Here is a 223,005-nt window from a genome sequence, read left to right on the forward strand (position 1 = left end):
CCAGCCAGCCGAACATCCCGCCCTGTTCGCCGGCCCGGAGCGCGAACCGGTAGGGGATGAGGCAGGTGACGAGTGCGCCCATCAGTGCGACCGGGAAGCCGTATTTGACACCGAGGACGAACCCGACGAACGCGGACAGCGGCATCGTCGGCCACGCGAAGAACGGGCGAACTAGGTACAGCCCGACGATGACGCCGGCGAGGTAGACAGGGTGGTCGGCGAGATGCGTCGTCTGGGCCACTACCCGCTCGGGGGTGAGCAGCGTTGTCGCGACGGCGACGACTACCACCAGCCCGGCAGTCCCGACCAGTTGTCGCTTCGCGAGGCGGTCCATCTACCCAATTGAGCGGTAGCAATCGACAAACGCTTTGTGGTATCTTTTAGGTTGTTCGGGGTTGAATCGGCGATTGTGTCCGAGAGGCGTGATCCGGTCGAACTCGGCGTCGAACTGCTCGCCCATCTGGAACACGGGGAGCTGTCCGTCGCCGACGCGCTCGACCGTATCGAGACAGTGACGACCAACCCACAGGTCCAGCGCGAGATACTCGATACTGCAGTGATGCGTGGCCTCATCGAGCGCGAGAACGGTGTCGTTCGCCCGCGGTCACAGGGGTCGTACGTGAACTTCGACAGCGACGTCGTCGTTCGCGAGGGGGAGTTCTCGTGTCAGCGCTGTGGCGCAGCTATCAGTACTGGCCACTTCGTCCAGTTCGACGGCGGCGAACTGGGACCGTTCGGGTCGACGTGTATTCGGAAAGTGTTAGGGCGGGAGTAGCGAGCGGCCCTCGGAATTACGAGCGGCGAACGAAGTGAGCCGCGAGTAGCGAGGGGCGCGAACGGAGTGAGCGGCCCTCGTTGATGCGAACGGCGACGGGAGGAGCCGTGAGCAGCGCAATAGCGGAGCGACCCTGGTGGCAGCGAGGTCGTGGCCGCGGTCACCACGTTAGATAAACGTCCCCAAACACACGAGTGCAGTCAAAAACAGATGCCTCAGCGGCCCTGGCGGAGTTCCTTGATGAGCTGTTTGATGGTGCGCTCCTGCTTCTGGAGCTGTTCGTTCTGGGCCTCGACAGCGGCGGTCAGTTCGGCGACCTGTGCTTCGAGGTCAGCGACATCGGGGTCTGCCGAGGTGTCCGGCTCGACCGAGTCGGTGTCTACGCTGGTTACGTCACTGGGTTGGGTTTCCGTCGTGGCTTCGGCGGCAGTTCCCTGCTCAGTGGTCGATGCGGTCGCGGCCTGCGTGCTGGCGCTCGCGGTTTCAGCCTCAGAACCGTCACCGCTCTCCTCATCATTGCTCACAAGCGGGTCGATACCGGATTCGAGGCCGAGCCCGTTGCCCGCATCTGTGGCGCTCTCTTCGGGGTCCGCTCCGACCTTGGCGTTGAGCTCAGCGAGCGAACCGACCTCGTGGTACGCAAAGAGGGACTCTTCGAGTGTTTTCCGGACCATCGGTGCCTGCTCGGACGGGGCCTTGATGCGCTCTGGCCGCTCGTTGAACGAGAGCACGACAGCCGTGGCGACGCTACCCTCCTCGAACTCCAGACCGGTCACGTCGTCGAAGGAGAACGCCTCGTAGTCGGCGTCCCAGGTGACGTTGCCGATGTGCTTGAGTAGCTGGCGGTCGGTAACGACCAGCGTTAGTTCGCTGAACCGGAACACGCCAGCGAGACTCTCGTCGGGTGCGATACCGCCGGAGACGGTGAGCTTCCCTTCGAGCAGCCGTTCGAGGACGGCGTCGCCGCGGCTGCCGGGCACGGACAGTTCGAGTTTCTCACTAGTGTAGATGAGCGAGAACTTGGTCTTGCGTCGGCCTTCCGAAACGGTGAGCCGTTCGAAATCGTGCGGATAGCTGGCGACCTTCTCGTCGCTGAGAAGGCCTTCACCGCGGTAGACGAGCGTCCGGGTCGGTGTGAAACAGGCCGCGTCTTCGTCGCCGAGGTTGACACCGCCCCGGATCTCCTCGTCCCCGAGTTCCTGCTGGACGAGGTCTGGTATCTCCATACTGCCTGCATACCTGCGTGGTGGCTTAAATCCGCGGGTCGATTATCAGCACCGATCAGGTGGACACAGCGTGGGACTGTGCCACAGTCCCGGCAGAGATGAGAACCTTCAAGACGGCTAACGGCCAACGGCTGAATGCACCCGCGCCCGGGTGGCTTAGCTGGACATAGCGCCGCACTCATAGGGTCTTTCGACTCATGCGGCAGTGCACCCGTCATGACCCCGGGGCGCTCGTCACGCCCCAGACCTGGGCCATGCGGAGATCGAGGGTTCGGAGCCCTCCCCGGGCATTTTCCAGATCACATCGGACAGCAGCCAGCAGCATCACTGGCCCGTGCCGAACAAACGGTACGCGACTAGCCCGAGCAGGGCTGTTCCGAGCGATCAGACGGTATCCTCGCCGAGTCGCTCCCGAACGCTGTCGTGCTTGTCACGACTGTTTGGAGACGTAGATGGTAGTTTCGTGGGAAAAGAACCGCCAGCGGTCAGCCAGACGAGAGGCCGCCGCCGGGGAACTCCTGAAACACGGCCTCGAAGTCGTCGATCTCTGCGGCCGTGGAATCGGCTGTCTCGCGGAGTTCTTCGAGTCGCTCGCTGACAGTCCGGTACTCGTCGCTGGCTTCCAGTTGCGCGGTGTTCTTCTGCGTTTCCAGCGTCGCCTTCTTCGAGGCCACGGCGAAGTACTCCTGCACCTGATCGTCGTACGTGGTCCGGACGAGCATCTCCGAGACGGTGTCGAGGAGGTCCTCGCGGCTGACCGGCTTAGTCAGGTACTCGTCGAAGGGCATCTCGACGATGTCGAAGTCCGGGTCGACGGCCGTTACCATCACTACCGCCGGGTCGATACCCCGTTCCGCGATGGTATCGAGGACTTCGTCACCGCTCATATCGGGCATCTGCCGGTCCAGAAAGACAACGTCGACGGACGCGTCGACTAACTGGAGCGCTTCCGTACCGCTGTGTGCGGTCCGAACGTCGTGTGCGGTCAGCAGCCACGTCGAATACAGATCCGCGATATCTTGTTCATCGTCGACGACGAGCACCGTTGCCTCCTCCGTCTCACCACGCTTTTGCACTTGTTATCCCTCCTGTCGACTCACGTACTGCTCTCACGGTGACTTTCCCGAACAGCAAGATAAAGGTACCCAGCATATTATCGATTCTGAGAACACTGCAGTTGGTCTGTTGACTTTTTCATGGAGGCGTGCTGTCACAAGGCAGTGACTTATCCCAGAGATGTTAACATAGCGGCGACCGTACCCTGTGTGTATGGTGACCGTCTCCGGACCGTGGACGAGCGGGGAGATGGAACAGTTTCTCAGCGCCGAAACGGTTCCACTCCGTCTCGGGTGCCGAACTCCAGCAGACAGGCCCTGGATGCTCTCGCTCTGGTACCGATTCGTTGACGGTGTCTTCGAGTGTGCGACCGGGGCAGACGCAGCGGTTGTCGACTACCTCGACTATGACGACGACGTGTCATTCGAGGTCTCGACGAACGAGCCGCCGTACCGCGGCGTCAGAGGCAATGGCACAGCGACGATGACAACAGACGAGGACAAGACGGTGCTCACCGACCTGCTGCACCGCTACCTCGGCGGGACCGACTCACCACTGGCCGAACGACTGCTCGCACCCGACCGCCGCGAGATCCAGATCACGATCACGCCCGACCGTCTCCACACCTGGGACTATAGCAACCGGATGTAACTGCCTGAACCAATGGGACCCACAGACTCAGCCATGGACACTGACCCGACAGACATCAAATCAATCGCGATAAGCGCCACCGACCTCGTCGCAGCTATTGAAGCGACTGCAGACGAATCAGAGACCGTGTTGCGCGTCACACCACCGTTCAGCGGTCGAATGCGGGCGCGTCTCCACGTCGTCCAGCCTGACGACGATGACGACACGGTTCACATAGAGCCCGACTCACTGCTGACTACGGATGCACCGTCGTATCCGACGCCCGATGACACCGCCGACGAACTCCGGGCTCACGACGATGAGACGTACTCGGTGGAGCGCCATCGGACCTACCACGAGCAGCGACTCGCCGAGTGGCGGGAGTCGCTTCCGGACCACGTCGTCGATAGCACGACACTAAGCGACACAGCGCACGACGTAACTGTGTCACTACTCGGACCGTAATCGGTCGTACACGTCCACCGGAGGCGTTACCGGGACTGGGAGTGTTACAGTAGGTCATACCACAGCTACACCGCCAATAAAACGTCTAAGCGTCTTTCAGACGGTAATAAAATGAACGGCTAGGGGCCGCTGTGCGTGAAACGAAGCGAAACGGGCGGAAACCTCTAGAGGTTATAAGCTATCTCCAGTAGAAGCCGTGGATAGGTCCCCCATATGTCAAGTTCGTCCGCATACGAATTACTCGCCCAGTTTGATGAGTCCGTACCGGAGTTCGACGAGTCACTCGTCTCCGCCGTTCGAGGTATCGCGTTCTGGACGGCGATTGCGCTCCCGTTTTTATATCTCCCGCTACTGATTACCGGCCTGAACTCCGGGGCGACGCGGATCGCGTTCGTCGCGCTCGTCGTCTTCAACGCCGTGACGCTGCGTATCGGCCACGCACACGGTGGAGACGACTGACACGGAACCCTGTGATTCGACACGGAACCCTATGATACCAGGCATTACCGTAGATAGTGCGGCCCTCCTCCCCGCAGTGCCGCTGTGACCATACTTTCATCCACCCGGTAGTCGTTCGTGTGCATATGTCACGGACAGCAGTCATTGCAGGCGTCGGTCCGGGCCTCGGGGAGTCACTGGCCAGAACATTCATCGACGAAGGCTGTCAGGTCGGCCTGTTCGCCCGGTCGGCGTCGTATCTGGAGTCACTGTCGGCAGACCTCGGTGACAACGCGCTCGCAGTACAGACTGATATTACCAGCCCGGACCAGGTTGCGGCAGGCTTCGAGCAGGTCCGGGACGAGTTCGGCCCTGTCGACGTGCTCGTGAACCACGCCAGCGGCGGCGCGTGGAAAGGCATACAGGAGATCACACACGACGAGTTCCAGCACGCGCTCGCCGTCGGCCCGGCGGGCGGGCTGGCCTGTTCGCAGGAGGCCGTCGACGACATGCTGACGGGTGACGGCGGGACGATCATCTTCACCGGTGCGACATCCGCCGTCCGGGGCCGCGACGGCGCAGTCGGGTTCAGCGCCGCCAAGTTCGCCGTCCGCGGGCTGGCCGAATCGATGGCCCGGGAACTCGGTCCCGAAGGCATCCACGTCGCCCACGTCGTCATCGACGGTCAGATTCTCCCGCCGAGCGCCGCCGACGCAGCTGACCGCGACACACAGTCGTATCTTGACCCGGACGAAATCGCTCAGTCGTACTGGCATCTCGTCGAACAGGACCGCTCGGCGTGGACGCTGGAACTCGACCTCCGCCCCCACGTCGAAGCGTTCTGAGCGTCTCACCTCCGTTCCGGCTACTCTTCGAGGAGGTCGACCCACTCTCTGAGCGGCCCCCGAATACCGTCGACTGAGATCGTCATGTCGCCGTCGAACCGCCACGTCGCCTGCGGGGAGTCCGAGCCGAATCGCATCGGAATAGAGACCGACAGATCATCGGCCGTGACGTGGAGCGCCTCGTCGCGATCAACCGTCTCGTCGAGCAGCCGTTCGACGGCCAGGCGGAGCTGTTCCGGGTCCGGGTCCGGGAGGTCCGTGGATTGACTCATACCTGTGGCTTAGAGCCGAGGCTACCTCCGTGTTGCGTCGGAGCAGTCAGTTTGTCCCCGTCATTTAGGGGTGTGTAGTCCTCAGACTGTGACGATGGAGTTGGACACGCCGTACGCCCTCGGGGGGACCTACTACGTCGAGACGGTATCCGTCGGAAAACGGACGGACGACGAGACGGTGCGCGATTGCGTGGTCTGTGGCGGCCATGTCTACGCTGACGACTGGCATCTCGTCGTCGGAGTCCTGGATACAGCCTGCGGACGACAGCGCCACCACCACTGTAGCGACGACTGCCTGACCGACTGGCTCAAACTCATGACAGCTGCCTGAGCGTCAGTGAGTCCGCGGAGTCTTGACGGTGGAACCCGTCGGGCAGATATGGACGAGCGTACGGGCGTATTCAGGGTCTACCGCGTCGTCGAAGCGGTCCCGCACATCAATTTATTTGACACCGACGCGACGCGGCTCTACACGGTGTATCAGTCCGGCTACGGCGAACGCCAGCCAGCAGTCGACGACCTCCGGACGGGCGACCGCGTCGAGGCGACGCTCGGCGGTGATCCCGACGATTCGGACGAGGCCTGGTCGCTACTTTCCTTCGAGCGGCTCGACCGCGTCGCGATGGACTTTGCTGTGGATGCTGAAGTCCCAGCAGTGGCGGCCGACCTCTGGGAACCGGGCCTCGAACGCCCGGCAAGCGCCGTGCTCGAAGAGGACGGCGAGCCGGTCGCGGAGTGTTTCGTGCAGCCGCGCGCGCCGCTGCCCGGCGGCACGTTCGTCCCGAGCGTGCTCACCGGCCTCGTGCCGATGGAATCACTGCTGACCGACCTCCCCGGTATCGGCGAACCGCCGACAGACGCTATCTTCATCGACCCCGATTCGCCCGATTCCGACTCGTACTCACGCCCCTACGGCGTCGCCGTGTTGTTCACCGCCGCCGCTGATGACCTACTCGCTGAGTTCCGGGACCGATATGATCTCTCTGCCGACACGGACAACAGACCCGAGTACGACCCGTACGGGCTGTAAGGGGTCGGTGGGGCGGTCCACAGGAGCCTACATCGTGATGACGAGCGGTACTGGAACGAAACAGAGCATGCCCAGAACGAACGTGACCAGGCCGATAGCCCAGCGGCCCGGCCCCAGCGGCGTCTCGTCCAGCGGCGTCGCCGACCCGAGCCGACCGAACACCAGCGCCAGGAGCCCCCAGAACGCCCACAGTCCGGCTGCGCGACCCCCCTCAAAGGCGACGAGGTAGCCCGCGAGCCCGAACAGGGCAACGGGGACGGCTAGCTGGACCAGCGACAGGCGGTCGCCGAACAGCGAGCGGGCGACGTGTGCGCCGTCGAGTTGACCGACCGGCAGAAGGTTCAGGAAGGTCACGAACGCCCCCACCCAGCCGCCGATGACGACCGGGTTCGGGAGGAGCTGCGGGTTCGCGTACTCCAGTTGTTCACCCATCACCGCCGCGATGCCCTGCAACAGCAGCGGGTAGCCGAGTTCGATGTTCGTGACGATGCCGCGGGTTACCTCCACCGGCGGGAGCGTCACGCCGATGGCGGTCACGACGACTGTCGCGGCGAGGCCCGCCAGCGGACCGGCGACGCCGATGTCGAACAGCGCCTTCCGGTCGGGGATGTGGTCGTTCATGCTGATGACCGCGCCCAGCGTCCCGAGCACGTTCGGGAACGGCAGGAAGTACGGCAGGCTCGCCTCGACCTCGTGGTAGCGGCTCATGACGTAGTGGCCGAACTCGTGAATCGCAAGGATTCCCAGTGCAGCGGCGGCGAAGGGCCACGCCTCGAGCATGGCTGTCGGCTCGTCGAGCACAGACAGCCCGTACCAGCGGGTCCCGGCGTACAGCGTCGACAACAGCGTCAGGACGGCGAGCCCGACGTTCAGCCACGGGATGCCGTCGACGCCGAGCGACCGCTCCCGTGCGATCAGGACCCACTCGCCCATCTCCCGCTTGAGCGCGACGCGATACCCGCGCTGACGGAACGCCGGTGCGATGCGGTGGATGACCTGTTCGGACTCGGTCATCGGCTCGCCGTAATACCGGACGCCGTCCTCGGCGGTCCTGTCGACCTCGTAGACGTAGAACGAGTCTGCGAGCGCTTCCGGGTCCGGTAACTCCGGCGGCGAGGACTGGGTCGCCATTACTCGCGTTTGGGGTTCGACCCGTTTGAACCTGTTTGCCGCGGCACTAGAAGAGGGACACACCGCCCATAGAGGACTCGGAGGGCGTTAGTCCGCGACAGCCTCGTCCGACCCGGTCGCAGCGCTGGGGTCCTGAATCCAGAGGTCGCCGAAAAGGTCGTCCTGCTGGAGGCGGACCTGGCCGCGGTGGGCAAGAAAGAGGAGGCCGAGGAACGTCTCGACGCGGGTCCCGCCGGCGGTGTCGACCTCGCGGTACAGCACCTCCTCGCGGCCCTGGTCGTACTGCTCGCGGACGGCGTCGTGCACGTCGGCGATGATGTCGTCGATGTTCTCGGCGTGGGCCGTCCCGGTCACGTCCGCCGCTGACGGCTCCTCGTCCAGCCGCATGTCGTCGGCCCCGCGGTAGTCCAGTTCCTGCGTCCCGCGGTCGTACCCGCTCGGGGAGTCGCTGGTGTCGTACTCGCGGGACTCCTTCCACCACGATTCGCGCTCGGCGTCGCGGAGGTCCCGAACGAGTTCGTCGAGCGTCTGTGGCATCCCACGGGCACGCCGGCGTTCGAGCCGGCGGTCCATCTCCGATTCCAGCGCGGCGAAGGGATCCGGGTCCTCGATGGGTGCGTCCTCGTGCATCGCCTGCTCCCACGGCTCGGCCGGCTCCTCCTCGTCGTCGCCCTCGCCCAGCATCGCGTCGCTTTTCATCCGGATGAGGACGCTCGCGTAGAACAGCGCCCGGCCCGACGTGCGCAGGTCCGCGTCGTCGATGCGCTGGAGGAACTTGTCAGTGACCCGTACCACGTCGATGTCCCACGGGTCGATTTCGCCGTCGTCCGCGAGCTGGACCAGTACCTCGACCGGTTCGACGTCCTCGTCCTCGCTGTCGTCGTCCGAGTCGCTTTCGGGGCCGCCCTGCTCGGGAGAGGCATCATCTGAATCGGGGGAGTCGCCCAGCAGCGCCGCCGCATCACCTGATTCGCCGGGCGGCTCACGGTCCTCGTGGCCGGTAATGTTGAGTGGAATGTCATCCGCTTGCCTTTCAACCCCTTCATCAGTCATCGGCTGGTACCTCCTCGTCACCGTCATCTGTGCCCTCACCGGAGAGGTCAATCCCAGTCACGGCGCTCACGTTGTCGCCCTGCATCATCACCCCGATAGCGCGCTCGGACCGCTCGAGCATGGCCGAGCGGTGTGAAACGACGACGAACTGGGCGTCGCCGGCGAGTTCGTCCACCAGCTCGCCGACGAGGTCGGCGTTGGCCGCGTCGAGGAAGGCGTCGACCTCGTCAAGCGCGTAGAACGGCGCGGGGTTGTGCCGCTGGATGGCGAAGATGAACGCCAGCGCCGTCAGCGACTTCTCGCCGCCGGACATCGCGTTCAGGCGCTGAATCGGCTTGTCGCCCGGCTGGGCCTTCATCGTCAGCCCGCCCTCGAAGGGGTCGTCCTCGTCTTCGAGGTGGAGGTGGCCGGTGCCGTTCGAGAGCCGCTCGAAGATGTTCTGGAACTGGTCGTTGATCTCCGTGAACGACTCCATGAACGTCTCCTTCTTGCGCGCCTCGTAGGTGTCGATGCGCTCGCGGATGCCGTCGGCCTCCTCGACCAGCGTCGCCTTCTTGTCTTCGAGTTCCTGCAGGTCGTCGTTCACCCGGTCGTACTCCTCGATGGCGCGCATGTTGACCGGCTCCAGCTTCTCCATCTCCGTCTCCAGCCGGTCGATCTCCTGCTCGACCGTGTCGTGGTCAGGCACGTCCTCGGGGTCGTAGTCGCCGACCTGCGCTTCGAGTTCGTCGATTTCCCACTCCAGGCGCTCCTGGGTTTCCTGCTCGGATTCGAGGTCCCGCTCGATTTCGGAGACTGCGGCCTGTTGCTCGTCGCGGGCCTCTTTGGCCTCCTGCAGGTCGTCTTTCAGCTCCTCGCGTTCGGCCTTGAGTTCGGCCAGCTCCTCCTCCAAATCGGCGACAGCCTGCTCCTTCTCTGTTTTCAGCTCCTGTTTCTCGGCGACCTTCGCTTCGAGGTCCTCGATGCGCTCCTCGTGTTCGGTCTTGCGGTTCTGGGCCGCCTCGATGTCGTCGTGGAGGTCCTCGATGGCATCCTCGGCGTACTGCTTTTCGAGTTCGTATTCGTTGAGTTCCGCGTCGAGTTCGCTCTGCCGGCCCTCCAGCGCGTCGATGTCGTCCTTGATGGACTCGCGCTGGTCCGTCAGGTCCGGCAGTTCCGAATCCTCGACCTCGGCTTCGAGGTCGTCGATGTCGCTCTGGAGCGCGTCGATCTCCTCGGTCTTTTCCTCGATGTCGGCCTCCAGTTCGTCCATCTGGTCGGCCACGTCCTCGCGCTCGTCGGCGATCTCTTCGAGGTCGGCTTCCAGCTGTTCGATACGGTCGCGGGTGTCTTCGAGGGCAGTCTGCTTGCGCTCGATGCTCGTCTCGATGTCCCGGACCTGCTCGGTCGCGTCGGATTCGCGGTCGCGGGCGTCGTCGAGGCGCTCCTCCACGTCCCGCAGGTCCTCGCGAACGTCCGCGCGCTCGTCTTCGAGTTCGTTGATGCGCGTGGCGACCCGTTCAAGCTTGCCCGCGCCACCCGAGAAGGAGTAGCGCGTGCCCGAGGAGGAGCCCCCGGTCATCGCGCCGGACTTCTCGACGAGGTCGCCGTCGAGCGTGACCATCCGGTAGTCGCCCATCAGGTCGCGAGCGGTGTCCATGCTGTCGACGACGACGGTGTCGCCGAGCACGTACGAGAAGATGCCCGCGTACTCGCGGTCGAAGTCGACGAGGTTGTACGCGAAGTCGATGACGCCGTCGGCGCTGGGCAGCGACCCCAGCGACCGGTTCTGCATCTGCGTGATCGGCAGGAACGTCGCCCGGCCGGCGCTGCGGGATTTGAGGTACTCGATACAGCGCTGGCCGACGCTGTCGTCGTCGACGACGACGTGGGCGAGCCGCCCGCCGGCGGCCGTCTCACAGGCCGTGGCATACTCTGGGTCGACCCCGCCGAGTTGGCCGACGGTCCCATGGACGCCGTCCTGGCCGGCGTTGAGAATCGCCGTCACCGCGCGGCCGTACGAGGAGTCGCCGTCTTCACCGGCTTTCGCCTCTAGCTGGGCGTACTCCTGCTGTTTCGCGCTGATTTCGTCTTCGAGTTCGTCGAGGTCCGACTGGAGTTCCCGCTTCTCGGCCCGGAGGTCGTCGACGACCTCGCCGATGGTGGCCTTGTTCTGCTTTGCTTTCTCCAGTTCCGTCTCTAAGTCCTCGATATCGGCTTCGAGGTCGGGAATCTCGGCTTCCGCGTCTTCGATGGCTTCACGCTTCTCGTCCTCGGCGTTCGAGCGCCGGCGGGCCTCGTCGAGCAGGCGGTCCTGCTCGCGCTGGAGGTCGTTCTTTTCGCTTTTGAGCGTCTCCAGCCGCGAGCGCTTCTCCTCCAGTTCGTCCTTGACCTCTTGAAACTCCTCGCCGACCTCGTCGATGCGCTGCTGGACCTCCGCGAGTTCGGACTCCTTCTCGGCGATGTCGGCTTTGACGTTGGATTTGGCGACCTTCGTCTCGCGGATGTCGCTTTCGAGGTCGTCGATGGTCTCCTGCTTGCGGTCGATCTGGACGAACGCCTGCCGGCGCTCGTTCTCGGCGGCCTCGACGGTCTCCTCGGCGGACTCGATCTTGTCCTCCAGACGGGAGATGTCGCCTTTGATCTCCTCTATCTCGCGCTTGATGGCGAGCTGTTCGTCCTCGCCCTTGCGCTCGATCTCCTGATTGAGTTCGTGGAGCTCGTCTTCCAGCCGGATAACCGCGCCCTTGCGCTCGTCGAGTTCGGTCTGCAGTTCTTGGAGTTCCGCTTCCAGCTCGTCGATAGTTTCCTCGACGGCCGCCAGTTCCTCGCGTTTGTCTTCGAGTTCGGCGGCTTTGCGATAGCCTTCGTACTCCTCTTTCTCGTCGCGGAGGTCCTGGTATTTGAGCGCCGTCTCCCGCTCGTCTTCGAGCTGGTCGAGGCGCTCCTGTTTCTCCTCGATGCGGAGCTCGGCCTCGTCGATGCGCTCCTGAACGACCTCCAGTTCGTCGAACGCGTCGGCCTTCTTCGCGTCGAACTGGGCGACGCCGGCGATCTCGTCGATGATCTCCCGACGGGAGCCGGCGGTCATGTTAATGATCTCGGTCACGTCGCCCTGCATGACGACGTTGTATCCCTCCGGCGTCACGCCCGCCTGCGCGAGGAGGTCCTGAATGTCCGAGAGGTTGACCGAGCGGCCGTTGATGTAGTAATAGGAGTAGTAGTTGTCCTCGGTCTCCTTGACCCGGCGCTTGATGGCGATCTCGTCCACGTCGCCCACGTCCTCGGTGCCGGCGGCGTTGACGACCTGTGAACGTGACAGCGTCCGGTCGTCGTTTGCCAGAATGACCTCAACGCTGGCCTGGCGCTCGCCGTCGTACTCGGCGTCTTCGTCGGCGTGACCGGGGTTGTAGATGAGGTCAGTCAGCTTCTCGGCGCGGATACCCGAGGTGCGAGCAAGTCCGAGCGCGAACAGAATCGCGTCGATGATGTTGGACTTGCCCGAGCCGTTCGGGCCGCTAATAGTAGTGAAATCTTCGTAGAACGGGATTCGGGTCTTGCGTCCGAAGCTCTTGAAATTGTCGAGGACGAGCTCTTTGATATGCATGCGGTGGTATGGCCGACAGCCCTACGCGACGATGATGTCGGACTCCGAGTCCTCCTCGGTCTCGGTCTCCGACGCGGCCTCGGCTTCCTCCCTGTTATCAACCTCGTCGGTATCCTCGGTGTTAGGTGTGTCGGCCTCCGTCGGGGTAGCGGCCGATTCCTCCGAGTCGGACTCGTCAGCGCTGAATCCGTTGTCTTCGTCGACGCTGGCTTCGAGTTCACGGATGCGGACCTTGCATTCGACGAGTTCGTCGGTCAGTCCTTCGACCGACGCTTCCAGTTCTCTGACGCGCGTTTCGAGTTCCTCGACTCGGTTGCCGCACATATCCGTAACCCAGCCATTGTGGACACTTATACCTACGTCAGACATTGGCAGTCCGAGTGATACGTCCGGTCCGATGGATCGAGTCCCCTCCCGACACTGTACAGGGTCGTTAGCCTTTAGCCACGCGCCACCGAATCCCGGACAATGACTGCGCAAGCGTCCGAAGCCCGCGAGCTCGCGGCCGTCATCGGGCTGGAGGTCCACGTCCAGCTCGAGACGGAGACGAAGATCTTCTGTGGCTGTTCGACCGACGTGGCCGATGCCGAACCTAACACCCACACCTGCCCGGTGTGTCTTGGCCTTCCCGGCGCGCTCCCGGTCATCAACGAGGGGGCGGTCGAGGCCGCCGTGAAGGTCGGCAAGGCCATCGACGCCGACATCCCGGAGGAGACCACCTTCCACCGGAAGAACTACTACTACCCCGACCTCCCGAAGAACTTCCAGATCACGCAGTACGACTCGCCCATCTGCCAGGACGGCGAACTCGAATTTTCCGTCGAGAGCGAGCGCCGCAGCGTCGACATCCGCCGGGCGCACCTCGAAGAGGACCCCGGCTCAATCAAGCACGTCCGAGAGGGCACCGGGCCGCTGGAGTCCCGAACCTGCTCCATCGAGCGCGCGGACTACACGCTCATCGACTACAACCGCGCCGGGACGCCGCTGATGGAGATCGTCACGGAACCGGACTTCCGCGCGCCGGGCGAGGTCCGGTCGTTCCTCGAAAAGCTCGAAGAAGTACTGGAGTACCTGGGCGTGTTCGACGCGACGCGGGACGGCAGCCTCCGCATCGACGCGAACCTCTCCATGGTCGACGCCAGCGAGGTGGACGACGACGGTGACATCGACGAATCCGTCCTCGAAGACGCCAACCGCACCGAGGTCAAGAACATCTCCAGTCACAAGGGCGCGGAGCAGGCGCTCTCCTTCGAGGCCTCCCGCCAGCGGAAGCTCATCCAGTCGGGCCGCGCCGTCGAGCAGGAGACCCGCCACTTCAACGAAACGCACGGCAACACGGTGTCGATGCGCTCGAAGGAAGAGGAGAAAGACTACCGCTACTTCCGGGAGGCCGACCTGCCGCCGCTTCGCGTGAGCCACTGGAAGGACGAGGTCCCGATTCCGGAACTCCCCGACGCCCGCCGCGAGCGGTTCGTCGCGGAGTACGGCCTCAGCGAGGAAGCCGCCTCGAAGCTCACGAGCACGAAGCAGGTGGCGGACTTCTTCGAGGACGTGGCCGAGCGCTTCGACGCCAACCTCGCTGCGACCTGGGTCGCCGACAATCTACTCGGCGAACTGAACTACCGCGACATGGCCATCACCGATATCGACGACCGCTTCGACGAAGTGACCCGGCTCGTCCAACTCGTCGCCAAGGACGATATCACGGCGAAAAACGCGCACGAGACCGTGCTTCGGGAGATGCTCGACACGGGCGACGGCCCCGACGCTGTCGTCGACCGCGAAGGGCTTGGCAAGACCTCCGGCGACGAGGTCCAGCAGGCTGTCGTGGACGCCATCGACGAAAACCCCGACGCCGTCGAGGACTACCATAACGGCGAGGACGGCGCAATCAACTTCCTCGTCGGGCAGGTCATGCAAAAGACCGGCGGGAGCGCCGACCCCGGCGACGTGAACGGGCTGCTTCGCGAGGAGTTGGAGAGCTAAGACAGCGTCCTACTCGGCCTGCGCGGCACAGTGGTGAGTTGTCACAGTCACCGCTGTGGCCAGTCGGCCGGCAGTTCATCAGCGTGGTTCTCGAGCAGGTCGAGCATCGGTTCGATTTCGTCGAATCGCTGGCCCCGCGATACTTCATCGGCCGCTCGGTCCCAGTCGATGTATGCCAGACTGGCCAGCCGCGGCAGGTCGTCGTGGCGGAGTTCGGTTTCGGTGTTTCTGGCCCCGGCACTTCTGGGGAGAAAGTCGACAATCGGCCGTGGACTACTCTGTTTTACCATAAACAGAATCATTCGTCGACGGCGGGTAAACAACGCCTCGAACACCCGGTCCATCCCTGGGTCCCATATCACATCCGGGATAGAGGTTTCCATCCTGTAACAAGAGACATACTATTGATGATAAATGTCACGATACCGCCGTTTCCTTGCCGAATCGATCCTGAATCGTACAGGTGAATTTGATTTGAGAGGCCGGCCCGATAGCCGCTACGCTGAGCTGCGTGCTACGATTCGCTCGACGCGTTCGACTCGACGCTCTCGCGCCGCTCGCCCGGGATGATCGCGGGGTCCTTCCACAGCAGCGTGACGAATATCGCAGCGGCGAGGGCTTCGAGGGTCTTGATAGCTGATTCGGTCGGTTCAGTGTTGAAATGGTCTAGTATCAGCAACGCGGTACTCCCGCCGTGGTGTCCGCCGCCACCGGACGACGGTGCAGAGAACCCCTCGACGAGGAAGGCACCGTGTCCAGTAGCGTGCCAGAACACCCAGCCGGCGATGGACGTGATCATGAGGAGCGTCCCGGCGATGTAGGCGTTCCGCAGGCCGATGACGCCCCGGGTGATGAGATACGGGCCGGCGAGCAACACCGCGGCGAAGGCGACAAACAGGAACGGGCGGGGGTCCGGCGGGAGCCCCTGTCCCAACAGTCCCTCGATCGCCTGCGCGTAGATGATGCTTCGCGGGAGACCCCACCAGAGGTGAAACGCCGCCGTCGAGAAGACGAGTGCGGCGGCGGTTCCGCGGAGGAGTTTGGTCGTCCGGCGATCCATACCGGCAGTCGGGGTGGCAGTGTCAAGAGTGCATCGAAGTGGTGAGTAGCGCCGTGGCCGCCAGTAGCGTGAAGTCGGGGCCGGAGTAGTAAAGGGAATAGCGTGGAGCCGGGGCCGGAGTGGTAAAGGGCTACCTCCGCGCGAGCGCGAGCGGCCCCGCAAGCGCCCGCACACCCGCGCTGTCGCCTGATTTTCCCGAAAGCCTTTAGAACAATTGACTCCGTAGCGACGGGTAATGACAGAGACAGGTGGTGTCTGATGCGGCTGATTATCACCGAGAAGGACAACGCCGCCCGCCGCATCGCGGAGATCCTCTCCGAGGGGAGCGCGTCCGCGAGCCGGCAAAACGGCGTCAACGTCTATCGGTGGGGGAACACCCGCGTCGTCGGCCTCTCCGGCCACGTTGTCGGCGTCGACTTCCCCGAGGAGTACAACGACTGGCGCGACGTGGAGCCGGTGGAACTCATCGACGCCGACGTGACGAAGGAGCCGACCCAAGAGAACATCGTCACGACGCTGAAGCAACTGGCCCGGGAGGCCGACGAGGCCACTATTGCGACAGACTACGACCGCGAGGGCGAACTCATCGGCAAGGAGGCCTACGAACTCATCCGCGAGGAGACCGACGCGCCCGTCGACCGCGTCCGTTTCTCCTCGATCACCGAGCGGGAGGTCCGGGACGCCTTCGCCAACCCCGACGACATCGACTTCGACCTGGCGGCCGCCGGCGAGGCCCGCCAGATCATCGACCTCGTGTGGGGCGCGGCGCTGACCCGCTTCCTCTCGCTGTCGGCCCGGCAACTGGGCGACGACTTCATCTCCGTTGGTCGGGTCCAGTCGCCGACGCTGAAGCTCATCGTCGACCGCGAGCGCGAGATCCAGGCCTTCGACCCCGAGGACTACTGGGAGATCTTCGCCGACCTCCAGAAGAACGGCTCGGGCTTCGAGGCCCAGTACTTCTACGACGACGACGGGAAGGAGGCCGAGCGGGTCTGGGTTGAGGACGACACCGACGACGCCTACGCCGATCTGACGGGCGTCGACGCGGCGACGGTGACGAGCGTCCGCCGCCGGACCCGCACCGACAGCCCGCCGACGCCGTTCAACACCACCGCCTTCATCTCCGCCGCCAGTTCGCTGGGCTACTCCGCCCAGCAGGCGATGTCTATCGCCGAGGAACTGTACACCACCGGCTACATCACCTACCCGCGAACGGACAACACGGTGTATCCCGACGACCTCGAAGAGGACGCCCTGCTCGACGAGTTCGTCGGTGCCGGCCACTTCGGCGAGGACGCCGAAAAGCTGCTGGAGCAAGACGACATCACCGCCACCGAGGGCGACGAGGAGACCACCGACCACCCGCCCATCCACCCGACGGGCGAGATTCCGCCGAAGGTCGACCTCTCGGACGACGAGTGGGAGATCTACGAACTGGTCGTCCGACGGTTCTTCGCGACGGTCGCCGAGGCCGCGACGTGGGAGCACCTCCGCGTCGTCGCCGACGCCGGCGGCCGCTCGCTGAAGGCCAACGGCAAGCGCCTGGTCGAACCGGGCTACCACGAGGTGTACCCCTACTCCAGCGCCAGCGAGAACCACGTCCCCGACGTTGAGGAAGGGGAAGAGCTGGCCATCTCCGAGGTGCGGATGGAAGCCAAACAGACCCAGCCGCCGCGTCGCTACGGCCAGTCGCGGCTCATTCAGACCATGGAGGATAAAGGGTTGGGGACGAAGTCGACCCGACACAACTCCATCGAGAAACTGTACGACCGCGGCTACATCGAGGGCGACCCGCCCCGCCCGACGACGCTGGCGATGGCCGTCGTCGAGGCCGCCGAGGAGTTCGCCGACCACGTCGTCAGCGACGAGATGACCGCCCGGCTAGAGGCTGACATGACCGCCATCGCCAACGGCGAGGAGTCGCTCGATACGGTGGCCGACGAGTCCCGCGAGATGCTCAAGCGGGTGTTCGACGAACTGCGCGATTCCCGCGAGGAGATCGGCGAGCACCTCCAGGAGTCGCTGAAAGCCGACAAGACGCTCGGCCCCTGTCCGAAATGCGGCGAGGACATGCTGGTCCGGCGCTCGCGCCAGGGGTCGTACTTCGTCGGCTGTGACGGCTTCCCCGAGTGTCGCAACACGCTGCCGCTGCCGTCGACGGGTGAGCCGCAGGTGCTCGAAGACCACTGCGAGGAACACGACATGCACCACGTCAAGATGCTCGCCGGCCGGGACACCTTCGTCCACGGCTGCCCCCGCTGTGAGGCCGAGAAGGCCGACGAGAGCGAGGACGAGGTCATCGGGCCGTGTCCGGAATGCGGCGTTGCTCCGGAGGAACAACGAGGCGACGGCGACGAAGCAGAGGGGGGCGAGCTGGCCATCAAACACCTCCGCTCAGGCTCCCGGCTCGTCGGCTGTACGCGCTACCCCGATTGTGACTACTCGCTGCCGCTGCCCCGCAACGGCGACATCTCGGTGACCGAGGCGTTCTGCGAGGAGCACGACCTCCCGGAGCTGGTCATCGACGCCGACAGCGACGACCCCTGGGAACTGGGCTGTCCCATCTGCAACTACGAGGAGTACCAGGCCCGCACCGCCGTCGAGGACCTCGAAGACCTGAGCGGCATCGGCTCGGCGACCGCGGAGAAGCTCGGCGATGCCGGCGTCGATTCGCTGGCGGCGCTCCGGGAGGCCGACCCCGACATCGTCGCTACCGAGGTGCAGGGTGTCAGCGCCACGCAGGTCCGGGAGTGGCAGGACGAACTGGAAGCCTAACATTCGGCCCGGTCAGTCGGCGACGAACGTCACGCCGTCACAGATCGGACACTCGACGGCCTCCGCGTTGTCGGCTGTGACTGGGTCGACGGCACCGTAGACGACCGCGTGCGTTACCGGCTCGGGAATCTGGCGCTCACAGAGCGGGCACTCGACGACGCCCGCCCGCAGTCGGTCCCGGTCGATGCTGTGGCCAGTGGTCACAGCTGGAGGTGAGACGTGGAACTCGGGCCGTCGTCGTCATCGATACCGCCCTCGTGGGCGAACGTGTAGTCGTCGTCCGTGAGGAACACGTCGCCGTGAGTCTCCGAGATTTCGACGCCAGGGAGCGTCGTCCCCGCGGCGTCGCCGTTGTCACAGCCGCCGTCACAGGCGTCGAACAGGGAGCCGTGTCGGGGACAGATGAGCTGGTCGTCCCGCATCGGGACGCCTCGCCCGGTGTCGAACCGCTGTGCCTCGTGCGTACATCGGTTCACCCATGCCTCGACGCCGTCCTCGCAGGGGACGAGAACGACCTCCTCCAGGTCGCCGTAGGCGTCTTCGGCGGTGAACAGCCACGACCCGTCCTCGTGGACCGTCTCGACTGTCGTAAGTCGCTGCACGGCTGGCGTGTTCGGTTGCCGCCGGTATCAGCGTTACCGTAGTACGGCGGGAACTGTGCGCGTCACTCGCCGGTCTCCGCGGCGATGAGGCGAACCAGTGCGGTAACGAACACCTCGAACAGTCGCCAGACCAAGACGCAACTGACGACGAGCACGGCAAGGACGATGGCGACGAGCCAGAGAAAGAGACCGAACTGCAACTCGGTGAGCAGTCCTGCCGTCAGTCCGACGACGAACCCTCCGACGAAGAGGCCGCCAGCGCCCTGGAGACAGCGGCGTTGCCAGCGGTCGAACGCCAGCGCGTCCTCAGCCCCCAGCAGCGATGGCAAGGCGATGCCGAGTCCGGCACCGCCCAGCGCCAGAATAAAGAAAACGCTACCGAACAGATACGAGAGCCCGCGGACGAAGCCGTTGCCGGACGGTGACGCTGTCGGCATCGTCGAAAACGAGTACAGCACTGCCACCGTTACGACAGCGCCTGTGAGAACGAGCGCGGCCCGGATAGCAGCGACGACGTACCGGCGCTTGTCCGCGGTCATTGTCTGACGATTGTAACATAGTCATCATAAATCTTCGGAGATATACGTATGGGGCCGACACCACTCGGTCGCTATCTGGCTGTTCGGGTGGGCTGTCAGCGTGGCTGTTTGGGCGGGCTGTCAGTGTGACCCACTGTGGTCGGTGTATCCGAAGCGGTTATACGGCCACGCGCAAGTCTGGCAGGTATGAGCGACTGGGCGGACTGGGACCACATCGTGAAGATAGACCCCGACAAGACGCTGGTCGACGGAGAGACGTTCGAAGACGTCGCGGCGACGGGGACCGACGCCATCGAAGTCGGCGGGACCACCGGAATGACAGAGGAGAAGATGAAGCGGGTCGTCGACGCCTGCGGGAAACACGACATCCCCGTGTACATCGAGCCGTCCAACCCCGCATCGGTCGTCCACAGCGACCGTCACGACGGCTATCTCATCCCGGTCGTGATGAACGCCGGCGACGTGGCCTGGATCACCGGCGCGCACAAGGAGTGGATACGCATGGACGACGATATCGACTGGTCGCGGACCTTCACCGAGGCCTACATCGTGATGAACCCGGAGGCGTCGGTGGCGTCCTACACGCAGGCCAACTGCGACCTCGACGCGGACGACGTGGCCGCCTACGCCGAAGCCGCCGAACACCTCCTCGGGCAGGAGATCGTCTACGTTGAGTACTCGGGGATGCTCGGCGACACCGACATCGTCGCCGCCGCCGCGGACATCCTCGACGACGCCACGCTGTTCTACGGCGGTGGCATCCACGATTACGAGTCCGCCCGCACGATGGCACAGCACGCGGACACCATCGTCGTCGGCGACCTCGTCCACGACGAGGGTGTCGACGCGGTTCGAGAGACGGTGAAAGGCGCGAAAGACGCGACGGCGACGGTCAAGTAGCTAGAACGCCAGCCGCTCGAGCAATCGACCGACGACGCCCCCCGGATGGCGTTTCGTGTCTACTTCCATCGACGCGTGGTCGCTGTCCTGAATTGCTGACTGCGTAGACCCGTCGTCGTTTGACGTACGAGCCGCGAGTCCACCGTTGTTCGCGTGTATCAGGAGCGTTCTGTCGCTGTCAGCCGCGTCTATCGCCGATGAGAGGTCCTGCCGGTCCACGAAGGTCCGCTCCGTCGGCACGTCACAGAGGTCCAGCAGGTCGTCGTGGTACGCTTCGAGTTGCTGGCGTTCCTCCGCGGACTGGCGCTCGTCGAGCGGGTAGAGGAACTGGAGGTCGGCTCCGGTCTCCGTCCCGACAGCGTTGCCGACGCGGACTTTCAGCGGGTCGTACGGGCCGCGGGTCGTGACCAGCGTGATTGTTTCCAACGATTCGAGGGACTGTGCGTCGACAGCGATGGTGTCACAGTCGGTCTGTTTCCGGATGCGGTCGATACTGTCGCCCAACAGCGAGTCCTCGAACGACGCGCCCCGTTCCACCAGGAGCACGTCGACGTCCCGCTCGTCGACCGCGTTGGCGACGGCCCGCTCGGGGTGGTGGCTTACGAGTTCACCGTACTCGACGGGAACATCGAACTCAGCCGCCAGCGTGTCGGTCCGGCACTCGAACTCGAGGTCGTCAGAGGACTGGACGCCGGAGGCGTAATCGAGGGGCTGCTGGTCGGGCACTTCGTCGAACTGGACGACCGAGAGACTGCTGCCGGCTGGCGAGAGCGCGGCCCCGATTTCCAGCAGTGTCGCTTCACTCTGTCGCGAGGAGCCTTCGGGGAGCGCGACAAGCACGGAGGTCTCTGTCGTCTCATCGAGCGTCTCCTCGGTCCGGTCGAGCGCGCGGTCGCCGATGCTCCGGCGGACGGACTCCTTGATCGCCCCTTCCCTCGTGACTCGCGGCCGGACGTAACCCAGATACCAGACGATGCTGCCGACGACGATACCGACGGCCCCGACGATCGCGATCAGGCCCATCTGCGTCAGCAGGGCAAAGCCGGTTATGGTGCCGAATATCGGCGTCCACGGGTACAGCGGCACTTCGAAGGAGGGGTCGTAGTCCGGGGCGTCGCTCTCCCGGAAACCGATGAGCGCGACGTTGATGAGCGCGAAGACGAGGATCTTGAACGCGCTCGCGAGCTTCGCGATCTCCAGGATCGGAACGAAGAGGATGAGCAGCAACATCACGCCGCCGGTCAGCGTGATCGCGGTCACCGGCGTCCCGAACCGGTCGCTGACCGTGCTGAACAGGCCGGGCGCGAGGCCGTCACGGCTCATGGCGAACGGGTACCGCGACGAGGAGAGGATGCCGGCATTGGCCGTGCTGACCAGCGCCAGAATCGCCGCGAGAACGACGGCCGCGACGCCAGCAGTTCCCAGCGTCGCCTCGGCCGCGTCCGCGATGGGCGTCGTGCTCCCGGCGAGTTGGTCGAGCGGGATGACGCCGACGACGACGGCGACGACGAGCACGTACAACAGCGTCGTGAAGCCGAGCGAGCCCAGCATCCCGAGTGGGATGACGCGGTCCGGGTCTTCTACCTCCTCGGCGATGGAGGCGATCTTCGTCACGCCCGCGAAAGAGACGAACACGAGGCCGGTCGCGGCGAAGATACCCTCGATGCCGTAGTCCCACATCCCGCCGTAACTCGCGGTGTTGACTGCCGGGCCGCCGCCGGCGACGAACCAGCCGATAGCCACGAGCATCACCGCAACGATGCCGATCTGGAGTCGGCCGGTCTGTTCCGCGCCGAGGATGTTGACGAGGATGAGGACGGCGGCGAGCCCGATGGCAACCGGCTTGATTGGTAGATCGAACAGAAGAACGAGGTACGGCACGCCGCCGACGAGCGCGAGCGCGCCCTTGAACGAGAGGGAGAACCACGTTCCGAGCCCCGAAACTGTGCCCAGCAGCGGCCCCATCGACCGCTCGATGTAGACGTACGTGCCGCCGGCCTCCGGCATGGCCGTCGCCATCTCGGCCTTGCTGAGTGCGGCGGGAAGGACGAGCACGCCCGCGAGGAGGTAGGCGGCGATGATGCCGGCCCCGGCGTCTTTCACCGCCAGCGCCGGCAAGATGAAGATACCACTGCCGACCATCGCGCCGATGGATATCGCTACCACTGACAGCAGTCCGAGGTCGCGTTCCAGGTCCTTTGCCATTGTTAGGCGATTTCGGCCGTCTGGAGCGTTGTTTCCACAGCGCGTTCCAGTTCCGTCGCCAGGATGCGTGAGCCACAGATCACCGTCGAGCCAGCCGACTCGAACGCCGATCGATGCTGTGGGTCATTGAGCACGACGACCACGGTTTCGACATCGAACTGCGTCCGAAGCAGTTGTGTCACGAGGAACGCCCCGTGGTCCGTCTGCATCGAGATCAGGGCGACATCGGTCGTTTCGGCCCCGGCGTCCTGAAGCACAGCACGCTCCCGCCCGTCACCGACTACCACGCGGGTGTCGTCGGGCGTTTGCCCGGCAACGCCGTCGTGGTCGGTGACGAGACAGGCATCGGTACCTCGATCTAACGTCGTTACTACCTCAGACCCGACGTGACAGTCACTGATGACCAGCACCGACGGGGGGTCGATGTCGTCGTCCACTCGTTCGCGGAGTCCTGTAAGCGAGATCATGGGTTCGTAGAGGTCGGAGCTACCCGACCGATACGCACCCATTGGTTCCGACATCCGATAAATATCTAGGATCTGTTTCCGATTCCGGATCTATTTATGCATATAATCAATTTTCGGAAGTTTATATTACTTAGTGTCTGGACCGGGGTCGTCGTGCCCGAACTGGTGGAACGGCCGGGTGTACTCGTTCCGAATAAGGTCCTCGTCGACGACCTCCAGTCCGATGTCGTTGAGGTCCCTGCCGATGCGGCTCAGGTCGTTGCCGTCGGTGCCGACCACCTCGACGTGGACGTTGTCGGCTCCGGTCATGACTTCCCGGATGGCGACGACGCCGGACACCTCGAGCGCCCGCTGTGCGACCTCCTCGCGCTCGTGGATCGGTGCCGTACAGACGATGAGCGTATGGAGCTGATACCCCGCAGCCTCGTAATCGACATCAACATCGTAGCCGGCGATAACGCCGGCCTCTTCGAGCTTTGTGATTCGGTTCCGAACAGTTCGTGCGGAGACATCAAGCGATTCAGCGATCTCACTCGCCGACGTGTGTCTCGCATCCTGCTGGAGCGCGTAGATGATGTTCCGGTCCAGATCGTCGATAGGGTACTCCGCGTCGGCCATGTCGGCTGTTTTGACGGCTACCAGTACAAAGGTTCAGGATATTGTCCCGACGCCTTGGTATCGCCCGATTGTCCTCGACACTCCGCTGTGGTTCGCCAGCAACACGGCGACTCGCTATGGGGATTCGAGCCACAGACGCCGCTGTGTCTCAGGAAAGCACCGACTGTTCGGTGAGTGTTACGGTTACCGTCGGGTGATACGCGACCCAGTCGGTATTCTCGCCAGTGCGGTAGGAGAGGGGAACTTCGTCAAAGTAGCCCTGCAGCGTGTACGTGCCGGCACCTGAAACCCGCCGCCCGATGAGTTCGTACTGCCGCTCGATGGATTCACCAGCCTCCAGCGTTCCGGTGAGTGGGGCGTTGTCTTTGTTCGCCCCGTTTGGCCGTATCTCGACGGTATCTACCTCCGCATACTCGTCAGTCAGTAGTAAGACGTCGAGCGACCCCGAATCGCCTGCTGAAACCAGTCCTAACACCCCGAGTGGCCAGACGCCGGTGTTCTTGATTCTGAGGTCCTGTGTCCCGGTGTTTCGGAGCGTTATGTCCAGCCGACCGGGGCTTTCGATCTCGATAGCCCGGTCAGCCGGTGTTACATCGAGTGCCAGCGGGTGCGAACCATCCTCGGTCTCCACGCTGGAGATAGTGTACTCGGTATCGCCGAGACAGCCGGCGAGACCGGACAGCGCCGCCGTCGACACGGCCAGATACTGGCGGCGGTTCATGCGTCCACCGCCCCGGCGTGAGCGGAGCCGTCAGTCAGTGTCATGAAGATGTCTTCGACTGTCGCGTCAGACGAAAGGTCACAGGTGTCCCGGAGCGCCGGCAGGGTCCCTTCGACAATGAGGTCCCCCTCGTAGAGAATCCCGACGCGGTCACAGACCAGATCGACCTGCCCGAGGACGTGACTGGAGAAAAACACCGTCGAACCGCGTTCGGACTCGGCTTCGACAACATCTCGCACCAGCGCGACGCCGTGGGGGTCGAGCCCGGTGAACGGCTCGTCGAGAATCAGGAGGTCCGGCTCCCCGACGAGACTCATCGCGAGTGCCAACCGCTGTTCCATCCCCTGTGAGAACTCGCCAGCGGGTCTTTCGATAGCGTCGGCCAGTCCCACGCGCTCGAGCAGTGCTCGTGGGTCGTCGTCCGCACGCTTCGTATCGATCACCAGTTCGAGGTGCCGCCGCGCGGACAGCGACTCGTAGGTCTCGAAGCGGTCGGGACAGATACCGACGCGCTGGTGGCAGGCGACGACATCGTTCCACGGGTCGTGGCCGAGAACGCGGGCCGTTCCCGACGTTGGTTTGATGTAGTTCATCAGCAGATTGATAGTGGTCGACTTGCCGGCACCGTTCGGGCCGAGGAAGCCGTACACCTCGCCCTGTGCAACGGTCATGTTCAGCGCATCAAGCGCAACAGTCTCGCCGTACTGCTTCGAAAGCCCGTCGGTCTCGATTGCCGGCGGCGTCATGCGAGGTCACCTCGCTTGAACCGATAGCCGGCCAGTGCCAGCGGGACGACACCCCAGAAGAGCAGTACGACGAGGCCAAGCGATTCGTGCAGGTAGACCGGGACTAACTGTCCACTGAACGTTGCATCGACGACGTACTCATTGGTGGAGATGCCGCGATACAGCACGTCGATGACTGACGTGTACAGGCCACCGGAGTTCCCCGTTCCGAGTATCCAGTTCGTTACAGTTCGGTACGCTCGACCCGGCGAAAACCGAAGTATAGCGAACAATAGACCGTCAGCCGGTGGTTCGAACGGATTGACTGCGTTGCCCGTCACAGCGGAATAGATACTGACGCCGATGCGTTTCCACCCCAGCGTCAAGATCAGAAAGAAACCGCCAAACAGCGCGCCAGTCACACGGACCGTACTGGTCGTGACTGCCGATGCCGCTGTTGCGACTGACACGAGCACAACGATGTACAGCACTGTCACCAGAAACACGCCGATGAAACGTAACGGGGAGAACAGGCCGAACTTGACACCGCCAATCACGCCGAGAATAACTGTTGCGAGGGCAAACGGGAGCACAGCCCCGACGCTCCGACCGAAGACCTTGCCGATGAGAATATCAGTTCGCGTGAGGGGCAGTCCAAGCAGGAATTTCAAACTGCCCGACGTGCGCTCCTGAATAATCGACCGATACGTCAGCAACAGCACACCCAGCGGGAGGAGGATTGACCCGGCGACCTGAACGAAGCCGACCGTGACGTTCGGGCCGAGCACGTCCCAGCTCTCGTATGTGGGACCATACCCCCAGACGACGAGCAGGGGCGCAAGTATCCAGGTTCCTTTCGATTTGAGTAACGCGACTGCCTCTTTCCGTGCGACGGGAAACCATCGGGGGAGGGCCATGTAGTCGGATTTGAAAGTGTTTCATATAAAACACACTGTCAACGGCTACTCTGTTTACACGGCACCGAGCTATCGCTTCTGCCGGGCCTGAGCATCAATGGCGTCTTGTCCCGAGACCACCGCGTCCGAGAGGGACCTGCGCCCTCGCCTCGAAAGACTGTTCTTAAGTTAGGCCCACAAGAACCAACGTCCATGGAAAACCGAACCTACACGACGGACGCAGCGCCGGGTGACACGGTCACCGTCGCCGGCTGGGTCCACGAGATCCGAGACCTCGGTGGAATCGCCTTCCTTATCCTTCGGGACACCACCGGAAAGATTCAGGTCAAGTTCGAGAAAGACGAGATGGACGACGACCTCGTGGAGACGGGGCTGAACGTCCAGCGCGAGTCGGTCATCTCGGTCACCGGCGACGTCGAGGAGGAGCCGCGCGCCCCGACCGGCGTCGAAGTCACGCCGGAGTCCGTCGACGTGATTTCGGAAGCCGACCCCGAACTCCCGCTCGACCCCTCGGGCAAGGTCGACGCCGAACTGCCGACCCGCCTCGACAACCGCACGCTCGACCTCCGCAAGGACGAGGTGAAGGCCATCTTCGAGATCCGCGCAGAGGTCCTCCGGTCGGTCCGCGAGGCGTTCCGCGACCTCAACTGCACGGAGATCAACACGCCGAAGATCGTCGCTACGGGGACCGAAGGCGGGACCGAGCTGTTCCCGATCACCTACTTCGGGCAGGAAGCGTTCATGAACCAGAGCCCGCAGCTGTTCAAGCAGCTGATGGTCGGCTCCGGCCTCGAACGCGTCTTCGAGATCGGCCCGATCTTCCGCGCCGAGGAGCACAACACGCCGCGGCACCTCAACGAAGCGACCTCAATCGACTTCGAGTCGGCGTTCTACGACCACACCGAAGCGATGGACGCCTGCGAACACGTCGTCCGGTCCGCCTACGAGGGCGTCGCCGAGAACTGTCAGGACGAACTGGAAGCGCTCGGCCTCGAAGACGAGTTCGCGGCCCCCGAGGGCGACTTCCCGCGACTCACCTACGAGGACGCCCTGAACCGCATCAACGCCACCGGCGAACTCGACGAGCCGCTGGTGTGGGGCGACGACCTCTCGACGGAGGCCGAGCACGTCCTCGGGCAGGAGGTCGGCGAGCACTACTTCATCACCGACTGGCCCAGCGAGATCAAGCCGTTCTACATCAAGGACCACGACGACGACGAGGAGGTCTCGACCGGCTTCGACATGATGCACCCGTCGATGGAACTGGTCTCTGGCGGCCAGCGTGAGCACCGCTTCGACCACCTCGTCGAAGGGTTCGAACAGCAGGGCCTGGACCCGGAAGCCTTCGAGTACTACACCAAGATGTTCAAGTACGGCATGCCGCCCCACGCCGGCTGGGGCCTCGGCGGCGAGCGCCTCATCATGACGATGCTCGGGTTAGAGAACATCCGAGAAGCGGTTCTGTTCCCGCGAGATCGGCAGCGTCTGAGCCCGTAGGAAGCGAGGTTCTGACCGCGGGGAAGAACCTCGGAATCGCGAGCAGAGCGGGACCGAAGGTCCCGCAGGCAGTCGGGCGGTACCACCGCCCGACGACGGGGAGGAACGACCCGTGAGCGGCGAAGACCTGAGAGCCAGCGGGACGAACGCAGTGAGTCCAGCAGGACCGACAGCGAATCTCTCCATAGGGACCTCGAAACAGCGAGCGCGAGCGTAGCGATACGCGAGCGCACTGTCTCGCAGCGGTTCGGGTTCGGCACGTCTTGAGACAGCCGCAGGGCTACACACTGTATCCGACACGAGGACGGGAGTACGACCCGTCCCCGACTATGCGTTCGACGCCGCCTGTTTCAGAATCTGTGGCGTGACCACAACTTCGAGCGCAGCGATACCGAGTGCGACGTACCGTATCGTTCCCTCAAGGAAGAGGAACGCGACAGCCGCAACTACCGTGGCGCTGACCAGTGGGATACCGTAGCGAACGACCGGGTTTTCGAAAGGGGAGGGCATACAGACTAGTCAATCGAACGCTGTCTCATATTCGTTTCTGACTTCGGTGGATTGTGAGCGACTCAGGTGCCGGCGAGTGTACCTACGACAGCCACTGGTTGCCGATTGGGTGGCCGCTACGAGGGGACCGAGTGAGCACGGTTGGGAACAACAGCGGCCGGGAGATATATAGAACGGGCAAAATAAAGAGGAGCGTTCGCGACGCGTATCTCAGTCGTCTGCGGGCGCAGCGCCGCCGGAGCCGATGCTCGCCCCGGACCCCGAGACGGTGCCTTCGTTGGCGGCGACCCAACGCAGGAGCAGGAACGCGAAGACGTACTTCGCGAGGATGTCGAGACCGGAGTAGCCCCACGAGGTGACGCCGACGCCCAAGAGGGCCACCCCTTCGGAACCCAGCGCCCAGAGAATCGGATAGCCGAGCCAGAGGACCACGGTCAGGAGCTTGAGCGTCCCGAATATCTCGCTCGTCCCGGCAGCTTCTGCGTCGGCCGGCCACTGGACGAGCAGGACGTACAGCACCGCGACGAAGAACGCACAGCTGATGCCGTAGAACACCCAGCGAAGCAGATGTGAGGAGGTAATTAGTGCGGCGGCGAGGCCGGTCACACACATCCCGATGTCCATCGTGATGGCGGTGAACAGCGACGCGATATCGGTGTCAGCCAACAGGCCCAGCGCCAGGAGAATCATCGGCGTCGAGAGCGTCCACGTCAGGTAGCGGCCCCACGGTGACAGGACTTCCTGCCCGGCGAGAGCGTGGCCCGGCGGCATCTGCAGGAAGCCGACCGTCAGGCCCGAGGCCAGACCGGCGTAGCTGGAAATCGAGACCAGCGGAACCAGCATCGTCGCAACCCAGATGAGTTTTGCACGGGGCGACTCGATGTCCCGACCCATCGCGACGAACAGGAGGATGACCACGCCCGCCAGCGCGATGTTCACCCAGAGCGATGAGTTCAGGAGGAAATTCGACTGTATCTCCTGGAGCACGTCTGACTGTGTCGCCTGGAGTACTGTCGTTGCAGTGGTACTGGCAGCTGTCATACATCCAATATAGGAAAGGACCACTTAAGACCGTATGGCCAAACGGTATCGGTATTCGGTTTATATTCAGACTTCGGAAAGCGACGCTCACCCCGTGAGAATGATATGAAAAACGGCCAACAGCTAACCGCTCCGGGCAAGCATCACTCCGGGAACAGCTCTTCTTCACGCTCGATGGCCTCGATGCGCGCAATTTCGGCGTCGGTCAGTTCCAGGTCGGCAGCGGCGAGGTTGGCCTCGAGATGGGGTCGGGAAGACGCCTTCGGGATTGTGACGACGTTCTCGTAGCTGGTCACCCACGCGATGCTGACGGCGGCCGGCGACGTGTCGTGCTGGTCGGCGATGTCGACGACGGTCGGGTCCTCGAACACGCGACCGCCGGCCAGCGGTGCATACGCGACCAGCGGGTAGCCGTGTTTCTGGGCGTCAGCGAGCAGCGATTCGCGCCAGAATAGCGGATGGAACTCGACTTGGTGTGCAGCAATTCCGTCGAGGTGCTCGCGCGCGACAGTCAACTGGTCCGGCTCGAAGTTCGAGAGCCCGACGTGCTCGGTCAGTCCCGCCTCGCGCACGGCCTCGACGGCAGGCAGCGTCGTTTCGGGGTCGTAGTCGCCACGCGGGCGGTGGACGTACAGGAGGTCGACGGCGTCGAGACCGAGTCGGTCGAGGCTGGCTTCCGTGCTTGGACGGACAGCGGTCGCCTCAAGGGCGTCGATCCAGAGTTTCGTCGCGACAGTCAGGTCAGCCCGATCGGTGTCGGCGGCGGTGATGCCTGCACCCACAGTACTTTCGTTGTCGTAGATCTGAGCGGTGTCGAGGTGGCGGTAGCCACAGTCGATGGCTGTCCGAACGACAGCCTCGTCCTCGATACCCATCGTGCCGAGTCCGACCGGTGGGAGATCCATGCTCCGGCGTTCGGACCCCTATTAAAAAGGAGTAGTGGCTCCGACAGGCCACATCCCCCCAGATGCGGCCCGCCGGTCGATTAGAAGTCGGTCCGCTGCGTGACAGCTTCCGCGTGGTCCGCCCACTTTTCTACGGTCGGGGACCCCCAGTACTTCACTGCGCCGCTTCGCTCGTCGTAGTCGATGAGCCCGATCCGGTGGAGGACTGGCAGGTGCTCCTCTTCGAGCTGTGTTCGGATCGTCGAGGGTGACGTATCTGTTGCATCGACCGTGCTCGTCTCTCCATGCTCCGATATTGCCGAGGCTAGCGCCGTGACGTCAGCGGCCGTCTGGTCACCGCTCGCGAAGTAGTGACAGACGGCACGGCGTCGCCAATCAGCCAAAACCTCGAACACGTCGTCTACATCCGCCGTAGACAGCGTTCTGTCCGACGGCGTCATCCCACACCACTGGTCACTCTGCGACCCTCCATTCCTTTGGTTACTCATTTACTCGTATTAAATTAATAGATCCCAATATTATTAACTCTGTACCTAGACGGCTAGGTACCCGTCGAACGCGCTGGCTGTAATTGCCAACAGCGTCACCGTCGCGTATCACTGCATATCGAACACAGCGTCGATGAGATTCCGCTGCGCTCGCCGGAGATGCTGATGGAGCGTCGGTGACGCGATACCGAGCCTCTCTGCCAGTTGCTCGGCGTTCGTATCCCGGGGCCAGGCGTAGTAGCCCGTCAGGAAGGCCGTGCGGAGGACTTCCTTCTGGCGGTCAGTCAGGTGGTTGCGTGGGTCCGTTTCGACGTCAAGTATGTCGTCTGTCCGGTCGCACTCCTGCTTTGCCGTCAGCGTGCTCTCAGGCACCCGGTCGGAGACTGCGTCCCGTATCGCCCGGGAGTCGGCATCCGGCGAGGCCTCGACAGTAATGGAGAGCGCCCCATCGTCGGCAACCACCGTCCGACAGCGAGCACCGACATCGAGAAGCAGCGATTGGACGGTTTCTGTAACCTGCAGCTCGATGATACCATTGGCATCGTCTGCACGGACGACCCGCGAGCCGAGAATCTCCGCATGAGAACAGAGGTGCGCAGAGACTGCATCGGGCGGCCCGTGGTCGACGGAGACATAGAGGAGGTGCGTCGGCTCGGTATCAACAGATTCGACGACCTCGATTCGGCACCCGTACGCATTCGCCGCCGAGACAAGGGGTATGTCGGGGCATTCCGATTCGAATGTCAGTTCGAGCGTGGTATCGTCAGACAGGAGTTGCCTGTTCTGGACCGCGGCGAGCGTGTACCCGACCATTTTACCGAGGACAGCGAAACTGTCAGCTATTCGGCCGCCGAACGCCGCTGGCTGGTCGGCGTACACGCAGAGAACGCCGTGGACAGTGTTTCCCTGAACCAGTGGAATCGCTGCGGCGGACTTGAACCCCTGCTCGCGAGCAGCGGCCCCACACTGCTTGAATTCGGCCGGGTCGCCGCAGTCTTGTATCGTCTGGACCGCACCTGTCACGAGGGCTGTTTCACACAGCACTTGGTCGTTCCCGTCACTAACGATGAGTTCGTCGAGAACGTCACTATTGTCGCCGGCTACCGTTTTCGGCACGAGTCTATCGTCCGCGCCGGCTCGCTCACCGATCCACGCTAGCTCACAGAGGTCCGATTCGACAATGCGCTCACACACTGTCTCTGCAGTCTCGTGGCGAGTCGCGGCACCACCCAAAGCGTGAATGAGGTCCTGTATGAGCATGTTGACCCCGTTGAGTGTCGCCAGTTCGTCGCGCTGTCGTTCGATCGCATCCTGACGTTTCCGCTCTTCGGTGATGTCCTGGTGGATCCCGACGGCCCTGATCGCCTCGCCGTCGTCGTTCCACTCGAACACCTTGCCGATGTCCCGGATCCATCGCCACTCCCCGTCTTTCGTCCGCATCCGGAACTCGCTCTGATACAGATCGGTCTCCCCGGACTTCAGTTCCGCGAGCGCCTGTTCCACTCGGTCGAGGTCGTCTGGATGGGCGAGGTCGGCCCACGTCTCGTAGTGTGGCTCCAGTTCGTCCGTGGTGTAGCCGAGCATCCCGGTCCAGCGCTCGTCGAAGGTGACATCGTTGGTTTTGGGGTTCCAGTCCCAGACGCCGAGTTCCGCGCCTTCGAGCGCGAGATTCAATCGCTCAGTCATCTCCTGATACTCCCGCTCGCGGTTACAGCGCTCCGTGATGTCCCGAGCGACGCCGATCAACCCGCTGTAGTTGCCGGCTTCGTCGTGAATCAGCGTATAGTTGATCGACACCTCCCGTTCGGTACCGTCTTTCCGACAGAACGTCAGATCGGCAGTCGTGCTCTCTTGCCCAGGCGTTTCGAGCAGCGTTTCCACAGTCGCCTGCCCCTTCGAGAGTTCACCGGAGGCCAGCACTGTCGAGGCGTGTTCGCCACACAGTTCGTCCGGCTCGTACCCGAGGTTCGCCGCGAACGACTCGTTACAGAAGTCGATGACACCACGTTCGTCGAGCGTGTAGAGGCCGTCCTGTGCCTGCTCGACGAGGAGATCCAGCAGCGCCGTGCGGGCATCACGTCGTGCAGTCTCGGTGATGTCTCGCAGCAGGACGAGCGTGAGTCCCCCAGCGGCGTCCGGTAGCTTGTGCCCGTGTCGAAGGAGGTACTGGTCGCGGTCGCTACCCGGAACCCGGACCGCAACCGGTTCGGTCGGGGTGTCCCGGAGTCGCTGTAGCTGTCGACGGCCGCCAGGCGTGTCGGGAAGCGCTGTGGCCATGGCGTCGTAAAAGCCCTCGACCCGGCGGGTATCGTCGAGGCGGTCAACGAACGTCGACACCGAGTCGCTCGACCAGTGTACCGTCCCGTCATCCGCCAGCAGGACAGCGATTTCGTTCGCTTCAGCGCGCGATTCGATTCCGGACAGCGCATCTCGGAGCGCGGATTCGGTCCGATCGGCCGACGCCGACACGACGCTGACGATCTTCTCCGCCAGAAACGTCGGCTGTCCGTCCCCCTGTTTCCTGACGACCGTCTCTGCATCGTCGAAGACAGTCGCAGCGCTGTCCGGTGCAGTGGCGTCGGTGTAGAGGACGACCGGGTAGCGGTCGTTCGACACCAGTGGGGCCGGGATATCGCCCAGTCCAGTCGGGTCGAGGACGAGACAGGTGACCGCTGTCGACGCGGCAGCCTCCAACGCGGCATCCGTCGTTGCCACGCTCGTCACCGTCATCTCGGCGCTGTGATCCGCCAGAACCTCGTGTATCTGCTCTCGTGCCGTCGCGTCGGAATCGAGATACACGACTTCGATGTCTCGACTGGCAGCGCCGGTCCGTCTCGCTCCCGCAAACGCGACGTCGTCGAGGCCATTCCCAATCATCGCCCTGGTATGCTGTTCAACCACTTTACTGAGGCATAATAACTGTTCGGCGGCCACAGCGGCTCCAGACAACGAGCCGACACGTTTGCCGACACAGTGGCTACCCCATCGGGGATAACACACGGTTCCTGTCGTAGCCCATCGGACAGAAAACGCTTGAACCGGTGACGCACTGTGTTCAGTCACCACAGTCCCGCCAGCTATCATCCCGGCAACGGGTCCAGTGACACATCCGAGTCAGTCGACAACGGACAGCCGCTCTCGGAGGGTTTCTGCGACATCGGTGAGGTGGGCCTGTCCGAACGCCGCGACCAGGAGCGCCCCGAGCGAATTGAACATCGTGTCCCGGACCGTGTCATCGAGGCCGTGTTGCGCCAGCGGCATCGTGACACCCGTTTCGGTGGCGACGATGTCGAGCGCGAACTCGAACAGTTCCCAGATCACGCCGAAGGACAGCACGACGACGAAGATGTACACGAAGAAGACGCGCTTGGGGATGTGAATCGAATCGTTGTGGAGGTCGATGGTCCGGGCCGTCGTGTACCCGAACGCGGCGATGAGCGAAGCCGACATCGCGTGGGTGAGGTGGTCCCACCAACCGATCTGTCCGTAGAGCCCGGCCGACCCGAGGGTGTGCAGGAACACCGCGGTCGTGATCCAGAGGGCGAGCCACGGGTCCAGAGCCAGATTGTAGTTTCGCCGCATCACCGCGGGGAGAAACGTGACGAGCAGGCCGATACCGCCGTTCGTGATCGGCTTCGGTTGGCCGGCGACGATGCCGTAGCCGACCAGCCCGAGCAAGACGAGTTGCATCGCGCGGGTGATCCGCCGCTGGTTCCGCATCGACGGTCGGGGCAGCCTCATCGCCGCACCATCCGTCGGAGACCACGCCAGAGGCGGCGGTCCCGCCGTCTGAAGTAGCCATCGAACAACACACCCGCGGCGAGTCCGGCGAGGGTGACGTACAGCCACTCGGTCATCAGCGCCTCGTTGGTCGTGAGATACGACGTCCCGAGAAACCGGTCAGCGTTCCACCGGAACACCGTCCAGGCCGCCACGGCGGCGAGTGTCGTCAAGACGACGAGACAGACGGCGAACCAGTGTGTGACTTCCAGCTCGGTGAACATATGCAGTTCCACGATGACGAGTAGCGACAGCGCTGCCAGCGAGACATACGTGGCAAAGGTTCCGACCGTCCCCCCGACGAGGCCGCGGACCAAGATCGGCAGGCAGGCGAGAAAGAGCAGTTCCCAGGGCAGCATGACGCGCCACTCGCGGAACGCCACCGGCGGCACGAGGACGACGAAGCCGACGACACCGACGAGCAGTATCCACTGGTAGTCGATATCGAGGACGCTTTCGACGAACACAGCCGTGAGAATCGCGACGAGCATCCACGCGATGATCGCGTTTGTTCGCCCATCACGAAAGAGCTTCTCGAACGTGTCATCGAGGTCGATAGCCCCGAGACTGCTGTCGGGACGGCCGGCACCATCGCTCATTGCAGTGGACTGGGGTACGACGGAGAATAAACCCAGCGACGTGTTTATACCGGCTACGGCCCCTTGTACAGGTATATGATGCTGCCGACGCACGCGATAGCGGGGCTCGCAATCGCGACACCGCTGCTCGTCCTTGCGCCAGACCACGCCGCAGTAGCGCTCGCTGGCGGCCTCGTCGGTGGCGTTCTGCCCGACCTCGACCTCTACTCGGGTCATCGGCGTACCCTCCATTATCCAAGCGGGTACACGCTCGCGGCGCTCCCGACCGCCGGGTTCGCCGCTATCCTCCAGACACCGCTGCTCGTCGCGCTCACGTTCGTACTGCTGGGCGCTGCCCTCCACTGCCGGATGGACCGGTACGGCGGCGGCCTCGAACTCCGCCCGTGGGAAGGCACGTCCGAACGCGCCGTGTACGACCACGTCCGCGGGCGATGGCGGTCGCCGAAGCGATGGATACAGTACGACGGTGCACCGTCGGATGTGGGGCTGATGGTACTCGTGGGTTCGCCGCTGTTCGTCGTTCTAGACGGGCCGTTCCGGTGGGTCGTCGCCGCGGCCCTCGTCACCGGTGCGACGTACAGCCTCCTCCGGCGTCGATTGGCAACCCTGGCCCCGGTCGTGTTCGGCAACGTTCCCGAGTCGATCTCTGCCCACGTCCCGGACCGTTACCGGCAGTAGCGCTCGGCTACTGACCGTTTCCGATATTTCTGTGACGACGCCGTTATTTCCGCGCCGCTTTCCTCACTGCGGTCCCGCGAGAGAGTCTTCAGCGACGCCACGCAGCGTCAGCCACGTATTGATGCCGGCCCGCAATGCGACGAGGTCGGCCGCCTCGACAGTGAGTTCGACCCGCTGTCCGTCCCGACTGAGGCGCGCCGTCGTCCGGTCGCCCTCGATGTCGTCGATTTCGGGACGGATGCTCCGCTCGATAGCGCGAGCCCGGTCGGCGCTGTCGTACTCGGCGGTGAGGTGGGTCTGGTGTTGTGCAGTCATACTGTTCGAAATGGGAGCGTCGTCGTATCAGTCGCGGGACTGCCCCAGAAAAGCCGTTTGCAACGTGGCGCAGTCGGCCGTCGACCGTCAACGGCGTACCGACAGCCTCAGTTGACGTTGATCTCTTTGACGTCGGGTGACCGCTCCTTCAGCAGGACGCGGTGTCCGCAGTACGGGCAGCGAACGCCGCCGTACTCGTCCAGCGTCACGTCGCGCTTACAGCGTGAACACTTGTAGCTCATAGTTGAGAGATAGGAACGGGGGTCCTTTACTCCTCGTCTTCGGACAGTGCGGCCCGAATGGAGCGTCGGACGGTCTTGCCGCCAGGCGTCTCCGGCTTGTAGCTGCCGCCGGTGAACTTGTAGTCACAGTAGCTGCACTGCCAGATGCCCGTCCCCTGGCGGTCGACTCGGTCTTCGCCGCAGTTCGGACAGGCGTGGTCCTCGTTCATCTCCGATTCGATCTCCGCGACGCGGCGTCGGGACACGCGACCGTAGCGAGCGCCGAAACGGCCCGAGCTGCCGGTCTTTCCGCTCTTGCTAGCCATAGTGGTCTGTTGTCCGCCGAGCGGCCACATAAGGCCTTCGAGATGCGGCCCGGTCGACCGACGGCCACAGGGATTAACAGGCCCGGCCGGCAACGACCGACTGACATGGACGAGCTACTCGACGTCGTCGACCTCGTCGCGGACTCCGGGTTCGAGGGTATCGTCACATGGCTCGTGCGAATCGTCGGTCTCGTCGCGCTGCTGGGCGGGCTCGGGCTGTGGCTGTTCACCGAGATGGGACTGCTCGTCGTGCCGGCAGTGCTGATACTCGCCGGTATGGTCCTGCTCGTCGCGCCCAGCATTCTCCTGCTGACCGCGGAGCTAGCCTAGAGAACTCAAGAGGGAGGCGGGCAAACCGTCGGTCGATGGCAGCGTTCGACGGGCTCCGAAGTCGCCTCCAGCGGGTCGCACCGGCCACGAGCGGGCGGCTTACGGCCTCGGAGTTCTTGCTCTCGGGCGCAGCAGCCGGACTGCTCGGCTGGGGCGGCACCCAGGCGCTCACCTGGCTCGACCACGCCAACGGCCAGCTGCTCGCAACGGTGCTGTGGGTCGTCTTGATCGGCGGCTTCGTCGGCCTGACGGTCCTGCACGCACCGGACTCGGTCCGCTTCTCCGACGCGATGCTCGCCTGGGGAACGGTCAACACCACTGCGATGGCGCTGACGGTCGGCGGCCTCCTCAGTGTCGTCCCCGAACAACTGGCATTCTGGCACGCGTGGGTCGGCGCGACGGCCATCGGCTACTGCTGGACCGGCGGCGTCCTCGAAGGAGCCGGTCAGCCCGTGCGCGGCCGCGGCTACCTCGGAGCGGGCGTCGTCGGCCTCTGTCTGCTGACTATCGGGGCCGTCGCGTTTCCGCTGGTCGCCCCGACCGGCTATCTGGCGCTCGCTGCGCTCCATGCAGGTCCGATGATACTCGACGTGCGGACGGCGTTACCGGCTGTTCACCGGACTGGTGTCGTTGGTGCCGCGGTAGCCGCTGTGCTCGTTGTCGGCGTTGTCGTGGCATGAATAGAGTACCACAAGCACTACTCTTGCAGTTCAGCTTCTCGCAGCGCCTCGTTCAGGTCGGCCCGGACGTGCTCGCCGAGCTCGCGGTCGCCGGCCGTCGTGACGACGCGGTTCTCCTGCACGCTGGAGCCGTCGCGGATGAGCACCCGGACGTTGCCGTTAGCATCGGCGCGGGTCGCCTTCGCTCGGACGCCCGTCGGTGAGCTCGCGCCGCCGGCGTCGATAGGGCCGGGGATGACCTTCTTGACGTGGGGGTGGCCGGCGACGGTCTGGATGACTCGCTGGCCCGACCGGCCGCCGATGAGCGTCGAGTGGCTCCCGCCGAGTTTCTCCGAGGGCGCGGCGTCGACCACTTCCAGCGCGGGCTCGCCCTGGCGGTCGATGACCCGCTGAACCGGATCGTCGCCCTCGACGCGGAAGAACTCGTAGTGCAGTTGCGGGCGGACGGCGGCGATGACGTCACGGTCGCCCGTGACGTACACCTCCTCCGGTCGTTTCCGTCGCACCTCGTCCGCGACGAGGCCGGCGAAGTTGCGGAGCTCGACGACGACCGTTTCGTCGCTCCCCTCGCCCTCCGGCGTCGTCGTCACCGTTCGCTGGCCCACAATCGACCCGTCCAGCAGCGATGTCACCGTCGCCCGCTCGCGGTCGAGTTCGAGGACGACGGCGTCGGTGTTGGCAGTGTGACAGACCAGGCAGTAGTCGCCCGGTCGGTCGAGCGGCGTGGCACACTGCCGACAGTCCATAGCTGTGGCTACGGCTGCGCGCTGATAAGGAAGCCGGTTCGGTGGTTTTGCGACGTGTGGTCAGCCCTCGTCTTCGATGGTCGCACCGGGCGGATAGATAGCGGCGACGGTCGCATCGTAGCCCGCGTCGGTGAGGCCGGTCCCCAGCGCGAACACCGTCTCTCCGAGCATCGCCATCGCGGCGTCCCCGCCGGCTTCGGCCACGTCGTCGATGACGCTTTTCACCGCCGGCGTCAGCAGCTCCGCTTCACGGGAGAACTGCCGGGAGGCCTGGATAAACGTCGACAGTTTCGGCTCCTTGACGACGGTAGAGAGCGCGCGCTCGCCGGCAGCCGTCAGGATGTCCGTGTCACCGCCGACGACATCCGCCGTCGATAGCTCCCCGAGCGTGACGTACTCGACGCGGCTGCGGGCCGGAATGGCATCGAGGTAGTTGAACTGCGGCCCACCGGGTTCGAGTCGGAGCGGCACGCCGCCGCGGGCCTGCGCGACAACGTCGCCGAGCCCGGAACCGGCCTGGACCTCCGCGCCGTGGGCGATGGTCACCAGTTCGTTGTACGAGAGCCCGTGGCCGAAGACGGCATTGGCCGCCAGTGCGGTGCCAAGCGCCAGCGCGCCGGAGACGCCGAAGCCCGAGCCGAGCGGGAGCGGTGTTTCGGCGGTGACAGTCGCCGTGGTTCGCAGCGCGTCCAGCACTCGCTCGACGGCTTCCACCTCGATTTCCTCGCCGTTCAACGTTATTTCGGTTTCAGCTCCGCGGCTGACGGTAACAGAAACGCCGTCAGACAGGGCCAGCCCGCCGCCGCGAGAGCCGGTCTCGATGGGGTCATCGCCCCGGTCGACCGTAAAAAAGCCCGTGATGTGACCGGGAACGAACGCGTGTGCTTCGTCGCTCATTGCCTCCCCGTGGGACCCGGTGGCGTTAAGGATTGGTGGTCGCCCGCTCCGTCCTCACAGGCTGGTGGACGTTCTCTCCGCCCAGAGTTTCAGGAGACCGACAGGCGGTTCTCCGACCCGTAGTTTGATGTATGTTTACACGAGATGACTGTGAAAACATGCCGACAATCAGCGCGCGGCTCCCGAGTGAAGAGAAAGACGAACTGGACGACGTCGCCGAGTTGCTCTCCGAGGACCGGTCGACCACGATTCGGAAGGCCCTGCGGGAGGGACTGGAGACGCTCCGGCTCCGCGTCGCCGTCGAGCAGTACCAGTCCGGCGACGTGTCGGCGGCCGAAGCCGCACAGCTTGCGGACCTCTCCATCGCCGAGTGGCTCGACGTGGCCCGCGAGCGAAACCTGACGACGCAGCTCGAGCTGTCCGATCTGGAGCTCGACGCCGACACGGCCGCGGAGCTATGACCCGCATCTACGTCGGGCCGACGTCGCTGTACTCGCTGGGGCAGGTGGGGGAGCTGTCGCTGCTGGACGCGTTCGACGGCGACATCGTCATTCCGGAGCCCGTCATCGACGAGGTCCAGGTCGAACCGACCGCGACGAACCTGACCGAGTACCGCGAGAACGGCATCGACACCGGCGTCGACGAGGCCCACGTCGACCAGGCCGAGTCCCTGCTGGGCGAGAAAGACCTCGGTGCCGCTGTGACGGTACTCGCCGGCGTGTTGGCCCACCGCGACAGCGACGACCGCTCCGCCGTGGCCGTCGTCTCCGAAGATCGCACGGTCCGCCGGATGGCGCAGGGCTTGGGGGCAGAAGTGACGAGCAGTTTCGGCGTCGTGGTCCGGGCCGCTATCGAGGACAAGTACCTCAAACCGACCCAGGCGAAGCGGATCGTCAGACGGATCGACCAACACGGGATGCACCTGACCGGAGAGTTGCGGGAGCGGGCAGTCGGAGAAGTCGCCTGAGTTCACTGCCGCGAATAGTGGGTTCGTGTCTTTTAACGCCGGGTTTTCGACAGAACGACTGTGCTCTCAGTCCCTTGCCGTCCCGCTGCTGGACTTGAAAGCGTGGGTTTAACAGTGCGGCCCCCAACTCTGGAGGTATGCAGGGTAATCTTCCGCCTGAAGCACAGGAGAAGCTCGAGGAACTGCAGGACCTTCAGCAGACAGCACAGCAGGTCGCCGCACAGAAACAGCAGGCCGAGACAGAGCTCCAGGAGTCCCAGACGGCTCTGGACGAGCTCGACGACATCGACGAGGACTCGACCATGTACCGCGAGGTCGGCGAACTCCTCGTGAAGACTGAGTTCGACGAGGCGCAGGACGACCTCGAAGAGAAGGTCAACAGCCTCGAAGTCCGCGTCGAGACGCTCGAAAAGCAGGAAGAGCGCGTGCAGGAGCAGTTCGAAGAGCTCCAGAGCGAGCTCCAGCAGATGCTCGGCGGCGCAGGTGGCGCGGGTCCGGCCGGCGGCCCCGGCGCTGGCGGCGCATAAGGCGATGCCGACAGACGATGAGGTCGTCGAGACAGCCTCGACCGCAGCCGAAGACGTTGTCTTCTCGCGATACGATGTCAGCGCGGTCGAGGACCTCGACGTGACTGTCACCTTCGAAGACGGCGTCTTAGACGTCGACGTGTACGTCAACGCGCCCGACAGTCGGCAGGACGAGGCACAGGTCGCGGACGACGCTGCCCTTGCCGCTCGGGCCGCCGTCGACGACCTGTTCGAAGAATAGGGACCCGCAACGGAGCGGGCAGTCACTCGGTGTTCTACCGACGCCGCGAACCGTCAGTCGTGGCTGGGTCCCCGGTCCGGTCGCTCGCGAACCCGGTTCGGAACGCAATCCAGCCGAGCACTGAGACGAACAGTATCGGCGGGAGAATCATGAACCCCCATAGCGGGTCTAAGCCCCAGCCGAGTAGCAGGGCCAGGTCGAACAGCCCGATAGCGAGAAACGGCGAGACGAACAGGAGGGCTCGCTTCCGGTTCACCCCATCTGACGGTTCCGACGCCGACGAGTCCTCGTCACCCGCAAGGAGGTCTGCAGTCGTACGGTCACGGGGTCCGTCGTCGGCGTGGACGCTGGACTCGGCGGTGTCATCCATACCTCTTACTCGGAGTTCAGCAAGCAAAAAAACCGCGCTTGGTCGATCGTCGATGGAAGAGCCGTCAGGTCAGAGGGGATTACGCGTCGCTGTCGTCGCTTTCGTTCTCAGTGGACTGTTCGTCGTCCGCGTCCGTCTCGTCGGTGTCCTCGTCTGCATCCGCGTCGTCAGTGGACTCCTCGCCAGCATCGTCCGCATCAGCGTCCTCGGACGCGGATTCGGTTTCGTTCTCGGCCCCGTCGCTCTCGTCACCGGGGGTCAGGTCGCTGATCTGTGCGCCCAGGTCGCCCGCGAGTTCGCCGGCCTGCTTCTGCCCGATGAGCGTGTGAATCTCGCTGACGAAGTCAGGGACCTGTCCGGGGAGGTCCGACGGCGGGCCGCGCTGATCGCCTGCCTGGCCGGCGTCAGCGGGCGGGCCGCGGCGGTCAGCTGCCTCGGCAGCGCCGCCCGATTCGTTCTCGTCTGCGGTCGTTGTTTCGTTCGCTGCCTGCTCGGCGGCGTTGTCCGCCTGTGCGTTGTCCGCGTGGTCATCGGCCTGTGCGCCTGCTGCGCCGGGGAGTGCCGCCGCCGAGCCCGTGATGACGAGCACGGCAAGCAGGCTGCCAGCAATCGTAGTGAGTTTCATTGTGATCGTTGCCTCCGCTCGTCTCTCTGTCCCAGTGGCATATGAAGGGGGCAAGCCGAAAAGGCGAATTAAGTCGAATTTATCCGAATTGGACGCTCTGTCTCCCGTTTTAATTCGGTTTAATCCCGATTCAGGGTGGACTCGACGCCCCACCGCGACGAGTCTGGACTGCTGGGCGGGATGGCTGGCGTGCGCGTCGCGCAGTCGGTTAGATCGACGAGGACGGAGCCGGAGTCGGCCAGATGATAGCGGACAGGATAGACCCCTGAAACCGCCGCCGGGGTAGCTTTTCATACCCGCAAACCCAACACTGGTTCATGGAACACGATGCCACGGTCGAAGGGGTCGGCGTCGGCGTCAGCGAAGAAGGGAGTGGCACGCCGGTCGTCCTGCTCTGTGCGCGCGAAGAGATTGTCCCCATCTTCGTCAGCAAGGACCAGGCCCAGTCGATGCAACTGGCGATGGCCGGCGAGCCCTTCGAGCGCCCGCTCACCCACGATCTGCTGGTCGAGATGGTGACGGAGTTCGGGGGCGCCATCGACCGGGTCCGTATCGACGATCTGGCCGACGGGACTTTTTACGGGAAAATTGACGCCGAGCAGTACACCGATGACCGGCGCAAAGACATGGTGTTCGACGCCCGCCCTTCAGATGCCATCGCCATTGCCCTCCGGGTGGGTTGTCCGGTCGTCGTAACGGACGATGTTATCGACGAGGCCGGGCGACCGCCGGAACAGTTCGACCAAGGCGGGAGCGGCAGCGAGGACCTCGGGCTGTGAGAACGCGAAACATTTCTGCGTCTGCCGCCCTTGATACCGTTGATGGGGTACGAATCGGTCATTTTCGACAACGACGGCGTGTTGCTGACGCTGACTGACATGGACGCACACTACGTCGGCGCGCGCCGGGCCTTCGAGGAACTCGGCGTGCTGTCGCCGTCGACAGCCCACGTCGAGGCCATGAGCATCGGCGTGACGGTGCCCGAACTCACCGACATCTGTACCCAGTACGATATCGACCCCGAGCGGTTCTTCCAGGCTCGTGACGAGGCACTGACTACAGTGCAGCGGGCGCTTATCCGGGCCGGCGAGAAACAGCCCTACGGCGACGTGTCCATGCTCGACCGGCTGGACTGTCCGCTGGGCGTGGTCTCGTCGAATCAACGGGACACCGTGGCGTTCGCGTTCGAGCATTTCGATATCGGTCACTACTTCGACACCGTCTGGGCGCGCGAGCCGACAGTCGAGAGCCTCCGCCGGAAGAAACCCCGGCCGTACTACATCGAGCGGGCGATGGCGGACCTCGGTGTCAGTGACGCCCTGTTCGTCGGGGACAACGAATCCGACATCGAGGCGGCACACCGGGCCGGAATCGACTCGGCGTTCATCCGTCGTCCGCATCGGACCGACACCCGACTCGACGTGACGCCGGACCACGACGTGTCCGGCCTCGAAGACGTGGTTCGGATCGCTGGCCGACACAGCGGGAGCGACTGAATCGTATCCGGACCTAACAGATGCATAGTCAGCATATTCTGGTACGTATACTGAAAGCAACCTTTCCCATGGCAAGTGCCGTGAAACGGTATGGAGAAGCCGGTCGGTGGAACGGACGAGAACGAACAAGCGGCACGCGACACACCGGCACAGCAGTCTCCCCCTGTGCTGTTGGAGACTCTCGCCGCGCGAATGCCCGAGCCAGTGGTCGTCACCGCCGCGGACGGGGAGATACGGACCGGGAACGATCACCTCTGTGACCTCCTCGACTCCGACCCGTCGGACGTGTTCGGGCGTCCGATAGCCGAGTTCTTCCCGGATCTGCGTGACGTTGACCTCGGAACCCACTGCAGTCCGTCGCCAGGAACACCGCTGACGTCGTCGTGTTCCGCCAGCGACACGGAACGGTGGGTCGAAATCGCCTTCGAACCCCAGCAGTGGGACGGCGAGGAACTGTACCTGGGTATCGTCCACGACATCACCGAGCGCCACGAGCGGACGGAGATGCTCGAACAGTACGAGCGCATCGTCGAGACCATCGAGGACGGCATCTACACGCTCGACGAGGGGTTTACGATGCAGACGGTCAACAGCGCCGTCGAGTCGATGACCGGCTACGACAAGGACACGTTGGTCGGGTCGAACGCGACGCTACTGGCGGACGAATCCGTTATCGAGGAGGCCGCGGAGATGTCCCGGCAGTTCATCGAGGGCGAGCGCGACGTCGGGACGCTGACGACGGATCTCAGAACCGCTGACGGGGACACGTTCCCGATAGAGACCAAGTTCACGACGTACGACCGCGAAGACGGAAGCTATCGGCAGGTCGGCGTCGTTCGGGACATCTCGGACCGGAAGCGGTTCGAGGAGACGCTCGCGGCGCTGCACGAGTCGACCAGAAAACTGCTGCACACGGAAACCAAGACAGCCGTGGCCGAACAGATACTCGACACGGCCGTCGACGTGCTGGAACTCCCCGACGTGGAGATCTATCTGTTCGACCGAAGCGACAACACCCTTCGCAGCGTCGGCGACGCCGAAGCGGACCGAAGCGCGTCGGTCGGGCCGGGGCAGAGCACAGTGTGGGACGTGTTCGTGCAGGACAGCGCCGTCGAGGTCCCCCCCGGCGAACGCATCGACCTCGGTGCGGGACCGGTCACGGCGGACGCGAAGCGGCTCTGCCTCCCGCTCGAAGACCACGGCGTGTTCTACATCGAACTGGGCGAGCAACACAGCGACGCCAGGACCCGAGAGATGGTGGATCTGCTCGCCGCCAGCGCGGAAGCCGCGCTCGCGCGCGTCGACCGCGAGACGACGCTCCGCGAACGCGAGGCCGAGCGCCGCGAACAGAACCGCGAGCTGCGACGGCTCAAGCAGGTCAACGCGATCATCCGACGGATCGATCAGGTGCTCGTCGAAGCGGAGACCACCGAGGAGATCGAGCAGGCAGTGTGTGACCAGTTGGCCGAATCCCAGTGGTTCTCTTTCGCCTGGATCGGCCGACAGGACGCGACGGAACTCGTCCCAAGAGCGTGGGCGGGCGACACCGCCAGCTATCTGGACGCCATCTCGCTGTCGCTGGAGCGCGAGGGCGGGCCGCCGGCCGTCCAGACTGCACAGTCCGAAGCGATGACTATCGTCCCGTCGGTGGCTGACAACCTCCGGGGCGACCACTGGCGGACGGAGGCGCTCTCTCGCGAGTTCCAGTCGGCGCTCAGCATCCCGCTCGAATACGACGACTTCGTCTACGGCGTCCTGACGGTGTACGCCGAGCAAGAAGACGGGTTCGACGAGATGCTGCAGGAGGTGTTTGCCGAACTCGGTGAGACCATCGCGAACGCGATACGGGAGGTCGAGTCCCGGCAGCGCCGGGCCGGTGACGGCACCGTCGAACTCGAACTCTCACTGTCAGCCCCGCAGTCGTTCCTGACCCACCTCTCGGATCGAGTCGGTGTCCCGGTCATCTGTGAGGGGGCCGTCCAGCGGAGCGACGGCGCGATCCGTCTCTTCCTCGCTATCTCGGACTGCGACCCGGCTGTCGTCGAGGAGGAGATGCTGTCGATGGCTCGTGTCGACACCGCACGAGCGATTTCGACCGACCAACTGGACGGGCTCTATGAGGTTGTCGTGACCGGCCAGACTGTCGCGGAGACGCTACTGGAGCAGGGCGGGCGGTTGAAAACGATCCGAACGTCGACGGGCGGACTCACGGTGACGGTTGTCGTCTCGGGCGAAACTGATGTCCGCCAGTTCGTCGAACAACTCGGCGAGCGCTACGCGGACGTCAAACTGATCGCGCGCCGTGACGGCACACAGTCCAATGGCCAGCGAGACAGTACAGTCCGGTCGGCGCTGGAGGAGCAACTCACCGACAGACAGCTCGAAGTACTCCAGACGGCGTATCTGAGTGGCTTCTTCGACTGGCCTCGAGAGACGACCGGCCAGGAAATCGCGGTCAGCCTGGACGTGTCACAGCCGACGGTCAACCGCCATCTCCGCGTCAGCGAGCGAAAACTGCTCGAACTCGTGTTCGGCGATAGCTGAGACCGTCGCTATAGTAGTAGTGACCAGTCCGGCGGGCTGTATCTGTATAGCCACAATCACCTTTTCAATCACTCATCAAGGGACAAACAGCGACAAACTATGTCCCAGGCAAAACTGGTCTACAGACCGACACCCAACGAACCGCTGAGCGAAACCATCGTCCACGCCGTGGCCGACACGCTGGGTATCGACCCCGTCGACCTCGATGACCGAATCAGTGACTGTATCGACCCTGATGCGCTGGACCGACTGTTCCGTCCCGATACGGACGGCACCACGAGCCCTGACGGGCTGGTCGTGTTCAGTATGGCTGGCTGTCGTATCGAAGTCGAAGGAAACCGTTCGGTGCTGGTGACACCGTCCCGCGACGTCTCGGCGGCAACTGGGCTCGAAGCGTAACTCGGCTCCGTGTGCGACTGTTCTGCTGGCGCTGTGTACCCTTACCCGTGACTCCCGTCAAGAGGTGCATTATTGTCGCCTTATTTCCTCACTCATTTGAATATCATTGAGACAGTTCAGTAAGCAGATATTTCCTTTGTAGTAGCAGTTGAAAAACTGGTACGTAACTTAGAGTAAAATTGTTTAAGTATACTGTTAATAGCACATTACCAGCATCCTACAGGTCAGTACCACTATAAGCGCAACTTCGCCTCTCGAATGTATGGACCTCGGACACCAACTGATTGAAACCGGCTCGCGGTCGGGCAAAAGCATCGAGGCAGTGACCGACCAATCTGAAGAAGTAGAAACACCCAAAAGTCGGTTAATCGAACATTATTCAACTGGCTGTGCCGAGATGCAGGGTGCAAGCGTTGGGGGGCAGTCACAATGAGCGTTGAGTCACCCTCGGTCGATACGCAGGACCTTCTCGAAGAGGTTCGGACGACCAGCCTCCCCGACCGGGTTGCAGAACTGGCAGACGAGTACGAGCGGGTCTGTGGCGAGCGTGACCGGTTCCTCTGGCAGTGGATCTACTCGCTGTTCCCCGAGTTCACGCTCTCCTCCGTCCACCCGGACCACGCAGACCACGTCCGGACGCAGAAGACGGTACTCACGATGTACGTCACGATTCTGGACGACATCGTCGAGAACGACGGGGACCGAGACACCTTCGAAGAGGCCCGACGACTCGTGCAGGACCCGTCGTCCGTTGACCCGAGCCGTGCGGCGGTAAGCGAGGAATATTTCTCCTTTATCGAGCGTGTGTGGCGCGAGTTCGAGGGTGGACTAGCTGACGCGCCCCGGGTCGACGAGTTCTACGACGTGTTCACCTACGATATGCGACAGACGCTGAACGCGATGGATTACAGCGCCGTCGTCAACGAGAACCCACGGATTGCGAACCTCAGCGGGGCCGAAACATACGGGGCACATAACATGGTAATGTTCCCCTACGCGGCCGTTGACCTCATGTATTCGCCGGAATTCGAACTCGCCGATTACGGCACGGTCCGGGACCTGATCTGGGACCTGCAAGAAATGGCCCGCATCGGCAACTGGCTCACGACCTGGGAACGAGAAGTCAGGGAGGGAGACTACACCGCGGGAATCGTCGTGCTGGCCCTTCAAGAAGGGTTCGTCACTCCCGAAGAACTGGAAAACCCTGACGGAAAGGCCGAACTCATCGACAAAATCAAAGCCGAACAGTTCGAGGCCCGGTTCCGGGACCGGTGGGCCGACATCTACCAGTCCGTCCGTGACCGCGAGTTCGACACGGACAGCGTCGACCTCGACGCACTGGTGCAGGGCATGGAGACAGTGTTCCAGTACCACGAAGCCAGCCGCGGATATAAATAACAAAACGACATGTGGTGGTCCGCGGTGAGGGCCAGACTGATTCTACGCGTTTGAACCAGAGAGCTGTCGTGCCGTCAGTCGTCGGCGACGAGCGGGTCCTCGTCGTCGGCGACGAGGCGGTCCATCGCGTCGACCATCGCGCGCACGGACGCCCGTGTGATGTCAGAGTCGCTGGCGGAGACGACGACGTGGTCGTCGCCGCGTGACATCTCGATTTCGACCGTGACGAGCGCGTCCGTTCCGCCGGTGATGGCGTCGACGTGGTAGTCTTCGAGCGTCGCGTCGGCGGTGTGGGACAGCGCCACCTCGGCGGCGTTCATCGCGGCGTCGACCGGCCCGGAGCCGACCGCTGCCTCCTTGCGTTCCTCGCCGTCGACCGCGAGCCGGACGCTCGCTGTCGGTGTATCGGAGCCGGAAACAGCGGTCAGGCCGAGCAGTTCGACCCGGCGGTCGCGCGCGTCGCCGGTCACCTCGTCGGCGATAGTCAGCAGGTCGGCGTCGGTGACGCGCTTGCCGCGGTCACCGATCTCCTTGACTCGGCTGACGATCTCCGAGAGCTGGTCATCTGTGACCTCGACGTCGTGCTCGTCGAGTGCAGCCTCGACACCGGCCCGGCCCGCGTGCTTCCCGAGCGCGAGGCGGCGCTCGCGGCCCACTTTCTCCGGCGGGTACGGCTCGTACATCGAGTCGTCCTTGAGCGTGCCGTCGGTGTGGATACCGGACTCGTGGGTGAAGGCGTTCTCGCCGACGACCGCCTTGTTGGGAGCCAGCGGGATGCCGGTCCGGTTGGCGATGAGCTGGGCGAGGTCGTACACCTCGGTGAGGGCCATCGACTCGACGCCGTAGCCGTGGTCGAGCGCGATAGCGATCTCTTCGAGGGCGACGTTGCCGGCGCGCTCGCCGATGCCGTTTATCGTCCCGTGGACGAGGTCTGCACCTGCCGCGATGGAGACCAGGGCGTTCGTCACTGCGAGCCCCAGGTCGTCGTGGGTGTGGGTACTGACTGGGCCCAGGTCGGAGAGCCGGGAGACGCATTCGAGTGCGCGGTCCGGCGTCGCGTGACCGACGGTGTCGGCCCAGCAGATGCGGTCCGCGCCGGCCTCGACGGCGGCGCCGAGCAGCTCTTCGAGGTAGTCCAGATCGGCTCGCGAGCCGTCCTCGCCGATGACCTCGACCCAGAGCCCGTGGTCGGCGGCGTACTCCACCAGTTCGACGGTGTTCTCGACGTTCTCAGACTTGGACGTGCCGACCTTCTGCTCCACATGCTTGTCGCTGGCCGGAACGACGAGATTGATGCCGTCGACACCACAGTCGAGCGCGAGGTCGATATCGTTCCGGATACCTCGACAGAAGCTAGTGACGGTACCGTCGAGGTCGAGCCCCGCGACGCGAGAGATCGTCTCGCGCTCGCCGGGGCCGGTACAGGCGCTCCCGGCTTCGATGACGTCGATACGGGCCGCATCGAGCGAGCGGGCGATATCGGCCTTGTCGTCCGGCGTCAGCGACACGCCGGGGGCTTGCTCACCGTCGCGAAGTGTCGTGTCGAGAAACTGTACCTCACCGACATCTGAGAGCGCACGCATCGCTGGGTGCCCCTCGAACAATGTGTTCTGACTCACAGAAGATGCTCCATCACGCGCCACGAATTTCGCGGCCAGCCGCCTCGCGGCGACTTCCTCTATCCTCCGTCGGGTATTCCGACATAGTGGTGTCTACTCTACTCTTCACCGTCTAAAAGGTGACGGAACTGATTACCACGACCCATGCTATTGATACTCGTTATTCAAGACGGACCGTATCGCCCTCGGAAACGTCCGACGCCGCGCCACCGGGCAGTTCGATGACAGTGTCCGCGTTCGCATAGCCGACCGAGCGCCAGGGCTGTAGGGTTTCGACGGCCTGGACCTCCTCGTCGACGAGCCAGAGCACGTCGAGTGGGAACCGGACGAACAGCATATGGATGAACTGTCGGCTCGCGCGGTCGAAGGGGAAGACCAGCGCGTAGTCGTCGGGAATCGACGACCGGAACATCAACCCCCGGCCCTGTTCGAGCATCGACTCGGCGTACTCCACCTCCGTCGCGAGGGGGCGAGCCGTGCCGTCGGGGTCGTGGACGAGACGCATACCACCGCGGAAGTCGTAGGCAGGCAAAAAGTCTTCTGTCGGAACGGAGGGTTTGAGGGGGCACGGCCACTCACTATGTCACATGGAGAAGGCTCCCGGGGGGACGTCCGTCGGCGTCGACGACCCATACGACCACGTCCAGCGGTGTGACTTCGTCACCGGCGAGGGGAAGTGTCGCTGGGCGCGCGAACACGGCCACCACGACCCCGAGTTCGCCAACACCCGTAGTGCCGACGACTTTCGCTGTCCGGCAGCGATTGCACCCGATGACGCGGACGCAGACGCGGAGCCGGAATGGGATTGGGTCGACTGCCCGCATTTCCGCTCTCGGAACCACGACCGGGAGTGTGTTCGTTGCGGACTTGAAGAGCGACGGATGGCCCACTCTGCGGACCGACCGCTGCTAGAGGAACACCACCTCTCGTACCGCGAAGGCGGCAACGAGCTATCACACGAAATAACGGTCTTTCTCTGCCGGTGGTGTCACGCGAAGATCCACCAGTCGTGGGCGCGGCTCGACGACGACGCAAACCCGGACCCTGAAGCCATTGCACAGCGGGAACAGCGCCGCTCTAAGGAGCAATCCGAACTGGGGTTTGAATCGGCTGCCGACCGCTACGACGACTCGTAGCCCCACTCGATTATCAAAACCGATAATCAGTGGCAGACGGATAAGTAGGAACACAGTAACTGATTAGTATAGTGACCTCTCCGGCGCTCACGAAGCAGTCGCTGGGGACGGGATATGTCGTCGCAACGGGTTTCGTGATTTCCGGCGCGTTACTCGCCCACGGCATGTCTATCGTCCGGCCGTCCCCGATAGACGTGGTCATCCTCAGCGTGGGGTTGATACCGGCGCTAGCCCTGGTAGCCGCGAACTACTGGCTCCCGGTGAGCGGACTGTCCGGAGATCAGATATGGACTGCCGCGGAGTGGTGCGGACTGGGCATCGCGCTGTTTACGCTCATCAAAATCGTCGTGCTGCTCGCCCCAGTACCGCAGTCCTCGATGATCCCGTCGATACTCGCAAGCGGGGTCGCAGTCGGCGGGTTTGGCGGGGTTCTGTTCGGGTGGCTGCTGGAACTCCGGCGGTCCCGGCGCAGACTCACCCAGAGCAACGAGGTGTTGTTTCGAGTGCTCAGGCACGACCTCCGGAACGACCTCAACGTCGCACTCGGGCACCTCGGCGAACTGCAGCGGGAGACAGCAGAGCGTGGCGACTCCAAGTCGCGTGCGCACGTCGAGCAGTTGAACGGTACTATCGACGATATCATCGCCACTACGGAGAAGGCGAGGCAGATAGAGTTCGCGTTCGACGCGGACCGTCGCGCACAGCAACCGATCGACCTCGTGCCGTGTGTCAGAGAACAGGCGAAAAAAATCACGCAATCGCACCCGGAGACAACTGTTGAACTCGACCTCCCGGAGCAGTCGAAGGTGTACGCCGACTGGATGCTCGACACTGTGCTTCGGAACGTCATCGAAAATGCGGTCGTTCACTGCGAAGATACCCCGACGCTGTATATCTCAGTCGAAGAGCACGGCCGAACCGTGTTCGTTCACGTCGGCGATAACTGTCCGTCGATTCCACAGCACGAACGAGATGTCCTCAATAGCGGCGTGGAAACGCAACTGTGCCATTCAAAGGGGATCGGGCTCTGGCTGACGACGTGGATCGTCGAGAGTTACGGCGGGGCAGTACACCTCACGACCTCGGACGGCGGCAACACCGTGACGCTGGAACTGCGTGGCCCGACAGTTCTTGACGGGGTTCGCCAAACCCTTCGAGAGTGGCCCTGAAGCCGGACGCGGGGGAACCGTCGACCGCATCAGGAGATATATACGCCTTCGTAGCCTTCGCGTCAGTAATGACCCGAATCGACGTTATCGACAATCACGGACAGTTCACACATCTGGAGCAGCGCGCGCTCCGGGACATGGGCGTCGACGTCTCGCTCAGGGACAACACGACACCCCCGGAGGAGATCGATGCCGACGGCATCGTCCTTTCGGGCGGCCCGGACATGGACGATATCGGGAACTGTCCCGAGTACCTCGACCTCGACGTTCCCGTGCTCGGCATCTGTCTGGGAATGCAACTCATCGCCGACGAACTCGGCGGTCGGGTCGGCGGCGGCGAGTACGGCGGCTACGCGGACGTGACGGTCGACATCCTCGACGAGGACGACCCGCTTCTGGGCTCGCTGTACCCCGAAACGCGCGTGTGGGCCAGCCACGCTGACGAAGTGAAAGAAGTCCCGCCCGGATTCGAGCGGACCGCGACCTCCGAAGTCTGTGGCGTCGAAGCGATGAGCAACACGGACGAGGCGATATACGGTGTCCAGTGGCACCCGGAGGTCGCCCATACTGAGGAAGGCGAGGAAGTGTTCGAGAACTTCCTGTCGGTCTGTGACCAGCAGTCTGTCGCCCGCCAGTAACCGTCGGAGGGCAATGTAACTGGTTTTATATTCACTCGTAGGCTGTGATACATAAATGACGGCGACACAGGGCAATCTCGCTAGCCTTTCGCGGTTTATTTTCAGGGCTCCGACCTGGTATACGAGCCTTGCCTTTGCGCTGGTCATCGCCGCGATGACCGGCATCGTCGCGTTCGACTCACGGTTCATCCTCGACGACGCCTGGCAGGGCGTGTTTCTCATCGGCCTGCCGACCTCAATCGCCAGTGCCGTGACACCGTGGGTCGACCGGCAACTGGGCGGGCAGTTGACCCCGAACCGGGCCACGCTGCTTGCGGTCATCTGTGAGCTGATCACTATCGCAATGTTGACTGTCGCCGGCGTTATCGCCATCTTCAGTGTCCGCCTCGGGCAGAACTTCGTCTTCGACGTGCTGTTAGTCGCGCTGGCGTCGATATTCGCCTTCCGGCTGCTGATACTGATGGCCGTCTCGCGGCACTCACTGCTGAAGGCGGCGATTCCGGCGAGCGTCCAGACGGTCACTGCCGCCGTGTTGCTGGCGATATACAGCGGGGCGACCGCGTTCATCCTCGAAGACCCGATGCTCCGGGAGTACCTCTCCCGCCCGGAAGAGGTCCCGCCGCAGGTACAGGGGTTCATCCCGCAGGACTTCATCATTCTCGCGGTTATCTGTGTCATCTACGCGCTGGCAGTCTGGCTGTTCCTGGTCGTCATCGACCAACCGTGGCGCTCCTCACTCGGCGTTTCCGCGCTGGATTTCCTCCGGGGCTTCATCGGGCACATCGCCGAGGGTACGCGCGAACTGGAGGAGTTCTTCGAGGAAATCGGCGAAGAAGCCGTCGTCCCGGTCACCTTGCTGTCGGTCCGTCGGCCGGGCGGCGAGGAGAAAGCCCGGTTCGTCCTGCCGATGATTCACCCCGGCCCGATGGGTGAAATCGGCGGCGGCAACCTCCCCAGACGCGTCGCCGAATCGGCCGACGGCCTGGCCTTTCCGCCACACGCGACCGCCGGCCACGACTTCAACCTCGTCACCGAGCGGGAGGTCGACACGATCCTGTCGACCGCAGAGACGGCGTACCAGAACCTCGAATACGACGACCAGGCGACGGCGGGCCTCCGTGTCACAGAGGGCGAGGCCACGCTGACGGGGCAGGCCTTCGGCTCCGATGCGCTCGTCGTGAACACGTACGCGCCGGGCTGTGCCGACGACGTGGAGTACGCCGTGGGTCTCTCAGCGATGTCGGAAGCGCGGGCCGACGGCCTCGACGACGTGCTGCTGGTCGACGCACACAACTGCAACGACGGGCTCGAGGGCGACGACCTCGGCCACGTCGTTCCCGGCAGTCAGCGGTCATTCGACATGCTCCACGGGGCCGGACAGCTTGGGAGCCTGCTCACAGACGCCGAAACTGGCCAACTCCGCTGTGGTGTCGCCTGGGACAGGACCCCCTGGGAGCCCGAGGAGGGTATCGGCCCGCTCGGGATACGGGTCTGTGTCTTCGAAGTCAACGGCCAGCGAACGGCGTACGTGCTCATCGACGGCAACAACATGGAACCGGGCCTCCGCCAGCGCATCATCGACGCCGCCGACGGCGTGGATCTGATGGAGGTGATGACCAGCGACACCCACATCGTCAACACCGTCGAGGCCGAGAACCAGGTCGGACAGGTCATCCCCGAGAAGGAAATCGTTGCGCTCATCGGGGACCTCGTCGACAGAGCCGTTGCCGACCTCGAACCCGTCGAGGCCGGGATGGCGAGCGAACAGGCGACCGTGACGGTGTTCGGCAACGACCGGACCGAGACGCTGGCCTCGACTGCCAACGCGATGGTCTCGATGGGTGGCGCGCTGGCCGGGGCGTTCATTCTCGTCGTAATGACGATCAGCGTGTTGATTTTCCTGCTGACCTGACGGCAGTCGGCCGGATACGATCCGATTCCTGCAGCACTACCGACTCGCTACGCTCGCCGACTCTGGTAAAGAGAACGCCGAGGAGGAGATTTGAACTCCTGAGTCCGTGAGGACAGTTGCTCTCGAAGCAACCGCCTTGGCCAGGCTAGGCTACCTCGGCTCACCCATCAGTACCGCCGTTTGCTCTTTAGGGGTTTCGATTTCAGACTCGACACCCCTTTACCGGACCCGTAACATGACAGGCTATGGACGCTACCGAGGCAAGCGAGGTGTCGAGTCAGATCCTCGACGAGATCGGGAGTGCCGTCATCGCCGACCGCGGTTTCTTCGAGACGGTGCTGCTGGGAGTCGTCGCGAAGGGCCACGTCCTGCTCGAGGACGTTCCCGGCACGGGAAAGACGCTGACCGCCCGCAGCGTCGCGACCGCGCTGGGACTGTCCTTCTCCCGCATCCAGTTCACGCCGGACCTCCTGCCCGCCGACATCACAGGAACACACATCTTCAACGAGGAGTCCCGGAGCTTCGAATTCACCGAGGGGCCGGTGTTCGCCAACGTCCTGTTGGCCGACGAGATCAACCGCGCACCGCCAAAGACCCAGTCCGCCCTGCTCGAAGCGATGGAAGAGGGACAGGTCACCGTCGACGGGGACACCTACGACCTGCCCGAACCGTTCTTCGTCATCGCCACGCAGAACCCCGTCGACATGGAGGGGACTTTCGAACTCCCCGAAGCGCAGGTCGACCGGTTCCTGGCAAAGACCTCGCTTGGCTACCCTGACGACGAGGGCGAGGTCGAACTCCTCCGGCGGCGTGCCGGCCGGACGACACAGAGTCCGACCGTGGAGCCGATACTCGACGCGGAGTCGGTCACGGAACTCCGGAGCGTCCCGGAGACGGTCACCGTCGACGACGACCTGCTGCAGTACATGGCTGCCCTCGCCCGGGCGACCAGAGACGACTACCGCGTGGACGTCGGGGTCTCACCGCGCGGGACCCAGCGGCTGTTCGAGGCAGCGCGGGCGATGGCGACCATCGCGGGCCGGGAGTACGTTGCGCCGGACGACATCAAGCGGGTCGCGCAGCCGGTACTGGCTCACAGGCTTGTGCTGACGCCTGATGCGCGCGTCGAGCAGGTCGACAAAGGAACAGTCATTCAGAGCGTGCTCGACGAAGTCCCCGTCCCGACCGTCTAACCCCACGTCCAGTGGGCGTCGAGGGCGTACCGGTACAGGCCCGTGATGACGATAGCCGCGCCATTGCCGACCAGCGGCACGACACCGCCCCAGGTGACAAACGCGTAGAGGAGGCCCAACTGGAGCGGGATCGCCGTTCCACGAACGAGGTTCGTCTTCCCTAACCCGACTACGTACTCCCGCAGATCCGAATGCTGTGACCGGTGGAACGTCCAAGCGTTGTTGAGGACGTACTGAAGCAGAATCGTACACTCGATTGCGATAGCGGCCGCGAGAATGTAATTCAGGCCACCGACATCGTTGAACAACCACAACAGCGCCTGCTGAATCGACGCGGCAAACACACCGACGAGAAAAAACCGGACGAGTTGCTGTCGTCGGGCCGGTGTGACGACAGCGGACGCCATACAGCCTTACTGATAACCGAGCGCCTTTAACCGTGCTGTTATCTCGTCGGATGCCTCGGTGTTTTCAGTACCGGTCCCGTCGCTATCGAGTTCTGCGAGGTGTTCGGCAACTGCATCCGAGAGCCGGTCGAGGACGGTCGCAGGCGGGGCGTCCGCCGAGTCCGAACACAGATCGACCTGCTCTTCGGGATCGTTCGTCCGGTCGTACAGTTCCTGGCGCCCCGATTCCGTGAACTCGATGTACGTGTATCGCTCGTCGCGGGCGCTGAGGAGGAGTTCCCCGTCCGCGCGGCTCCGCGGGATCGGCTGGCTGGTCACACTCTCGCCCCGGACCGCTGCGGAGACGATGGGGCCGCGGTCCTCGATACCCGCGCCGTGGATCGCCGGGGCGACGGAGGCCCCGTCCCACTCCGCCGCCGGCGTGAGCGACAGCAGATCGCACACCGTCGGCGCGATCGTGTCGAGGCCGACCGGGGTCTCGACCGACTGGCCCTCGCTGTCCGGCGTCGAGACGATGTAGGGAACGTCGATGAGTTCCCGATAGAGCTTGGGGTAGTGGGCGAGATGGCCGTGTTCGAGGAACTCCTCGCCGTGGTCGCCGGCGACGACGACGGCCGTATCGTCGCGATGGCCCTCTGTTTCGAGGGTGTCGAGTAACCGACCGACGCTGGCGTCGACCTGCCGAACCGTCGCCTCGTACAGCGTCCGGAGCGTCTCCAGCGTCCGGTCGTCGACTTCCCAGCCCAGCCCGGTTCGGAGGTGGGAGGTGAGCATTCGGAGGACACCGAAGTGGTTGTCCGACACCTCGCGGATGTGCCGCGGGGCCGGCACGTATGGCGTGTGTGTGTCCATGTAGTGGACCCACAGGAAGAACGGTCCGTCGGTCGCCTTCAGGAACTCGGTGGCGTGGTCTTCGAGGTCGCCCATCCGAGACACGTCGGCGAAGGGCCGTTCGTCGGACCCGCCGCTGAGGACGGTCGCGGCACGACGGAACGGCGAGGTCCCCAGTTGGACCCATGCCTGAATCGTCGGGTGAGCCGCCAGATACTTGCTGTAGCCGCCGCTGTCGACGAACGGCTCGAACTCGTCGAACCCGCGGTCGTACCCCCAGTGGTCGGTGAGGAAACCGTTGGCGGCGTTGAACCCTGCCGTCTCGATACCGGCATCGGACACCTGCTCGGCCAGCGTCGGCGTCGACGCCAGACCGATGTCCTCGCTTTCCGCGAACACCGGCCGTGAGCCGTGGATGGACGGGAACGAGAACGGCGTCCAGTTCCCCTGTGCCACGGCGTTTTCGAAGACGACGCCCGACTCAGCGAGCGAGTCCAGGACTGGGGAGACGCTGTCAGTACCACCCAGTGCGTCCGCCCGCAGCGAGTCAACCGTGACCAGCACCACGTTGTTCGTTGCCGGCGCCGTCATTGTCGGCCCACACTCCCCCACAACGGTAATAGTACCGACGTATCGCGTCCACAAACTGGGGTTTGCGCCCAGTGCGTACCACCGAATTCTCTCATACCCCCTATACCAGACACTGAATACTGAACGTTCCGGATAAATTCAGACGGCTATAATAGAACCATACTCTGATAAGGTAGAACTAAACCCTTCTCCGACAATGACTATTTCGGACGTGTTCGATGACCGACCAGATTCAGTTTCGGTCCTACGACCACCGAGACGCCGACGCTGTCTGGCGTCTCCACGAGCGCGCGATACGAGCGACCGGAAACGACCCCAGTGACATCCCCGGCACGTCGGACCTGCAAAACATCGAGACGCGGTATTTCGACACCGGCGGTGCGTTTCTCGTCGGCGTCGTGCCCGCCGTCGACGACGAACTCCCACAGACGTTCGACGGCGGCCTGGCCGCGATGGGCGGGTTCCTCCCGAACGAGGTCGGCCACGCGGACGAGCGCACCGTTCCCGGCGCGGCCGAACTCCACCGGATGCGGGTCGCCCCGTCCCGGCAGCGGCGCGGTTACGGTCGCAGCCTGCTCGGCCAACTCGAACAGCAAGTGGCCGAGCGAGGCTACGAGGTCCTGCTTGCGACGACGTCACAGAGCCAGCCCGCCGCGGTCGCGTTCTACCGCGACGAGGGGTATCAGGAGGTCGGCCGGTCGACGCAGGGCGAGTACGAACTCGTCCACTTCGAAAAACGGCTCTGACCCAACAGTCGGATGGGCGTTCAGTCGCCGCTGTAGGCGTCGTCGGTGTCCTCGCCGAAGGAGGTGTTGAGCCCGCCCGGGCTCTCCCGGTCCTGCTCGCGCATGCTCTGTCGCGTGAACTGCGGCTTGGCCCGGACGGCCTTCTTCGAACGGAACGACCACCACAGCGCCAGGGACAGGCCGACAGTTCCGGCGATACCGACACCGGTGGCCGGCAGCGACGCCTGCGTGTAGAGGAACGCCGTCGAGAACAGCGTGCTCGCAAGCAACATCCCGAGGATGAGCCGCTTGGTCATCGTCGCGAGCAGGCCGTCGGAGTCCTCGATGTCGGCCTGCACGCGGAAGTCCTCCCGCTCGACTCTGTCGAGGGCGGACTCCAGTTTCGGCGGGATTCGGACGGCCGACCGGGCGGCGTCGGACACTTCGGTCGCCCGGTCCTCGACGAAGTTCCGGACGCCCTCGGCGAGATACCCCTCCTCGCGGAGATAGTCGGTTGCGACACCGATGAAGTCGAAATCCTCGTCGAGGGTGACACAGACACCTTCGACGACTGTGGCGACGCGCAACACGAGCGCCAGGTTCGCCGGGAGCCGAAGCGGGAACTCGTAGATGGTGTCCTCGACCTGCTGAATGATCTGCTGGACGCGGTACTGCTCGATGTCCTCGCCGCGAGCGTCGGCGATGGCCAGTTCCATCACGTCGCCCATCACCTGCCGGTCGGCCTCCGGTGAGAGCGTCCCCATCTCGATGAGGGCATCGAGGATGGCGTCGATGTCTTGGTCGGCGACGGCGGCGTAGAAGTCGATGATCTTGTCCTGCACGAACGGGTCGACCCGGCCGGACATCCCGAAGTCGTAGAAGACGAGCGTCCCGTCGTCCTGTACGGCGAGGTTGCCCGGATGGGGGTCCGCGTGGAACACGCCGTCGTCGATTATCATCTGGAGGTACGCCCGCTGGAGCGTCTCAGCCAGTTCCGTCCGGTTGATACCGCCCGCGTCGAGGCTGTCGATGTCGTTGATCTTCGTACCGGGGACGTACTCCATCGTCAGGACGCGCCGCGTGGAGTGGGACTCCTTGACCTTGGGGATACAGATGCGGTCGTTGTCCCTGAAGTTCTCCCGGATTTCGGTGAGCATACGGCCCTCTCGCTGGTAGTCCATCTCCTCGCGGATGGTCTTCGAGAACTCGTCGGCCAGCGTCTCCAGCGAGAACGACCGGGAGTCGTCGATGAAATACATCAACAGCGGGAGCGACCAGCGGACGACCCGGAGGTCGGCTTCGACAAGCGCTTCGATGCCGGGGCGGCGAATCTTGACGGCGACCTTCTCGCCGTCGACCTCCGCCAGATACACCTGACCGAGCGACGCGCCGCTTATCGCCTCTGTCTCGAACTCGTCGAAGCGGTCGTCGACAGAGCCCAGTTCGTCCTCGATGACGACCTGTGCCTCGTCCCAGTCCGCCGGTGGCACGCGGTCCTGCAACTTGGAGAACTCCTCGATGTACTCCGGTGGCAGGACGTCCGGGCGGGTCGAGAGTATCTGTCCGAGTTTGATGAACGTCGGGCCGAGCGTCAGCAGCGAGTCGAGCAGCTGCTGTGCACGTTTGCGACGCTGTTCAGGCGTGACACGGCGAGACGAGCCGACCACGAAGAACCGCTTTCGGTCTCGTGCGTACGCGACCAACAGGGGCAGGAAGTGGCGAGCGACGACGAGGAACCGCCAGTACGCGCGAAGGTTCACCGGCTTGCCACCTCTGGGTCAGTCCCCGTCGATCGGGATTGTAGTACTCGGTGCGGCTGTCGCCTTCGGCAGGCGGAGTTCGAGGACGCCGTTTTCCACGGTCCCCTCCCCGCCCTGCCCGGTCGTGTCCGGCGGGAGCGGGAGCTCGGCGTCGAGGAACACGGAGCGGTCCTCGCGGACGAACGTGAACTCCCCGGGCACGTCCTTGGTCCGTTGCCCGTCGATACGGAGGCGGCCCCCCTCAACGGTCACGTCGATTGTCTCCGCGGTCACGCCCGGCAGGTCGAGCACGAGCAGGTATTCGTCCTCGGATTCGAGCACGTCCGCGAACACGGCGTCGGGAAGGTCCCGAAGCGCCTCACGCAGGGCTGGCATACGCCTGTCTAAGTGGTACGCAGTGGTAAACCCGACGGTCTCTGCTACTCTACAGGGGTACGGAGAGGAGGACGGCAGCACCGATGAGGACAGCCGCTAGTCCGAACACAGTTTCAGCGATAGCGCCCCGAACAATCCGTCGGGCCGTGCCACGCTCGCTGGTGTCGGAGATGACGAACACCGGCGTCCCGTCGCCGTCCCCGACGACGGCGTCGACCAGATTGCTTCCCCACTCCGATGCGGGGCCGCGCATCGCCTGGCCGTAGACGTACACGTCCTCGCCAACGTCCAGCCGGCGCTCGGTAAAGCGCTGCTTGTTCCCCAGGCTGATCTCCGTCACGAGCAGGTTCACGGACCCGTCCTGTGCCTCGACGCCCTCCGTCCGCTCGACGTAGTCGGCCAGGCGCTCGGGGAGTTCAGTCCCGGGGGACACCGTCACCGACTGTGATTCGAACCGCACGTCCGCTCCGTCGGGATTCACGCGGACGCGAGCGCCCCCGTCGTCGACTACGAAGTCGACGCCGGCCTGCCCCTCGTCCAGCGTCTCCCAACTGGAGTGTTTCCCCGACGACCGATACTCCTCGACCTCGTAGGTGTAGGCCAGACACTTGCTGCCGGTGAAGGGAGCCGTGACGGTTCCGGCGTCCTCGTCGGCAACAGCTGTGCCGGTGATTTCGACGGGACCGGAGTGCCCGTCGAGCGAGCGCACCGGGACTGGATCGTTACGGAGGATGTGAAACACCGTTCGGAGTTCCCGGCCACCGCGGAGGAGGACGAAGCCGCCGATGACCAGGAACACGATGGCGACCAGTTGCGGGAGGACCATACGGCCACTCCGAGTCGGACCGAACAAAAGCGTTCCCAGTCCATGTGGACAAGTGCCGGATGGGCCGTGGCCACTCGGGGCGTTTTTGCCACAGTACCCACTAGCAAGGGTATGGCTGGCTCCCCGCCGTCGGAGGCCGAGTCGCTCGCGCTGGAGACTGCCCGCAGACAGCTCGGTAGCTTTGCCGTCCCCGTCGACCGGACAGACAGGATTCCGCTCTCCGTCGCTGTCGGACGCGTCCTGGCGACAGATGCGACGGCGAACGAACCCGTCGTGGAGGCGGACATCTCTGTCGACGACACCGTCTTCGAGGAGGGCCATCAGGTACGGCCCGGCGACGTGGGACTGCTGCGGGCGACCGGCGTCTCCGAACTGCTCGTCCGCCAGCGACCGCAGGTCGGAATCGTACCGACTGGCGACGAACTCCGAGCGGACGCCAGCGCGGCCCACGAGGTCGAGACAGCGGGGTTTACGTTGGCGCAGTACGTCGACCGGTGGGGCGGGAAGGTGACCTACCGGGACCCCGTCGCCGACGACGCACCGGCGCTCCGGATGGCCGTCCAGCGCGACCTCACCCGTGATGCGCTCGTCATCACCGGGACCGAGCCGGGGGACACGCTTCGAGAGGTCGTTGCGGACCTCGGGGAGGTGTTCACCGACTACGTCGATATCGACCCGGGCCAGCGGACGGGAGTCGCCGTCGTCGAGGACCGCCCAGTCCTGCTGTTGCCGGAGTCGCCGAGTGCAGCCCGCGTCGGCGCGGTACAACTCTTTCGTCCGCTATTGAAGGCGTTTGCCGATGCACCGCTGTCTGCGCATCCGGAGACACGAGCGACGCTGGCGGAGCAGGTCGACAGTCAGGACGCGGTCCGGACGTTTACTCCGGTCGCCGTGAGCGACGGGACGGCGACGCCGCTACCCGGCGTTGACCTCGCCACGGCGACCCGAGCCGACGGCTGGGTATCCGTGCCTGCAGACGAAACTGGTATCGATGCCGGGACGACCGTCAGGGTGGAAAACTGGGACTACCTCCCTTGAGACGAGGTCAGGTCAAGCAGCGATGCGACGCGCCGGTCGCCACGCACGCACCGACCCGTCTCTGCGGGGGACCGGCGACCGACGTGGACGCCGTCGAGACCGGCGTTCCACGCCGCGCCGATGTCTGACGGGTTGTCGCCGGCGAGCACGCCGCGGTGGCCGTTGTACCAGACGTCCATCTCCCGCATCGCCAGTTCCACCGGCTTCGGGTCGGGCTTCCAGCCGATGTCGTCGTCACAGCAGACGACCGTCTCGAACCAGTCGGCGATGTCGAGGTGATCGAGCACCGGTTCGGTGAGGTACTGCTGGCAGTGCGTGACCAGCCCGACCGGTGTATCGAGGGTGGCGAGGAACTGCTCGGCGTCGTCGTAGAGATACGTCGCCTCGGCCCGGGCAATGGGGTCTTCCTCCTCGTGGAACAGCCGCCAGAACTCCTGCTGGTCGACATCGCGCTCTGCGAGTGTCTGTGACCGTGTTCCACCGAAACCGTACCAGAGCGCATCCCGCTCCCGGTCCGTGAACTCGACGCCGAGGCGGTCGCCGACGGCACCCATCACTTTCCGGGGGTACGCTGGCTCGATATCGACGAGCGTTCCGTCGAGGTCGAACAGCCAGAAGTCGTAGTCGGTGGTCATGAGGGGTACAATTATTGGGGATTCGCTAATAAAGTCTTTCGGGCCCTACGACTAGTTTTGCTGCGTATAACGCCGCTATAGACACTGACTACGAAGCGACAGTTCGTTTCACGCCACACGAACTGAACTGCCGAGGTACTTGGTGAGCACCTCGCTGACCGAGTCGGCGTTGAACAGGGCCAGGTCGTCGGCGATTTCGGCTTTCAGCGCGTCGAAATACGCCTCGTCAGTCCGGAGTTCGCTGAACGACGCCGAGACGACCGGACAGCCGAGTTCGTCCGCGACGAGCCGACGGAAGTGCGGTTCGTCAGCGAGTTCGCCACGCCAGAGCGTGTCACGGAAGAACAGCCACCCGCTGGTCCCCGGATCGTCAGCCGCCCGGTACAGCGTCGTCTCGAACCGGTCGGGGTCGGTCCACAGCCCGTCCGCGTCCGGCTCCAGTCGGATTTCGACCCGGAAGACGTATCGTGCGGTCGCGCTGTCGGGCTCGGTCGGCCGGAGCGAAGCGAGTCCGTCGGTCGTGTCCACGGTCACACCGTCAGTCGTGGATGCCGTTCAGCCGTTCGGCGAGGTCGATGTCGTTCTCGGTGATGCCACCGGCGTCGTGGGTCGTGAGTCGGACTTCGACCTCGCCCCAGCGGATGGTCATCTCCGGGTGGTGCCACGCGTCCTCAGCGAGGCCGGCCGCGGCGCTCAGAAAGCCCGACGCGTCCAGATAGCCGTCGAACTCGAAGACGCGAACGATTTCGTCGCCGTCGCGGGTCCACTCCTCGGGTAGCCGGTCGCTAATCTCTGCATCAGAGAGCAGGTCTGCCATATCGGCTACGTCGGGCGGCGTGGGCAAAAAGGTGGGCGTGGTCAGTCGTCGGAGAGCCGGTCGAGCATCGCGTTCGGGATCTCGTCGCGCATGCCGTCGGGGATGTCGTCGACCGACATGCCCTGGGTGAACTCGGGCGGGGTGGCCTGGTCCGGGCCGCCGAAGTCCGGGTCGAACAACTGGAGCGCCGTATGAATCGTCGACCAGTCGTCCTCCTCCGCGGCGTCGCGGAGGCTCTTGGTCGGCGCGGCGAGGATCTGCGAGACGATGGCGTCGGCCATCGCTTCGACGACTTCCGCCTGGTCATCGTCGAAGTCAGCCGCCGAGAGCGCGCTGTTTATCTCGGCTGCCTTGACCTGTTCGGCGCTCTCGTACATCGTCGAGATGACCCTGTCAGCGCGCTTGCGCTTGTACTGCGTGAGCAGGCGGTCGAACTCCTCGTCGACGATGCGCTCGACCGCTTCCGCGGCTCGCTGTCGCTTGTTGCGCGTTTCGGCGGTCACCGACTCCAGCGCGTCGAGGTCGTACACCGTCACCGACGGGAGTCGGTCCGCCCCGGCCGGGACGTCACGCGGCTGTGCGATGTCGACGATAGAAACCTCGCCAACGTCGCTGAACGTCCCGATATCGAACACCTGGTCGCCGCTTCCCGTCGCCGAAATGACGGCACTGGCCTCGGAGACGGCCGCTTCGATGCCGTCGAGCGCAACCGCGCTGGCGTCGATGTCGACCGATTCGGCGACGTGCTCGGCGTGTGGCACTGTCCGATTGGCCACGAGCAGCCGGTCTACCTCCTCGCTGAGCGCATCCGCAGCGAGTTGGCCCATCTCGCCAGCCCCGACGACGAGCGCGGTCCCGTCCGCCAGCGAACTCTCCTGTTTGAGAAGGCGCACCGCGGCGGAGGCAATCGAGACGACACCCTCGTTGATCTTCGTCTCCGTGCGGGCGCGCTCGCCGACGTGAATCGCTTTCGTGACACCGTCTTCCAGCATCGGCCCGATGCCGCCAACGCCGCGGGCGGTCTCGTAGGCGGTCCGGAGCTGGCCGAGGATCTGGTCCTCGCCCAGCACAATCGATTCGAGCCCGGCGGCTACCCGGAGCAAGTGGCGGAGACTCTCCTCGTGACCCATCTCGACGACGACATCTTCGGGCACGGCGCGGGTGAACAGTTCGAGTGCGTCGAGCCCGTCCGCGTGATCAGAGACGACGACGTACCCTTCGGTACGGTTACACGTCTGCAGCGCAATCGCCTCTTCGACCTCGGGGTTGGCGAGCAGGGATTCGACGGCGTGGCGCTCGCTGTCCGCCGCAGCGGTCTCTAATTGGTCGACGCTCGCGCGCTCATGGGAGATACAGACCCCAACGATTGCACCAGTGTCCCCTCTCACGTTTGATCACCAGGTAACTCTCCGATCACGTCTCTAGCTACTTGCTCTCCCTTGTACCTGCCACTATCTAAAGCCTTCCAAACTTCCCGTGACCTGACAACGAACCTGACGGCGTCACGCCGTTCGGTCGGCGGGACCCCCCGATCGCGCAGGTCCTCACGGAGGTCGCCTGCGAGTTCCGCCATCAGACCGGCGTTTCCGAACTCGTCTTCGAAACGCTCGCGGAGGTGTTTCGACAGCGCCGGCGCGCGCCCACCGGTCGCAATCGCCAGCGTCACCGGGTCGTCCCGCACCGTCGCCGGAACGACGACGTTGCCGAACGACTGGTCGCCGTGGTCGTCGGCCCGGTTGACGAACGCGCCGTGGTCCTTGGCAGCGGCGGTGAAGGCGTCGTTCAGGTCCGAGTCGTCCGTCGCGGCGACGACCAGCGCCGGGTCGGTCCGCTCGACCCACTCTGTGGCGTCCTCAGGAGTCGGGGCAGCCCGGACCTTTTCCGCGTCCGCGAACGCCCGGTCGGCGAACTCGGGGCTGAGGACGACGACGCTCGCCTCCGCGGCGAACGTTCGGGCCTTGCGCGCGCCGACCGGACCGCCGCCGACGACGAGTACCGTCTCGCCTTCGAAGTCGTGCATCAGCGGAATCATCGGTGCTCCCCTCCTGATCTGGCGCTGCTACACCAAGCGGACACGGTCACGCCGTCTCTGTGTTCTGCCGCGCTCGTTCGTCCAGCCTGATACCCGTCTTCTTCAGGATGCGCGTCGAGAACAGCGTGTCCCAGTCGTCCTCGGACACGTCCCAGTGGTCGGCCATCCGGTCGCGGACCTGCTGGATGCGCTCCTGACTCTCCGCCTCGCTTCGCCCGTGGGTCATCGCGAAGAAGTTGTACGGCCAGACGCCGTCGTGACGCGGCCGCTCGTAGCAGTGGGTCACGAAGTCGAACTCGGCGATAGCCGGGCCGACCTCGTCGATGACCTCGTCGGGGACGTCCCAGACGGTCATCCCGTTCTCGCTGTAGCCCAGCGCGTAGTGGTTCGGGATGACCCCGACGCGGCGGACTTTCCCCTCCATGTTGAACCGCTGTATCGTCTCCAGAACCCAGTCGACGTCGGCGTCGATCTCGTCGGCCACGTCGGCGTACGGCGTGGCAGTGACCGGGAGGCCGTCCTGAATCGCCAGCACCAAGTCCAGTTCGTCGGCGGTCAGGGACTGGCTGTCGGTCGGCGTCACGTCCGGCCCCAGATCAGAACAGTCGATGGCCTGGGTCTGTGGCCCCTCGACGGGGAACTTCGCGCCGACGTGGAACTCCTGCTGTTTCGGGAGGTTGTACGTCTCCTCGCCGGTTTCGGCCTCGATCTCGGCCAGGACCTCCTCGACCCGTCCTTCCTCGGCCACCGAGAGAACGAACCACATATTCAGATGCGGGTGCTCGCGCTCGTAGTTGTGCGCGACCTCCGGGTGCGCGTTTATCATCTCGGCGTGGTCGTCGTAACTGTCCTCGGGGGCGTGGGTCGCGACAAGCGTGGCGGTGCCCCCGATAGCTTCGGCGTTGATGAGTGCCCCGAACCGCGTGAGCACGCCCGCGTCGTCGAGATCCTGTACGCGTGCTAACAGCTCGTCCGCGTCGATGTCGACGCCGTGGTCGGCGAGGGCCGCCGCGGCCGGTTCGAACGGCCGTTCGACGACCGGGAAGCCGCCCTGGAAGGCGTTCAACACCGCCCGGTCTACCGTCCCGAGGTCTTCGCTCATGCCCGAATCTGGGGGGCCTGCGAATAAAAACAGTCCGGGACAGCCGGTACCATGTCCGGGTCGTCGGAGCGTTTTACCCCCTTCCGCCCCTAGCTCACATGTGGCAATCTCGACAGCCGAACTGGCGGTCCGGCTGCTGGTCTACCTGTTCGTCCTGATAGGAGTGCCGCTGTGGTTCGTGCTGATGTTTCGGCTCATGGACTACGCCGCACACGGCACGCTGGTCGAGCAGTTCAGCGGCCGACGCAACGGTCGCGACACCGGCCAGCTCAACGCCTACTTCGAACAGGCCGCCGTCGAGGCCACGACCTGTCGCATCTGTGGCGCAGCGAACGGCCCCGACTACACCTACTGTCACAACTGCCAGGAACGGCTGGCGACTGGCGACTGACGCGGTTACTCGCCTTCGACACCGGTTACCGCGTAGCCAGCGTCCTCGATAGCTTCGAGAATGCCGTCGTGGTCGGCGCTGGCCTCGTAGTAGAACACCAGGTCAAAGGAACTGTTACGCAGGAGCTGCTGGCACTCCCAGACGAACTCTTCGTCGTCCAGCGTGAGGCCCTGATGCTGGTTCGACGCGAACTCCGGATCGTCGCTACCGGAGTAGACGTACGTGTCCTTCGGGTCCAAGCCCGCGCCCTCGGCGATGAGTTCGCCGACCTCGATGGTGGCCTGCATCATCTCGATCTCGTCGCTGCCGTCGTACTCCGTGTGGACGACAGCGCCGTTGAGCTGAATCTCGCCGGGCTCAAGCAGTTGTTTGGTCCGGCGGTAAAGGTCGTCGTCGAGTGCGTCGGCCTCGCTCATACCATGCGGTCGGTGTTGCTGTCCCTAAGACACTTCGGATTCCAAGCGCTGGTCGGGCTCTACCCGAAGATATTCGGTCCGAGAGGCGGCACAGCGACAGCGGTGGGAACCCACGCGCTGCCGAGTAGCGCCGCTCGGTCAGTCGCGAACCCGTTGAAAAGCGAGCCGTTCTCGCTTACAGTCGCGTGAGGTTCTTCGCCCGCGGGCCTTTGTCTGCCTGTTCGATGTCGAATTCGACTTCTTGCCCTTCTTCTAGGTCCGGGCCGCCGACGTCTTCCATGTGGAAGAACACGTCTTCGTCGGCATCGTCGGTTTCGATGAAACCGTAGCCACCCGTATCGTTGAAGAAGTCTACAGTGCCTGTCGCCATGGTTACAGCCGCGTGAGGTTTTTCGCGCGCGGGCCTTTGTCGGCCTGCTCGATCTCGAATTCCACTTCTTGCCCCTCCTCGAGGTCAGGACCTTCGATGTCCTCCATGTGGAAGAAGACGTCCTCGTCGGAGTCTTCGGTATCGATGAACCCGTAACCGCCTGTGTCGTTGAAGAAGTCTACCGTACCGGTCGCCATTGCAATTTGAACGTTAAGCCGGGGTATATTAAAACTATGCGCATATATTTCGCCAGATTAGGAGGGAAATAACTGTACCCGGTCCCTTCCACAAAGCCCTTATTGAGTGGTTGAAATGTATACAACGATGCTATCGAGGGGGAAGCGACTGGGATATGCGGCCTACGAGCGATTGCTCCAGTGGGAACTGTCAGGGACGCCGGACCACGTCGCAGTCATTATGGACGGAAACCGAAGGTACGCTGAAAAGCAGGGCGAAAAAAAGCAGGAGGGCCACAGGGAAGGGGCCCAGACGACGGAGGCGCTGCTGAACTGGTGCGACGAACTCGGCGTTCGTGAGGTGACGCTGTACACGTTCTCGACGGAGAACTTCGATCGCGACCCCGAGGAGCGCGAACACATCTTCGACCTCGTCGAACAGAAGCTCCGGACGTTTGCCGACGCCGACCGGGTCCACGAGGCCGGTGTGTGTATCCGCGCCATCGGCGAGACGGAGATGCTACCCGAGCGGGTCCGAGACGCTATCGACTACGCTGAAGGGCGAACCGCCCAGTACGACCAGCTCAACCTCAACATCGCGCTGGCCTACGGCGGCCGGGCCGAACTGCTCGGCGCGGCCCGCAACGTCGCCACCGCCGTCGAAGACGGCACTCTCGACCCGACGGATGTCTCCGCGGAGACTATCGAAGCGCGGCTCTACGAGGGGCCGACCCGCGACGTCGACCTCATCGTCCGGACCGGCGGCGACGAACGCACTTCGAACTTCCTGCCGTGGCACGCCAACGGCAACGAGGCCGCCACGTTCTTCTGTACCCCCTACTGGCCCGAGTTCCGGAAAGTCGACTTCCTGCGGGCGATCCGGACGTACCAGAACCGCGAGCAGTCCTGGCGGACGACCCGTGCCGAGCGGTCGCTCGCGCTGGTCCGTGCCATCGAGCAGTCGGAACTGCCGACGGCCAAACGGATGCTCGGACGGTTCCGGGACGCGCTCCCGAGTACCGAGCGCGAGCAACTCGACGAAGAGTACGACCTCGCGGACTGACCTCTTACCGCCCGAACCGGCGCTGCCGCTCCTGATAATCCCGCAGCGCCCGCAAGTAGTCCCGCAGTCTGAAGTTCTGCCAGTTCACGTCGGTGAAGTACAGTTCCGAGTACACGGACTGCCAGATCATGAAATCCGAGAGCCGTTCGGCCCCGGTCTTGATAACCAGATCCGGGTCGGTCGGGAAGACGAGATGCTCCTCGACCGCGGCCTCGTCGATGTCGGCCGGGTCGAGTGACCCCTCGTCGACGTCTTCCGCGAGCTTCTGGACGGCCGTCGCGAACTCCGACTGTCCGCCGAGGCCGATGGAAATCTGGATCGGGGCGTCGGCCGTCGTCTCGTCGTCCGGTACTCTGACCGCTATCTCCCGTGGCGCGGTGACGCTTTCGAGTTCGCGCTGGAGCGTCGGAATCGCTTCCTCGTCGAGGACGCTCACGTAGACGACGACGGTATCGGTGCCGTACTGAACGGCCCAGTCGAAGAATCGCTCTAAGGTCCGGTATGCACCGTCTCCCAGGAGGTCCCGCTCGGTGATCACCAGCGCGACCGTCTCGGGCAGGTCGGCGTCGCTGCGCCGAACGCGCATCGCGAGATATCGGTCGTATAGTCCCACGCCCGCCGGTATGCTGACAGCCCCAGTAAATCTCACGGTACCGTCGCCTCCGCAGTTCGGAAAGGGTAAGTGCCTCTCGGGGATACCGGTGGGACGTGACTGGCACAGTCCGTCGGGCAGGCGCGTTCGCCGCCGTGGGGACCCTCGCGGTCGCCGTCCCGGCCGCAACGGGCTTTCGCTCGCTCGAACTCGCGACTGTCGCCGCTATCGCACCCTTCGTCCTCGTCGCCGCGCTCGGTGTGACGGTCATCGGGCAGGACTCGCGGCTGTTCGACCTGTTCGCGCGCCCCGGCGACTACGAGGACGGGAAACTGTACGGCCTGGCGGCCTTCTCGCTTGCCGCCGCCGGGCTCGCGCTGCTTGCCGTCCGATTCAGTCTACCGGTGCCGGTGTTCGTCGGCGTCGTCGTCGTCGTCGCCTACGGGAACCTCGGCCAGCGACTCGCCTACACCGTCCGCTCCGACGAGGTGGTCGCAACCGCAGGCTTTGTCCTCGTCGGCTTCGTCGCCGGCGTCGCGGGACAGGTGCTCGGAACGCGGATTCAGGCCGCCGTCGGCGAGGGAGCGGCCGCCGTCGACATGCCACTCGTGCTGTTTCTCGCCGCCAGCGGCGCGTTCGTCGCCGCCCTGCTTCGCTCGGTCCTGTTCGAACGGGACGACCCGCTCGTGATGCTCACGGTGGGACTGCTGCTGTGGCTGTTTTTCGAACTCGACCCGTCGGTGACGGCACAACGCGTCGTCATCGCGCTCGCCGTGACAGTGCTGCTCGGCTATCTCTCCTACGCGCTCGACACGGCGTCCCTCCCGGGGATGCTCACCGGCGTTCTCCTCTCCTTTTTGACCATCGTGCTCGGCGGTTTCGGCTGGTTCGCCATGCTGATTTCCTTTTTCGCGCTCGGTGGCCTCTCGACGAAGTTCCGCTACGAGGAGAAACTGGACCGCGGCATCGCCGAGGAGAACGAGGGCGCACGCGGGAGCGGGAACGTGCTCGCGAACTCCATCGTCGCGCTGTTCGCCGTCGTCGCCGCGGCGGCGAGTCCGAGCCACATCGCCGTCGACCCGCTCCTGTTCTTCTATGCCTTCGCCGGGGCCGTCGCCGCCGCAATGACCGACACGTTCTCGAGCGAGTTCGGCGGGCTCTACGACAACCCGCGGCTCATTACGACGCTCAAACCCGTCGAGCCGGGCACTGACGGCGGCGTCACCTGGCAGGGCGTGGCCGCCGGGGCCGTCGGCGCGGGCATCATCGCCGGCATCGCCGCGCTCACGCAGGACATCAGCACAGTCGGCAGCGGCGTCATCCTCCTGTGTGGACTGGTCGGCATGACCGTCGACAGCCTGCTGGGTGCGACCGTAGAGGGGTCGGTCGTCGGCAATCAGGGCGTCAATATGCTCGCGACCCTGGCAGCCGCGCTGACCGGTGCCGGCGTTGTGCTGGCCGTCGGCCTCCTATGATCCGCGAGGCCCGCCCCGAAGACGAGGTCCGTCTCCGGGCGATCCAGACGAACGCGCTCGACGAGCCGTGGCCGGGGCTCCTCGGCGTCGGAATCGACGGCCCGCCGCTCGTGCTGGTCCTCGACATCGGCGAACCGCTCGGCTACGCGCTCGTCGTGCCGGACCATCCGGTCGCGTACCTGGCGGAGTTCGCTATCGCGCCCGGCAAACAGGGGCAGGGCCTCGGGACGACACTGATGGACGGGCTGCTGGACAGGCTCCGCGCTGGCGAGTTCGAGACGATCAGACTCACCGCCCGCGCGGACGACGAGCGGGCACGCTCGTTCTACGACGGCTTCGGGTTCTCTGTCGCCGACGAACTACCCGACCACTACGACGACGGCGACGGTGTGTTGCTCGTTCGCGAACTCTAGTCCTCGATGCGAACCTGTACGGCCGTCGGCTGTTTGACGTACTCGCCGTGGCCGGCGGCGACGACAACATCGACGCCGCGCTGGGCGGCGACATCGAGGAGCTTCTGCGTGCAGTCGGCATCGATGACGACGGTCTTGGGAACGGCCTCAGCGGCTGCAAGCAGCGAGACGACGGTATCAGCGTCGCCTTCAGCGAGCAGCGTCGCGTCCTCGTCGACCAGCCTGGCCGTCCCGCTGTGGTTCTGAATGACGGCTTCGATGTGGTCCGAAAGCGAGGGGATGGTCGGTCCGTCGCCGCTTTCGGTCGACTCCTCGTCGGCTGCGGCATCCGCCACAGCGGTTGCGTTCGAGTTGTCCGCGACACTCGTCGCCCCCTCGGTCGTTTCGGCCTGGGCCGACCCGGCCTGCGGACCGGGCGCAGGCTGGCTGTCTGTGGTGTCCTCCGACGTCGCGGCCGCCACGGCACCGCCGTCAGCGGTCGTCGACTCCCCGGGATGGGACATCTCCTCGCGGATGCTGTCGAGGCTCTTGGCGCTTGCGACTGTCTCGTACGGCACCTTGTCCCGGAGCGCCGACATCACCTCGCTGCGGGAGAGGTCCTCGACGGACTTGTCGGTGGGTGCGACGGCGACGTAGTCCACGTCGCCGACCTGCGCGAGTTCCTTCAGGATGAGGTCCCCGCCGCGGTCACCGTCGAGGAACGAGGTCACCGTCCGGCCGGCCGTCAGGTCCGCAATGGCGTCGGGGACGTCCGTTCCCTCGACTGCGACGGCGTTCTTGATACCGTACTTGAGCAGTTGCATCACGTCCGAGCGGCCCTCGACGACGACAATCGCGTCGGAGTCGGCCACCCGCGGGCCGGCCGGGAGTCCTTCATAGTCGGTCACATCGGCGACTCGGACCTGCTGTCTGACCGTCTCGACGATGTCCGCGGTCTGGATGGACTTCTCCTCGAAGTCGTTCAGGAGTTCCGTCGCGCGCTCAACGACTTCGCGCCGCTTGGCGCTCCGTACGTCCTCAATCTCGGAAACTTCGATCTCGGCACGACACGGCCCCACCTGTTCGATGGTCTCCAGTGCCGCAGCGAGGATCGCTGTTTCGACCCTGTCGAGGCCGCTCGCGACGGTAATCTCTCCAAAAGACTGTCCGCCCTCGGAGCGTATCTCCACGTCGATGCGGCCGACCTTCTTCGAGTCCTGCAGGTCCCGCAGATCCAGTTCGTCGCCGAGTAATCCTTCCGTCTGGCCGAACACCGCGCCGACGACATCGCTCCGCTCGACGACTCCCGCCGCCGTGATGTCGGCATGTATCAGATATTTCGCCGTATCTTGCATGATTGTCCTGTTTTCCAGCCCGTCAACCGGTGTTCCGACGGACTGCTGTCACTATACTGATGTTGGGTAGTACAGCGGAATAACCTTGCGCACGCGAGTCGAAGTCAAACCGTCCCGCAGGTACGCGGCGCTCCGACACTGCCTCTGTATACCATTCTATTCCCGAAAGGTCGGCCACTCACCTCAGTAGCGGAGTCATGCCGTCGATACCGGCCTGAATGGCGTCAACCGGGTCCTCGGGATTGTCGTGCTCGAAGACCAGCCACTCAGTCCCCGCCTCGCGGGCTGCATCAACCACCCCCTGGAGCGGCACCACGCCGTCACCGAGAGCCGTCGGCTCTCCGTCCGCGGTCATGTCTTTGAGGTGGACGACTGGAACGCGCCCGTCGAGTCGCCGAATCAGTTCGACGGGGTCCTGTCCCGCCGCGTGCGCCCACCCGGCGTCGAACTCGAACCCGATCGTCGTCTGGTCGACGAGCGCGTCGAAGGCGGTCCCGTCGCCGAGCGGGACGAACTCGTGGTCGTGGTTGTGGTACAGGAGCGGTCGGTCAAACTCCGCCGCAAGCATTTCGAGTAGCGTCACCGTCGACTCGACTGCGCTCTCACTTGCGAAGTGATCGTCATCGAGATACGGGAGAATCAAATACGGCGCGTCAAGTGTCCGGACCTGATTGCCAACGGTGCGGGTGTCGGACTGCAGGTCTTCCAGTTGAACGTGGACGCCGGCAACGCCGAGTCCCGCTTCGTCGAGCGCGCGCCGGGACGCGCCCGGGTCGCCGATGCCGGCGAACTCCACGCCGTCGTAGCCCGCGGCGCTGATGCGGTCGAGTACGTCCGATAGCGGTTCCCGGAGCTCGCGGAGCGTCCAGAGCTGGATCGCTGTCTCCATACCGTTGTTGCGAACGCTGTCATAAAATAACTGGACGGACTACCGGGACGCATGGGATTCACTGAAACCGAGATCGATCCCGCACGGTTCCTCGAAGACGTAGAGATGCGTATCGGCGAAATCGTCGACGTCGAACCGTTCCCCGAAGCCTGCAAGGACGTGTACAAACTCGACGTGGATTTCGGCGACGAGACGCGCCAGTCCGCCGCGGGACTGACCGACGTGTACGATCCGGAGGACCTGCTCGGCTCGCAGGTCGTCGCTGTCGTCAACCTCGGGACAGTCTCTATCGCCGGCTTCGAGAGCGAGTGCCTGGTCACCGGCGTCGACAGCGAGGACGGTGTCGTCCACCTGACGCCCGAGCGGGAGGTCGAACCCGGGACGCGCGTGTATTGAAAGCGATCTCTGTGACGCGGACGTATTGAAGACGATTGTTCTTCAACGAGGCTGGGTGAAGGTTCGTTACCCATTAGTATCGCTAGCGGCTAGTTTGTCGTAATATGAGTTCGGTCAGGGTCGCTGGGTGGACAGTCGTCGCGTTCGTGCTGATGGCGCTGGCAGTGCCGTGGTTCCTCTGGGACACCAGCGCGATTGCCGCAGGGCTGCCGGTGTGGCTGTGGTGGCACATCGGGTGGATGGCGCTCGCGAGCGTCGTCTTCGCCGTCTTCGCGCGCACCGACTGGGGCCTCGGCGTCGAGGAGGTGAACTGACGTGGCCGATACTGCGCTCCAGTTGGGTATCGTCGGCGCGTACATGGTCGTCGCGCTCGCAGTGGGGGCCGTCGCTTATCGACTCACCGAGCGCACCGCCGAGGACTACTACCTCGCGAGCCGGACGCTCGGCACGGTCGTTCTGCTGTTCACGACGTTCGCGACGCTGCTGTCGGCGTTTACGTTCTTCGGCGGCCCGAACCTCGCGTTCAGCGCCGGCCCCGAGTGGATTCTCGTGATGGGGCTGATGGACGGCATCATCTTCGCCGTCCTCTGGTACGTGCTGGGGTACAAGCAGTGGCTGGTCGGCAAGCGCCACGGCTACGTGACGCTCGGCGAGATGCTGGGCGACCGGTTCGGGTCAACGGCGCTGCGGGTCCTTGTCGCCACCGTGAGCCTGGTCTGGCTGTTCCCGTACGTGATGCTCCAGCAGAAGGGGGCCGGCCAGGCCATCGTCGGCCTCACGAACGGTGCGGTCCCGTTCTGGGTCGGAGCCGGCGGCATCACGCTGTTCATGATCCTCTACGTTGCGCTCTCGGGCATGCGCGGCGTCGCCTGGACGGACACGCTCCAAGGGCTGTTCATGCTCTCGCTGATCTGGGTCGCCGTCGCCTGGGTCCTGTCGGCCGTCGGCGGCGCGGGCGAGGCGACGGCCCTGCTGGCCTCTGAAGAGCCGGCCTTCGTCGGCCTTGGCGGCGGCCTCTACACGCCGCAGTACATCATCTCGACCGCGGTCAGCATCGCCTTCGGCGTGACGATGTTCCCGCAGATCAACCAGCGCTTCTTCGCCGCCGGCTCGAAGAAGGTGCTCAAGCGCACGTTCGCGCTCTGGCCAGTGCTGGTCCTGCTTCTGTTCGTTCCGGCGTTCATGCTGGGGGCGTGGGCGGCGGGACTCGGCGTCACGGTGCCGGAGGGCGGCAACGTCATCCCGGCGCTGCTGGGCGAGTACACGCCGACGTGGTTCACCGCGCTGGTCATCGCCGGCGCGATGGCCGCGATGATGTCCTCCAGCGACTCGATGTTGCTTTCGGGGTCGTCGTACCTCACCCGTGACCTCTACCGGCCGCTGACCGGCCGCGACGACGCCAGCGACCAGGAGACCGACCGCCGCGAAGCGCTCGTCGCCCGCATCGGCGTCGTCGCCTTCGCCACACTGTCCTTCGTTGCGAGTCTCTACACGCCGGGGACGCTGGTCCAGATCGGCGACACCGCCTTCAGCGGCTTCGCCCAGCTAACTGTCCCAGTCGCGCTGGCGCTGTACTGGCAGGGAACCACGCGCACCGGGATGTACGCTGGCGTGGTGGGTAGTCAGGTGTTCTACGGCCTGCACGTCTTCCCGGTGCTTGCGACGATTGGGGGACTGGCCGGCCTCGACGTCGCCCTGCCGACAGCGTACCTGGGCTGGACGCCCGGCATCGTCGGCATCCTAGTCGGTCTCGTGTTGACAGTCGCCGTCTCGCTGGTGACTGCCCCCGCCGCGACCGAGAACCGTACCGCCTACGCCGTCACCGGTATCGAAAGCGACTGAGACGCGGTCGGTCTGCGTGCCGCCCTCCGGCACGGCAACCACTGGACGGCGGCCGTCGGCAGACATGTAAACCTACAAAAGCGTCCAGACCAATGTGTCGGTATGGACTCCGATCAAAACGTCGGCGGTCGCGACCGCCTGATCCGAGCGGTGCTGGCAGTCGTGCTGACAATCGTCTCCCTGCGCTGGCTTCGCAGCGGGAAGCGCAAGCGCGGCCTGCTCGCCGGGATCGGCGCGCTCGGCCTGGGATTCAACGCCTCGACGGGCTACTGTGGCTTCAACGATACGCTCGACATCGACACGTCGGCCGATGACGACGACGTGTTTGCCCCGGATGCGGACGACGAGCCGGCAGCCGACGAGTCGACGGACGTGAGCGTGGACTTCACCTCCTCCGGCGATACCGAGGCCTCGAACGGCCACGCCAGCGGTAAGCTGACCTGCGCCGTCTGCGAGGACCCCATCGTTCCCGGGGAGCGCCGCGGACCGAACGATGACGGCGCTATCGTGCACGAAAGCTGCGAGTAACGCGCCGCCCCGATACGCGCTCGGCAGCCCGAGTCTGGTTCTTTTTATAATCACCGTCCCAGTCTTTCACGTATGCAGACCCACATCGTCCCGGTCGGGTTCGACTACGACCGGCTCATCGCGCCGCTCGTGCGCGAGCAACTCGACGTTGACCGCGTCATCCTGCTCGAGGGCGCGGTCGGCAGCGAGGCCAACGTCGAGTACTCGCGAAACCTCGCCGAGAAGCTCGAAAAGGACTACCAGAACCTGCTCGGGGCCGAAACCGAGCGGTTCGTCGTCGCCGACGTGTACGACTACGACGAGGCCTTCGAGCAGGCCTTCGAGCTCATCAACGCCGAACTCGACGCGGGCAGCGAGGTGTGGGTCAACGTCTCCGCGATGCCTCGGACTGTCTCCTTTGCCTTTGCGACCGCGGCCCACTCGATCATGGTCGAACGCGAGGGCGACCGGGACCGCATCCACACCTACTACACGGTCCCCGAGAAGTATCTGGAGACCGAGCTTGCGGAGGAACTGCGCAAGCAAATCGACATGCTGGAAGATATGCGCACAGGCGAAGAAGTCGACGAGCGCGTCGACGAGCGGCTCGAAACCGCACGGGACCTGCTGTCTGAGTTCGACGAGCGCGGGACGACCATCGGCGCGAAGGAGATCGACGGCTCCCACATCGTCGAACTGCCGGTCGCCTCCTTCTCGAACGTCAAGCCCTTCGAGGAGGTCATCCTCTTCACGCTCGGCGAACACGGCGAGTTCGAGTCCGTCTCCGAACTGGCCCAGCAACTGGCCCGGGACATGGGCGAGGAGTACACCGACTCCTTTCGCTCGAAGGTCATCTACAACGTCGACCGGCTCGGCCCCGGCGGGAAGGGGTACATCGAGCAGGAGGACCACGGGAAATCCTACCGGACGACGCTCTCCCGCATCGGACAGCTCTGGGTTCGCGCCCACTCCGCCGAGGACCGCGAGCACCGCGAGCCTGACTTGCCGTAAGACCGTTGTGATCCATACCAACACTTTTGCTGTTGGATGGAGTACCAACACCCATGCCCGGGGACGACGGGGCACAGCGTGTCCTCGAAGTCACGAAAGACTTCGGTGATCGCTACGCCGAAATCAGCGCCTACCGCGTCCCCGAGTCAGACCGCTATCCGGAGGGAATCAAGTACTCGATGCAGTACGGGAACGCCGCGGGCGAGACCATCGTTCGCTACGACAATTTCCCCGACCATCCCGACGCGGCGCACCACCACAAACACCATGCTGACGGGACGGTGACGGACGTCGACTTCGACGGACCTCGACCCCTCTTCCAGCGGTTCAAATCCGAGGTGATAGACTATGGCCACGACTGGTAACTCCGATACGACAGACAGGACACTGCACATCCGGTTCCGCGAGGGACGTGACGACCGCATCGAAGACGCCCTCGCCGCGCTCGACCGGGACGAGGAGCCGGACCCGTACTTCGAAGTCGTGTATCACGACCCAGCCGACGTTCACCGTGTGACGCGGCCAAAGTCACTCGAACTCCTGCGAGCAATCGTCCAGCACGACCCCGGGAGTATTCGTGAGACAGCGCGACTCGTGGACCGCGATGTCAGCCAGGTACACCGAAATCTGAAGGAACTCGAAGAACTGCACCTCGTAGAACTCGTCGACGACGGGCAGTCGAAACGGCCGTCGGTCTGGTACGAAGCTATCGATATCGACCTCCCGCTCGTGACGCCGGACATCGGGTCCGACGAGGCGACGGCGTGAGCGAGGTATCGGAAGCGCCACCGAGGCACGGCCGCGTTCTCAACGTATAACCCGGGACGACTACTTGCGGGCCGCCGGCGAAAACCGAAGTCATTAATCCTGCCGTTGGTCGAGTATTGTACAGATGGTGCGTCGACTCTCCCGAACGCTGGTTCTCGCGCCCGTCGGTGTAGGGGCCCCCACGCCCCACACCACCCCCACCTATCGACGCACGCACCGCTGACAACCACGCCGCAGTCCGATGCGACCCGGGTGTTACACCCACAGTTTGAATATGAGTGACACACAGGACCCACCGCAGGACGAATCGACCGCAGACGAATCAGAAAACGCCCTCGACGGGGAGTACGACCCCCGAGAGGTAGAGCCGGAGTGGCAGGACCAGTGGGTCGCCGACAAGACCTACGCCTACGACGAGGACGCCGACACCCGCTTCACAATCGACACGCCGCCGCCGACGGTGTCGGGGAACCTCCACATGGGCCACCTCTACCAGTTCACGCTGCAGGACTTCGTCGCCCGCTTCCACCGGATGCGCGACGACACGGTGTATTTCCCCTTCGGCTACGACGACAACGGCATCGCCTCGGAGCGGCTCACCGAGCGTGAACTCGACATTCGGCACCAGGATTACCCGCGACGGGAGTTCCAGGAGAAATGCCGCGACGTGTGTACGGAGTTCGAGGACGACTTCACCGAGGACGTGCAGTCGCTGGCCATCTCCATCGACTGGGACAACACCTACAAGACCATCGCGCCGGACGTGCAGCGCGTCTCCCAGCTTTCCTTCCTCGACCTCTACGAGCAGGGACGGGAGTACCGCCAGCGCGCGCCGACTATCTGGTGTCCGGACTGCGAAACGGCCATCTCGCAGGTCGAGCAGGAGGACAAGGACAAGCACACGAAGTTCAACGACATCGCCTTCGACCTCGTCGAGACGGGCGAGGGGCCGGCCGACGACGACGCGACGTTCACAATCTCGACGACGCGACCGGAACTGCTGCCGGCCTGTGTCGCCGTCTTCGTCCACCCCGACGACGACGACAATCAGCACCTTGTCGGCGGCAGTGCGCGGGTCCCCATCTTCGAGCAGGAGGTGCCCATCATCGCCGACGAGCGCGTCGACATGGAGACCGGCAGCGGCATCGTGATGTGCTGTACGTTCGGCGACCAGAACGACATCGAGTGGTACCAGGCCCACGACCTGCCGCTGCGGCTCGCCATCGACGAGTCCGCGACGATGACCGACCTCGCCGGTGAGTACGAGGGGATGCACACCACCGAGGCCCGCGAGGCCATCATCGAGGACCTCGGCGAAGAGGGCTCGCTGCTCGAGAGCCGCGACCACGACCACACCGTGCAGGTCCACGAGCGCTGTGAAGAGGAAGTCGAGTACCTCGTCACCGAGCAGTGGTACATCGAACTGCTCGACAAGAAAGAGGAGTACATCGAGGCCGGCCGCCAGATGGAGTGGTTCCCCGAGAAGATGGCGACCCGCTACGAGCACTGGATCGAAGGGCTCGAATGGGACTGGTGTATCTCCCGCCAGCGCGATTCGGGTATCCCGATTCCGGTGTGGTACTGCGACGACTGCGGCGAGCCCGTGATGGCCGAGCGCGACCAGCTCCCGGTCGACCCGCTGTCTGACGACCCGCCGGTCGAGGCCTGTCCCCACTGCGGCCACGACTCGCTGACGCCCGAGGAGGACGTGTTCGACACATGGGCGACGTCGTCGCTGACCCCGCTCGTGAACGCTGGCTGGGACTGGGACGCCGACAGCGAGGAGTTCACCTGGGACAACCCCGAGCTGTACCCATTCGACCTGCGCCCGCAGGGCCACGACATCATCTCGTTCTGGCTGTTCCACACCGTCGTCAAGTGCTACGAGCACACCGGCGAGGTGCCCTTCGAGAACGTGATGATAAACGGGATGGTGTTAGACGAGAACCGCGAGGCGATGTCCAAGTCCAAGGGCAACGTCATCCCGCCGAGCGAAGTCCTAGAGGAGTTCCCGGTCGACGCCACGCGCTACTGGGCCGCTGGCACTTCCATCGGCGACGACTTCCCGTACAAGGAAGGCGACCTAGAGGCCGGCGAGCGCCTCCTCCAGAAGCTCTGGAACGCCTCGCGGCTGGTCGACCAGCTCACGCCCGCGAGTCAGCCCGACGAGCCCGACGAGCTGGCGGCGGTCGACGAGTGGTTGCTGGCCGAACTGGACGCAACCGTCAAGTCGGTCACGACGAAGTTCGAGGACTACGAGTTCTCGAAGGCCCGGAACGAGCTCCGCTCCTTTTTCTGGAACACGTTCTGTGACGACTACCTCGAAATCGCCAAGCAGCGGTTGTCTGATGGTGAGGACACCTCGACCGAGTTCACGCTACTGCAGGCCCACCGGACCTTCCTGCAACTGTTCGCACCGTTCCTCCCGCACATCACAGAGGAGCTGTGGGAGCGGTGCTATTCGGAAGAAGACTCGATTCACACGACGGACTGGCCGACCGCAGGCGGCTACGACGCCGACCTCGAAGCGGGCGAGACGGCGATGGAAGTCGTCTCCGCGCTCCGGCGGTACAAGACCGAGAACGGCCTGCCGCTGAACGCCGACCTCGACCACGTCGAGGTGTTCGGCCACATCGCCGGCTTCGAGGACGCCGTCGCCGAGGCGATGCACGTCGCCCAACTGGAGACCTACGACGAGGCCCCGGACATCACGACCGAGGTCAGCGGTATCGACCTCGACTACTCCATCGTTGGCCCCGAGTTCGGCAGCGAGGTCGGCTCGATTGACGACGCTATCGAGAGCGGCGACTACGAGATCGACGGCGACACGCTTGTCGTCGCTGGCGGCGACTACGAACTCGACGACGAGATGTTCACCGTCGAGGAGTCCCGGACCTACTCCGGCGAGGGCGAGATGACCGAAACCGAGAGCGCCGTCGTCGTCGTTCGGTAAGCTCGACGCGTTTTTTTCGTATTCGGAATGGCCGCTGGTCCGCACCCATCGCCGCGACCAGTAGCATCAAGACCTGCGGGTCCGGTCATTGGAACCATGCGAACAGAGGAGACGATCCGGGACCGCATCGAGGCGCTGCAGGACGAGTACGACAGGCACGACCCGCCGTCGACCGAGCTAGAAGACGAGGCCGAGGTCGCCATCCTGCGCGCTATCGAGGAACTGGAGTGGGTCCTCGACGAGCGCGAGGCCGAGGACGGGTTCACGACCTGAGACGCCGAAGGAACCGCGAGCGCGAGACACCGGCGGTCATGCCTGCCGTTTTACTTTCTCTACGCGCGTCGCCAGTGCGAGAAACGTCGCCATGAGCGTCAACACAACCGCCCAGCCCGCCGCGAGGTCGTGGGCGAGCACCGTATGGTCGAACCCGCCGGCTGCGACCAGCGGCTCGGCCCGCAGCCAGGTGTGGTGTGGCCCATCGAGAATCGGGACGAAGTAGTCTACCACGTCGTTGAAGCCGTACCAGAACACCGCAACGGCGACGGACACGACGGAAAAGCTCGCGTAGCGGTGGATGAGAAACGCCTCCAGCGCCATCGCCAGGTGGCTCAGAATCAGGAACCAGTAGAGCCACAGCGGAATCCCGCCGGGGCCGTTGAGGACGAGCTGGACGTACGGCGTCCACAGACCGAGCTTGATACAGCCGAAGAAGCCGAGCATGTGGAGCCACTCCGCGTTCCAGTCGAGCCGCCAGGCCACCAGCGAGAGCCCGATGAACATCGTCGCGACGGGCGAGTCCGGAATCAAGGGGTAGGCGGCCAGCGGAGCCGCGCCCAGTTGCCCCTCCACGAGCGGCGGCGCTGTGTTCAGCGGGCGGCCGGCGTAGTACCAGAAGCCGAAGAGCGTCCCGACCAGATTGACGAGGGCGATTGGCCAGGCGAGCCGAAGCCCGACGTTCTCTAACCACGCCGGTAGCGGCGCGACGTACCGCGGGAGCCCTTCGGCATCGGGGAGCCGGCGGCTGAACACCCGCGCGACAGCCGCGTCGATGCGCCCGCCGACACCCTCGTCCGTAGCCATGTCGATGCAGTGGGGAGACGCGATGAAAACGGTAGTGGTCTCAGCCCCGTCCCCTGGAGAATATTGTGGTCGCTGGCGCGATATCGGGGCCTCTGCGCGTGGGTCAAACGCCGTTCTGTCCCTCGAAAGGACACGCGTTAAGTAAATCCAGTCCTAAGTCTGGGTAATGACTGAAGAGACCGACCTCGAGGACCTCCGTCGCGGGACTGACCTCGTCAAGCGCGGCTTCGCGAAGATGCAGAAGGGCGGCGTCATCATGGACGTCGTCAACCGCGAGCAAGCCCGAATCGCCGAAGACGCTGGCGCAGTCGCCGTGATGCACCTGGAGTCGGTGCCGGCCGACATCCGCAAGCGGGGCGGTGTCGCCCGGATGGCGGACCCCGGCAAGCTCGAAGAGATCATCGAGGAAGTGTCGATTCCGGTGATGGGCAAGGCCCGTATCGGCCACACCGCCGAGGCCCAGATTCTGGAAGCGGCTGGCGCGGACATGGTCGACGAGTCGGAAGTGCTGACACAGGCCGACGACCGCTACCACATCGACAAGCGGGAGTTCACCGCGCCGTTCGTCTGCGGGGCGCGGAACCTCGCCGAGGCGCTGCGCCGCATCGACGAGGGTGCAGCGATGATCCGCACGAAGGGTGAGGCAGGGACTGGCGACGTGAACCAGGCCGTGACTCACCAGCGCAACATCCAGCGCTCCATCGGGATGCTTGAGGGGATGGCCCACGAGGAGCGCGACGAGTGGGCCCGCGAACACGGCGCGCCCCGGCGACTCGTCCACGAGACGGCGGACCGCGGCCGACTTCCGGTTGTCAACTTCGCGGCCGGCGGTATCGCGACGCCTGCCGACGCCGCACTGATGATGCAACACGGCTGTGACGGCATCTTCGTCGGCTCGGGCATCTTCGGCGCGGAGAACCCACAGGCGATGGGCGAGTCCATCGTCGCGGCGGTCAACAACTACGACGACCCCGAACAGCTCAAGGAGATCGCGAAGAACCCCGGCAAGGGGATGAAGGGACAGGCGAACGCGGACCTAGACGAGGAAGAGCAGTTGCAGGGCCGCGGCGTCTAACGGCGCGACCAGTCGGTTTCCCTCCGGTGTCAGACAGCTTACAGACGGCCGCACAAAGACGAAGACACAAGTTCCTACGGCGGCGATAGGTGGCTGTGCAGGGGACGGCCACGCCGACGCCAGCGGCCAACGACACCGGTGAAGGCCTTTTGGAACTCTTTACCGTGTTACAGCGGTCGCTGGACCAGTTGGTCGCGACGCAGGGGCGACTCGTCGCGACGCTCATCCTCCTGGTCGTCCTGCTTTTCAGCGTCGTCGTCGTTCCCGCAGCCCTCTCCCGGCTTCGGTCTGTCACGTCGGACCGAACCGGCGACTGGCTGCAGGTCATGGCCGACTATACGCCGACGACCATCCGGGGCGTGTTTCTCCGGATCGCTCAGTTCTCGATGGTCGTCCTCGTCGTCGTCTCGTTTCTCATCGTCTGGGGAGTCCTCGATGTAGTCCAGACAGTGGGTCCGTACCTCGACGGGAGCGATCAGTCAGTACTGGCGACGATACAGACGGTCGTCCTCGTCATGCTGGCCTTTGTCCTGTCCGATCAGATGCAGCGGTGGATCGGCCGGTTCAGCCAGGCCGTTACCGGCTTCACCGAACACCAGGAAGAGATCCTGCTCCGACTGGGGCAGGTCACTGTGTTCGTCACCATCGGTGCGACGATCTTCGCCGTCTGGGGCATCGACCTCAGCGGCCTGCTCGTCGGGGCCGGCTTCCTCGGTATCGTGGTCGGTCTGGCCGCCAGACAGACGCTCGGGTCGCTCATCGCCGGCTTCGTCCTGATGTTCTCCCGCCCGTTCACCATCGGCGACTGGGTGCTCGTCGGCGACCAGGAAGGGATCGTGACCGATATCACCATCTTCAACACGCGGCTAGAGAACTTCGACGGCGAGTTCGTCATCATTCCGAACGACCGCGTGAGCGACCGCGCAGTGACGAATCGTAGCCGCAAGGGGCTGTTGCGGCTCACGGTCGACATCGGTGTGGACTACGACACCGACGTTGACCGGGCGATGGACCTCGCTCGCGAGGCGATGGCCGACATCGAACACGTCGTCGATTCGCCGACGCCGGATGTTGTCCCGAAAGATTTCGGGGACTCCGCTGTGGTGATGGAACTCCGGTTCTGGATCGATCATCCGACGCCACCGCGAAAGTGGCGCGCCATCTCGGCGGTCGTCCGAGGTGTGAAAGCCACCTTCGACGACGAGGACATCACGATCCCGTTCCCCCAGCGGACCCTCTCGAACCGCGTGGACGCGGCGGACGAGGAGTCGCTGGAAGGCGGCGTGGAGATGCGTCCGGACGGCGACGGCTGACCTACAGGTCGAGACCGTCGAGAAGGAGCCCCAGTCCGAGAACCCAGCATCCCAGTGCGGTCCCGAGCGTGCTGACGTAGAACAGCCAGGACAGCCCCTGCTCTGTTGTCAGCGGCCCGCTCATCGCGGCAGTCGCGGCATCGCTCGCAGCCGAGAGCGACCCAGAGGTCAGAACCATACCGGCGAATGTGCCGACGGCGACCGGTAGCGCCACGGCGATCAGCACCAGACCGACACGTTCGGCTCGCGCGGCGACTGCAGCCGGGTCGAGGGGTCCGCTGTAGGTCGCGGCCGGCTGTCCCTGTGCCATGCTATTTCATAACATGTTCGAATGATATAAAAGTGCGCTCCTCGACGGAGACCGTGACACATATTCGGAGTGCGCAGCCGATCCGGTAATCACACAGAACAGTCGTCTCAGGCGCTAAAACCAGTACTTGCCGTTCGCCCTGGGTGGTAGACACGCCGCGGCGGAGCGGCCGCCGGTCGAAACTACTATCCCCAACGGGACGAACGGAGTGATATGAGCACTCCGCCGGGGGAGTATTACACCGAAGAACGCTGGCAGAACTGGCTAGACCGCATCGAGGAAGAAGAAGTCGACCCTGAAGACGAGGATTCGGCACGGCTCCTGTTGAACCTTCAGGACGACGCCGCGATCGCGGTCGCGAAGATTCTCACGGACTACGAGGACGGGCCGCTCGACGAAGAGGCGACCATCGACGAGCTTACCGGCGTCCGAGAGATTGTTCTCGACGACATCGACATCGACGACGAGGAGACCGTGATGCTGATCGACGGCGTCCAGACCTCGCTTTTGTGCGTGTTCTACGCGGCCGAGGAGTTCGTTGCTGAAGGGGCCGCGGACGACGCGACCATCACCGACTACATCGAGGCCGCCGCAGACGCGGAAGCGGAGGAGGACCTCGATGCGGCGCTCGGGTACTGTGTACAGGCCGGCACGCAGATCATCGGCGGGTCGGAGCTCCCGATGGAGGTCGCCGAAGACCTCGAATACGGGCTCGTCTCCGAGTGGGTCAACGGACTCGACAGTCTACAGACCGCGATGAGCGATCCGGAAGTCGTCGAAGAAGACGAGAGTTGATAATTCGGCAGTCAGGTTTTTATCGCCGTCTCCGCAACTCATCGGCATGACTTTCACGGGCGATGAGCGCGCGCAGTCAGTACAGGTCGGAGCTGTACTGCTGTTCGGCGTGCTGATCATCGCCTTCTCCTCGTACCAGGCGTTTGCCGTACCGGAGCAAAACCGGGAGGTGGAGTTCAACCACAATCAGCAGGTCCAGACACAGCTACAGGACCTGCGAAACGCCATCGTCTCCGTTCCGGGACAGCCGAGCCAGCAAGCCGTCTCAGTCCAGTTGGGAACCCGATACCCGAGTCGGCTGGTGGCGACGAATCCCGGGCCGCCGTCGGGGTTGCTATACACGGACGGAACGACCAACGAGTCGCAGAATCTCACGGTTCGTAACGCCGAGGCGATTAACCCCGAGACGGCAGATTACTGGGACGGAACCGCACCGCGGCACTACAACACGGGGGCCATCGCCTACAAGCCGGAGTACAACGTCTACGGGGAGGCCCCGGAGACCGTGTACGAGCACTCGGTCGTCTACAACCAGTTCCGCGAGGGGAACATCACGCTCTCGGAACAGGCGATGGTCGATGGGCGCGACATCACGCTCGTCGCACTCAACGGGTCGATGAGCCGCTCGGCGAGCGATTCGGTTACGGTCGACGTGCGGCCGACATCGCAGTCGTCCCGAACGGTTCGCGTCACGAACGCGACAGAGACGTCGAACGTGTCGGTCTCGTTTCTCTCCCGGCTCCCGGCGGAGGAGTGGAGAGTGCTTCTCGAAGACGAAATCGACCCGAATCCGGGTAACAAAAGCAACGACCGGTACATCGCAAACGTCATCGAAGCCGAGGGGCCAGGCTCGCTCTACAACGTCACAGTCGTCTTCGAGCGGGGAGCCACATATCGCCTGAAGATGGCGAAAGCGGGCGTCGGCACTCGTGTTGCCTCTGAAAGTGACGCGTACCTCACCACTGTCGGCAGTGAGAACGTTACTGTCGCAAAGGGCGACGACGAAGAGATTGTGCTGGAGGTTCGGGACGCGTACAACAACCCCGTAAGCGATGTCGAAGTGAACGGCTCAGTCGATGGGAGTAACACGGGGTCGCTTACCACGGACACAGAGTCATCCGACAGCGACGGTCGCGTCAGGTTCGTCTACGAGACAAGCCAGTCGACGGCAACTGGAACAGCCACCGTCCAGTTCAGCCTCGACGAGATCAACGGTTCGTTCGACGGCGAGTCTCCTGAAGACGTCTCAGTGCCGGTGACGGTGACGGAAGCGAATCCAGGATCCGGGGGCGGGTCCGGCAACAACGGGCTCATCTACAACGAGGACGCTGTTGCCCTCGACAGCAACGGGGACGTTGATGGAGGCGTCCAGTTTACGGTCACCAATGAATTAGGCGAGACCATCACAATAACGAAAGTGGCAATCGACCCAGTCAACGACGACATAATTCGCCTCAGCGATAGCTTTAGCAACGACCGTGAGCCGGCACCGCAAGAAAACGAGCTATACATCGAGGCAAACACTGACGGGTACACTGATTTCGGTGGTGGGACAGACGTCCCACGAACCGTTGACGTCGACGATGATGGCAGCCTGAACGGTCCGAACCCGGTTCTGTCTGATACATCAGTTGCGACGTTCCATCTGTTCGAGTTCCGCGAAGAGACTTTCTTTGGCTCTTCTGAGGTGGACATGAGCGGCGAGAGCGTCACGATAACCGTGACCTACGAGCGGTCGAGTGGCGGGACCGACTCGAAGATGTTCACGGTCACTCCCGGAGGCGCGAACACGAACGAGCAACCGAACGCCGACTTCACGATAACCTCTGACGGGTCGGAATCGAACGGCAAGTGGGACTTCGACGCCAGCCCGTCCAGCGATCCGCAAGGCGACATCGTGACCTACGAATGGGATTTCGACGAAGACGGTATCTTCGAGACGACCGGCCAGACAGTAGAAAAGAAAAGAGTGGACTCCGGCACAGTGGTCGCACTCCGCGTCGTTGACTCGGAAGGGAATGCCGACACTGTCCGCAAAGAGGTCCCGTAACGGCCTTTCTCACCGGCCCTCAGCAGAGATTCACGGTAATGTAGACGACGCCGTCGGCGGTCGCCGCACCGACACCGATGTGGTTCGCGTTCGCCACGTACAACGTGTCACGGGGGCCAGAGAGGTCGAACCAGTGGTCGGCGACGGCGTTCGCCGTCCGGGTCGCGTTCGCCCCGTTCGGGTCGATGCTCGTGACCAGTTCGAGGTCGGTCACCGGGCGGATGTACGCGTTTCCTTCGTGGCGGAGGTGACACTGCTCGGACAGTCCGGCGGCCGCGTACCGGTCCGTCGTGTCTGACCCGTTCGCGATCGGCGAGGCCGACCCCTGCGCGGCCATTCGTTCGCTGTGGTTACCGGCCATGGCTGACAGCTTCTGTCCGGTTTTGGTCTCATCCGAGAGCGAGCCGTCGAAGGCGTCGTTGGCAACCGGGTTGCCGCGTCGGTCGTTGATCGCCGCCACAAGTCGGTCTTCGAGACGGGCCGTATCGATAGCCGTCCCCGAATCAGCTGGCGTGGTCTGTGCCGCGTCCGTGGTCGCGGTCGGTTCTGCGGACTGCGTCACTCCGGCCGCAGTCGCCTCGGTACTTGGCGTCACCGGTGACGCACTTTCTGCACTGGGCGTCGCTGCCGGCGACGCATCCGTGGATTCCGCCGGCGCTGACTCGGTCGCGTCTGCACCAAGCGTCCCTTCGACTGCTACTCCTGCGAGTCCCGAGACACTGAGTGCCGCCAGAACAATTAATCCGAATGTGATGACCGATCTGTTCATGTGAAACGTTCCTGTCCTGTTCCGAGAGATGATAGGTGGGATACAGTTCTCCCGGGACTGGTTCGAACGGCGTAGATTCGGCTCTCTCTCCACAAATATGTTTGGACAGAATCGGCGTTCCGATTACCAGCGACGAAAACCCGCCCGTAAACATCTTTACTGTGGCTGCGTGTGCTGAGGTATGGGTGACCTGTCGCGGCGCGGCTTCGGGGCCTCGGTGCTCGCCGCGCTCTCCGCCGGCTGTCTCGGGAATCGACCGACACAGGAGTCCGAGACGACACCAGTCCCGGAACCGACAGCGTCACAGCGTGCTGCTACAACTGACCACGCCGGGGCTGCCTCGACGCCAGCGGCAGAGGGTGCTGCGGCTTCAGCGGACACCCCGACAGCACAGCGCGCTGATGCGGCGCAAGCGAACAACTCTACGGAGACGTCGGCACGTCTCCAGGTCGAGACCGAGACACCGACGCCGACACCCGAGCCGGACCACCGGTCGGTCGATACGACGTTCCGACTGGAGGAAAACGAGTACGAGGATTTCACAGTTGACGCGACTGGCCAGACAACGCTCACCTACGATCTCATTGTTCGACGGGGGCCGGCCGTAGATGTCCTCCTGTTCACCGAAGAGGAGTATCGAGCGTTCCAGAGCCGCTACCGGGCCCGATACGCCGGTGAGGTGTCGCGGTTCCACGAGACGAACATCCGCGACAAGCGGATTACCATCTCGCCGGGGACGTATCGGCTCGTAGTCAACAACACCGACTGGTCGCGTGCCGTTCCGTCACCGGATGAGCCGTACGACGTTCTCGAAGGCGAATGCATGGTCGATTTCTCTTTTAGTACGGAACCGGCGACCAGCGAGTAACTGTCCCACAGAGAGTTCGCGGCCCATCGGCGCAATACTAGTCAACCGTCGAAAAGACAGTCGACAAGCCCATATACATCCACGCTGACGCTATACTCATGACTGCAGTCGGTATCGACGCCATGGAGATCTGGACCGGGAAGCTCAAACTCGACCTCGCAGAGACGTTCGCGCCGGCTCAAGGAGACGACCCGGGGAAGTACACGAAGGGGCTCGGCCTGCGCGCGTCGTCGTTCCCGGACGTGTACGAGGATATCGTCACGATGGGGGCAAACGCGGCCCATCGCCTGATGGAGCGCAAGGGGCTGACGCCCGAGGATATCGGCCGCATCGATGTGGCGACCGAGAGCGCCTTCGACAACTCGAAGCCCGTCTCGACGTACATCGCGGGCTGTCTCGAACAGGTGTACGACGAGAACTTCCACCACGCCAACAAGGGCGAGCGGAAGTTCGCCTGTATCTCCGGGACACAGAGCCTCGACGACGCCTACAACTGGATCCGCGCCGGCCGCAACCGCGGTCGGGCGGCGCTCGTCATCGCAACTGACACCGCCCTGTACGCCCGCGACGACCCCGGCGAGGCCACGCAGGGGGCCGGCGCGGTGGCGATGCTCGTCGACGAAGACCCGAATCTGGTCGAACTCTCGACCGAACAGGGCTACGGCAGCGCCGACGAAACTGACTTCCTCAAGCCCAACCAGCAGTTCCCGTCCGTCGACGGCAAGCGCTCGGTGAACGTCTACCTCGCCCGTATGCGCGAGGCGCTGGAGGACTTCGCGGAGGTGGCCGGCGACATCCACCCGGGCGACTACGAGATGATTCCGTTCCACACGCCGTTCCCGGGGATGGTCCGGAAGGCCGCGGCACTCGGCTACCGGCACATCATCCGCGGCACCGACGTGGGTGACCTGATGGCCGAGGAAATCGGTCACCAGCCCATGCGCGCGGACTTCGAGACCGACGACGAGTTCCACGCCGCTATCAAGGAGTACACCGACGCACTCACCGAAACCGAGCGCTATCAAGACTGGTACGCTAACACCATCGAGCCGACGCTTGCGATCTCCCGCGAGGTCGGGAACTGGTACACTGGCTCCGTCCACATCGCCCGCGCCGCCGGCCTGAAACACGCTCGCGAGAGCGGACTGGATCTGGACGAGGCCCGTTTGTTAGTTGCCTCCTACGGGTCCGGCGCACAGGCGGAAGTCCACGCTGAGACCATCGTCCCCGGGTGGGAGGAGGAGATCGGCGCGCTCAACATCGACGAGCAGATACGGAACCGCTACGACCTCTCCTTCGCCGAGTACGAACAGGTCCACGACGTCCACAACCACGAGACTGAGACCGATGTCGAGGAGTTCACCGCGCCCGAAGACGAGTTCGCCTTCGACGGCTGGGGCCGGATGGGTGAGCGGAAATATCGGTACGTGGAGTAGCGAGAGGCACGACCGGAGGGAGTGGCTCTCGTACACGACGAGCGGCGTAGCCGCGAGAGTAGGCGAGGTTCGGAGCGAGCAGCGCGAGCGAGAACCTCGAAATGCGAACGGGGAACGGAGTGACCCGTGAGCAGCGAGGGGCACGACCGAAGGGAGTGGCCCTCGAATCGGAACGGCGACCGCAGGGAGCCGTGGAGAATAGCGAGGGGTATCCCATCTATTGTCGTGGATACGTGGAATTCTATTTGTACTGCACTGGACAGTATACACTACCCGACTACGGCTTATCGTTGTTGAGGCCGCTAATACTGTCATCGAGAGATACAGAGAGGGTTCCCCCACTGTTGTAGTATTGAAGCGCAAGCATCGTCCCGACGAATGAGGCAGCAACAAGAAGTCCAAAGCCGGCGAACGCCCAGAGGATAAGATAGCCCAATTGCACCATGCGTGGACATGACACCTCGGTATCAAAGTAGTTCTCCCTAGAAACTCTGCAGTCCGACGGAGCAGTTGTGTCACGCTGTCCGGTGAACAAAGAGATCGCAGTCACGACAACAGTCGTTTTCCAGAGAGTACGTCGACGGGCGCGAAACAGCACGGCCGGAACCGGCGCGCTCAGGGAAGACTCCGCAGCCCGCCAAGCAGGTCCTCCAGATCGATATCGGTGATCGCAAGGGAGAAGTCGTCGATGCGGGCGAGGTCCTGTGCGTGCTCCCAGACCGCCTCGTCGTCAAGCCCATGGAGGATAACCGCGTTCGGCGTCGGTGAGACGACACGGAGCGCGACCAGCGGGGATTCGCCGCGGGTCACGTTCGTGAACACGAGGGCGCGGTTCGTCGACTGCCCGTATAGCTGGTAAAACTCGTCCGAGGAGAGGCGCGTGATGGCGGCGATGGAGTTGATGACGGTGTGGCCCGCGACGGTGTCCTGACTGCCCCGGAACAGTTCTTCGGCGTCGATAGCGTCGTAGACGCGCTCGACGCCGACGTTGGCGGAGTACTCGCGGAGGTCGTGTACCACGTCGCTGTCGAACCCGGCCGAGAGCACGCGGGCGTGCTGGCGGATGTGGTCGCCGCCGCGATTCTCGTCGATATCGAGCAGTGCGACGACGAGTCGCCTGACCACGCCGATACCGGGGTTGTCACGCCGCCCGCTCTCGTAGTCCGAGACCACGGACGGAGAGACGTCGAGTTCGTCGGCGAGTTCGGTCTGTGCGACGTCGAAGTCAGTGCGCCACTTCCGCAGGGTCGCCCCTGGGTCGTCGCTCAGTGCCACCTCACCCGCCATTTTCTCCGCGAGGTCGTCGCGTGCGCCCCCTGCCATTAGTTCACACGCTGGAGGGTCGCGAATAAAAGGGTATCGGAACCACGGGCGATTACCGGCGGGCGGTCAGTTCGACCGCAGCGAGGACGCCGTTCGTGGGAGCGTGAACGACGCGCACGTCGATGCTGTCGCCCGGGTCGACAGTGCCGCCGCCGGCGTTCAACTGAAAGGTGATTGCCCGGCCCGCTGACCACCGCTTGCCGCCATTGGCGATGACACCGCCGACACAGTAGTCGTAGACGATGTTGTCGGGGTCGTCGGTGTTGCTCGCTGACAGCGCCGTTCCGGAAACTGGCAGGTCGACGATGCGGGCGTCGGTGTCAGAGAGTTCGACAGCGATTGCCAGTTCGTCGGCCGGGACCGGATCGCCGCCGGCGTGTCGGATCGCTACTGTGTTCCCGCCGCATCTCCCCGACGGGCCAGGCACGAAGTTTCCGGTCGAGCGGGCGACGGTGGGCGTCCGCTGGTCCAGGTCGGCAGTCGCAGTGAGTGCGAACCCACCGACTGTCGCGGCTAAGAGGACGGTGACCGAGAGCACGAGAACGACGCCGATGACGGGACTGACACCGCGACAGCCACGATAGAAGGTCTGTACTGCCACTGGTGTCACGCTCTATGTGCTGCCTTCCGACAAAAACCTCAGCAGTGGACCGACACCGCTCCGCAATCCCTAAACGCCGGTCGCGCCAATCACGACCCAATGGATTGGACGGAGAAGTACCGCCCGACGACACTGTCGGAGGTGCGGGGCAACGATAAGGCCCGCGACGCACTCAAGAAGTGGGCGGACACGTGGGACGACCACCGCGAGGCGGTCATCATCCACGGGTCCCCGGGCATCGGGAAGACCTCGGCCGCCCACGCGCTGGCAAACGACATGGGGTGGCCGACCATCGAACTCAACGCCAGCGACTCCCGAACCAAGGACGTTATCAATCGGGTGGCCGGCGAAGCCGCCAAATCCGGCACGCTGACCGCCGGCGGTGGCGGCCGGCGACTCGTCATCATGGACGAGGCGGACAACATCCACGGCAACGCCGACCGCGGCGGCGCGCGGGCCATCACCGCGCTGGTGAAAGAGGCCAGCCAGCCGATGATCCTCATCGCCAACGAGTACTACGAGATGTCGAACGGCCTGCGGAACAACTGCCAGGACATCGAGTTCCGGGACGTCTCGCCCCGCTCTATCGTCCCCGTCCTCCGTGACCTCTGTCGCCAAGAGGGCGTCGAGTACGAGAGTGAGGCGCTGCAGGAACTCGCCGAGCAGAACAGCGGCGACCTACGGGGCGCGGTCAAGGACCTCCAGGCCATCGCCGAGACGACGGAGCGCCTGACCGCCGACGACGTGGTGACCGGCGAGCGCGACACGACCGAGGGCATCTTCGAGTACCTCGACGTGGTGCTCAAGGAGGCCGGCGCGCAGGAGGCTCTGGAGGCCAGTTACGACGTGGACGAGACGCCGGACGACCTCATCAACTGGATCGAGGACAACATGCCCAAGGACTACGAGGGGGCCGAACTGACCCGGGCCTACGAGTTCCTCTCGAACGCCGACCAGTGGCTCGGCCGCGTCCGCGAGACACAGAACTACTCCTTCTGGCGCTACGCCGGCGACAACATGACCGCGGGCGTCGCCGCGGCCCGGGACGGAACGAAGGGCGGCTGGACCCGCTACGGCCCGCCGAGCTACTGGTCGAAACTGGGCCGGTCGAAAGGGACCCGAAACACGCGAGACTACGTCGCCCAGCAGATAGCCGCTATCGACGGCGTCTCGATGCGGACCGCCCGTCGGGAGGTCATGCCGTTCCTCTCGACGATGACCCACCACTGTCGGAACCGCGAGCTAACGGTGGCGATGGCGGCGACCTACGATATGGAGGCCGAGCACGTCTCCTTCGTCACCGGATCGGGCAAGGACACGAACAAGGTGCAAGACATCGTCGCCGACGCCGAGGCGCTCAAGGAGGAAGCCGCCGTCGAACACTCCGGCGGGGTTTTCGAGGGGGCGAGTGCGGACGGCGGTGACGGAGCGGGTGAGGCGGATGGCGACGAAACCGCCGACGCCGACGAGGAGAACGGCGACCAGCAAGTAACGCTTGCGGCCGACGACGAAGCAGGGTCCGATGACACCGGAGCAAGCGATGCGGCTGACAGCGACGATACCGAATCCGCGAGCGAGGCGGCCGAAGACGACGACCAGCAGTCCGGCCTCTCTGACTTTATGTAGTCACCGCCCGGTCGTGCCGAGACCGGGAATCGCGACACGGTCTTCGACGTACTCCATCAGGAGCGACGCCGAGATGACCAGCGCCAGGTACAGCAGGCCGGCGAGGACGAACAGCTCCGTGTACCGGTAGGTCTCGCTCGCGATAGAGTCGGTTCGCTGGAACAGTTCGCGGACGGTGATGAAACTCGCCAGCGAGGAGTACTTGATGAGGTACACCAGCTCGTTCGACCAGCCCGGAATCGCGTAGCGAAGGCCCTGGGGCAGGACGACGTGCCGGATTCCATCGACCTTCGAGAGGCCGATCGAACGAGCGGCGGTGAGCTGACCCTCCGGGACGGAGTTCAGCGCCGAGCGGATGTACTCAGACTGGTAGGCCGCGCTGTTGAGGGTGAACGCGATGACGGCCACCCAGAACGCCTGGGCGGGGATGAATCCGGTCCCAACGGTAGGCAGTTCACGGATGATCGTCGTCAGCGGCGTCGCGAAGTAGAGGACGAACAGCTGAGCGAGCAACGGCGTCCCGCGGAACAGTTCGGTGTACCCCAGCGCGACCGAGCGGGTGGCGCCCCCACCGTACACCCGGGCGACGCTGAGCGGGACGGCGATGACGAACCCGAGGGCGATACCCAGCAGCGTCAGCAGTATCGTCGCCCACACGCCGGTCGCCAGCGGTGGCAGGTAGGGAATCGACGCCGCCAGGAACTCGAAGAAGCCGGCGACCCAGCCGACGGGAAACCCGACCGGCCCGAGACTCGCCGCGAGACCGCCGAGCGTCGACGCGGCCGACTCGAACGGTGCAGTCGGGAAAAACGACGTGTTGCGCTCGATGAGCGCGCCGTCCAGCAGGAAGTCGTTCGTCCAGCGCACGACGAGCCACGTCCAGAAAGCCCCGACAGTCAGCAGCGTCAGCGGCTGGTCGGTCAGTCCGGCGGCACGGGCGCGGATCGTTCGGCCGGTCGTCGTGGACTCCGGCGTCCCCATCGGTCACTCCCCCTCGTGGGTCGTCTCCAGGCGACTGAGGAACTCGCCGGTTCGGGCCGCCTGCGGGTTCTCGAACAGCTGTTCCGGCGGGCCGTGTTCGACGATTTCACCGTCGTCGAGGAAGATGATGTCCGACGCGGCCGACCGCGCGAACCCCATCTCGTGGCTGACGACGAGCATCGTGATGCCCTCGGCGGCGAGGTCGCGCATCACCTCGACCACTTCCCCGACGAGTTCCGGGTCGAGCGCGCTGGTCGGCTCGTCGAACAGCAGGAGCTTCGGGTCCATGGCGAGCGCGCGAGCGATGCCGACCCGCTGTTTCTGGCCGCCCGAGAGTTCGGCGGGGTAGGAGTCGGCCTGGTCAAGCAGCCCGACCTGTTCGAGGTGTTCGTAGCCTTGCTCCTGAGCCGCCGCCTTGTCCATGCCGCGGACCTTCCGGAGGCCGAGCGTGACGTTCCCCAGCGCGGTGAGATGGGCGAAGAGGTTGAAGTCCTGGAACACCATGCCGACCTGTTTCCGGAGTTCGTTCACGTCGGTGTCGGCATCGGTGACGCACTCACCATTGAGGTAGATGGCACCGCCGTTAATCTCGGTGAGGCGGTTCACACAGCGAAGCATCGTCGACTTGCCGCTCCCGCTTGGGCCGATGACCACGTCGACGTCGCCGGCGTCCATCTCGAAGCTGACGCCGGAGAGCACCTGTTCCTCACCGTAGGACTTGTACACGTCGTCGAGTTCCAACAGCGGATCGCTCATGCACGCTCACCTCCGGGGATGCTGAAGTGGTCGTCGACGTAGTCGAGCGAACGGTTCGTCACGAACGTGAGAACGAAGTAGATGAGACTCACAGTCAAGAAGATTTCAAGCGCGGCCGTGCTCTGACCGCCCTGGTAGAGGTTCTGGCCGACGGTCAGCAGTTCGCCGAGGCCGATGACGATGGCGATGCTCGTGTCTTTCAGGACGATCGTGAACTCGTTTTGGAAGCCGGGCACGCTCCGGCGCAGCGCCTGCGGGACGACTACGCTACGGATCGCCTGTAGTCGGCCCATGCCGACGGCGCGAGCGGCTTCCAGTTGCCCCTCGTCGACGCTCTGGAGCGCGCCACGGAAGATCTGTGATTGATACGCGGCGCTCCGGAGTCCGAGCGCGATAGTCGCCGTCACGAAGGCGCTGCTCGACACCGAGAGGCCGAAGAACAGCAGGATAATGATGACGAGCAGCGGCGTCCCGCGGAGCACGACGCCGGCTGTCTCGACGGCGCGTTTGAGCGGGCCGCGGCCGTACACCTCGACGGCTCCCGCCGGGAACCCGAGCAGAAAGCCAAGCAAGATGCTCGCCGCTGTCAGGGCGACCGTGACACCCGTACCGACGAGTAGCAGGTCGAGGTTCCCGACAACGAACGCCCAGTCACTCTGCAACGGGAGGGGGGGCATCGGTTACTGCTGACCGAACCACTTGTTCGTCAGGTCCTGATACGTGCTCCCGTCCCTGACAGTGGACAGACCGTCGTTGAGTGCCTGCGTGAACTCGTCGTCGCCCTCGCGGACGCCGAAGCCGAAGTTCTCGCCCGTCTCGTACGTGAAGGCGATGACGACCGGGCGCTGGGCGGCGAAGGTCTGAGCGACCGGCTCGTCAATGACGACCGCGTCGATGTTGCCGTTCTGGAGGTCTTCGACAGCCAGCACGTAGTTGCCGTAGGAGTTGTAGTTCGACTCATCGAGGTTCCCCGGTTCGATGAGCTCCGACTGAACCGTACTCTCGCCGGTAGTACCCTTCTGTGCGCCGATGGGGCGTCCGGAGAGGTCCGACAGCGAGGACGGGGAAAAGTCACCGTCTTCGCGGACGACGATTGCCTGATTGGAACTGTAGTACGGGTCGGTGAAGTCGATGGTCTCGTCGCGCTCGTCGTTGATAGTCATCCCTGCGGCAACCACGTCGATGTTCTCGTTCGTCAGCGCCGGAATCAGGGACTTGAACTCGAACTCTTCCCAGCCGGCCAGGGTGTAGTCGGTCTCGTCGACGACCGCTTCCAGCAGGTCGATGTCGAACCCGACGAGTTCGCCGTCCTCCTTCATCTCGAACGGGGGGAAGCCCGGTGCAGTTCCGGCAGTGATTTCAGTAGTGCCGTCATCACCGCCACCGCCGCCGCCGAAACAGCCGGCAAGTGAGACGGTTACTGCGGTTCCACCGACCGTGGAGAGATACTGGCGTCGTGAAAGGCCGTCGTCTGACATAATCCCCACCACACGACAGACCGGAATATATCTTACGTGTTAACCACGGGGGTGGTACTCGTGTTCAATCGTCTGCGCGTGCCGTGTGCTGGGTATCGGCCGATTGTACCGACGGTGACTCCGCCGTGTCGGTGTAGGCCCACGCCGTCGCCGCGACCATCGCGCCGAAGATGAGCTGTGCGGCCCCGTGGTGGAGGACCTGCGCCGTGGCACCGAAGTTGAAGATGGTGTTCGCGCCGAGGAGGACCTGCACCGGGAGCACGACCGTGGCGACGGCAGTTGCGAGCTTGATCCGCCGGCTGTACTCACCGCGCCACGCGGCGATTGTCGAACCGAGGATGCCGAAGCCGGTGATCATCGCGACTAAACGGTGGAACCACTCGACGAAACTCGCCCAGTTTGCGGGGAACAGACCCATCCAGCCGTCACAGAACGGCCAGCGTGCCTCACAGGTCAGCCCGGCGCCGATGGCACCGGTGTACACGCCAAGCAGGATGAGTGCGAACGTCAGCACCGTCGTCGTCGCCACCAGTCGGCGGAAACGGGTGGTCATACCTATATCTTCGGTTGCACGTACTTATGCTCTCTTTTCGTGCCTTGCCAGCGAGCACCATTATCTTTACTGATATTCTCGGAGTCATCTTTATCTACAGGTGTTCTGGAATGTAACATAGCTACCTTATGTTCGAACAGATCCGCACCTACATCTACGGCCAGGGGTCCCGTTCTTCGGACGCTGCGGCCCGACGGGCGGACGGAGGCCTCGTCGCGAGTGACGGGCAGACCCGCTTTCTGGCCGACGCCATCGACCCGGACTCGCCACGCCTCAACGACCGCTTCGACGACTCCGAGAAGGCCGCTATCGGGACCCAACACGTCGAGCGGCAGTTCGAACTCGAACCCGACGAACTCCGAGCGCTGATCGACGAATACGAAACCGCCGGAATCAGCCAGAGTGAGTTTATTGCGGCCCAGGGCTTCGTCACCGAATCGCTCGTCGAAGGCGCGTTCGAGCAGCTTCGGGACGAACTCGGCCCGGATGCACAGGCCGCTATCCACTCCGTCGAGGTGGAGCTCCAAGAAGGGCTGGAAACGACACAGTCAGTCTCCCGGGCCGGTGTCGATGCGTTCACCGACTCTGCGGCGGACAGTGGCTCCGGCATGGGACTCGACTACCACAGCGTGTTGCATCACATCGGGACACCGCTCTTTATTCTGGATACGAACGGCGATATCCTCAGCTGGAACCGTTCGATCGAAAACCTCACCGGCGTCTCCGAGGCCGAAGCAAAGGAGATGGAGATGGCGAGCATGGCGTTCTATCCAGACGGTCGGCGCGGGAAGACCCTCGCCGACAAGGTTCTCGACGCCCCGGAGACCACCCATACGGAGTACGACGTGCCGAAGGTCGAGGACGAGGACTTCACGCTGTACCGCGACACGAGCGTGATGGCCGACCAGCACGGGAACGAACGCCACATCTCCTTTAGCGCCGCCCCGATTTACGACGACGACGGCGAACTCATCGCGATCGTCGAAATGGTCCAGGACCGGACTGACGAGGCCAACCGCCACGAGGCCGTGACGAGTCTGGTCGATGAGATCAAATCGACCATGGCCGCGCTCAAGAACGGCCGCCTCGACGCCCGGGCGTCGTTCGACCGGACCGACGGCGGCGAGTACGTCGACGACCAGCTGTACGAGGTCGTCGGCTCGCTCAACGACATGGCCGAACAGGTCGAGCAGTTGGCGGACCAGGTGGACGCACAGGCGCAGCAACTTGCGACCACTATCGAGCAGGCGAATTCGTCCGCAGAGGACGTCGAGAGCCGGGTTGCCGAACAGACCGACTCCCTCACCCAGGCGGCCGACAACATCCAGGATATCGGGGCCGGGATGGAGGAGGTCGCCGCGACATCTAGCGAAGTGGCGTCGGCAGCACAGCGCGCGAAGGCGGCCGCAGAAGACGGGTCAGACGCCGGTGAAGCAGTCATGGACGTTACCGACGGGCTCGCCGAGACGAGCGAAGACCTCGTGGACACCGTCACAGACCTCGACGACCAGATGGACGAAGTGAGTGAGATCGTCGAGATAATCGCCGACGTGGCGGAGCAGACGAATATGCTCGCGCTAAACGCCAACATCGAGGCGGCCAGAGCCGGCGAAAGCGGGAGCGGGTTCGCTGTCGTGGCTGACGAGGTGAAGACGCTCGCTAACGAGACGAGCGAGTACGCGTCCGAGATATCGACGAGTATCACCACGATTCAGGACCAGGCGTCCGAGACAGCCGAAATGGTCGAGACGTCCCACGAGCAGGTCGAGCACGCGGAATCCGAGATCGCGGACGCCCTGGATGCGCTGGACGAGATATCCGACGCTGTGGAGGAAGCGACGAGGGGCATCCAGGAAGTCGCCGACGCCAACGACGACCAAGCGAGCGCTATCGAGAACGTGACTTCGATGGTCGAAGACGCACAGAACCACGCCCAAGAGGCCGAAACGGCGACGAAAGAGATTGTCAAAGCGACCGACCGACAGGAAGACGCGGTCACCGAACTGACCGACCGGGTCGGCGAACTCACCAACACGAACTGAGGTCCGCGGCCGGTCCATCGGGCGGGTCCCCGGCGGCGGCCGTTTTCCAATTGATGGGACACGTCCGGGAAAAAACCGCTGCAACAAGGCGACATTCGACAACCGTCGTTGTACCGCTCGTCCGTTGACGGTAAACTTGTCTTTTTTACAGTAGGGTTCGACATCCGGATATGGGACTTGACGAGGACGCACTGGAGTACCACCGGAGCAAGCCGCCGGGGAAGATAGAGATTGCGACGACGAAGCCGACGAACACACAGCGTGACCTCTCGCTGGCGTACTCGCCCGGCGTGGCCGCACCGTGTGAGGAGATCGACAAAGATCCCGAGAAGGCCTTCGAGTACACCGCGAAGGGGAACCTCGTGGGCGTCGTCTCCGACGGGTCCGCCGTGCTCGGCCTCGGCGACATCGGCCCGGAAGCCGGGAAGCCGGTCATGGAGGGGAAGGGCGTGCTGTTCAAGCGCTTCGCCGACATCGACGTGTTCGACGTGGAGCTGGACACGGACAACGCCGAGGCGATGATACAGACGGTGGAGGCGATGGAGCCGACCTTCGGCGGTATCAACCTCGAAGACATCGCCGCCCCGGAGTGTTTCGAGGTCGAGCGCCGACTCAGCGAGAAACTCGACATCCCGGTGTTCCACGATGACCAACACGGGACCGCGATCATCTCCGGCGCGGCGCTGGTCAACGCGGCCGACATCGCCGACAAGGATCTGGAGGAGCTGGAGGTCGTCTTCTCCGGGGCCGGAGCGTCCGCTATCGCCTCGGCGAAGTTCTACGTCTCCCTGGGCGTCTCGAAGGACAACATAACGATGTGTGACTCCTCGGGCATCATCACCGAGGAACGAGCGACCCACGAGGAACTCAACCGATTCAAACAGGAGTTCGCCCGCGACATCCCCGAGGGCGACCTCGCCGACGCGATGGACGGGGCCGACGTGTTCGTCGGGCTCTCCGTCGGCGGCATCGTCGACCAGGAGATGGTGCGGTCGATGGCCAGCGACCCCATCATCTTCGCGATGGCGAACCCGGATCCGGAGATCGGCTACGAGTCGGCCAAGGCCGCCCGCGACGACACGGTCATCATGGCGACCGGCCGTTCGGACTACCCGAATCAGGTCAACAACGTCCTCGGGTTCCCGTTCATCTTCCGCGGCGCACTCGACGTGCGGGCGACCGAAATCAACGAGGAGATGAAAGTCGCAGCGGCCCGCGCGCTGGCCGACCTCGCAAAGCAGGACGTGCCCGACGAGGTCGTCAAGGCCTACGGCGACCAGCCCCTGCAGTTCGGCCCGGACTACATCATCCCGAAACCGCTGGACCCGCGGGTCCTGTTCGAAGTGACCCCCGCCGTCGCCGAGGCCGCCATCGAGAGTGGCGCAGCACGGACGAATATCGATACGGAGGCCTACGTCGAAGAGCTCGAAGCGCGGCTGGGCAAGTCCCGCGAGATGATGCGCGTCGTGCTCAACAAGGCCAAGAGCGACCCCCAGCGGGTCGTACTCGCCGAGGGTCACGACGAGAAGATGATCCGCGCGGCCTACCAGCTGGTCGAACAGGGAATCGCCGAACCGGTCCTCATCGGTGACGCCGACCGCATCGAGTCCACGCGCCGGAAGTTCGGCCTGGAGTTCGACCCAGTCGTCGTCGACCCCGAGACAGCCGACGTGGCAGACTACGCCGACCGACTGTACGAACTCCGCCGGCGGAAAGGCATCACCCGACGCGAAGCCGACGAACTCATTCGGGACGGGAACTACCTCGGCAGCGTGATGGTCGAGATGGGCGACGCCGACGCGATGCTGACCGGGCTCACCCACCACTACCCCTCGGCCCTGCGCCCGCCGCTGCAGGTCATCGGCACGGCCGACGACGCCGACTACGCGGCCGGTGTGTACATGCTGACGTTCAAGAACCGCGTCATCTTCTGTGCTGACACCACAGTCAATCAGGACCCCGACACGGACGTACTGGAGGAGGTCACCCGCCACACCGGGGAACTGGCCCGTCGGTTCAACGTCGAACCGCGAGCGGCGATGCTGTCGTACTCGAACTTCGGGAGCGTCGACAACCCCGGGACGAAGAAGATCCGCCGGGCGGTCTCGCGCCTGCAGGACGACGACCGCGTCGACTTCCCGGTCGACGGAGAGATGCAGGCCGACACCGCCGTCGTCGAGGACATCCTGCAAGACACCTACGAGTTCTCCGAACTCGACGACCCCGCGAACGTCCTCGTGTTCCCCAACCTCGAAGCCGGGAACATCGGCTACAAGCTCCTCCAGCGACTGGGCGGCGCTGAGGCCATCGGACCGATGCTCGTGGGCATGGACAAGCCGGTCCACGTCCTCCAGCGCGGCGACGAGGTCAAGGATATCGTGAACCTCGCGGGCGTCGCCGTCGTCGACGCTCAACAGGAGTAATCGACGCGAGCGTAGCGAGCGTTTTTCGCCGCCGAAAGACTCGCTGCCCTCGTCTTTCGAGCCCTCGTTCGCTCCGCTCACGAGAACCACGTTTTTCGAGGAGTGGTGTGCGAGTGCTGCGAGCACACCCGACGCTGAAAAAGGTGGTAGCGACATCGTGAACCTTGCGGGCGTCGCTGTCGTCGACGCACAGCAGGAGTAACGACTAGCGACTGCTTTTTTCGAGCTAGGTCGGAATCATCCGTCAGAACATAGCGTTCAGGCCCGTCGCCGGAACGCGATGTCACGTATCGTCTCGCCGTCGACCGCGTGTCGGTGGGTGGAGGAAGAGTGCATCGACGACCGCCACAGCGCCAACAAGTGAACCGCCAGCGATTGCCGCCTGAAGCGAGAGATCCAGAACAACCGCAGCGACGAGTGTAAGCACGAACACCGCGGGGATGACGGCGAGAACGAGGTCGTGCCGCGTCGGCGACTGACGCGGCAACTGCTGCTCGACGTACTGTCCGCTGAAACCGTCCGGTCCGTCAGTTCTGGTACTCACCGTTGCTCACCTCCCACTGTATACTATCCCATTTCTAATACATAAAATTTGGTCTGTGTGACGTTCCCCAAACGTACGCTGGAATGGCTTCAACTATCTGCATAACTTATAGAGATTATCTACTGTGAAACGTGACTGACAGAGATCCTCGGAACCACCAGTTACGATGATTTCTGGCTGTGGTCAGATTTCTCCACAGAATCGCGGTCGTATGTGATATTTCAGGGACGACAGCTGCGTGCCGGTCGAGGGGCTGCTACGGCTACGTGCTACTGTCGGCAGCGGTGTGAAAGAATGGGATACTGTGGCCGGCAGGGGTGCCGGTGCGCTCCGTCAGTCAGATGCGCCGCCACGCTCCGCGCGTGACGGCGGCGGGACGCGTTCGTTTACCGTCGGCGCGTCGGGGAGGACACACCGGTCCGGCTCGCCGTTGACGTGCGCGTACTGGTCGGGTGCGTTCGCCAGCGGATGGGCGGGGTTGCGGTCGCCGGAGATCCGCGCGGCACGGACCTCGCCGAACCCGTTGATACGTGCCTGAATTCCGCGCCAGTGCAGCCCTGTCGCCGATGGGACCGACACGGAGTGTGGCGGGTCGTAGGCGGAGCCATGGGAGGCCAGTACCTCCGCGTTCACGTTCTCGGCGAGCTGGTCGTGGTCGATGAGCAGGCCGACGCGGGCGTTGGGCGGGGCCCGTCTCGCAAGCACGTCGAGCCCCAGATGGAGCGCCCGGTACTCCGCGACGTTGTTGTCGGGGCAGGTATCTGGGACAGACAGCCTGACGACGCGCTCACCGTCGAGCGTTTCGACGACGACACCCAGCCCGCCTGTCGGGCCGCCTGACTCGCTGTCGGGTGATGTCGTACCGCCGTGGGGTCTGAACGACCCGTCTGTGGCGATGTAGAAGTCTCGATGGTGACTCCGCGGCGGATGCGCGATGTGCGGCGTCGGTGATTCATCGAACAGGTCTCGAAGTGACGGCCGGCCGTAAGCGGCCATAGTTTCTATTGGGTAAGCGGGGTATTAAATATATTCCCTCGACGGGGGTGTCGTCCCGGTACGGCGGTTTGGCGGTCTACTGTCCGGCTCACCGGCCAGTTCAGACCCGTGCTCACATCGAATCTGTTGGCGGGTGAGAAAGAGTTATATCGACGCAGTCCCATGTTACCAATACACATGACTCCGACGAAAATTCGTGAACGACTCGAAGAGGCGGAAGGCCGGGTCGACAAAGAGCAGTTCGTCAGCGCGTTAGAGTACGTCCGGGACGACGGCCGCACCCGTCGCTGACCGTATTTTTATCGTGACTAGCAGGCGCGAGTGACTAGCGATAGTGAGCGGCGAGACTAGCGGATTCGAGTGACTCCTGTCGTCCCTTCCCGTCGAACATCCTCAGTCGTCGGTGAGTTGCCAGCCGTCGCCGACCGATTCGACGACGCCGCGCCGCTCCATCTCGGTCGTGACCTCGCCAAGTCGGTTCGGCTGTGCGATCTCTAGATTCGTGCGGCTGACGCCGTGGTACTCCCGCAGTAACTGGCGAATATCGTCCTCGGTGTGGGTTTCCTGACCACTCTTCGCCATCACGCCCGCGACGAGTTCGACCATGTCTTCCACGAAGTTCCAGGGGTAGACGACCCAGGTCCACTCGTCGAGGCGCTCGCCGACGAACTCCGGCTCGTGGTCGCTGGTCTGGAGCAACTGGAGCGTCGCCGTCCGGACGCTGCTTGGGTTTCGGTCACGGACGCACTCGGCGGCCGTCTCGATAGACTGGCCGGTGTCGGCGATGTCGTCGACGACCAGCACGTCCTTCCCCTCGACTGCGCCGTCGGCCAGCGGGTACTTGATCTGTGCCTCCTCGCCTTTCGCGGCGGTCCCGACGTAGTGTTCGACCTTCAGGCTTGCCAAGTCGTCCAGCCCGAGGAAGTCACAGAGACAGCGCCCGCCGAACCAGCCGCCCCGCGCCAGCGCGACGACCACGTCGGGCTCGAACTCGGCGGCTTTCACGTCGTCGGCCACGTCCCGGCAGAGGCCGTAGATGTACTCCCAGTCGGTGATGGTACACGAGAACTCGTCCGGTAGCTCGCCCATACGAGATGGCGTGTGTGGCCGGACTTAACCGTTGCATATTCCGCAGCAGTTACCGAACCCGGAGCGGCACGCTACGCGTCCGGGTCGCCCTTCCGGAACTCCCGGAGGAGGACCGTCGCGTAGCTCCCTTTCGGCAGCGAAAAGGAGAACGTCAGGTCCGCGTCGTCGCGCTCGACGCCGAGGGCCGTCCGGAGCAGGACGGCCCGCCGCGTCCCGTCGCTGTCGAACGCGCCGGGGAGGTCGAAATCGCTCTGTTCGAGGCCGACATCGTCGAGCACCTTACGGGCGATAGCACCCGGCTCACCGCTGCCGAGTTCGGTGTCGGTCCCGACCAGCGGCGCGGTGACAAACGCTCGGCCGCGCTCGCAGTGGCGCTCGACGGTCGAGAGCCGCTTTGCCGTGACCTGTTGGGTCCGGTTGGCGTCCGGAATCGGGAAGTCCTCGGGCGCGTCGCTGTCCCGGAAACAGACCACGTCGCCCTCGACCGGGCGGTTGAAGGGGAGCCCCCGCTCTAACCGCTCCGAGAGGATGCGGTTGAACACGTAGGACTGGGCGGCGTTGACGAACAGCGACTGGAGGTTCGACGGTAGCGACTCCAGCGCCTCGCGGAAATCTTCCGGCTCGTCGGCCCCGTTCTCGACCAGCCGGTGGCAGATAGAGCGTTCGTAGCCCAGCGCACCGGGCAGTTCGTCCAGCGCGCCGGCCCAGTCGTGGGTTTCGTCGACGTACGCTCGCGCCGCCTGCGTCGACTCCGGTTCGCGCTCGTTCGGGTTCCCGACGTAGGCGAGGACCGCGTCCCGCCACTCGCCGCGGGCGATTGCCAGCCCGACCTCGTGGGTGACCGGCCGGCGCGATCCGAACCGCTGCTGGCCGAAGTAGTTGGGTACGCCGACCGTCGTGTCACCGTTCGGCAGTGCGGAATCGCCCGACTGGTCGCCGCCCGACAGTGTGTCGTCACCGCTGGCGAACGCCTGAAGGTCCGCCACGACGCTGGCGGCGTTGTCGGTGTTCTCGGTGTCCCGGACGACGATCTCGAAGGCGTTGCCCGCCAGGTCGCCGAAGAGAATCGGGCGGCCGGCGCGGCCGATGACCTCGATGTCCGTGCCGCCGATTTCCGGCAGGTCCTCGGCCGCGACTCCTTTTACCGAGAACAACTGGGTCGTGACCGCGCGCTTGTCTTTCGTCCCCGCCCACGACACCCGCTCGCGGGAGATGCCCAGCCGGTCGGAGAGCTTGCTGGCGAAGTCGTTAGTCTCCCAGTTACGGAGCTCCGCCCGGAAAACGAGATGCGGATACGCGCCGGTGTCGGCGTCGACCGGTTCGGTGCCGAACGCCTCCAGTTCCCGGACGCGGAAATCCGCGGGGGAGGCGCGGAGGTGGCCGCCCACCCCGTCGGCGTCGCTGACGTAGTACTCCATACCGACCGCTCGCTCGATTGGGTGGGCCGCTTGCATTGTGTGGCTGTTTGCGGGTCGGCGCTTAGGGCTGGCGTTTGCGGACTCGCTATCGACCATATCGCAGCTGGTACCTAGTGTTATCACGGCACACATACTACCTGTGAGTAGGTCGTGGCTATGCGGGCGACCGGAGAGCACCACGATGCCAAAGCTAGCATGTCAGAGTTGCGGACGAGAGATAACGTTCGACAGGGACGGTCAGGAGTCCCGCGCGCCGATGCGGTACTGTCCACGCTGTGGCGACGAGTTCCCGCCGCGCGAGGAGTGGTAGGCCGACGCGGCGATTATCTGTAGGCCTCGAACTCCCGGCCGAAGGCGATGAAGTAGGCCACACCGGCGAGGCCGACCACTGTAGCGACGCCGAAGGCCAGTTCCGGGCCGGCCTGTAGCGCCACGCCACCGACGGAGACGGCCCACTCGCTGCCGTAGAGCCAGCCGCCGAGCGCGGCGCTGGGGATGACCAGCGTGTTCCGAAGCAGGTAGTAGGTCCCGGTGACGCGGCCACCGGCGTCCTGTTCTGCCGGGCCGACGATGAGCGCCTTGTGAGCCGGCAGGCCGGCAAATCGCAGGCCCGAGAACGCGAACAGCAGCACCAGCACCCACTGGTCGTCCGGCGCGAAGATGAGCAGGAGCGGGAAGACGGCGTAGACGAGAAAGCCGAGCGCGACAGCAGGCTTGAGGCCGGCCCACTCGGTGAGCTTTGCGACGGGAGCCATCGAGACGATGGCGACGACCATCTCGACGCCCAGTAGGACGCCGAAGAAGGCGTCGGGCCGAAGCTGGACGCCGAAGCCGGTGAACCCCACCGAGAGAAACTCGGTGACGACGATGACGAAGAAGACGTACACCATCCCGTTGGCGAAGCGGACGAGCGTATCGGCGACCAAGAGCGGCCGGAGCGTCGCCGGCATCGTCCGCAGGTCGGCGAGTATCTGGTCGATGCCTTCGAAGGACTTCCCGAGCGTGTCCTCGCTGGCGTCGTAGAGGACGTGCTGGGCGACAGTGGCGACGAGGCCACAGGCCAGCGCGACCAGCAGCACGCGCTGGAAGCCGTCGACGAAGGTTGCAGTCGTCGCGAGCAGCGCCGCAGCGGCGAGCGGCCCGAGCAGGAACCCGATGCGGCGGAACATCTCCGTGCTGGCAAACCCCATCGCAAGCCGCTGAGACGGGACGCTCTGCTTGACGATGGCGAAGGTCGCGCCCAGCCCGAAGGATTTCCAGGCCTGTGCGAGAAAGAGCCCGACGAACACGAGCGTCCAGGCCGGCAGCGTTGTCGTGCCGAGCGTGATGTCGCCGACGACTGAGGCGAGATACCAGATGCCGAAGCCGACCGTCGCCAGCGTCGCGAAGGCGGTCAACGCCAGCCGCGAGCCGATGCGGTCCGACACCGCGCCACCGGGGTAGGGGTACACCGCGCTGATGAGGTTCCCGACGCTGCCATAGAGGCCGATGACGCCGGCGCTGGCCCCCAGAAGACGCATGTACTCGGGGATGTACCGGCTAGTCATCTGAAACGCGAGGCTAAAGGCCAGCATCGACAGCGACAGGACCAGTACGTCCCGCTCCAGCGCAAAGAATTGGCGGAAGGAGTCGAGCAGGTCCACGTCCTCCTCGGCTCCCGTCTCGGTTGCCATTATCCGAGTGCAGTTTCCCCAACAACTTAACGCTCGAAGAAGGGGCAAGCAGCCGTAGCTGTCCCGCCGGGTCCCTGCTCAGTACGGGAGAACGAACAGGACGACCGCCAGAAACGGCGTGAGCGCGAGCAACATCGCGATAGCGTAGCCGAACATCTCCCGGGCCTTGATTCGAGTGATGGCGAGCAGCGGCAGCGCCCAGAACGGATTGAGGAGGTTCGTGTGGGCGTCGCCGACGGCGTAGGCCATCGTCGCCTGCCCGACCGGGACGCCGAGGTCCTGGGCGGCTTCGAGAATCGGCGGACCGAGGATGATCCACTCGCCGCCGCCGGAGGGCGCGAAGATGTTGACCGTCGCGCCCGTGAGCCAGGCGATGACCGGGAACGTCTGGGGCGTCGAGACCGAGATGAGCGCGTTGGCCATCAACTGCGCCAGCCCGGAGGTGGCCATCATCCCCTGGATGCCGGCGAAGAAGGGAAACAGCAACACGATGCCCGACGCGGCGGTCGCCGCCTCGCCGAACTTCTCCCGGTAGGTCTGTGGGTCCATGTAGATGAAGATGCCAATCGTCAGGAAGCCGAAGTTGACGATGTTCAGCCCGAGCGCGTCGATGCCGGACTGGACGAACTGTGAGACGACCAGCGCGATGCCGGTCAGGCCGATAATCCCGCCGAGGACGCGGCTGTGGTTGATGCGCTCGGCCGGGACCTGCGGAGACGGCTCGGTGGTCGCTTCCACGCCGCCGTCACTCGCGGATTCGAACAGGTCGTCTTCGGGGATGTAGTGCGTGATGCCCCGCGCCTGGTCACCGGTCGGCGTGATGACGTAGAGGACGACGAGGGCGTAGGCTATCGACAGGCCAGTCAGGATGAGGCCGTAGGGGTGGAAGATGGTCTCGGAGGCGGAGACGACGACGTCGATGACGCCCTGCTGAATGAACTCGTTGCCCTCAGTCGCAAGCAATAGCGGCGCGGACCCGGACAGCCCCCAGTGCCAGGTGAGGCCGAGGCCGAGATAGCCCGCGACACAGAGGACCGGATAGTGGACGTCGATGTCGTTTTCGTGGGCGGTCTTGCCCATCTCTCGGGCGAAGATAGCCCCGAGGATGAGGCTCAGTCCCCAGTGAATCCAGCCGAGCAGCATCGTCAGCAATCCGACGAGGACGACCGCCTGTTTCCCGGTGTTGGGAAGCTCCGTCAGCCGGCGGATACCGGCGTTGACACGCGGATGGTACGCCACGACGAAGCCCGTCATCAGGATGAGGACCATCTGCATCGAGAACGTCAGGAAGGCCCAGAAGCCGTCGTACCAGAACCCGACCATCTCGACGGGGCCGGACCCGGTGAGGCCGACGCCGGCCAGGAACACGACGTAGCTGAGGATGAGCGCGAACAGGAACGGACTGGGCATCCACCGTTCCACCCACGCGGAGAGTCGATAGCCGATACGTTCGAGGGAGGTTTCATCTGTGTTACCAGCCGACATACTGTTGCCACCTCCTCGCGAATATATCATAAAAGTTTGCTACTATTCTGTCAGTTCTCCGCTAGTCACCGCTGTGCAACCACAGTCCTGTGACGCGATTCCGACGACCGGACCGATCCTGACAGATGATTTTATCTCGGGTCCGAAGCAAGCCAGAGTATGTCATACAAAGTCGTCGTCTCTGACACCAAGGTGATGGACGGGGAGACACGGGCGGCGGTACTGAACGCGGTCGATGCGACCGTCGAAACGACAGGGGCGAAAGAGCCGGCGGCTGTCGCACGCGCAGTCGAGGGCGCGGACGCGCTGATCGTCGACGCCGGTACACAGGTCACGGCCGAAGTCATCGACGCCGCGGACTCGCTCAAGGTGGTGGGCCGGGCCGGCATCGGCGTGGACAACATCGACGTACGGGCGGCGGTCGACGCCGGCGTGGCGGTCGTCAACGTCCCGGAGTACTCTGTCGAGGAGGTGTCGACCCACACGTTCGCGCTCGTGTTCGCTTGCCTGCGGAAGATACCCACGTTCGACCGCTCGGTCAAGCGCGGCGAGTGGGAGTGGTCGGTCGGGCAGCCGATCCGTCGCCTCGCCGGCAGCACCGTCGGTCTCGTCGCCTTCGGCAAGCTCGCTAGCCGGTTCGCCGCGAAGCTCCGGGGGTTCGACGTGGACGTCGTCGCCTACGACCCGTACGCGCCCGAGTACCGGATGGGCGACCTCGGCGTCGAGCCGGTCGCGTTCGAGACGCTGCTGGCCGATTCCGATATCGTCTCGTTGCACGCCCCGCTGACCGATGAGACTCGGGGGATGATCGACGCGGACGCGCTCGACCGGATGCGCGACGACGCGCTGCTCGTGAACACGGCCAGGGGCGGGCTCGTCGACGAGACGGCGCTGTACGACGCGCTCACCAGCGGCGACCTCGGCGGGGCCGGACTGGACGTTCGCGAGGCGGAACCGCCCGGTGACTCGCCGCTGCACGACCTCGACAGCGTCGTCTGTAGCCCCCACGTCGCGTGGTACTCCGAGGCGTCCCGGGTCGAACTGACACAGACCGTGGCCGAAGACGTCATCCGGGTCCTGCGGGGCGAGGAACCGGAGAACCCCGTCGACCCCGAGACCGGCTGGTTTTGACGGTCTCGGCGGCCGAGACGGTTATGTGTCGACTGCGCCGAGGAGTTCGACCGCAAGTTCGGCCGCCTCGAGCGCCGACTCGCCAAAGACGTAGGTTATCGGTTCGATGCCGAACGCGCCGCTGTGGTAGATGACACGGGGGACGTCACCGCGTTCGCGGAAGGCCGCTTCGAGCCGTTCGTCCCGGTCCTCGTAGCCAGCGTCGAACTCCAGCGGCTCGATGCCCTGCTCGTGGGCGGCATCGAGGAGCGACTCGGCAGTGCTCAGATTGAGCGCCGCCCGGCGCGAAGGGTCGACGGCCATCGCGGCCAGTATCGTCCGCGCGACGTGTTCCGACGCGCCGAACTCGGGGTTCGACGGGACGTTGACCCGTCCCCGTAGGTCGTGAATTCGGCCGGGAACTGCCGCCACGTCGAGGGTGTCTCCGGCGTCCGGCAGCGCCATGCCGACGTTCATCCCCACGTTCGGGATGGCGTCGACGACGACGGCGCTGTCCGCCAGCAGTCGCGTGGCTCGCCGGACCGACGACAGCACGGCCCGTTCCGCTTCCACGGCGGTATCTGTCCCCCGAACGCAGAGGTCACAGCCCATCCCCTGTAGCGCCGGCATCTCCTCCTCGTGGACCGCACAGATCGGCCCCCTATCCTCGAACTCCCGTACCAGGGCGAGCAGTTCGCCAAGCACCGCGAACTCGTCCATCTCGCCCGCGGCCAGCCCGTCGGCGATCCGCTCGATAGTCTGTTGCATCCGGGCATCCTCTCGAAATCGCTCTTCTACGGTGACCGAGCCGCTGCCGTACTTGCTTACTGCGGCCTGTGTCACTCCGAGCTGGTCGGCGATCTCCTGCTGGGTCCAGCCCTTCTCGTCGAGTTCCGTGGCGAGCATCGCCCGGGCCGTCGGGAGAAATCGCTCGACCACGATTTCGCTCGGCAACTGCAGTGTCATTGCCAGAAGTGAGGGTCGTGGTTCGTTTAGCAGTTTGGACTACGAAAGCTGCCGGTCGACTGCGTCGTTGTGGAAGCAGACAGCCGGAGGGGCCCGCTCGTGCTCGGAGTTCGCCGTGTGCGTCACGGATCACCTTGTTACAACTTGGTTGTATTAGCAGGATATAATACGTCGGAGGTTGTTGTGTTGGCCACCAATGGCGTTCAGCGACCACCTGCTCGACATCGGCGAAGACATCTGGGACGCACAGAAGGACCACCCGTTCGTCCGCGAACTGGCCGACGGGACGCTCGACGAAGCGGCGTTCGAGCACTGGGTGAAACAGGACTACCGGTACCTGCAGGACTACGCGCGGCTGTTCGCGCTCGCCGGCGCGACGGCAAACGACGAGTCGACGATGACGCACCTGCTCGGGGTCGCCCATCAGGTGCTCGACACCGAGATGGACCTCCACCGGGAGTTCGCGTCGGACTACGGCATCTCGCGTCGTGAGCTGGAGTCGACCGAGAAGGCGCCGACCTGTCTGGCGTACACGAACTTCCTCGTTCGGACAGCCTACGAGGGCCACGAGGCGGAGATCGCCGCAGCGCTGTACCCCTGTATGCAGGGGTACCTCGACGTGGCCGAACACATGGCCGACCTTGCCGACGGCGAGCACCAGTACACGCCGTTCATCGATATGTACACCAGTGACGACTTCCGCGAGGCGACGGGCTGGTGTCGGGCGTACGTCGACCGCTGTGGCGAGCGCTATCCTGGCCAACACGACGCCATGGAAGACGCGTTCCGCACGAGCGCGAAACTCGAACACCGGTTCTGGGAGATGGCCTACACGCAGGAGGGGTGGGAGCTATGACAGGCGAGACGTACTCAGAGTACGCCGAAGAGAACGACGATCCCCGATTTACCGACTGGCTCCGCGAGCAGAGTCAGCCGGACTGGGACGCCGCCGTTGGGCACCGGTTCGTCGAGGAACTCGGGGCCGGCACGCTCGACGAGGACGCGTTCGCCGCGTATCTGGTACAGGACTACGCCTTCGTCGGCGAACTCGTCGGGACGTTCGGCCACGCGGTCGGGCAGGCCCCGGACATGGCCGCCAAACGCCAGTTTGTGGAGTTCCTCGATACCGTGACCGACGAGGAAGACGACTACTTCGAGCGCTCCTTTGCCGCACTCGGCGTCGAAGATTCGCGCTGGCAAGACCCCGAGCAGACGCCGGCGACGAGGGCGTTCATCGACCTGCTCGCTCGTGCCGCCCGAGAGGGGGGCTACGCCGAGACGCTGGCCGTCCTCGTCCCGGCAGAGTGGATATACGAGTCGTGGGCGACGGCGGCCGCGGCGACCCACGGCGACCCGGACAGCGACGGCCTCCCCAGCGCGGGGATGGGACTCCCCTTCTATTTAGCCGAATGGGTGGACCTCCACGCCGTCGACTCGTTCGTCGCGTTCGTCGACTGGCTGCGGCGCGAACTCGACGCCGTCGGGACGACGCTTTCGCCCCGCCGGGAGGCCCGCGTCGCATCGCTGTTCGACCGCACGGTCACGCTCGAACGACAGTTCTTCGAGACGGCCTACGGAGAAACCACCGAGACGCCCGGCCACGAGGTGAGTCCGTAGATGGTCTCCTCAGCTATTGTTCTCGGCCTGACCGCGGCGACCGTGCTCGTGTTCACCGGTATCGGCCTCTTCGCCGCCCGCGGTCGCATTGACTCTGTTGAGACCTACATCTCGGCCCGCGACTCAGCCGGCAGCGGGACCCTCGCTGCGACGGTCATCGCGTCGATGATGGGCGTCTGGATTCTGCTGAGCCCCGCCGAGGCCGGGGCCGCCTTCGGTGGGCTGCCCGCCGTGCTGGGCTACGCCATCGGCAGCGCGATTCCGCTCCTCCTCTTTATCCCGGTCGGCGCTCGCATCCGCGAGGTGATGCCCGCGGGCCACTCGCTGACGGAGTTCGCCTACGCCCGCTTCGGGTCCGGGATGTACCTGCTCGTCCTGCTCGTCTCGGTGTTTTACATGTTCATCTTCCTCGCCGCGGAGATGACCGGCATCGCCGGCGCGCTCGCGCTCGTTGCAGATGTCCCCCTCTGGCAGACCTCGCTGCTCATCGGCGGCTTCGTCCTCGTCTACACGACCTACGGCGGCCTGCTGGCGAGCATCGTCACCGATACCGTCCAGACGCTGGTCATCCTCCCGCTCTTGGCGGTGGGCTTTGGTGGCGCGCTGCTCTCACTGGGCGGCACGAGCGAATTCCACGCGACGGTAGTGTCGGCCGACCCGACACTGCTGGACCCAGGGTTCGGCCCCGGCCTGGAGTTCGGGCTGTACGTGGCCTTTGCCCTGCTGGGCGCGAATATGCTGAATCAGGGTGTCTGGCAGCGGGTGTACGCCGCCGACGGCGAGCGCGCCCTCCGCCGCGGACTTGGCATCGCCGCCGTCGTCGTCGTCCCGATGCTCCTGCTCGCCGGCCTGTTCGGCATCGCCGCCGCGGGGCTGGGCCTCATGGAATCCGGTTCCGCCAGTATCGCCTTCTTCCTCGTGGTCGCGGAGGCGTTCCCGACGTGGGTGACCCTCGCCATCGTCGTCCTCGCCGTCTTGCTTGTGATGAGTTCAGCCGACACGATGTTCAACGCTATCGCCAGCGTCGTCACGGCCGACCTTGCCCGGTTGCTCGACGACCCCGACCAGCGGACCCTGTGGCTGGGCGGGCGCGGGCTGACGGTCGCCGTCGCGCTCGCCGCGATGTTCATCGGTGCACAGGGGTACAGCGTCCTCCAGTTGTTCCTGACGGCCGACCTGCTGGCCGCCGGCGTCTTCGTGCCCTTCCTCGCCGGCCTCTACACCGAGCGGCTCACCGGACCGGGCGCGCTGGTCTCTGGCATCGCAGGATTACTCGTCGGGTTCACGTACTTCCCGTCGCTCCGTGGCCTCATAGCCGCGATACCGGGCGTCGGGAGTATGCTGCCAGCGCCGTCGTTCCTCATTGCCTTCGCCGGCGCGACGCTCGTCTCGGCAGCCCTCACCGTTGTTGCGACGCTGCTGGGCGGGGCCGACGCCGACCTCGAAAGCCTCGGACGGGAGGTCCGCGCGCTCGACGACCCGGTGGCTGACGGGGGGTCCGAGCAATGACGCCGTCAGCCATCCTCCCTCTGGCCGCGCTCGGATCGACGGCGTTCGCGGCGCTGGCCTGGGGATCGATTCTGCTCGTGCTCGCCGTCTTCCTCGCCGTCGGCTGGCTGGTCCTGACCGAGTAGTCCGGCGACCGTGAGAGTCCGGATATACGACGTTTCGTGGTAACAAGACACATACTTATCATGATGGGTGAGGAACGTCGCATATGCAGACCTTCGTGCTCGCAACCAACTCCGAGACAGTCAGCCAGACACTGTGTTCGTACCTCGAAGGCGTCCTCGACCCGGACGACAGCGTGTACGCGGTCAACTCACAGCCGGGCGGAGACAGGACGCCACCGCATGCGGTTGCCGACGGGAAGGCCGCGCTCGAAGTCGTCTCGGATCGTCTGGGCGACGAGGTGTCCGTCGAGACCTACCAGATAATCCGGGGGAACAGCCCGTCTGAGGATATCTTCGACATCGCCGAGGAGGTCGATGCGGACGAACTCGTCATCGGCGTCCGCAAACGGAGCCAGACCGACCGCCTCATCTTCGGCAGCGTCGCCCAAAATATCATGCGACAGTCAGACTACCCGATGCGGGTCATTCCGCGGGAGTGAGTAGCCACTGGCCGTTGGCAACTAGCTGCAAAGAAACCGAAGCCGAGGCAGCCGAGTTATTCGGCCGACTCGTAGTCGTCGAAGGCGTCGATCTCGACGCCCTCGCCGGTGATTTCCGCGAGCACGACACCGTTGCCGGACCCGGTGTCACGCTCGGCCGCGGCGTTGACCGCGCGGATCGCGAGGTCGCGGGCCTCGCCGAGGCTCATCTCGGGGTCGTACTGTCCCTCGATGGTCCCGGTTGCGACCATGGTCCCGGAGCCGGTGACGGTGTAGTCGTCTTCGAGCACGCCGCCGGCGGGGTCGACGCTGTAGACGTGGCTGCCCTCTTCGTCGACGCCGCCGACGATGGGGTTGATGGCGAAGTACGGGCCACCGCGGGCGAAGTTACCCGCCAGCGTCGCCAGCGCGTGAATCGAGAGCGGTTCGTCGCGGCGGACCTCGTAGAGGTCGGCCTCCGCGCGCAGCGAGCGGATGAACGACTGGGCCCCGCCGACGCTGCCGACCAGCGTCATCGCGGCCGTCGGGTGGATCTGCTCGACCTTCTGGACCTGCTTGTTCGAGACGAAACGGCCACCGAGGGAGGCGCGGCGGTCCGTCGCGATGACGACGCCGTTCTCCGTCGCGATGCCGACGGTCGTCGTCCCGGTCTTGACGACGTTCTCCTCGTCGCGGCCGCCGTCCTCGTTCGGCAGAGTGCCGACCTCGGGTTCGTGGGCGTCGGTCAATCGGTTCTCGGGGTCGTACATCAGTTCTCACCTCCGAGTTCGAACTCTTCGAGGCGCTCGGCGATGTCCTCTTCCGAGAGCTTCTGGAACTGCTCGGTCTCCACGTCGATAGTGGCGATGTCGACGCCGGTCGCGTCGAGGCCGTCCTCGTTGACCGAGGCCAGCGCCCGGAGCGCGAGTTCGATGCCGGCTTCGAGGTCCATCTCCTCGGCGTACTCGTCTTCGAGGAACGTCTGGATGTCCTCGCGGGAGCCGCCGATGGCGACTGCCTGCCACTCGTAGGGCGTTCCCGAGGGGTCTGTCTCGAACAGCCGGGGTTCGCCGTCCTCGATACCGGCGACGAGTAGCGCCACACCGAACGGGCGTGCGCCGCCGGTCTGGGTGTACTGCTGGATGTAGTCCGTAATCTCCTTCGTCAGCGACTCGACGGAGGCGGGCTCGTCGTAGCGCAGGCGGTTGACCTGGGCCTGGCGACGGGCTACGTCGATGAGCTGGCGCGCGTCGGCCACATGGCCCGCGCTGGCGACGCCGACGTGGGAGTCGATCTCGTGGATCTTCTCGATGCTGTCGCGCTCGATGAGCGGCGACCGGGCGTGGCGGTCCGCAGCGATGACCACGCCGTCTTCGGTGCGGACACCAACGCTCGCGGTTCCGCGCTTGACGGCTTCTCGTGCGTACTCGACCTGATAGAGGCGTCCGTCCGGGGAGAAGATGGTTATCCCGCGGTCGTAGGCCTGTTGTTCGTTTCCTTGCATGATGTATCGTGTTGTTGTTCACCTGAGGTTAGGGTTGCTCTTATATAACCGTATCGCGGGCCGCTGCCCTCAGAACAGCGGCAGGTCGCCGGTGACGCGGTCCACCAGCTCGTCCTCGGCGGGGCCGACGGCGAGGGCCGTGACGGTCCCCGGATCGAGCTGTGTGTGGCCGGCGTCCCGGACGACCGCATGCGGCAGGCCTTCGCGCTCGGCCACGTCGGCGAGTTCGAACAGCTCGGACTCGCTGGTGGCCTTCAGGACGACTTTCTTCTGCCCCGCGCCTTTCCAGGCTTTGCGGGGTTTCGGGCCGGCGTCCTCGTAGGCCGACAGCGAGGCGTGGGCAACCTGGGCGGCGAGCTTGCCCTCGCCCATGCCGATGTCGGCCCGCGCGACGATAGCCTGCTTCATACGATTACATGGCTACCCGTACTTAAACGCCCGTCGGACTCCCTCCACGGTTGCACATACCACAGAGTACATACGCCGTGGCCGAGCACACCCCGGAGATGCCCTCCACCGTCCGAACGTTCCTCCTGCGACCGGGCGCGTTCTTCGAACAGCGACGTGACCGGCTGAACGGATACCGTGGCGGCGGCCTCGCTCTCGGCATCGCTGTCGTCGTCACAATCGTTCTCGGAGTCGCGTTCCGGCTGTTCGCTGACCAGTTCACCGGCACCGTCGAGCGAGACAACCCCGCACGGCCGCCGGAACGGCTGTGCGAAGACGGCGGCGTCGGCGGAATAACCGTGTCCGGCTGTGACGAACCGGCGACACAGACTGTCGAAGTCGGGTCGTTCATCTGGGACTACGCGACTAGGGCCCTTCCAAGACTGTTTTTCGGCTTGATTATCGCCTGGATCGGACTGATGATCGGGCTGTACGTCGGCGCAAAGCTAGCCGGCGGCTCCGGGCGGTTCGGCGAGACGGTAGAGATCACCGCCTGGGGACTGCTCCCGTCCGTTGTCGGCGTCGTCGCCGGTGGTACCGCACTCGTCTTCTTCGCCGCCAGCATCGACCTCTCCGCGTCCTCGCCGGAGCTGTTGCTCGAACAGGTTCGCCGTCTACAGAACGGGCTCTCCGGGCTCGTATTCCTGGCAATACAGGTCGGCACTGCAGCCTGGCAGGCGTACGTCTGGGCTGGCGGCCTCCGAGTCGTCCACGAGATCAGCAGATACGCCGCAGTCGCCGTCGCCGTCATCGCTGCGACGCTCCCCGTGATCGCCTCCTGAGAATCGAGGAGTTTAGGCTTCCGGCCGCACACGCCACTCTCATGATACTCTCAGATGCGGATATTCTCCGGCGGCTGGAGCAGGGTGACCTCGTCGTCGAACCGCTCGACGACCCGGACATCCAGATCCAGCCGGCCAGCGTCGACCTCCGCCTCGGTCGTGAGTTCTTGGAGTTCCAGCACGCCAACATCCCCTGTATCCACCCGAACTCCGAGGACGAAGTCGCCGACTACGTCGAGGAGACTGTCGTCGAAGAAGACGAGGAGTTCATCCTCCATCCCGGCGACTTCGTGCTGGGGACGACCCACGAGCGCGTCGCCATCCCCGACGACCTCATCGCCCACGTCGAAGGGCGCTCCTCGCTGGGCCGACTTGCGATTGTGGTACACGCAACGGCCGGCCTGTGTGACCCCGGCTACGAGGGTCAAATCACGCTGGAACTGTCGAACCTCGGCACCGCGCCCGTAGCGCTCACGCCCGGAATGCGGATCTCACAGCTCACTTTCACCGAACTCAAGACGCCCGCCGACCGGCCGTACGGAGCCGAGCGCGGCTCGAAGTACCAGGGCCAGTCCGGGCCGCAGGCGAGCAAGATACAGGGAGATAGAGAATTCGGAGGCGACCAATAGTGCGATTCATCGAGGAAATCGTCGTCGACGACTTCCTGCCGACGTTTCGCTCGCTGCTGGCCGACGCCCTCAGAGAGCGCGGACTGACACAGTCCGAAGTCGCCGACCTGCTGGGCATCAGCCAGAGCGCGGTGTCGAAGTACGTCCACGGCGACGTAGCGCGTCAGGAGGACTTGCTGGCCCATCGCGGGCTGGAGGAACTCGTCGAGCGACTGGCTGACGGGCTGGCCGACGGGGATATGAGCTCCGTTCAGGCGCTGGTCGAAACAGAGGTGTTCATCCGCGAACTCGAACAGGGCGGCGTCCTCGCGCAGTTACACGAGGAGGCCGTTCCGGAACTGGGCGACTACGACGACGAGTTCGCCGTCCACGACCCGGACTCGCAGCTGCGGTCGGCCGAGCGGACGCTCGCGTCGGTGCGGCGGGGGCTCAGCGTGCTGGAAAACACCAGCGGGTTCGCGACGCTCATCCCGGCGGTCGGGTCGAATCTCGTCCAGTGTCTCCCCGAGGCCGACAGCATCGAGGACGTGGCCGCTGTCCCGGGACGGATTCTCGACGTGAAGGGACGGGCAACGATTCCGGCGGACCCGGAGTTCGGCGTCAGCGAGCACGTCGCGACGCTGTTGCTGGCGGCGCGGGCCGCCGGCAGCGACGCCCGCGCGGTGTTGAACGTCCGGTACGACGACGGCGTCGTAGCTGCACTGCGAGATTCGGGCCGGACCGTGGTCGAGTTCGACGCCGAGGAGAGCGTCGAACCGGCCGTCGCGGCCGCGCTGGCTGACGACCCGGGGGCCGACGTGCTGTATCACACCGGCGCGATGGGTATCGAGCCGGTGGTTTACCTGCTCGGGGACGACGCTGTGTCGGTCGCTGAAACGGCACGCGAAATCCTGTGACAGACGCGCAGTCCTTCTACGGCCGGTGGGCGCGAGTGTACGACTGGGTAGCGAATGCCCCCGGCGTGGCGTCCTGGCGCGACCAGGGAGCGGACTCGCTGGCGCTCGCACCCGGCGATACCGTCGTCGAAATGGGCTGTGGGACCGGGGCGAACGTGCCGGTCCTCCGCGAGCGGGTCGGGCCGACGGGTCGGATCGTCGGCATCGACGTGACTCGGGAAATGCTCGACCGCGCACGCGAACGCTCCGTGCGGACGGGCGGGACCGTTCACTACGTGCAAGCTGACGCCGCTCGTCCGCCAGTTCGAGCGGCGGATGCTGTCCTGGCGACGTTCGTTACCGGTATCTTCGAAGACCCCGCTTCGGCCGTCGACGCGTGGTGTGACAGCGTTGACCCGGGCGGGCGGGTCGCCCTGCTGAACTTCCAGCGAAGCCCCAGCGCTCTCGCCGCACCGTTGAACCTCGCGTTCGAGGGGTTCGTCCGCCTCTCTGCGCCGGGGACGCGGCTCTCGCGTCGGTCACACGCCAGCGCGTTCGAGCGGCGGGTGGCCGCAGCCCGCGAGCGACTCACCGAGCGGACGGTCGCGCGCCACTACGAGACGATGGCCGGCGGGTTCGTCGGCCTGCTCAGCGGGACCGTCGCGTAGCGCAGGCGGGTTCCGGCGGGCACCCGGAGGGCCGAAACGCTTCCGGTGAATTCGGCGGGCGGGTAAGGGCGGCCCGGTCACGCCACCTCGGACCCCGTCGCACGGCCCATGAGCCAGACGGAGACGGCACCGAAGACGACATCGAGCGCACAGAGAACCACGAACGCCGGCGCGAGGGTATCGAAGACGCCACCGAACGCCGTCACCTCGACGACTGTCAGCACGTCCCGACCGAGGACCAGCGCTCGAATCGCGTCGACGCCGTAGGTGACCGGATTGACCGTGGCGACCACCTGCACCGACTCTGGCAGCGACGACACGGGGAGGAACGCCGAGGAGAGAAACAGAAGCGGGAACAGGAGGAGGTTCCCGACGGCGTCGAGCGTCTCCTCGTCCCGGGTCACCACCGCGACGGCGTTCGAGAGCGCCATGTACCAGAGCGCGAAGAGGACACAGACGAGGGCGATGCCGAACAGCCCCACGAGTCCGGTCGCGACGGTGGCACCCATCGCCAGTCCGAGGCCGAAGATGACGAACACGTAACAGACGAGGCGGAACAGTTCGGCGGCGGCCTTGCCGGCGAAGACGGCGGTCCAGCGCATCGGCGAGACGGTCACCTTCTCGAACATCCCCGACTGGAGGTCCTCGACCAGTCCGAGGCCGGAGGAGAGCGACGACGACATCGACACCTGGACGACGGCCGCGGGGAGGACGAAGGGGAGGTAGCCGACGCCCTCGAATCCGGCCCGTTCGATAGCGAGAGTGCCGACGTCGCCGAAGACGGCCGTGAACATCAGCAGGGAGAACACCGCCATGAAGAGTTCGAGAAAGACGACGGTCGGATTCCGAATCGCCTTCCGGGTCCACCGCTTGAAATTGACCCAGATGTCTCCGACAAGGGAGTTTCCGGCCGACCGCGACGGGCCGGCGTCGACGCCCGCGGAACTCATCGTGTCCCTCCGGACGGCCCCGGCCCGGTTTCGCCGTCGTCCCCAGCGGTGAAGCCATCGGTTCGCCCGTCTGCGATGGCGAAGAAAACGTCGTCGAGCGTCGGTTCGTCCACGTCGAACCCGGTCACGGCAACGCCCGCCTCGCGGAGCGCAAGCAGGTAGTCCGTGCCGCGCTCGGCGGCGTCCGTCGTCGTCACCCGAACCGTGTCGTCGACGGTTTCGACCGTCGCGTCCGGACCGAAGCGCGTTCCCTCACGGGCCACGTCGGCCGCCGTTTCGGCGGTCTCACGGCCGCCGTCCACGTCGACTTCGAGGATCTGACCGCCGACGCGGCGCTTCAGTTCGGCGGGCGACCCCGTCGCGGCGATGCGGCCGTCCCGGAGGACCGCGACGCGGTCACAGAGCGCGTCGGCTTCTTCGAGATACTGGGTCGTGAGGAATATCGTGGTCCCCGTCTCGTTGAGTCGGCGGAAGTGGTCCCACAGGCGGTTTCGCGCCTTCGGGTCCATCCCCGTCGTCGGTTCGTCGAGGAAGACGAGGTCCGGGTCGTGGACGAGGGCCGTCACGGCGTCCAGTCGCTTCTTCATCCCGCCGGAGAACCGTTCAGCGGGTGTGTCGGCGACATCACCGAGGTCCGCGAGTTCGAGCAGTTCCTCGATTCGCTCTGCTCGCCGACCGCGCGGGACGCCGTAGGCCTCGCAGGCGAACGCGACGTTCTCTCGCGCGGTCAGTTCCGCGTCGACACTCACGTCCTGTGCCATGTATCCGATGGTCTCCCTGACCGCCGTCTGCGCCGCGGTCGCGTCGTGACCGTTGACGACGACTTCGCCCTCGGTCGGTTCCAGCAGCGTCGCCAACACCTTTACGGCGGTCGTCTTGCCAGCACCGTTCGGCCCGAGGAACCCGAAGAACTCGCCACGAGGGACGGTGAGCGACACGTCCCGGACGGCCGTCGTTCCGTCCGCGTAGGTGACGCGCAGGCCGTCGACGCGTATCGCCGCCGTCGAAGCGGCAGCCGACCGGTCGGGAGCGTTCGCGACACGTCGCTGTTTCGGTTTCGTCATCGCCGTCAGAGTGGTCGCTCGCCGGTACCGAGAGCGTTCTGTGACGTATGAGAGGTGGGTTTATGTGGCGGTTCCGGCACACATCGGACATGAAACACCTCCGGGTCACCGCTCGCATACCGCCCGACTACGCGCCGGAGTTCTTCGACCTGCTGGCGAACGACCCCGAAATCGAGGAGTCGCGCATCGTCGACTGGAACCGCACCCCCGAAGGGTGTGATACCGTGCTGTTCGCCATCGATGGTGACGCGACCCGGTTCGTCGACCACGCGCCCTCGACGCCCGGCGTCGAATCGGTGACGCTCTCGGGGGCCAAGCGGCGACGGACGTACGCACTCGTCGAGAATCGGCCGCTGTCGATGCCAATGTTCGACGCGATACACGACGCCAGCACTCGGCTCGGTATCGTCGTCCTCAAGCCGCTCATCTATCGCGACGGCACGGTCTCCTGTCGCGTGGTCGGCGAAGCGGGGCCGCTGCAGGATGCCCTCGACGACGCGCCAGCGCCCATCGACGTCCGGCTGGACAGCATCAGCGCCGTCAGCGACGGACTGGCGCGGCCGTCGTCCAGACTCAGCGAGCGTCAGCGCGAGGCCGTGAGGACGGCCCTCGCCCTGGGTTATTACGACCGGCCTCGCGGTGCGACTCACGAGGACGTGGCCGCCGAGCTGGGGTGTGCCCCCGCGACGGTCAGCGACCACCTCCAGCGCGCCGAGGCGAAACTCGTCCGCGCCGTCATGGACGACTTCGGTCCGACGGTCTAGCGCCGATAGCGCTCGGCGTGGCGGGGACAGAACTCGGGTTCACGCAGCTGCGCGGTGACGACGCCGGGCTGGCGGTGGGGATTGTGGAGCCGGCAGGTCTCCTCCTCACAGAATGCTTCGCCCGTGTCGAGGTAGTGGTACGCCTGCAGAACGTACCCCTTGATAGCGTCGGTCGTCCGCGGGTCGTCCTCGACGAGGAACTCGCCCTCGACTTCGTTTTCGAGCACTTCTCGGGGCGGTGCGCCACCCCCGAACAGGGCGTGTTTCTGCTGTTCCTTGTAGTACTGTTCGGGCTTTGCAGGGGCCTCGTACAGCCCCGGCACGGAGACGATAGCGGGCTGGCCCAGGACGGTCACGCGCTTGTGCCAGCGGCCGTCGTGGTCACCCCAGGTCCCGACGACGCGGTCCAGCAGCGGGACGTGAAGATGCTCCAGTGACCGCTCGTGCTCGGGGATTCGCTCGTGGAGCGCTCGCTGGACAGCCAGCCCGTCGTAGATGACGCCGCCGGCCCGCTCGGGTGATTTCAGTGCTCGCTCTTCGTAGCGAACGATTCCCAGCATCGTGTTCCCGGTCTCGCGGTCGTACGGCGAGAGCACCCGCACCCGTGCGAACGACTCCGCCAGTTCCGAGTCGCCGTGTAGCGAGAGAAACCGGTCCCGGACTGAGACGGTGGCGTCGACCCGCGCATCGAGCCAGTCGGCGATGGCGTCGGCGTCGGCGACCGTCGTCGGAGCGCGGTACAGCGTGACGGACTCCATTGTATTAGTCAGTGGTATCGGTAAGTAATACCATTTACGTCTCGGGGAACTCCCACGAGAGATGAGCCGTCGGAGTGGAGAATCAGAGCAGGCTGCTTAGCGTGGTGCTCCCGGCTGGAAACGTCAACCACAGTTCAGTGCTATAGAGGACGCCGCCGGCGGACAGACCGAGCCGTTCGTGTGGAGAGTCACTGTTCCGGTTCGTGCGGGAGCGTCGTCGGGTCCGCAGTGAGCGCGTCGATGCAATCGGTGACGGACCACGTCGTCTCCCCGTCTGTACACGGATACACGCCGACCAGCTCGTCGTCCGCGTACACTGCGACGGCCAGCATCGGTAGCCGCAACACCTCCGTGCTCCCGCCGACCAGTAGCGACGACGTTCGCGTCTCGAACGGCGGTCGGAGACTCAGTCCCCGTTCGCTCGCCCACTGCTCGTACCGGTCGACAGTCGCCAGCACCTCCCCGTGCTCGCTCCGCTGTGAGACCGGAATTTCCTCGGGCCACGTCTGGACATCGAAATCCTCGATAACTCCAGTCGTGGCGAGTTCCGTGAACCGGTCGATGGCTGTCGTTCGAGGGCCACAGACCGGCCGCCGACTCCAGAGTTGGACCCCGATTTCGCTGTCGACTGACTCGTCAGCCCTGTGGTTGTCGCTCCGTTGCATCTCTTCAGACATTGGTTGTCAATCACTAACATCTCTGCACTACTATTGTTTAATTGTTTTCTTCAGTGAGATATTTCGGCCTGAATGGTCAGCTAAGCGGCCGAAAGGTAGTCGGTTAAAAACCGGGGCGTGGGAGGGTTTCAGTCGTCAGCAGGGGATGCGGCGTCGCGGCTCGTGACATCGACCGGTTCGGCGTCGACTTCCAACTCGTCCAGCGCGACCTGCGCGGCGCGCTTGCCGGAGACGAGCATGGCCCCGAACGTCGGCCCCATACGCGGGAGGCCGTAGGTGGTCGCGGTCGCCATACCGGTGACGACGAGGCCGTCGTGGGCGAGGCCGGTGTGTTCGACGACGGCGTCCTCGCTCTCGCCGACCCACATAGAGTCGTGGCCGGGCGAGTCGTGGCCGGGTGCGCCGTAGGTGTCGTCGTCGGTCTGGTCCATCCCGCTGGCTTCGTCTTCGAGGCCCGGCGCGTTGAGGACGCCGCGCTCATCGAGTTTCTTGACCGCCATCGCGTCGTGGCCCGTCGCGTCGATGACGAGGTCGGCCTCGACCGCGATGGGGTCGACGCAGGTGATTTCCCGTGGCAGCGCGTGGACCGGCGTCCAGTTCATGACGATGCCACCGACGCGGTGGTCCTCGCGGATGACGATGTCGGTGAACTCCGTCATGTTCTGCATCTTCGCGCCGGCGTCGCAGGCGGCCTTGATGAGGCCGGAACACGCTTCGGGCCCGTTGGCGACGTAGAGGCCCTCGCTGTCCTTGGACTGCTTGTGGTCGACGTCGAGTTCGTCAAGCACTTGCTGGGCCGGGTCCCGAACGGTGACCTTGTTCATCAGGAAGCCGCCGAGCCAGAAGCCGCCGCCGAGGTAGTTGTTCTTCTCGACGACCATCACCTGCACGCCGCGCTCGGCGAGTTCCTTCGCGGCCATCAGTCCCGACGGGCCGCCGCCGACGATGATAACATCCGAGTCCGAGAAGTCCATGAACTCCTCGGTCCATTCCTGCCCGATTGCGCGTGTGACCTCTGCTTCGCCGACGTCGCTGAACTGTTCGAATGAATCGGAATCGCTCATACCACCTAGTGATATTCTTTGGTGGTACATAGTCGTTCTGATGGCCTCGTCTGTTTGCTGAATCTCGCGCACGGCCGCTGGCGTGGAAGCACTAATAAAAATGGTTCCACACGGTGGTTTCAGGACTAACTATCAAATGAGAGTATTGTGTGCTAATGTCTACCGAAACAGGCAGCACGTACACGGTCGACACTGAACCGGCGGCAAGAGACATCGACGATATCGACCTGCACGAATACGAAACGCGGCCGGTCCTGAAGTTCCTGATCGCGTTTCTCATCGGTGGGGTGTTCTTTCTTCTGCCGGTCCCGTACCAGGGCGAGGTAACAGTCCCGTTCGACATCGTCGTCAGCAACATAACCGGGGCGTTCCCGGACGTCGTCGGCGTCTACTCGCTGGGCATCATCCTCGCCGGCGGGATGCTGACGACGCTCGCGATGACCGGTGACGGCGAGGTCGCGGGGTACAATCTGTCCTACTTCGAAACCTCTGGAGTCTTCTGGGCGCTCCGAGTCGCCGGCGTGCTCGTCGCGCCGGTGATGTTCTTCAAGCTCGGTCCCGAGTGGCTCCACACACCCAGCACCGGCGGGCTGATGTGGGGAACGCTGGTGTACAGCGTCGGCGTCATCATCCCCATCGGGGCCATCTTCATCACGATCTTCGTCGAACTCGGCGGGCTGGAGTTCGTCGGAACGCTTGCGAGACCGATAATGCGCCCGTTGTTCAAGGTCCCGGGACGGGCCGCACTGGACAGTCTCGCATCGTGGGTCGGCTCCTACAGCGTCGGTCTCTACGTCACCCGCAATGTCTTCGAAGACGGCGGCTACCACAAACGCGACGTGTTTACCATCGCGACGTGCTTTTCGACGGTGTCAATCGGCTTCGTCGGCGTCGTCGCCGCCACGCTCGAGATGCTCCCGAAGTTCCCGCTCATCTTCGGGGCGTACTTCTTCTGTGTCGTCGTCACCGGCGTGATTCTGGTCCGGGTGCCGCCCATCTCCAGGATTCCCGAGGAGTACATCGCTGAACCCGACCCGGAACTCGCCTTCTCCGGGACGCCGTCGGATTACGTCCGGCTGGCGGTCAGCGAGGCCGTCGGTAAGGCCAAGGACGGCGAGACGTTCGCACAGGCAGCCAAGCGGGGCTTCGTCGACGGCCTGAAACTCACCAGTCTCATCCTGGGAACCATCCTCGCTGTTGGACTCGCCGCGACGCTGCTCTCGGCACACACCCCAGTCTTCGACATCCTCGGTCGCCCGCTGACGCCGGTCATCGCTGCGCTCGGAATCCCGAACGCAGAGGTCGTTGCGCCGGCGACCATCGTCGGTATCACCGAGATGTACGTTCCCGTCCTGCTCGTGAGCGAGACAGCGGTGAAGGCAAAGTTCTTCGTCGGCGTGCTGGCCGTCTCTCAGCTCATCTTCTTCTCCAGCGTCGGCCCGATGATGATGGACATGTTCAGTGACGTCCCCATCCGGTTTCGGGACCTCGTGGCGTTGTTCATCATGCGGACGGTGCTCCTCGTGCCACTCATCGCCGGTATTACTCACGCTCTCGCCGCGCTGGGCCTCCTATAGGTATTCGACCAGCGCTTCAGCCAGTTTCTTCTCCGCCCGCCGCAAGTGGTCCTCCGCGGTTCGGCGCTCCACGCCCACCTGCTCCGCAACAGCCGCTGTCGTCGTCTCGCGGGGCAGTTCGTAGTACCCCTGCTCGTACGCCGTCAGGAACACCTCACGCTGCCGCGGCGACAGATCGGGGAGCATAGCATCGACGGTCAAAAGCGGCGCGTCCGGCGTTACGGAAGTAATCTCACGTTTCGACTCGACGGTAACGTCGAACTGTCCTGCCAGGGACTGGTACACCCTGGCCAGTGCGTCGGGGCTGAGACCGAGTGCCCGGACGAGCTTGCCGCCGCTGGCGTATTTCAGCGGCGGGACGAGCAGACAGCCCTCGTTCGCCAGAAAGCGCTCGACGTTGTTGTCGAGCTGTGCTTTCAGACACTCCTCAGTGACCAGCACCTGCTCGTCGCCGTTTTCCAGCCGCTCACCGATACCGACGGTGGTGCGGACCTGTTCGATGACGTCCCCGACGTCTCCGCCGCTAACGTGCAGAAGGTCGCTGTGGTCGTTACACCACAGCTCGATGCGCGTGCCGGTCCCGTCGGTCGCCGCCTCGTAGGCCCCGTCGCCGTAGACGCGGAACAGTACCTCGTACATAGCTAGCGGTGCGCAAGGGTATATAAAAACAGTTCCGAACGGTGACGACCTGCTAACACGGTTCTCCACTAATGGTGTGGTATGGCACAGCAGTCTTCTCCAAACACCGACCACGACGTCGGGACGCCCTCGGAACAGTGGCGCGAGTACCAGGGTTCGCCCACCGGCACCGACATCGAGTGTGAAGGGTGGCGACAGGAGGCCGCGCTCCGAATGTTGAACAACAACCTCGACCCCGAAGTCGCCGAGAAGCCGGAGGAGCTGGTCGTGTACGGCGGGACCGGGCGTGCGGCCCGGTCGTGGGACGCCTACGATACTATCGTCGACGAACTCCGTGAACTCGGCGACACCGAAACCCTCCTCGTCCAGAGCGGCAAGCCGGTCGGCCGGTTCAAGACCCACGAGAAAGCCCCGCGCGTGCTCATCGCGAACTCGAACCTCGTCGGTAAGTGGGACACCTGGGAGCACTTTCACGAACTCGAAGCGAAGGGACAGATCATGTACGGCCAGATGACTGCCGGCTCGTGGGCCTACATCGGCACGCAGGGCATCATCCAGGGGACCTACGAGACGCTGGCCGCGCTCGCCCGGGAACACTACCCGGACAACGACGGGCTCTGCGGGAAGATTGTCGTCACCGGCGGCCTCGGGGGTATGGGCGGTGCGCAACCGCTCGCGGTGACGATGAACCACGGCGTCTGCATCGCGGCCGAAGTCGACGAGGACCGTATCGACCGGCGCATCGAAACCGGGTACTGTCAGGAGAAGACCGACGACCTCGCGACGGCCATCGAACGCGCACAGGCGGCCGCGGCGAACGGTGAGCCCTACAGCGTCGGCGTCCACATGAACGCCGCCGACATGCTCGCGGAGATGTTGGACATGGGGTTCGTCCCCGATGTAGTGACCGACCAGACGAGCGCTCACGACGAACTCGAAGGGTACTACCCCGCTGGCTACACTGTCGAGGAAGCCGACCGACTCCGCGAGCGCGACCCCGAAACGTACGTCGCGGAGAGTCTCGATACGATGGAGCGCCACGTCGAGGGCATTCTGGAACTGCAGGACAGGGGTGCCATCGCTTTCGAGTACGGCAACAACATCCGCGGGCAGGTCGAGGACCAGCGCGACCTCGACACCGCGTTCGACTTCCCGGGATTCGTGCCCGCGTACATCCGCCCGCTGTTCTGTGAAGGCAAGGGGCCGTTCCGCTGGGCCGCGCTCTCGGGCGATCCCGCGGACATCCACCGGACAGACGACGCGGTCAAGGAGCTGTTCCCGGAGAAAGACGACCTCCATCGCTGGATAGACCTCGCCCAGGAGCAGGTATCCTTCCAGGGGCTTCCCTCGCGAGTGTGCTGGCTGGGGTACGCGACCGAGGACGGGCTGACCGAGCGCGCCCGCCTCGCGCTCCGCATCAACGAACTCGTCGCCGACGGCGAGATTACGGCACCCATCGTCGTCACGCGGGACCACCTAGATGCCGGGAGCGTCGCCTCGCCACACCGCGAAACGGAGGCGATGAAAGACGGGACTGACGCCGTCGCCGACTGGCCGATTCTGAACGCCCTGCTGAACTGTGCCGCCGGCGCAGACATCGTCAGCGTCCACGACGGCGGCGGCGTCGGCATCGGCAACTCCCTCCACACGAACAACCACGTCGTCCTCGACGGGTCGGACCTCGCGGCCGAGAAGGCCCGCCGCGTGTTCACGACCGATCCCGGGATGGGCGTCATTCGCCACGCCGACGCCGGCTACGAAATCGCACAGGAGATGGCCGACGAGAACGATGTCGCGGTCCCGATGCGTGACCGCAACCGCAACCAATGACCGACCTGACAGACCCGTCGCCGTGGACCGGCTCGTCCGGCGACCCGAACGACGAGCAGTTCGGTGACGTCGTCGAGACGGCCACGCTCGCGACCGCTGCCGAGTACGACGTGGTGCTGGTGGGCGAGCCGTACGACGGGGCCGTCATCGGACGGCCGGGCGCGCGTGCCGGCCCGGCGGCTCTCCGACGCGAACTCGGCGGAACGAAGACACACCACATCGAACGCGGACCGGTCCGCTCAGTCGCCGACCTCGGCGACATCGAGATTCCGGCCGGCGGCGTCGAACGGGTCCAGAGCGCTGTCCGCTCGATGACGGCCGAGATTCACGCAACGGGCGCAGTGCCGGTGTTTCTCGGTGGCGATAACTCGCTGACGTTCCCGAACGCCGCGCCGCTGTTGGCTCACGAAACGGTCGGCGCAGTCAGCTTCGACGCCCACCTCGATTGCCGCGCCGTTCGGGACGAGCCGACGAGCGGGACGCCGTACCGGCAGCTCCACGATGCGGGCCTCGACGCGCTGGCCGTCGTCGGCGCGCGCCACTTCGAAACCTCGACCGCGTACCACGACTACCTCGCCGAGCAGGGCGGGACAGTCCTGCCGCCGGCGTCGGTGGCCGGTGACCCCGCCGGCGCGGTGGACGACGCTCTCGACGCGCTCGGCGACGTGGACGCCGTCTACGTGAGTCTGGACCTCGACGTGCTCGACGCCGCAGCCGCGCCGGGCGTGAGCGCGCCGACGCCGGGCGGCCTCTCGACGCGGGAACTGTTCGGGATGCTGGGCCGCATCGCGTCCGACGACCGTATCGCCGGCTTCGAGGTGGTCGAGTGCGCGCCGCCACTGGAGGCCGGGGACCGGACCGCCCGCGCCGGGGCCCGCGCCGTCGCACACTTCCTCAGCGGCCTGGGAGGGAGCCGATGACAGCCCTCGATGCGGTGGTCTACGGCGCGGCTGAACTCGTCGCAGGCCCGGCGGCGGACGACCGTGGTCTGGAGACCTACGCGGACGGTGCAGTCGCCATCGTGGACGGCACGGTCGCCGCTGTCGGTCCGACCGCGGAGGTGACCGCCGAATACCCGCCGGAGAGCGCCAACCACGCTGTCGACGCCGACGGTCAGGCCGTCGTTCCGGGCTTCGTCGACCCCCACACCCACGCGCTGTTCGCCGGCGACCGCTCGGACGAGTTCGCCGCCAAACTGCGCGGGAAGTCCTATCAGGACATCCTCGCCGAAGGCGGCGGCATCCTCAGAACGGTCCGAGCGGTCAGGGAAGCCGACGAGGAAACGCTGCTGTCGAACCTGCTGGCACATCTCGACACCATGCTCGCTCACGGGACGACGACAGTCGAGGTGAAGTCCGGCTACGGACTCGACACGGAGACGGAGCTACGGATGCTCCGGGTTATCGACAGCGCCGACGACGTCCATCCCGTCGACGTGGTTCCGACGTTCATGGGCGCACACGCTGTTCCCGAAGGGTGGGACGCCGACGACTACACTGCGGCGGTCGTCGACGAGCAGCTTCCGGCTGTCGAATCACAGGGTATCGCCGAGTTCTGCGACGTGTTCTGCGAAGAAGGGGTCTTCTCGGTCTCGCAGTCCCGACGGGTCCTCGAAGCAGGCGCGGCCGCCGGGCTGACGCCGAAGGTCCACGCCGAGGAACTGGCCCACATCGGCGGGACGCAGTTGGCGGCGGACGTGGGCGCGGCCAGTGCCGACCACCTCCTGCACGCGACCGGCGAAGACATCGACGCGCTTGTCGACGCTGCCGTGACGCCGGTGTTGCTCCCCGGAACGGCGTTCGGCCTCGGCGCAGCGTACGCGGACGCGACGGCGTTCCGCGACCGGGGCGCGTCTGTCGCGGTAGCGACGGATTTCAATCCGAACTGCCACAGTCACAGCATGGGATTTGCGCTGTCGCTGGCCTGCGTCGAGATGGGACTGACACCGGCCGAAGCGCTGGTCGCTGGAACGAAACACGCCGCGCTCGCGCTGGACAGGGCCGATGGGCTGGGGACGCTCCGTGAGGGTGCACCCGGTGACGTCGCCGTCCTTGCCGCGCCGAGTCACGTCCACATTCCCTACCAGTACGGGACCAACGTCGTCGACACCGTCCTGAAAGGCGGCTCGGTCGTCAGCACCCCAACGCATGAGTCATACGCCCGGGATATGCAACCATGACCGCCGAAGTTGTCCTCGACGGCGAGTCGCTCACGCCCGCCGAGGTGGTCGCCGTCGCCCGGAACGGCGCGACCGTCACGGTTGCCGAAACCGCCCGCGAACGAATCCGTGAGTCCCGCGAGCGCGTCGAGAGCGTGCTGGACAGCGGCGAGGCGGTGTACGGCGTCACCACTGGCTTCGGCGACCTCGTCGACGAGCGCATCCCGCGCGAGGACCTCGACGACCTCCAGCGGAACCTCCTCCGGAGCCACGCCGCCGCCGTCGGCCGGGAGTTGACGACCGAGGAAGTCCGAGCGATGATGGTCGCGCGGGCGAACACGCTGGCGAAGGGGTATTCGGGCATCCGCGAATCCGTCGTCGAGTTGCTGGTAGCGATGCTCGATTCGGGCGTCCACCCAGTCGTCCCGTCGCGGGGCAGCCTCGGTGCGAGCGGTGACCTCGCCCCGCTCGCACATATGTCGCTGGTGCTTATCGGCGAGGGGGAAGCCGAGTTCGAGGGGGACCGACTCCCCGGCGACGAGGCGCTCGACGCGGCCGGCCTCGAACCGGTGACGCTCCGGGCCAAGGAGGGGTTGGCGCTCATCAACGGGACGCAACTGACCGTCGGCGTGGCCGCGCTACTCCTCGCCGACGCCGAACGGCTGGTCGCCGCCGCCGACGTCGCCGGCGCGCTCACGACGGAGGTGACCCTCTCCTCGACGGTGCCGTCCCACGAAGCCATCACCGACGTTCGGCCCCACACAGGTCAGGCCGCGAGTGCGCGAAACGTCCGGCGGCTGACGACCGACTCCGACGTGGTCGAGTCCCACCGAAACTGTGACCGCGTGCAGGACGCCTATGCGATGCGCTGTCTGCCGCAGGTCCACGGCGCGGTCCGCGACGCCGTCGCCCACCTCCGGGAGGCCGTCGAGGTGGAACTCAACAGCGCGACGGACAATCCGCTGGTGTTCCCCCGCGAGACGGTGGGGGACCCGGCCTCCGGCTCCGACAGCGCGGGCGTGCTGTCCGGCGGGAACTTCCACGGCGCGGTGCTCGCCATGCGCCTCGACTATCTGACGAACGCGCTCACCGAACTCGCGGCCATCTCGGAGCGCCGGACCGACAGAATGCTCAATCCGAATCTGCAGGAGCCACACCTCCCGCCGTTTCTCACCGAGCGAAGCGGCGTCCGCTCGGGCTACATGATCGCACAGTACACCGCTGCCGCACTGTTGAACGAATGTCGGTCCTTCGGCCGGCCCTCGATGGACAACACGCCCGTCAGCGGCAATCAGGAGGACCACGTCAGCATGAGCGCGCAGTCGGCCTATCTGGCCCGAAACGCAGCCCGAAACGCCGCCGCGATTCTCGGCGTCGAGCTGTGCTGTGGGGCGCAAGCCGCCGACTTCGTCGACGACGCCCTCGAACTGGGCGTCGGGTCGGCCGAGGCCTACGACGCCGTCCGTGCAGTGGTCCCGAAGCTGACGGCGGACCGACCCATTCACGAGGACATCGAGGCCGCGGGCGCACTCGTCGAGTCGCCGGCCTTCACCGAGCGGGTTGCTGCGGCGCTCGATGAGGAGCTGGAGTGACCCGGCCTCAGGACCCGAGCCCAAGGTCCGCGGTCCCTTCAGCCCCCTGATAACGCTCCCGGTCGTCCCAGTCGGCGATGCTCGAATGCGTTTCCCAGACGGCGGTTTCGAGATGCGCCTGTGTTATCTCCGAGCCGTCTCGCAAGGCGTGCCGCGCCGCGTCCTCGGCGACGAGCTCGAGGTCGCTGGCGGCGTAGCCAGCCGTCGGCTCAATGATGGCGTCCCAGTCGATATCACCGGCGACAGGCCGGTCCTGCAGGTGGATCTCCAGAATCTGCTTGCGGGCCTCGGCGTCCGGCGGTGGCACCTCCACGCGCTCGTCGAAGCGGCCCGAGCGCCGCAGCGCCGCGTCGATGTCCTCGACGAAGTTCGTCGCCGCGACCACGACGATGTCGTCGGCCGCCGCGCCTTCGAGTTCAGTGAGCAACTGATTGACCAACTGCTGCTCGCTCGTGTTCATCGAGCCGCGCCGCGAACCCGCGATGCCGTCGATTTCGTCGATGAACAGCACGCAGGGGGCGTTCGCGCGGGCCACCTCGAACACCTCGGCGACGTTGCGGGCCGGCTCGCCCATCCACTTGCTGGTCACGTCCGCGGGGCTGATCTCGACGAAGCTGTGGTCGAGTTCGCCCGCGAGCGCGCCGGCGAGGTGGGTCTTCCCACAGCCGGGCGGGCCGTACAGCAACAGGCCGGAGAGCACGTCGATGCCGTACTCGGCGTAGGCGTCGGCGTTCTCGAGCGGGTCGATGACCGTGTCTTCGAGGCGGTCCTTCAGTTCGCCCATCCCGCCCACGCCGCTGAAGTCGCGACCCGGGTCGGTTTCGACGAGCGAACTGGCCTGCAGGTCGACGCCGTCGGGCTGGACGACGCCGTTCTCGGCGACCATCTCGGGGTCGACCCAGTCCGGGATGCTGGTGTCGGTTTCAGTGGCGGCCTGCATGAGATGGTCCGTCCCGATTGCGTCGTCCGCCCGTAACGCCTTGCGGGCTGCGTCCTCGGCGAGGAGTTCGATGTCGCTGGCCGCGAAGCCGGCCGTCTCCTCGACCACGGGGTCGAGGTCGATGTCGGCCGCCGTCGGCCGGCCGGCGAGGTGAATTTCCAGGATCTGCGTTCGCGCCGCGGGGTCCGGCGGCGGGACCTCCACGCGCTCGTCGAACCGCCCCGAGCGGCGGATGGCGTCGTCCACGTCCTCGACGAGATTCGTCGCGCCCAGCACGACCACGTCCTCGTCGGCGATCCCTTCGAGTTCGGTGAGCAGCTGATTGACCAACTGCTGCTCGCTGCTGTTCATGTTGCTATCGCCGTCACGCGCGCCAGCGATGCCGTCGATTTCGTCGATGAAGAGGATACAGGGCGCGTTCGCGCGGGCGATCTGGAACAGCTCCTCGACCTTCTGTGCGGGTTCGCCCATGTACTTGCTGGTCACGTCGGCAGGCGTGACCTCGATGAAGGCGTGGTCGACCTCGCCCGCGAGCGCACCCGCGACATGTGTCTTCCCACAGCCGGGCGGCCCGTGCAGCAGGACGCCGTTGACGACGCCGATGCCGTACTCCTCGAAGGCACTCGGGTCCTGCAAGGGCCTGACGACCTTGTGGTTGAGCGTCTCCAGAAGCTCGGACATCCCGCCCACGTCGGCGAAGCTCCGGGACGGGTTCGGGTCGACTAGCCCGTCGGCCTGCATGTCGACGCCGTCGGGCTGGACAACCGAGCCGTCGTCCGAGGGTCGTTCGCGGTTTATCGAGGGCGCGCCGTCATCGTCGTCGTCGGAACTGCCACGACTGGGAGTAGAGTCCCGGTCCGTCCCGGCCGAGCCGGAGTCGTCGGATTGGTCGATCCGCTCTCGGATGTTCCGTTCGAGCCGGTCGGGGTTGACCTCGTAGCCGTACTCGGCCAGCCGGCGGGGTTCGGCGCTGAGGAACTCCGCGAGCCAGCCGTGGCGTTTCAGATCCTCGGTCGGGGCGTCCGGGTCCCGGAACGTGACGAGCTTGACGTCCGAGCTGTCCGGTGAGTGGTACTCGGCGAGCCAGAAGGGGAGATACAGGCGTTCGACGCCGGTCACGCCGTCGAACCCGTCGGGGTCGAAATCTCCGGGAAGCCCGTAGGACTCGCGCAGTTTCCGGAGGAACACGTTGGCCGTTCCTGCCGCGGCGGTCTGTTGTTGCTCGCGGTACTCCGCGACGCGCTGGGGCAGCAGCGACCGGGCGTCGTCGTCGGTGACCTGGAACTGCATCAAGACAGAGCGGCCAAGCGCCGGGTCGCTGCGGCCGAAGTCGTAATCGCCCGGCGGCCGGCGGACCACCGCGTCGGTGTCGTCGACGTACTGCGAGACGGCCCGGTCGTTGTCCGCCCAGAGACCGTCGAGAAACGCCGTCTCGGACTTCGTCGTCGTGCCGAACAGCTTCCCCTCGCCGGTCTCGTACTCGTAGTCGACTTTGAACACCGGATAGAACACCCGGTGGAGCCGTTCGAGTTGCTCGGTATCGCCGAAGGCGGTCATTGTCCGCTGGTCGAGGGTTTCCCTGACGGTTTCCTCGTCGGGTATCCGCCGGTCGGCGTAGATGTACGGCGGCAGGCTCATTCGAGGTCGCCCTCCCGAATCGTCCGCTCGGCGGCAGTCAAGGCGCTGTCGGCGTCGAAGGTCTCGATGGCGTCCCGCTGGGCGTCCGGGTCACCACGGAGGTCCCGAGCGTGCTCGGTGATGGTCGGTATCGCGCGGATGATGTTGTCGATGATGGGCACCGTCGCCACCTCCGCCGAGCGGCTCTGGGGATTGAGGTCGATGACCAGTTCCGTCTTCCCCATCTCACCCAGCGCCTCGGCGCGGTCACCGTCCTCCAGCGGGACGAGCACCACGTCCGCCGCGCCGATGCCGTCGGCGTCGACCTTCGCGCGCTCGTGGTCAAGTCCGGGGATGCGCCCGTCAGCGGTGAGCCCCTTCACGTCCGTTGCCCCGTGCTCGCGGAGGTACTTGGCGATGGCCTCGATGCGCTCCTCGGTCCGGTTGAACAGGTTCACTTCGAGGTCTGCGCCGGTCACCTCGGCCAGTTCGACGAGTTCGCCGGGCACGAGGGCGGCGGCGTTGCCGTTGACCGAGACGACGGCGTGCTCGGCGGACAGGAGGTGTGCCGCGGCGGCACGCTCGGCGTCGTCGGCGCTGTCGATGGTGCGCTCGCCCAGCAGGTAGTCGAAGGCCTCGCCACGGCCCTGGGCGATGAGGCCCTGGCGGGAGGTGATACCGCGGTCGACGCCCGCCTCGATCCGATGGCGGGTCAAAAGCGACTCGTAGCGGGGGTGGCTCTCAGGGAGGTCGACGTCCTCGCTCATACGTTCCAGTGATACCTCCCTGTACTAAAGTCGTCCGTCAGGCGCGTCCCGGGCGTTGTTGCGTGTCTCACCGGAACCGATCACCAGACGACGATGGCTAGCTCCGGAAAAGATTATCTGCGGGTCAGCACAACTCCGTGCCATGGATACCCGACAGGCGTTGCTTGTCGACGCGTTCGCCGCGGAGCCGACGGCGGGCACACCGACCGGCGTCGTCCCCGAGGCCGACGGACTGACCGACGACCAGATGCAGGCCGTCGCCAGCGAACTGGGGGCCACCGAGACGGCGTTCGTCCTGCCGGCGGCGGACGCCGACCGCCGGCTTCGCTGTTTCTCGCCGACCGAGGAACTGGACCGGGCTGAGACGGCGACGATTGCGGCTCACGCGGCGCTCTACGAGCGCGGCGAGATTGACGACGCCGAATGGACCGTTGCCACTGCCGGGGACGACATCGCCGTCGAAACCAAACCGAACGGGATGGTCTGGGTCGAGCAGGGCCGGACCGACATCACCGAGGTCGATATCCCCTACAGCGATGTCGCGGACGCGCTCGGACTCGACGCGGCCACGCTCAAGGACGTGGGTGCGGACCTCCCGCTCGTGACGGCCGACGCGGGCGAGGTGTGGCTCATGGTCCCGGTCAACTACTTCGAGCATCTGAGTAACCTCGCCGTGGACGGGGCTGCCGTCGCCTCGCTCTGTGACCGCGCGAACGCAGTCGGCGTGTACCCGTTCACCTTCGACACCGTTGGCGGCGACGCAACGCGCCGGTCGACGTTCCACGGCCGAGCCTTCCGAGCGGGTGGCCGGATAGAAGAGCCGGTAAGCGCGGCAGCGTCGGGAGCCTGCGCGGCGTTCGTTCGTCGCTACGGGGCGCTCGATGACACCGTCGAACAGATCATCGCCGAGGGCGGGCACTTCCGCGACCGGCCCGGGACGGTGTCGGTCGACACCGACGGGACCGAGGTGTGGGTCGGCGGTCGGGGCGTGACCGCATTGGACGGGACGGTCACTGTCCCTGCTGTTGACGACGACGATATTATCGAAGCGTGACTGTCCACACCGCACCGGCAGCCTGACCGCCTAATTCACTCGAAATCGAGTGAAGAGCGATCTCTCACTGGTTGCAACCGGAACATCCTTAATTGTCGTTGAAGATGGTACGAATGAGTCCATGCCAACACTGTGGCTCGACGAAATCGGTGCCGACGACCTGGCGCGGGTCGGCGGCAAGGCGGCGTCTCTCGGAGAACTGACCGGAGCGGGCCTCCCCGTTCCGTCGGCGTTCGTCGTTACCGCCGACACGTATCGGTCGTTCATCGAAGCAACTGGAATCGACGAGCCGCTGTTCGAGGCCGTCGATGTCGACAGCGACGACTCGCAGGCGCTGGCCGAGGCGGCCGAACGCGCCCAGGAGCTGATCCTGGAAACCGACACCCCACCGTCGGTCCGCGAGGACCTGCTGGCCGCCTACGACGAGATGGGCGACGAGGACGTTGCGGTGCGGTCCTCAGCGACCGCCGAGGACCTCCCGGACGCCTCCTTCGCCGGCCAGCAGGACACGTACCTGAACGTCTCGCGTGCGGATCTCCTGCAACGAGTCAAGGAGTGCTGGGCCTCGCTGTTCACACAGCGGGCTATCTACTACCGCAACGAGAACGACTTCGCGCACGACGCCGTGGACATCGCCGTCGTCGTCCAGCAGATGGTCGACGCGGAGAAGTCCGGCGTCATGTTCACCAGCCACCCCTCGACCGGCGGCCCGACGGCCATCATCGAGGCCGCGTGGGGGCTGGGCGAAGCGGTCGTCTCCGGTGCGGTTTCGCCCGACAACTACATCGTCGACCGCGAGACGGGCACCATCGACGAGGTGACCGTCGCCGACAAGAAGGTGATGTGTGTTCGGGGTGAAGACGGCGAGACAATCGAGCGCTCCGTCCCCGAGGAGAAGCGCAACGAGCGCGTCCTCTCCGAAGATGAGATCCACCGGCTCATCGAAATCGGCGAGCGCGTCGAAGACCACTACGACACTCCACAGGACGTGGAGTGGGCAGTCTACGAGGGCGAGGTGTATCTGCTCCAGTCCCGCCCGATTACCACCATCGACGACCCCGAAGAAAGCGCCGGCTCGGCCAATGAAGCCGAGAGTCAGCCGCCGGGAGCCCAGTCGGGCGTCGCCGACGGCGGGGCGATGGAGAGCCAGTCGGAATCGGTCCGGCTCTCCGGCATCGGCTCCGCGCCGGGCCGGGTCACCGGCGTCGTCCGCATCGTCGACAAGCTCGACAACCTCGACAAGGTCGAGGACGGCGACATCATCGTCGCCGAAATGACCACGCCGGACATGGTCCCGGCGATGAAACGCGCCAACGGCATCATCACCGACGAGGGCGGGATGACCAGCCACGCCGCCATCGTCTCCCGCGAACTCGGCGTTCCGGCCGTCGTCGGTGCCGAGGACGCGACACAGAAGCTCCGGGACGGCGAGACGGTCACGCTCGACGGCGACAAGGGCACAGTCGAGAAAGGGGCCAAGGTTCCCGAGACGACCGGCGAGGAAGAGGACGCCGGGCCGGTCGAGGCACACTCGCCCGTCAAACCGATGACCGGAACGGAGGTCAAGGTCAACGTCTCCATTCCGGAGGCCGCCGAACGGGCCGCCGCGACGGGGGCCGACGGCGTCGGCCTGCTGCGCATCGAGCACATGATCCTCTCGACGGACAAGACGCCCTCGCGCTACGTCGAGGACCACGGCGAGCGCGCCTACGTCGACGAAATCGTCGAGGGTGTCCGCTCAGTGGCCGAGGCGTTCTACCCGCGGCCGGTCCGGGTCCGGACCCTCGATGCCCCCTCCGACGAGTTCCGACAGCTCCAGGGCGGCGAGGACGAGCCGAGCGAGCACAACCCGATGCTCGGCTATCGGGGTATCCGGCGCTCGCTCGACCGACCCGGCGAGTTCAAGCTCGAACTCCGTGCGTTCGAGCGCCTGTACGACCTGGGCTACGACAACGTCGAACTGATGCTCCCGCTTGTCACCGACGCCGAGGACATCCTGCGGGCGAAGGCGCTGATGCAGGAGGTCGGCATCGACCCCGAGAAGCGCGACTGGGGCGTCATGATCGAGACGCCGGCGAGCGCGCTCTCCATCGAGGACATCTGCGAGACGGGCATCGACTTCGTCTCCTTCGGGACGAACGACCTCACCCAGTACACGCTCGCCCTCGACCGCAACAACGGCAACGTCGCCAGCCGCTTCGACGAACTCCACCCGGCCGTCCTGGAACTCATGCGCCAGGTCATCGGGACCTGCCGCGAGTACGACGTCGCCACGAGCATCTGCGGACAGGCCGCCTCGAAGCCGCGGATGGTCGACTTCCTCGTCGACGAGGGGGTCACGTCCATCTCGCCGAACATCGACGCCGTGCGTGACGTCCAGCACGAGGTCAAGCGCGTCGAACAGCGCCTGCTGCTGGAATCGGTCCGCTGAGGCCGCAACCGCCTGACGTAGCCAGCAGATTTTTTTGCACCGTTCGCTTCGTTGCGGTATGGCACCCGAATCGACACCGGAAGCCAAGAGTATCAGTTCCGGTGTGTCCTACATCCCTTTCGGCATCCCCGGACTGGACGGACAGGTCCGCGGGATTCCGACCGGGAGCACGGTCCTACTGGCCGGGGCGTCGGACGCGGGCGGCGACGCGTTCACCTACACGAGTCTCGCGACGCTGATGCTCGCGAAACACCGGCCCGAGATGGTCCCGAACGGCATCGCCCGGCGGAGCGAGGCAATTCCCGATTCGGTGACCTACATCACGCTCTCGCACGACCGCGAACACGTTTACAGCGAACTCGACGCCGTGCTCGACGGCTACCAGTTCGATACGCTCACAGACAACATGACTGTCGCCGATTTCTCCCAGCGCTTCATGGAGCTGTTGCCGGTTCCGGAGCCGCTGTTCGATGCGCGACGGAGCGACGCCGAAATCGAACAGCCCGACGCGGAGCCACCCGAGTCGGAGCCCGACGAGGGGACCTTCGAGAAACTGCTTGCCGACATCAGCGACCGGGTGAGCGACGCCGCGGAGACGCTCATCGTCATCGACTCGCTGACCGACCTCGAACGGGCGACGGAGTTCGGTCTACCCCAGAACCACGAAATCGCGTTCCTCATGGGGCTCCGGGAGGCGGTCGTCAACTGGGGGACCGTGGCCTTCGTCAAACTCGACCGGCCCGCGGGCGACGTGCGGTCGGACGAACTCATCCACGGCCTGCTGCACGGCAGCGTCTACTTCTACTCCAACGACAAGGGGTTCGAGACGTATCGGACGATGCGAGTCGGCTCCTTCGGCGGCGCGCTCGACACCGAGCGCCAGACCGTCTTCGAGTCGCTGATCGGGCCCACGGGCTTTCGCGCGAAAGCGACGAAGAAGATCGGGCCGTCGAACTGGTAATTCGGTTGGTACGAGCGCTACAGGACCAACTACGGACGGCTGCCCCGTTCTGGCCACCGTTTCGCCGTCAGGACGAATAAACAGCAGACAACGGACATCCCCGAGCACAACGGCTAAACCGCTCCCCCTCTATACTCGCGATAGATGCTCCAGCGGGCAGAGCCACAGGACTTCGAGCGCGTCCTCTCGTCGATGTGTACCGTACCACATCCGTCGGCACGCGAAGCGGCGGAACGCTTCCTCGCGACGAACCCCGGGGACCCCGGTACGTACGAGACCGTCGCCGACCTGGAACGCGAGGCCGTCGACTATCTCGGCGACATCACCGGGCTCTCGGACCCCGCGGGCTACGTCGCCTCGGGCGGGACGGAGGCCAACCTCCAGGCGATACGCATCGCCCGTAACCGCAGCGACACGGACGACCCGAACGTGGTCGCGCCCGTCCACGCGCACTTCTCCTTTACCAAGGCAGCTGACGTGCTGGGCGTGGAGCTGCGAACCGCGCCAGCGACGGACTACCACGCCAACATGGAAGCGATGGCCGAACTCGTCGACGAAGACACGGTGTGTGTCGTCGGCGTCGCCGGCTCGACCGAGTACGGCTACGTCGACCCGATCCCGGCTATCGCCGACCTCGCCGAGACGGTCGACGCACTCTGTCACGTCGACGCGGCGTGGGGCGGTTTCTACCTCCCGTTTACCGACCACGACTGGCACTTCGGCCACGCGGACGTGGACACGATGACGATTGACCCGCACAAGGTCGGGCAGGCGGCGGTCCCCGCCGGCGGACTGCTCGCGCGTGACCGCTCGTTGCTCGACGAACTCGCCGTCGAAACGCCGTATCTTGAGTCGACGGACCAGCTCACGCTGACCGGCACGCGCTCGGGTGCTGGCGTGGCCTCCGCCGTCGCGGCGATGGAGGCGCTGTGGCCGGCGGGCTACGAGCAGCAGTACGAAACGTCGATGGCCAACGCCGACTGGCTGGCCGACCAGCTGACGGCGCGGGGCCACGACGTGGTCGGTCCCGAACTCCCGCTCGTCGCGGCCGACCTCTCGATGCCGATGACCGACGAACTCCGGGACCGCGGCTGGCGGGTCTCGAAGACCGGGGCCGGTGAGATGCGCGTCGTGTGTATGCCCCACGTTACGCGGTCGATGCTGCGGTCGTTCGTGGCGGACCTCGACTGGTACTGAGTCTCGGACTTCGACTGGTACTGCGTCGCCGCCCTCGGTCCCGAACATACTGGTATTGACTACTCCCGAGAAGACATACGAAGGTTTAGAAGTGCCTGTTTGCTACAGAGGGTCGTGGACCTGGTAGTACCGACCACAGCGTTCATTGCCTTCATCGGTGACTGTACGACCGCCGGCACCCCACTGTCGCCGCTGGAAGAGGCCGTCTGTACGGCCACCGGTCCAACCGGACTGGGTATCATCGCGGTGTACTCGTTTCTGATCGCGTTCATTCTCCCGCTCCCGAGCGAGGTCGTGCTGGTTCCGGCCGAAACGCTTCGGCTTGGACTCTCTACGAACGGGAATCTGGTGGCGATTATCCTCGTCAGTGGTCTCGGGAAGGCTTTCGGCAGTCTCGTCGCCTTCCACATCGGTCAGGAGGCAAAGGAGTACGGCCCACTCGTGCGCTGGATCAAGCGCTCACGGTTCAATATCATCGAATGGTCGGAGAAGAAGACGGTACAGCTCGCACAGAAGTACGGCTACGTCGGCCTGGCGCTCGCGCTCTGTGTTCCCTTCTTCCCCGATACGATCTCTATCTACGCGTTCACCGTCCTCGAACGCGACTACTATCGGTTCGGTGTGGCGACGTTCTTCGGCAGTGCCGGGCGGCTTGTCGTGACACTCGGGCTTGCCGGCGGCACGCTCGCGCTGTTGTGACTGGGCAGACTCAGAGCGCGGCAGTCACGCCGAAACCAACCCCCTTTTGACCCGTCGGTGGCACACGAACAGGTATGAGCAACGACGAGTTTCCGACGGACCAGCCGGCGGTCGTGACCTGTGGGTTGCCCTACGCGAACGGTGACTTGCACGTCGGCCACCTCCGGACGTACGTCGACGGGGACGCACTGTCGCGCTCCCTCCGGCGAATCGGCCAGCAGACGGCGTTCGTTTCGGGGTCGGACATGCACGGCACACCGGTGGCGGTCAACGCCGCCGAAGAGGGTGTCGAGCCGCGGGAGTTCGCGCTTGACTTCCACGAGACCTACGCCGAGACGTTCCCGCAGTTCAACATCGAGTTCGACAACTACGGGCACACTGACGACGAGACCAACGTCGAGCTGACTCAGGAGTTCGTCCGCTCGTGGGTCGAAAACGACCACGTCCACGAAAAAGAGATCGAGGTCGCCTGGGACACCGAGGAGGACCAGCCCCTCCCCGACCGTTACGTCGAGGGGACCTGTCCCTACTGCGGCGAGCAGGCCCGCGGTGACGAGTGCGACGAGGGGTGTCAGCGCCACCTCGAACCCGGCGAGATCGAGGACCCCGTCTCGACGCTGACCGGCAACCCCGCCGAGTACCGCACTCGCGAGCACAAGTTCCTTCGGCTTGCAGACTTCCAGGAGTACCTCCAGGGCTTCCTCGACCGTCTGGAAGGCACCGACAACGCCCAGAACCAGCCCCGCGAGTGGATCGAGGGCGAACTGCAGGACCTCTGTATCACGCGGGACATGGACTGGGGTGTGGACTATCCCGAAGACGTTGATGGCGGCGAGGACCTCGTGCTGTACGTCTGGGTCGACGCGCCTATCGAGTACGTTGCCTCGACGAAGCAGTACTCCGAGCGCGTCGGCGACGACGAGTACGACTGGGAGCAGGTCTGGAAAGTCGACGGCGAAGAACACCACGGCACCGAGTGGGACGACGATTGGACCGACGACAACGGCGAGATTATCCACGTTATCGGCCGAGACATCATTCAGCACCACGCGGTGTTCTGGCCCGTAATGTTGCGCGGCGCGGGCTACAACGAGCCCCGGTCGATTCTGGCGACCGGGTTCGTCGGCATCGACGGCAAGGCGCTCTCGACCTCGCGCAACCGCGCCGTCTGGGCCGACGAGTACCTCGATGCCGGCTTCCACCCCGACCTGTTCCGGTACTACATCGCCACTGGCGCACAGATCGACACCGATGTGGACTTCTCCTGGGACCGCTTCCAGGAGCGGGTCAACGGCGAACTCGTCGGCAACGTCGGCAACTTCATCTACCGCTCGCTGCTGTTCGCCGAGCGCAACTACGACGGGACGCCCGATGCCGCCGTCAGCGACGACGTTCGCGACCGAATCGAGTCGGCAATCGAGGACTTCGAGACCGCCGTCCGAGAGTACGACGTGCGTGAACTGGCCGAAATCGCCATCGAACTCTCGAACTACGGCAACGAGTACATCCAGCGCAACGAGCCGTGGAACCTCGTCGACGACGACCCTGACCGCGCCGAACAGGTCATCCGCGACTGTGTGCAGTTGACCAAGGCTGTCGCGGTGCTCATGCAGCCCGTCCTGCCGGGCAAGGCCGAGCGCCTCTGGGGCCAGCTCGGCGAACAGGGCTCCGTCGCTGACGTGACCCTCGACAGCGCGCTCGAAGCGCCGCCGGCCGAGTTCGGCGAGCCCGCGGAGCTGTTCGAGCAGGTCGAGGACGACCACATCGAAGCCCTGAACGAGGAACTGCAGGAGCGGGTCGAGGAGGCCAGCGAGCCTTCGACAGAAGCCTCGAACGACGGCGGCGAAGCCGCCGGAGATGACGGGGACGACGACGCGGAGACCGCCGACCTCCAGCCCCTCGTCGAGGACCGCATCAGCTTCGAGGACTTCGAGGGCGTCGACATGCGCGTCGGCGAGATCCGCAGCGCCGAGCCGGTCGAGGGCGCGGACAAACTCCTGCGCCTGGAAGTCGATATCGGCCACGAGGTCCGACAGGTCGTCGCCGGCCTGCGACAGCTCCACGACGCCGAGGCCCTCCCCGGGACGCGCGTTATCCTCCTCGCGAACATGGAGAAGGCCGAGCTGTTCGGCATCGAATCCAACGGGATGGTGCTGGCCGCCGGTGACGAGGCGGACCTGCTGACCACCCACGAGGACGCGCCGCTGGGGACCCGCATCAAGTAAGCCCAGTCGCCAGCGCTTTTGTAGTCACGGCACGTATCACAGACCATGGATGACGACGGGGCCGCACGAGACGATGCGGCCGCTACGGGTGACACGTTCACCGAGGAGTACGAACTGGCGACGGAAGCCGACGTGATTCAGGTCGACGGTGACGCGGCCGATACGGACGCGGCCGACGAGGAGGAGGGCGCGGTCGCGGGCTCGTTCGCCCCGGACCTGGAAGTGACTCCCGATGCGCCGAAGCCTGAGAACGTTGTCTTCGTCGCGCTGGGGGTCTGCATCGCGATTCTCGCCCTCGGACGGATGTTCCTCGGGGCGGAGATGTACGCGCCGTCCATACTCGGCGGCGTGGTCCTGTCTGTCGCGCTCGGAACCGCTGTACTGTACGGGTTCTTTGTCCGGACGAGCGATGCGTGAGGCTACATCGGCACCTTCAGAGTCGCGCTCTCTACCCCGACACTTAATCCTGCTCCGACACTAAGTCGGGGCATGGTGAACCCGCTGGCGGCAGTTGCCACACTGCAGACCGAACCACTGTTAGGTATGTCGCTCTCCATCCTGCTGTTTCTGGCCGGCGCGGGCCTCATCGTGGGCGAAGCACTCGCCCCCGGGACTCACTTCTTCGTCCTCGGCGTGGCCCTGCTGACAGCGGGGCTGGTCGGGCTGTTCATCCCAGCGAGCCTGGGCATCTTCGCGCCGCTCATCCTCACAGTCATCGTCCTGGCGACCACGGCGGTCACGCTCTGGGGGTATCGAAAGCTCGATTTCGCCGCGCCGGGCCGCGGCCAAACGCTCAGTTCCGACTCGCTTACTGGCCAGTTCGGGACTGTGACCGAGCGCGTGACCCGAAGTGACGGCGAGGTCAAACTGGAAGACGGCGGCTTCAATCCGTACTATCAGGCCCGCAGTTCCGGCGACCCGATAGAGGAGGGAACGGAGGTCATCGTCATCGACCCCGGCGGCGGGAACGTGCTGGATGTCGAGCCGGTAGAGTCGGCGAGCGACGAAATCGACCGCGCACTCGAACGTGATCGAAACCGGGGCAGCGAGAACGACGACGCCGAACCGGAGCGGGAATCCGAGCGGGCGTAGGTGTGTAATTCGGTAGTTTGTGACAGGGACACCGAAGCCTTTTCCTTGAGCGCTCCGGAGGTCTGACTGTCATGTTCCCCGCGACAGCACCGCTACAACCCGGAGGACTCATCGGTTTCGTTACCGTAATCTTCCTCCTGATCGCCATCGCGCTGGTGTACTCCAGCGTCGTGATCATCCGCCCGTACCAGAAAGGTGCCTACACGGTCCTCGGCACCTATCGCGGCGTCCTCGACCAGGGGATTCACTTCATCTATCCCTTCGTCTCAGACGTGACGCGGTTCGACATGCGTACCCAGACGCTCGACGTGCCACGGCAGGAGGCAATCACCCGCGACAACTCGCCGGTGACCGCCGACGCCGTCGTCTACATCAAGGTGATGGACCCGAAGAAGGCCTTCCTCGAAGTCGATAACTACGAGCGCGCCGTCTCCAACCTCGCCCAGACGACCCTCCGTGCCGTGCTGGGTGACATGGAACTGGACGACACGCTGAACAAGCGGGGCGAAATCAACGCCCGCATCCGGAAGGAACTCGACGAACCCACCGACGAGTGGGGGGTTCGCGTCGAGAGCGTGGAGGTCCGCGAGGTCAACCCGTCCAAGGACGTCCAGCAGGCCATGGAGCAACAGACCTCCGCCGAGCGGAAACGCCGTGCTATGATTCTGGAAGCCCAGGGTGAACGGCGCTCCGCCATCGAGACGGCGGAAGGTGACAAGCAGTCGAACATCATCCGCGCCCAGGGTGAGAAACAGAGCCAGATCCTGGAAGCCCAGGGTGACGCAATCTCGACCGTGCTGCGTGCGAAATCCGCCGAATCGATGGGCGAGCGTGCTGTTATCGACAAGGGGATGGAGACGCTGGCCGAGATCGGCCAGGGCGAGTCGACGAAGTTCATCCTCCCGCAGGAACTCACCTCGCTGGTGGGCCGCTACGGCAAGCACCTCCAGGGCTCCGACGTGAAAGAGAACGGGCACGCGCTGGAAGCCCTTGACTTCGACGACGAGACCCGCGAGATGCTCGGCCTCGACGATATCGAGGAAATCCTCGGCCAGATCGACGAGGAAGCGCAGGTCGACGTCGAAGCCATGGAAGAGGAAGCCCAGAAGATCAAACACGGCGAGGACTCCGGCGTCGACAGCGCCGACGACGTCATCGAGGAGATGGACGCCGAAATCGACGACGACCCGAGCACGACTGACGTGGCCGGCGGCCCCGACGACACGACGCGAACGTCAGAAGTGGATAAGGACGACTAGTCCTGATAACCAGGCGAAGACGTTTTATTACCGACCCACCTTTTCGGTAGCAATGACGCGTGAGGGCGACGTGGACGAGGACAAGCGGGCGACGCTCCGTCGCTTTGCCGCCCTCGGTGCAGCGAGCCCGTTTGCCCGCTTCGGCGATAGCGGGAGCGAAAGCGACGCCCCCGACGCCATCGCCGGGTACGTCTCGGCACATCCCGGGACACACTTCTCGAAGCTTCGCGACGACCTCAAACTCGGGACCGGCGAGGCCCAGCACCACCTCCACCGGCTGGAAAACGAGGACGTCGTCGCCTCACAGAAGGACGGCGACTACCGGCGGTACTTCCCGGCCGGCCAGTTCTCCGAGTTCGAACAGGTAGCGCTTGGCTACCTGCGACGCTCGACAGCCCGCGGGATGCTCGTCACGCTCCTTCGCCGTCCGGACGTGACGGCCTCTGAACTGGCCAGCGAACTCGACGTGTCGCGACCGACAGTGAGCAACTACGCCGGCGACCTGGAGTCCGCCGGACTGCTGTCCCGAGAAGACGGGTACGCGGTGACCGAGCCAGAGACAGTGTTGACACTGCTTATCCGGTACGCCGATTCGTTCGATGACGATGTTGCCGAGCTAGCGGGCGAGGCCGACTCGCTGCTGCGGTACGATCCCTGAGCTGATTCTTTCCGCCGAGTTACGTCTCCCGGTCAACACCGGTAATTTCGAACCTGGCTCCGCCCGACTCGCTGTCGGTCACACTGACATCCCAGCCGTGGACGGCGGCGATATCGGCCACGATTGCGAGGCCGAAGCCGGTGCCTTCGGGCGCAGTCGAGTAGCCCGCTTCGAACACCGTGTCTCGCTCGTCTTCGGGAACCCCCGGACCGTCGTCAGCGACGTAGAAACCGCTGGCGTCGTCGATGTCACCGACGGTAACCGTCACTCCGGTATCGCTTTCGACGGTCTCGTCAGACTGTCTCAGACTGCCCCCAGAGCCCTGCTCCATGCTGTTTTCGTGCATCTGCGAGAGCGAGGGTTCCGACCCGTGTGCCATGCAATTCCGGAACAGGTTCTCCAGCAGGCGCTGCAATCGGCGGGGGTCAGCAACGACGACACTGTCCGTATCGGTCACCAGAGACCCGTTCTCCGTCCCGATAGTCTCCCAGCACGCGCTTGCGGCGGTCTGTAAACTGACGGGCTCGGTGGTCGTCGCCTCGCGTCCGTCCCGTGCCAGCGTCAGGATATCGTCAATGAGCGTCTGCATCCGCTCGTGGGCGCTGTCGATACTGTCGAGGTGGTCGTTGGTCACTGCCTGTTGGGCCAACTCCAAGTGGCCCTGTGCGACTGTCAGTGGTCCCTGAAGGTCGTGGCTGACGACACTGGCGAAGGACTCCAGTCGCTCGTTCTGAACGCGAAGCCTGCGTTCGCGCTCCTTCTGTTCGGTGATATCCTGGATGAACCCCCGAACTGTCCGCTTCTCCGCGCCTTCGACGCGTTTGCCGTGGGTCCGGACCCACCGACGGTCGCCTGTCGCGGTGATGAGCCTGGTCTCGATATCGTACGGTTCCCCGTCTTCGAGGGCCGCATCGACGGCGTCCGAAACCATCTCCCTGTCTTCGGGATGATAGAAGGACAGTCCCTCTTCGATTGTCGGATCGAAGTCGTCGTCGACCTCGTGGATACGGCGAGTGCCCGCTGTCCAGGTCAACGTCCCGGTTTCGTCGAACTCCCAGGCACCGAGGTCGCCGAGTTCCTCCGCCTCGGCGAAGAAGTCCCGTAACTGGGCGAGGTTCTGTTCGTGCTCGATGCGCTCCGTGACATCCTGACAGTGTGAGAAGATAGTGACAACACCACCCGAGTCGTCAGTGACGAGGCGATTGTGCCACTCGACCATGATACGCTCCCCGCCCTTCCGGACGTTCTCGTTGACGCTGTGGTAGCCACCGCTGGCCTCGCTAAGTGCGGACGTGACCGCGTCGACGTGGTCGTAGCTTTCCTCGCTGACGAACACCTCCCACGTCTCGCCGACCAGTTCCTCCTCGGTGTAGCCGAATATCTCTGTGAGAGTGTCGTTGACGCGGACGATTTCGAAGTCCTGGTTATACTCGACGAACCCGAGCGGCGACTGGTCGATAAACAGCGAGAGCCTGTCTTTACTCGCTTCGAGGGCGCGCTGTGACCGGTACTGTTCGACGGCGTTGACGATGCGGTTCGCGAGAAGGGCGTAGTGGCTGGTGTCTGACGTCTTCTGTAGATAGTCTGTGACGCCCGCGGAGATAGCGTCACCGGCGATCTCTTCGCTACCACGGCCCGTGTACAGGATAAACGGGAGATCAGGGTAGTCCTCGCGGACAGATTCGAGGAAGTCGATGCCGTTCTCGCCGGGCATTTCGTAGTCGGAAACGATACAGTCGACCGACTCTGTTTCGAGCAGACGCAGGCCCGCTGCTGCACTCGTCGCGGTCTCGATGTCGAACGCAGTCCGTTCTCGCTTGAGGAATGCCGCTGTCGTCTCTGCGTACTGCCGGTCGTCGTCGACGTGAAGCACCCGGATGGCGGAGCCAGCCTCGCCCATTGATGTGTGTAACTATGGCCTCAATGGTTATCAATATAGACATTCACCACTTACAATGTGTCCGGATATATCAGGGATAAATCGTCTGAAACGATGAATGAGCGACGGCACCGGATTTTCTCTACGTGAGGATACAGTTTTCACTCGCTTGGACGGCCGAGTGGGAGTGCCGACGTATCCGCGGTCGAGCCGGCACCGGTTCAGGTCTCGACCATCCACGTCGTCGAGGAGGAGTACCCCCACTTTTCCACAGCCAGATCGTGGTCGCCGTCGGCGATAGCTGTCATGTTCGTCCCGACCTCTTTGGCTGAGAGACCGAGTTCATCACCGATGAGCCGCGATTTGAAATACGTCTGTTCGTCAGCATTGGAACGGAGATACTCCAGAATACGTCGCTGCTTGTCCGAGAGCGGACTGTCGGGGGTTTGTGCGGTGGCGCTCATTAGTACAGTTACTAACAGTATCGAGACACCCTTATGGGATTTGGTACAGACGGTTAACGGCTTGCAGTCTTGCGGTTTTCCCTCGCTCGAACCGGGGATACTGCCGCGAGTTGGGCCACGCGACAGGTAGTTGGTACAGGCGGGAAACACCGTGAGCGCTCGTCGTCGCTCCGCAGTTGGGACGGTCACAGTCGTTCGCTCCGGCAGTTCTTTAGTAATGGCCCGTTTTGTGGCCGAACGGAGGTCTATCACATTGGAAATCTCGGATCAACTGCTGTGTCTGTTCAGTGCCGATATCCGCGACGAGGGGGACCGGTACGTCGTGGAGGTCCCGCGTCGAGAGATCGAGACGGGCGCAGTCGACTCGGGCAGTACCTATCGTGTTGCGCTCATCTCCACAGACGAGGGGACAGAGACGGAGGAGGAGACGGTGTCGGACACGCCACCGGACCAGCCACAGCCGCCGGTCGAACCGGGTGAGACGCGCTACGTCGAGATCGAAGACATCGGGAAGCAGGGCGACGGCATCGCCCGCGTCGAGCGCGGCTACGTTATCATCGTTCCGGGGGCCGAAATCGACGAACGAGTCAAGATCGAGATCACCGAGGTCAAGTCGAACTTCGCGGTCGGCGAAATCATCGACGACGTCTGAGGCTACTCGTAGGCACTGCCGTCGGGGCGCTTTGCCCCTTCGGAGTCGTGGACGACGACCTGTCCGGCTGACGGGTCGACGGGCCGGTAGTTGTCGCGGACGCCGATGGCCTCTTCGAGTTCCCGAACGGCACGTTCCTTGAGCGCCGCCGCCAACTCCTCGGCGTCGGCTCTGGAGATATCCCGGCCGAGTCCCTCACACTCGTGGGCGCGGACCATGCCCTCCTCGTCGACGGCTTCGCCCATCGGCTGGCTCGTCCCGCCGAGCGCGACGCTGAACGGGTAGTTTAGCCAGTACCGTGTAAATAATCGTAAACACAAAGTGGCAGGGATATGTAGGTGGAAGTACGGATGAGCGAACAAGTCCACATTCGCGTCCAAGAGGGGCGACGGGACGACTGGCGTGAACACGCGGAAGACGAACATCCCGAGAAGTACGGCAATCTAAGTGCCCTAATCCGCCATGCGGTCGAACGACAGATAGAGCGGGACCAGGGTGAAGGCACGGACACAGCCGAAGGGTCGGGATTCGACATTCCCGATGTGGGGCCGACGGATGGGCGGATGGACGAACTCCTCGAAGCGGTCCGTACCATTCGAACCGACGTTGAGGACCTATCCGACGGTGTGGACAGGGCCGTGGACGCGGTTCACGCACAAGAGGGGGTAGACCCTGATGTGGCCCCCGAAGTATTCGAGCTTCTTCCTGAAGGCAGTGAGAGCATGATGACGACGCAGGAGCTATACGAGAAAGCCGCGGGCCAGTTTAGTGCCGCGGAGGTTCGGTTTGCCTTGGAAAACCTCAAGCGCAATATGGGCGAGGTGAAGATGGTTGTTCCCGCCGAGGAGGGTGGGGGTTACCCTGACGACGTTGGGAAGTCCTACGCTCGTCATTGGTACAGGGAGGGGTAACCAATGAGTAGCGCCATCGACCGTTTTCAGCAACGCTACTCACGCCGTCGGGACCGAAGCGACAGCACGGCACAGACTTACGCCCGACGACTCAATCTGTTCCGTGATTGGCTCAAGGAGGACCGTGGGAAAGAGATTGAGGAAGCAACCACCGAGGACGTTCGGGACCACCTTGATTGGCTTCACTCGGAAGGGTACGCAGAGGACTCACTCAAGGGTTCACGGTCTGCTATTTCCCAATACTGGCAGGTGATGGACGTAGATGGGGACAACCCCGTGGACGGAATAGTTGAGTCGTGGACCACCAAATCGGACAAAGAAAAGGCCACCCGCGAGAAGCGATACTACCTCACCCGTGAACAAGTGGCTGATCTCATCGAGAACGTCCCTGAACCCACCACACGGAACGAAATCGTGGTCAAACTCCTGTATCAGACAGGGTGCAGACGGTCGGAACTGGCGACAATCCGCGTGGAGGACGTGGACCGTGAAGGGCGGACCATCACCGTGTGGGACGAGAAAGACGACGAACCCCGTGTGGTAGCTTACCAACCATCTCTCGATACTCCCTTGTCAGTCTGGTTGGACGTGAAGCGTCCCCAAGTCCATGGTGCGGGTGAAAGTCCATACCTCCTTCCGACTCGCCAGAGCGAACACATCAGTGGTGAGACAATAAGAAAGGTCGTCAAGACTGCCGCGGAGAATGCGGGTATTCAGGATTCCTACGGTGAGGACGCTAAGGGGCGGGAAAGGGCGCTCATCACTCCCCACGTCCTTCGACATACTCACGCAGTCCACGCGGCTGAAAACGGCATACCAGCCCCTCATCTGAAGCAGACGCTTGGACACACCAAAATTGACGTGACGCAAATCTACCTCGAAATTGCTCAAGACGACGCTGTGGAAATGCTGAAAGACAGGGGGCCGAGCCTCGAACTCTAATTACTATCAGACATCTTTCCGAGCAACACTATTACCGAATTGCATTCTAAGGCGCGTGAGAAGGACTCAAATCGATTTAGATCTCAGTCGAGGGTTAACCATTATCTCGCGTGAGGAAACGACTGTGGGCCAATTTGAGTCTATTTGAATACTCCTCAATTTGTCCACGGCCTTCGGTCCGACCAACGCGCCTGGGCTCACCCGCACACGCGCGTTCCGGCACCATGGCCGTGGAGCTATACCATGTACGTATAGTACCGTCCCTTGACGTGCGTACGCGCGAGGCATGGCCGTATGAAAATGTCATCTATTATATATTTAGTCCCAATCTTGGCTTGTTTCGAATAGGTCAACCGCTTCAGATACTGCTTTTGGGAATTCTCTTAGAACGCATTTTATTATCTCTTCCCTGGTTAGGCCCTCAAAATCAGATCTAAGTAAATCAGCGTGTTCGTCATCCATTGAACACTGTTCTATAATCCAATCTAGTTCCAAATCTGATGGCTCTTCACCACCCAATCCAGACTCGTCTAAGATTCCCTCGATGATTTCTTCATCTGGAGACGGAAACACATCATCAGGATCAATACCAACATATCCATCTTCATTCACCTCTGATTCTTGAACTTGGTTGAAAAGTTCTTCTTCAAAGTCAGATATTTCAAGACCATCCTCGGCCGCAGTATAAGCTATCCCAATTCGGTGAGTGCTTAAAAAGAGTAGCGCGGTCATGAATTCATGAGATTTGATCATTCCAACCAAATCCCATATCTTGTATATCTGGGACAAATCTGGATCTGTTGCATCCCTTGTGTCGTCATCAAAATTTAATCCAGTATCATGAGTTTGTGATTTCACCCTTTTTTGCAGCCGATTTATTCCTTCTTTCGTCGCTTCCCAAGCCGCATTACCCAGTATTCCTGATGCCACAACACCTGCTGTCCAAACTGCTTCTGGAGGAATTGCTGGAAGGCTATAACGAACTTCGCGGTCTTGTCTATACTCTAATTCATACACATCCCTATATTGGATTGCAAAACGTGAAAATATATAACTAAGTGAAGTAAACCGTCTCCATTCTGCTAACTTCCGATTTTCTCCACAGGTACGACAGTAAGTCGTTTTTGAATTTGTGTCAATTAGTTCAATTGCATGTGGCATATTGCAGTACGGGCAAATAAGGACATCCATGTCAGATATCTTTCTTAGCTTGTAATCCAGATCTCCACTCAGAAGATGGACTACCAATTCCTCTATAACACCTTCACGAACTTGATCGATCACAAACGGATACTCTTCATAACCCTCCTGTTCAGACTTATCTGGATTGCCGAAGATATCTTCAGTAGATTCTGTTTGATTGCGGCCCACTCTATCCCCTTCACTGCCGCTTGACATACGTTCCACAGTCTGTATATATGTATCACCACAGGATTTGCATTCATATATCGATCTTCCATCTAATGCATCACCCTCTATATTTAATTCTGATCCACAATCGGGACAGAGCATGGTCTGATATTAGAACGGAGGAAAATAATTCTTATTCAGAAACAGGATCTATTGTGATAATATGAGTAGCCTTTCCATCCAGTCTGATGTTTTTGTTCGACATTTCCCTGACGATTTTCGCGTTGAAATCCACCCTCTCTCTCTCTCTTAACTATGTGATCTCTCCAAAGCTAATCTTGATGGGGCAGAGGCATGGGGCAGCTATTCTCGACTTTCGAGTATGGTTCCGTCAGGGCGCTTCTGCCCTTCAGAATCGTGGACTACAACGCCGTCAACGTCCGTGGGTTCGTAGTTATCGCGGACTCCGATGGCTTCCTCAAGTTCTCGAACGGCTCGTTCTTTGAGGGCGGCCGCCAGGTCCTCCGCGTCCTCCCGTGAGATGTCACGCCCCAACCCCTCACATTCGTGCGCTCGAACCATCCCCTCCTGCTCGACAACGCCACCCATTGGTTCGGTCGTACCAAGGCCACCACCCTCACTGTGTTGATGTTCGTCTACATCTCTAATGCTGAACGGGTAGGTCCGGCAGATGAGCGGGCGGTCGCCGTGGACCGTACAGGCACCCGTTCCCTCGTCGTCTTCGGCGTAGAAGGTGCAGTCGCCGCAGTCGTCGGTCTGGAGCGCCCACTCGAACGTCTCGCCCTCGGGGCCGTCCGGGCCATCCGCAAGCCCGTACGGCATCGGTCGGGCCACGTCGCGGAAGTCGTACTCCCCGGCCGCCTGTAGCCGCCGTATCTCGTCGGGAAACACCGTCGCTGTGTGGGGTTCGGCGTCGGTTTCGGCGGACTCAGCGTTCCCGTCGGAGACGACGGTTCCGCCATTCTCGTCGTCGCTCGCTCCGCCCTCGCCACACGCTGACTCGGCCTTACAGCAGGCCCCACAGCGGGTGCATTCGAACCCGATAGCCTCGATAGCGTCGGCCAGTTCCGACTCGTCGAGCGCACGGGCCCGTTGGAGTTCGGTTTCGAGGGAGTCCACAGCCGTGGTAGCGGGCCGACAGGCAAAAAGGCGTCACTCCGCTGGATGCAGTGCGGCCCGCTCTCCGTCCCACGAAACAGTGTCCTCGGCGGCGAGCTTTTCCAGATGGGCCAGCACCGTCGCACGGGCAAGGTCGCGCACGCCGGTGAGGTCCTTCTCGTAGGCGGCGTCGAGGACTTCATCGAGGGTGTCGGCCCCGTCGTTGACAGCTGCCCGAACACGTCGCTCGCGTTCCAGCCGGTGGCTGATGAGGCGCGCACAGGTCTCCCGTGGGCTCTCGATACGCGGCCCGTGGCTGGGCAACAGCGCGTCGGGGTTTCTGGCGTGGAGACGACGGAGCGACGAGAGGTAGGCCCGAACGTCGCCCTCTGGTGCGCCGACGACAACGCTACCCTCGGCGACAGCGAGGTCGCCGGAGACGACGGTCCCGTCAGTTTCGAAGGCGACGTGCTCCGGCGCGTGGCCCGGCGTGTCGAGGATGGTCACCGGGCCGGCGTCGGTCGGAATCGTCGTCCCGTCGCTGAACAGTTTGTCAGGGGTAACGCCGGTCGCAGCCTCGAATGCGGCCGCCCGGCCACGCCGCGCCCAGACCGTCGCGTTCGTCTCTCTGGCATAGTGTGCGACGGCACCGGCGTGGTCGGGGTGGTAGTGTGTGAGCGCAATGTGAGCAAGGGTGCGGTCACTGAGAAGCGAATCGAGCGCATCATCCGTATCCGCGGGGTCCACAAGAAGAGCCGCCTCGTCGCCGCAAACGTATGCCGCCGTGCTGCCGGTCGGTGCCCGCGTCGGGACGGGCACGTCGGCCCGCTGCCAGTCCATACCGACGGGTCAGACTGTGAGGAAATAAACCTGTTTGCGCGCGTCGGTGAAGCTGTACCGCGAGTCGACCAGCTCTGACTCCTCCAGTCGGTTCAGGGCGTACCTGACAGTCCGGTCCGGGAGCAGTGAGTTCTCGGCTAGTTCGCCCTGTGACAACGGGGCGTCGTCCTCTAGCACCTTCGCGACGAGTTTCGCGCTCGGCGGGAGTTCACGCAGGGTGTCGCGGAACTCCTCGTCGGTGAAAGGTGCTGGTGCAGCGTTTTCAGTTAATGCGCTCATAGTGGCTGATATTCCAGACTTACTGGTAAAACTTGGCTATATGCATGACCAAACAATACAGATTCTATGAAGTGTTTAATGTGTCCTTATACAGAACCGCCATCGTGCGGTTCTCGTCGCTATCCGGAAAGTACGACCAGAACTATCAGGGCCGAGAGCGCGAGCGGGTCTAGCCTGACTGGAAAACAGCCCGACCGATGAAAGGGGATTCCAGTATCGTTTTATCCCCCGCGGGGTGAGCAATACACCGTGAAAGGGCAGGAGTGGTATCAGGCCGACACCGTGGCCGAAGAGTACGAGGCCAAGCGGTTCTCCCGTGGCGGTCGGCTTATCGACCGACGCGAGAAACAGGCCGTCCTCGACGCAATCGGCCCCGTGGCCGACAAGGACGTGTTAGAGGTAGCTTGCGGGACCGGACGGTTCACCGTGATGCTGGCCGAGCGCGGCGCGAACATCACCGGGCTGGACATCTCCGGCCCGATGCTCCAGCAGGGCCGTGAGAAGGCACAGGCGACCGGCGTCGACGACCACGTCGAGTTCATGCGGGGCGATGCGGCCCGGCTCCCGTTCCCGGACGACCACTTCGACACCGTGTTTGCGATGCGCTTTTTCCATCTGGCGGACACGCCGGCGGCGTTCCTCGCGGAGATGCGCCGCGTCTCGAAGGAACAGGTCTTCTTCGATACGTTCAACCGGTTTTCGACCCGGTCGATATACAACTGGGCGCTCCCGATGGGGTCGCGGCTCTACTCCCGCTGGGAGATCGACCGGCTGCTGGACGGAGCCGGACTGGAACTGACCGAGGCGAACCACGACTGGCTGCTTCCCTACGGATTCTACCGGAAGATTCCGAACGAACTGGCGGCCTCGTTCCGCTCGCTCGATACGGCGCTCGGAGGCACGCCACTCGGCGAAAAGCTGGCCTCGGTGTCGTACTGGAACACCCACGTGTAGCTCGCCGCCGCTCGGACAGCCCGTTTTCCCTGAGTGGATGTCGCCGTCCGTCTCCCGCGACTTTTAAGCGCCTTCGCCGCCGTACCCAGAGGTATGGATATCTCGGTAGTGGTCCCGACGTTGAACGGCCGGGAGGAGCTGTCCGGCTGTCTGGACGCACTCACCGAGCAGGTTCCCGATGCCGAAGTGATCGTCGTCAACGGCCCGTCGGCCGACGGCACGACGGGCATGGTCCGCGACCGGGACGACGTGTCGATCCTCGTCGAGATCGCCGACCGCTCAGTCACGGTCGCCCGCAACGCAGGGATCGACCGGGCAACGGGAGACGTTATCGCGCTCGTCCACCAGGCACTCTCGGTCGAGTCCGGCTGGGCTGACGCGGTGAAAAGCGGGCTCTCGGGGGCAACCCAGGCCATTACCGGGCCGACACACCAGCAACTCTGGGCCGGAATGACGACCGAAACCGAGGAGACGCGGACGATAGCCGGCCGCGACGTGACGTATTTCAATCCCGGAAACGTCGCGTTCGACGCGGAGGTGCTGGAAGCGCTCGATGGGTTCGACGAGTACCTGAACGTCGGCAGTGCCCGGGACTTCGCACACCGGATGGCCGCCAGTGATTACGGCGTCGACTGGAGCACGGAGATGTGCGTCAGCCGCGAGTTCGAGGCCGACGGCGGCACCACGGAGACCGACTGGAACTGGAAGTACCGCTCGCTCGCCTACCGGCTGGTGAAGAACTACAACGTCCGCCCGACCGTATTGCGGCGGCTCCTCAGCCACGCGGCGGGTGACGCGAAGGACGCGCTGATCGATGTCGTGCGCGGGGAGACGACGCCATCGCAGTGGCTCGGCAACGGGCAGGACGTGTTCGGCGGCGTTGGGTCCGGCATCGTCGACGGTCTCCGCGCACGCGTGACCGACCGGACACCCTGTCGGAACCCGAACGGCCGCTCCGCGCGAGCGGACCGCGCGGTGACTGTGTACGACTGGCGGTAACCGACGACCGTCCCCGCGCTTCCGCTGCGGCGGCCGCCGGCAGTCAGGGGGCCAGCGCCTCGATAACGCGGTTCGGATTGTTCGAGAACACCTTTCGCATCGCGTCTTCGGGCACGTCTAAGGTCAGTATCTCCATCACAGCCACGTTCGGGTGAACGCTCGGGACGCCGCTCCCGAAGAGAACGCGGTCAGGGTGTTCCAGAATCGCCCGCTCCATCGGCCGCCGGTAGCGGACCGCGCTGGTGTCGAGATACAGCTTGTCGTGGGTCTCCAGCAGGTCGATAGCTCGTTCCATCAGGTCCCGCCGGAGCGGGTGGGCACCGAAATGCGAGAGGATGACCGGGAAGTCGTAGGTGAGCAGGGTCTCGGCAACGGTCTCGGGCGGGAACCCCTCGCCGCCGTGGACGATGACAGGCAGTGATACGGACTCCAGTTCTGCGAGGACGTCCTCGTCGGGTAGTCCGTCCGTCGGTGGATGAAGCTTGAAGCCGTAGAAGCGGTCGTCGTAGGCGTACTGCTCGATGTCCTCGGGCGAGGTGTGTTCCTCCGTGCGACTACTCGCGAGGTTGCGAAGGGTCGACCCGGGACCGGTCCCCGGGTCCCGAGCGCCGTTGACTCTGGCGAAGGCGACCATCGGCCGCTCGACAGTCATCCGGGCGACGGCGTTGTTCGCTTTCAGATACGAGCCGTCTCGCTCGCCGGGAAAGACGACGGAGCGGACGACACCGGCCTGGTGCATCTCCCGTTCCAGTTGCTCCGGGTCACCCATGCCGTCTCGGGGTCGGCGCTGCTCGTCGGGTTCCAGTCGCGCGTGCACGTCGACGACCCGAAAGCCGTGCTCCAACTCCAGCATCTACTATACGGTGTGTATACACCCATATTAAAAGGTGTGTAGGTCCAGCCGGGATTACAGGGACAGCACGGCGCTGTCGCCCGACGAACGGTCTACGCCGTTAGAAAGTTTTATATAGAACCGCTTGCCTTGTCTTAAGTGAGGTTCAACACATATGTCATCTGGCCAGCGACGCATGGGCGGCCAGCCTCTTTTCATCCTTGATGAGGACGCCCAGCGCACACACGGGAAGGACGCACAGTCATCGAACATCTCCGCCGGAAAGGCCGTAAGCGAGTCCGTACGGACCACGCTCGGTCCCCGTGGCATGGACAAGATGCTCGTCTCCGACGACGGTGATGTGGTCATCACCAACGACGGGGCGACCATCCTCTCCGAGATGGACATCGAACACCCCGCGGCCCAGATGATCGTCGAAGTCGCCCAGACCCAGGAGGACGAAGTGGGCGACGGCACGACGACGGCGTCCGTGCTGGCCGGGGAACTGCTGACGAAAGGCGAGGACCTGCTCGACGACGACGTCCACCCGACGACAATCGTCGAGGGGTACTCTGCCGCATCCGAACTCGCACAGGACGCTATCAACGAGATCGTCCTCGACGTCGACCTCGACGACGAGACGCTCGTCGAAGTCGCCGAATCCTCGATGACCGGCAAGGGCACCGGTGACGTCGAGGCCGAGAAACTCGCCGAAGTCGTCGTCGACGCCGTCCGCCACGCCAAGAGCGACAACGGCGTTCGCCGGGACAACATCGAAGTCCACACCCAGACGGGTGCGGCTTCCTCCGCGACCAAGCTCGTCGAGGGCGTCATCGTCGACGAGACGGCCGTCCACGACAACATGCCGACCTCGGTCGAGGACGCGTCCATCGCGGTCATCGACACCGAACTCGACGTCCGCGAGAGCAACATCGACGCCGAGTACAACGTCTCCAGCGTCGACCAGCTCAACGCCGCGCTCGACGCCGAGGAGCAGGAACTCAGCGGCTACGCCGAGGAAGTCGTCGAAAGCGGCGCTGACGTGGCCTTCGTCACCGAGGACGTCGCCGACCGCGTCGCCTCCCAGCTCGCCAAGGAAGGCGTCTTCGTCGCCGACAGCATCGGCTCCTCGACCGCCAAGGACATCGTCGAGGCCACCGGCGCGAAGCGCGTCGGCTCGCTGGAAGCCCTCGACGAGGACTCGCTCGGCCACGCCGACAGCGTCGATGTCGAGAAGCAGGGCGACGACGACGTGACGTTCATCACCGGCGGCGCGACCGCCGAGTCCGTCACGGTCATCGCCCGCGGCTCCACCGAACACGTCGTCGACGAGCTCGAACGCGCGCTCAACGACGCGCTCGACACCGTCATCGCCGCGCTCGACGCCGGCGGTGTGGTTCCCGGCGCAGGCGCGACCGAAATCGCCATCGCCGACCACATCCGCTCCGAAGCGGCGTCCATCGAGGGCCGCAAGCAGCTCGCCGTCGAAGCGTTCGCCGATGCCGTCGACGTGCTGCCCCGCACGCTCGCGGAGAACACGGGCCTCGACGCCATCGACGCGCTCGTCGACCTCCGCGCCGAACACGAGAGCGAGGGCATCGCCGGCATCATCAGCGAAGGCCAGACCGGCGTCGTCGGTGACCCCGTCGACTACGGCATCCTCGACCCCGCCGCTGTCAAGCGCGAAGCGGTCGACTCCGCCACCGAGGCGGCAACGATGATCGTCCGTATCGACGACGTCATCTCGTCGTCGTAAGCCGTTCACAACCTGTTTTCTTTTGACTGCGCCGGACAGCGGCGCGAACGATAGCAGAAATTGCGGTACTAGTTACTTGGCTCAACAGCCAGCGTCAGCGTCGCATCGGCCCCGTCAGCGAGCGCTTCGACGAGGTCCCGGTCGACATCACCGGCCGCCGCGTCGGCGTTTACCATCACAGTCCGGTCGTCGACGTAGTCGCTCGTCCGCAGGACGTGGCTCCGGTCGTTCTCGAAGGACAGGTCGGGGTGGCCGGTCCCGGTCACGGTAACGACCTGATCGCCGGCTTCGATAGTCGCCGTAATCGTCGCGTCGGCGTCCTGGCAAGCCGTCACGAACTCGCTGTCGAAGTCGGCGGGGACGCGGTCGGCGTCGATGGCGAGGATACAGTCACCTGCAGGGGTCAGAAAGTCGTCGCTCGTCACTTCCAGTGTACTCGCGTGTTCGCCGGAGACGTTCTCGTGGCCCTGTGCGTGGACCACTTCTTCGAGTATCATACCTCCCGGTCACTGCCGGGCGTACTTCAGCGGGACGACTCCGACCGGGCGACGGTAACCGTCACCGCACCGCAGGCGCACTCGTGGGCCTCGCGGCGGCCGGCCTCGGTCTCGAACACCAGCGCTGGCTCGCCGAGCGGGCGCTCGCAGTGCTGGGCCTCGCAGGTCGGTGTCGCCGCCTCGTGCAGTTCGGTGAGCATATCTGGATAGTAGGTGGCTACCTATGTCAAAGCGAGCCATCCCCGGAGTGAAAGTGAAAGTGAAGCCGTGGGGCAAAGGATATGCCCCCGGGGAACGGGCCACAAGGTATGTCGCTGGAGTGGCGCGGCGCGGCGGTTGCGCCGGACGACGAGATGCCGTCCCCGGAGTCGTGGGAACCGGTGTCAGTGCCCGGCCGGCCCGAGGGGTTCGCCGGCGCCGAGGCCGTGGCCTACGAAACGACGTTCTCGGACCCGCGGGACGAGAGCGACGCACACACGCTGCTGGTGCTGAACGGAGCGTACGCGCACACACGCGTGTGGTGCAACGGTGATCTGCTCACCAGCCACGACACCTACTTCGAGCCGCTCCGGGTTCGACTCCCCGAGAGCGAGGAGTACCGGATCGTCGTGGAGTGTCGCGCGCCGGCGGACCGTTTCGGCGGTTTGCACGCGACCGACCAGCTACCGCCGGAGCGCTGTGTCCCGGGCATCTGGTGGGGCGCGGCCCTCGAAACCCGACCGGACCCCTGTGTGAGCGAGCTCTCGGTCCAGCCGCAGGTGTCGGAAGCGGACGTAACCGACGCGACGGTGGATGTGTCAGCGACCGTCCTGACCGAAGAGCCGCTCGACGACCGGATCACGCTCTCGCTCCGGCCGGAGGGTGACGTTCGCGGCGGCGGGATGATGGACCGCGCTCGCGTCTCGACCGACGAGGAGACGACGTCGGTGACCTACACGATAGACGTGCGCGACCCGTCGCTGTGGTGGCCCCACGACCGCGGCGACCAGTCCCGCTACGTCCTCAGCGCGAAGCTCGATGACGACGAACACTCGGTAACGACGGGACTACGTACTGTTTCGTACGACGACGGCCTGCAGGTCAACGGCGAGGAGGTACCGGTTCGCGGCGTGACACTGCTGGACCCGACCGCGGAGGACGTCGAGCGGGCCGTCGACGCCAACGCAAATCTGGTCCGGGTTCGGGCGCAGGGGACGCCGCCGGAAGTGGCCCGCGCCTGTGACGACCACGGCGTCCTGCTCTGGCAGGACCTCCCGCTGTCGGGCCCCGGTTCGTTCGACAACGAACGGGGAACCAATCTCGCGGCACGGCTCGATGCGACTTACGCGCAGCATCCCAGTTTCGCGGCGGTCGGCATTCACGACGAGCCAGTGTCACCCTACGCCGACGGCCTTGGGTCCGGGTTCCTCGACCGACTGCGCTTTCGCTGGCGGGCCTGGCGAACCGGATACGACAGCACCGAGGCCGAGACAGTGGCTGGGGCCGTGGACTCCGTCCCGACGTTCCCGGTGGTCGGCCCGCCCGGAATCAACCCCGACGCGGCCACGCTGTACCCGGGGTGGCGGTACGGCGACACGGCCGACCTCCCGTGGCTCTGTTCCCAGTTCGGCGTCGGCGACGTCGTCGCCGGCTTCGGGGCCGGCGCGCTCGGGACGGCTGACCCGGCGGATACCCCGGGGTTCGACCGCGCCCGGCACGACCGCCACATCGACGACGGGGTGGCGGCGTCACAGGCGTACCAGGCTGACGTCGTCCGCGAGGTGGCCGAGGGATTGCGCCAGCGCCGCGCACCGGTCGTCGTCCTCGACAGCCTCCGGGACGTCGGCGACGCGGGCATGGGTGTACTCGCCGCTGACGGGAGCGAAAAGACGGCACACGACGTGCTCGCCGACAGCTACGAGCCTACACAGGTCGTCCTCTCCGCGCCCAGTCCCGGAGAGCGGGACGTCGTCGTCCTCCACGACAGGCCGGAGAGCACGAACCTCACCGTCGAGTGGGACTACAACGGCGAGCGCGAGCAGGCCGAACACACCGTCGGCCCCTTCGCCCGCGTCCCCGTCGACACACTCACGCTGTCGGCCGGCGACGAGGTGACACTCGCCGTCACCGACGGGCAGCGGGTCGTCAAAAACGAATACACCATTAGTCAGTAATATAGGTCCGTGATATACAAGGGTAATCCGGTGGGTTTACGACCGGGTCACCCGCCGAATTGCGGCGTGTGAGACGTTGACGCGGTATTCAATGCACCGGAATGTTTAAACAATATCCTCCTCTATTCGTAGACACCAGAACGCTTCCGCGTTCAGGCAGTATCGCTTTCAGCCCAACATGAGAGGGAACCCTTGTTATTGGTGTCAGCCCCTCAGTAGTGGGCCGACTGTCTGTGCTGAAGCGGTGATGGCATAGAGGATTCAACAATGGCAGACTCGATAGACGAATCAAAGAACGTTACAGTAACCGAAGAGGATCTCGAAAACAAATCGAAAGGCGAGCTCATCAAACTCGCCGGCCAGCTCCGCGACCGACGGAACGAGCTGAACCAGATGGCGTCCGAGCGGGCCTCCGCCCGTGACGACCTGAACGCGAAGACTCGCGAGAAGGTCGACGAGGCGCAGGAACACCGCGAGAAGCGCGACGAGCTCAACGAGCAGGTCCAGGAGCACAAGGACCAGCGCAACGAGCTCAATGCGGAAGCAAACGAGCTGTTCGACAAGGTCGACAACCTGAAAAACGACCTCGAACTCGACGAGGGCACGTCGGTCGAACAACTCAAAGAGGAGATCGAAGACCTCGAGTTCAAGCAACAGACCGAAGTGCTCTCCTCGGAGGACGAGAAAGAGCTCATCGAGAAGATCGAGACCAAGCGCGAGAAGCTCCAGGAGAAACAGGAGAAGCTCGACCAGGGCGGCGACCTCGAAGAGCTCAAAGAGGAAGCGGAAGAGGTCCGCTCGGAAGCCTCAAAGCACCACCAGAAGGTCACGGAGCTGGCCGACGAGGCCCAGAAGCACCACAACGAGATGATCGAGGCCTACCGCGAGGCCGACGAGATCCGTGACGAGGCCGACGAGAAACACGAGGAGTTCGTCGAAGCGCAGGAAGCGGCCGACCAGCACCACGAGGACTTCGTCCGCGTCCAGAAGCGCCTCCGCGAGCTCGACAAGAAGGAAGAGGAGCAGGAGCGCTCCCAGCGCGAGGAGAAGCAGGAAGCCGCTCGCGAGGAAGCCGAGGAGATCTATCAGAAGTTCAAGGAGGGCGAGACCCTCGACACCGAGGACCTGATGAAGCTCCAGAAGGCCGGCAAGCTGTAAGTCTGTAGGATTTTCTCTCTGTTTTCACCGACTGTAGATGCATCACTCACTCGGCCTGCTCCAGCTCGGCGCGCTCTCGCTCGTCCCGACAGCTCTCGGTGGGGTCCTGTTCGGCCTCGCGCTCGCCGCGCCACCGGGTCCGATGAACGCCGTTATTGCCGAGGAGAGCGCGCTTCGGGGCTGGCGGGCCGGCTTCTTCGCCGGCCTCGGCGCGATGACCGCTGACGCCTGTTTCCTCGTACTCGCCGTGCTCGGCGCCGCCACAGTCATCACCGAGACACCAGGCGTTCGGCGCGTGATGGTCGGGGCCGGCGGGCTCCTGATGCTCTGGTTCGCGTACGGAGCAGTCAAAGAAGCGAATACAACAGTTACCGAGGGGGACTCGTCGGTCGCGTCTGGGGACAGCCGGGGCTTCCGTAAGGCGTTCGCCCTGGCGCTGACCAACCCCTATCAGGTCGCCTTCTGGCTCACCGTCGGCGTCGGCCTCCTCGAACCCGGCGTGGTCGACGTGGCGTCGTACGTGCCTGCGGTCGGGACTGATGCGCTAACCGTACAGACCGGGCATCCGGTGCTGCTGGGCGGGTTTTTCGGCGGTATCGGCCTCTGGATTACGGGGTTTCCGGCGGCGATTGTCGCCGCGAGAACGCGTATCGAACGACTCGCACCGCTAATCGCGTGGATCAGCGCCGCTGTTCTCGCCGGGACCGGCGTCCTGTTCCTGCTGCGAGCGCTATGAGTCGCCCATTCCGGTCGCCACGTCGTCGAGGTCGTCTTCGACGGCCATTTCGGCGACCTCCATCGTCAGCCACTCCTGGAACCAGCGGGTCCGCTTGAGCCGCTGGTGGACGATGGACTCGGCGGTGTCGCTCTGAACACGCTCGCGGGCGTCCTCGCCGCGCTCGATGACCCGGTCGACCATCTCGGCCGCGTCCATGTGCGTCCGGGACTCATAGCCCATGCGCAACAGCATCAGGGCGGTCCCGTTCGCGCCGACCTTATCCAGAATATCCGCTTCGATGAGACACTGTACTTCCAGGGGTAGGTCGTCCAGCGGCCCCTGATACGAGTGGGCATCGACGGCGGAGCAGACCTGTTCGATAAACGATTCGGGGTAGTCACCGTGTGCCTTCAGATACTCGCGTGCGATCCGAGCGCCGGCTTCCGCGTGGAGGTCCTGCTCGGCTTCCAGTTTCGCGATGTCGTGAAACAACGCTGCCACGCGAGTCACGTCCACGTTCGCCCCCTCCTTGCGGGCGATTTTTGTCGCGATGTCGACGACGTTGAGGATGTGGTTGAAGCGGTATTCCGCGGAGTGCCACGGGTACCAGCGCATGCGGCCGCCCTCTTCTTCGTTTTCGACGCTCGCCGCGAGGTAGTCGTGGACGAACTCCTTCATATCCTCGAACGCGTCGGCTGAGACAGGTGACTCCCTAATCTCGACGCCCACAGCACCACCTCCGGAGACGGATTTCGATAGTCATCTTACACATATAGACGTACGTTCGACTCTTTAGCGTTACGACAGGGAGAACGGCTGCCACACCCGGTATTTCTGTCTGCAAACAGCGTCACAGAACCGGCCTTCGGAGCGGTTGTCCGGACGCCGGACAGCCACCATCGCTGGCCCCGACTCCGTGTCGAGTTGGGTCGCTGTCGGGTGATTGCCGACGACTGGTTCTCAACGGCTGAGAACATTAGTCCGGCTTTTTACAGCTAATAGATAAATCAGTACATATGCCTCTCCAGCCACTTCACACACCCGTCGGTGATGTGTCGATCGTTACCCACGCGATAAACGAACACGCAGTGACTGACGTGCTCGTCGGCGTCGGTATCGCCCTGTGTCTGTTCGGACTGTACTACAAGCTGATACTGGTCCCGGCGAACAGGCAGGAATCGTCACAGCGCTCGGGAGACCAGTCGCCCCCTTGACCTCCTCCCAGGCCTTCAGGCGCGGGATTCCCGCGGCACCGCACCGCTAGGTTGGGAGTTTCAGGTTTGTAGCCAGGTCGGCATGACCGGACTCCTGGCGGGGCCAAGCCGCCGTTACTCCTATCCCCGGTATGGGGATTCAGAGTTACCGTGTGTCGGAATCCACAGCCAGCGGCCCGAAAGGGATTCTTTTGGACGTAGCGTGGCCCGAATCCCGATATTATCCGTTTATCTGGGCGGCTGATCCGCCTCGGTGTGGTCATACATACAGTGTCACCGGTTATAAAACTCCGGCTGAGTGAGGCTACAGGCGAAGCTGCCGGGTTGTCGGCTTCATCCACACCCCTGAAGGGGTGGGCTTTCGCCTTGCTCCCGCTGTAATTACAGGTAGGCGGCGTCCCAGCGCATCGGCTTGCGAACGTTCCCGCAGTTGTCACATTCGATGCGGCCCATCGAGTCCATCGCGTTCGCCAGCGTCTCGCAGTTACTGCAGTAGTAACCGTAGCGGTCGCTGCCCTCCTCTGTGACGTGGACCACATGGAACGGCGCCATCGAGCCGGACTCGTGGTTGTTGTGGTCGACGTAGACCGTCCGGCCGTCATCAGTTACGGGTTCGCGACCGAGTTCGTCGGCGTCGGTGTAGAGGTTCTCGACGTAGGTCCGTCCGGCGATGTCGACTTCACCCGTGCCGGCGCGTTCGAAGCCGCGGTCCTCGTAGAAGCTGTTGCCCTCGACGTTGTCAGCCAACACGCGCCCCTGGAGTGTCTCGGCACCCCGGTCATGGAGTTCCCCGTGGGTCTCGTCGAACAACGCCGACCCAATCCCCTCGCCGCGGTATGCCGGGTCGACGTGCAGCCAGAGAATCGTCCCGATACTGTCGCCCGACAGGACGCTCTCGGAGAGGCCGACCACCTGCCCGTCCCGCTCACCGACGAGAATCAACCGATTACTCTCATCGGCAAGCACTTCCTCGATGCGCGCTTCGTCGTACCACTCCTCGATAGCGCTCGTAATCGCCTTCGGCCCCAGCGAATACGACGCCTCTAGTGAGCGACGCGCCACGTCACGGATAGCCGGCCGATCCGACGGCACTGCCTCCCTGATTTTCATATGCCACTAGTTGGCACGGAACATCATAAATCTACAGTTCAGTGTCAGAATTTGGGACACCCGTTGGGCTATTCATGCGAGGACACCGCGAATTGTGACCTCGACCGGCCTGTGGCTATCCTGTCCACTCGCTGGCGCGTCGTACGAGAATGCGGGCACTGTTCGTGCTCATGTCGGAGGGTACTTCGGGCGGATTCGAACCGCCGACACTTCGCGTCGCTCGTGACGTCCTTCGAATCCGCTGAGGATACCCGCTCTCACGAAGTCGTTCGCAACAGGATAGTCCCGGGCGGATTCGAACCGCGAAGGCTCGAATACTCGCCTTCTGGGCTCGAACCGCCGAGGATATTTCGCGCTCACGGACTTGTTCGCGCGAAAATAGTCCCGGGCGGATTCGAACCGCCGTCAAGGGCTCCAAAGGCCCTTATGATTGGCCACTACACCACGGGACTGCGCTCACTACGTTCGCTTGACCCGTGAGAGTCGCAGAACCGTTCGGTTCTGCTCTCCACCACGGGACTGCACTCACTTTGTTCGCTCGTCCCGTGTACCTCGCAAATCAACAGGATTTGCTCACCGCCACGGGACTGCGCTCGCTATGAGCAAGCTAACCGTATTCGGTGTAATCGACGGAACGCACTTGAACGCTTCGAGAGCGGGCGGTCAGTCGCTGGTGACTTCAGCCTCGACTTCGAGCAGGCCACAGACGTCACCCTCGGGGTCGAAACAGTCCGGACACTGTGGTTTGCGGTCGATGATCGTATCGAGGCGATCAGCGACCGTTTCGTCGATGACGCCCTCCAGTTGTTTTGCCTCGGCCTGGAACTCCTCGACCTCTAGCACTTCGATGAGGAACCGCTCGATGATGCAGTAGTTCTGGAGCGCCTCGCGAGCCTGTGCGATGCCGTCGTCGGTGAGGTCGACGCCCTTGTACTTCTCGTGGTTCAGCAGCCCTCGGTTTTCGAGTTTGCCGATCATCTCGTTGGCGCTGGCCGGACTGACATCGAGCATGTCGGCCACGTCGCCGGTGGATGCTGGACCGTCTTCTTGCTGTTGCGTGAGATAGATCGCTTTCAGATACTGGGCCTGCGTGTTCATTGATAGTCCTCCATCAGGTCGGTCACGTCTTCGACACCCTCTGCTTCGTCCTCGCGGATATCCGACAGCACGGCAAGCAGCCGCTCGCGGTCGATGGTGAACGTCACGTCGGACGCCTCGATGGCTTCGATGAGGTCGTCGTAGAACTTGTACGCCGTCTCCTCGTTACAGAGTTGGTCGTACAGCACGCCGTCGAAGTCCTTGTCGGCCTCGTACTGGGCCTCGACTAGCATCTCGATTTCCTCGAAGGGGACGGTGTCCGCTTCGAGGTCGTCGATGAGCGCCTCCAGTTGCCGGCGGTGCTCAGCCGACTCCGTCTCGGCGTGCGCGAGGAGGTCGAGCACCGCCTGTTCGTGCTCTCCGCTCGTTTCCTCGGCATGCTTGGCCGACCGTGCCTCGACGACCTCTTCGAGGACGATACCGATCTGTAGTAACCGGGCGAGCTGATGGTCGGATGCGACCGGCTGTGTGAGACTCACGGCAACACCCCCACTCGGCGCTGTGCTGCAGTCATACACGTAGTTCGGGGAGGCCCGGACTTAAGCGGTTCCCTGTCGTCGAGCCCGCGTTTCGCTCCGGTAGGGGACGTTCTCAATCTCCGCCCTGCCGAGCACTCGTATCAGGCGGACCGCCGCGCTACCGGCGCGAATGAAATGAGCGTAGACGACATCAGAGCAACGCTCTGATGGGCCCGCGTTTACAGCCCTACGGGCTATTCACGAAGACGCCGCGGGAGCAGAGTTCCCGCGAGCCTGTGCTCGCGTTACTCGCGCAGACACCGGGAGAGCAAAGCTCTCCCGAGACTTCGTTCGTAGCCTACCGGCTACTCACGAAGACGCTCGTAAATCAGCTGGTCGAGGTCCTCGCGGAGTTCGTCGACCTGCACTTCTTCGAGCACGGGGACGTAGAACCCTTCGACGAGCATGTTCTTCGCTCGCTCAGGGTCGACACCGCGGGAGGTCATGTAGAACATGTCCTCTTCGTCGACCTGCCCGACTGTCGCGGAGTGGGAGGCCTCGGTGTCGTGGTTGTTGATGATGAGCTTCGGCGACGCGTCGGCCTCGGAGTCGTCAGAGAGCATGAGCGTGTTCTCACGCTGGTACGACGACGTGTCCCAGGCCTCGCGACCGACGTCCTGAACGCCTTCGTACACCGAGCGGGCGTCGTCGTCGAGGACGCCGCGGGTGACGAGGTCGGCGATGGTGTGTTCGGCCTCGTGCCAGACACGCGACGCGATGTCGAAGTGCTGGTCCTCGTGGCCGAAGAACGCACCCAGAATCTGGGACTCGGAGGAGTCACCCAGCAGTCGGGTCTCGACGTTGGACTTGGTCAGGCGGGAGCCGATGTTGCCGTCGATCCAGTTGACCGTGGCGTAAGTGTCGGCGTGACCGCGCTTGACCTGGAAGTTGTAGGTCTCTTCCGAGAGGTTCTGGAGCGCGCCGTACTGGACGTAGGCGTTCTCCTCGGCGACGACCTCGACGATACCGGAGTAGTACTGGTCGTCCTCGACGGTCTCGCCGGTCTGCTGGCGCTCCAGAATCGTGACCGAGGAGGACTCCTCGGCGAGGACGAGCGTGTAGTTGAACAGCGACTGGCTGTTCATCGTCGTCCGGATCTTCACGTCCTCGGCGTCGACGCCCTCGGGGACGTAGACGACCGTTCCGGCAGAGAACAGGGCCGTCGACAGCGCAGTGAGGTAGTCCCGCTGCGGGTCGACGACGCTGCCGAAGTGCTCCTTGACGAGGTCCGCATGCTCGTCGAGCGCCTCGCTCCAGGACAGCACTTCGACGCCCTCTGCGTCGACGCGGTCCTTGTCCTGTGCGTAGTCGAGCGGGTCGACCAGCGACTCGTATTCGAGCGCGTCGAGGTTCGTCCACGTTCGACCCGGCGTCCGGATGACGTCCGGCATGTCGAGCTCGTCGAGCGCGGCAAGGGCGTCCTTGCGCGTCTCCAGCAGCCACTCGGGCTCGCCGAGATCCTCGGAAATCTGTTCCACCTGACTCTCTGACAGTGTGGCGTGTACCTGCGTGCTCATGGTTATCCGAGCGACCCCTCCATCTCCAGCTCAATGAGGCGGTTCAGCTCGACCGCGTACTCAATCGGCAGTTCTTCCGTGATCGGCTCGATGAAGCCGGCGACGATCATCTGCTTTGCGTCGTCGTCGTCCAGTCCGCGGGACTGGAGGTAGAAGACGTCCTCGTCGCCGATCTTGCCGACAGTCGCCTCGTGGGCAACGTCGACTTTCGACTCCTTGATCTCCATGTACGGCATCGTGTCCGACGTGGACTCGTTGTCGAACATCAAGGCGTCACACTCGACGGAGGTCGAGGAGTTCTCGGCACCGTCGGCGATGTGGACGAGACCCCGGTAGTTCGTGCGGCCGCCGTCCTTGCTGATGGACTTGGACTCGATGGTGGACTTCGTCTCGGGAGCGTTGTGGTAGACCTTCGCGCCCGTGTCGATGTCCTGGCCCTCGCCGGCGAAGGCGATGGTGATGTGGTTGTCCGTCGCGCCGGGCCCCTTGAGAACAGTGGAGGGGTACAGCATCGTGGCTTTCGAGCCCATGCTGCCGGAGACCCACTCCATCGTCCCGTCGGCCTCACAGATGGCGCGCTTGGTGTTGAGGTTGTACGTGTTCTTCGACCAGTTCTGGACGGTCGAGTACTGGACGTGTGCGTTCTCCTTGACGAACACTTCGACGCCGCCGGAGTGGAGGTTGAACTCGGAGTACTTCGGGGCGGAACAGCCCTCGATGTAGTGGACTTCGGAGTTCTCCTCGGCGATGATGAGCGTGTGCTCGAACTGGCCCATCCCGTCGGAGTTCATCCGGAAGTACGCCTGCACCGGCATGTCGACCGTGGTGTCCTCGGGGACGTAGACGAACGACCCGCCGGACCAGATGGCGCCGTGCAGCGCCGCGAACTTGTTGTCGCTCGGCGGCACGGCCTTGGTCATGAAGTACTCTTTCAGGATGTCTTCGTGCTCCTGGACGGCCTTGTCCATGTCACAGAAGATGACGCCCTTGTCTTCCCAGCGCTCCTGCATGTTCTGGTAGACGATCTCGGACTCGTACTGCGCGCCGACGCCCGAGAGGGCGTTCTTTTCGGCTTCCGGGATGCCGAGCTTGTCGAAGGTGTCCTGAATCTCTTCGGGGAGGTCGTTCCAGTCGTCGACCCCGCCGCGGGTCTCGATGTCGGGGCGGATGTACGGGACGATCTCGTCGACGTCGACCTCCGAGAGGTCGGGCGCGCCCGGCCAACCGGTCGGCATCGGCATTTCGTGGAACTGTTCGAGGGCGCGTAGACGCCGTTCGAGCATCCATTCCGGCTCGTTCTTGTCTTCGGAGATGACCCGGATGGTCTCCTCCGTGAGGCCCTTCTCGGCTTCGAAGGCGGACTTCTCCTCTTTCTTGAACTCGAAGCGCTTCTCCGTGTCGGTTTCTTTGAGGTGGTCTTGATCTGAACTCATAGTGTGTGTAGTGTTATCGCTGTGTACGGAAGGGCGTTACGCGGCCTCGTAGGCTTCCTCTCGGACCCAGTCGTACCCCTCGTCTTCGAGCTTTTCAGCGAGTTCGGCGCCACCGGAGGTGGCGATCTGGCCGTCGAGCATTACGTGGACGTGGTCGGGTTCGACGTAGTCGAGGATGCGCTGGTAGTGTGTGATCTGGAGGATGCCCGCGCCCTGCTCGTCACGGAGCGCATTGATGCCGTTGGAGACGTCCTGCAGTCGGTCGATGTCCAGCCCGGAGTCGATCTCGTCGAGCACGGCGATCGAGGGCTCGAGGATCGCGGCCTGAAGGACTTCGTTCTGCTTCTTCTCGCCGCCCGAGAAGCCGGCGTTGAGATACCGGGACGCGAACTTCTCGTCCATATCCAGCTGCTCCATCTTCTCCTGGAGGATCTCCTGGAACTCGGCGACGCCGATTTCGCCCTCTTCGACGTTGCCCTCCATCGGGGAGGTGTCGTAGCCAGCGGCGTCCTCGTTGGTGTCGCCGCCCTCGGCTTCGACTTCTTCCTCGTCGTCGTCCTCGAAGAGCTCCTCGCGCTCTTCGAGCTTGGCGTTGAGCGCGGTGCGGAGGAAGTTCACCATCGTGACGCCTTCGATCTCGGCCGGGTACTGGAAGCCGAGGAAGATGCCGAGCGCGGCGCGCTCGTTCGGTTCGAGGTCGAGCAGATTCCAGGTTCGGAGATCCTCCGGGATCTCCTCGTCACCGAACTCGTTCTCGTCGAGGTGGATGAGCACTTCGCCGTCGGTTACCTCGTAGGCGGGGTGGCCGGCGATGATCTTCGCCGTCGTCGACTTCCCCGAGCCGTTGGGACCCATCAGCGCGTGGATCTCACCGGACTCGACTTCGAGGTCGACACCGCGGAGAATCGTCTCACCGTCCTCTTCTGCGACTTCTGCGTGGAGATTGTTGATTTCGAGTTTAGCCATAGGTATCTCTTAGGTCAACCGAAAGAAGGTACGTTTCACCCATGAAGCTTTCGCATTGCTGTGAACTCAACTTCTGCATATGAAAACAATATTTCTCGCAGAGATAACTACCCGTATTCTGTGGGTTACATGAAGCTGCCGAGTCCCGTCTGTTCCTGCCCGGATTTGACCTCCTCCCAGGAGATGTCCATCGCCTCCAGAATTCGGGCAATCGGGCCTTTCAGCGTCTTGTCGAGCATCTTGTCCCAGTCGATTTCGAACTCCTCGGGGATCTGGTCCGCGTACTCGAAGCAGATCACGTCGGGGTCCCGTCGGAACTCGCCGTACAGCGGGTCCCGCTGGGGGTCCAGGCCTTCCTCCTCCTCGATGCGCTGGAAGAAATCGGAGTGGACCCGGTCGAGGTACAGCCGCTTGGGTTTCGAGCCGCTCTGGAAGTTCGTCCCCAGCAGGAGGTTGGCGTACTTCGCGCCCCGGACCTGCGCGGTGTCGGTGTCGTAGTTGTCGAGTTTCTTCCCGATGCCACCGGGAATACCCACGTCGTCGTAGTCGACGTTCCCGGCCTGGTAGTCCTCGATAACATCGCTGACATACTGCTTGATGGACTCGGCGTCCTCACCGCGGACGATGCGGTCGATGACCTCCTTCTGGACCCGTTTCGTGATGGGGGCGATATCCGAGCGCTGGTACTCGAAGCCCGTGATGTCGATGTCGTCGACGTGCTTACCTTCCTTCCAGACGATGTTGCCCGCGTAGCGCTTCTTTTTGCCGGCCTGGAAGAACCGGCGGTAGAGCTTCTCGAACTCGATCTCGAAGCGGTGGAACTCGGCGTTGAGCTGCTCCATCGCGAACTCGTCGTAGGACGCGTTAATGGTTTCCTCCAGCTCGAACCCTTTCTGAATGGTCGTCGCGATGAGTTCGAGCTCGTCGTCGTCCATCTCGGGGTGCTTCTCGCGCATCTCGTCGGTGATTTCGACGTCGCCCTCGACGTCGTCGGGACCGACATTGCCAAGTTGTAGCATGACGGAGTCGGTGTCCCCGTAGACGACCTCGTACCCTTCATTTGCGACGACTTCGTCGGTGTAGTCGATGACCTCGCGACCGGTGGCGGTGACCGCCGCGCCCATTTCCTTGTCGTAGAGGCGGAACCGGTCCCAGCCCAGAACGCCGTAGAGAGAGTTCCCCACGTTCTGGAATTTCCCGTTCCGGCCCGCTATCAGGGTATTATTGTCTTTGACCGTTACGCAGTATACACCATTTCCGGCGGTACTCTCCGAGCCATCCCTATGCATTCGGAACGAGTTCTTTGCATCTTCAGTACAGTAGATACGCCAGACTGCCCCATCACGATTATAACTAGCTGTAAGTCCGAGATGTGTACAGAGACGCAATATATCATCGCGCAGTTGCTGACTAATTGTTGAAAAGCGCCATGCATTCTTCTGCCAATCACCGTCACCCTGTATCAGCGTTTCCAAGAACTGCTGTTTTTGACTTTCAGAAGCTTCGAACACAAGCTCTGGAATCCGTTTGCTGTCACTTCCGCTGCCACAAAGCTCAGTAAGCAACTCAGCCCAGATGCGACTGGAAAAGCTCACAGAACGTTCGTCGGTATACCAATACTCAACGAATTGATCTACGAGAGTCTCTATCTTTTCACGGCGACCCGTATGTTCTTGTGCGATATTAATACGGTAGTTCGAAGTCTTCGATTCGTAGACACTACCCTCAGTGATGTACCACGCTAAGAATTCCAGAAAGTCGTTTGTAGAAACTTTCCGTGAGATATTCGCAGTTCCGTATTTTGCGGCAGCCATCGTCCCGCCATCGGACAAGGTGATTCCAGTTTCAGTGTATTCCCTAGCCAATTGGACGATATCAATGGTCTCACCAAATCGGTCCCTGTGCTGGAAGTCCCAGTCATGCGGCATCTCGTAGTTACAGTAGTCGTATAGGTCCCCTGCCTCTTTGAATTTCCATCCGTCTTCGGTGATTCCATTTTTATCGTTCTTTCGGACGAGCATCCGGTGGTTCGGCGTCACGCGGAAGTCCATCTTGCTCGTCTCTATATCCACGAGGTCGCCGCGGTAGTCCGGATACGACTGTGTCTCGACCACCGGTTTGACCTCCATCTCCTCCGTCTCGGGGTCCAGCGAATACACCTCGTCGCCGACATCAAGGTCGCGAATGTTCTGAACGCCTGCCGGTGTCAGCACGTCGGTATCCGGCGTGAAGCAGTTCATGATGACCTTAACTGCCGCTTGCTGCCGGTCAAAGCGCTCGTACTCCGGATTGTCGGGATCGAAGCTGTTCCGCTCGGCCTTCTTTTCTTCGCGCTCTGACAGGAGTTCGTCGACCATCTCCCGGATCACGCCGTCCGGTTCCTTCCGGAAGTGCGTGCCGTTGGGGGCGCGGTAGGTGTCGCCGTCGTAGGTATCCGGGTCGACTTTCGTCTCCGGACTGGCGTTGGTCGTCACCATGCACATCGGGTACAGTGACTTCAGGTCCAGGACGGTGACGTTCTCGCGGACGCCGGTGATGGGGTCGAAGACGGCCCCGCCCTCGTAGTCCTCGCTCTCCTGCTGGCCCTTCGAGGGCAGTGCGAACTCGCCGTGGAGCTTGTGGAGGACGTACATGTCGACGGCGTCGCCGGGGGTCGTCGCGTCCTCCAGCTTACAGCCGACGAAAGTGCGGACCTCGTCCCAGAAGTCGATGATGTCCTGCTCGCGGTCGAGTTCGACACACAGCTCCACGTCCCGGAGGTTGTACTCCAGCAACTGCTCGGGGTCCTGTTCCCAGAGGTCGCCAATGTCGCCGGTGTAGCGCTCCTTGCCGACGCCGAGTTCCTGTTCGCCGACTGCGTCGAGCCGGTAGGATTCGAGTTCGGTGAACTGCGTGCGCTTGTAGGCATAGAGGAGGTCGAAGACGACCCGGCCCTTGATGTCCGGCCCGCCCCAGCCGGAGCGCCAGACCTCGTCGACCCGCGAGAGGCGGTCGATCTGCAGGTCGTAGTCGTGGTTGTAGCTCTGGAGTTCCTCCAGTCGGTCGAGGAAGTACGGCGCGTCGAAGTCGTCGAAGTTCCAGCCCGTCAGCACGTCCGGGTCGGTGTCGACGATATAGTCGACAAAGGCCTCCAGCATGGCCTCCTCCTCGTCGAAGACGCGCACGTCGGCCTCGAAGTCCTCCCGGATCGGGTCGTAGCCGGCCAGCGCCTCGGGGCCGTCGATGCCGTCGGGAGACTCGTACAGCCAGACGACGTACTCGTCGCGGTACGAGTCGTGGGAGGTGAGACAGATGATCGGCTCCTCGCCGTCCTCGGGGAACCCCTGTCTGTCGTCGACCTCGATGTCGAAGGTGTTGACCCGCGGGTCGGCGTGGGCTTCGACCGGCTGAATCTCCTCGTGGTGGACTTTCAGGCTGCCGTCGTCGAGTTCGCGGGCGGGGACGCGAACGCCGCTCGTGATGTCCTTGTCGATGAGCAGGCGGTTGGGAAAGAGGATGTCCGCCTCGTAGTGGTCGAAGTCGTCGCGGATTTGCCCCACGTCGCGGGGCGTCCGTCCGAATATCTTCGTCAGGCGCTCACCGCGAATCGACTCGTAGGGCTCGCCGTCCTCGTCGGCCGCTTCCCAGTCGGTGATGCTGTCGTACTGGCGGAGTTCGTCCTCGGTGACGCTGTCGGTCGGTGCGTAGAAGTACGGCTTGAAATCGAAGACCCGCGCGTGGATCGGTTCGTTGTCGTCGGTGCGCCCGAAGACGTGGACGACCGGGAACTCGTCGTCGCCCTGCCCCTCGATGGTGTAATCGACCTGCGTGACGACGAACTCGACGGTTTCCTCGACCGGCGGGAACTGGCGCTCGTCGAGGTCGACGACGCTCGTCCCGCCGGTATCGCTCCCACCGTTGCCCGCGATAGCTGCCGCTTCGTCGGCGACCGGGCGGTCCTCCTCCGCGTCTTGCTCGAAGTCCCCCAGCGTGCCCTGGGTCCCGTCACTCATTCTTGGCCATGCTTCGAGATGCCGCATAAAAACACCGACGGTCGGCGGGATGTTGCCACAGGCAGAAAGTATATGCCATCGAGTACCATACCCAAGTTTGACGACCAATGTCGCACCACGCATCCCCCCATGGCGAGGCGGATAGGTCCGAAGAACTGCGGTCGGAGCCGGCGCTCCCGGACGCCATCCAGACGACCGAGACCTACGAGACCGAGGAGGGGACAGTGTTTTACGACGCCGAGAACCCTCTCGCGTGGCTGCAGACTGACACGGCGCTCACCTTACAGGAGATCGCCTGACACAGAGTCCTTTTATTTGCCGGCCGACGTAATGAGACTGTGATGGATATCCCCGGCGATGACGAGCACAACCAGAGCCCGGGGGTTCTCTCGGAAAAGAGCGAGTACGAACCCGCTGAGTTCGACCCGGAGAGCCTCGGCCCGGACGTACCCTCGCCGTCAGACAGCGATTACGACGGCGAGGCCACGGGGCTGTTCGTCAGGCTCGTTATCGTGTTCAACGTCGCACTGCTGGCCCTCTCGCTCGGGCCGATGCTGGCCTACTTCGAGGGGCAGGTCGACCTCGGGATTCGTATCTTCCTCGTGGGCGTCATCGCTTTCAGCTACGGGACGTTCCGGTACGTGAAGTTCGAGCGGGAGCGCAAATCGGACGACGAAGAGGGCGAAACAGCCGAGACAACGGATACCCAGCCTGACAGCGCGGAGTCAGGCGACCACAACGGCTAACCGGCCCGGTCGGCTACGAACGGCCATATGCGTACTGTGCGGGACGACGACGGCACGCGGTACTTATTGCTAAAGGAGTCTACCGAGTCGAGTCTGGTCCGGGACCCCGAAACCGGCGAGCAGCGCCACGTCCCGAACGCCGATCTCGAACCCGTCGATGGTGAATCGCCCTTAGCAACGGCCGCCGAGGCCGTTCCCGGCGCAACCCGCCAAGTCATTACAGCGGCCCACGACGAGCGTGCCCTGGGCCTGCTCGTCGAACTCGACGAGCGCGGGCCGCTCTCCGTGGCGGAACTGCTCTCGGCCTACGACCTCTGTGAGAGCGACCTCCACGGCCTGCTGGCCGAGTTCCGCGCCGCCGGCCTGCTTACCGAAGCGGAAGTCCACGGGCATCGAGGCTACGACACAACTGAGACTGCCAGCGACGGGCTCGCTCAGCTTCGGGACTGAGGGCACGCCACACCGCACCAGGCTCAGGCCAGCTCTGCGACCGTCGCCTCGACCTGTTCGACCCGCGAGCGGTTGGTCGTGGCGTCCTTCTCGACGCGAACGAGGTCGTCGGCCGCGCCGACCAGTTCTTCGTCGTGGCTAACCACGAGAATCTGCTCGACGCCGACCTCGTCGCGCATGTACTCCACGAGGTCGAGCAGTTGCGTGACGTGGCCAGAATCCAGGAACACCGTCGGCTCGTCGAGGATGAGCGGCGGCATCGGCGCGGCCCCGTCGATGCCCTCCGCGAGCAGGCGGTAGATAGCACACCGGAGGCTGAGATTGAACAGCGCCCGCTCGCCGCCGGAGAGCTGTTCGGGCTCCAGGGGCTCGCCGTCCTTCTGGTACACCGTGAGCTGGTACTGCCCGTCGAGTTCGATGTGGGAGTACGAATCGTTCTGGTACACCAGGTCGAACGTCTGATTGAGCATCCGTTCGAGCGTCTCGACGTTGCGCTGGCGCAGTTCCGCCCGGAGCGCCCCGTACATCTCCTGAAGCTCCTCTGTCTCCTCGTACAGCGTGTCCAGTTTTTCGAGGGTCGCTTCGAGGTCTTCACGACGCTCCCGTAGCGACTCCAGCTCCTCGATTTCGTTCGTGACACCACCGATGGCGTTTTGCAGTTCGTTGCGTTTCTCGCGTTTCTCCGCCAGCGTCTCCTCGGCCTGTTCGATGTACTTTTTCGCGCGCTGCTTCTCGCTTCGAGCCTCTTCGATACGCTCCTCGTCGAACGACTCCGCGAGGTCCTGCTTGCGCTCGCGCTTCTCCGCGAGCTGTTCGCGGCGCTGGTCGTTCAGTTCGGCTTGCTGACTGCGCTTCTCGCGCAGGCGCTCGATGTCGTCGTCGCAGTCGTCGATGTTCCCAAGGAGGTCTTCGACCCGCTCCAGATGCTCGATTGACTGCTTGACCTGCTGGCGCTCCTGATTGCACTCGGCGACGACCGAGCGGCAGTCTTCCGCCTGCTCGCGGGCTTCGGCGGCTTTCTCGCGTTTCGTCTCGGCCTCGGACTCGTGGTCCGCTGCTTCCTTGCGGAGTGTCTCGATGCGCTCCTGATCCGCGTCCAGCCCGTTCTCCTTCTCCTCGACTAGTTGGACGATGTTCGAGCGGTTGTTCGCAAGCGTCGCCAGTTCGTCTGCGGTCTCGACCAGTTCTCTCGCCGTCTCGTGTTCCGATTCCAGTTCCGCGACCGTCTCGCGGGCGTCCGAAAGCGTCGCCTCCAGCTCCGATATCCGCTCGCGGTCGTCCTCGATGGAGGCGACGTGTGGCGACTCGGCCACGTCCTGCCCGCACTCGGGGCACTTGCCGGCCTCCAGCAGCGCCTCGGCTTCTTCGAGTGACTCCCGCTCGTTCTTTAGCTTCGTCTCCAGCTCGGTCACTCGCTGACGGGCGTCCTCAAGGTCGCTGGCGACGGATTCCTTGTGCGCGTCCGCTCCGTCGCGGTCGGTCGGCGCGTCCTCGAATCTGGCTTCGAGGTCGGCGATCTGGTCGTCGATGTCGCTGATCTGTTCGCGGCGCTCGGCGATGGTCTCCCGCGCCGCTTCGAGATCGGCTTCGAGTTCGTCGGCTTCCTCGCGTTTGTCCTCGGCCCGGGATTCGAGGTCCGCGGCGCTCTCGGCCAGCGCGTCGGCCGTGCTGCTGTGTTCTTTCGCGTCGACGCGCTGATCCTCGATCCGGCTCTGCAGGTCGTCGTCGCGGGACTGCAGTTCGTCGAGCCGTGCGTCGACGGTGTCCGGGTCCGGCTCTGCGCTGTCGAGGTCGGTTTCGGCCACCGTTTCCGAGAGGTCCTCCCGCAGCGACTCCCGGCGGTCCTGCAGGTCGCTGATCTGCTCTTTGAGCTCGGTACGTTCCGTCTCCGTCTCGGTGATGGTCGTCTCTAACTCCTCGATGTCGGCTTCGAGGGTCGACAGCTCCTCGCGTTTCTCCTCGTACTCTTCCAGTACGGACTCGGCCTGCGTGAGCGTCTCCTCGGCGGTGACCTTCTGGTCCTCGATGTGTTCGATTTCGACCTGTAGATTGGACTCCTTCGTTTCCAAACTGTTCAGGCGCTCGTGGAGCTCTTTCTCCTCTTTCTCTTGAATCTGCTCGTCGAGTTGTGAGAGTGCCCCCTGTTTGTCATCGCGCACGCGGCCGACGCCGACACGGGCGTCGCTGGCCCGCTCCCGGTACTCCTCCAGTTTCCCCAGTTGCAGGAGGTCATCGAGCATGTCCTGCCGGTCGCCCGGCGAGGCGTTGATGAGCTTGTTCACCTCGCCCTGGCGGACGTAGGCGCAGTTGACGAACGCCTCGCTGTCCATCCGAAGGAGTTCCGTAATGCGTCGGCGCACGTCACGCGCCCCTTCGTAGTTGCCTTCGGGCGTCTCAAGCACGCATTTGGCCGTTGTCGGTTGTGCCCCGGTCGCACGCACCCGGCGAGTGAGGTGGTAGTCGCCACCGGCGTGGGAGAACCACAGTTCGACGGTACAGTCATCGGCCCCGATAGTGACCACATCACCGAGATTCTCATCCAGCGCCTTCGAGCCGTACAGCGCGAAGAAACAGGCCTCAAGCAGGGAGGACTTTCCGCTCCCATTGAGTCCGTGGATGACGGTCACGCCGCTGTCCAGTCGCAGGTCTGCATCGTCGTAGCACTTGAAATTAGATAGCTTGACGCGTTGGAATTTCATTGTCGACCCTCCATTACAGGAACTCCTCGACGCTCGCCTGACTCTCGGTGTCCGTGCCGTCGGCTTCGTTCACCGCCGCTCCGTCGTCAGTGTCGTCCTCGTCCGTGCCTGCGTTGGCTTCCGTTTCGGGCGCTCCGTCGCTCGTGGCCGCCCCCGTATCGGCTGCGAGGGCGTCCGAACCCTCGGAGAGCAGTTCACGAACGTGTCGTTCGACCTCGTCTTTGACGTTCGCATCGGCGACCTTCGAGGCGCGAATCGTCTCGTCGATGTCGTAGGCGGCCTCGCTCAGGCCGAGGTCGCGGACGCGCTCTGTGACGGCGTCGTCGGGGTCGGCGAAGCTGATATCCGTTTCGTGGTCCTCGGCCGTGATTTCCCGGTGGTCGGTGACGCGAGCCACGAGTGCCCCTCGGTCAAGTGCGAACGATTCGACGCTGGCTGGGGTCACTGGGTCGCCGTCGCCACTGATCGAGACGATGACGACGGCGTCCTCCAGGTCGTGCTGGCCGACGCGACTCCGAACCCGTTCGACGCCCTCCTCGGGCCCGAGGTCCACGTCGACGAAGACGAACTCGCGGGTGTCGAGGCCGCGGCGGGTGATACGGACCTCGTCGTCGAAGGTGACGATGTTGTAGCCGCGGTCCTCTCGCTCGCTCGCGCTCGCGCGCTCGGTCGATCCACAGTATGTGACCCAGGTGTCCTCGATTTGCTGTTTACCGGGGTCGTGGTTGTCGCCGAGCAACATCGCGTCGAAGGTCACCGACGACTCGGTCAGAATTTGTTCGGCGTCCCAGTCGCCGTAGTCGAAGGGCTGGAACAGGCCGTGAGTGACCAGTGCGGCGCTGTCGGCGTCGTGGGAGGCGAAGTCGTAGTCGAGGTCCTCGCGCTGTGACCGGGGCACGAAATCGAGCCCGTAGAAGGCGGTGTCGCCGATGACGGTCGGCTCGTCGTCGAGCCGCGTCGCCAGACCGAGTGACTCGTACAGGTCGAGCCACTGGGCGTCGCGTTTTGCCTCGTGGTTACCCACAACGGCAAGAAACGGAATACCGGCTTCGGAGAGTTCTTCGAGAACGGTCAGCGTGCCCATGATATCAGCCAGCGCCGGGCGGCGGTCGTGGAACAGGTCACCGGCGTGGACGACGGCGTCCGCGTCGTCCGCGATGGCGTCTCGGACCACCTGCCGGAACGCATCGAGGAAGTCGTCCCGTCGGTCGGGGACGTTGTACTGCTGATACCCGACGTGGGTATCGCCGGTGTGTATCACCCGTGTCATTTGCCCACCTGTAAGCCAGCGCCACCTAAAGGGGTATCGTGACCGCAGTGAAAGTGGTCGACCACGATGCGGTCGGCCCGGTGGCTACGACCCATCGCTGGGCCCCGCCGCGGCGTCGCGGTATCGCCGGAACGCTCGCAGAGTCGCCCGCCCCTCGTCGGCCAGCCCGCTCACTTCGTGTTCGGCCTGTGCGACGGCCGCTTCGAGTCGCCCGACGCCGAACGTCTCGACGAAGGCGACCGCCTCGTCTAAGTCGTCGGTCGCCTCGGTCGCTCGCTCGATGACTGTCCGGTAGTCGGCGTCGCCGCCTGTATCGCGGGTGCCAATCCGGCCTGTGCTACAGCCGTCCTCTCCGTCGGCTACTCGCAACGCTCCGCCTCCGTCGTCGCTGTTGTCGCCCTCCCCGTCAGCGAGTGCCGCGAGTGCCGCTTTCACCTGGTCGCTATCGGCCATAGAACGGCGTGGCCACGGCATCCGAAATAAACGTTTGCTGGCTCCGGGTCAGTTGATGGCGCGCTCGAGACACCCGTTCAACTCGAACCGATTGAAAAAGCGTACAGTTTGGTGACGTAACCGGTTCGATAGAACTAACAGCCCAGTCCCGGTGGTACAGGACGAAAATCCACTGTCGGATGGCCTCCACAATGTCTCTACGCACACTCCGCTCCGACGACCGCGCGCTCTCCTCGGTCACAATCGTCGCGCTACTGATTCTGGCAACCCTGCTCATCTCCGTCGTCCTCGCGCTGTTCATCCTCGGCGGGTGAGGCGGGACGAGCACTTGCTGGCAGCAGCCGGTACGCTTCCCGCAGCTCCCCGTCCGAGCGTTCAAATACCAACACGCGACCAGGGCCGGGCATGACAGATATCGAGACGCTGGCCGAACGGCTCCGCACGGTCGAACGCGCGGTCACGGACGGAACGACGGAGTTCCCGGAGGTGACGGAACTCGCTGAGTTGGAGAGCCGCGTGGACACCATCGAGCAGCGTATCGACGACATCGACGAGCGGACGGCGGAGATCGAAGCCGCCACGCAGGCCCTCCGCGGCTACGTGGGGAACATCCGCGCGGTCAACGAAGATGTCGAGCAACGCGCCGACGCGGCGCTGGCGGCGACCGACCGACTGGAAGTCCGACTCGACGAAGCACTGTCGTCGTCGGCATCTGACCCATCAGCGGCGGGGACCGACCAGTTACGGGCGGAGACAGTACAAGGCCATCCAGGCTTGTCGGATAGCGGCGAGCACAGAGAAACGAACGCCACGACCGAGGAACCGACCGATTTCTCCGCCATCACCGACGGCGGTGATCCCGACGACGAGACCACTGACGCGGGCGTTATCGGACGTATCCGTGCGCTGCTGTGATACACCGGCTGGTTCTCGCCGTCGCGGTCATGACCGCACTTGTCGGTGCAACAGCGCCAGCGCTATCGACGGCCCGAGCAGACGCAGCCAGTGGTGCCATGGAGCGTCAACTGGACGAACTGGGGGCCGAATTGACCACTTTAGTCGAGACTGACGACGCGACGGCGAACGGCGACGCGCGGCGTGCAGTGGAGATACGACTCCCCCCGCGGAGCTACACGAACGCCGGCGTCAGTCGACTGCAGTTCGCCGAGCGGGCCGGTGTTGGCGTCGCGACCTGGACAGTCGAGTCACGGAAGCGGACCGAGCGGCTGGTCGGTATCCCGATCCGAACGACGGCGTCGACCGACCGGCTCGACGAACCCGGTACACATCGACTCGTGTTCGTCTTGACGCGGTCGGACAGCCAGCGGGTGCTGAGGGTCCATCGGTTTAAGTCCGAAGCCGCGGCGAGGAACGACCATGCGTGAGTGGCTCTTCGGGTCATCGGCGTCGGACTGCCGCTGTGAAACGGCAATCGAGGGTGAGCGGCTGGTGGTGACGGCGGATCAGTGTCCGGGCGGTGGCGACCTCGCCGCGTCGGCTGACTGCCGGGCGACGGTCGTCGATTCGCTCTCGTCGACCGGTATCGATACCGTCGTCACGGAGCAAGCAGGACAGGAGCGAGTGTACGTCGACCGGGCGGCGGCGGTACTCACCGCGGCTGGCCGGTTCGCGACCAGAGTCGCCTCGCTGGACGACCGCCTCGCAGACCGCGCTCGCCGGGACCCCGTCGCTGCCGCCGCGGAGGCAGTCGGTCGAGCGGGGCCGGTCGCTGACCTGGCAGCGGAGACCGGGTTGGCGGTCGCCACAGAAGGCTTCGATACCAGCGAGCAGGCGCTCACTGCATACACTGGGCCAACGATTAGCGACGCCCGCGTCGGCGCAGCGCCGCCGGCGGCTGCGGCTCTCCGGGACCAGCAAACGCTCCCGACAGAGGCCGTCGTTCGGCGATACGACACGCGCAGCGACCACCTGCCGATGTATCATATCGAGCCCCGCGAACAGCGGTTCGACGTGGATACGATGGAGACGCTCGTCGAAGCGTACGAGCGAGTCGCCACCGCTGCCGCCGACGGCGACTGTCACCCGTACGACGCAGCTACCGCGGTGGCCGGCGACAGTACGACGGCAACCGCTGTCGGTGCCGTGCTGGAGAAACACACGGGCGGGCTCGGGATTCTGGAAGATATCTTCGCCGATCAGCGGGTGTCCGACGTGTTCGCGACAGCCCCAGTGAGTGACACCCGGCTCCGAGTGCGTTGTGACAGCGAGACGATGCGGACGAATGTCCGCCTGACGCCGGCGGGCGCGAACACGCTGGCGTCGACGTTCAGACGGTCGAGCGGCCGGGCGTTCTCGCGAGCGAGCCCGACGCTCGATGCGACGGCGACGGTGGCTGACCGACAGATTCGCGTCGCCGGTGTGAGCGAACCGGTCAGTGACGGCCTCGCCTTCGCCTTTCGCGCCCATGACAGCGACGTGTGGCGGCTGGCCGACTTCGTCGACAACGGGACGATGCCGACAGCCGTCGCCGGGCTGCTCTCCGTCGCCGCGGAGCGCGGCGGGGCCTGTCTCGTCGCCGGCCCCCGCGGCGCGGGCAAGACGACGACGCTCGGGGCGTTGCTCTGGGAACTCCCCTACGAGGTCCGGACTATCCTTATCGAGGACACGCCCGAACTTCCGGCGTCGTCCCTGCAGTCCGACGGGCGGGACGTGCAGGCGCTTCGGACCGCCCGCGGAGAGGGGCCGTCGGTCGACGCCTCGGAGGCCCTGCGGACCGCGCTCCGGCTCGGCGAGGGCGCGCTCGCCGTTGGGGAGGTCCGCGGCGAGGAGGCCAGCGTTCTCTACGAGGCGATGCGTGTCGGTGGCGGCGACGGGGCCGTCCTCGGGACGATTCACGGCAACGGCCCCGAAGCGGTTCGGGAACGGCTGGTGTCGGACCTCGGCGTCCCGGTGCAGTCGTTCGCTGCGACGGACCTCGTGGTGACGCTGGCTCCGCCCGCGTCGGAACACGGCCGCGGTATCGCATCTGTCGCGGAGATCGTCTCCCACGACGACGACGTTTCTTTCGAGATGCTCTACGAGCGCGACGGAGCGACGGCGACAGCCACCGGTCGCTTAGAGCGGGGCAGCAGCCGTCTGGTGGAGTCACTCGCCGCACCCGGCGAGTCCTACGCCGAGGTACTCGACGCTGTCGAGGCGCGAACCGAACGATTCGAGGAGTCAGTGGCTGTCGAGACACGCGGGAACGAGCCACCCACAGACGAGGTCCAGCCGTGAGCCACGCCAGCGGTTCAGACGGCGACAACGACAACGCGAGCACAGCACCAGCCGCACCGCCCACAACCGCAGTCGGTGCGGCCTCTCCTGGCACTATCGAGGTACCAGACGACTACCGGCGAGCGTGTCGGCTGCTCTCGGTTTCGGCCCCGCCTGAGGCACTACTGACGGCGAGCTACGCCGTTGCGGTGTGTGGCTCCCTGCTCGCACTGGTCGCCGCTGTGACGGTGACCGGACTGCTGGCGACGACTGTCAGCCTCGGACTCCTCGCCCTGTCCCTGAGCGTCGCGGCGCTGGGACGGTACGGCGTGCCGTTCGCCGCCGAAGCAAAGCGGATTCGAGCGCTGGGGACCGCGCCGTCGCTCGTAACGACACTGGTGCTCGGCGCGACGCTGTGGCCCAGCGCCGAGCGGGCGGCGGCGTTCGCCGGACGGGCCGGAAACGGCCTGCTCGCCACACGGCTGCAACACCATCGACAGCGAGCCGCGGGCACGCCACGGAGCGGTCTGGGAACGTTCGCGGCGTCATGGGGTAGCCGGTTCCCAGCGCTCGAACGCGCTGTCGGGCTGGTCGAGAACGCGACGCTGGCCCCGACCGAGGAGCGCCCCGAGGTCCTCGAACGCGCACGGCAATGCATCCTCGACGGGACGCGCGACGAAATGGCGGCCTTCGCGGCCTCACTCCGAGGTCCGGCGACCGGTCTGTACGCGTTCGGTGTCCTCCTGCCGCTGGCGATGGCGTCCTTGCTGCCCGCCGCCGCTGCCGCGGGTGTGCCAGTGACCGCCCCTGTGCTGGTCGGGACCTACGGCGTGGTCTTTCCCGGCGCACTGTTGGTCGCCTGTTGCTGGCTCCTGGGCCGGCGACCGGTCGCGTTCCCGCCAGCGACAATCCCGCGAAGCCACCCGGACGTGCCGGCGTCGGCACTTCCATCGGTCGCGTGCGGCATCGTCGCCGGAATCGGGGGGTGGCACCTTGCCGGCGCGCTCGTCGCTGCGTGGGCGTCGCCTATCGGGGCGCTCGGGACCGGTGCCGGGAGCGCGCTCGTCAGCTACTACCGACCCATCGCTGAGGTCCGCGACCGCGTCACCGACATCGAAGCGGGTCTCCCCGACGCGCTGTCTGCCGTCGGTCGACGGCTGGACCGCGGCCAGTCAGTCGAAGCCGCGCTCGTCGAGGCTGTCGACGAGGCTCCCGAACCCACCAGCGGCGTCATCGAAGCCGCCGCCGCCCGACAGGAGCACCTCGGAACCAGCGTCGAGGAGGCATTTCTCGGCCCTGGCGGTGCACTCGCTGACGTTCCGAGCCGTCGGGCTCGTCGAGTGGCGACCCTGCTGGATACGGCCGCAACAATCGGGCCACCGGCGGGGGAGTCCGTGACGACGATGGGAGAACATCTGGACGCGCTCCGGGCCATCGAGCGCGAGACGCGTCGCGACCTCTCGCAGATAACCGAAACGCTGTCGAACACCGCCGGGCTGTTCGGGCCGCTGATCGGCGGTGCGACCGTCGCGCTGGCTGGCTCGATGGTCGGCGGCGAGCAGTTCGCCACCGTTCCGAGCGCGGTGCTGGGGCCGGTCGTCGGCTGGTACGTCCTCGTTCTGGCTGTCCTGTTGACGGCGCTGTCGACGGGCCTGCACCGCGGACTCGACCGCGCGCTCGTCGGCTACCGAACCGGTCTGGCGCTCCTGTCGGCCACGGCCACCTTCTTCGTTGCCGTCGTTGCCACCGGGCTGCTGGTCTGAGGTTTTAAATCGGAGAACGCGGCCAGGCCGTTCCATGTTCGAGACGCACGTCGATACGCTGTACCTCTGGGTCGGCCTGGGGACGGTGAGCGTGGCCGTCCTCGGAGTTGTTGTCGGTCTCCCGACGACCGCACCGCCGGACGCGACGGCGACGGCTGCGACTATCGATGAGGTCACAACAAGTCCGCCCGGATCCGTCGCACATCGACGCCTCGCCGCTGCAGAGTGGGCGTTCGACGGTCGCGAAATCAACCTCCGCAACGACGGCGGGACAGCCACGGCACGACTGATCCGAGCGGCTGTCCCGGCGCGGACCGACCGGCTACAGGCAGTGGTGAACGGGGAGCGGCCGAAGGCGGTGTACGACTCACCAGAAGCGTTCAGTCAGGAGGTCCGCAAGGCGCGGAACACGGACACGACGTGGCGACCGGCCCCCGAGCGACTGACGGTCAGGCACGTCGCCTGGGGAGGGACCGATGTCGCCATCGTCGGATAGAGCGACGACGGAGCCGCTGGCCGCGCTCGTCGCTGTCTTCGCCGTCACGCTCGGCGTGGCGCTGTACGCTGGCGTGGTAGACGAAGCGTTCGGAACGCTCGACGACGACCGCAATATCGCCACCCCGACCGCCGATGCTGTGGAACAGCGGCTCTCGTCGGCCGGCGTCGTCCGGCCCGGAAGACTCAACAGCGCGCTCGATACGGTTCCGGCGAACTACCACGGGAACGCGACCATCACGGCGACGACCGGCGAGCGATGGAGCAGTGGCCGGAAGTCACCGAGCAACGCTGACACCGAAACCAGAACGGTGAGCGTGCGGGTCGGGCCGGGGGCAGTCCGCCGGGGAACGCTCACCGTTCGGGTGTGGCGATGACCCGAGCCATGAGCGCCGTCGCCGACGTGACGGTGTTTCTCCTGCTCGTCGGTGCGGCCGCGGGGACTCTCGTGAGCGGCGTGGGAGTCGAGAAGCCGGCGGCGACCACGAACCCCGCGGCCGAGCAAGCGTCGACACTGGCGACGAGCACCGCGAGCGTCGAGTATGATCTGGTCGTCCCTCCGTCAGATCGTCGTACGCCACCCGACAACGCTACGCGGCGGGAGCGGACGAGTCACGGGACCGTCGCGGAACTGCTCGGTGAGGCGGCGATGAGCGGTGTCACCGTGGACGGCGAGCGGGTATCGAGCGCCGGCGCGGACTTCGAGTCCCGAGTCGCTGTGGCGACGCGTGACAGACTCCACAGCCGTGGGCATCGAACGTCCGTCCGCGTCACCTGGGCACCGTATCCCAGTGCGCCAGTCAGCGGCGAGTACCGCGTCGGCGACCGGCCCCCTGACAGCGTGGACGTTCGAGCGGCGACGGTAACAGTCCCGAGCGGGATGGAGAACGTCTCGGAGCCGGCCCGCGAAGCGGCGAAGACAAACGGCTACGATGGCGTGGCGACGGTCGTGGCTCGGAGCGTCGTCGACGGGCTGTTCCCGCCGACACAGTCGCGGTATGCTCTCCGTGGCGACTACCCCTCGGACGTGCTGCTGGCCGCGCGGTACGAGCGTATGGCCGACCTGACGGGGGCGAGCGTTGCCGTTGAGAAGCAATCGACGACAGAAATGAACCGCGACCTGACCGCGGCGCTCGCCGCCCGGCTTCAGACCGATATGCGGTCGCGGTACGACGCGCCAGCGGACGCCGCCCGCGCCGTTCGAGTGAGCCGTGTCCGCGTAACTGTCAGGACGTGGTCCCCGTGAGAGACGACACCCGCGGCCGGATCCCGTTCGCGTTGCTCGGCGTCCTCCTCCTGGTGAGCAGCCTCACGCTGGCCCCGACGTTCGTCACCGAGCCGGCCCCGAGCGAAACAGCCGTCGAGCGGGCGCTGAATCAGGCCACGGCAGAGACGCAGGTCGCCGTGCGGGACGGCGTCTCGACGGCTGGCCGGCAGGCGGCCGCGAACCCGGTCGTCACGCCGGCCGATACGCCCACTGGCCGGGTGCTGAACGACTCGACGGCGTTCCGGGACTCGCTCAGAATACGCGCCTATCTCCGGGTTGCGGACCGACTGGGGAGCGTCACCGGCCGAAGCGGTGACGTGACCGTGACCGCCAGTTTGCCGACGGTTTCTAACGCCAGCAACCTCCGGGCTGCGAAACGTCGCGTCTCGGTCGAACGCGCCGGGCCAAACGAGACCGCGATGCGGGCGACGGTCGAGAATGTCGTCCTGACGGTTCGGCGCAACGGCGCAGTGGTCTCGACGCGGCGGGTTTCGCCGACCGTCGTCGTCCCGAACCAGGCGCTCATGCTCCATGAGCAGGTATCGACCTACCAGACGCGGCTGAACAACGGTCTGGACAAGCCGGGCCTGAGCCAGCGGATGACAGCGCGTCTGTACCCGATGGCGTGGGCGAGAGGCTACGCCCAGTACGGCGGCGCAGGCATCGAGAACGTCGTCGCGAACCGGCACGTCTCGCTGGCGACGAACGGCGCACTGCTCGGCGTCCAGCGGTCGACCTTCGGCCGGAGCGACCCCGCCGGTCGTCGTGCCTTGACGGAGGCGACAGCGATGACGGGAATCGAAGATATAATTCGGGGAAGCAAGGGAACCGCTGTCTCCAGCGACGTACTCGACCAGACCGAGTACAAACCAGTCAGCGAGACGCCGCCGCGCCCGAAATCCACGGCCAGTCCGAGCCCGGAGGATTCGATGACCATCGGCGTCAACGAGACGGCCGACACCGCGTTCCGGTCCGTCACCGAGCCGTCGGCGCTCAACGAAACGCTCGAAGACGCGTACACCGTCGAGGTAGCGCTGGAAGTCGACGAGCACCGACTGGGCGGGGGGCCGCCGGGGAAGCCGGCCTCGCCGGGCAGCGAGTGGACACTAGTCGCCGACCGGACGACTACCGCTACAGAGGCAGTCGGGAACGCCAGCGGGGGTGTTGCGACGCCGGACGGCTGGCACAGATTGGAGACGTTCAGCCGGACCGTCGAGCGACAGTACACGCGGACCGCCGTCTGGCAGAACGGGTCAGTACGTCGGCGCACGACTGCGTCGAGCACCGCGCGCTATCGCGTGACCGTCGCCGTCGTCGGCCGCCATCACGGCCGTTCAGTGGCACCGAACCGCTCGATTCGGACCGCACACGACGCCAGCGCAAGCCCGTTGAACGGGTCGAACCTCGCCGACGTGGAGCCGAAGGCGATGGACACGCTCGTCGGCCACGCCGGGGGTCGAGACGAAACTGCCGAGCGAGTCGTCGACGACAGCCTGGGCCGGACGGCGGCGACGGTGACGGCCGACCACCCGCCAGAACTGCACGACTGGGTGTACCGGGACCTGATGGGCCTTCGAGCGGCGATCCGCAACACGTCGGTCACCGTCGAGCGCGGACGCGTCGGGACCTTCGAGACGAATCCCCCGAAGGAACTCAGAGGGCGGATCGCGCAACGCCGTGCCCGCCTCGCGGCCGTGCCGGACACCTACGACAGCACGGCCCAGAAGGCAGGCGTGGCGGCCCGGCTGACCTATCTGAATGCAGTGTTGGCGGAGCTAGATAGGCAGGCCTCGGCTCGGGACAGTAACCGGAAGCAAGTCGACGCACAGCTAACGGAACGCACCGAAGGGTCGCTGCGTGCCCTCCGAAAAGGGCTAACCGCCCGTGAAACGCGTATTCCACGGTCACGCCCGGTCCCGGTCGGTCCGGCCGGCCCCGTCAGGACGCGGATCGATACGCAGACGCCGTATCTGACGCTGGCCGAACTAGACGAGAGTCGGTATCGCGCGCTGGACGGGAGCGAGCATCCGCTGGTGGCGCGGAACGCGAACGTGTTCACGGTCCCCTACGGCGACGCCGCCGACGCCGTCGTTGGCGGTGCGTTCGAGGGTGGCGATAGGGTGCGCCTTGCAACGGCAGCGAACGCACTCGCAGCCGCCAACGAAACCCTCGAAAACGGGTCGAACGCCACGCTCACCGCGGAACGCGACGCGCTCCAGCGGGAGGTCGAAGCGGCCAACGAGGAGCTGACGACGACGCTCTGGCTGGCAGTCTCCCAGCACACCGAAGCTGAACAGGACGAGAGCAAGGCCATTGTCACTGAAGCGCTGTCGCCATGGGACACATCGGCGGCCCGAGCGCTGGCGCTGACCAACGGCTCCGCGCAGGAACGGGTCGCCCACGTCGCCGGTGCCCGGCTGAACCTCACGCGGGTCGAACGCGACCGCCTTCGCCTGACGCTGCTCTCGGTCGACACGCCAGCGACCAGACCGACGCTGGGGTCGACGAACGGGACGGCCTCGGCGGTGCGGTCCGTTGCGAAAGACGAACTGCGCAGAGCGCTGGCTGATGCCGGCAAAAAGAAGGCTCAACAAATCGCGACGAAGCGGCTCGGGACGGACAAACTGCCGGCTGGCCTCCCGCTGGCCCCGCCAGTCACCCCCTGGTACGCGACGGCGAACATCTGGTGGGTGACCGTCGAGGGCGAGTACGCCAGGCTCGCCGTCTCTGCGAGTCACGGCCCGCCGAGCGAGCCAGGCGCACGGACCACCTATGCGCGTGACGGGCACAACGTCACGCTCGACGTGGACGGCGATGGAGCGGTCGAGCGACTGGGTACCGCCGACCGCGTCTCGTTCAGAGCCGAGACGGGCGTCGTCGTCGTGGTGCCGCCCAAGCCGCGCGGGGTCGGTGACAAGGGCGGGACCGCCGTGGAGAAATCGAGCGGGTGGCCGGACGCAGGTGCCTGACCCCGGGCCGCATAACCGAAGTGAAATACCCCGGGGCCATACCGACGGCCATGCTCCGAGGCGAGTTTCCTGATGCGGGCGAGCAGTCACCCGATGAGTTACTGGCGGCCTACGGCACCGTGCTGGCCGAGACAGTCGAGACAGTCGGCGTCGAGGAAATCGCCGCCGAGACCGGTCTCGACCGGACGACGGTGACAGCGTTTGCGGACGGCGATATCGGCGACCGAACGCTCGATGAGGCGGTCGCTGTGCTGGCGACCGGACCGAACCGGCCGGACGCCGACGCGCTACAGGCCGAAGCCCAGGACATCCTTCTGATGGGGATGACGACGGCTGTAATGGATGTCGAATCGCTGGCCTCCGGCATCGACGACGAACTGGAGCCGAAAGAGATCCAGCAGAAAATCGAGGGTCGCTACCCGATAACACTGGCCGAGTACGCCCTCCTGCACAGCCACATCGAGGGGGAGAAGCGGTGACGGAGCGCGTCGCCATTCTGGGCTGTGGCTACGTCGGCCTCGAACTCGGACGGCAGTTACAGGACGATCATGAAGTCGTCGGCGTTCGCCGGTCCGCCGGCGGTATCGAAGCTATCGAGGACGCCGGTTTCGAGGCCGTCCGGGCCGACGTGACCGACCCCGAGTCGCTGGCCGCGGTGCCGGACGCCGACTGGCTCGTCTTCGCCGCGAGTTCCGGCGGCCGCGGAGCCGAGGCCGCCCGCGAGGTGTACGTCGAAGGACTCCGGACGGCTATCGACCACTTCTGGTCTCGGGCCGACCCGCCCGAGCGGCTGGTGTACACCTCAAGCACAGGCGTCTACGGCGACCACGACGGCGCGTGGGTCGACGAGGAGACGGCACTGGACCCACAGACCGAGAAGACCGAGGTACTGGCCGAAGCAGAGCGCGTGGCGCGCGAGCGCCCCGTGGAACACGGCGGCCACGGCGCAGTCGCTCGCTTCGCTGGCCTGTACGGCCCGGAGCGCTACCGACTGGAGCGGTACCTGGAGGGACCGGTGACGGCCGGCTACCTGAATATGGTCCACCGGGCCGACGCGACCGGGGCCGTGCGCCACCTGCTGACGGAAGACCACCGTGAGGAGGTCGTCCTGGTCGTCGACGACGAACCCGTCGAGAAGTGGGCGTTCGCCGACTGGCTGGCCGAACAGTGCGACGTCCCGTTCCCGCCGAAACAGACGACAGCGGAACGGCTGGCCGACGACAGCCTCTCAGAGACGGCGAAGCGCCGCATCCAGACGAGCAAGCGGTGTTCGAACGACCGTCTCCGGGAACTGGGCTACGAATTCGAGTACCCGACGTTCCGGGAAGGGTACCGCGACGCCGTCCGAAACTACCGGCAAAATTGACGGTATCGGGGGCGAACTTTATTACTGATAGGCTGGCGAACAGCGTGGTATGACACGCGTTGCCGCCGGCGGACTCCAGATCGACGCCGCCGCGGCGTTCGCTAGCGAGAATCCCCTGCTGGTCGCTGGTGTCGCTGTGGTCCTTCTCGCCCTCCTCGGTGCCGGCATCTGGTTGCGTCGGTATCTCAGCCGAACGCCCGGCGAGCGACTGCGTCGGACGCTGACCGGCTACGACCGGATCGCGGTGTTGATGCACCCGAACCCGGACCCGGACGCGATGGCCTCTGCCCTGGCCGTCAACCAGCTCGTCGCCGGCACTGATACGTCAGCGTCGTTGCTGTACCCCGGGGAGATACGCCGCCCGGAAAACCGGGCCTTCCAGACGGTGCTGGATCTGGATTTCGACCACATCGAGACTGCCGACGACATCGACGGCGAGGCGGTCGTCCTCGTCGACCACAACACGGCACGCGGCTTCCCCGGTGCCGAAGAGATAGAACCGGTCGCCGTCATCGACCACCATCCCGGAAACGGCAGCGGGGACGAGTTCACGGACATCCGGTCCGATTACGGGGCCTGTGCGACCATCTTCGCGAGCTACTTCAATCAGTTGGAGTTCGAGTTCAGCGACACACAGGGGAACGGGGGTATCGATATCGACGCGGCACCGGCAGAAACTGTCCCCTGTGCGCTGGCAACGGGGCTGATGTACGGTATCCAGTCGGACACCCGGTCGCTGACCAACGGGTGTAAGTCCGAGGACTTCGCGGCTGCCGCGTACCTCTACGATGGGATGGACAGCGACCTGCTCAACCGCATCGCGAACCCCCAGGTCGACGCGGAAGTGCTCGACGTGAAATCCCGGGCTATCGGGAAACGAGAGGTGCGAGCGCCCTACGCGTTCAGCGATGTGGGCGAGGTATCGAACACGGACGCGATTCCGCAGGCGGCGGACGAACTAGAGACGTTAGAGGGCGTCTCGGCGGTCGTCGTCGTCGGCGAGAAGGAGGGGACCATGCGCATCGCCGGGCGCTCGCGGGACGACCGCGTCCACATCGGCCGGGCGATAGAGGCCGTCGTCGACGATATCCCAATGGCCGAGGGCGGCGGCCACGCTCGGATGGGCGGCGGCAAGGTCCCGGTCGAGCACATGGCCGGCCTCGGCCCGAGCGACGGCGTCTCCCGGGAAGACTTCCGCGAACGGGTGTTCGATGCCATGAGCGGCGAACTGTAACAGGCGACTCCTGCGCTGTCGCCGACTCCAGTGAATCTCTGTCCTTTTGTCACTGCCCGACCAACACCCGGTATGGCCACACGGGAGGCGACCTGGGCGTACCGGGACGACCACGACGAGTTCGCGCGCACGTTCTACCGGCGGTTCGGCGACGGCGTCGTCTCCAGCATCGGTATCGGAACGTACCTCGGCGATCCGACCGACGAGCGGGACGCGAGCTACCATGACGCCATCGTCACGGCGCTCGAATCCGGCATCAACGTCGTCGACACGGCGATAAACTACCGTCACCAGCGCTCCGAGCGGGTCGTCGGCGACGCCGTCGCGGACGCCGAGGTGGACCGCGATGCGATTGCCGTTGCGACGAAAGGAGGGTTCGTCCCGTTCGACGGAGAGCGCCCGGCGGACCCCGGCGCGTTCGTCCAGTCGGAGTACCTCGACACCGGCATCGTCGACCGCGACGACCTCGTTGCCGGCCAGCACTGCATCGCGCCGGACTACATCGACGACCAGGTCGACCGCTCGCTCACGAATCTGGGGCTGGACACCATCGACCTCTACTACGTCCACAATCCGGAGACGCAACTGAAGTCCAAGTCCCGTGAAGCGGTGTACGACCAGCTAGAGGCGACCTTCGAGCAACTGGAGGAGCGCGCTGCAGCCGGCGACATCGAGCACTACGGTGTCGCGACGTGGGAGGCGTTCCGCGTGGCCGCCGACCACGACAGCTACCTCTCGCTTCCCGAGATCGTCGAGCGCGCACGCGCCGCGGCCGAGACGGTCGGCAACGCGGCGACGCATCTCCGTGCGATTCAATTGCCGTTCAACGTCGCGATGGCCGACGCGTTCACCGTCGAATCCCACGACGGCGCGGAGGGGCCGCAGTCGGCGCTGTGGTTCGCTCACGAGGCCGGGCTGGACGTGTTCACCAGCGCATCAATCATGCAGGGACAGCTAGCCACAGCGGTCCCGGACGAGGTAGCGGCGAAGCTCTCTGGCGAGACGAGCGCACAGCGCGCCATCAACTTCGCACGCAGCGCGCCGGGCGTGACCTGCTCGCTGGTCGGCACGGGCTCGGTCGAGCACGCCGAAGAGAACGTCGATGCCGGTCGGTACGAACCGCTCGGTGCGGACGCGTTCGACGCCGTCTTCGAGTAGCTAGCTGAGTTCCTTCCACTTGCCGTCGCACTCGGGGCAGACGCGCACTTTCCCGACCTCGTCCGGGTCGTTCTCCGTCGCGAGCGGCTCGTCACAACTGGTACACGAGAGCCGTCCGTAGTTGTCCTTCTCGACGTCGCCGGCCCGGAGGGCCTTCCTCACTGAGTCCATACCTGCCAGTGTGCTACCCGCGTGTAAAAACCCCGTGGCGGCGTTCCGGAACGTTGTTCATGGCTTCCGATCTATAACCGGTCGTGTCTCGTCGCCGCGTCTTCGGCTCGCTGTTGGGGATGGTGTTCTGCATCAACCTCGCCAGAGTCGTCTTTGCACCACTTATCGAGCCGATTCGGGCGACGACGGGGGCGTCCGACGCGACGCTCGGACTGCTCGCAACGATGGCCTGGGCCGGGAGCGCCCTCCCTCGGCTGCCCACCGGCGTTCTGCTGACCCGGATATCGCGGGCGAAGGTCATCTTCGGCTCCGGTGTCGTGTTGACGCTCGGGACGACGTTCACCGCGCTCGCGTTCGACCCGACGCTGTTGCTCGTCGGCGCGTTCACCATGGGGCTTGCCAGTGGCGTCTATCTGACCGCGGCGAACACGCTGGTCAGCGAGCTGTACCCGGAGCGGCCCGGCCGCGCGCTCGGACAACACGGCGTCGCTTCCCAACTCGCCGCCGTCGGCGCGCCGGCGCTGATCTCGTTCGTGCTCATCGTCGGGACGTGGCGAACCGCGTTGCAGGGGATAGCGGTCGCCGCGGGACTGGTGACCATCGCGTTCACGCTCATCGCGAGACGCTCGCAACTCCCCGACGCTGGGAGCGAAGACCGCGACCTCCTCGGCGCGGCGCGTGCCCAGTGGCATATCATCGTCACCAGCGTCGCCACCATCGGCGTCGCGGGGATGGTCTGGAACGGGCTGTTCAACTTCTACGTCACCTACGCCACGAGCGTCGGGCTGTCCGCGGGCTCGGGCCGGACGCTGCTGTTGCTCGCGTTCGGCGCCGGCGTACCGGCCTTCTACGTCAGCGGCCGCCTGGCCGACCGCCTCCCGTCGATTCCGTACCTTCTGACAATTCTGGCCGCCTTTACCGGCTGTGTGCTGGTGCTCCCGTCACTGACCGGATTCTGGTCGCTGGCCGCGTTCAGCGTCGTCGTCGGCTACGTCATCCACAGCATCTTCCCGGCGGTGGACGCGTACCTGCTCGGCTCGCTCCCGGACCGCCACCGCGCGAGCGCCTACGCCACCTACGGCGCGGGAATGATGGTGATGCAGGCCCCCGGGAGCGCGCTCGTCGGCCGACTGCTGGACGCCGGCGTCACGTTTCCGACGCTGCTTCGCGGCATGGGAATCGCGTTGCTCGTCGTCCTCGTTGCGATGGTGTCGCTGCACCTCGACGGTCGGCTGCCGAGCGCGGCCCGAGCCTAAAGGCTGAAGCCGCTCGGTGCCGCGTCACCTGTATGGACCTGCCACCGGACGAGCTGGCTGGCGTCGTCGACCTCTTCGGCTCGCTCACCAGAGCGGAACTCGTCGACGCCTGCGGCGAACTCGCCTTCAAGCAGGGCGTCGACGCCGACCCGGACGCGGTCGCGGCGGCCATCGACGACGCTATCGACTCGTATCACCTCGTCGCCGTCGACGACCACGCCGCCGACACCGACGAGACGCTGCTTGTGGTCGGCCCCGTCGCGTTCCCGGCGCTGCCCGACGGCGCTGCCGATCTCCCACACATCATGGATGTGCCGGCCCGCGATCCCGCACGCGACGCCGTCGTCGAGGCCGTCAAGGCCCGCTTTCGAGAGGACGCGGTGATGGCCGTCAAGAACAGCGACGAGGACCGCGTCGAGACACTGCTCGACGTGAGCTACGATATCGAAGCCTGGGAGAGCGTGGAGATGGACGGCCTCCGCGACCGTCTGGACGACGTGTGATTTCGGTACCCGTGTTCTGCACGATTAAATCGGTTAGTTCGCAGGAGTGAGCCACCCGAATTAAGACGCTCGGTCACCTACGGTATGCTATGCAGTTCGACCGGGTCGCGGCCCACGAGCCAGTCGTCGTGGACGACGAGCCACAGGAGGCCGCCGTCATCGCCCCGGTCGTCACGCGACCCGAGGGCGAGGCGATACTGTTCACGAAACGCGCTGACCACCTGTCTGACCACCCCGGACAGATGTCGTTCCCCGGCGGCGGCCGCGAACCCGAAGACGAGGACCTGCTGCGGACCGCGCTCCGGGAGGCCAACGAGGAGATCGGCCTCGACCCGCTGGCGGTCAACGTCGTCGGCCGGCTGGACGACATCAGGACCATCACGCGCTACTCCGTGCGCCCGTTCGTCGGCCGGATCCCGGACCGCGACTATCTGCCCTCGGACGAGGAAGTCGCGGAGATCGTCACCCTGCCGGTATCGGAGCTGACCGACTTAGACAACTACGAGTCAGAGCACCGCGACCACCCTCACTACGGCGAGATACGGCTCCACTTCTTCTACGTCGACGGCTACACCGTCTGGGGCGCGACGGCGCGGATGCTCGTCCAGTTGCTCGAACTCGCAACCGACTGGCGGATGCCGCCCGAGCCGGACCGCTACATGGAGCCGGACGACGACCTCCCGCCGAGCGTGCGCGACGAAGCAGAGTGACACAGAGTGGGTTGTGGTAGGGCCGAGAGCGACAGGATTTTGCGACCCCGAGACGTTGATCGCGTACTGGATGACCACGCTTACCGGTGCGACACTGGCGGTCGCCGGCATCGACGCGGTGGCGCTCAAGCCGACAGAAGTGGACGTGTCCCGAGCGACGGGCCTCGACATCGAGACGCTCGCAATCGATTACGAGGGGGCGGCTCACGTCCCGGAGACGGACACTATCGAACGACTGGCGTCGACCGCCGACGTACGCGTCACCGCGCCAGTCCGGGCCGACGGCTTCGATCCGCTGGGCGACGACAGCGGGTTCGACGCGCTGCCGGCAGGTGCGGGACACGTACTGGTCGCCGGCCACAGCGCATATCTCTCGGAGGACGAGGCCGAACGGGCCGTCGCACCACGGTTGCGGGCGGCCGTCGACGACGCCAGCGACCCCTGGGTCGGCACCGAGGGCATCGAACGTCTCGCGCTGGCGGTCGGGGGCACGCAGTACGAACTCCTCTCCCGGACGACGGCCCGCGACGTGCGGACGCTCCGGACGGCCGGCTTCGAGGGATCGATTGCCGTCTACGCCCCGCTCGTGCTCTCGAACAGCGAGGACGCGATGCTGGACGCCGTCGGCGACTACGCGGCCCGGCGCGGCCCGGTTCGGAACGCACTGCCCGATGGCGCACCGACGGACAGCCGAGCGACGGGGCGGGCCAGAGACGTACTCAAACAGGCCATCCGCGACTACGCGCTCGTCGGCTCCGTCGAGACAGTCGCCGAGCGAACCGAGCGACTCCACGACATCGGTGTCGACACGATTGTCGGCTATCCGGCGCGTGGACTCGACCCCTTCCTCTCGTAAATGAACGTCGCCGTCGTCGGCGGCGGGGCCGTCGGCCTGTCGACCGCAGCGGCACTGGTTCGCCGCGGCGCGTCAGTGACGGTGTTCGAACGCGACGGATTGGGAAGCGGTGCAAGCGGCCGCGCGGCCGGCCTCTGCTACGACGCGTTCGCAGACGACGTGGACGCGGCCGTCGCCGCGGACGCGCTCGCTCGCTACCGCGACCTAAACCTGTTCGAGCCACAGCCCTACGTCTGGGTCGCGCGCGACGAGAGCGACGCCACGGCCGTCCGCGAGCAGATCGCGGGGATGCGGCGAAACGGTGTGGCAGTCGAGGCGCTCACGCCAGCGGAACTCGGCGACCGCTACCCCGCGCTGGACATCAGTGGTATCGAAGTGGCCGGCCTCGCCCGAGATGCTGGCGTACTCGACCCGGACGCGGTGGTGGCGACGCTCGCGGAGCAGGCCCGGGCGGACGGGGCAAATATCGAGACGGGAACCCCAGTCTCCCTCGCGTCGCCGACGACCGTCGAAACGCCGGACGAGACGCGGACGTTCGACGCAGTGATCGTTGCGGCCGGCCCGCAGACGAAGCCACTCGTCGCTGCTGTCGGCGTCTCGCTCGCGTTGAAGGCCTACCGGGCACAGGCGCTCGTAACCGAGCCGGTCGACGCCGCCCTGCCGTCGTTCTACGACGCGACGCAGGAGTTCTACTGGCGGCCGAAAGCCGACGCGCTGCTGGTCGGCGACGGCGCACACGAGGTCGACCCGACGGACTGGGACCCGGAGGCTGACGCCGAGTTCGTCAGCCGGAGCCTCGACCGCGTCGAGCAGGCGGCGGCGCTCAATCCGACGTGCGACCGGGCCTGGGCCGGCCTGTGTACGGCGACGCCGGACGGCGCGCCGCTTGCCGGGCGGGTCGTCGACGGGCTCTGGGTGGCGACCGGCTGGCAGGGCCACGGGCTCATGCGCGCGCCGGCGATGGGCGACTATCTCGCCGCAGACGTTCTCAATCGCCCGAATCCCCTCTCGGAACACCTGCCCAAGCGGGTCGACCCGACGCGTTTCGACGGCTCCGAAGAGTTCGCCGCGCTGGACGACCCGACGCGTGACTGGGACGAGTGAATGCGCTGTGAAAAAGTGTATACGCTCCGATCAGGCGTCGTCGTCTTCGCCCTCGTCGGCTGCTTCGGTCACGTCTTGACCGTCGGCTGGTTCGCCGTCTGCATCCGCTTCGTTGTCCTCGGCCGTCTCGCTGTCGTCGCTTTCGACGCCGACATCCGTTGCCTCGTCCTCGTCGTGGTCGGTCTCGGCCTTCGGGACGCGAACGTGGAGCGTGCCGTTGCTCTTGAGCGTCGCCTGCGCCGTCTCCGGGTCGACAGCGGCGTCGCTCGGAAGAGTGACGCTCCCGTCGAGCGCGAGCCCGCGGCCGGGGTAGCGCATCTCGAAGCCCTCGTAGAAGTCACGGAAGCGGTCGATGCGGACCTCCACGCGGTCGTCGACGTACCGGACCTGGATGTCCGACGCCGTCGTGCCGGGCGCGTCGAAGACGACGAGGTAGGCGTCGTCCGACTCCAGCAGGTCCGAGGCCAGCGGCTTGTTCTCCTGGACCCGGCCGGCGGCTCGACCGATGTTCTCGAAGATCGCGTCGCTGATCGAGGAGCCGATGTCCCGCATCATAGTTCCACTTCGTCGAGGCAGTCCGTCCCGCCACAGTACGGACAGGAGAACGCCGCGAGTTCGACATCGTCCGGCATATCGTACGTGTAGTGCATCTCGAACATGTCGAGTTCGCAGCTGTCGTCCGTGCAGACGACCTCCATAGTGGCTGGCATACTATTCCGTTGGTCCGTCGGGGACAAACCCCTTACGGACGGGGAAGGGGCCACCCCGTTCGTGCCAGTCCCAACATTGATACCGTCACCGGCGTACTCGGGTGTATGAGTGAACGCGTCCTCGGGGCGGATTTCAGCGGCGCAGCGACCGCTGGCGACGCGCTCTGGGTCACCGAGGCGATACCGACGGGAGACGGGCTGCAGATTCAGCGGTGCTACCGCGGGACAGACGAGTGGGGTCGGGACCGTGAGACAGCCCACGCTGGCCTCGTCGACCGCATCACAGATGCCGAGGTGGGGACGGTCGGACTGGATTTCCCGTTCAGCCTGCCCCAGGCGCTCCTTGACGCGCAGTGTGGCGGGACCTGGTCGGGCTTCGTCGACTGGCTCGCAAGCGGCAGCGGGCCGACCGACCCGGGGTCGCTCTCAGAGGCGTGCCGGCACACCGGGGAGATGGCGACCGGCAACCGGGACCTGCGCCGGGAGACGGATTTCCGCCGCGGCGCACTGTGTCCCTACACGAATCGGACCCGAAGCATGACCTTCTACGGGGTCCGGGACGTGCTCGGAAAACTGCGAGACGACGACGCGACAGCCGTCGTGCCGATGCAGGGCTGGGACGCCGACACGCTGGTCGCGGAGGTGTACCCCGCCGCGACGTTCGGCTGGCTGGGCTGCTACCGCGAGGGGTACAAGAACGTCGACAACCCACGACAGCGTCGAGAGGCAAACGTCGCGGCGGTCGAAGCCTGTAGCGTCACTGTCGGCGAACATCGCGACACCTACCTCGGGAACCACGACGCGCTGGACTCGTTGGCCGCCGTGGTTTCGGCGGGCCGGCTGGCCGACGGTGCCAGACCGCCCGCCTCGGGTCCCGAAAGTGAAGGCTGTATCTTCGTCTGACGACGCAGTGAAGTCACCGTCTCCGGGTCGAAGCCCGGCATATATCAGTTTCCGGACCAACTAGCGTCTATGCCTGACGACCAGGGCGGCTTCGAGGGCGTCCGCGAGAACGTCGACGGCCACCCGATGGTCAATCTCGTCGGCTACGCTACGCCCTACTGGCTCCGTCTGCTTGTCGGCATTCTGGCGGCGTTCTGTACCCGGTTCGCCCGCCTTGTGCCGCCGATAATCGTCGCCGCGGCCATCGACCGCGTCGTCCTCAGCAGCGGCGAACCGGGGCTGCTGACGGATGCCGGCCTGTTGCCGCCCGGCCAAATCACGGGCGAAGCCGCCCGTATCGCGTTCCTCCAGCGGCTGGTCGCCATCGCGGCTATCGCCTATCTCCTTCGGTCGGCAACCCGATTCGCCTCCAGATATCTCCTCCAGTCGAGCGCCCAGAAGATACAGCGGGACCTCCGGAACGACACCTACGACCACCTGCAACACCTCTCGCTGTCCTTCTTTGCGAACCACCAGACCGGCGGGATGATGTCGATACTCAACAGCGACATCAACCGGCTGGAGTCGTTTCTCAACACGGAGTTCCGCCAGATGATTCGGGTGGTGGCCACCGTCGGTGGTATCGCGGTCATCCTCTACCGGTACTCTCCGAAACTGGCGCTCATCGCGCTCGGCCCGGTGCCACTCATCGGCATCGCCAGCGGCTTCTTCCTCACCTGGATCGAGCCGAAATACCGCTCCATCCGCCAGACAGTGTCCCGGCTCAACACCCGGTTAGAGAACAACCTCAGCGGCGCGCCAGTCATCAAGGCGTTCGACCGCTACGACTTCGAGCGCAAGCGGGTGACCGACCAGAGCCAGGAGTATCACGACCAGAAGGTGGCCGCCCTGCGCATCCGCCGGGCCTTTTTCGCCGGCCTGCGACTGCTTACTGGTATCGCGTTCGTCCTGATTCTGTACGTCGCCGGGATGGACTTCATCACGGCTCCCGAGAGCGAAGCGGCGCTGTCGACCGGGGCGTTTGCCCTGTTCTTCCTGTATATCCGCCGGCTGTACTCGCCGATGCGCCGAATCGGGCGGTCAGCGAACAAGTACCAGCTCGCCAAGTCCAGCGCCGAGCGCGTGTTCGGGCTGCTGGGTCAGGACCCCGAAGTCACCGACCCCGCGGACCCGTACGAACCCGACAGCATCGACGGGTCGGTCGCGTTCGACGACGTGACCTTCGGCTACGGCGACGAACCGCCGGTCGTCCGCGACGTGTCGCTGGACGTGCCCGACGGCGCGACCATCGGGCTGGCCGGTGCGACCGGCGCCGGCAAATCCACGCTGCTGAAATTAGTGCCGCGGTTCCACGACGTGGATGCTGGCGCGGTGAGCGTCGACGGCGTCGACGTACGCGAGTACGGCCTCCAGAGCCTCAGGGGCGAAATCGCCATCGTCGAACAACAGCCGTACCTGTTCTCGGGGACGGTCGCCGAGAACATCGCCTACGGCGACCGCGAGGTACTCGACGCCGAACAGTCGGACGAGGAGACCGAAGGGGTCGGCTGGGAGACCGCACGCGACCGCGTCCGCGACGCGGCGAAGGCCGCACAGGCCCACGAATTCATTCAAGACTTGCCGGATGGGTACGACACGCAGATCGGCGAGCGGGGCATCAAACTCTCGGGCGGCCAGCGCCAGCGGGTCGCCATCGCCCGCGCTCTGCTGAACGACCCCGAAATCATCATCTTCGACGAGGCGACCAGCGACGTGGACACGGAGACGGAAGACCGGATTCAGGAAAGCATCGAGCAACTGGTCGCGGACCGCACCGCCTTCGTCATCGCCCACCGCCTCTCGACGATTCAGGACGCGGACCGCATCGTCGTGATGGACGACGGGGAAATCGTCGAACGGGGTACTCACAATGACCTGCTCGCGGCCGACGGCGATTACGCCGATCTCTGGCACGCCCAGGCCGACGACCGAACGGTCAGCGCCGACGACTGAGACTGCGTCTGTCCGACCGCCGCCGGTACTGGGTCAGCAGCGTCGAGATGACCTAGTACCGTCGAGATCCCGTTGAGTAGCCCGTTCAGCCCGGTCCACACCAACCAGCGTGACCCGCTGGAGGGACGCATACTAAGTGCACATTAGTCCCGCTTTGCGTCTGTGCCATTGGTGCTTGACAACAATACCCCTGAAAGAGATACTTTGCCATATGCGCTGCAGAGATATTATCGCTCTTTTTAATACATATGAGTTATTAGGTCGGTGTAAGCGTGACATCACTCACTCTCGAACCGCTGACGTACGAGGACATCCCGTCAGAGCGCCGTCCGGGGGTCCTTCAGGCGTTGGTCCCCGTACTCGGTGTCGTCCTGTTCCTCGGCATCGGGTCCGGGTATCTGAAGCTGGCCCCACACGGGCCGCTGCTCTGGAGTATCGTGCTGACTGGCGCAGTCGGGAAATACTGGCTCGGCTACTCGTGGGACGACCTCTACGAGGGGCTCGCGGACAGTCTGCTGATGGGGCTGCAGGCCATTCTCATTCTGTTCGTTATCTACGGGCTCATCGCGACGTGGGTTAGCGCGGGCACCATTCCCGGGCTGATGTACTACGGGCTCTCGATACTGACACCGGACGTGTTCCTGCCGGTGACAGCGCTGCTCGCGATGGTCGTCGCCTTCTCCATCGGGTCGTCATGGACGACAGCCGGCACCCTCGGCGTGGCCTTCATCGGCATCGGCTCCGGCCTCGGTGTACCCACGCCGATGACCGCTGGTGCCATCCTCTCGGGTGCCTACGCGGGCGACAAGCAGTCACCCCTCTCGGATACGACGAACCTCGCGGCCGCCGTGACGAACACCGATCTCTACGACCACATCCGGGCGATGCGCAACGGGACCGTGCTGGCGTTTGGCCTCTCAGTCCTGCTCTACGCTGCGCTGGGACTGCGTACCGTCGGTGAAATCCCGACCGGGCGCGTCGCCGAGATACAGGGCGCACTCGCTGGCAGCTACGACCTCTCGGTGCTGGTACTTATCCCGCTCGTTGTCACCTTCGGACTGGCGCTGTACGGAATCCCAGCGCTCCCGACGCTAGTCGCCGGTGTCTTCGCCGGAACCTTCACGACCATCTTCGTTCAGGGTCGGTCGTTCACTGCCGCCTGGACCGTCTTTCTCGACGGGACGGCCCCTGAAACGGGGATGGACCTCGTGAACGACCTGCTGGCAAGCGGTGGTATCTCGGGGTCGGCCTGGACGATTGCTGTCGTCGTTGCGGCCCTTAGTCTCGGTGGACTCCTCGAACGGACCGGCGTCCTCGCCGTGCTCGCACACCACCTTGCGACCGCTGTCCGCGGCCCGCGCAGCCTTGTCGTCGGGACCGGCGTTTCGGCCATCTTCGTCAACGCCTTTTCGGCCCAGCAGTACATGAGCATCGTCGTCCCCGGGCTCACGCTCCGGAATCTCTACGACGAGTACGGTCTGGCCAGCGACGACCTCTCACAGGCTATCGAATCCGCCGGAACCCCGACCGGCGCGCTCTTCCCGTGGCACGCCGGTGCCGTCTATATGTCTGCGGTCTTTGGGGTCGGAACGCTTGCCTACGCCCCGTACTACTTCTTCGCGTTCCTCTCGCCGCTGATCCTGTTTGCGACAACGCTGTTCGGCGGACGGTATGACGGGTCCCAACAAGCTGATTCGGCTCCGTCGTCTGCTGTCGCCGACGACTGAGTGTGTGGACCGGTGCCGACTTGTCGCTCAGGCATCACGCCCATTAGGCACCCACTCATGTGTCAGATATGGACACGGAGCCGGCAGCACTGGGCCGTATTCGAACCGTCGCTCACATCCTTGACGAGAGCGTCCGCGTACCCGGCACAACGCTCCGTGTCGGTCTCGACCCGATAATCGGCCTGCTCCCGGTCGCGGGCGACGTCGCCACTGCGGTGTGCTCGCTGTACATCGTCGCAGAGGCGATTCGACTCGGCGTCCCGAAACGGACGCTGCTCCGACTGCTCGCAAACATCGCGGTGGAGATGCTGTTCGGAAGCGTCCCCGTCGTCGGTGACCTCTTCGACGCCTACTGGAAGACCAACGTCAAGAACGCCGAACTGGTCGCCGCCGCGGTTTCGGAGTGAGACGCAACGGCGTCGTGGATTCGGACCTGATACCGGCTCTGTGACCCCATAAAACGTTTATACGTAGGTTTTGACGCCCTACGAAATGGTCTCCAGACGTACCCTCCTTCGAGCGGTTGGCGTCTCACTCCCCGCTGGACTGGCCGGTTGTAATGTACTCACCGACAGCGGCGCTGATGAGGCAGCCACCCCGACACGGACGGCAACACCCACGGCGACGTTGCCCCCACCGACGGATAGTGAGCCGGCGACGTCCACACCCTCTGAGACGCGCACGGAGACCACACCAGCCGTTTCGACTCCCACTGAGACAGCCTCACCAGCGGTGGCGGAGGAGGCTGGAACGCCTGTGTTCACCCCCACTCCGAACGGGACCGTCGACGAGTTCGGCCGGGCCGTGGCACTGTCGGCGGACGCCGCAGTCGTTCTCGCCGAAAGCGACGGGGCCTACGTGTTCGAGGCCGACGGCGGCTGGCGCCCGACGACTGTATTGACTCCTGTCGAGGAGGAGCACTTCGGCGGCTACAACATCTCGGCCGCGATGGTCGGTGAGGAAGCGATTCTCGGTGGCCCCGGAGCCGGCTCCGAAGGGGGCGCAGTCTACCTCTTTGCGCGGGACGACGGCCAGTGGCGACAGCGGCATCAGTTTGTCCCTAACGAAGACAGAGATGAGTTCGGCCGGTCAGTCGCGTTCGACGGCGAACGGGTTGTCGTCGGCGACAACAACGATCCGACGACGATGCGGTCGTGGAGCGGCAGCGCGTACGTGTTCGGGCGCGACGGAACGGACTGGACACAGGAGGCCGCGCTCGGAAGCGACGCCGAGAACCTCTTCGGGACCGCCGTCACGGTTGCTGGCGACACTGTGCTGGTCGGTGCGCCCTACGCCGAGCAGGACGGCCAGGAGACAGGCGCGGTGTTCGTCTACGAGCGGGCGGACGGTGAGTGGACACAACAGACGCTGCTCACACCCGACGACTCGGTGGCTGATAGCCTGTTCGGACAGTCGGTCGCGCTCGACGGCGGTACGGCAGTTGTCGGCGCTCCTGGCGACGGGGGCGGCAGTGCGTACGTGTTCGAGCAAACCGAAACCGAGTGGACGCGCCGCGCCCGGCTCACCGCCACGGATGCCGGTTCGGGAGACGACGTCGGTTGGTCGGTGGCGTACACTGGCGGGGTGGCGGTCCTCGGGGCACCCAAGGCAGGTGCGTCCGGCCACGCCTACGTGTTCAGGGCGGCCGACGACTGGACCGAGACGCGACGGCTGGTCCCGAAAAACCCCAAACAGGACGCCGAGTTCGGCTTTGCAGTCGCGCTCCATGGCACGACCGCGCTCGTTGGCTCTCCCGCCTTTGATGGGCCGAGTCCCGCCTACCTCTTCGAACTGTAGTATTGACACCGCTACGAAGAGCTACAGCGAACGTGTGCGTGCTGTTCTATGGTTCCTGTTCGTCCGGAAACTGGAGAGAGGCAGAAACCGCCATCCAGCTTGAGCAGTCCACCCGGCTGTCGGTGGACACTAAGAGGAAACCAAGGCTGTCCGGAGCGTTCTGACGTTCACATAATCGCTCACCGGACCGTAAGACAAGCCGGACCAGACACGGTTTTAGGTATCGAACGTCAAGCGACGGGTATGACTGACCCCGAGACGCTCGACGTCACCATCGTCGACGGCTACGTCGACGAGCCCGCACACTTCGGGGTGCCGCCGTACATCTCGACGTATCCGCGGTACGCCGCCGGCGCGCTCGTCGACGCCGGCGTCCCCCGCGAGCAGATAACGTATCACACCATCGACGAACTCCGGGAGGACAACGCCGTCTGGCGTGACATCGAGGCCGCCGACCTCATGGTGTACGTCGGTGGCATGACTGTCCCCGGCAAGTACGTCGGCGGGACGCCGGCAGAACCCGACGAGGTGCGGGAACTCGCCTGGACGGCCGACGGGACGTCCATCATGGGCGGCCCGGTCCGCTTCGGCGTCGGCGAGGCCAACGAGGGCGCGAGCGAGACGGCCCGCGACGACCTCGATTTCGACTTCCTGGCGATGGCGGACGTCGAGGCCGCGGTGTTCGACCTCGTCGAGTCCGGCCTGGAGGGGTTCAACGACCGCTACCGGGACATCGAGGAGGAGACGCGGTGGGCCCGCGCCGGCGCGTTCGTCGTCGAACAGCACCCGAACCATCCCGACTACCTCATCTGCGAGATGGAGACCTCCCGGGGCTGTCCGTACCGGTGTTCCTTCTGCACGGAACCGATGTACGGCAACCCTGACTTCCGGCCACCAGAGAGTGTCGTCGACGAGGTCGACGCCCTCTCGGACCGCGGCGTGAAGCACTTCCGGCTGGGCCGGCAGGCCGACATCCTGGCCTACGGCGGCGACGGCGAAGCACCCAATCCGGATGCCCTGCAGCGGCTCTACGGCGGTATCCGTGAGGTCGCCCCGGACCTGGAGACGCTGCATCTCGACAACATGAACCCCATCACGGTCGTGAAGTGGCCCGAGAAGGCCCGCGAGGGGATTCGCATCATCGCCGAGCACAACACGCCCGGCGACACCGCCGCGTTCGGCCTCGAATCGGCCGACCCGAACGTGATGAGCGACAACAACCTCAACGTCACTGCCGACCAGTGTTTCGAGGCGGTCAAAATCGTCAACGAAGTCGCTGGCTGGCGGCCTGGGGGAGACGGCGACCCGCGCAGCGGGTCGGATACGCGAGCGGCATCGCCGCGAGCGCGGGACACTGCTCCCAACTTCGGCGACGACGCCGCCCGTCGGCTTCCCAAGCTACTGCCCGGTATCAATCTCGTTCATGGGCTGAAAGGCGAGACGCGAGAGACTTTCGAGCACAACAAGCGGTTCCTCCAGCGGGTGTACGACGAAGGGCTGATGCTCCGGCGAGTAAACATCCGGCAGGTGATGGCCTTCGAGGGGACCGACATGGCCGACACCGGCGCGGAGATCGCCAAGGACCACAAGCAACTGTTCAAGCAGTACAAACAGGAGGTCCGCGAGACCATCGACAACCCGATGCTCCAACGGGTCGCGCCGCCGGGGACGATACTGCCCGACGTGCATCTGGAGTACCATCAGGACGGCAAGACCTTCGGCCGCCAGCTGGGGACCTATCCGCTCCTCGTGGGCATCCCCGGCGAGCGCGAACTCGGCAGCGTCGTCGACATCGCAGTCACCGACCACGGCTATCGGTCGGTCACTGGCGTCCCGTATCCGCTGGACCTCAACAGCGCGTCGATGAACGAACTCACCGCGATTCCCGGCATCGGCCGGAGCACCGCCGGCGACGTGGTGGTAAACAGACCCTACGAGTCGGTCGGCGACATCGACGTTGCGTCCATCGAGCGGTTCGCGACCACCAAGTCGCAGGAAGGCGCTGACTAACGGCCGGTTCGGTTCCGTCAGCCTATCGAGCGGAAAGTACTTTTCACTCCGGAGATGACCAAGAGCGTATGACTGCGGTCGAGGTGAGCGTCGTTCTCCCTGCCTACAACGAGGCGGACACCATCGAGCAGACGGTATCGATAACGCTCGAGACGCTCGCCTCGTTTCTCCCCGAAGACGCGTACGAAGTCATCGTCGCGGAGGACGGCTGCTCGGACCGCACGCCCGAAATCGCGACGCGACTCGCGAACGAGGACAGCCGGGTCCGACACGTCCACAGCGACGAACGTCTGGGCCGCGGCGGCGCGTTAGCGTACGCCTTCGAGCGGGCCGACGGCGAGACGATGGTGTATTTCGATACGGACCTGGCGACGGATATGTCACATCTCGAAGAGCTCGTCAACGCCGTCCGCGTCGACGGCTACGACGTGGCGACGGGGTCACGTTGGATGCCCGAAAACCGAGCCGACCGGCCCGCGAAGCGCGGGATTCCGAGCTTCGGCTACAACACGCTCGTTCGGACGGTCCTCCGCTCGGACCTCAAGGACCACCAGTGCGGGTTCAAGGCTTTCGACCGGCAGGCACTGGAGACGCTGTTGCCCCTTGTCCAAGACGAGCACTGGTTCTGGGACACGGAACTGCTCGTGAAGGCCCAGCGCAACGGCTATCGAGTGAAGGAGTTCCCCGTCGACTGGACACCCAAGGGCGATTCGAAGGTCGATATCGTCCGGGACGTGTTCGGGATGGGCAGCCAGATACTCCGGACCTTCTGGGAGCTGTCGGTTAGTCCCCGGATTACCCGCGAGGTATCGCTCGGCGCGGGGACGATGCTGGTCGTCGTCGCACTTCTGTTGATGACGCAGTATCTCGATCCCGACCGCGTGCTCGCAGAGATGGCGGGCGCAGCGCCGGAAGTCGTCGCGCTGAGTGCCGTCGTCTACGCCGTCTCGTGGCCGCTTCGCGGTATCCGCTATCGGGACATCCTCGTCTCGATGGGGTACCGGGAGCGGTGGGGCTTTTTGACGGGCGCGGTATTCATCAGCCAGACCGGGAACCTCGTGTTTCCGGCGCGGGCCGGTGATGCGGTTCGGGCGTACGTCATCAAGGCCCGGCGTTCGATTCCGTACCCCTCCGGGTTCGCGTCGCTGGCCGTCGAGCGCGTGTTCGACCTGCTGACGATCACGCTGCTTGCCGGCGTCGTCATGATGGGGTTAGCCGTGACCGGGTCGGCCGAGCAGTTGCTGACCGCGCTGACTGGTGATACCGTCGGCGGCGACGCGGCCAGCAGCGGGCGAACTGCCGTGGCCGTGGCCAGCGGCGTCGGCCTCGCGGCGATCGGAGCGGTGGTGGCTATCGTCGCCAGTGCGCGGAGCGACCGGAACTTCGTCCGGGCGGTCATCGGGCGGCTGAGCAGCGACTCCTACGCCGACTACGTCGCCGGCATCATCGAAGGGTTCGTCGGCGACGTACAGACGGTGGCCGCCGACGGGTCGGCCTTCACCCGTGTCGGCATAGGAAGCCTCCTCATTTGGACGTTCGACGTGATAACGGCCCTGATCGTCTTCGCGGCCTTCGGCTACAGCCTGACGCCGTCGCTGGTGGCCGTTGGCTTCTTCGCGGTCAGCGTCGGGAACCTCGCAAAGGTCCTGCCGCTGACGCCCGGCGGCGTCGGCCTCTACGAGGGTGCGTTCACCGTCATCGTCGCGTCCCTGACGCCGGTCGGCGTCGCCGCGGCTATCGGCGTCGCTATCGTCGACCACGCGGTCAAGAACGTCGTCACCATCATCGGCGGCGTCGCGTCGATGGCCTGGCTCAACGTCTCACTGACGACGGCCGTCGAGGAGTCCCAGTCGACGGACGCTATCGAACCGGAAACGAACGACTGAGCGCAGTTCTGACGCGCCCCGCAATAGCACTCCGTCGCTACTGGGATTGCGCTGGTAATACTCGGGACAGTACAACAGCACTCTACTGAGACTGCGCTTCTAGAGTACCAATTGAAACGATTTCCACACTGATCGCACTGCCGTCGTTCGATCAGGTGTACATTGATTTTCAATGGCTACTATAGCTACCAGTCTCCAGAGCGGCGTATTTGTTTACTAATATTATAAATAAGGGCCTTTTTTACTAATAATGTTAATTATAATAGTTAATAGTATATAATACGGAAAACTACGCAGTTCTGCTATGTTTCAACGTAGCATACAATCGAGCGAACTGGGCAGGCAAACGCGACGCAGTTTCCTCAAGGCCTCGACCGGTGCTGTGGCATCGGTAGCAGCACTCGGTACGAGTGGCGCAGTACGGGGCGGCAAGTTCGGCGGTGATGACGGAGAGTACACAGCTCCAGCGGAGTTCCCACTCGTTTCGACGCGTGATCAGTTCACTGACGACGCTGAACTGAAGTCCGAGTATACAGAGACAGAGTACGAAACAGTGGGGGATTGGGAGTCGACCCGGGCCAGCGACGATGCGGAACTCGTCATCTTCGTCCACGGCTGGAGTCTCGGAGAGACGGATGCCAGAAACGCCGCCTACACCTGTCAGATCGGGCTTGAAGAGAACGAGTACGACCAGTTCACCGTGGGGTTCACCTGGGATGCCGATAAGGGCGACGGCATCGGCTGGAACGAGGGTGTCGCCATCGCCAAACAGAACGGTCCGAAGCTCGCACAGTGGGTTGCCGACCACAACGACAGCGGTGGGCTTCCAGTCCGGGTAATCGGACATTCGCTCGGCGCAAAGGTGGCTGTGGAAACGGTAGCGTCGCTTCACGAGCGTGGACACGAAGACGCAGTCGAGTCGGTGACGTTACTGGGTGGCGCTATCGGTGAATCCGTCGTTGAGGTCGACGAGGCATACGGCGAGTCCATCGAGTACGCCACCACGTCCTTCGACAACTTCCACAAGGACGACGACGCGGTGCTGGGGACTGCATTCAGTGCTGCCGAGTGGGCGGAAGCGGTCGGTGAAACGGGTGTGCAGAGTCCCGATGACGCCCCCGAGAACTACACCGAGCACGATGTAACAGAAACCGTTGCGGACCACAATTCATACTACGAGCCTGGTGAAGGGTGTATGCCCGGCGTCGTCGAGACGTTTCAGTAGGCAGTGACAGCGAGGGGGCGACTCTACCGATTGTATACGATTATAACCGGGTTGTGGGAAATCAGTCAAAAATACCCGGCAGCGATTATATGAATGGTCATGCGACTGATGCACAAACGTGGGTTTCGTGACGTGTATCGGTGGTCTCCATGACAATACCGGAATGTTTTAATGACTTTCGTTCGAATACAGTGTTACCGACTGCCTCCGGGTTCTGTGATGTCTCCCACCCGGTGAGCACCCGCCTTCGCAACCAATGAGTGAACACACACGGACGCGACAGCAGCACGAGGAACAGACGACTGAGTCGACGGAATCGGAGAGCACTGCGTGCCCGGAGTGCAGTGGCTCGCTCGTCATCGACGACGAACACGGCGAAACGGTCTGTGAGGACTGTGGCCTCGTCGTCGAGTCCGACGAAATCGACCGCGGCCCCGAGTGGCGCGCATTCGACTCCAGCGAGAAAGACGAGAAGTCCCGCGTCGGCGCACCGACGACGAACATGATGCACGACAAGGGCCTCTCGACGAACATCGACTGGCGCGACAAGGACGCCTACGGCAACTCCCTCTCTGGCAAACAGCGCCAGAAGATGCAGCGTCTCCGCAAGTGGAACGAGCGGTTCCGCACTCGCGACTCCAAGGAGCGCAACCTCAAGCAGGCCCTCGGTGAAATCGACCGTATGGCCTCCGCGCTCGGACTGCCAGAAAACGTCCGCGAGACGGCCAGCGTCATCTACCGCCGCGCGCTGGACGAGGACCTCCTGCCCGGCCGTTCCATCGAGGGCGTCTCGACGGCCTCCGTCTACGCCGCCGCGCGCCAGGCCGGCGTCCCGCGCTCGCTCGACGAGATTACGGAAGTCTCCCGCGTCGAAAAGAGCGAAATCGCCCGAACCTACCGCTATGTCGTCCGCGAACTCTCGCTTGAGGTTCGCCCCGCGGACCCCGAGAGCTACGTCCCGCGGTTTGCCTCCTCGCTGGAACTGTCTGACGAGGCCGAGCACCGCGCCCGCCAGCTCCTCCAGAACGCCAAGGAACAGGGCGTCCACTCCGGCAAGTCGCCGGTCGGCCTCGCCGCCGCCGCGGTGTACGCCGCCGCGCTGCTCACCAACGAGAAGACCACCCAGGCCGCCGTGTCTGAGGTCGCCGATATCTCCGAGGTCACCATCCGCAACCGCTACCACGAACTGCTGGAAGCCGAGCAGGACCTGCCTGTTGCGTAACGTTTGGGCGCGCGCTGCGTTGCTGTGAGGAACGGTTCTTCTGTTGTCAGTGGTCGTACAGAGAGAGTGTATTGCCATCTAACGAAGTCCGAACAACCAGAAAGCCCCACCCAACCCAGATTGACCAACCGGCTACGGGTAGGACTGAAAGGGGCGTCGTCGGCGCTGTGCGCCGACTGCTCGGGAGACCTTCGGTCTCCCGGTGGCTGGCTGAACGACGGTGGACGAAGCAAGCACTGGAACGAACGCAGTGAGTGAAGGGCGCAGCGAGGCCCCCGAGTTCAGCCAGCCGGGGCTTTCTGGTTCTCTACAGTTGTCACTGCGGGACGAGACACGACAGCCACAGAGCGACACACAAAAACGAATCACCCGACCGATAACCGCAAGACTAGAGTCGTCTCATCTGCTGGGACCGGTATGGAGACGACACACCGGGTTCGAACCGGTGACGCCCGAACGCTCGACTGTCCCGACGACAGCGTCGAACTGGTGGTCACGTCGCCGCCGTACCCGATGATCGAGATGTGGGACGACATCTTCGCGGACCTGGACCCCGACATCGGGGCGGCGCTGGACCACGGCGACGGTGACCGAGCGTTCACACTGATGCACGACGTGCTCGATGCGGTCTGGGCAGAGCTGAAACGCGTGCTGGTTCCCGGCGGCATCGCCTGCATCAACGTCGGGGACGCGACGCGGTCCCTGGAGGACGGCTTCCGCTCCTACCCCAACCACGCCGAAATAACCGACCGGCTGACGGACCACGGCCTGCGCGCGCTGCCCGATATCCTGTGGCGCAAACCGACCAACAGCGGCGCGAAGTTCATGGGTTCGGGGATGGTGCCGCCGAACGCCTATCCGACCCTGGAACACGAGCACATCCTCGTGTTCCGCAACGGGGAGCGCCGCCGCCTCGAACCGGGCGCGGACCGTCGCTACGAGAGCGCCTACTTCTGGGAGGAGCGCAACGAGTGGTTCTCCGACCTCTGGGAACTCCCCGGCGAGACACAGGGCATCGACGACGGACTCCGGGACCGTTCGGGTGCCTTCCCGCTGACGGTGCCCTATCGGCTCATCTCGATGTTCTCGGTGTACGGTGACACCGTACTCGACCCGTTTCTTGGAACCGGGACGACGACGCTGGCGGCGATGGTCGCCGGCCGGAACTCGGTCGGAGTGGACCGCGACCCGGACCTGCTGTCGGCGCTCGAAGACCGGGTCGCGGCCGCCCCGGAACGCTCTCGGACCATCGCTCAGGAGCGCCTCGCCGACCACCGCTCGTGGGTGGAACAACGGCGTGCCGACGGGAAAGAGCCGGGCTACGAGGCCGAACAGTACGACTTCGCCGTCAACACGAAACAGGAGCAACGGATTCAGTTCTACGCGGTCGACTCCGTCACGGCGACCGATGACGGCTTCCGGGCCGTCCACGAGCCGGTCGAGTAAGCGCGGGTTTTTGTGCGGCTCCGACGAAGCCGACGTATGGACTTCGAGTCGTTCACCCTACTCGCCGCCACCGACGACCTCGGGGTGGAGCCGGCCGCCCGCGCCGATGCCGACGGGCTGGAACTGCGGATGGACTTCGCCGACGAGCCGCTGGCACAACTGGAGGCCTACGACGGCGACCTGCCGATACTCGTCACCAACCGGGCGACGTGGGAGGGCGGCGAGGCAGCCGATACCGCGGGCCGCCTCGACGCGCTCGAAACCGCGCTCGAACACGACGCCGTGACGGCCGTCGACCTCGAACTCGCGGCGCTTGAGGGGGCCGGCGACCACGACGCCGGCCGGGTCGCCGACGTGGCCCGCGACCGCGGCGCGTCCGTGGTCGTCTCGACGCACAACTTCGAGTCGACGCCCGACCGCGACGCCATCGTGAGTCGACTCGAACGAGCCTGTGCTCGCGGTGACGTGGGGAAGATGGCGAGTACGGCCCAGTCGCCGGACGACGTACTGTCGATGCTCGGGGCGACCCGCGAGATGGCCGCCGGAGGCGAGCAAGTCGCCACGATGTGCATGGGTAGGGCCGGTCGCCACTCCAGAGCCGTCGCCCCGCTGTACGGCTCCCGCATCGGCTACGCACCGGTCGACCCCGCTGACGCGACCGCGCCGGGGCAGTACGACCTCGCGACGCTCCGGACGCTGGTCGGACAGCTACAGAGCGACGCCTGAACCGGTGGCCGCCGGTCACGGGGTTTTCCTCCGGACGGTGATCCTTCGGAAGATATAGGGGTATGCGAGACGGATTCGCGGAGTATGACTGACACAGGACGCAAGCGGCCGTTACTGGCCGTGGTGCTTGCGTTCATCTTCCCTGGGTTGGGACACTTCTACCTCCGCAAGTGGGGACGGGGATTGCTGTGGCTCGGGGGATTGTTCATGCTGTCGGTAGTGTTTGTCGTCACTGGCGCTATCGACCCCGTCACCCAGCTGAGCCTGGAGGCTATCTCGTCGTCGTATCAGTCCAGACCCACCGAGGTGACAATCGGTTCGGTCGTGATCACGACGCTCAACGTCGTCGACGCCTACTGGGTCGCGGTCAACGAGAACCAGACACAGGAGGTCGAAGCCGGTATGACGTGTCCGAACTGCGGCAAGGAACTCGACGAGGACATCGACTTCTGTCACTGGTGTACGACGCAACTGGAACCGGTCGAGGCGGACCAGCAGTAACCTCCGACTTGCGGTCAGTTCCGGGCCGAAGCCAGCTTACTTCTCGATGATACTTTCTTCGATCCGCTCGCCGAAGTGCGTCGCCGTGTCCTCGTGGTAGATGAGGATTTCGTCACCGGGTTCGAGGTTCGTGACGGCGGTTCGCCCGTCCCGAGTGTGGACTTTGATGGTCTCGGCGTTCTGGAGCAGCGTCTCGATGCGGTCGCCGTCCTCGGTTTCGGCCTGCACGCGGAACATCGGACGCTTCTCGATCTTCGCGCGGCCGACGATGGCCTCACGAGTGTGCCCGTCTGCGTCGACGATCTGGACCTCGTCGCCGGACTGGAGTTCCGAGAGGTACTTCGTGCCGCCGTCGGGGGTCCGGACGTAGGCGTGGACCGCGCCGGCGTTGACCCGGAACGGTCTGCTGGCGACGTAGGGGGATTCAGCCGTCTCGGCGTGGACGAAAAAGAGGCCGCGAGCCATCGAGCCGACGAGCATCCCCTCGTCGTGTTCCATCAGGCTGCCCGTGTCGATGCAGACGCGGTCGGCCGAGCCGGTCTGCTCGATGGCGGTGACCTCGGCGTACTCCAGGTCGAGCGATTCCCGCCCCATCTCGTCGCGGACCTCGACCGTCTTGCGGATTTCGTCGAGGTCGTCGGTGTCCAGCAGGACGCCGTCAGCGCCGATTTCCAGCGTCTCGTAGGCCGTTCGTGCGTCCTCAGCGGTCCGGACACCGGCGATGAGGTCCGTCTCCTCGCCGACGCGGGCGATGAGGTTTTCGAGCGGAATGATCTGCCAGTTCTCGCCGATGACGATGGTGAAGTCGGCTTCGGCGGCGACCGCTTCGGCGAACGCCTCGTAGTCCTCGTCGAAGATACGGACGTAGCCGCCGTCGGGGGCGGCCCCGTTCTGCCGGAGCGTCGAGAGGTCCGCGGAGCCGGAGAAATCGGACGGGAGGTCGACCGTGCCGTCGCCCTCACCGTCTTTGCCGACGATGGTCGCATCAGCCTCTGAGTCCTCCGCCTCGGCCTCCATGACGTGGACGTCGCCGTTGGTGAACGCGGCGATGTTTATTTCTCCGAGTTCCGAGACGCGGTCGACGTCTTCCTCGTCGACCAGTACCCAGTCGACGCCGGCCTCGATACCGGCGGTTATCCGGCGTTTCCGTGTCTCCCAATCGCCGACCTCGCTGTCGGCTTTGAGCCAGACGCTTCGAGTCATACGCCCACGTCCGCAACGGCGGGGCTTGAACGTGGCGGAACCCGGGTCGGTCTGTCGGATGCCAGACAAGCAAGGGAGAAACGTGGTCTGGCTCCGGTGAGGGAGAGACCCATTCTGTTCTGTGGTTCGAGACTGCGTAATACGGTTATTGGTCCGTATCTGTGTCCACTTGTCCTGATTTGGCCGCTAGGCCTCGACGGCCAGTCCGGCCTCGCGAAGCGCTTCCTCGGTGGTGGCGTCGTCGTGGACGACGGCGGAGACGGCACGGGCAATCTTCTCCGGTTCGTCGTGCTGGAAAATAGAGCGGCCCATCGAAACGCCGGACGCCCCGGCGTCCATCGTTCCCCGGACCATGCGAACGGTGTCTTCGTCAGTGCCCTTCGAGCCGCCGGCGATGACCACCGGTAGCGACGTGGACTCGACGACGTGCTGGAAGGTCTCGGCGGAGCCGGTGTAGCCGGTCTTGACGATATCCGCACCCAGTTCCTCGGCTAGCCGGACAGCGTGGCCGACGGACTGGTTGTAGTCCTCGTTCTCGGAGTCGATGTCGGGGCCGCGGGCGTAGGCCATCGCCAGCACCGGCAGGCCGTACTGGCTGGCCTCGGTCGTCAGCTCGGAGAGCTCCTCGATCTGTTCGGGTTCGTACTGGCTGCCGACGTTGATGTGGAACGAGACGGCGTCGGCCCCGGCGCGGATGGCGTCTTCGACCGTGCCGGTCACCCGCTTGTCCTGCTCGTCAGGACCGATGGTAGTAGAGCCGTTGAGATGCGTGATATAGCCCGCGTCGTTCTTGTTCGGATGGACGCGCCCGGCGATGCCCCGCTGGGTGAGGACGGCGTCCGCGCCGCCGCTGGTGACCGCGTCGATAGTCGATTCGATGTCTTTGAGGCCCTTTACGGCCCCCATTGTGATGCCGTGGTCCATCGGGACGATTACGTATGTGTCGTCTGTCCCGATGCGTTCGAGTCGTGCGCGTTTTCCTGCAGTCATGTTATGAGACAGTGTGGCAAGTACGATTATGTGCGTTCCGGTTGCGGTCGTTCTGCCGCGCCCCGGAGCGCACCGTCTTTGAGTTCACGAGCCTTCGCTTCGAGTCGGTCGGCTACCTCGTCGACGGGATCGCCGTTCTCGTGGCCCTCGGCCACGATATCGACCAGTGCGGAGCCGACGATAACCCCGTCAGCACCGGCAGAAACGATTCGTTCAGCGTGGTCGCCCGTCTTGATGCCGAACCCGACGGCCTTGGGCACGTCCCAGTCGGAAAGCCGGGCCAGCGACTCCTCGGTCGCGTCGTCCACGTCCTCGCGTGCGCCGGTGACGCCCAGGCGCGCCTGGACGTAGACGTAGCCCGACACCTGTTCGAGCATCCGCTCCAGTCGGTCGCCCTTCGTCGTCGGCGCGACGATGAACACCAGATCGAGGCCGAACTCGTCACAGGCCGTCCGGAGCGGGCCGGCCTCCTCAGCGGGGAGGTCCGGGACGACGAGGCCCTCGATGCCGACCGCGGCGGCCTTCTCGACGAAGGGGCGGGGGCCTTCGCTCGCGGTTTCACCGCTCGCGTTTTCCGAGTCGCTTCGCGACTCGCTATCCCCGTACTGGTAAATCAGATTGTAGTAGGTCATACACACCAGCGGCACGTCCACGTCGAGCTCCTCGACGAACTCGAAGAAGCGGTCGGGCGTCATCCCGGCTTCCAGCGAGCGGACGATAGCGTTCTGGATGGTCTTGCCCTCCGCGATGGGTTCAGAAAACGGCAGACCGAGTTCGATGACGTCGGCCCCGCCGCGGGCCAGCGCCTCGACGTACTCAATCGAGGCCTCGTAGTTCGGGTCGCCGGCCGCGAGGTACGGGACGAAGGCTGGCTCGTCAGCGAAGGCTCGTTCGAGGCCCATCAGAGGCCACCCCCGCCGACGCTGTCTCGCGGCTCATCGCCGCTCGACTGTGACGTGGGGCTTCGCCCCACGCTATCGAAGATAGACATGTCCGGCGCGATATCGAGGTCGCGCTTGCTGGTCTCCTCGATGACCGTTTCGAGGTCCTTGTCGCCGCGGCCGGAGACGTTGACGACGACGGTGTCGCCGACCTCGTCGTGGTGTTCTTCCAGATACCCGAAGGCGTGGGCCGTCTCTAGGGCCGGGATGATACCCTCGTCCTGGGAGAGTCGGTGGAACGCTTCCAGCGCGATGTCATCGTCGACGTTGACCGGGATGACGCGGTCCTCGTCGACGAGGTGGGCGAGTTCCGGACCGACGCCGGCGTAGTCAAGCCCCGCGGACACGGAGTGCGATTCCATGATCTGGCCGTCCGAGTCCTGCAGGAGCTTCGTTCGCGCGCCGTGAAGCACGCCCTCGTCGCCGGTCGAGAGCGTGGCGGAGTTGGGCGCGACGCCCTCTTCCTCGTCGACCTGCAGCGAAGAGCCGCCGGCCTCGACGGCGTAGAGGTCGACGTCGGTATCGTCGACGAAGTGCGCGAAGGTGCCCATAGTGTTCGAGCCACCGCCGGCACACGCGAGGACTGAATCTGGTAGCCCACCGGTTTTCTCGATGGCCTGCTCACGGGCCTCCTCGGAAATGACCGCCTGAAAGTCACGCACCATCTTCGGGAACGGGTGCGGGCCGACGATACTCCCGATGACGTAGTGGGTGTTCTCGACGGTGGTCGCCCAGTCCCGCATCGTCTCGGAGATGGCTTCCTTCAGCGTCCCGCGGCCGACTGTGACGGGATTGACCTCGGACCCGTTGATGCGCATCCGGAACACGTTGGGGCGCTGGCGCGCGATGTCGGTCTCGCCCATGTAGATCTCACAGGGCATGTCGAGGTGGGCCGCCGCCATCGCCGTCGCCGTGCCGTGCTGGCCGGCCCCGGTCTCGGCGATGATGCGCTCCTTGCCCATGTACTTCGCCAGCAGAACCTGGCCAAGCGCGTTGTTGAGTTTGTGCGCGCCGCCATGCAGCAAGTCCTCGCGCTTGAGGTACACGTCCGTGTCGTATCGGGCCGAGAGCTGGTCCGCGTACTGCAGTGGCGTCGGTCGGCCGCCGAAGTCGGCCAGCCGCTCCCGAAACTCGTCCATGAAGCCGTCCTCGTTTTCGAGCACGTACCGCTGGTAGGCGTCGGTCAGCTCCTCGATAGCTGGCATCAGTGCCTCGGGCACGTACTGTCCACCGTACTCGCCGAACTTGGGGTCGTGTGCGTCGTCAGTACTCATGTGTCTGTAGTCGTCTCAATCGCGTCAGTGTCCGCATCTGTTAGTCGCCGCGTGTTCGCTTCCACGTCCGTCGTCTCGCCGTGGTCCATGATCGCCGAGCCGATCAGCAGCGCGTCCGCACCGGCGTCGCGCATCCGCAAGACGTCGTCTGCTGTCTGTATGCCGCTTTCAGCAATGAGTGTGACGCCCTCTGGCACGTCGGGCGCGACGGCTTCGAACGTTCCGAGGTCGACCGCTAGCTCGCCGAGGTCGCGGTTGTTGACGCCGATGATATCCGCGCCCGCGTCGAGTGCTTTCTCGACCTCTGCCGCCGTGTGGGTCTCAACGAGGACCTGGAAACCGCGCTCGCGCGCGGCCGTGAGGAGGTCCGCGAGGTCGTCGGTGCCCTCGGCTTCGAGAAAGCGGACGATGAGCAGGACAACGTCGGCTTCCACGACGTCCAGCTGGCTCTCGTAGAGGACGAAGTCTTTCCGCAGGACGGGCACGTCGACGGCGTCGCGGACCCGTTCGAGCGTCGCCGCCGACCCGCCGAAATGCTCCGGCTCCGTCAGCACAGACAGCGCCGTCGCGCCGCCCGCGACCATCTGTTGTGCGAGGTCGACCGGGTCGTCAGTGCGCTCGCCCTCGGCGGTCGGGCTGGTGGGCTTGATTTCGGCGATGACCGGCGTCCGCCCGTCGTTTTCGGCCGCTTCGAAGGCATCGGCCAGCGACCGGGGTGTCACCGATACCCGGTCTCCGCCGCCACCGCGCTCCCGCGCCGCGTCGAGAATCGACTGGACCGCTGGTGCTATCTCCTCACTGTCGTCCATTACTGAACACTAACGTACAGAAGTGTACATAAGAGTTGCCCTATTATCTCAGGGGACGCAGAACGGGATAGTTCCTCGCGTTGTCAAACAAGCCACAGTTCTATACACCTACACGTTAAATGTTCACACATGTCGTTCCAGACATCCATCCGGCCGGCCGAACCAATGGACATCGCGGATATCCGCCGGGTCGCCAGAACCACATGGCATACCGTGTACGACGACATCCTCGGAGCAGAGACAGTGGAAGAGCAC

Annotated in this window: 231 protein-coding genes, 3 tRNA genes and 1 pseudogene (2 of these 235 only partly in view); 124 read left to right on the forward strand and 111 right to left on the reverse strand. The window is 64.5% G+C overall.

Translation table 11 applies throughout. The annotated features are described in order from the left end of the window. Positions 1–334, reverse strand: the 5' portion of a protein-coding gene (locus VI340_RS10065) for a TVP38/TMEM64 family protein (RefSeq protein WP_008312874.1). Its footprint begins 326 nt before the window's first position; only the first 334 of its 660 coding nucleotides appear in the window; it begins with the start codon at positions 332–334; its stop codon lies beyond the left edge, outside the window. A gap of 51 nt (positions 335–385) precedes the next feature. Here VI340_RS10065 and VI340_RS10070 point away from each other — a divergent pair, with 51 nt between their 5' ends. Further along, positions 386–775 carry a DUF5830 family protein gene (locus tag VI340_RS10070; RefSeq protein WP_008312872.1) on the forward strand — a complete coding sequence of 130 codons (390 nt, stop codon included), beginning with the start codon at positions 386–388 and terminating at the stop codon, positions 773–775. 215 nt (positions 776–990) lie between these two features. Here the strand turns inward: VI340_RS10070 and VI340_RS10075 are convergent, their stop codons facing one another. Further along, positions 991–2,001 carry a DUF7115 domain-containing protein gene (locus VI340_RS10075; RefSeq protein ID WP_008312870.1) on the reverse strand — a complete coding sequence of 337 codons (1,011 nt, stop codon included), beginning with the start codon at positions 1,999–2,001 and terminating at the stop codon, positions 991–993. Positions 2,002–2,146: 145 nt separating this feature from the next. Here VI340_RS10075 and VI340_RS10080 point away from each other — a divergent pair. Then, positions 2,147–2,291: transfer RNA gene (locus VI340_RS10080), tRNA-Met, on the forward strand. Positions 2,292–2,486: 195 nt separating this feature from the next. On the opposite strand, the gene VI340_RS10085 is transcribed toward VI340_RS10080, so the two are convergent. Next, the gene (locus VI340_RS10085; protein ID WP_008312771.1) at positions 2,487–3,077 is read right to left on the reverse strand and encodes a HalX domain-containing protein; all 591 of its coding nucleotides are present in this window, start codon (positions 3,075–3,077) and stop codon (positions 2,487–2,489) included. A 193-nt stretch (positions 3,078–3,270) separates the two neighbouring features. Here VI340_RS10085 and VI340_RS10090 point away from each other — a divergent pair, with 193 nt between their 5' ends. The 4 genes from VI340_RS10090 (at position 3,271) to VI340_RS10105 (ending at position 5,435) form a co-directional block, all read left to right on the forward strand. After that, positions 3,271–3,708, forward strand: coding sequence for a hypothetical protein (locus VI340_RS10090; protein WP_008312770.1), 438 nt, complete (start codon positions 3,271–3,273; stop codon positions 3,706–3,708). A gap of 12 nt (positions 3,709–3,720) precedes the next feature. Further along, a complete protein-coding gene (locus VI340_RS10095) occupies positions 3,721–4,152 on the forward strand; it encodes a hypothetical protein (protein WP_193363419.1) in 432 nt (143 codons plus the stop codon). Between the two features lie 213 nt (positions 4,153–4,365). Beyond that, positions 4,366–4,611 carry a hypothetical protein gene (locus VI340_RS10100; RefSeq protein ID WP_008312767.1) on the forward strand — a complete coding sequence of 82 codons (246 nt, stop codon included), beginning with the start codon at positions 4,366–4,368 and terminating at the stop codon, positions 4,609–4,611. A gap of 125 nt (positions 4,612–4,736) precedes the next feature. Beyond that, entirely contained in the window at positions 4,737–5,435 is a 699-nt protein-coding gene (locus VI340_RS10105; protein WP_008312765.1) for an SDR family NAD(P)-dependent oxidoreductase, read from the forward strand. Between the two features lie 20 nt (positions 5,436–5,455). Here VI340_RS10105 and VI340_RS10110 read toward each other — a convergent pair whose 3' ends face one another. Then, the gene (locus tag VI340_RS10110) at positions 5,456–5,707 is read right to left on the reverse strand and encodes a hypothetical protein (RefSeq protein ID WP_008312763.1); all 252 of its coding nucleotides are present in this window, start codon (positions 5,705–5,707) and stop codon (positions 5,456–5,458) included. A gap of 94 nt (positions 5,708–5,801) precedes the next feature. On the opposite strand from VI340_RS10110, the gene VI340_RS10115 reads away from it, so the two are divergent. Both VI340_RS10115 and VI340_RS10120 read left to right on the forward strand, forming a co-directional pair. Then, complete coding sequence (locus VI340_RS10115; protein WP_008312761.1) at positions 5,802–6,038, forward strand: DUF7576 family protein; 237 nt, start codon at positions 5,802–5,804, stop codon at positions 6,036–6,038. A 48-nt stretch (positions 6,039–6,086) separates the two neighbouring features. Beyond that, positions 6,087–6,737: a hypothetical protein gene (locus tag VI340_RS10120; protein ID WP_336358286.1), complete on the forward strand. Its 651-nt coding sequence runs from the start codon at positions 6,087–6,089 to the stop codon at positions 6,735–6,737. Between the two features lie 27 nt (positions 6,738–6,764). Here VI340_RS10120 and VI340_RS10125 read toward each other — a convergent pair whose 3' ends face one another. The 4 genes from VI340_RS10125 to VI340_RS10140 all read right to left on the reverse strand — a co-directional run bounded on the left by VI340_RS10125 (position 6,765) and on the right by VI340_RS10140 (position 12,831). Beyond that, complete coding sequence (locus VI340_RS10125) at positions 6,765–7,868, reverse strand: site-2 protease family protein (RefSeq protein WP_336358287.1); 1,104 nt, start codon at positions 7,866–7,868, stop codon at positions 6,765–6,767. 87 nt (positions 7,869–7,955) lie between these two features. After that, positions 7,956–8,921, reverse strand: a complete 966-nt coding sequence (locus VI340_RS10130; RefSeq protein WP_336358288.1) for a ScpA family protein — start codon at positions 8,919–8,921, stop codon at positions 7,956–7,958. Beyond that, entirely contained in the window at positions 8,914–12,507 is a 3,594-nt protein-coding gene (gene smc / locus VI340_RS10135; RefSeq protein WP_336329122.1) for a chromosome segregation protein SMC, read from the reverse strand. Before smc ends, VI340_RS10130 begins: the two co-directional genes overlap by 8 nt. A gap of 21 nt (positions 12,508–12,528) precedes the next feature. Beyond that, positions 12,529–12,831 (reverse strand): DUF7518 family protein, encoded by a 303-nt coding sequence (locus VI340_RS10140; protein ID WP_008312751.1) that lies wholly within the window; start codon positions 12,829–12,831, stop codon positions 12,529–12,531. Between the two features lie 144 nt (positions 12,832–12,975). Here VI340_RS10140 and gatB point away from each other — a divergent pair, with 144 nt between their 5' ends. Continuing rightward, a complete protein-coding gene (gene gatB / locus VI340_RS10145; RefSeq protein ID WP_336358289.1) occupies positions 12,976–14,493 on the forward strand; it encodes an Asp-tRNA(Asn)/Glu-tRNA(Gln) amidotransferase subunit GatB in 1,518 nt (505 codons plus the stop codon). Between the two features lie 47 nt (positions 14,494–14,540). Here the strand turns inward: gatB and VI340_RS10150 are convergent, their stop codons facing one another. Further along, complete coding sequence (locus VI340_RS10150; protein ID WP_336358290.1) at positions 14,541–14,783, reverse strand: hypothetical protein; 243 nt, start codon at positions 14,781–14,783, stop codon at positions 14,541–14,543. Between the two features lie 224 nt (positions 14,784–15,007). Continuing rightward, positions 15,008–15,553, reverse strand: coding sequence for a hypothetical protein (locus tag VI340_RS10155; RefSeq protein ID WP_008312745.1), 546 nt, complete (start codon positions 15,551–15,553; stop codon positions 15,008–15,010). A gap of 258 nt (positions 15,554–15,811) precedes the next feature. On the opposite strand from VI340_RS10155, the gene VI340_RS10160 reads away from it, so the two are divergent. Next, on the forward strand, positions 15,812–18,328 hold the full coding sequence (locus VI340_RS10160) for a DNA topoisomerase I (RefSeq protein ID WP_336358291.1): 2,517 nt from the start codon (positions 15,812–15,814) through the stop codon (positions 18,326–18,328). 12 nt (positions 18,329–18,340) lie between these two features. On the opposite strand, the gene VI340_RS10165 is transcribed toward VI340_RS10160, so the two are convergent. From VI340_RS10165 to VI340_RS10175, 3 genes are all read right to left on the reverse strand, one after another. Next, positions 18,341–18,532: a hypothetical protein gene (locus VI340_RS10165; RefSeq protein ID WP_336358292.1), complete on the reverse strand. Its 192-nt coding sequence runs from the start codon at positions 18,530–18,532 to the stop codon at positions 18,341–18,343. Then, positions 18,529–18,930, reverse strand: coding sequence for a Rieske (2Fe-2S) protein (locus tag VI340_RS10170; RefSeq protein ID WP_008312739.1), 402 nt, complete (start codon positions 18,928–18,930; stop codon positions 18,529–18,531). Before VI340_RS10170 ends, VI340_RS10165 begins: the two co-directional genes overlap by 4 nt. Before the next feature lie 62 nt (positions 18,931–18,992). Beyond that, on the reverse strand, positions 18,993–19,469 hold the full coding sequence (locus VI340_RS10175; protein WP_008312738.1) for a hypothetical protein: 477 nt from the start codon (positions 19,467–19,469) through the stop codon (positions 18,993–18,995). Between the two features lie 186 nt (positions 19,470–19,655). Between VI340_RS10175 and VI340_RS10180 the strand changes: the two genes are divergently transcribed. Beyond that, positions 19,656–20,369 carry a phosphoglycerol geranylgeranyltransferase gene (locus tag VI340_RS10180; protein WP_008312737.1) on the forward strand — a complete coding sequence of 238 codons (714 nt, stop codon included), beginning with the start codon at positions 19,656–19,658 and terminating at the stop codon, positions 20,367–20,369. Here the strand turns inward: VI340_RS10180 and VI340_RS10185 are convergent, their stop codons facing one another. The 6 genes from VI340_RS10185 to VI340_RS10210 form a co-directional block, all read right to left on the reverse strand. After that, the gene (locus tag VI340_RS10185; protein WP_336358293.1) at positions 20,370–22,574 is read right to left on the reverse strand and encodes an APC family permease; all 2,205 of its coding nucleotides are present in this window, start codon (positions 22,572–22,574) and stop codon (positions 20,370–20,372) included. 2 nt (positions 22,575–22,576) lie between these two features. Then, on the reverse strand, positions 22,577–23,041 hold the full coding sequence (locus VI340_RS10190) for an NAD-binding protein (RefSeq protein ID WP_049943084.1): 465 nt from the start codon (positions 23,039–23,041) through the stop codon (positions 22,577–22,579). Between the two features lie 126 nt (positions 23,042–23,167). Beyond that, the gene (locus tag VI340_RS10195) at positions 23,168–23,659 is read right to left on the reverse strand and encodes an Lrp/AsnC family transcriptional regulator (protein WP_008312734.1); all 492 of its coding nucleotides are present in this window, start codon (positions 23,657–23,659) and stop codon (positions 23,168–23,170) included. Positions 23,660–23,807: 148 nt separating this feature from the next. Next, positions 23,808–24,380 carry a hypothetical protein gene (locus VI340_RS10200; protein ID WP_008312732.1) on the reverse strand — a complete coding sequence of 191 codons (573 nt, stop codon included), beginning with the start codon at positions 24,378–24,380 and terminating at the stop codon, positions 23,808–23,810. Continuing rightward, positions 24,377–25,126 (reverse strand): ABC transporter ATP-binding protein, encoded by a 750-nt coding sequence (locus VI340_RS10205; protein ID WP_008312730.1) that lies wholly within the window; start codon positions 25,124–25,126, stop codon positions 24,377–24,379. Before VI340_RS10205 ends, VI340_RS10200 begins: the two co-directional genes overlap by 4 nt. Then, the gene (locus VI340_RS10210; protein ID WP_008312728.1) at positions 25,123–26,022 is read right to left on the reverse strand and encodes an ABC transporter permease; all 900 of its coding nucleotides are present in this window, start codon (positions 26,020–26,022) and stop codon (positions 25,123–25,125) included. Before VI340_RS10210 ends, VI340_RS10205 begins: the two co-directional genes overlap by 4 nt. A 192-nt stretch (positions 26,023–26,214) precedes the next feature. Between VI340_RS10210 and aspS the strand changes: the two genes are divergently transcribed. After that, positions 26,215–27,519: an aspartate--tRNA(Asn) ligase gene (aspS, locus tag VI340_RS10215; RefSeq protein ID WP_336358294.1), complete on the forward strand. Its 1,305-nt coding sequence runs from the start codon at positions 26,215–26,217 to the stop codon at positions 27,517–27,519. Positions 27,520–27,846: 327 nt separating this feature from the next. Here the strand turns inward: aspS and VI340_RS10220 are convergent, their stop codons facing one another. The 7 genes from VI340_RS10220 to VI340_RS10250 form a co-directional block, all read right to left on the reverse strand. Further along, on the reverse strand, positions 27,847–28,029 hold the full coding sequence (locus VI340_RS10220; protein ID WP_336358295.1) for a hypothetical protein: 183 nt from the start codon (positions 28,027–28,029) through the stop codon (positions 27,847–27,849). Positions 28,030–28,239: 210 nt separating this feature from the next. Next, positions 28,240–29,070 (reverse strand): halorhodopsin, encoded by an 831-nt coding sequence (gene hop / locus VI340_RS10225; protein ID WP_008312723.1) that lies wholly within the window; start codon positions 29,068–29,070, stop codon positions 28,240–28,242. 143 nt (positions 29,071–29,213) lie between these two features. Further along, entirely contained in the window at positions 29,214–29,975 is a 762-nt protein-coding gene (locus VI340_RS10230) for an aldo/keto reductase (protein WP_336329114.1), read from the reverse strand. Positions 29,976–30,055: 80 nt separating this feature from the next. Next, complete coding sequence (locus VI340_RS10235) at positions 30,056–30,415, reverse strand: DUF7344 domain-containing protein (protein WP_008312718.1); 360 nt, start codon at positions 30,413–30,415, stop codon at positions 30,056–30,058. A gap of 156 nt (positions 30,416–30,571) precedes the next feature. Next, on the reverse strand, positions 30,572–33,340 hold the full coding sequence (locus tag VI340_RS10240; RefSeq protein WP_336358296.1) for a PAS domain S-box protein: 2,769 nt from the start codon (positions 33,338–33,340) through the stop codon (positions 30,572–30,574). Between the two features lie 237 nt (positions 33,341–33,577). Beyond that, a complete protein-coding gene (locus VI340_RS10245) occupies positions 33,578–34,183 on the reverse strand; it encodes a hypothetical protein (protein WP_336358727.1) in 606 nt (201 codons plus the stop codon). 17 nt (positions 34,184–34,200) lie between these two features. Then, on the reverse strand, positions 34,201–34,842 hold the full coding sequence (locus VI340_RS10250; RefSeq protein ID WP_008312713.1) for a hypothetical protein: 642 nt from the start codon (positions 34,840–34,842) through the stop codon (positions 34,201–34,203). A gap of 75 nt (positions 34,843–34,917) precedes the next feature. Here VI340_RS10250 and VI340_RS10255 point away from each other — a divergent pair, with 75 nt between their 5' ends. After that, positions 34,918–35,520: a metal-dependent hydrolase gene (locus VI340_RS10255; protein ID WP_336358297.1), complete on the forward strand. Its 603-nt coding sequence runs from the start codon at positions 34,918–34,920 to the stop codon at positions 35,518–35,520. A gap of 63 nt (positions 35,521–35,583) precedes the next feature. Here the strand turns inward: VI340_RS10255 and VI340_RS10260 are convergent, their stop codons facing one another. From VI340_RS10260 to VI340_RS10270, 3 genes are all read right to left on the reverse strand, one after another. Next, positions 35,584–35,835, reverse strand: a complete 252-nt coding sequence (locus tag VI340_RS10260; protein ID WP_336358298.1) for a KEOPS complex subunit Pcc1 — start codon at positions 35,833–35,835, stop codon at positions 35,584–35,586. Between the two features lie 107 nt (positions 35,836–35,942). Beyond that, the gene (locus VI340_RS10265; RefSeq protein ID WP_004517024.1) at positions 35,943–36,077 is read right to left on the reverse strand and encodes a DNA-directed RNA polymerase subunit P; all 135 of its coding nucleotides are present in this window, start codon (positions 36,075–36,077) and stop codon (positions 35,943–35,945) included. A 26-nt stretch (positions 36,078–36,103) separates the two neighbouring features. Then, a complete protein-coding gene (locus VI340_RS10270) occupies positions 36,104–36,412 on the reverse strand; it encodes a 50S ribosomal protein L37ae (RefSeq protein WP_004591489.1) in 309 nt (102 codons plus the stop codon). Positions 36,413–36,487: 75 nt separating this feature from the next. On the opposite strand from VI340_RS10270, the gene VI340_RS10275 reads away from it, so the two are divergent. Beyond that, the gene (locus tag VI340_RS10275) at positions 36,488–36,712 is read left to right on the forward strand and encodes a hypothetical protein (RefSeq protein WP_008312705.1); all 225 of its coding nucleotides are present in this window, start codon (positions 36,488–36,490) and stop codon (positions 36,710–36,712) included. A gap of 35 nt (positions 36,713–36,747) precedes the next feature. After that, entirely contained in the window at positions 36,748–37,392 is a 645-nt protein-coding gene (locus VI340_RS10280; protein WP_008312703.1) for a hypothetical protein, read from the forward strand. A gap of 17 nt (positions 37,393–37,409) precedes the next feature. On the opposite strand, the gene VI340_RS10285 is transcribed toward VI340_RS10280, so the two are convergent. Both VI340_RS10285 and VI340_RS10290 read right to left on the reverse strand, forming a co-directional pair. Beyond that, positions 37,410–38,138 (reverse strand): DUF2103 domain-containing protein, encoded by a 729-nt coding sequence (locus tag VI340_RS10285; RefSeq protein ID WP_008312700.1) that lies wholly within the window; start codon positions 38,136–38,138, stop codon positions 37,410–37,412. 60 nt (positions 38,139–38,198) lie between these two features. Continuing rightward, the gene (locus VI340_RS10290; RefSeq protein WP_008312698.1) at positions 38,199–39,035 is read right to left on the reverse strand and encodes a pantoate kinase; all 837 of its coding nucleotides are present in this window, start codon (positions 39,033–39,035) and stop codon (positions 38,199–38,201) included. Between the two features lie 158 nt (positions 39,036–39,193). Here VI340_RS10290 and VI340_RS10295 point away from each other — a divergent pair, with 158 nt between their 5' ends. From VI340_RS10295 to VI340_RS10310, 4 genes are all read left to right on the forward strand, one after another. Further along, entirely contained in the window at positions 39,194–39,496 is a 303-nt protein-coding gene (locus tag VI340_RS10295) for a UPF0175 family protein (protein ID WP_004517029.1), read from the forward strand. Further along, positions 39,493–40,002: a hypothetical protein gene (locus tag VI340_RS10300; protein WP_008312695.1), complete on the forward strand. Its 510-nt coding sequence runs from the start codon at positions 39,493–39,495 to the stop codon at positions 40,000–40,002. Before VI340_RS10295 ends, VI340_RS10300 begins: the two co-directional genes overlap by 4 nt. A gap of 137 nt (positions 40,003–40,139) precedes the next feature. After that, positions 40,140–40,529, forward strand: a complete 390-nt coding sequence (locus VI340_RS10305; RefSeq protein WP_004591484.1) for a prefoldin subunit beta — start codon at positions 40,140–40,142, stop codon at positions 40,527–40,529. Positions 40,530–40,533: 4 nt separating this feature from the next. Next, positions 40,534–40,770, forward strand: coding sequence for a hypothetical protein (locus VI340_RS10310; protein ID WP_005537965.1), 237 nt, complete (start codon positions 40,534–40,536; stop codon positions 40,768–40,770). A gap of 34 nt (positions 40,771–40,804) precedes the next feature. Here VI340_RS10310 and VI340_RS10315 read toward each other — a convergent pair whose 3' ends face one another. Both VI340_RS10315 and VI340_RS10320 read right to left on the reverse strand, forming a co-directional pair. Beyond that, positions 40,805–41,140 carry a hypothetical protein gene (locus VI340_RS10315; protein ID WP_008312693.1) on the reverse strand — a complete coding sequence of 112 codons (336 nt, stop codon included), beginning with the start codon at positions 41,138–41,140 and terminating at the stop codon, positions 40,805–40,807. A 79-nt stretch (positions 41,141–41,219) separates the two neighbouring features. Then, positions 41,220–41,765, reverse strand: a complete 546-nt coding sequence (locus VI340_RS10320) for a hypothetical protein (protein ID WP_336358299.1) — start codon at positions 41,763–41,765, stop codon at positions 41,220–41,222. A 317-nt stretch (positions 41,766–42,082) separates the two neighbouring features. Here VI340_RS10320 and VI340_RS10325 point away from each other — a divergent pair, with 317 nt between their 5' ends. The 5 genes from VI340_RS10325 to VI340_RS10345 all read left to right on the forward strand — a co-directional run bounded on the left by VI340_RS10325 (position 42,083) and on the right by VI340_RS10345 (position 47,602). Continuing rightward, a complete protein-coding gene (locus VI340_RS10325) occupies positions 42,083–42,544 on the forward strand; it encodes a bifunctional nuclease family protein (RefSeq protein WP_336358300.1) in 462 nt (153 codons plus the stop codon). 42 nt (positions 42,545–42,586) lie between these two features. Continuing rightward, on the forward strand, positions 42,587–43,261 hold the full coding sequence (locus VI340_RS10330; protein WP_008312690.1) for an HAD family hydrolase: 675 nt from the start codon (positions 42,587–42,589) through the stop codon (positions 43,259–43,261). 90 nt (positions 43,262–43,351) lie between these two features. Continuing rightward, positions 43,352–45,805, forward strand: coding sequence for a bacterio-opsin activator domain-containing protein (locus VI340_RS10335; RefSeq protein ID WP_336358301.1), 2,454 nt, complete (start codon positions 43,352–43,354; stop codon positions 45,803–45,805). Positions 45,806–45,904: 99 nt separating this feature from the next. Beyond that, entirely contained in the window at positions 45,905–46,204 is a 300-nt protein-coding gene (locus VI340_RS10340; RefSeq protein ID WP_008312688.1) for a HalOD1 output domain-containing protein, read from the forward strand. Between the two features lie 429 nt (positions 46,205–46,633). Continuing rightward, on the forward strand, positions 46,634–47,602 hold the full coding sequence (locus VI340_RS10345) for a terpene synthase family protein (protein WP_008312687.1): 969 nt from the start codon (positions 46,634–46,636) through the stop codon (positions 47,600–47,602). Between the two features lie 74 nt (positions 47,603–47,676). Here VI340_RS10345 and VI340_RS10350 read toward each other — a convergent pair whose 3' ends face one another. Next, positions 47,677–49,185 carry a (R)-citramalate synthase gene (locus VI340_RS10350; RefSeq protein WP_008312686.1) on the reverse strand — a complete coding sequence of 503 codons (1,509 nt, stop codon included), beginning with the start codon at positions 49,183–49,185 and terminating at the stop codon, positions 47,677–47,679. Positions 49,186–49,381: 196 nt separating this feature from the next. After that, positions 49,382–49,726 (reverse strand): DUF192 domain-containing protein, encoded by a 345-nt coding sequence (locus VI340_RS10355; RefSeq protein WP_049943072.1) that lies wholly within the window; start codon positions 49,724–49,726, stop codon positions 49,382–49,384. 82 nt (positions 49,727–49,808) lie between these two features. Between VI340_RS10355 and VI340_RS10360 the strand changes: the two genes are divergently transcribed. From VI340_RS10360 to VI340_RS10375, 4 genes are all read left to right on the forward strand, one after another. After that, a complete protein-coding gene (locus VI340_RS10360; protein ID WP_008312684.1) occupies positions 49,809–50,357 on the forward strand; it encodes a DUF7097 family protein in 549 nt (182 codons plus the stop codon). Between the two features lie 71 nt (positions 50,358–50,428). Further along, entirely contained in the window at positions 50,429–51,526 is a 1,098-nt protein-coding gene (locus VI340_RS10365) for an ATP-binding protein (protein WP_336358302.1), read from the forward strand. A gap of 68 nt (positions 51,527–51,594) precedes the next feature. Next, entirely contained in the window at positions 51,595–52,164 is a 570-nt protein-coding gene (locus tag VI340_RS10370) for a GMP synthase subunit A (protein ID WP_336358303.1), read from the forward strand. Positions 52,165–52,219: 55 nt separating this feature from the next. Beyond that, entirely contained in the window at positions 52,220–54,076 is a 1,857-nt protein-coding gene (locus tag VI340_RS10375; protein WP_336358304.1) for a DUF2070 family protein, read from the forward strand. Between the two features lie 75 nt (positions 54,077–54,151). Here VI340_RS10375 and VI340_RS10380 read toward each other — a convergent pair. Next, positions 54,152–54,236 (reverse strand) — tRNA-Ser (locus VI340_RS10380). A gap of 85 nt (positions 54,237–54,321) precedes the next feature. On the opposite strand from VI340_RS10380, the gene VI340_RS10385 reads away from it, so the two are divergent. Next, the gene (locus tag VI340_RS10385) at positions 54,322–55,269 is read left to right on the forward strand and encodes an AAA family ATPase (RefSeq protein ID WP_008312676.1); all 948 of its coding nucleotides are present in this window, start codon (positions 54,322–54,324) and stop codon (positions 55,267–55,269) included. Here the strand turns inward: VI340_RS10385 and VI340_RS10390 are convergent. Together VI340_RS10390 and VI340_RS10395 are read right to left on the reverse strand one after the other, a co-directional pair. After that, positions 55,266–55,676, reverse strand: a complete 411-nt coding sequence (locus tag VI340_RS10390) for a GtrA family protein (protein WP_008312675.1) — start codon at positions 55,674–55,676, stop codon at positions 55,266–55,268. The genes VI340_RS10385 and VI340_RS10390 overlap by 4 nt on opposite strands. A gap of 6 nt (positions 55,677–55,682) precedes the next feature. Further along, a complete protein-coding gene (locus VI340_RS10395; RefSeq protein WP_008312674.1) occupies positions 55,683–57,098 on the reverse strand; it encodes a sulfatase-like hydrolase/transferase in 1,416 nt (471 codons plus the stop codon). Positions 57,099–57,316: 218 nt separating this feature from the next. Between VI340_RS10395 and VI340_RS10400 the strand changes: the two genes are divergently transcribed. Then, complete coding sequence (locus VI340_RS10400) at positions 57,317–57,844, forward strand: GNAT family N-acetyltransferase (RefSeq protein ID WP_008312672.1); 528 nt, start codon at positions 57,317–57,319, stop codon at positions 57,842–57,844. 20 nt (positions 57,845–57,864) lie between these two features. Here VI340_RS10400 and VI340_RS10405 read toward each other — a convergent pair whose 3' ends face one another. Genes VI340_RS10405 through VI340_RS10415 form a run of 3 tightly spaced genes read right to left on the reverse strand, consistent with a single transcriptional unit; the run spans position 57,865 to position 60,784 of the window. Next, positions 57,865–59,583 carry an ABC1 kinase family protein gene (locus VI340_RS10405; RefSeq protein ID WP_336358305.1) on the reverse strand — a complete coding sequence of 573 codons (1,719 nt, stop codon included), beginning with the start codon at positions 59,581–59,583 and terminating at the stop codon, positions 57,865–57,867. 18 nt (positions 59,584–59,601) lie between these two features. Next, positions 59,602–59,958 carry an Hsp20/alpha crystallin family protein gene (locus VI340_RS10410; protein ID WP_008312668.1) on the reverse strand — a complete coding sequence of 119 codons (357 nt, stop codon included), beginning with the start codon at positions 59,956–59,958 and terminating at the stop codon, positions 59,602–59,604. A gap of 49 nt (positions 59,959–60,007) precedes the next feature. Continuing rightward, entirely contained in the window at positions 60,008–60,784 is a 777-nt protein-coding gene (locus VI340_RS10415) for a GIDE domain-containing protein (RefSeq protein WP_336358306.1), read from the reverse strand. Positions 60,785–60,895: 111 nt separating this feature from the next. Here VI340_RS10415 and VI340_RS10420 point away from each other — a divergent pair, with 111 nt between their 5' ends. Continuing rightward, positions 60,896–61,822, forward strand: coding sequence for a molybdopterin-binding protein (locus tag VI340_RS10420; protein WP_336358307.1), 927 nt, complete (start codon positions 60,896–60,898; stop codon positions 61,820–61,822). On the opposite strand, the gene VI340_RS10425 is transcribed toward VI340_RS10420, so the two are convergent. From VI340_RS10425 to ahbB, 6 genes are all read right to left on the reverse strand, one after another. Continuing rightward, positions 61,810–62,457, reverse strand: a complete 648-nt coding sequence (locus tag VI340_RS10425; protein ID WP_008312662.1) for an HAD family hydrolase — start codon at positions 62,455–62,457, stop codon at positions 61,810–61,812. The two genes, VI340_RS10420 and VI340_RS10425, sit on opposite strands and share 13 nt — an antisense overlap. Before the next feature lie 108 nt (positions 62,458–62,565). Beyond that, complete coding sequence (lwrS, locus tag VI340_RS10430) at positions 62,566–62,985, reverse strand: LWR-salt protein (RefSeq protein WP_049943083.1); 420 nt, start codon at positions 62,983–62,985, stop codon at positions 62,566–62,568. A 10-nt stretch (positions 62,986–62,995) separates the two neighbouring features. After that, positions 62,996–63,274, reverse strand: a complete 279-nt coding sequence (locus tag VI340_RS10435; protein WP_008312658.1) for a 4a-hydroxytetrahydrobiopterin dehydratase — start codon at positions 63,272–63,274, stop codon at positions 62,996–62,998. A 41-nt stretch (positions 63,275–63,315) separates the two neighbouring features. Beyond that, entirely contained in the window at positions 63,316–64,662 is a 1,347-nt protein-coding gene (gene hemA, locus VI340_RS10440) for a glutamyl-tRNA reductase (protein ID WP_336358308.1), read from the reverse strand. Beyond that, positions 64,659–65,306, reverse strand: a complete 648-nt coding sequence (locus tag VI340_RS10445) for a precorrin-2 dehydrogenase/sirohydrochlorin ferrochelatase family protein (protein ID WP_008312655.1) — start codon at positions 65,304–65,306, stop codon at positions 64,659–64,661. The genes hemA and VI340_RS10445 overlap by 4 nt, the downstream gene beginning before the upstream one ends. Before the next feature lie 46 nt (positions 65,307–65,352). Continuing rightward, complete coding sequence (gene ahbB / locus VI340_RS10450; RefSeq protein WP_336358309.1) at positions 65,353–66,408, reverse strand: siroheme decarboxylase subunit beta; 1,056 nt, start codon at positions 66,406–66,408, stop codon at positions 65,353–65,355. A gap of 100 nt (positions 66,409–66,508) precedes the next feature. Here ahbB and VI340_RS10455 point away from each other — a divergent pair, with 100 nt between their 5' ends. Continuing rightward, positions 66,509–66,799, forward strand: a complete 291-nt coding sequence (locus VI340_RS10455) for a DUF7577 domain-containing protein (protein WP_336329100.1) — start codon at positions 66,509–66,511, stop codon at positions 66,797–66,799. A gap of 5 nt (positions 66,800–66,804) precedes the next feature. Here the strand turns inward: VI340_RS10455 and VI340_RS10460 are convergent, their stop codons facing one another. The 3 genes from VI340_RS10460 to VI340_RS10470 all read right to left on the reverse strand — a co-directional run bounded on the left by VI340_RS10460 (position 66,805) and on the right by VI340_RS10470 (position 67,782). Further along, positions 66,805–67,215: a DUF5778 family protein gene (locus tag VI340_RS10460; RefSeq protein ID WP_008312649.1), complete on the reverse strand. Its 411-nt coding sequence runs from the start codon at positions 67,213–67,215 to the stop codon at positions 66,805–66,807. 175 nt (positions 67,216–67,390) lie between these two features. Then, a complete protein-coding gene (locus VI340_RS10465) occupies positions 67,391–67,585 on the reverse strand; it encodes a cold-shock protein (protein ID WP_004591449.1) in 195 nt (64 codons plus the stop codon). A gap of 2 nt (positions 67,586–67,587) precedes the next feature. After that, positions 67,588–67,782, reverse strand: a complete 195-nt coding sequence (locus tag VI340_RS10470) for a cold-shock protein (RefSeq protein WP_008312646.1) — start codon at positions 67,780–67,782, stop codon at positions 67,588–67,590. A gap of 115 nt (positions 67,783–67,897) precedes the next feature. Between VI340_RS10470 and uppS the strand changes: the two genes are divergently transcribed. Continuing rightward, positions 67,898–68,824 (forward strand): polyprenyl diphosphate synthase, encoded by a 927-nt coding sequence (gene uppS / locus VI340_RS10475; protein ID WP_336329099.1) that lies wholly within the window; start codon positions 67,898–67,900, stop codon positions 68,822–68,824. Positions 68,825–68,828: 4 nt separating this feature from the next. On the opposite strand, the gene VI340_RS10480 is transcribed toward uppS, so the two are convergent. Then, positions 68,829–69,437 (reverse strand): undecaprenyl diphosphate synthase family protein, encoded by a 609-nt coding sequence (locus VI340_RS10480; RefSeq protein WP_049943071.1) that lies wholly within the window; start codon positions 69,435–69,437, stop codon positions 68,829–68,831. Positions 69,438–69,532: 95 nt separating this feature from the next. Between VI340_RS10480 and VI340_RS10485 the strand changes: the two genes are divergently transcribed. Both VI340_RS10485 and VI340_RS10490 read left to right on the forward strand, forming a co-directional pair. Continuing rightward, entirely contained in the window at positions 69,533–70,891 is a 1,359-nt protein-coding gene (locus tag VI340_RS10485) for a DUF92 domain-containing protein (RefSeq protein WP_008312641.1), read from the forward strand. After that, on the forward strand, positions 70,888–71,304 hold the full coding sequence (locus tag VI340_RS10490; protein WP_008312639.1) for a GNAT family N-acetyltransferase: 417 nt from the start codon (positions 70,888–70,890) through the stop codon (positions 71,302–71,304). The genes VI340_RS10485 and VI340_RS10490 overlap by 4 nt, the downstream gene beginning before the upstream one ends. Here VI340_RS10490 and dnaG read toward each other — a convergent pair. Both dnaG and VI340_RS10500 read right to left on the reverse strand, forming a co-directional pair. Next, on the reverse strand, positions 71,301–72,638 hold the full coding sequence (gene dnaG / locus VI340_RS10495) for a DNA primase DnaG (protein WP_008312637.1): 1,338 nt from the start codon (positions 72,636–72,638) through the stop codon (positions 71,301–71,303). The two genes, VI340_RS10490 and dnaG, sit on opposite strands and share 4 nt — an antisense overlap. A gap of 178 nt (positions 72,639–72,816) precedes the next feature. Next, complete coding sequence (locus VI340_RS10500; protein ID WP_007188869.1) at positions 72,817–73,527, reverse strand: sugar phosphate isomerase/epimerase family protein; 711 nt, start codon at positions 73,525–73,527, stop codon at positions 72,817–72,819. Between the two features lie 51 nt (positions 73,528–73,578). Here VI340_RS10500 and VI340_RS10505 point away from each other — a divergent pair, with 51 nt between their 5' ends. From VI340_RS10505 to VI340_RS10545, 9 genes are all read left to right on the forward strand, one after another. Further along, the gene (locus VI340_RS10505) at positions 73,579–73,923 is read left to right on the forward strand and encodes a tRNA-binding protein (RefSeq protein WP_336358310.1); all 345 of its coding nucleotides are present in this window, start codon (positions 73,579–73,581) and stop codon (positions 73,921–73,923) included. 104 nt (positions 73,924–74,027) lie between these two features. Beyond that, the gene (locus VI340_RS10510; protein ID WP_008312634.1) at positions 74,028–74,237 is read left to right on the forward strand and encodes a DUF3311 domain-containing protein; all 210 of its coding nucleotides are present in this window, start codon (positions 74,028–74,030) and stop codon (positions 74,235–74,237) included. Between the two features lies 1 nt (position 74,238). Next, positions 74,239–75,765, forward strand: a complete 1,527-nt coding sequence (locus VI340_RS10515; protein WP_336358311.1) for a sodium:solute symporter family protein — start codon at positions 74,239–74,241, stop codon at positions 75,763–75,765. Positions 75,766–75,867: 102 nt separating this feature from the next. Then, complete coding sequence (locus VI340_RS10520) at positions 75,868–76,293, forward strand: YgaP family membrane protein (protein ID WP_008312632.1); 426 nt, start codon at positions 75,868–75,870, stop codon at positions 76,291–76,293. A gap of 72 nt (positions 76,294–76,365) precedes the next feature. Next, positions 76,366–77,283, forward strand: coding sequence for an HFX_2341 family transcriptional regulator (locus VI340_RS10525; RefSeq protein WP_008312631.1), 918 nt, complete (start codon positions 76,366–76,368; stop codon positions 77,281–77,283). Positions 77,284–77,336: 53 nt separating this feature from the next. Beyond that, positions 77,337–77,648, forward strand: coding sequence for a toxin-antitoxin system TumE family protein (locus tag VI340_RS10530; protein ID WP_336358312.1), 312 nt, complete (start codon positions 77,337–77,339; stop codon positions 77,646–77,648). Continuing rightward, entirely contained in the window at positions 77,632–78,051 is a 420-nt protein-coding gene (locus VI340_RS10535; RefSeq protein ID WP_336358313.1) for an HVO_A0114 family putative DNA-binding protein, read from the forward strand. The genes VI340_RS10530 and VI340_RS10535 overlap by 17 nt, the downstream gene beginning before the upstream one ends. Before the next feature lie 274 nt (positions 78,052–78,325). Beyond that, the gene (locus tag VI340_RS10540; protein WP_336358314.1) at positions 78,326–81,004 is read left to right on the forward strand and encodes a valine--tRNA ligase; all 2,679 of its coding nucleotides are present in this window, start codon (positions 78,326–78,328) and stop codon (positions 81,002–81,004) included. Positions 81,005–81,100: 96 nt separating this feature from the next. Beyond that, complete coding sequence (locus VI340_RS10545; protein WP_008312626.1) at positions 81,101–81,277, forward strand: hypothetical protein; 177 nt, start codon at positions 81,101–81,103, stop codon at positions 81,275–81,277. Between the two features lie 36 nt (positions 81,278–81,313). Here the strand turns inward: VI340_RS10545 and VI340_RS10550 are convergent, their stop codons facing one another. Then, the gene (locus VI340_RS10550) at positions 81,314–82,084 is read right to left on the reverse strand and encodes a DUF1405 domain-containing protein (RefSeq protein WP_129755447.1); all 771 of its coding nucleotides are present in this window, start codon (positions 82,082–82,084) and stop codon (positions 81,314–81,316) included. Positions 82,085–82,250: 166 nt separating this feature from the next. Between VI340_RS10550 and pdxS the strand changes: the two genes are divergently transcribed. Both pdxS and VI340_RS10560 read left to right on the forward strand, forming a co-directional pair. Further along, positions 82,251–83,159, forward strand: a complete 909-nt coding sequence (gene pdxS, locus VI340_RS10555) for a pyridoxal 5'-phosphate synthase lyase subunit PdxS (RefSeq protein ID WP_050036890.1) — start codon at positions 82,251–82,253, stop codon at positions 83,157–83,159. Between the two features lie 89 nt (positions 83,160–83,248). After that, on the forward strand, positions 83,249–84,472 hold the full coding sequence (locus VI340_RS10560; RefSeq protein WP_008312620.1) for a mechanosensitive ion channel family protein: 1,224 nt from the start codon (positions 83,249–83,251) through the stop codon (positions 84,470–84,472). A gap of 1 nt (position 84,473) precedes the next feature. Here the strand turns inward: VI340_RS10560 and VI340_RS10565 are convergent, their stop codons facing one another. After that, positions 84,474–84,782, reverse strand: a complete 309-nt coding sequence (locus tag VI340_RS10565) for a hypothetical protein (protein WP_008312618.1) — start codon at positions 84,780–84,782, stop codon at positions 84,474–84,476. A gap of 213 nt (positions 84,783–84,995) precedes the next feature. On the opposite strand from VI340_RS10565, the gene VI340_RS10570 reads away from it, so the two are divergent. Both VI340_RS10570 and VI340_RS10575 read left to right on the forward strand, forming a co-directional pair. After that, positions 84,996–85,577 carry a DUF2150 family protein gene (locus tag VI340_RS10570; RefSeq protein WP_008312616.1) on the forward strand — a complete coding sequence of 194 codons (582 nt, stop codon included), beginning with the start codon at positions 84,996–84,998 and terminating at the stop codon, positions 85,575–85,577. A gap of 46 nt (positions 85,578–85,623) precedes the next feature. Further along, positions 85,624–87,627: a PKD domain-containing protein gene (locus VI340_RS10575; protein WP_336358315.1), complete on the forward strand. Its 2,004-nt coding sequence runs from the start codon at positions 85,624–85,626 to the stop codon at positions 87,625–87,627. 19 nt (positions 87,628–87,646) lie between these two features. Here VI340_RS10575 and VI340_RS10580 read toward each other — a convergent pair whose 3' ends face one another. Beyond that, entirely contained in the window at positions 87,647–88,396 is a 750-nt protein-coding gene (locus VI340_RS10580; protein WP_336329092.1) for a CAP domain-containing protein, read from the reverse strand. A 181-nt stretch (positions 88,397–88,577) separates the two neighbouring features. On the opposite strand from VI340_RS10580, the gene VI340_RS10585 reads away from it, so the two are divergent. Continuing rightward, positions 88,578–89,264, forward strand: a complete 687-nt coding sequence (locus VI340_RS10585) for a hypothetical protein (protein ID WP_008312610.1) — start codon at positions 88,578–88,580, stop codon at positions 89,262–89,264. 98 nt (positions 89,265–89,362) lie between these two features. After that, positions 89,363–90,700: a hydroxymethylglutaryl-CoA synthase gene (gene hmgB, locus VI340_RS10590; protein ID WP_008312608.1), complete on the forward strand. Its 1,338-nt coding sequence runs from the start codon at positions 89,363–89,365 to the stop codon at positions 90,698–90,700. Positions 90,701–91,315: 615 nt separating this feature from the next. On the opposite strand, the gene VI340_RS10595 is transcribed toward hmgB, so the two are convergent. Both VI340_RS10595 and VI340_RS10600 read right to left on the reverse strand, forming a co-directional pair. Beyond that, a complete protein-coding gene (locus tag VI340_RS10595; protein WP_008312606.1) occupies positions 91,316–92,023 on the reverse strand; it encodes a helix-turn-helix domain-containing protein in 708 nt (235 codons plus the stop codon). 52 nt (positions 92,024–92,075) lie between these two features. Then, positions 92,076–92,624, reverse strand: coding sequence for a type IV pilin N-terminal domain-containing protein (locus VI340_RS10600; protein WP_336358316.1), 549 nt, complete (start codon positions 92,622–92,624; stop codon positions 92,076–92,078). Positions 92,625–92,723: 99 nt separating this feature from the next. Between VI340_RS10600 and VI340_RS10605 the strand changes: the two genes are divergently transcribed. Further along, a complete protein-coding gene (locus VI340_RS10605) occupies positions 92,724–94,250 on the forward strand; it encodes a replication factor C large subunit (RefSeq protein WP_008312580.1) in 1,527 nt (508 codons plus the stop codon). Here VI340_RS10605 and VI340_RS10610 read toward each other — a convergent pair whose 3' ends face one another. From VI340_RS10610 to VI340_RS10630, 5 genes are all read right to left on the reverse strand, one after another. Next, positions 94,251–95,231, reverse strand: a complete 981-nt coding sequence (locus VI340_RS10610; protein WP_008312578.1) for an amino acid ABC transporter permease — start codon at positions 95,229–95,231, stop codon at positions 94,251–94,253. It lies immediately after the preceding gene. 3 nt (positions 95,232–95,234) lie between these two features. Continuing rightward, the gene (locus VI340_RS10615) at positions 95,235–95,987 is read right to left on the reverse strand and encodes an amino acid ABC transporter ATP-binding protein (RefSeq protein WP_014040982.1); all 753 of its coding nucleotides are present in this window, start codon (positions 95,985–95,987) and stop codon (positions 95,235–95,237) included. Further along, positions 95,984–96,664: an amino acid ABC transporter permease gene (locus tag VI340_RS10620; protein ID WP_014040983.1), complete on the reverse strand. Its 681-nt coding sequence runs from the start codon at positions 96,662–96,664 to the stop codon at positions 95,984–95,986. The genes VI340_RS10615 and VI340_RS10620 overlap by 4 nt, the downstream gene beginning before the upstream one ends. Positions 96,665–96,667: 3 nt before the next feature. Then, the gene (locus tag VI340_RS10625) at positions 96,668–97,465 is read right to left on the reverse strand and encodes a basic amino acid ABC transporter substrate-binding protein (RefSeq protein ID WP_008312571.1); all 798 of its coding nucleotides are present in this window, start codon (positions 97,463–97,465) and stop codon (positions 96,668–96,670) included. Positions 97,466–97,529: 64 nt separating this feature from the next. Beyond that, positions 97,530–98,018: a COX15/CtaA family protein gene (locus VI340_RS10630; protein ID WP_008312570.1), complete on the reverse strand. Its 489-nt coding sequence runs from the start codon at positions 98,016–98,018 to the stop codon at positions 97,530–97,532. Positions 98,019–98,146: 128 nt separating this feature from the next. On the opposite strand from VI340_RS10630, the gene VI340_RS10635 reads away from it, so the two are divergent. Both VI340_RS10635 and VI340_RS10640 read left to right on the forward strand, forming a co-directional pair. Then, complete coding sequence (locus VI340_RS10635; RefSeq protein WP_336358317.1) at positions 98,147–100,060, forward strand: methyl-accepting chemotaxis protein; 1,914 nt, start codon at positions 98,147–98,149, stop codon at positions 100,058–100,060. Positions 100,061–100,230: 170 nt separating this feature from the next. Beyond that, complete coding sequence (locus VI340_RS10640) at positions 100,231–102,483, forward strand: NADP-dependent malic enzyme (protein ID WP_008312566.1); 2,253 nt, start codon at positions 100,231–100,233, stop codon at positions 102,481–102,483. A gap of 283 nt (positions 102,484–102,766) precedes the next feature. Here the strand turns inward: VI340_RS10640 and VI340_RS10645 are convergent, their stop codons facing one another. From VI340_RS10645 to truD, 4 genes are all read right to left on the reverse strand, one after another. Continuing rightward, positions 102,767–103,027, reverse strand: a complete 261-nt coding sequence (locus VI340_RS10645) for a hypothetical protein (protein WP_008312564.1) — start codon at positions 103,025–103,027, stop codon at positions 102,767–102,769. 333 nt (positions 103,028–103,360) lie between these two features. Further along, positions 103,361–104,023, reverse strand: coding sequence for a ribonuclease H (locus VI340_RS10650; RefSeq protein ID WP_336329087.1), 663 nt, complete (start codon positions 104,021–104,023; stop codon positions 103,361–103,363). A gap of 393 nt (positions 104,024–104,416) precedes the next feature. Then, a complete protein-coding gene (locus VI340_RS10655) occupies positions 104,417–105,112 on the reverse strand; it encodes a phosphoribosyltransferase (protein ID WP_008312558.1) in 696 nt (231 codons plus the stop codon). A 71-nt stretch (positions 105,113–105,183) separates the two neighbouring features. Continuing rightward, positions 105,184–106,566, reverse strand: coding sequence for a tRNA pseudouridine(13) synthase TruD (truD, locus tag VI340_RS10660; RefSeq protein ID WP_336358318.1), 1,383 nt, complete (start codon positions 106,564–106,566; stop codon positions 105,184–105,186). Positions 106,567–106,711: 145 nt separating this feature from the next. Here truD and VI340_RS10665 point away from each other — a divergent pair, with 145 nt between their 5' ends. Beyond that, a complete protein-coding gene (locus tag VI340_RS10665; RefSeq protein WP_336358319.1) occupies positions 106,712–106,840 on the forward strand; it encodes a hypothetical protein in 129 nt (42 codons plus the stop codon). A gap of 13 nt (positions 106,841–106,853) precedes the next feature. Here the strand turns inward: VI340_RS10665 and VI340_RS10670 are convergent, their stop codons facing one another. After that, positions 106,854–108,203 carry an MFS transporter gene (locus VI340_RS10670; protein WP_336358320.1) on the reverse strand — a complete coding sequence of 450 codons (1,350 nt, stop codon included), beginning with the start codon at positions 108,201–108,203 and terminating at the stop codon, positions 106,854–106,856. 78 nt (positions 108,204–108,281) lie between these two features. Further along, positions 108,282–109,688 (reverse strand): short-chain fatty acid transporter, encoded by a 1,407-nt coding sequence (locus VI340_RS10675; protein WP_336358321.1) that lies wholly within the window; start codon positions 109,686–109,688, stop codon positions 108,282–108,284. A 159-nt stretch (positions 109,689–109,847) separates the two neighbouring features. On the opposite strand from VI340_RS10675, the gene VI340_RS10680 reads away from it, so the two are divergent. After that, positions 109,848–110,819, forward strand: a complete 972-nt coding sequence (locus VI340_RS10680; protein WP_336329083.1) for a C-terminal binding protein — start codon at positions 109,848–109,850, stop codon at positions 110,817–110,819. 21 nt (positions 110,820–110,840) lie between these two features. Here the strand turns inward: VI340_RS10680 and VI340_RS10685 are convergent, their stop codons facing one another. Continuing rightward, the gene (locus tag VI340_RS10685) at positions 110,841–111,764 is read right to left on the reverse strand and encodes a thiamine-phosphate synthase family protein (RefSeq protein ID WP_008312547.1); all 924 of its coding nucleotides are present in this window, start codon (positions 111,762–111,764) and stop codon (positions 110,841–110,843) included. A 196-nt stretch (positions 111,765–111,960) separates the two neighbouring features. Here VI340_RS10685 and tenA point away from each other — a divergent pair, with 196 nt between their 5' ends. The 5 genes from tenA to VI340_RS10710 all read left to right on the forward strand — a co-directional run bounded on the left by tenA (position 111,961) and on the right by VI340_RS10710 (position 115,494). Further along, the gene (tenA, locus tag VI340_RS10690) at positions 111,961–112,620 is read left to right on the forward strand and encodes a thiaminase II (protein WP_008312545.1); all 660 of its coding nucleotides are present in this window, start codon (positions 111,961–111,963) and stop codon (positions 112,618–112,620) included. Continuing rightward, the gene (locus VI340_RS10695) at positions 112,617–113,381 is read left to right on the forward strand and encodes a TenA family protein (protein ID WP_336358322.1); all 765 of its coding nucleotides are present in this window, start codon (positions 112,617–112,619) and stop codon (positions 113,379–113,381) included. The genes tenA and VI340_RS10695 overlap by 4 nt, the downstream gene beginning before the upstream one ends. After that, positions 113,382–114,890: a sodium:solute symporter family protein gene (locus tag VI340_RS10700; protein ID WP_336358323.1), complete on the forward strand. Its 1,509-nt coding sequence runs from the start codon at positions 113,382–113,384 to the stop codon at positions 114,888–114,890. Beyond that, positions 114,887–115,015: a hypothetical protein gene (locus VI340_RS10705; RefSeq protein WP_008312542.1), complete on the forward strand. Its 129-nt coding sequence runs from the start codon at positions 114,887–114,889 to the stop codon at positions 115,013–115,015. Before VI340_RS10700 ends, VI340_RS10705 begins: the two co-directional genes overlap by 4 nt. Positions 115,016–115,098: 83 nt before the next feature. Further along, positions 115,099–115,494 (forward strand): universal stress protein, encoded by a 396-nt coding sequence (locus VI340_RS10710; RefSeq protein ID WP_336358324.1) that lies wholly within the window; start codon positions 115,099–115,101, stop codon positions 115,492–115,494. A 56-nt stretch (positions 115,495–115,550) separates the two neighbouring features. Here the strand turns inward: VI340_RS10710 and psmB are convergent, their stop codons facing one another. The 3 genes from psmB to pth2 all read right to left on the reverse strand — a co-directional run bounded on the left by psmB (position 115,551) and on the right by pth2 (position 117,385). Beyond that, complete coding sequence (gene psmB / locus VI340_RS10715) at positions 115,551–116,243, reverse strand: archaeal proteasome endopeptidase complex subunit beta (protein WP_008312540.1); 693 nt, start codon at positions 116,241–116,243, stop codon at positions 115,551–115,553. Beyond that, positions 116,243–116,977 carry an archaeal proteasome endopeptidase complex subunit alpha gene (gene psmA, locus VI340_RS10720; RefSeq protein WP_008312539.1) on the reverse strand — a complete coding sequence of 245 codons (735 nt, stop codon included), beginning with the start codon at positions 116,975–116,977 and terminating at the stop codon, positions 116,243–116,245. The genes psmB and psmA overlap by 1 nt, the downstream gene beginning before the upstream one ends. A gap of 69 nt (positions 116,978–117,046) precedes the next feature. Beyond that, a complete protein-coding gene (pth2, locus tag VI340_RS10725) occupies positions 117,047–117,385 on the reverse strand; it encodes a peptidyl-tRNA hydrolase Pth2 (RefSeq protein WP_004591375.1) in 339 nt (112 codons plus the stop codon). Positions 117,386–117,483: 98 nt separating this feature from the next. Between pth2 and VI340_RS10730 the strand changes: the two genes are divergently transcribed. The 4 genes from VI340_RS10730 to VI340_RS10745 are packed head-to-tail and all read left to right on the forward strand — an operon-like array spanning position 117,484 to position 120,378. After that, positions 117,484–118,206, forward strand: coding sequence for a Yip1 family protein (locus tag VI340_RS10730; protein WP_239642330.1), 723 nt, complete (start codon positions 117,484–117,486; stop codon positions 118,204–118,206). Between the two features lie 41 nt (positions 118,207–118,247). Then, the gene (dcd, locus tag VI340_RS10735) at positions 118,248–118,835 is read left to right on the forward strand and encodes a dCTP deaminase (protein ID WP_008312536.1); all 588 of its coding nucleotides are present in this window, start codon (positions 118,248–118,250) and stop codon (positions 118,833–118,835) included. Next, positions 118,835–119,731 (forward strand): thiamine-phosphate synthase family protein, encoded by an 897-nt coding sequence (locus VI340_RS10740; RefSeq protein ID WP_008312534.1) that lies wholly within the window; start codon positions 118,835–118,837, stop codon positions 119,729–119,731. The genes dcd and VI340_RS10740 overlap by 1 nt, the downstream gene beginning before the upstream one ends. After that, positions 119,728–120,378 carry a class I SAM-dependent methyltransferase gene (locus VI340_RS10745; RefSeq protein ID WP_336358325.1) on the forward strand — a complete coding sequence of 217 codons (651 nt, stop codon included), beginning with the start codon at positions 119,728–119,730 and terminating at the stop codon, positions 120,376–120,378. The genes VI340_RS10740 and VI340_RS10745 overlap by 4 nt, the downstream gene beginning before the upstream one ends. A gap of 77 nt (positions 120,379–120,455) precedes the next feature. Here the strand turns inward: VI340_RS10745 and VI340_RS10750 are convergent, their stop codons facing one another. Further along, a complete protein-coding gene (locus tag VI340_RS10750) occupies positions 120,456–121,328 on the reverse strand; it encodes an ABC transporter permease (protein WP_336329076.1) in 873 nt (290 codons plus the stop codon). Then, on the reverse strand, positions 121,325–122,392 hold the full coding sequence (locus VI340_RS10755) for an ABC transporter ATP-binding protein (protein WP_008312528.1): 1,068 nt from the start codon (positions 122,390–122,392) through the stop codon (positions 121,325–121,327). Before VI340_RS10755 ends, VI340_RS10750 begins: the two co-directional genes overlap by 4 nt. A gap of 89 nt (positions 122,393–122,481) precedes the next feature. Here VI340_RS10755 and VI340_RS10760 point away from each other — a divergent pair, with 89 nt between their 5' ends. Further along, the gene (locus tag VI340_RS10760) at positions 122,482–123,156 is read left to right on the forward strand and encodes a helix-turn-helix domain-containing protein (protein ID WP_239642329.1); all 675 of its coding nucleotides are present in this window, start codon (positions 122,482–122,484) and stop codon (positions 123,154–123,156) included. On the opposite strand, the gene VI340_RS10765 is transcribed toward VI340_RS10760, so the two are convergent. The 3 genes from VI340_RS10765 to VI340_RS10775 all read right to left on the reverse strand — a co-directional run bounded on the left by VI340_RS10765 (position 123,153) and on the right by VI340_RS10775 (position 125,655). Beyond that, the gene (locus VI340_RS10765; protein ID WP_336358326.1) at positions 123,153–123,914 is read right to left on the reverse strand and encodes a DUF7001 family protein; all 762 of its coding nucleotides are present in this window, start codon (positions 123,912–123,914) and stop codon (positions 123,153–123,155) included. The genes VI340_RS10760 and VI340_RS10765 overlap by 4 nt on opposite strands. Before the next feature lie 188 nt (positions 123,915–124,102). Further along, a complete protein-coding gene (locus VI340_RS10770) occupies positions 124,103–124,591 on the reverse strand; it encodes an HTH domain-containing protein (protein WP_008312521.1) in 489 nt (162 codons plus the stop codon). Positions 124,592–124,719: 128 nt separating this feature from the next. Then, the gene (locus tag VI340_RS10775; RefSeq protein WP_008312519.1) at positions 124,720–125,655 is read right to left on the reverse strand and encodes a sulfide-dependent adenosine diphosphate thiazole synthase; all 936 of its coding nucleotides are present in this window, start codon (positions 125,653–125,655) and stop codon (positions 124,720–124,722) included. A 155-nt stretch (positions 125,656–125,810) separates the two neighbouring features. Here VI340_RS10775 and VI340_RS10780 point away from each other — a divergent pair, with 155 nt between their 5' ends. Continuing rightward, entirely contained in the window at positions 125,811–127,232 is a 1,422-nt protein-coding gene (locus VI340_RS10780; RefSeq protein ID WP_336329073.1) for a YjiH family protein, read from the forward strand. On the opposite strand, the gene VI340_RS10785 is transcribed toward VI340_RS10780, so the two are convergent. Then, on the reverse strand, positions 127,227–127,871 hold the full coding sequence (locus VI340_RS10785) for a helix-turn-helix domain-containing protein (RefSeq protein ID WP_008312514.1): 645 nt from the start codon (positions 127,869–127,871) through the stop codon (positions 127,227–127,229). The two genes, VI340_RS10780 and VI340_RS10785, sit on opposite strands and share 6 nt — an antisense overlap. A gap of 81 nt (positions 127,872–127,952) precedes the next feature. Between VI340_RS10785 and hutU the strand changes: the two genes are divergently transcribed. The 4 genes from hutU to hutH are packed head-to-tail and all read left to right on the forward strand — an operon-like array spanning position 127,953 to position 133,451. Next, complete coding sequence (gene hutU, locus VI340_RS10790) at positions 127,953–129,701, forward strand: urocanate hydratase (protein WP_008312512.1); 1,749 nt, start codon at positions 127,953–127,955, stop codon at positions 129,699–129,701. Then, positions 129,698–130,621 carry a formimidoylglutamase gene (gene hutG, locus VI340_RS10795; RefSeq protein WP_336358327.1) on the forward strand — a complete coding sequence of 308 codons (924 nt, stop codon included), beginning with the start codon at positions 129,698–129,700 and terminating at the stop codon, positions 130,619–130,621. Before hutU ends, hutG begins: the two co-directional genes overlap by 4 nt. Beyond that, complete coding sequence (hutI, locus tag VI340_RS10800) at positions 130,618–131,880, forward strand: imidazolonepropionase (protein ID WP_336358328.1); 1,263 nt, start codon at positions 130,618–130,620, stop codon at positions 131,878–131,880. Before hutG ends, hutI begins: the two co-directional genes overlap by 4 nt. Then, positions 131,877–133,451: a histidine ammonia-lyase gene (gene hutH, locus VI340_RS10805; protein WP_336329069.1), complete on the forward strand. Its 1,575-nt coding sequence runs from the start codon at positions 131,877–131,879 to the stop codon at positions 133,449–133,451. Before hutI ends, hutH begins: the two co-directional genes overlap by 4 nt. A 7-nt stretch (positions 133,452–133,458) precedes the next feature. Here hutH and VI340_RS10810 read toward each other — a convergent pair whose 3' ends face one another. Next, complete coding sequence (locus VI340_RS10810; RefSeq protein ID WP_336358329.1) at positions 133,459–136,029, reverse strand: ATP-binding protein; 2,571 nt, start codon at positions 136,027–136,029, stop codon at positions 133,459–133,461. Then, positions 136,026–136,775, reverse strand: a complete 750-nt coding sequence (locus VI340_RS10815; protein WP_336329067.1) for a 4-phosphopantoate--beta-alanine ligase — start codon at positions 136,773–136,775, stop codon at positions 136,026–136,028. Before VI340_RS10815 ends, VI340_RS10810 begins: the two co-directional genes overlap by 4 nt. 142 nt (positions 136,776–136,917) lie before the next feature. On the opposite strand from VI340_RS10815, the gene VI340_RS10820 reads away from it, so the two are divergent. The 10 genes from VI340_RS10820 (at position 136,918) to VI340_RS10865 (ending at position 148,351) form a co-directional block, all read left to right on the forward strand. Beyond that, positions 136,918–137,829 carry a PhzF family phenazine biosynthesis protein gene (locus tag VI340_RS10820; protein ID WP_336358330.1) on the forward strand — a complete coding sequence of 304 codons (912 nt, stop codon included), beginning with the start codon at positions 136,918–136,920 and terminating at the stop codon, positions 137,827–137,829. A 121-nt stretch (positions 137,830–137,950) separates the two neighbouring features. Then, positions 137,951–140,260 carry a phosphoenolpyruvate synthase gene (gene ppsA / locus VI340_RS10825; protein ID WP_008312498.1) on the forward strand — a complete coding sequence of 770 codons (2,310 nt, stop codon included), beginning with the start codon at positions 137,951–137,953 and terminating at the stop codon, positions 140,258–140,260. Positions 140,261–140,318: 58 nt separating this feature from the next. Beyond that, positions 140,319–141,221: an RAD55 family ATPase gene (locus VI340_RS10830; protein WP_008312496.1), complete on the forward strand. Its 903-nt coding sequence runs from the start codon at positions 140,319–140,321 to the stop codon at positions 141,219–141,221. Positions 141,222–141,365: 144 nt separating this feature from the next. After that, positions 141,366–142,418: a tyrosine decarboxylase MfnA gene (gene mfnA / locus VI340_RS10835; RefSeq protein WP_336358331.1), complete on the forward strand. Its 1,053-nt coding sequence runs from the start codon at positions 141,366–141,368 to the stop codon at positions 142,416–142,418. Positions 142,419–142,532: 114 nt separating this feature from the next. After that, entirely contained in the window at positions 142,533–143,117 is a 585-nt protein-coding gene (locus VI340_RS10840; protein ID WP_008312493.1) for a YqaA family protein, read from the forward strand. 74 nt (positions 143,118–143,191) lie between these two features. Further along, positions 143,192–145,342 (forward strand): methionine--tRNA ligase, encoded by a 2,151-nt coding sequence (metG, locus tag VI340_RS10845; protein WP_336358332.1) that lies wholly within the window; start codon positions 143,192–143,194, stop codon positions 145,340–145,342. Between the two features lie 45 nt (positions 145,343–145,387). Beyond that, entirely contained in the window at positions 145,388–145,759 is a 372-nt protein-coding gene (locus tag VI340_RS10850) for a DUF7312 domain-containing protein (protein ID WP_008312488.1), read from the forward strand. 72 nt (positions 145,760–145,831) lie between these two features. Continuing rightward, positions 145,832–146,434 (forward strand): NfeD family protein, encoded by a 603-nt coding sequence (locus VI340_RS10855; protein ID WP_008312487.1) that lies wholly within the window; start codon positions 145,832–145,834, stop codon positions 146,432–146,434. A 71-nt stretch (positions 146,435–146,505) separates the two neighbouring features. Further along, a complete protein-coding gene (locus VI340_RS10860; protein ID WP_008312485.1) occupies positions 146,506–147,693 on the forward strand; it encodes an SPFH domain-containing protein in 1,188 nt (395 codons plus the stop codon). A gap of 52 nt (positions 147,694–147,745) precedes the next feature. Beyond that, complete coding sequence (locus VI340_RS10865; protein WP_008312484.1) at positions 147,746–148,351, forward strand: winged helix-turn-helix transcriptional regulator; 606 nt, start codon at positions 147,746–147,748, stop codon at positions 148,349–148,351. Positions 148,352–148,370: 19 nt separating this feature from the next. On the opposite strand, the gene VI340_RS10870 is transcribed toward VI340_RS10865, so the two are convergent. Together VI340_RS10870 and VI340_RS10875 are read right to left on the reverse strand one after the other, a co-directional pair. Further along, positions 148,371–150,251: a PAS domain S-box protein gene (locus VI340_RS10870; RefSeq protein ID WP_336358333.1), complete on the reverse strand. Its 1,881-nt coding sequence runs from the start codon at positions 150,249–150,251 to the stop codon at positions 148,371–148,373. A gap of 200 nt (positions 150,252–150,451) precedes the next feature. Then, a complete protein-coding gene (locus VI340_RS10875; protein ID WP_008312482.1) occupies positions 150,452–150,694 on the reverse strand; it encodes a DUF7123 family protein in 243 nt (80 codons plus the stop codon). A 253-nt stretch (positions 150,695–150,947) separates the two neighbouring features. Between VI340_RS10875 and VI340_RS10880 the strand changes: the two genes are divergently transcribed. Next, a complete protein-coding gene (locus VI340_RS10880) occupies positions 150,948–151,346 on the forward strand; it encodes a TRAM domain-containing protein (protein WP_008312481.1) in 399 nt (132 codons plus the stop codon). A gap of 2 nt (positions 151,347–151,348) precedes the next feature. Here VI340_RS10880 and VI340_RS10885 read toward each other — a convergent pair. Next, positions 151,349–151,630 (reverse strand): annotated as a pseudogene (locus VI340_RS10885) (YkgJ family cysteine cluster protein); the annotation flags it as partial. Positions 151,631–151,696: 66 nt separating this feature from the next. Here VI340_RS10885 and VI340_RS10890 point away from each other — a divergent pair. Both VI340_RS10890 and VI340_RS10895 read left to right on the forward strand, forming a co-directional pair. After that, complete coding sequence (locus VI340_RS10890; RefSeq protein WP_336358334.1) at positions 151,697–152,257, forward strand: hypothetical protein; 561 nt, start codon at positions 151,697–151,699, stop codon at positions 152,255–152,257. Between the two features lie 3 nt (positions 152,258–152,260). After that, positions 152,261–153,199 (forward strand): tyrosine-type recombinase/integrase, encoded by a 939-nt coding sequence (locus VI340_RS10895; protein WP_336358335.1) that lies wholly within the window; start codon positions 152,261–152,263, stop codon positions 153,197–153,199. A 318-nt stretch (positions 153,200–153,517) separates the two neighbouring features. On the opposite strand, the gene VI340_RS10900 is transcribed toward VI340_RS10895, so the two are convergent. The 4 genes from VI340_RS10900 to VI340_RS10915 all read right to left on the reverse strand — a co-directional run bounded on the left by VI340_RS10900 (position 153,518) and on the right by VI340_RS10915 (position 156,787). Beyond that, entirely contained in the window at positions 153,518–154,711 is a 1,194-nt protein-coding gene (locus VI340_RS10900; RefSeq protein ID WP_336358336.1) for a hypothetical protein, read from the reverse strand. A gap of 201 nt (positions 154,712–154,912) precedes the next feature. After that, positions 154,913–155,689 (reverse strand): YkgJ family cysteine cluster protein, encoded by a 777-nt coding sequence (locus VI340_RS10905; RefSeq protein ID WP_336358337.1) that lies wholly within the window; start codon positions 155,687–155,689, stop codon positions 154,913–154,915. Positions 155,690–155,722: 33 nt separating this feature from the next. Next, a complete protein-coding gene (locus tag VI340_RS10910; RefSeq protein WP_336358338.1) occupies positions 155,723–156,508 on the reverse strand; it encodes an MBL fold metallo-hydrolase in 786 nt (261 codons plus the stop codon). A gap of 9 nt (positions 156,509–156,517) precedes the next feature. Next, complete coding sequence (locus VI340_RS10915; protein WP_004591318.1) at positions 156,518–156,787, reverse strand: MarR family transcriptional regulator; 270 nt, start codon at positions 156,785–156,787, stop codon at positions 156,518–156,520. Positions 156,788–157,036: 249 nt separating this feature from the next. Between VI340_RS10915 and VI340_RS10920 the strand changes: the two genes are divergently transcribed. Together VI340_RS10920 and VI340_RS10925 are read left to right on the forward strand one after the other, a co-directional pair. Then, a complete protein-coding gene (locus tag VI340_RS10920) occupies positions 157,037–157,741 on the forward strand; it encodes a class I SAM-dependent methyltransferase (protein WP_005537823.1) in 705 nt (234 codons plus the stop codon). 93 nt (positions 157,742–157,834) lie between these two features. Beyond that, entirely contained in the window at positions 157,835–158,740 is a 906-nt protein-coding gene (locus VI340_RS10925) for a glycosyltransferase family 2 protein (RefSeq protein WP_008312474.1), read from the forward strand. A gap of 43 nt (positions 158,741–158,783) precedes the next feature. On the opposite strand, the gene VI340_RS10930 is transcribed toward VI340_RS10925, so the two are convergent. Beyond that, a complete protein-coding gene (locus tag VI340_RS10930; protein ID WP_008312472.1) occupies positions 158,784–159,593 on the reverse strand; it encodes an amidohydrolase family protein in 810 nt (269 codons plus the stop codon). A gap of 175 nt (positions 159,594–159,768) precedes the next feature. On the opposite strand from VI340_RS10930, the gene thsA reads away from it, so the two are divergent. Next, complete coding sequence (thsA, locus tag VI340_RS10935; RefSeq protein ID WP_008312469.1) at positions 159,769–161,328, forward strand: thermosome subunit alpha; 1,560 nt, start codon at positions 159,769–159,771, stop codon at positions 161,326–161,328. 68 nt (positions 161,329–161,396) lie between these two features. Here thsA and VI340_RS10940 read toward each other — a convergent pair whose 3' ends face one another. Both VI340_RS10940 and VI340_RS10945 read right to left on the reverse strand, forming a co-directional pair. Then, positions 161,397–161,825, reverse strand: a complete 429-nt coding sequence (locus VI340_RS10940; protein ID WP_336358339.1) for a DUF371 domain-containing protein — start codon at positions 161,823–161,825, stop codon at positions 161,397–161,399. 26 nt (positions 161,826–161,851) lie between these two features. Next, positions 161,852–162,025, reverse strand: a complete 174-nt coding sequence (locus VI340_RS10945) for a hypothetical protein (RefSeq protein ID WP_008312465.1) — start codon at positions 162,023–162,025, stop codon at positions 161,852–161,854. A 108-nt stretch (positions 162,026–162,133) separates the two neighbouring features. On the opposite strand from VI340_RS10945, the gene VI340_RS10950 reads away from it, so the two are divergent. The 3 genes from VI340_RS10950 (at position 162,134) to VI340_RS10960 (ending at position 165,872) form a co-directional block, all read left to right on the forward strand. Beyond that, positions 162,134–163,978 carry a hydrolase gene (locus tag VI340_RS10950; RefSeq protein ID WP_336358340.1) on the forward strand — a complete coding sequence of 615 codons (1,845 nt, stop codon included), beginning with the start codon at positions 162,134–162,136 and terminating at the stop codon, positions 163,976–163,978. A 267-nt stretch (positions 163,979–164,245) separates the two neighbouring features. Then, positions 164,246–165,136 (forward strand): coiled-coil protein, encoded by an 891-nt coding sequence (locus tag VI340_RS10955; protein WP_014041042.1) that lies wholly within the window; start codon positions 164,246–164,248, stop codon positions 165,134–165,136. 37 nt (positions 165,137–165,173) lie between these two features. Next, entirely contained in the window at positions 165,174–165,872 is a 699-nt protein-coding gene (locus VI340_RS10960; RefSeq protein ID WP_336329054.1) for a LysE family translocator, read from the forward strand. Here VI340_RS10960 and VI340_RS10965 read toward each other — a convergent pair. After that, entirely contained in the window at positions 165,867–166,583 is a 717-nt protein-coding gene (locus VI340_RS10965) for an HD domain-containing protein (RefSeq protein ID WP_008312457.1), read from the reverse strand. The two genes, VI340_RS10960 and VI340_RS10965, sit on opposite strands and share 6 nt — an antisense overlap. Before the next feature lie 287 nt (positions 166,584–166,870). On the opposite strand from VI340_RS10965, the gene VI340_RS10970 reads away from it, so the two are divergent. Further along, complete coding sequence (locus tag VI340_RS10970; protein ID WP_008312456.1) at positions 166,871–167,068, forward strand: hypothetical protein; 198 nt, start codon at positions 166,871–166,873, stop codon at positions 167,066–167,068. A 381-nt stretch (positions 167,069–167,449) separates the two neighbouring features. Here the strand turns inward: VI340_RS10970 and VI340_RS10975 are convergent, their stop codons facing one another. The 8 genes from VI340_RS10975 to VI340_RS11010 all read right to left on the reverse strand — a co-directional run bounded on the left by VI340_RS10975 (position 167,450) and on the right by VI340_RS11010 (position 177,702). Continuing rightward, positions 167,450–168,178 (reverse strand): GNAT family N-acetyltransferase, encoded by a 729-nt coding sequence (locus tag VI340_RS10975; RefSeq protein WP_008312445.1) that lies wholly within the window; start codon positions 168,176–168,178, stop codon positions 167,450–167,452. Positions 168,179–168,557: 379 nt separating this feature from the next. Beyond that, positions 168,558–168,630: transfer RNA gene (locus tag VI340_RS10980), tRNA-Gln, on the reverse strand. Positions 168,631–168,841: 211 nt separating this feature from the next. Then, positions 168,842–169,276: a metal-dependent transcriptional regulator gene (locus tag VI340_RS10985; RefSeq protein ID WP_008312443.1), complete on the reverse strand. Its 435-nt coding sequence runs from the start codon at positions 169,274–169,276 to the stop codon at positions 168,842–168,844. Then, positions 169,273–169,755, reverse strand: a complete 483-nt coding sequence (locus VI340_RS10990) for a hypothetical protein (protein WP_008312442.1) — start codon at positions 169,753–169,755, stop codon at positions 169,273–169,275. Before VI340_RS10990 ends, VI340_RS10985 begins: the two co-directional genes overlap by 4 nt. Positions 169,756–170,099: 344 nt before the next feature. Next, a complete protein-coding gene (sufD, locus tag VI340_RS10995) occupies positions 170,100–171,311 on the reverse strand; it encodes a Fe-S cluster assembly protein SufD (RefSeq protein ID WP_008312441.1) in 1,212 nt (403 codons plus the stop codon). A gap of 2 nt (positions 171,312–171,313) precedes the next feature. Further along, a complete protein-coding gene (sufB, locus tag VI340_RS11000; RefSeq protein ID WP_336329052.1) occupies positions 171,314–172,744 on the reverse strand; it encodes a Fe-S cluster assembly protein SufB in 1,431 nt (476 codons plus the stop codon). A gap of 36 nt (positions 172,745–172,780) precedes the next feature. Further along, positions 172,781–173,710, reverse strand: coding sequence for an ABC transporter ATP-binding protein (locus tag VI340_RS11005; protein WP_336358341.1), 930 nt, complete (start codon positions 173,708–173,710; stop codon positions 172,781–172,783). A 125-nt stretch (positions 173,711–173,835) separates the two neighbouring features. Beyond that, a complete protein-coding gene (locus VI340_RS11010; RefSeq protein ID WP_336358342.1) occupies positions 173,836–177,702 on the reverse strand; it encodes a DNA polymerase domain-containing protein in 3,867 nt (1,288 codons plus the stop codon). A gap of 107 nt (positions 177,703–177,809) precedes the next feature. On the opposite strand from VI340_RS11010, the gene VI340_RS11015 reads away from it, so the two are divergent. The 3 genes from VI340_RS11015 to VI340_RS11025 are packed head-to-tail and all read left to right on the forward strand — an operon-like array spanning position 177,810 to position 178,898. Beyond that, a complete protein-coding gene (locus tag VI340_RS11015) occupies positions 177,810–178,001 on the forward strand; it encodes a DUF7331 family protein (RefSeq protein ID WP_004517169.1) in 192 nt (63 codons plus the stop codon). A 42-nt stretch (positions 178,002–178,043) separates the two neighbouring features. After that, entirely contained in the window at positions 178,044–178,448 is a 405-nt protein-coding gene (locus VI340_RS11020) for a DUF7322 domain-containing protein (protein WP_008312437.1), read from the forward strand. 27 nt (positions 178,449–178,475) lie between these two features. Further along, the gene (locus VI340_RS11025; RefSeq protein WP_008312436.1) at positions 178,476–178,898 is read left to right on the forward strand and encodes a DUF7346 family protein; all 423 of its coding nucleotides are present in this window, start codon (positions 178,476–178,478) and stop codon (positions 178,896–178,898) included. A gap of 23 nt (positions 178,899–178,921) precedes the next feature. Here the strand turns inward: VI340_RS11025 and rad50 are convergent, their stop codons facing one another. The 3 genes from rad50 to VI340_RS11040 form a co-directional block, all read right to left on the reverse strand. Beyond that, on the reverse strand, positions 178,922–181,597 hold the full coding sequence (rad50, locus tag VI340_RS11030; protein ID WP_336358343.1) for a DNA double-strand break repair ATPase Rad50: 2,676 nt from the start codon (positions 181,595–181,597) through the stop codon (positions 178,922–178,924). A gap of 13 nt (positions 181,598–181,610) precedes the next feature. Next, positions 181,611–182,867, reverse strand: coding sequence for a DNA double-strand break repair protein Mre11 (gene mre11 / locus VI340_RS11035; RefSeq protein ID WP_008312432.1), 1,257 nt, complete (start codon positions 182,865–182,867; stop codon positions 181,611–181,613). Between the two features lie 84 nt (positions 182,868–182,951). After that, on the reverse strand, positions 182,952–183,320 hold the full coding sequence (locus tag VI340_RS11040; RefSeq protein WP_336358344.1) for a hypothetical protein: 369 nt from the start codon (positions 183,318–183,320) through the stop codon (positions 182,952–182,954). Between the two features lie 191 nt (positions 183,321–183,511). Between VI340_RS11040 and VI340_RS11045 the strand changes: the two genes are divergently transcribed. From VI340_RS11045 to VI340_RS11105, 13 genes are all read left to right on the forward strand, one after another. Next, positions 183,512–183,634 (forward strand): hypothetical protein, encoded by a 123-nt coding sequence (locus tag VI340_RS11045; protein WP_336358345.1) that lies wholly within the window; start codon positions 183,512–183,514, stop codon positions 183,632–183,634. A 91-nt stretch (positions 183,635–183,725) separates the two neighbouring features. Then, positions 183,726–184,235, forward strand: a complete 510-nt coding sequence (locus tag VI340_RS11050; protein WP_336358346.1) for a DUF7310 family coiled-coil domain-containing protein — start codon at positions 183,726–183,728, stop codon at positions 184,233–184,235. Continuing rightward, the gene (locus VI340_RS11055; protein ID WP_336358347.1) at positions 184,232–184,705 is read left to right on the forward strand and encodes a DUF7311 family protein; all 474 of its coding nucleotides are present in this window, start codon (positions 184,232–184,234) and stop codon (positions 184,703–184,705) included. The genes VI340_RS11050 and VI340_RS11055 overlap by 4 nt, the downstream gene beginning before the upstream one ends. Further along, the gene (locus VI340_RS11060) at positions 184,698–186,557 is read left to right on the forward strand and encodes an ATPase, T2SS/T4P/T4SS family (protein ID WP_336358348.1); all 1,860 of its coding nucleotides are present in this window, start codon (positions 184,698–184,700) and stop codon (positions 186,555–186,557) included. Before VI340_RS11055 ends, VI340_RS11060 begins: the two co-directional genes overlap by 8 nt. After that, positions 186,554–188,299 carry a type II secretion system F family protein gene (locus tag VI340_RS11065; protein ID WP_336358349.1) on the forward strand — a complete coding sequence of 582 codons (1,746 nt, stop codon included), beginning with the start codon at positions 186,554–186,556 and terminating at the stop codon, positions 188,297–188,299. Before VI340_RS11060 ends, VI340_RS11065 begins: the two co-directional genes overlap by 4 nt. 34 nt (positions 188,300–188,333) lie before the next feature. Then, positions 188,334–188,795 carry a DUF7283 family protein gene (locus VI340_RS11070; protein WP_008312417.1) on the forward strand — a complete coding sequence of 154 codons (462 nt, stop codon included), beginning with the start codon at positions 188,334–188,336 and terminating at the stop codon, positions 188,793–188,795. Further along, positions 188,776–189,171, forward strand: coding sequence for a DUF7285 family protein (locus VI340_RS11075; protein ID WP_008312415.1), 396 nt, complete (start codon positions 188,776–188,778; stop codon positions 189,169–189,171). Before VI340_RS11070 ends, VI340_RS11075 begins: the two co-directional genes overlap by 20 nt. Next, entirely contained in the window at positions 189,168–190,040 is an 873-nt protein-coding gene (locus VI340_RS11080; RefSeq protein WP_336358350.1) for a DUF7284 family protein, read from the forward strand. Before VI340_RS11075 ends, VI340_RS11080 begins: the two co-directional genes overlap by 4 nt. Next, complete coding sequence (locus VI340_RS11085; protein ID WP_336358351.1) at positions 190,028–193,030, forward strand: DUF7286 family protein; 3,003 nt, start codon at positions 190,028–190,030, stop codon at positions 193,028–193,030. Before VI340_RS11080 ends, VI340_RS11085 begins: the two co-directional genes overlap by 13 nt. Before the next feature lie 50 nt (positions 193,031–193,080). Next, entirely contained in the window at positions 193,081–193,509 is a 429-nt protein-coding gene (locus tag VI340_RS11090; RefSeq protein WP_008312409.1) for a DUF5791 family protein, read from the forward strand. Continuing rightward, on the forward strand, positions 193,506–194,396 hold the full coding sequence (locus VI340_RS11095; RefSeq protein ID WP_008312407.1) for an SDR family oxidoreductase: 891 nt from the start codon (positions 193,506–193,508) through the stop codon (positions 194,394–194,396). Before VI340_RS11090 ends, VI340_RS11095 begins: the two co-directional genes overlap by 4 nt. Positions 194,397–194,445: 49 nt before the next feature. Beyond that, on the forward strand, positions 194,446–195,630 hold the full coding sequence (locus VI340_RS11100; RefSeq protein WP_008312405.1) for a DHH family phosphoesterase: 1,185 nt from the start codon (positions 194,446–194,448) through the stop codon (positions 195,628–195,630). A 72-nt stretch (positions 195,631–195,702) separates the two neighbouring features. After that, positions 195,703–196,788 (forward strand): aldo/keto reductase, encoded by a 1,086-nt coding sequence (locus VI340_RS11105; protein ID WP_336329037.1) that lies wholly within the window; start codon positions 195,703–195,705, stop codon positions 196,786–196,788. On the opposite strand, the gene VI340_RS11110 is transcribed toward VI340_RS11105, so the two are convergent. Next, positions 196,789–196,959: an HVO_0758 family zinc finger protein gene (locus VI340_RS11110; protein WP_004517187.1), complete on the reverse strand. Its 171-nt coding sequence runs from the start codon at positions 196,957–196,959 to the stop codon at positions 196,789–196,791. It lies immediately after the preceding gene. A 119-nt stretch (positions 196,960–197,078) separates the two neighbouring features. On the opposite strand from VI340_RS11110, the gene VI340_RS11115 reads away from it, so the two are divergent. From VI340_RS11115 to VI340_RS11135, 5 genes are all read left to right on the forward strand, one after another. Then, complete coding sequence (locus VI340_RS11115; RefSeq protein ID WP_008312400.1) at positions 197,079–198,215, forward strand: MFS transporter; 1,137 nt, start codon at positions 197,079–197,081, stop codon at positions 198,213–198,215. Between the two features lie 32 nt (positions 198,216–198,247). Then, a complete protein-coding gene (locus VI340_RS11120; RefSeq protein ID WP_008312398.1) occupies positions 198,248–198,718 on the forward strand; it encodes a DUF7109 family protein in 471 nt (156 codons plus the stop codon). An 89-nt stretch (positions 198,719–198,807) separates the two neighbouring features. Continuing rightward, on the forward strand, positions 198,808–199,428 hold the full coding sequence (locus tag VI340_RS11125) for an NUDIX hydrolase (protein ID WP_008312395.1): 621 nt from the start codon (positions 198,808–198,810) through the stop codon (positions 199,426–199,428). 70 nt (positions 199,429–199,498) lie between these two features. Next, on the forward strand, positions 199,499–200,284 hold the full coding sequence (locus tag VI340_RS11130; RefSeq protein ID WP_049943065.1) for a DUF7388 family protein: 786 nt from the start codon (positions 199,499–199,501) through the stop codon (positions 200,282–200,284). Next, positions 200,285–201,388, forward strand: a complete 1,104-nt coding sequence (locus VI340_RS11135; protein ID WP_336358352.1) for an NAD(P)/FAD-dependent oxidoreductase — start codon at positions 200,285–200,287, stop codon at positions 201,386–201,388. It abuts the gene before it with no gap. Between the two features lie 30 nt (positions 201,389–201,418). On the opposite strand, the gene VI340_RS11140 is transcribed toward VI340_RS11135, so the two are convergent. Then, on the reverse strand, positions 201,419–201,943 hold the full coding sequence (locus tag VI340_RS11140; RefSeq protein WP_008312389.1) for an Hsp20/alpha crystallin family protein: 525 nt from the start codon (positions 201,941–201,943) through the stop codon (positions 201,419–201,421). Then, the gene (locus VI340_RS11145) at positions 201,940–202,098 is read right to left on the reverse strand and encodes a DUF7559 family protein (RefSeq protein WP_004517194.1); all 159 of its coding nucleotides are present in this window, start codon (positions 202,096–202,098) and stop codon (positions 201,940–201,942) included. The genes VI340_RS11140 and VI340_RS11145 overlap by 4 nt, the downstream gene beginning before the upstream one ends. A gap of 105 nt (positions 202,099–202,203) precedes the next feature. On the opposite strand from VI340_RS11145, the gene VI340_RS11150 reads away from it, so the two are divergent. The 12 genes from VI340_RS11150 to VI340_RS11205 all read left to right on the forward strand — a co-directional run bounded on the left by VI340_RS11150 (position 202,204) and on the right by VI340_RS11205 (position 217,533). After that, the gene (locus VI340_RS11150) at positions 202,204–203,001 is read left to right on the forward strand and encodes a DUF429 domain-containing protein (RefSeq protein ID WP_336358353.1); all 798 of its coding nucleotides are present in this window, start codon (positions 202,204–202,206) and stop codon (positions 202,999–203,001) included. 69 nt (positions 203,002–203,070) lie between these two features. Continuing rightward, the gene (locus VI340_RS11155) at positions 203,071–204,993 is read left to right on the forward strand and encodes an ABC transporter ATP-binding protein (RefSeq protein WP_008312387.1); all 1,923 of its coding nucleotides are present in this window, start codon (positions 203,071–203,073) and stop codon (positions 204,991–204,993) included. A 272-nt stretch (positions 204,994–205,265) separates the two neighbouring features. Then, positions 205,266–206,720: an arginine/ornithine antiporter ArcD gene (gene arcD / locus VI340_RS11160; RefSeq protein WP_336358354.1), complete on the forward strand. Its 1,455-nt coding sequence runs from the start codon at positions 205,266–205,268 to the stop codon at positions 206,718–206,720. Positions 206,721–206,788: 68 nt separating this feature from the next. Next, positions 206,789–207,127, forward strand: coding sequence for a DUF4112 domain-containing protein (locus VI340_RS11165; RefSeq protein ID WP_008312385.1), 339 nt, complete (start codon positions 206,789–206,791; stop codon positions 207,125–207,127). 85 nt (positions 207,128–207,212) lie between these two features. Beyond that, positions 207,213–208,517, forward strand: coding sequence for a hypothetical protein (locus VI340_RS11170; RefSeq protein ID WP_336358355.1), 1,305 nt, complete (start codon positions 207,213–207,215; stop codon positions 208,515–208,517). A gap of 243 nt (positions 208,518–208,760) precedes the next feature. After that, complete coding sequence (locus VI340_RS11175) at positions 208,761–210,527, forward strand: radical SAM protein (RefSeq protein WP_336329032.1); 1,767 nt, start codon at positions 208,761–208,763, stop codon at positions 210,525–210,527. 68 nt (positions 210,528–210,595) lie between these two features. Next, on the forward strand, positions 210,596–212,413 hold the full coding sequence (locus VI340_RS11180; protein WP_336358356.1) for a flippase-like domain-containing protein: 1,818 nt from the start codon (positions 210,596–210,598) through the stop codon (positions 212,411–212,413). Between the two features lie 382 nt (positions 212,414–212,795). Beyond that, entirely contained in the window at positions 212,796–213,638 is an 843-nt protein-coding gene (locus VI340_RS11185; RefSeq protein WP_008312379.1) for a DUF726 domain-containing protein, read from the forward strand. Positions 213,639–213,894: 256 nt separating this feature from the next. Further along, positions 213,895–214,860: a transcription initiation factor IIB gene (locus VI340_RS11190; RefSeq protein WP_004517203.1), complete on the forward strand. Its 966-nt coding sequence runs from the start codon at positions 213,895–213,897 to the stop codon at positions 214,858–214,860. Between the two features lie 417 nt (positions 214,861–215,277). Further along, positions 215,278–216,306, forward strand: a complete 1,029-nt coding sequence (locus tag VI340_RS11195; RefSeq protein WP_008312375.1) for a DNA-methyltransferase — start codon at positions 215,278–215,280, stop codon at positions 216,304–216,306. A gap of 36 nt (positions 216,307–216,342) precedes the next feature. After that, positions 216,343–217,032, forward strand: a complete 690-nt coding sequence (locus VI340_RS11200; RefSeq protein WP_336358357.1) for a type I 3-dehydroquinate dehydratase — start codon at positions 216,343–216,345, stop codon at positions 217,030–217,032. Between the two features lie 84 nt (positions 217,033–217,116). After that, positions 217,117–217,533, forward strand: a complete 417-nt coding sequence (locus VI340_RS11205; RefSeq protein ID WP_049943062.1) for a zinc ribbon domain-containing protein — start codon at positions 217,117–217,119, stop codon at positions 217,531–217,533. Between the two features lie 36 nt (positions 217,534–217,569). Here the strand turns inward: VI340_RS11205 and VI340_RS11210 are convergent, their stop codons facing one another. The 5 genes from VI340_RS11210 to trpC all read right to left on the reverse strand — a co-directional run bounded on the left by VI340_RS11210 (position 217,570) and on the right by trpC (position 222,750). Next, entirely contained in the window at positions 217,570–218,736 is a 1,167-nt protein-coding gene (locus VI340_RS11210; RefSeq protein ID WP_008312369.1) for a 3-dehydroquinate synthase II, read from the reverse strand. A 186-nt stretch (positions 218,737–218,922) separates the two neighbouring features. Beyond that, positions 218,923–219,726 (reverse strand): 2-amino-3,7-dideoxy-D-threo-hept-6-ulosonate synthase, encoded by an 804-nt coding sequence (locus VI340_RS11215; RefSeq protein ID WP_008312367.1) that lies wholly within the window; start codon positions 219,724–219,726, stop codon positions 218,923–218,925. 26 nt (positions 219,727–219,752) lie between these two features. Continuing rightward, complete coding sequence (gene trpA, locus VI340_RS11220) at positions 219,753–220,628, reverse strand: tryptophan synthase subunit alpha (protein WP_008312365.1); 876 nt, start codon at positions 220,626–220,628, stop codon at positions 219,753–219,755. Then, on the reverse strand, positions 220,628–221,941 hold the full coding sequence (gene trpB, locus VI340_RS11225; RefSeq protein ID WP_008312362.1) for a tryptophan synthase subunit beta: 1,314 nt from the start codon (positions 221,939–221,941) through the stop codon (positions 220,628–220,630). The genes trpA and trpB overlap by 1 nt, the downstream gene beginning before the upstream one ends. Continuing rightward, positions 221,938–222,750 carry an indole-3-glycerol phosphate synthase gene (gene trpC / locus VI340_RS11230; protein WP_008312360.1) on the reverse strand — a complete coding sequence of 271 codons (813 nt, stop codon included), beginning with the start codon at positions 222,748–222,750 and terminating at the stop codon, positions 221,938–221,940. Before trpC ends, trpB begins: the two co-directional genes overlap by 4 nt. A gap of 129 nt (positions 222,751–222,879) precedes the next feature. Here trpC and VI340_RS11235 point away from each other — a divergent pair, with 129 nt between their 5' ends. After that, a protein-coding gene (locus VI340_RS11235) for a GNAT family N-acetyltransferase (protein WP_336358358.1) crosses the window boundary here: on the forward strand, positions 222,880–223,005 show its beginning. It continues 372 nt past the right edge of the window; the window shows 126 of its 498 coding nt (coding positions 1–126); the start codon lies at positions 222,880–222,882; its stop codon lies off the right edge, out of view.

The organism is Haloarcula sp. CGMCC 1.6347, from assembly GCF_037078395.1.
Taxonomy (GTDB): domain Archaea; phylum Halobacteriota; class Halobacteria; order Halobacteriales; family Haloarculaceae; genus Haloarcula; species Haloarcula amylolytica.

What these genes read in the sequence shown, in the direction of transcription:
- VI340_RS10075 (WP_008312870.1), bottom strand. Translation starts at nt 2,001, where the DNA reads ATGGAGATACCAGACCTCGTCCAGCAGGAACTCGGGGACGAGGAGATC.
- VI340_RS10090 (WP_008312770.1), top strand. Translation starts at nt 3,271, where the DNA reads ATGGTGACCGTCTCCGGACCGTGGACGAGCGGGGAGATGGAACAGTTT.
- VI340_RS10095 (WP_193363419.1), top strand. Translation starts at nt 3,721, where the DNA reads ATGGGACCCACAGACTCAGCCATGGACACTGACCCGACAGACATCAAA.
- VI340_RS10100 (WP_008312767.1), top strand. Translation starts at nt 4,366, where the DNA reads ATGTCAAGTTCGTCCGCATACGAATTACTCGCCCAGTTTGATGAGTCC.
- VI340_RS10105 (WP_008312765.1), top strand. Translation starts at nt 4,737, where the DNA reads ATGTCACGGACAGCAGTCATTGCAGGCGTCGGTCCGGGCCTCGGGGAG.
- VI340_RS10110 (WP_008312763.1), bottom strand. Translation starts at nt 5,707, where the DNA reads ATGAGTCAATCCACGGACCTCCCGGACCCGGACCCGGAACAGCTCCGC.
- VI340_RS10115 (WP_008312761.1), top strand. Translation starts at nt 5,802, where the DNA reads ATGGAGTTGGACACGCCGTACGCCCTCGGGGGGACCTACTACGTCGAG.
- VI340_RS10120 (WP_336358286.1), top strand. Translation starts at nt 6,087, where the DNA reads ATGGACGAGCGTACGGGCGTATTCAGGGTCTACCGCGTCGTCGAAGCG.
- VI340_RS10125 (WP_336358287.1), bottom strand. Translation starts at nt 7,868, where the DNA reads ATGGCGACCCAGTCCTCGCCGCCGGAGTTACCGGACCCGGAAGCGCTC.
- VI340_RS10130 (WP_336358288.1), bottom strand. Translation starts at nt 8,921, where the DNA reads ATGACTGATGAAGGGGTTGAAAGGCAAGCGGATGACATTCCACTCAAC.
- smc (WP_336329122.1), bottom strand. Translation starts at nt 12,507, where the DNA reads ATGCATATCAAAGAGCTCGTCCTCGACAATTTCAAGAGCTTCGGACGC.
- VI340_RS10140 (WP_008312751.1), bottom strand. Translation starts at nt 12,831, where the DNA reads ATGTGCGGCAACCGAGTCGAGGAACTCGAAACGCGCGTCAGAGAACTG.
- gatB (WP_336358289.1), top strand. Translation starts at nt 12,976, where the DNA reads ATGACTGCGCAAGCGTCCGAAGCCCGCGAGCTCGCGGCCGTCATCGGG.
- VI340_RS10150 (WP_336358290.1), bottom strand. Translation starts at nt 14,783, where the DNA reads ATGGTAAAACAGAGTAGTCCACGGCCGATTGTCGACTTTCTCCCCAGA.
- VI340_RS10155 (WP_008312745.1), bottom strand. Translation starts at nt 15,553, where the DNA reads ATGGATCGCCGGACGACCAAACTCCTCCGCGGAACCGCCGCCGCACTC.
- VI340_RS10160 (WP_336358291.1), top strand. Translation starts at nt 15,812, where the DNA reads ATGCGGCTGATTATCACCGAGAAGGACAACGCCGCCCGCCGCATCGCG.
- VI340_RS10175 (WP_008312738.1), bottom strand. Translation starts at nt 19,469, where the DNA reads ATGACCGCGGACAAGCGCCGGTACGTCGTCGCTGCTATCCGGGCCGCG.
- VI340_RS10180 (WP_008312737.1), top strand. Translation starts at nt 19,656, where the DNA reads ATGAGCGACTGGGCGGACTGGGACCACATCGTGAAGATAGACCCCGAC.
- VI340_RS10185 (WP_336358293.1), bottom strand. Translation starts at nt 22,574, where the DNA reads ATGGCAAAGGACCTGGAACGCGACCTCGGACTGCTGTCAGTGGTAGCG.
- VI340_RS10190 (WP_049943084.1), bottom strand. Translation starts at nt 23,041, where the DNA reads ATGATCTCGCTTACAGGACTCCGCGAACGAGTGGACGACGACATCGAC.
- VI340_RS10195 (WP_008312734.1), bottom strand. Translation starts at nt 23,659, where the DNA reads ATGGCCGACGCGGAGTACCCTATCGACGATCTGGACCGGAACATCATC.
- VI340_RS10200 (WP_008312732.1), bottom strand. Translation starts at nt 24,380, where the DNA reads ATGAACCGCCGCCAGTATCTGGCCGTGTCGACGGCGGCGCTGTCCGGT.
- VI340_RS10205 (WP_008312730.1), bottom strand. Translation starts at nt 25,126, where the DNA reads ATGACGCCGCCGGCAATCGAGACCGACGGGCTTTCGAAGCAGTACGGC.
- VI340_RS10210 (WP_008312728.1), bottom strand. Translation starts at nt 26,022, where the DNA reads ATGGCCCTCCCCCGATGGTTTCCCGTCGCACGGAAAGAGGCAGTCGCG.
- aspS (WP_336358294.1), top strand. Translation starts at nt 26,215, where the DNA reads ATGGAAAACCGAACCTACACGACGGACGCAGCGCCGGGTGACACGGTC.
- VI340_RS10220 (WP_336358295.1), bottom strand. Translation starts at nt 28,029, where the DNA reads ATGCCCTCCCCTTTCGAAAACCCGGTCGTTCGCTACGGTATCCCACTG.
- hop (WP_008312723.1), bottom strand. Translation starts at nt 29,070, where the DNA reads ATGACAGCTGCCAGTACCACTGCAACGACAGTACTCCAGGCGACACAG.
- VI340_RS10230 (WP_336329114.1), bottom strand. Translation starts at nt 29,975, where the DNA reads ATGGATCTCCCACCGGTCGGACTCGGCACGATGGGTATCGAGGACGAG.
- VI340_RS10235 (WP_008312718.1), bottom strand. Translation starts at nt 30,415, where the DNA reads ATGACGCCGTCGGACAGAACGCTGTCTACGGCGGATGTAGACGACGTG.
- VI340_RS10240 (WP_336358296.1), bottom strand. Translation starts at nt 33,340, where the DNA reads ATGATTGGGAATGGCCTCGACGACGTCGCGTTTGCGGGAGCGAGACGG.
- VI340_RS10245 (WP_336358727.1), bottom strand. Translation starts at nt 34,183, where the DNA reads ATGCGGAACCAGCGGCGGATCACCCGCGCGATGCAACTCGTCTTGCTC.
- VI340_RS10250 (WP_008312713.1), bottom strand. Translation starts at nt 34,842, where the DNA reads ATGAGCGATGGTGCCGGCCGTCCCGACAGCAGTCTCGGGGCTATCGAC.
- VI340_RS10255 (WP_336358297.1), top strand. Translation starts at nt 34,918, where the DNA reads ATGATGCTGCCGACGCACGCGATAGCGGGGCTCGCAATCGCGACACCG.
- VI340_RS10260 (WP_336358298.1), bottom strand. Translation starts at nt 35,835, where the DNA reads ATGACTGCACAACACCAGACCCACCTCACCGCCGAGTACGACAGCGCC.
- VI340_RS10265 (WP_004517024.1), bottom strand. Translation starts at nt 36,077, where the DNA reads ATGAGCTACAAGTGTTCACGCTGTAAGCGCGACGTGACGCTGGACGAG.
- VI340_RS10270 (WP_004591489.1), bottom strand. Translation starts at nt 36,412, where the DNA reads ATGTGGCCGCTCGGCGGACAACAGACCACTATGGCTAGCAAGAGCGGA.
- VI340_RS10275 (WP_008312705.1), top strand. Translation starts at nt 36,488, where the DNA reads ATGGACGAGCTACTCGACGTCGTCGACCTCGTCGCGGACTCCGGGTTC.
- VI340_RS10280 (WP_008312703.1), top strand. Translation starts at nt 36,748, where the DNA reads ATGGCAGCGTTCGACGGGCTCCGAAGTCGCCTCCAGCGGGTCGCACCG.
- VI340_RS10285 (WP_008312700.1), bottom strand. Translation starts at nt 38,138, where the DNA reads ATGGACTGTCGGCAGTGTGCCACGCCGCTCGACCGACCGGGCGACTAC.
- VI340_RS10290 (WP_008312698.1), bottom strand. Translation starts at nt 39,035, where the DNA reads ATGAGCGACGAAGCACACGCGTTCGTTCCCGGTCACATCACGGGCTTT.
- VI340_RS10295 (WP_004517029.1), top strand. Translation starts at nt 39,194, where the DNA reads ATGCCGACAATCAGCGCGCGGCTCCCGAGTGAAGAGAAAGACGAACTG.
- VI340_RS10300 (WP_008312695.1), top strand. Translation starts at nt 39,493, where the DNA reads ATGACCCGCATCTACGTCGGGCCGACGTCGCTGTACTCGCTGGGGCAG.
- VI340_RS10305 (WP_004591484.1), top strand. Translation starts at nt 40,140, where the DNA reads ATGCAGGGTAATCTTCCGCCTGAAGCACAGGAGAAGCTCGAGGAACTG.
- VI340_RS10310 (WP_005537965.1), top strand. Translation starts at nt 40,534, where the DNA reads ATGCCGACAGACGATGAGGTCGTCGAGACAGCCTCGACCGCAGCCGAA.
- VI340_RS10315 (WP_008312693.1), bottom strand. Translation starts at nt 41,140, where the DNA reads ATGGATGACACCGCCGAGTCCAGCGTCCACGCCGACGACGGACCCCGT.
- VI340_RS10320 (WP_336358299.1), bottom strand. Translation starts at nt 41,765, where the DNA reads ATGAAACTCACTACGATTGCTGGCAGCCTGCTTGCCGTGCTCGTCATC.
- VI340_RS10325 (WP_336358300.1), top strand. Translation starts at nt 42,083, where the DNA reads ATGGAACACGATGCCACGGTCGAAGGGGTCGGCGTCGGCGTCAGCGAA.
- VI340_RS10330 (WP_008312690.1), top strand. Translation starts at nt 42,587, where the DNA reads ATGGGGTACGAATCGGTCATTTTCGACAACGACGGCGTGTTGCTGACG.
- VI340_RS10335 (WP_336358301.1), top strand. Translation starts at nt 43,352, where the DNA reads ATGGAGAAGCCGGTCGGTGGAACGGACGAGAACGAACAAGCGGCACGC.
- VI340_RS10340 (WP_008312688.1), top strand. Translation starts at nt 45,905, where the DNA reads ATGTCCCAGGCAAAACTGGTCTACAGACCGACACCCAACGAACCGCTG.
- VI340_RS10345 (WP_008312687.1), top strand. Translation starts at nt 46,634, where the DNA reads ATGAGCGTTGAGTCACCCTCGGTCGATACGCAGGACCTTCTCGAAGAG.
- VI340_RS10350 (WP_008312686.1), bottom strand. Translation starts at nt 49,185, where the DNA reads ATGCGTGCGCTCTCAGATGTCGGTGAGGTACAGTTTCTCGACACGACA.
- VI340_RS10355 (WP_049943072.1), bottom strand. Translation starts at nt 49,726, where the DNA reads ATGCGTCTCGTCCACGACCCCGACGGCACGGCTCGCCCCCTCGCGACG.
- VI340_RS10360 (WP_008312684.1), top strand. Translation starts at nt 49,809, where the DNA reads ATGGAGAAGGCTCCCGGGGGGACGTCCGTCGGCGTCGACGACCCATAC.
- VI340_RS10370 (WP_336358303.1), top strand. Translation starts at nt 51,595, where the DNA reads ATGACCCGAATCGACGTTATCGACAATCACGGACAGTTCACACATCTG.
- VI340_RS10375 (WP_336358304.1), top strand. Translation starts at nt 52,220, where the DNA reads ATGACGGCGACACAGGGCAATCTCGCTAGCCTTTCGCGGTTTATTTTC.
- VI340_RS10385 (WP_008312676.1), top strand. Translation starts at nt 54,322, where the DNA reads ATGGACGCTACCGAGGCAAGCGAGGTGTCGAGTCAGATCCTCGACGAG.
- VI340_RS10390 (WP_008312675.1), bottom strand. Translation starts at nt 55,676, where the DNA reads ATGGCGTCCGCTGTCGTCACACCGGCCCGACGACAGCAACTCGTCCGG.
- VI340_RS10395 (WP_008312674.1), bottom strand. Translation starts at nt 57,098, where the DNA reads ATGACGGCGCCGGCAACGAACAACGTGGTGCTGGTCACGGTTGACTCG.
- VI340_RS10400 (WP_008312672.1), top strand. Translation starts at nt 57,317, where the DNA reads ATGACCGACCAGATTCAGTTTCGGTCCTACGACCACCGAGACGCCGAC.
- VI340_RS10410 (WP_008312668.1), bottom strand. Translation starts at nt 59,958, where the DNA reads ATGCCAGCCCTGCGTGAGGCGCTTCGGGACCTTCCCGACGCCGTGTTC.
- VI340_RS10415 (WP_336358306.1), bottom strand. Translation starts at nt 60,784, where the DNA reads ATGGTCCTCCCGCAACTGGTCGCCATCGTGTTCCTGGTCATCGGCGGC.
- VI340_RS10420 (WP_336358307.1), top strand. Translation starts at nt 60,896, where the DNA reads ATGGCTGGCTCCCCGCCGTCGGAGGCCGAGTCGCTCGCGCTGGAGACT.
- VI340_RS10425 (WP_008312662.1), bottom strand. Translation starts at nt 62,457, where the DNA reads ATGACCACCGACTACGACTTCTGGCTGTTCGACCTCGACGGAACGCTC.
- VI340_RS10435 (WP_008312658.1), bottom strand. Translation starts at nt 63,274, where the DNA reads ATGGCAGACCTGCTCTCTGATGCAGAGATTAGCGACCGGCTACCCGAG.
- VI340_RS10445 (WP_008312655.1), bottom strand. Translation starts at nt 65,306, where the DNA reads ATGATTCCGCTGATGCACGACTTCGAAGGCGAGACGGTACTCGTCGTC.
- ahbB (WP_336358309.1), bottom strand. Translation starts at nt 66,408, where the DNA reads ATGAGCGAAGACCTCGGGACGGTAGACCGGGCGGTGTTGAACGCCTTC.
- VI340_RS10460 (WP_008312649.1), bottom strand. Translation starts at nt 67,215, where the DNA reads ATGAGCGAGGCCGACGCACTCGACGACGACCTTTACCGCCGGACCAAA.
- VI340_RS10465 (WP_004591449.1), bottom strand. Translation starts at nt 67,585, where the DNA reads ATGGCGACAGGCACTGTAGACTTCTTCAACGATACGGGTGGCTACGGT.
- VI340_RS10470 (WP_008312646.1), bottom strand. Translation starts at nt 67,782, where the DNA reads ATGGCGACCGGTACGGTAGACTTCTTCAACGACACAGGCGGTTACGGG.
- uppS (WP_336329099.1), top strand. Translation starts at nt 67,898, where the DNA reads ATGTATACAACGATGCTATCGAGGGGGAAGCGACTGGGATATGCGGCC.
- VI340_RS10490 (WP_008312639.1), top strand. Translation starts at nt 70,888, where the DNA reads ATGATCCGCGAGGCCCGCCCCGAAGACGAGGTCCGTCTCCGGGCGATC.
- dnaG (WP_008312637.1), bottom strand. Translation starts at nt 72,638, where the DNA reads ATGCAAGATACGGCGAAATATCTGATACATGCCGACATCACGGCGGCG.
- VI340_RS10500 (WP_007188869.1), bottom strand. Translation starts at nt 73,527, where the DNA reads ATGGAGACAGCGATCCAGCTCTGGACGCTCCGCGAGCTCCGGGAACCG.
- VI340_RS10505 (WP_336358310.1), top strand. Translation starts at nt 73,579, where the DNA reads ATGGGATTCACTGAAACCGAGATCGATCCCGCACGGTTCCTCGAAGAC.
- VI340_RS10510 (WP_008312634.1), top strand. Translation starts at nt 74,028, where the DNA reads ATGAGTTCGGTCAGGGTCGCTGGGTGGACAGTCGTCGCGTTCGTGCTG.
- VI340_RS10520 (WP_008312632.1), top strand. Translation starts at nt 75,868, where the DNA reads ATGGACTCCGATCAAAACGTCGGCGGTCGCGACCGCCTGATCCGAGCG.
- VI340_RS10525 (WP_008312631.1), top strand. Translation starts at nt 76,366, where the DNA reads ATGCAGACCCACATCGTCCCGGTCGGGTTCGACTACGACCGGCTCATC.
- VI340_RS10530 (WP_336358312.1), top strand. Translation starts at nt 77,337, where the DNA reads ATGCCCGGGGACGACGGGGCACAGCGTGTCCTCGAAGTCACGAAAGAC.
- VI340_RS10535 (WP_336358313.1), top strand. Translation starts at nt 77,632, where the DNA reads ATGGCCACGACTGGTAACTCCGATACGACAGACAGGACACTGCACATC.
- VI340_RS10540 (WP_336358314.1), top strand. Translation starts at nt 78,326, where the DNA reads ATGAGTGACACACAGGACCCACCGCAGGACGAATCGACCGCAGACGAA.
- VI340_RS10545 (WP_008312626.1), top strand. Translation starts at nt 81,101, where the DNA reads ATGCGAACAGAGGAGACGATCCGGGACCGCATCGAGGCGCTGCAGGAC.
- VI340_RS10550 (WP_129755447.1), bottom strand. Translation starts at nt 82,084, where the DNA reads ATGGCTACGGACGAGGGTGTCGGCGGGCGCATCGACGCGGCTGTCGCG.
- pdxS (WP_050036890.1), top strand. Translation starts at nt 82,251, where the DNA reads ATGACTGAAGAGACCGACCTCGAGGACCTCCGTCGCGGGACTGACCTC.
- VI340_RS10565 (WP_008312618.1), bottom strand. Translation starts at nt 84,782, where the DNA reads ATGGCACAGGGACAGCCGGCCGCGACCTACAGCGGACCCCTCGACCCG.
- VI340_RS10570 (WP_008312616.1), top strand. Translation starts at nt 84,996, where the DNA reads ATGAGCACTCCGCCGGGGGAGTATTACACCGAAGAACGCTGGCAGAAC.
- VI340_RS10575 (WP_336358315.1), top strand. Translation starts at nt 85,624, where the DNA reads ATGACTTTCACGGGCGATGAGCGCGCGCAGTCAGTACAGGTCGGAGCT.
- VI340_RS10580 (WP_336329092.1), bottom strand. Translation starts at nt 88,396, where the DNA reads ATGAACAGATCGGTCATCACATTCGGATTAATTGTTCTGGCGGCACTC.
- VI340_RS10585 (WP_008312610.1), top strand. Translation starts at nt 88,578, where the DNA reads ATGGGTGACCTGTCGCGGCGCGGCTTCGGGGCCTCGGTGCTCGCCGCG.
- hmgB (WP_008312608.1), top strand. Translation starts at nt 89,363, where the DNA reads ATGACTGCAGTCGGTATCGACGCCATGGAGATCTGGACCGGGAAGCTC.
- VI340_RS10595 (WP_008312606.1), bottom strand. Translation starts at nt 92,023, where the DNA reads ATGGCAGGGGGCGCACGCGACGACCTCGCGGAGAAAATGGCGGGTGAG.
- VI340_RS10605 (WP_008312580.1), top strand. Translation starts at nt 92,724, where the DNA reads ATGGATTGGACGGAGAAGTACCGCCCGACGACACTGTCGGAGGTGCGG.
- VI340_RS10610 (WP_008312578.1), bottom strand. Translation starts at nt 95,231, where the DNA reads ATGGGGACGCCGGAGTCCACGACGACCGGCCGAACGATCCGCGCCCGT.
- VI340_RS10615 (WP_014040982.1), bottom strand. Translation starts at nt 95,987, where the DNA reads ATGAGCGATCCGCTGTTGGAACTCGACGACGTGTACAAGTCCTACGGT.
- VI340_RS10620 (WP_014040983.1), bottom strand. Translation starts at nt 96,664, where the DNA reads ATGCCCCCCCTCCCGTTGCAGAGTGACTGGGCGTTCGTTGTCGGGAAC.
- VI340_RS10625 (WP_008312571.1), bottom strand. Translation starts at nt 97,465, where the DNA reads ATGTCAGACGACGGCCTTTCACGACGCCAGTATCTCTCCACGGTCGGT.
- VI340_RS10630 (WP_008312570.1), bottom strand. Translation starts at nt 98,018, where the DNA reads ATGACCACCCGTTTCCGCCGACTGGTGGCGACGACGACGGTGCTGACG.
- VI340_RS10635 (WP_336358317.1), top strand. Translation starts at nt 98,147, where the DNA reads ATGTTCGAACAGATCCGCACCTACATCTACGGCCAGGGGTCCCGTTCT.
- VI340_RS10640 (WP_008312566.1), top strand. Translation starts at nt 100,231, where the DNA reads ATGGGACTTGACGAGGACGCACTGGAGTACCACCGGAGCAAGCCGCCG.
- VI340_RS10650 (WP_336329087.1), bottom strand. Translation starts at nt 104,023, where the DNA reads ATGGCCGCTTACGGCCGGCCGTCACTTCGAGACCTGTTCGATGAATCA.
- VI340_RS10655 (WP_008312558.1), bottom strand. Translation starts at nt 105,112, where the DNA reads ATGGGCGAGCTACCGGACGAGTTCTCGTGTACCATCACCGACTGGGAG.
- truD (WP_336358318.1), bottom strand. Translation starts at nt 106,566, where the DNA reads ATGCAAGCGGCCCACCCAATCGAGCGAGCGGTCGGTATGGAGTACTAC.
- VI340_RS10665 (WP_336358319.1), top strand. Translation starts at nt 106,712, where the DNA reads ATGCCAAAGCTAGCATGTCAGAGTTGCGGACGAGAGATAACGTTCGAC.
- VI340_RS10670 (WP_336358320.1), bottom strand. Translation starts at nt 108,203, where the DNA reads ATGGCAACCGAGACGGGAGCCGAGGAGGACGTGGACCTGCTCGACTCC.
- VI340_RS10675 (WP_336358321.1), bottom strand. Translation starts at nt 109,688, where the DNA reads ATGTCGGCTGGTAACACAGATGAAACCTCCCTCGAACGTATCGGCTAT.
- VI340_RS10680 (WP_336329083.1), top strand. Translation starts at nt 109,848, where the DNA reads ATGTCATACAAAGTCGTCGTCTCTGACACCAAGGTGATGGACGGGGAG.
- VI340_RS10685 (WP_008312547.1), bottom strand. Translation starts at nt 111,764, where the DNA reads ATGACACTGCAGTTGCCGAGCGAAATCGTGGTCGAGCGATTTCTCCCG.
- tenA (WP_008312545.1), top strand. Translation starts at nt 111,961, where the DNA reads ATGGCGTTCAGCGACCACCTGCTCGACATCGGCGAAGACATCTGGGAC.
- VI340_RS10695 (WP_336358322.1), top strand. Translation starts at nt 112,617, where the DNA reads ATGACAGGCGAGACGTACTCAGAGTACGCCGAAGAGAACGACGATCCC.
- VI340_RS10700 (WP_336358323.1), top strand. Translation starts at nt 113,382, where the DNA reads ATGGTCTCCTCAGCTATTGTTCTCGGCCTGACCGCGGCGACCGTGCTC.
- VI340_RS10705 (WP_008312542.1), top strand. Translation starts at nt 114,887, where the DNA reads ATGACGCCGTCAGCCATCCTCCCTCTGGCCGCGCTCGGATCGACGGCG.
- VI340_RS10710 (WP_336358324.1), top strand. Translation starts at nt 115,099, where the DNA reads ATGCAGACCTTCGTGCTCGCAACCAACTCCGAGACAGTCAGCCAGACA.
- psmB (WP_008312540.1), bottom strand. Translation starts at nt 116,243, where the DNA reads ATGTACGACCCCGAGAACCGATTGACCGACGCCCACGAACCCGAGGTC.
- psmA (WP_008312539.1), bottom strand. Translation starts at nt 116,977, where the DNA reads ATGCAAGGAAACGAACAACAGGCCTACGACCGCGGGATAACCATCTTC.
- pth2 (WP_004591375.1), bottom strand. Translation starts at nt 117,385, where the DNA reads ATGAAGCAGGCTATCGTCGCGCGGGCCGACATCGGCATGGGCGAGGGC.
- VI340_RS10730 (WP_239642330.1), top strand. Translation starts at nt 117,484, where the DNA reads ATGCCCTCCACCGTCCGAACGTTCCTCCTGCGACCGGGCGCGTTCTTC.
- dcd (WP_008312536.1), top strand. Translation starts at nt 118,248, where the DNA reads ATGATACTCTCAGATGCGGATATTCTCCGGCGGCTGGAGCAGGGTGAC.
- VI340_RS10750 (WP_336329076.1), bottom strand. Translation starts at nt 121,328, where the DNA reads ATGAGTTCCGCGGGCGTCGACGCCGGCCCGTCGCGGTCGGCCGGAAAC.
- VI340_RS10755 (WP_008312528.1), bottom strand. Translation starts at nt 122,392, where the DNA reads ATGACGAAACCGAAACAGCGACGTGTCGCGAACGCTCCCGACCGGTCG.
- VI340_RS10760 (WP_239642329.1), top strand. Translation starts at nt 122,482, where the DNA reads ATGAAACACCTCCGGGTCACCGCTCGCATACCGCCCGACTACGCGCCG.
- VI340_RS10765 (WP_336358326.1), bottom strand. Translation starts at nt 123,914, where the DNA reads ATGGAGTCCGTCACGCTGTACCGCGCTCCGACGACGGTCGCCGACGCC.
- VI340_RS10770 (WP_008312521.1), bottom strand. Translation starts at nt 124,591, where the DNA reads ATGTCTGAAGAGATGCAACGGAGCGACAACCACAGGGCTGACGAGTCA.
- VI340_RS10775 (WP_008312519.1), bottom strand. Translation starts at nt 125,655, where the DNA reads ATGAGCGATTCCGATTCATTCGAACAGTTCAGCGACGTCGGCGAAGCA.
- VI340_RS10780 (WP_336329073.1), top strand. Translation starts at nt 125,811, where the DNA reads ATGTCTACCGAAACAGGCAGCACGTACACGGTCGACACTGAACCGGCG.
- VI340_RS10785 (WP_008312514.1), bottom strand. Translation starts at nt 127,871, where the DNA reads ATGTACGAGGTACTGTTCCGCGTCTACGGCGACGGGGCCTACGAGGCG.
- hutU (WP_008312512.1), top strand. Translation starts at nt 127,953, where the DNA reads ATGGCACAGCAGTCTTCTCCAAACACCGACCACGACGTCGGGACGCCC.
- hutG (WP_336358327.1), top strand. Translation starts at nt 129,698, where the DNA reads ATGACCGACCTGACAGACCCGTCGCCGTGGACCGGCTCGTCCGGCGAC.
- hutI (WP_336358328.1), top strand. Translation starts at nt 130,618, where the DNA reads ATGACAGCCCTCGATGCGGTGGTCTACGGCGCGGCTGAACTCGTCGCA.
- hutH (WP_336329069.1), top strand. Translation starts at nt 131,877, where the DNA reads ATGACCGCCGAAGTTGTCCTCGACGGCGAGTCGCTCACGCCCGCCGAG.
- VI340_RS10810 (WP_336358329.1), bottom strand. Translation starts at nt 136,029, where the DNA reads ATGAGCCTGCCGCCGTACATCTACGCCGACCGGCGGATACCCGACGAG.
- VI340_RS10815 (WP_336329067.1), bottom strand. Translation starts at nt 136,775, where the DNA reads ATGAGCGAGGACGTCGACCTCCCTGAGAGCCACCCCCGCTACGAGTCG.
- VI340_RS10820 (WP_336358330.1), top strand. Translation starts at nt 136,918, where the DNA reads ATGGATACCCGACAGGCGTTGCTTGTCGACGCGTTCGCCGCGGAGCCG.
- ppsA (WP_008312498.1), top strand. Translation starts at nt 137,951, where the DNA reads ATGCCAACACTGTGGCTCGACGAAATCGGTGCCGACGACCTGGCGCGG.
- VI340_RS10830 (WP_008312496.1), top strand. Translation starts at nt 140,319, where the DNA reads ATGGCACCCGAATCGACACCGGAAGCCAAGAGTATCAGTTCCGGTGTG.
- mfnA (WP_336358331.1), top strand. Translation starts at nt 141,366, where the DNA reads ATGCTCCAGCGGGCAGAGCCACAGGACTTCGAGCGCGTCCTCTCGTCG.
- metG (WP_336358332.1), top strand. Translation starts at nt 143,192, where the DNA reads ATGAGCAACGACGAGTTTCCGACGGACCAGCCGGCGGTCGTGACCTGT.
- VI340_RS10850 (WP_008312488.1), top strand. Translation starts at nt 145,388, where the DNA reads ATGGATGACGACGGGGCCGCACGAGACGATGCGGCCGCTACGGGTGAC.
- VI340_RS10855 (WP_008312487.1), top strand. Translation starts at nt 145,832, where the DNA reads ATGGTGAACCCGCTGGCGGCAGTTGCCACACTGCAGACCGAACCACTG.
- VI340_RS10860 (WP_008312485.1), top strand. Translation starts at nt 146,506, where the DNA reads ATGTTCCCCGCGACAGCACCGCTACAACCCGGAGGACTCATCGGTTTC.
- VI340_RS10865 (WP_008312484.1), top strand. Translation starts at nt 147,746, where the DNA reads ATGACGCGTGAGGGCGACGTGGACGAGGACAAGCGGGCGACGCTCCGT.
- VI340_RS10870 (WP_336358333.1), bottom strand. Translation starts at nt 150,251, where the DNA reads ATGGGCGAGGCTGGCTCCGCCATCCGGGTGCTTCACGTCGACGACGAC.
- VI340_RS10875 (WP_008312482.1), bottom strand. Translation starts at nt 150,694, where the DNA reads ATGAGCGCCACCGCACAAACCCCCGACAGTCCGCTCTCGGACAAGCAG.
- VI340_RS10890 (WP_336358334.1), top strand. Translation starts at nt 151,697, where the DNA reads ATGAGCGAACAAGTCCACATTCGCGTCCAAGAGGGGCGACGGGACGAC.
- VI340_RS10895 (WP_336358335.1), top strand. Translation starts at nt 152,261, where the DNA reads ATGAGTAGCGCCATCGACCGTTTTCAGCAACGCTACTCACGCCGTCGG.
- VI340_RS10900 (WP_336358336.1), bottom strand. Translation starts at nt 154,711, where the DNA reads ATGCTCTGTCCCGATTGTGGATCAGAATTAAATATAGAGGGTGATGCA.
- VI340_RS10910 (WP_336358338.1), bottom strand. Translation starts at nt 156,508, where the DNA reads ATGGACTGGCAGCGGGCCGACGTGCCCGTCCCGACGCGGGCACCGACC.
- VI340_RS10915 (WP_004591318.1), bottom strand. Translation starts at nt 156,787, where the DNA reads ATGAGCGCATTAACTGAAAACGCTGCACCAGCACCTTTCACCGACGAG.
- VI340_RS10925 (WP_008312474.1), top strand. Translation starts at nt 157,835, where the DNA reads ATGGATATCTCGGTAGTGGTCCCGACGTTGAACGGCCGGGAGGAGCTG.
- VI340_RS10930 (WP_008312472.1), bottom strand. Translation starts at nt 159,593, where the DNA reads ATGCTGGAGTTGGAGCACGGCTTTCGGGTCGTCGACGTGCACGCGCGA.
- thsA (WP_008312469.1), top strand. Translation starts at nt 159,769, where the DNA reads ATGGGCGGCCAGCCTCTTTTCATCCTTGATGAGGACGCCCAGCGCACA.
- VI340_RS10940 (WP_336358339.1), bottom strand. Translation starts at nt 161,825, where the DNA reads ATGATACTCGAAGAAGTGGTCCACGCACAGGGCCACGAGAACGTCTCC.
- VI340_RS10945 (WP_008312465.1), bottom strand. Translation starts at nt 162,025, where the DNA reads ATGCTCACCGAACTGCACGAGGCGGCGACACCGACCTGCGAGGCCCAG.
- VI340_RS10950 (WP_336358340.1), top strand. Translation starts at nt 162,134, where the DNA reads ATGTCGCTGGAGTGGCGCGGCGCGGCGGTTGCGCCGGACGACGAGATG.
- VI340_RS10955 (WP_014041042.1), top strand. Translation starts at nt 164,246, where the DNA reads ATGGCAGACTCGATAGACGAATCAAAGAACGTTACAGTAACCGAAGAG.
- VI340_RS10960 (WP_336329054.1), top strand. Translation starts at nt 165,174, where the DNA reads ATGCATCACTCACTCGGCCTGCTCCAGCTCGGCGCGCTCTCGCTCGTC.
- VI340_RS10970 (WP_008312456.1), top strand. Translation starts at nt 166,871, where the DNA reads ATGCCTCTCCAGCCACTTCACACACCCGTCGGTGATGTGTCGATCGTT.
- VI340_RS10975 (WP_008312445.1), bottom strand. Translation starts at nt 168,178, where the DNA reads ATGAAAATCAGGGAGGCAGTGCCGTCGGATCGGCCGGCTATCCGTGAC.
- VI340_RS10985 (WP_008312443.1), bottom strand. Translation starts at nt 169,276, where the DNA reads ATGAACACGCAGGCCCAGTATCTGAAAGCGATCTATCTCACGCAACAG.
- sufD (WP_008312441.1), bottom strand. Translation starts at nt 171,311, where the DNA reads ATGAGCACGCAGGTACACGCCACACTGTCAGAGAGTCAGGTGGAACAG.
- sufB (WP_336329052.1), bottom strand. Translation starts at nt 172,744, where the DNA reads ATGAGTTCAGATCAAGACCACCTCAAAGAAACCGACACGGAGAAGCGC.
- VI340_RS11005 (WP_336358341.1), bottom strand. Translation starts at nt 173,710, where the DNA reads ATGGCTAAACTCGAAATCAACAATCTCCACGCAGAAGTCGCAGAAGAG.
- VI340_RS11010 (WP_336358342.1), bottom strand. Translation starts at nt 177,702, where the DNA reads ATGAGTGACGGGACCCAGGGCACGCTGGGGGACTTCGAGCAAGACGCG.
- VI340_RS11015 (WP_004517169.1), top strand. Translation starts at nt 177,810, where the DNA reads ATGTCGCACCACGCATCCCCCCATGGCGAGGCGGATAGGTCCGAAGAA.
- VI340_RS11020 (WP_008312437.1), top strand. Translation starts at nt 178,044, where the DNA reads ATGGATATCCCCGGCGATGACGAGCACAACCAGAGCCCGGGGGTTCTC.
- VI340_RS11025 (WP_008312436.1), top strand. Translation starts at nt 178,476, where the DNA reads ATGCGTACTGTGCGGGACGACGACGGCACGCGGTACTTATTGCTAAAG.
- rad50 (WP_336358343.1), bottom strand. Translation starts at nt 181,597, where the DNA reads ATGAAATTCCAACGCGTCAAGCTATCTAATTTCAAGTGCTACGACGAT.
- mre11 (WP_008312432.1), bottom strand. Translation starts at nt 182,867, where the DNA reads ATGACACGGGTGATACACACCGGCGATACCCACGTCGGGTATCAGCAG.
- VI340_RS11040 (WP_336358344.1), bottom strand. Translation starts at nt 183,320, where the DNA reads ATGGCCGATAGCGACCAGGTGAAAGCGGCACTCGCGGCACTCGCTGAC.
- VI340_RS11045 (WP_336358345.1), top strand. Translation starts at nt 183,512, where the DNA reads ATGTCTCTACGCACACTCCGCTCCGACGACCGCGCGCTCTCCTCGGTC.
- VI340_RS11050 (WP_336358346.1), top strand. Translation starts at nt 183,726, where the DNA reads ATGACAGATATCGAGACGCTGGCCGAACGGCTCCGCACGGTCGAACGC.
- VI340_RS11060 (WP_336358348.1), top strand. Translation starts at nt 184,698, where the DNA reads ATGCGTGAGTGGCTCTTCGGGTCATCGGCGTCGGACTGCCGCTGTGAA.
- VI340_RS11070 (WP_008312417.1), top strand. Translation starts at nt 188,334, where the DNA reads ATGTTCGAGACGCACGTCGATACGCTGTACCTCTGGGTCGGCCTGGGG.
- VI340_RS11075 (WP_008312415.1), top strand. Translation starts at nt 188,776, where the DNA reads ATGTCGCCATCGTCGGATAGAGCGACGACGGAGCCGCTGGCCGCGCTC.
- VI340_RS11080 (WP_336358350.1), top strand. Translation starts at nt 189,168, where the DNA reads ATGACCCGAGCCATGAGCGCCGTCGCCGACGTGACGGTGTTTCTCCTG.
- VI340_RS11090 (WP_008312409.1), top strand. Translation starts at nt 193,081, where the DNA reads ATGCTCCGAGGCGAGTTTCCTGATGCGGGCGAGCAGTCACCCGATGAG.
- VI340_RS11100 (WP_008312405.1), top strand. Translation starts at nt 194,446, where the DNA reads ATGACACGCGTTGCCGCCGGCGGACTCCAGATCGACGCCGCCGCGGCG.
- VI340_RS11105 (WP_336329037.1), top strand. Translation starts at nt 195,703, where the DNA reads ATGGCCACACGGGAGGCGACCTGGGCGTACCGGGACGACCACGACGAG.
- VI340_RS11110 (WP_004517187.1), bottom strand. Translation starts at nt 196,959, where the DNA reads ATGGACTCAGTGAGGAAGGCCCTCCGGGCCGGCGACGTCGAGAAGGAC.
- VI340_RS11115 (WP_008312400.1), top strand. Translation starts at nt 197,079, where the DNA reads ATGGTGTTCTGCATCAACCTCGCCAGAGTCGTCTTTGCACCACTTATC.
- VI340_RS11120 (WP_008312398.1), top strand. Translation starts at nt 198,248, where the DNA reads ATGGACCTGCCACCGGACGAGCTGGCTGGCGTCGTCGACCTCTTCGGC.
- VI340_RS11125 (WP_008312395.1), top strand. Translation starts at nt 198,808, where the DNA reads ATGCAGTTCGACCGGGTCGCGGCCCACGAGCCAGTCGTCGTGGACGAC.
- VI340_RS11130 (WP_049943065.1), top strand. Translation starts at nt 199,499, where the DNA reads ATGACCACGCTTACCGGTGCGACACTGGCGGTCGCCGGCATCGACGCG.
- VI340_RS11135 (WP_336358352.1), top strand. Translation starts at nt 200,285, where the DNA reads ATGAACGTCGCCGTCGTCGGCGGCGGGGCCGTCGGCCTGTCGACCGCA.
- VI340_RS11140 (WP_008312389.1), bottom strand. Translation starts at nt 201,943, where the DNA reads ATGATGCGGGACATCGGCTCCTCGATCAGCGACGCGATCTTCGAGAAC.
- VI340_RS11145 (WP_004517194.1), bottom strand. Translation starts at nt 202,098, where the DNA reads ATGCCAGCCACTATGGAGGTCGTCTGCACGGACGACAGCTGCGAACTC.
- VI340_RS11150 (WP_336358353.1), top strand. Translation starts at nt 202,204, where the DNA reads ATGAGTGAACGCGTCCTCGGGGCGGATTTCAGCGGCGCAGCGACCGCT.
- VI340_RS11155 (WP_008312387.1), top strand. Translation starts at nt 203,071, where the DNA reads ATGCCTGACGACCAGGGCGGCTTCGAGGGCGTCCGCGAGAACGTCGAC.
- VI340_RS11165 (WP_008312385.1), top strand. Translation starts at nt 206,789, where the DNA reads ATGGACACGGAGCCGGCAGCACTGGGCCGTATTCGAACCGTCGCTCAC.
- VI340_RS11170 (WP_336358355.1), top strand. Translation starts at nt 207,213, where the DNA reads ATGGTCTCCAGACGTACCCTCCTTCGAGCGGTTGGCGTCTCACTCCCC.
- VI340_RS11175 (WP_336329032.1), top strand. Translation starts at nt 208,761, where the DNA reads ATGACTGACCCCGAGACGCTCGACGTCACCATCGTCGACGGCTACGTC.
- VI340_RS11180 (WP_336358356.1), top strand. Translation starts at nt 210,596, where the DNA reads ATGACTGCGGTCGAGGTGAGCGTCGTTCTCCCTGCCTACAACGAGGCG.
- VI340_RS11190 (WP_004517203.1), top strand. Translation starts at nt 213,895, where the DNA reads ATGAGTGAACACACACGGACGCGACAGCAGCACGAGGAACAGACGACT.
- VI340_RS11195 (WP_008312375.1), top strand. Translation starts at nt 215,278, where the DNA reads ATGGAGACGACACACCGGGTTCGAACCGGTGACGCCCGAACGCTCGAC.
- VI340_RS11200 (WP_336358357.1), top strand. Translation starts at nt 216,343, where the DNA reads ATGGACTTCGAGTCGTTCACCCTACTCGCCGCCACCGACGACCTCGGG.
- VI340_RS11205 (WP_049943062.1), top strand. Translation starts at nt 217,117, where the DNA reads ATGACTGACACAGGACGCAAGCGGCCGTTACTGGCCGTGGTGCTTGCG.
- VI340_RS11210 (WP_008312369.1), bottom strand. Translation starts at nt 218,736, where the DNA reads ATGACTCGAAGCGTCTGGCTCAAAGCCGACAGCGAGGTCGGCGATTGG.
- VI340_RS11215 (WP_008312367.1), bottom strand. Translation starts at nt 219,726, where the DNA reads ATGACTGCAGGAAAACGCGCACGACTCGAACGCATCGGGACAGACGAC.
- trpA (WP_008312365.1), bottom strand. Translation starts at nt 220,628, where the DNA reads ATGGGCCTCGAACGAGCCTTCGCTGACGAGCCAGCCTTCGTCCCGTAC.
- trpB (WP_008312362.1), bottom strand. Translation starts at nt 221,941, where the DNA reads ATGAGTACTGACGACGCACACGACCCCAAGTTCGGCGAGTACGGTGGA.
- trpC (WP_008312360.1), bottom strand. Translation starts at nt 222,750, where the DNA reads ATGGACGACAGTGAGGAGATAGCACCAGCGGTCCAGTCGATTCTCGAC.